The sequence below is a fragment of the Pseudomonas sp. Pseusp10 genome (assembly GCF_059492225.1).
The window spans coordinates 350,952-574,720 of record NZ_CP168528.1 but is presented as its reverse complement, the minus strand read 5'-3'; the positions used below and the strand labels follow the sequence as shown (position 1 = coordinate 574,720).

The window sequence follows — 223,769 nt, the reverse complement described above, 5'->3', positions numbered from 1 at the left end:
GTCGAACACGCGCCACCATTGACGGCTGTCCGGTTGCGCCCGTTTTTGCCCGGCGATTTCCAGGGTCGGGCTGTTCCAGTGTTCGACCCAGGGCTGGGCCGGTGACTGGAAATCCGGGCCCAGTTGCACGCAGCCACCCAGAACGACAGTGCCACAGAGCAGCAGCCGGCTGATGCGAGCAGGGCATGGCATCAAGCGCAAACTCCTCAGAGGGGACGCTGATCGTTCATTGCCTCGATTTTCGGAGTCTCGTTCACCGCGTCGATCTGGGGGGGCTCGTTCAGTACCTCGGCCGACGGTTGGTCCTGGACCCATTGCCAGAACAGTTGGTAACCCACCGCCAACGCTACCGGCCCGATGAACAAACCGATGAAGCCGCCGCTCACCATGCCGCCCAGGGCGCCAATCAGAATCACCGGCATCGGGACATCGACGCCACGACCCAGCATCAATGGCTTGAGGACGTTGTCGGCCATCCCGGCAATCAGACTGTAGATGCCAAACACGATGGTGCCCAAGGTGGTGCCATCGGTGGCGAAGACATAGGCGATTACCGGAAGGGTCACCAGCAGCACCGGTAATTGCATGATCCCCATCAACAGCGCAACCATCGCCAGCAGCCCGGCACCGGGAACGCCCATGAGTACGAAACCCACGCCGACCAGCAACATCTGAATGAACGCGATACCCACCACGCCCTGGGCGACTGCGCGGATGGTTGCCGTGCACAGCTCGGTAATGCGTGGGCCACGCTCTGGTCCGGAAAGGCGCGAGGTGATGGCCAGGGCGCTTCTTTCACCGTTTTCGCCATAGGCCATGAACACGCCGGCAATGATCAGGGCGCCGATGAATAACAGAAAACCCACACCAACGTCGGCCATTTTGCCCAACAAGGTCAGGCCGATGGACTTGATATAGGGCATCAGCTTCATGAACACGCTGCTCATGTTGGTGGCGGCCTGCATCCAGTAGTCGTAGAGCGGCTGGCCAATAAGCGGCAGGGACGCGATTTTTTCGCCGGGTAGCGGAATCTGCAGCGAATCGGACTTGAGGATAGCCAGGGTGCCCTGGATCGACTCACTGATCGAGGTGCCCAGCAGGTAGATCGGTACCATCAACAAAGCCAGGGCGACCACCACGATCAGGGTGGCGGCATGACCGTCCTTGTTGACCAGCTTGCGCTTGATGAGCGCATGCAGTGGATAAAGGGTAATGGCCAGAATCAATGCCCAGAGCATGAGGTTGAGGAAGGGGTGAAAGATCTGGAAGCAGAACAGTACCAGCACCGTAATGAGCCCGGCGCGAATCAGTACATCGAGCAAACCACCGGACAGTGCTCCAGCGGGAATGTTAGTGCGCAACATTTTCGAACTCCTTGCTGTGTCACACAGATTAGCCAGCCATATGAAGTTCAACTTTTCCCTACTAAGTGAACCCTTGAAGCAAGATCAACGGACAGCCGTCCAAGCGTTAACCACCCATAGTGCCTTACTTCTGGCAGGGAAAATTTCAACGAGGTGCCTACCTAAAACTCAGTCGGTGACAGGGTGGCTTGTAGTATAGGAGCAGTCGTGTATTCCGCCTGTTCAGGCAGACCGGAATCGCGCTGCAGTTGATGGCGCCCGCTGATGAGCCTTTACCTGGAGATTGGTTTGACGCAATGCCAATGGCTGGTTTTTCCTGTCAGGTATTAGCCGTTGCAGCAGGCGGGTCCGGATAATTGCGAACAGTTGCACTCGTCGCAAGATAATAATCCTCAATAATTATCAATAATCCGCGGTCCGTTTTTTGAGGTGTGTGACACGCCTGGTTTTTACTGCGCAGGCGCTAGAGTGCAGTAGCCCATTGATTTACTTGATGGTCGGACGCCCAACTATGTTGTTGAACTCTTGCGCTTAACATTCCGGCCTTCGGTTACGATTTATCTATCTGAAATGAGGACATGCCCATGGACCGCTTCCAGGAAATGCAGGTCTTCGCAGCCGTCGCCCAGGACCAGGGTTTTTCGGCGGCGGCGCGGCGTTTGGGCCTGTCGGCGGCCAGCGTCACCCGAGCGGTCGCAGCGCTGGAGAAGCGTATTGGCACGCAACTGCTCACACGTACAACGCGCAGTGTGCATTTGAGTGAGGCCGGTCAGCGATATCTGGAGGACTGTCGGAGAATTCTCGCCGAGGTGCAGGAAGCGGAGGACTCGGCAGCGGGTAGCCATATCCATCCCCGTGGGCAGCTGACCATCACCGCACCGGTTTTGTTTGGAGAGCTGTTTGTCACGCCGTTGATGGTGAGCTACCTGACGCAGTTCCCGGAGGTCTGCATCAACGCGATGCTGGTGGACCGGGTGGTGAGCGTGGTCGAGGAGGGCGTCGATGTGGCCATCCGCATCGGCGAACTCCCTGACAGCAATCAGCATGCGATCCGCGTGGGCGAGGTGCGGCGGGTGATCTGCGCATCGCCACAGTTTCTGGCCAGCCATGGCCGGCCCAGGCATCCACAGGAACTGGCCCAGGCGCCGATTATTGCGACATCGGCCATTGGCCAACTCAGGAGTTGGCCATTCATTGACGATGGCGAGACCTTGAGTGTGCGGGCTGAACCGCGGCTGGTGGTGACGGCAAATCAAGCGGCCATCACGGCAGCCTGTTTGGGGTTGGGATTCACGCGGGTGCTGTCTTATCAAGTGGCGAGCAAGGTGGCCGCCGGTGAGCTGGAAATCATTCTGGCCGACTTCGAACTGCCGCCATTGCCCATCCATGTGGTCTATCAGGGCGGACGTAAAGCGCCGGCCCGGGTGCGCAGTTTTGTTGATTTCGCGGTGAAGACGTTGCGCGAGCATCCAGCGCTCGAGCGTTGAGCTGTTTCACCCAGTGAAATAATGGATTGCGTTTGCTGGTGATTCTGTTGTTTTGGATGTGAGTGGAAGATACACCCCATCGGCGCTGCTCTCTCCTGAACAGCACCACTGACCCGAGGTGTCGACCATGCAAGCGATCAAACTCTACAACTTCCCGCGTTCCGGCCACGCTCATCGCGTGGAGTTGATGCTGTCCCTGCTGCAATTGCCGACCGAATTGATCTTCGTTGACCTCGCCAAGGGCGAACACAAGCAACCGGCGTTCCTTGCGCTCAATGCATTCGGTCAGGTGCCGGTGATTGATGACCAGGGCGTGGTGCTGTCCGATTCCAATGCGATTCTGGTTTATCTGGCGCAAAAGTACGGCAATGGTCGCTGGCTGCCGATTGATCCGGTGGGGGCCGCCAAGGTCCAGCGCTGGTTGTCGGTGGCTGCCGGTCCGATTGCCTTCGGCCCTGCCCGGGCTAGATTGATCACCGTGTTTGGCGCGCCTTACAACGCTGAAGAAGTGATTGCCTACGCCCACACCGTGCTTAAAGTGATAGATCACGAACTGGCCAATACGCCGTATCTGGCTGGCAGCGAGCCGACGGTGGCCGACGTCGCGGCCTACAGCTACATCGCCCATGCGCCCGAGGGCAATGTGTCGCTGGACGAGTACACCAATATTCGCGCCTGGCTGGCCCGCATCGAAGCCTTGCCGGGTTTTGTCGGCATGCCGCGCACCGTCGCCGGTCTGCAAAAAACTGCCTGATGCTGGCGGCCCGGAGTTACCGGGCCGCCCCGTTCTGCGCCACTGGCGCAGAGGAGAAGCCATATGGACCGTTCACCCTGGCATGCCGGCGAGAAACAATTGCAGGCGCATGTAGGCGTTGCCGAACGAATGGAAGTTTTCGGTCGTAAGGTGATTCGCAGCGAGATGCCGGACCAGCATCGCACCTTCTATCAGCAATTGCCGTTCATGCTGTACGGAGCGGTGGATGCCGACGGTCATCCCTGGGCCAGCATCCTTGAAGGTCAGCCCGGATTCGCACACTCGCCAGAACCTGGCCTGCTGCAATTTCGCAGCCTGCCGACCTTTGATGATCCCGCGCAGTTGAGCGACGGCTCTGCCATCGGCCTGTTGGGTATCGAGTTGCACACCCGCCGTCGCAACCGCATCAACGGGCATGTCCGCGCCATGACCACGGGCGGTTTTGCGGTGACGGTGGATCAGTCCTTCGGCAATTGCCCGCAGTACATTCAGTTGCGCCAGTTTCACTCGGTGCCGCTGGCCGACCCCTCGACGCGTGTCGCCCAGCATTTCAACGAACTGGATGATGCGGCCAAAGCCATGATTGCCGGGGCGGACACGTTTTTCGTTGCCAGTTATGTGGATGTCGATGGCGAGCGCTCGGTGGATGTATCACACCGTGGCGGTCAGAGCGGTTTCGTACAGGTGGAAGGCAATCGCCTGACCATTCCGGATTTCGCCGGCAACCTGCATTTCAACACCTTGGGAAACCTGCTGCTCAATCCCCGGGCCGGATTGTTGTTCATCGATTTCAATACCGGTGATGTGCTGCAGCTCAGCGGGCGCACCGAAATCATCCTCGAGGGCCCGCAGGTCGAGGCGTTCCAGGGGGCCGAGCGCCTGTGGACAATCGATGTCGAGCAAGTGGTTCGTCGCCCCGCCGCCCTGGCGTTGCGCTGGCGTTTCGACGGCGTATCACCCACCAGTTTGCTCACCGGCACCTGGGAGCAGGCCACGGCGCGTTTGCAGGCCAAAGCCCTGGGCGATCAATGGCGGCCGTTGCGGGTGACGCGGATTGAAGTGCAAAGCCACAGCATCCGCTCGATTTACCTGGAGCCCGCCGATGGGGCCGGCTTGCCACTGTTTCAGGCCGGGCAGCATTTGCCCCTGCGCTTCAACATTGACGGCGATGTACATATCCGCACGTACAGTTTATCGAGCGCTCCGTCCGATGATTTTTTCCGCATCAGCGTGAAGCGTGACGGGCGGGTTTCTACGCATTTGCATGAGCAGATTCGTGTCGGCGACCTGTTGGAGGCGCGGGCACCGCAAGGGCACTTCACCGTGGCGCCCCATGAGCGTCGGCCATTGGTGTTGCTGGCGGCCGGAGTAGGCATCACGCCGCTGTTGTCGATGCTGCGCGAGGTGGTTTACCAGGGATTGCGCACTCGCCGTATCCGCCCGACGTGGTTTATCCAGAGTTCGCGCACACTGGCCGACCAGCCGTTTCGCCGGGAACTGGATCGCTTGCTCGAAGACGCCGGTGACGCGGTGCGGGTGGTGCGTTTGCTCAGCCAACCGGAAGCCGAGGCGGTGCAAGGAGAGGACTTCGACCTCAGCGGACGGATCGACGTCGCGCTGCTCAAGGATCTGCTGACGGTCGAGGATTACGATCAGCTGGATTTTGTCGTCTGTGGCCCCGGAAGTTTTACCCAGGCGCTGTACGACGGCCTGCGCGAACTGGACATTCGCGATTCGCGGATTCATGCCGAAACCTTCGGCCCGTCGACCTTGCGCCGGCGTCCGGACCCCGATGCGGTGGTCATCGAGCAACCGCCAGCCGCCACCACGTCCGTGCCCGTGGTGTTCCAGCGCTCGGCCAAGGAGGCCCGCTGGCAGCCGGAAGGCGGCAGTTTGCTGGAGTTGGCGGAAAGCCGGGGCCTGCGTCCGGAGTTCAGTTGTCGGGGTGGCTCCTGCGGCACCTGCAAGACGCGGCTGGTTAGCGGTCAGGTGCATTACCCACTGCCGCCAGCCGAGGTGCCGGATGACGGACACGTACTGATTTGCTGTGCGATTCCGGCGCAGGGCGCGCAGCCGTTGGTGCTGGATATCTGAAGGAACATTGCCCGTCGGTCGATGGCTGAGTAGGGTAGGGGCAGAACGAAAAAAGGCCGCAGACGCTACGCCTTCCTTGTAGCAGCTGCCGAAGGCTGCGTCCGGCTGCGCAGCAGTCGTAAAATCAGAGTTCGCGGTACGTCAGAGAGATCGTGCAAGCCGGATTTACGACTGCTGTGCAGCCGGACGCAGGCTACGCCAGCTGCTACAGGATCGGCATTAGCCGCAGAGGCCCTTTCTGCACTTCAGGAACAGGCGTTTCAATGGTTTTTTTCACTCGCTCGATCGCCTTGCTGCTGGCGCTGGTGCTGACCGCCGGATGCGAAAGGCGCGACGCACCGCCGCTGGATCAGCAACTCTACGTCTGGCAGCGGCAGTGGACGCCAGCCCACGACGCCGCCCTCAGGGACAGCCGCGCCGATTTTTCGACGTTGCGGGTGCTGGCCTTGCAGGCCTTTCCCAATGCGGGCTGGAGTCGGGCCCGAATTGATCCGGTATTGCTCAGGCGCGATGGTCGGCCGGTAATTGCGGTGGTGCGCCTGGATGGGCAGCTCAATGCGCTCGATCAGGATGAGATCACAGCGCAGATCCGCCAGGTAATCAGCGATTGGCAGGGGCAAGGGTTGAACCTTGCTGGCATTGAAATCGACCACGACGCCGGTAACGCCCGGCTACCGGCGTACCGCGAATTTCTGGCGCATTTGCGTGAAGCGTTGCCGACTTCGCTGCCGCTGAGCATCACTGCGTTGCCGTCCTGGCTCGACAGTCGCGAACTGCCGGCGCTGTTATCCACAGTCGATAGCAGCGTGCTGCAGGTGCACGCGGTGAGCGATCCGCGTCGCGGTTTGTTTGATGCCGATCAGGCTTGGCAATGGGCGAAGGCCTGGAGCCGTATCACGACGAAACCGTTCTATCTGGCGCTACCGGCCTATGGCGTGGCACTGCTGCCGTCGGTGGACGGCGCACCGGTTGTGGAAAGCGAAGTGACGCTGGAGCGCGAAGGCCTGCGCCGGGAATTACTCGCCGATCCGCTGTCGTTGCGCACCCTCGGTAGCGAGTTACGTGCCGATCCACCCGAACATCTGGCGGGCCTGATCTGGTTTCGCCTGCCATTGGCAAACGACCGTCGGGCCTGGAGTTTGACCACCTTGCGCGCCGTGGCGCGTGCCGATGTCCTCGACAGTCAGTTGACGCTGCAACTCTCGGCCGACAATGGCCTCTATGACATCGGCCTCAGCAACCAGGGCAACCTCGACAGCGCCTGGCCCGAACGCCTGACACTCGCGGTCAGCGGCTGTGAAGGGGCCGATGCCTTGGCCGGTTACGCGTTGCAACAGCGTCCGGATCTGCTTACCTTCACCCGCCTGCGCGATGGCCGAATACCGGCCGGCGGACAGCGTGCCATTGGTTGGGCTCGCTGCGCACACATTGATCAAGGAGGTTCGAATGTTCACCCGTAACTGGCCGCGTCATTTGCTTTGCCTGAGCCTCAGCCTGCCGCTGGGCTCGGCGCTGGCCTGCGGCCCGGACTTCCCCATGCGCTTGCTGGACAACCGTGGCCAGTCGCTGGCGGAACTGCCCGAAGGCAACTTCAGCTTTGAAATCAGCCGTCTCGGCCACGCCATCCAGGGATTGAAAAACGTCACCGCTGGCGCCGACTATACGGATCAACCTGACCTTGTGGCGCAACGGGATCAGGCCGAGCAGGCCGGACTGTCCGCTGAGCAACAAGTGTTGGTGAAACACCTGCGCAGCCTGACCGATGCCCATCAGGTTGAAACCGAAGGAGCGCAACTGCCGCCGGAGCTCAGGTTGTACCTGGCGGGCGCCGTGGCATTTGGTACGGGTGATCCTGCCTTGGCCGCCGGGTATTTCAAGAAAGTGCTGGCCTTGCCCGCCGAGCAACGGGCCTCGCGCAGCACCTGGGCGGCTTACTCGCTGGGGCGCGCATTGTTCGCCATGAGCATCGAAGCCGATGCGGCTCCAGATCTGCTCAAACAATCCGCAAAGGCCTTTGAGCAAACCCGGCAACTGAGCATCGACGGCTTCAGCGATCCGCTGGAACTGGGTGTCGCCAGCCTCGGTGAGGAAGCCCGGGTGGCGCGTACCGCCGGCGACTGGAACCGCGCCATCGAATTGTACGCCACGCAAAATCTGCACGGTTCCGCAGTGGGCTACACCTCGCTGAAGCTGTTGATGGCGGACCTGATGACGCTGCCGGATGATCAAGTGGCCGAGTTGCTCAAGGGCCAACCTGTGCAGCAATTGGTGACTGCATCACTGATCAGCCGGTTGGGCTGGTCCTTCGGCGATCAACCACCCAACGAACAGAAAATGATCAAGCTGCTACAAAACAGCACCCGCGGCAGTCTTGATAACGCCGACCGTCTGGCGGCGATGAATTATCAACAGGGCGATTACGCCAGCGCCAAGGCTTTCCTCGAACATGCCGGCGATGGCGGGTTGGCCTGGTGGCTGCGGGCAAAACTGGCGGTGCGCGAGGGCGATAAAACCTCGGCCGCCGCAGCCTATGCCAAAGCGGCCCAGGCCTTCCCGCAGAATGAATCCTGGGGCGAGCGACGGACCCCGGACTTCGATTACGAAACACTTCAGCCCAAATGCCGGGTCGAGGGTGAAAGTGCGATCCTGGCCTTGCAACGCGGGGACTACCTGCAGGCCTTCGATCAGCTGTATCGCAGCAAAGGCATTTACTGGTTCGACGCCGCCACCGTCGCCGAGCGCGTGTTGACCCTCGAAGAACTCAAGCACTACGTCGACACGCAAGTGCCGGCACCGCCGCCGCTCAGCCAGCAGGACCGCGACAATTACGTGCCCTTGCCGGTGGCGGCGAGCCTGCGCAATCTGCTGGGGCGGCGTTTGTTGCGCGAGGGGCATTACGAGCAAGCGCTGGCGTACTTCGATAATGACGGCTTGCGGCACAAGGCCAGGCTGTATGGCGAGCAACGTCTGGCGGCTGATTCAGCCTGGTGGCCGACCCGTCGCGCCGCTGCGCTGTTCAATGCGGCCTGGACGGCACGCGAGTGGGGCATGGACATTCTGGGCTATGAAACGGCGCCGGATTACGCCACGTTCGGCGGTAACTTCGTTCTCGAAAACGCCGAACTCAAAGTCGGTCCATTGGTGGCCGAGGACGAAGTGAGGCGTCAGCAGGCCAGCGCTGCCCAGCCTGATCGGCGTTACCACTATCGCTTCGTGGCCACGGCGCTGGCGAGCAAGGCCGCGGATAACTTGCCTCACACCAGCCAGGCATTTGCAGCGGTGCTGTGCGAAGCGTCGGGGTGGAACAGCAGCCTTGAGGAGCAACGTGCGATTTATCAGCGTTATGTCAAAGAAGGGCCTTATGTGGAATGGGCCGCCGATTTCGGCCACCAATGCCCGTATCCCGACTTCGAGAACGCCGACAAACGCTATGTGACTCAAGTCACCGACGCTGCGCGTTCGGCCTTGCGGCCGTACAAGACACTGTTACAGGTTGGCGGCGTACTGGCGGTCGCGTCAGCCGCGCTGTTGTTGTTCAATCGCCGCCGCAAGGCGCAGTAAGGTTCAAGCCTGTTGCACAAAGGTCAGCCGCACGGCGAAACCGATCAACAGGCTACCGAACAACCATTGCTGCAAGCGCTGGGCGGAGGGGCTGCGTTGCAGCCAACGGCCGAGTGCCGCGCCGACCAGGGCGTAAGCGCTGTCGAACAGCAAACCGACGCCGACCAACACCACGCCCAAGGTCACAAATTGCCCGAGCACCGGCCCGGCCTGTGGATTGATGAATTGCGGTAGCAGCACCGAGCAGAACAACAGTGCCTTGGGGTTGAGCAGGTTGGTCAGCAGTCCGCGCCGGATGGCTGCGCCCCAGCGCGGTTTTTCGCCGGTTGTGTCGGCGCTTCCGAGGTTCGGCAGCATCGTCGTCCGCAGGCACTGAATGCCGATCCACAGCAGATACGCGGCGCCTGCCAGGCGCACCACGTCGAAGGTCCAGGGCGCAGCCTTGAACAGTGCCGCCAGGCCCAGCGCCGCCAATGCCACATGACAACCGCGGGCGATGCCCAGGCCCACTGCCGTGGCCAGCGCGGCGCCTTTGCCCTGGCGGGCACCGGTCTGCAACAGCAGGATCATGTCAGGCCCCGGCAAGAGATAGACCACTGCCAATGCCATGAAAAACAGCCAGAGCCCTTGCATGTTGCACCCCATTCGTTGTCGATTCGGTCGTGCCAGTCTAGGGCTGGAGGGCGGGGCAGGTGCTTGCGTTGTCAGCTTCTATCGGAGTGTGTATTGGCATAATCTGCCACTTTATTTCGCTTGAACCATCGGGATCTGCCAAACCATGAAACTTGACGCCTACGACCGCAAGATTCTCGCGGCACTGCAACGGGACGGTCGCCTGAGCAATGTGCAACTGGCAGACGAGATCGGCCTGTCGGCATCGCCTTGTTTGCGCCGGGTCCGGATGCTTGAAGAGGCGGGGGTTATTCGCGGCTACCAGGCCAATCTGGATCGCGACGAAGTGGGGTTGGGGCTGACGGTGTTTGTCGGGGTCAAGGTCGAGCGTCATAACGACGAACAAGCCGAAGCCTTTCGTCTGGCGGTGACGGCATTGCCCGAGGTGATTTCGGCGTTTCTGGTGTCAGGGGAGTCGGACTTTCTGCTGCAGGTGGTGGTGCCGGACCTGCGTGCTTATGACCGGTTTCTCACCGGGCGTTTGTTGAAGCTGCCGGGTGTGAGCGACATCCGCAGCAACTTTGCGATTCACACCGTGAAGGCACCGGGGGCGTTGCCGCTGGAGCATTTGCCGCTTTAGACCGAGTCGCATGATTCGCGAGCAAGCCCGCTCCCACAAGGATTGCGCTGTACCTGTGGGAGCGGGCTTGCTCGCGAAGGCGATAGAACAGTCACTGCAACTCTTCAAGCCTTACATCTGCGTCGCCATTCCCTCCACATTCATCGCCGCCTGGCGCAACGCTTCGGAGCGGGTCGGGTGTGGGTGGCAGGTCAGGGCGATGTCTTCGGCCGAGGCGCTGAACTCCATGGCCACGCAGTACTCGCCAATCATTTCACTGACGCTCGGGCCCACCAGATGCACGCCGAGGACTTCGTCCGTGCGCTCATCGGCCAGCACTTTGGCGAAGCCTTCGGTTTCGTGGTTGATCTTCGCCCGGCTGTTGGCGGTGAAGGGAAACTTGCCGACCTTGTACGCCCGGCCTTCAGCCTTGAGCTGTTCTTCGGTCTTGCCGACGCTGGCCAGTTCCGGTTTGGTGTAGACCACGCTGGGGATCAGGTCGTAGTTGACCTCGCCAGCCTTGCCGACGATCTGTTCGACGCAGGCCATGGCTTCGTCCTCGGCCTTGTGCGCGAGCATGGGACCCGAGGTCACGTCACCAATCACCCAGACCCCGGCGGCTTCGGTGCGATGCCCCTTGTTGGCGAGGATGCCGCGTTTGTCCGTGGTGAGGCCGACGTTTTCCAGGCCAAGGCCCTGTGTATAAGGTCGGCGTCCGATGGCCACCAGTACGTAATCGGCTTCCAGCAACTCGGCAGCACCGCCAGCGGCAGGCTCGATGCTGAGCTGAACGCCATTGGCGGAGCTGGTGGCGCTGGTCACTTTCGAACTCAACCTGAAACTCAAGCCTTGCTTGCTCAGGGAGCGTTGCAGGGTTTTGCCGGCTTCGATATCCACGCCGGGGCAGATCCGGTCAAGGAACTCGACCACGGTCACCTGTGCCCCCAAGCGCCGCCATACCGAACCCAGCTCCAGGCCAATCACGCCGGCGCCGATCACCACCAGATGCTTGGGCACCTCGGTCAGCGCCAGGGCACCGGTGGAGTCGAGGATGCGTTTGTTATCGATGTCCACGCCGGGCAGGGGCGTGGGTTCGGAGCCGGTGGCGATGATGATGTCCCGGGCACTCAGTTCGGTCTTGCCACCGGCGCTATCGGTCACCGTGACTTTGCCCGGTCCGTCGATGTGGCCCCAGCCTCTGATCCAGTCGACTTTGTTTTTGCGGAAAAGAAACTCGATACCCTTGGTCAGCCCGGTAACGCTTTCATCCTTTTGCTTCATCATCTGGGCGAGGTTGAGACTGGGTTTGACTTCGATCCCCAGGTTGGCGAATTCCGCGCCCATGGCTGCGTCGTAAAGTTCGGAGGCATGCAGCAACGCCTTGGATGGCATGCAGCCGACGTTCAGGCAGGTGCCGCCGAGTGTGGCGCGTCCTTCCACGCAGGCTGCTTTCAGACCCAGTTGTCCGGCGCGGATCGCCGCGTTGTAACCGCCGGGGCCACCGCCGAGTATCACAACGTCATAGGTGCTCATGGATGTACTCCTGGATCGAAAGGGGAAGGGATGGGTAAAAGTAGTTCCTGGATAAAATTACGAACGTAATATGTGCGTTCTGCCGCATTTAGGTCAAGGCTTCAGGTACGCGACAGGTTGGGCATCTTTAGATGGCGCGCTTGAATACGGAAATTTCACCATTTTCGTTATATCGTAACGAATTGCCATGTTCGCGAAGACACTCTGGGGTGGTATGCAAGTCGATCTCGATGTTGATGAAGCGCCGTTAGCCGGGTTGCCGCGCTTTCAGCAGGCGGCCATACAAGGGCGGCGGTTGCGCCAGTTCGCCATCGGTGCGGGCATACTCGCGACGGTAGGTGTGCTGCTGGCATCTTTTGCCTGGCTGTTTTCTTCGCAAACACTGTGGCCAGCGTTGCTGCTGAACCTGAGCGCGGCGTCTGCGGTGTTGATGGCGGGGGCGCAATCGGCCTGGTGGGTGGCCCAGTGGCGTGCTCGCGCAATGAATCCCGTGGTGCCGGAGGGCGTTGTCGACGAATCTGTCGCGCCTTCGGGGTGGTATGAACGCTTGCTGGACCGGATCAGCCGGCAATCGCAGCACCTGCTCAGGCAAATAGGCGCGCCGACGCTGTGGCTTGGCGGTTGGGCCGTGTTGGCGCTGGTGGGCGTCGAACAGGCCTGGAACCTCACGTTGCCTCCGGCTGCGTTGGGCCTGGCAGCCACTGTCGGGGCGGCGTGCTCCTTGCTGTTGGCGTTCGGCCTGTTGGTGATGGAGCGCCATCTGGCGCAGGAAAACCCCGCGCAATGGCCTGAAGCCGCCGCGTTGGCGCAATTGACGCGTGTGGCGATCATCAGCCTGGTGCTCGGTGCCTTTTGTCTGTTGTTTGCCGATGAAACGTCGATATGGCCCGTACGCCTGGCGGTGTTGATCGGACTGCTGCCGGGGTTGGTGGCAGCAGAACTGTTGCTGCGCGCGGTATTGTCATTGTTCAGCCCGCGCCGCGAACGCCTGGAGCCGGAGTTGCTGGCGCGCAGTTTTGTCGCCGACATGCTGCGCTGGCCACCACAGCCCTTGCTGGCGTTGCAGCACGAATTGCATAACCGCTTCGGCATCGATCTGCGGCAGATCTGGGCCTTCACTTACATGCGTCGGGCGTTCCTGCCGGTGTTGGCGGTGGTTTTGCTCGTTGGCTGGTCGTTGACTGGCATTCACGAAATTGCGCTGCAAGGGCGTGGCATCTACGAACGATTCGGCAAGCCGGTGGAGGTGTTTGGCCCAGGTTTGCATATGGGATTGCCGTGGCCATTGGGCCGTGTGTTGAGCGTCGAGAATGGCGTGGTTCACGAGTTGGCCACCAGTGTTGGCGAAACCTCGGCCCCCGCTCAGGCCGATCCCGCTGAAGGCCCGGCCCCGGCGATTGCCAATCGCTTGTGGGACGCCAGCCATGTGAACGACAAATCCCAGGTGATCGCCAGCAGTCGAGCCGACAAGCAGAGCTTTCAGATCGTCAACATGGACGTGCGCTTCGTCTATCGCATCGGTCTGAGCGATGAGGCGGCGTTGGCCGCGACCTATAACAGTGCCGATGTGCCGATGTTGATTCGCAGCACCGCCAGCCGAATTCTGGTTCACGACTTCGCCTCACGCACCCTCGACGGTTTGCTGGGAGAGGACAGGGTAGGGCTGGCGGAAGAAATCGGTCGCGCCGTCCAGGCTGACTTGCAAAAACTCGACAGCGGCGTGGAAATTCTCGCCACGGTGGTCGAGGCGATTCACCCTCCGGCCGGTGCTGCCAATGCCTATCACGGCGTGCAAGCGGCGCAGATTGCTGCGCAAGCCTTGATCGCCCGTGAACGCGGCGCCGCTGCCGAGGCCACCAACCAGGCGCAGTTGCAGGCCAGTATCGCCCGCGATCAAGCGACGGCCAGCGCGCGGGAGATTAATGCCGGCGCCCAGGCAGCGGACCTGAAATTCAATGCCGAGCGAAAAGCCTATGCCAGCGCTGGCCAGGCCTTTGTGCTGGAGCAGTATTTCAGTCAGTTGTCCCAGGGTTTGGTCAACGCCAAATTGCTGGTTCTCGATCATCGTCTGGGCGGCAGCAGCAATGCGCCGACCATCGACCTCCGTACTTTCACGCTGCCGGTTGACCCTGCGCCGTCGCGTAAAACCGCTCAGCCAGGAGCTGCCAATTGAGCCAGTCCCATACTCACGATCACGATGACCACAGCGGCCACGATCACGGCCATGGCGGGCATCATCACCACGGCCATCACCATCATCACCATCATGGCGATCCTCAGGAGGCCGGACCGTTTCCATGGCGCCGCATGGGTTGGGCTGCTTTGTTGGTGGCGTTTGCTGTCGCTGCCGCGAGCCTGGTGCAGGTGCGTTCGGGTGAGGCCACGGTGATCACCCGTTTCGGCAACCCTTCACGAGTCTTGCTGGAGCCGGGGCTGGGCTGGCGCTGGCCGGCGCCGTTCGAGGCGGCGATCCCGGTGGATCTGCGGCTGCGCACCACGTCCAGCGGTTTGCAGGATGTCGGCACCCGGGACGGTTTGCGCATCATCGTTCAGGCCTATGTGGCGTGGCAGGTACAGGGCGATCCGGACAATGTGCAACGTTTCATGCGTGCGGTACAGAACCAGCCCGATGAAGCTGCGCGGCAGATTCGCACCTTTGTCGGCTCCGCACTGGAGACCACCGCCAGCAGTTTTGATCTGGCGAACCTGGTCAATACCGATGCCAGCCAGGTACGCATCGCCGATTTCGAAGCCCAACTGCGCAAGCAAATCGATCAACAGCTACTCACCACTTATGGCGTGCGTGTGTTGCAGGTTGGTATCGAAAGGTTGACGTTGCCATCGGTGACGCTCACCGCGACTGTCGACCGGATGCGTGCCGAGCGTGAAACCATTGCCACTGAACGCACGGCCATCGGCAAGCGTGAAGCTGCACAAATTCGTTCCGCCGCCGAGCGTGATGCGCGAATTGTGCAGGCCGATGCCACAGTGAAGGCGGCGGATATCGAAGCGCAATCGCGCGTCGAAGCGGCGCAGATTTATGGTCGCGCCTACGCGGGATCGCCGCAGCTCTACAACCTGCTGCGCTCGCTCGACACCTTGGGCACGGTAGTGACGCCGGGGACCAAGCTGATTCTGCGCACCGATGCTGCACCGTTCCGGGTGTTGGTTGACGGTCCGCCGAGCCTCGACAACAAGTCCGGATCGCAGCCATGAGTTTGGTTCCACGTGGAACAAATGAGTTGAGCAGTCCCTGGATTCAGGCCGGGCGTTTGGCGTTTATTGCCCTCTACGCGGTGACGGTGTTGGCGGCGTTGGCGTGGGCGTTTTCCAATGTGCGGCAGATCGATCCGCAAAATCGTGCGGTGGTTTTGCATTTCGGCGCGTTGGATCGCATTCAGAATGCAGGGTTGTTACTGGCCTGGCCGCAACCGTTCGAGCAGGTGATTTTGTTGCCCGCGGCGGATAGGGTGATCGAGCGTCGAGTGGAAAACCTGTTGCGCAGTGGTGCCGCGATACAGGCGGATCGCGTGGCCAGTTTTGCCACACCGATCAGCGATGCCCTCGCAGGCTCCGGTTATCTGTTAACGGGGGATGCCGGGGTGGTGCAACTCGATGTGCGGGTTTTCTATAAAGTCACTGAGCCCTATGCGTTCGTGCTTCAGGGCGAACATGTGTTGCCGGCACTGGATCGGCTAGTGACCCGCAGTGCAGTGGCGCTCACGGCCGCACGGGATCTAGACACTATTCTGGTCGCTCGCCCGGAGTTGATTGGAGCCGATAGCCAGGCGGCGGAAAGACGCGAGCGCTTGCGGGGTGATCTGGTGCAGGGCATTAACCAGCGCTTGGCTGAGCTCACTGCGACAGGGCAGGGTTTGGGGATCGAAGTGGCGCGGGTCGATGTGCAATCGAGTCTGCCCAGTCCTGCGGTCAACGCCTTCAACGCGGTGCTGACGGCCAGCCAGCAAGCCGATAAAACCGTCGCCAATGCGCGCACCGAAGCCGAGAAGTTGACGCAGACCGCCAACGAGCAAGCCGACCGCACACTGCAGGTGGCCCATGCCCAGGCGAGTGAACGACTGGCCAAAGCGTCTGCTGATACGGCCACTGTGTTGAGTCTGGCCAAGGCTCAGCAGCAAGGTACCGACCCGCAAATGTTGCTGCGCATCTATCGCGAACGGATGCCGAAAATTCTCGGCCAGGCCGGATCGGTCACGACGGTCGATCCCAAAGACGATTCCCGCCTGATCATTCAGGGAGCTGCACAATGACCGCTCAAACCGCCGCCGCACCGAGCCTGTTGTCTTTGACCGAACAGCGCCGCGCCGCGCGCCAGTTGACCCTGGCCATGCTCGCATTGGGCCTTCTCGCGCTGGGTTTGATCTGGCGTTGGCTGGCGCCGCAGCAGAGTGGCGTCAGTCAACTGCTGCTTGGTTTTGCCTCGTTGCTGGTCGCCGTGCCGGTCATGCGCTCGGCTTGGTACAGCCTGCGTTATCCAAGCCTGCACGGCATCACCGATCAATTGATTGCCCTGGCCATGCTGGGGGCCTGGGCCACCGGGGATCTGCTGACGGCAGCCCTGTTGCCGATCATCATGATCTTCGGACACGTGCTGGAGGAGCGCAGCGTGATCGGTTCCCAGGAAGCGATTCACGCCCTCGGCAAACTGACCCGCAGCCACGCACGCAAGGTTCAGGCGGACGGCTCCATCATCGAAGTCGACAACGGCACGCTCAAGGCCGGCGATCTGGTCGAAGTGCGCGCCGGGGACCGGGTACCGGCGGATGGCCGGGTGTTAGCCGGCCAGGCCAGTCTGGACACCGCCTCCATTACCGGCGAATCGGTGCCGATGGAGGCGGGAGTCGGCATGTCGGTGTTCGGTGGCGCGATCAACCTCGACGGTCTGCTGCGAATCGAAGTGACGCGCACCGGCCATGAATCGACCCTGGGCAAAGTCATCGCCCTGATGCAAAACGCCGAGCGCTCGAAGCCGCCGATCACCCGTCTGCTGGAGCGTTACGCCGGTAGCTATATGGTGCTGGTGTTGCTGCTGGCCGCCGTGACCTGGTTCATCACCAACAACGCTCAAGCGATGCTCGCGGTGTTGGTGGCGGCCTGTCCTTGTGCGCTGGTGTTGTCGGCACCGGCCACGGCGATTGCCGGGGTGGCCGTGGCGGCGCGGCACGGGATTCTGATCCGCAGCTCTGCGTTCCTTGAGGAGTTGGCGGACCTGACTTCGCTGGTGGTCGACAAGACCGGGACGCTGACTTTCGGCACCTTGCGCCTGCAATCTATCGACAGTCCGCTGGAGGATCGCAGCCATGTCCTGAAACTCGCCGCCAGCCTCGGCTCGGCCAGCAGTCACCCGGTCAGCCGCGCGCTCGCGGGGTTGGTGACCCAGGAACATTTCCTGCTGCTTTCTGACATTCATGAACGCCAGGGCCTGGGCGTGGTGGCTATGACCGGGCAGGGCGAAGCGGCGCTCGGCCGGCCAGAGTTATTTGCGCAACTGGGCATCAGCACAACGGCGGTTCCCGATCACGACGGTCCGATTGCAGGACTGGCGCTCAACGGGGAGTTTCTTGCCTGGTTGTTGCTGGCCGACAGCGTCAAACCCGAGGCGCAGTTTGCCTTGGGTGAGTTGCGTGAACTGGGTCTGGGCCGCCAGTTGTTACTCACGGGGGACCGCCATAGCGTCGCGCAGACACTCGCCCGGGATGTCGGGATCAGTGACGTCGAAGCGCAAGCCCTGCCCGAAGACAAACTGAACCGCGTGCTCAAGGAAATCGACAGCGGCTTCCGGCCGATGGTGGTCGGCGATGGCATCAATGATTCCCTGGCCCTCAAGGCTGGCGTGGTGGGTGTCGCCATGGGTGCTGGCGGCGCAGACATCGCCCTGGCATCGGCTGACATCGTGTTGATCGGCAGTGACCTGCGCCGCCTCGGCACCTGTGTGCGCCTGAGTCGTCAGTGCCGCCAGACATTGCAGGTCAATGTGATTATCGGACTGGGCTGGACCCTGGCGATCGTGGCCTTCGCCGCGTTCGGCTGGCTCGGCGCTGCCGGGGCGATGATTGCGGCGTTGCTGCATAACCTCAGCACTTTGTTGGTGTTGGGTAATGCCGGTCGTTTGCTGCGGTTCCAGGAGCCGTTGCTCAAACTCAAGGATGAAGCCTGAAGGCGAATGCTCTAAACCGGGTAATCAGGGGGCTTTAACTTTTTAGAACTGTGCGCATACTTTGTAGTCATTGGAGATGAGGGCACATCATTTTGTGTGTTCGCGGCGGCAGGTTCAGGCGTCGCGAATCATTGAAAAAGGCTATTAATTCGATAGCCAGCTATTTTTCAAAGATGGTCTACCCTCTGTTCAGACGTCTGAAACAAGGGGAATTTCCATGCTCGCGCAACTTCCACCGGCCTTACAGAATCTGCAATTGCCGCTTCGCCTGAGACTCTGGGATGGCCACGAATTCAATCTGGGGCCAACGCCCAGCGTCACGATTGTGGTCAAGGACCCACAAATGGTCTCCCAGTTTACCCATCCAAGCCTGGATGCCCTCGGCGCTGCATTTGTCGAAGGCAAACTGGAACTCGAGGGCTCCATCGGCGATGTGATCCGCGTCTGCGATGAATGGAGCCAGGCGTTGCTGGATGAAGGCGAAGGCAATCAGCCGGTTCGTAGCGCCCACGACAAAGAGACGGACGCCAAGGCGATTTCCTACCACTACGACCTTTCCAACGCGTTCTATCAGTTGTGGCTCGACAGTGACATGGCGTATTCCTGCGCTTACTTCGAGACCGGCAGCGAAACCCTCGAACAAGCCCAGCAAGCCAAGTTCCGTCATCTGTGCCGCAAGCTGCGCCTGCAGCCCGGCGAATACCTGCTGGATGTGGGTTGCGGGTGGGGTGGATTGGCGCGTTTTGCGGCGAGGGAATTTGGCGCGAAAGTGTTCGGTATCACCCTCAGCAAGGAGCAATTGACCCTGGCCCGGGAACGTGTAAAGGCGGAGGGCCTGGACGACCTGGTCGAACTGCAGCTGCTCGACTATCGGGATCTGCCGCAGGATGGCCGTTTCGACAAAGTTGTCAGCGTCGGCATGTTCGAACACGTTGGCCACGCCAACCTGGCCGAGTACTGCAAGACCCTGTTCGACGCGGTGAAAGAGGGCGGCCTGGTGATGAACCACGGGATCACCGCCAAACACACTGACGGCCGTCCGGTGGGACGTGGCGCCGGAGAATTCATCGAGAAGTATGTGTTCCCCAACGGCGAGCTGCCGCACCTGTCGATGATCTCCGCCGAGATCAGTGAGGCCGGGCTGGAAATCGTCGATGTCGAAAGTTTGCGCCTGCACTATGCGCGCACCCTGGATCACTGGAGCGAACGCCTGGAGGATAACCTCGAAGCGGCGTCCAGACTGGTGCCTGAGCACGTGCTGCGGATCTGGCGGCTGTACCTGGCCGGTTGCGCTTATGCGTTCGCCCGGGGCTGGATCAACCTGCACCAGATTCTTGCGGTGAAGGCCCACGCCGATGGCAGTCATGAACTGCCATGGACCCGTGACGACATCTACCTCTAGAGAATCGGTGAAATCAGCCGGGCGACCCGCATGCCGACCTGCTGCAGGCGGTGGGTCTCCCGGCCTTCTTCTTTGGCGATTTCGTGGGCGTTGGCAAAGTCATCGTTGAGCATCTGTTCCACCTCGACGGCAAACGCGCGGTCGACGGTCAGCAACATCACTTCGAAATTCAGTCGGAACGAACGGTTGTCCATGTTGGCGCTGCCAATGGCGCTGATTTCGCTGTCGACCAACACCACTTTCTGATGCAGGAATCCGGGTTTGTATCGAAATACCCGCACTCCGGCGCGCACCGCTTCGAAGGCATAGAGGCTGGAGGCGGCGTAGACGATGCGGTGGTCAGGCCGTGACGGCAACAGCAGACGCACATCCACACCGCGCAGTACCGCCAGGCGCAAAGCCGCGGACACGGCTTCGTCGGGGATGAAATACGGGCTGGTAATCCATACCCGTTCCGTTGCCGCATGGATGGCTTCGACAAAGAACAGTGAACAGGTTTCGTAGGAATCTGCCGGACCGCTGGCGAGCAACTGGCACAGCACGCCGTCTTCCGGATAAACCTCGGGCAGGATCAGTGGCGGCAGTGCACGAGCCGCCCAGAACCAGTCTTCGGCGAAAGACTCCTGCATACACGCCACCACTGGCCCGCGCACTTGTACGTGGGTATCGCGCCATGGTGCCAGGGGCGGCTTCTCGCCCATGTATTCGTCACCGACGTTGTGGCCGCCGACGAAGCCCAGAATGCCGTCTACCACCACGATCTTGCGGTGGTTGCGGAAGTTCACCTGAAAGCGATTGAGCCAGCCACTGCGGGTGGCGAAGGCTTTGACCTCGACCCCGCCATCACGCAAGGCCTGCATATAGCCGTGGGGCAGGGAGTGGCTGCCGATTCGGTCATACAACAGGTAAATCGGTACGCCTTCGGCGGCCTTCTTTAACAACAGGGTTTGCAGGCGTTGGCCGAGGCGGTCGTCGTGAACGATGAAAAACTGGATCAGCACGGCTTTTTTCGCCTGGCTGATGGCATCGAAAATGGCGTCGAATGTCTGCTGGCCGTTGATCAACAGCCGCATCTCGTTATTGGCCAGGCACGGCATGTTTCCCAGTTTCGGCAGCGCTCTGAGTGAGGCATACGCCGAGGAAGCGCGAGCGGTGAGGGCTTCTTCCACCCAGGGTCGCCAGTTGAGTTCGGAGATGGCCTTGCGCATTTCCTCGTTGGCCTGCCGCCGGGCCTTGATGTAGCCATCGAACGTGCTGCGGCCGAACACCAGGTACGGGATCAGCGTGAAGTAGGGGATGAAAAACAACGACAGGGCCCAGGCAATCGCACCTTGGGCGGTACGAACGGTCAACACGGCATGTATGGCCGCGATCATGCCCAGCGAGTGCAGCAGGGCGATGGTATAACCGAAAATATGCGGTCCGAAATAATCCATGGGGGCTGCCTTGCTCCTGAAGATTCAGTGCTTAACAGATCATGTTCCGTGCAGAATGTCGCTAATTAATTGGCCCATGAACCGAAGCCTGCGGCGGACGTCTAACGGCCACAACTGATCAGGAGTTACTCGATGAACGTTCGTCTGCTGGGTTTGGCCATGGCACTGGGTTTGGCACTTCCTGTGGCGGCTCACGCGCAAATGCTGCAACCGGGATTGTGGGAGCTGACCACGAGCAACATGAAGGTCGATGAGCAGAATATGCCGGACCTGCAATTGATCCTCGGTCAGCTCCAGAGCCAGATGACCCCTGAGCAGCGTGCACAGCTGGAAAAACAGGGGATCACCATGGGGGGTAAAGGGATCCGGGCGTGCCTGACTCCGGAACAGGTCAAGACCGACAACATTCCACTGACCGATCCGCAGTCGGGCTGCAAGCAGGAAATCACCGACCGCTCCGGCAATCAGTGGAAATTCCGTTTCAGCTGCCCTAGAGCCCAGGGGGCGGGCGTGGCGACATTCCTTAGTGATCGCGAGTTCACCACCAAGGTCAACGGGACGTTCAACGCCACCGGGATTCAGCAGAAGGGCAGCCTTGAATCCCGTGCCGTCTGGCTGGGGCAGGATTGCGGTACTGTGAAGCCAAGAGCTTAAAAGCTTCGTCGGAACGCCGCCCGGAGCAAGCCCGCTCCCACATTGGATCTGTGGTGTTCACAAAGTCAACGTGGGAGCGGGCTTGCTCCGGGCGGCGTTCCGACGAAGGCGTCCACCCAGCGTCCCTAGATCCCCGGCCGACTCAACCACTCACACGCCACCTCGACAGCCATCCGGCCAAAATCCTCCCCGGTGCGACTGCGCAAACTGACAAATCCGCCTGCCTGTTCTTTTTCGCCAACCACTACCAGGTACGGCACGGTCCGGCTGTGCTGGCGAATCTTGTAGTGGACCTTCTCGCTTCGCAGGTCGGCCCTGGCGCGCACGCCCCTTTGGCGCAAGGACTCGGTCACCGCTTGTGCATAAGTCGCCTGGCGGTCATCCATGCTCACGACGACCACGTAGGGTGGAACGCGCCAGTGTTGCAGCTCCTGATGGCTCGACCAGCAGGTGCCGTAGATCCGTTGTTGCAACGTGCCGCTGATGTGATCCAGGGCAAACGCCTGCAAGACTTTGGTGGTGGGGACGTGCGGCCCATGGCTCGGGTACTCTGTGTCTCCCAGACGGTACAGCGACACCTCTTCGCGCGGTGGCTGACGACGGATCGAGTGATTGGTCGCTGCCAGTGACTGCATGCGCGCTTCGATGAGGGGCAGGTCTGCAGGGGTCAGCGGTCGCTCGACTGCAAACTCGTAAAAGAAGCCATCACCCAACTCCTTTCCCGCGTGCATTTGCGCATGTGGGTGAAGTTGCTTGATCGCCATGGCCAGCATCAATGCACAGGAGCGGCGCAGGATCTCCAGGCCGTCCGGCTCCCGGGGGGTGACAATGCTGACCCGGGCATCCGCCTCGATCATGTATTCGCAGTCCACCAGTACACCATTGACTCGACCCGCTACGGCCGCGCTGGCCAGTTCGGGGCTGATGCTGGCAGCTAACTCGTGCACGGAGAGCGGTTGGTCGTACTCACGCAATGAACCATCGGGCAGGGTGATCTGGATCATGGTCGGCGTACTCACGTGCTTCTTACGAGCGCTATTGCATAAACCGTAGGCGCAATCCCAGGCAGTTGTCACTACGACGTTTGTCGTGCCAGGAAAATTGCCCCGACACGATCACGGTGCTGATGCTGTGCCGAAAGCTTCGGCGGGCGAAGGGGGCCGCATTGTGAGCGGATTGGTTGTGTGGAAACGGCAACGCCACCGGGCTCGGGCTTGATCAGCGCCCGATCTGCCCAATAGCCTTCTCGAAAATGACCGCGATCGGGAATGGCGAACAGGTCGGTGTGGGGTTCTTGCGGATCATGGCGTGCTCAACGTGTTGTACAGGGTGTTGAGGTTGTACTCGAACAACCCGGTGAAGGTGCTGGCCGGACCGCTCGCCGCAAGGGCATCGGAATACAACGTGCCCCCGATCTGTGCGCCGCTTTCATCCGCGATCTGCTTGAGCAGGCGAGCGTCCTTGATGTTTTCCATGAACACGGCTTTGACTTTGGCCTGACGAATCTGGGTGATCAGTGCGGCCACCTCGGCGGCTGAAGGTTCGCGCTCGGTGGACAGGCCTTGAGGCGCCATGAATTCGATACCGTAGGCCTGGCCGAGATAACCGAAGGCGTCATGGGATGTCACGATCTTGCGGTTTCCCGGTGGCAGTGAGCCGAGTTTGGCCTTGGCTTCGGCGAGCAAGGCGTAGACCTGTTTCAGGTACACCTGGCTGTTGTGCTCATAGTCGGGTGTGTTCGCCGGATCAGCAGCGATCAGCGCCTTGGTGATGTTCGCGATGTACAGCTCGGCGTTCGCCGGGTTATGCCAGGCATGCGGGTCGGGAATGGTTTCGCCGTCTTCATCCAGGCTACGCGGTATGACTCCGTGGCTCGCGCTGATGACCGGCGCCTTGGTCTCGGTGCTGGTCACCAGGCGATCCAGCCAGGGTTCGAAACCCAAGCCATTCTTGATGATGAGTTTGGCTTTGAGCAGTGCTTTGGCGTCGTCCGGTGTCGGCTCGTACGTGTGTGCATCCGCGTCCGGGCCGACCATGTTGGTGATCTGGATATGATCCTTGCCGACCTGTCGGGTCATGTCGGCAAGGATGCTGAAGCTGGTGACGACCTGAAGCTTTTCGGCGGCAGACAGCGACATCGACACCATCAAGCTGAACAGCACGAGTAAAGCGCGCATCGGATAACACCTCATTGGGATGTGAGCAAAGGCGGGCGGCGCAGCAAGCCGTGCACCGGTCCGAACATTACGGACAACAGATACCAGCCGCCCGCTACCAGCACGATTGCCGGGCCACTGGGCAGTGAGTAATAGAAAGAGATCAACAAACCGAGCCACACCGAGAAGCTGCCGAGCAAGGCGGCAATGACGATCAGCACCGGCAAGCGGCGACTCCAGAAACGCGCCGCAGCGGCAGGCAACATCATCAAGCCGACCACCATCAACGCGCCGATCGCCTGGAAACCGATGACTAGATTCAACACCACCAGCGTCAGGAACACGCCGTGGGCCAGTGGGCCGAGTCGGCTGACGGTTTGCAGAAAAAGCGGGTCGAGGGTGTCGAGCAGCAGTGGTTTGTAGATCAGCGCCATGGCAATCAGGCTCAGGCCCGAAACCCAAAGCATGCCGGTCAAGGTGGGGCCGTCGACCGCCAGCGCCGAGCCAAACAGCAGGTGCAACAGGTCCAGGCGTTTGCCGGCGATGCCGAGAATCAGTACGCCACAGGCCAGGGAAATCGGGTAAATCGCCGCGAGGCTGGCGTCCTCTCGCAGGCCGGTGCGTCGCGTAATCCAGGCCGCGAGGCCTGCCATGCTCAGGCCGGCACCGAGGCCGCCGACGGTCAATGCCGGGAGACTTAACCCGGCAAACCAGAAGCCTAGAGCTGCACCGGGAAGGATGCCGTGGGCGACGGCATCGCCGATCAGGCTCATGCGCCTCAGGATCAGAAATACCCCCAGGGGCGCCGTGCTGCACGCCAGGACCAAACCACCGAGCAGCGCTCGGCGCATGAAGACGAACTCGTGGAACGGTTGCCAAAGTTGCGCAGCAGCGGTCATCAGGCCACCTGCGATTGAGGTTGTTGGCGGATCAGTTCAGCGCTCGGGCCGAGTACGCAACCGCTGCTTTTGATCAGCAGCGTTTGTGGGATGTGCTCGCGGACGGCGGCGAGGTCATGGCACACGACCATCAGCGTCCGGCCTTCGAGGTGCCAATCGTGCAGGTGCTTCCAGAGCAATGCCTGGCCAAGTTCATCGAGGGCCGCGTGGGGCTCATCGAGCAACAACAACGGGGCGTCGGTCAGGCTCAATCGGGCGAGCAGGGCGCGTTGCAATTCGCCGCCGGAGAGGGCCATCAAGGGTCGATCTTCCAGGCCGCTCAGGCACCAGTTTTCGAGGACGGTCTTCAGTCGTTGACTGCGGATCTGCGGTGATTGTTTATTGCCCCAGAATCCGGCGGCGACCAATGCCTGAAGGCTGATCGGAAATTGCCTATCGAGGTGTTGCTGTTGGGGCAGGAACGACACACTGCCCTTGAGTGGAACACTCAGTCGCACCTTTCCGGCCAACGGTTTTTGCAAACCGGCGATGACCTTCAACAGGCTGCTTTTACCGGAGCCGTTCGCACCGATGATGGCGGTCAGGCTGCCCTTTGGCAGTTCCAGGTTCAGCGCCGGCGTGAGTGGCTGACCCGGTGCGCCCCAGCGCAAGGCGTGGCAACCAATCATGCGACCTCCCAGTTGAAACGGCTTTCGGCCACTGCGTCATGGGCGTGCAGGCTTTCGGCGTGGATGACACGGATGTGGAAGGCGTTAATGCCCGTGGAGCGTTTCAGGGCCAGATTCAAACGGCGAGCGGCGTCTTCGCAGAACATCAGGTTCTGACCATTGGCCAGGGCGAAGGCTTGTTCGTCGGCGCGTTTTACCGCTGTTTGAACGGCTGTGCCGAGTGCGGCTTCGGCGTCGTTGATGACGGCGATCAGAGGCAACTCATCGACAAAATCAGCCAGCCGTACGCGCAACTTTGCGCTGCTGCGTTGGCTGTGAGGTGTGGCGACGATGCCGTTCGTGGAGCCGAGCCACGCTAAAACGTCGGCGTGTTGCAGTGGCTTTTTGGCGAAATCATCGACGAACTGCTGCTGAATCAACTGTCGAGACAGAGCCGCGGAACATGGGCAAGTTGAGGAATAAGGCACGTCGATTTTTAGTTCCACGTGGAACATCGCGTTATTCAAACGTGCTTCGATGCTCACCGGATAGTTTTTCCAGCCTGCCAAAGGACTGATCAACGCTGGCCTTTTCAGCATCAAATCGGCGTGAATGGTTAAGTGAGCTCTGCTGGATAGCCCTTCATGGCTCTCAAGAAAACGCTGCAAAACCCTGCGCAATAGAGCCGGTGAAAGGTTTTCATGCTCCAGTAATTCAAGCGCCAGATAGAGCCGTGACATGTGAATGCCGCGCGCGTTGCCATCGTTGAGACTCACGCCGGCATCGGCCTTTGCATTCAGTCGTTGGCCATCAAACAAAACGGGAAGAGCAATGCCGCACATGCCCACCCACTCCAGTGGCAGGGCTTGGCGTGAGGCCTGCGCGGCGATATCCGGCAGAGTCAGCGCATTCATGAGCAGGTCCATCGTGGGAGTTGATTTGTCATGTTATAGTATAACAATACAATCCACGATGCCTTTTTCATGAACAGGCTTTCATCATGCACGACGCCACTTGCTCAACCTGATTCTGGCCAGCGCGGCCATTGGCGCGTCGGCTACGCAAATTCGAAGAAAAACAGACAGGCCTAGCAGCCGGCGATTCGGCTGCAGGTGAACTTGGCGCTGCTGCCGCCGGAGCTGGAAAACCGGTTGATCGTGGTCCAGCCGACGCGCTGGTTGTAGCCAACCCAAGCCTCGCCATCGGACGCGATGCCGGTGAAAAACGTAAGTTGACCGTAGCGGCTGTTGGTCTGCACCCAATAGCGTTTTCCGGCCATTTCGAAACCCCGCAGATAGATTGTGCTGCCGGCGGTGTTGACGCTGTAGGCATTGCCATCGGCATCCACGCAGGCCAGCAGGTTGGCACTGCGGGTGCACCTGGCCAGGCTCGGGATCTGGGCCAGCGCGTCGGCAGCCACCAGCAGGGAAAGGATTATCAACGCAGGTTTCAGGGCGTTGCGCATGGGGATTCTCACGAAGGGAACACGTTTAGCATCCTGTCCTTTGCCCTGCTGAGCAAGAGGGGATGGCTTATTTGTATTGTTATATTATAACATCAAAATAAGCCCGACACCGCGACCGGGCATCCCTATGAGGAATATGTAGATGTCCAATCGACTCCCCGTGACCGTTCTCTCCGGCTTTCTTGGTGCCGGAAAAAGTACACTTCTTAATTACATACTACGTAATCGCGATGGCTTGCGGGTTGCAGTCATCGTCAACGATATGAGCGAAATCAACGTCGATGGCACCGAAGTCCAGCGCGATGTCAGCCTTAATCGGGCTGAAGAACGGTTGGTGGAAATGAGTAACGGGTGTATTTGCTGTACGTTACGTGAAGATCTGCTGGAGGAAGTAAGTCAACTCGCCAGGGACGGCCGCTTCGACTATCTGCTGATCGAATCCACCGGTATTTCCGAACCGCTGCCAGTGGCGGAAACCTTCACCTTCCGCGATGAAAACGGCCAGAGCCTCAGCGACATCGCACGTCTCGACACCATGGTCACGGTGGTCGATGGCATGAATTTCCTGCTCGATTACCAGGCGGCCGAAAGTCTGGCTTCCCGAGGAGAAACGCTTGGGGAAGAGGACGAGCGTTCGATTACCGATCTGCTGATTGAGCAGGTCGAGTTCGCCGATGTGATTTTGCTCAGCAAGATCGATTTGATCAGCAGCCACGAACGCGAGGAACTGATCGCCATACTTGAACGGCTTAACGCCCGGGCGGAAATCATTCCGATGGCGATGGGCGAAATCCCCTTGAACAAGATTCTCAACACCGGTCGTTTTGACTTCGAAAAGGCGGCCCAGGCACCGGGATGGCTGCAGGAACTGCGTGGCGAACACGTACCGGAAACCGAAGAGTACGGCATTGCTTCCAGCGCCTACCGGGCACGCCGACCGTTTCATCCGCAGCGCTTCTTCAACTTCATCGACGGTTCTTGGGACAACGGCAAACTGCTGCGCTCCAAGGGCTTTTTCTGGCTGGCGAGCAAGCACATGGACGCCGGCAGCTGGTCCCAGGCCGGAGGTATGATGCGCTATGGTTTTGCCGGGCGCTGGTGGCGTTTCGTACCGAAAGACCAATGGCCGCAGGATGCGGAAAGTACCGCCGGGATCATGAAAAACTGGACTGCCGACAGCGGGGACTGTCGCCAGGAACTGGTATTCATCGGCCAGAACATCGACTTCACGCAGCTAGCGACCGAGCTGGATGCCTGCCTGCTGACCGATGAGGAAATGACGCTCGGTGTAGAAGGCTGGCAATTGCTGCCTGATCCATTCGGCTCCTGGTACGAAGAGGCTGCCTGAGCCTTTACTGGCGCTTCAAGGCTTGAGCCAGGTGCCCTGGCTCTGGGCCTCGCAATACGGCTGCAAATACGCCGCGTCGGTGGCAACGCCGTAATAGTGAATATCTTGCCGGTAGGGCATATTGGCGACTTGGGCGTTGCTGCAGATACCAAATGCGCCGTCGGGGCATTGGTCGACATACTTCACTTCGACTTTTTGCCCCGGCAGGTTCGGTTGGCAGAAACCATCGGCGAAGAGCTTTGGCGGGATGTTGCGGTTCTGCTGGCAAACCTTGATGTCAAGCCGCTCGGCCTGGCTGTGAACCACACAGGCCTGGGCCAGCGCCTCGCCTGAAACGAGCGCCAGGAGCAACGACAAGCCGATCAACCGCATCCATCACCTCCTCAGAAATCATCGACCATGCTGCAGAATATCCCCACTCATGTCATTGCCGGCCCGTTGGGCGCCGGCAAGACCAGCCTGATCAAGCACCTGCTGGCCCAGCGCCCGGCCAGCGAGCGGTGGGCGGTGCTGATCAACGAGTTTGGCCAGATCGGTCTCGACGCTGCGCTACTGACCCGGGACGCCGATGGTATCGCACTGGGCGAAGTGGCCGGGGGCTGCTTGTGTTGCGTCAACGGCGCACCGTTTCAGATTGGTCTTGGGCGTTTGTTACGCAAGGCTCAACCGGATCGGCTGTTCATCGAACCCTCAGGGTTGGGGCATCCGGCGCAGTTGCTCAGGCAATTGAGCGAAGCGCCCTGGCAAGGCGTGTTGGCTGTTCAGCCTTGTGTGCTGGTGCTGGACGCCCAGTCGCTCGCCGCTGGCAATCCCTTGCCGGAAGCGCAACAGCAAGCGCTGAGCCATGCGGGATTATTACTTTTGAACAAGTCTGAAGGTCTCGAAGAAGAATGTCGCCAGCGAATCGCCGCGCAATTACCGCCAACCCCCCTGTGCTGGACGCAACAGGCGGTTTTACAGTTGGGCGAGTTGCCGGGGCTGAATGCCAAAGCGCTGGCAGGTGTGGATAACTTCGTCATGCCCAAGGGATTGGCGCAGCTGCCGGCCATCTGGAACGATCGCGCATTGCCCATTTGCTTGAGTCAGGAACAGGACGGTGGCTGGAGCATCGGTTGGCGTTGGCATCCGAGCCAGGTGTTTGATGCCGCTCTGGTTAACCGGTGGCTTGAAAGCCTCGACTGGAGGCGGGCGAAGTTGGTTATCCACAGTACCCAAGGGTGGAATTCGGCGAACGCGGTGGATAACTCGGTGCTGGACTGGCGGCCCAGTGAATGGCGGCAGGATTCGCGTATCGAGCTGATTTTCAGTGAGCTGCAGAATGCAGAAAGACTGCAGAGTGATCTGGCGGCGTGTCAATCCGGATCGGGTTAATGGCTCAAGGCCGCCACTTGGTATGTTCCTGACGCCACTGGCTCAGCTCGATCACTTCTGCGCGAGGCTTCACCACATCGACCACCGGTTCGGTTTCGTCGAATGGGACCGGGTAGGGCGCCAGCTCAATCTGTGCACTGTGAGCGCCGAACTGGGTGATGGTGCCGTTGTGGCGGGCTTCACCGGTCACGGTGAATTCGAAGTTATACACACGGGCCAGACGTCGCCGACCACTGGCGTCCCTGATGAACGCGATTTTTTTCAAGGCCACGTTGCCGTCCAGCAATTCGATCCCTAGCTTGCTGCAATGCTGTTTGACCCGCTCCAGCGCGCGCTCGCGCAAGCCGTGGTTGTGCCATAGCCATGCGCCTGCAGTGGCGAACAGCATCAGCACGAATATATTTCCAAGGGTCAGCATCAACAGGGTGCTCCAACAAGATAGTGTCAGCTTAACTGTGTCGCTGGTCTGTCGTACAGGCTGCGTTTAGTCGCATACTGCGCGGCTAGAATTTCAATCGTTTTACGGAAATCCACCGCATGAAACGTACTCCGCATTTGCTCGCTATCCAGTCCCACGTGGTATTCGGTCACGCCGGCAACAGTGCCGCGGTTTTCCCGATGCAACGGGTCGGGGTGAATGTCTGGCCGCTCAACACTGTGCAGTTCTCCAATCACACCCAGTACGGTCAGTGGGCCGGTGAAGTGCTGGCGCCGCACCAGATTCCTGACCTGGTCGAAGGCATCGCGGCGATTGGCGAGTTGGGCAACTGCGATGCGGTGCTCTCCGGTTACCTCGGCAGTGCGGCCCAGGGCCGGGCGATCCTGACGGGTGTGGCGCGGATCAAGTCGATGAATCCCAAGGCGCTGTACCTGTGTGACCCGGTCATGGGGCATCCAGAGAAGGGCTGCAGTGTTCCGGCGGAAGTCAGTGATTTTCTGCTGGAAGAGGCCGCCGCCGTGGCGGACTTCATGTGCCCGAACCAGCTGGAGTTGGACAGCTTCTCCGGACGCAAGCCGCAATCGCTGTTCGATTGCCTGGCAATGGCGCGTGCATTGCTGGTGCGCGGCCCGAAAGCGGTGCTGGTCAAGCATCTGGACTATCCCGGTAAACCGGCAGAGGCCTTCGAGATGCTGCTGGTGACGGCTGAAGGCAGTTGGCATTTGCAGCGCCCGTTACTGGCGTTTCCGCGTCAGCCGGTGGGCGTGGGCGATCTGACGTCCGGGCTGTTCCTGGCGCGCGTGCTGTTGGGCGACAGTCTGGTGGCCGCCTTCGAGTTCACGGCGTCGGCGGTGCATGAGGTGCTGCTGGAAACCCAGGCCTGTGCCAGCTACGAGTTGGAACTGGTTCGGGCTCAGGACCGGATTGCCCATCCGCGTGTGCGGTTCGAGGCGACCTCGATCAGTCTCTGATTCAGCGCTACCCCCATCGCGAGCAGGCTCGCTCCCACAGGTATGGCATTAACCCTGTGGGAGCGAGCCTGCTCGCGATAGCGGTCTGAAGATCGCCAAAGAACAACCCGCATCAGGCGTCGCCCTTGATGTCCTGATAACGCTTTTCCAGCTCCTGACGAATCTGCCGGCGCTGTTGGGCCTGCATGTAGCGGCGCTTGTCTTCACTGTTCTGCGGTTGCAGTGGTGGTACCGGTGCAGGTTTACGCTGGTCATCCACCGCGACCATGGTGAAGAAGCAACTGTTGGTGTGACGCACCGAGCGCTCGCGGATGTTCTCGGTCACCACTTTGATGCCCACCTCCATGGAGGTGTTGCCGGTGTAGTTGACCGAGGCGAGAAAGGTCACCAGTTCGCCGACATGGATCGGCTCACGGAAAATGACCTGATCAACCGACAGGGTCACCACATAGCGGCCGGCATAACGGCTGGCGCAGGCGTAGGCCACTTCGTCGAGGTATTTGAGCAGGGTGCCGCCGTGAACATTGCCAGAGAAGTTGGCCATGTCGGGGGTCATCAATACCGTCATCGACAGCTGGGCGTTTCCGGGTTCCATAGCATTCTCACGGGTCAAGGCCAGGTTTGAGGGATGCACCTCTGCGGGTGCCTCGGCGGTTTTTTCAAACCAACAGTTATCGGGACGCCGGGTGCGGAGTCGCCGTCACGCCGGATCGATCTGTTTCCATATATTGCACCGCCTTTCTGCCCGAAGTCGCGGTGTTACCCTGCAAAAAACCCTGCCTCAAAGGCAATTCCTACGCGCAATCCAGATTTTTGTTCTGCTCGATCAGGCTTTTCCTGCGTCCGGGGATCGAGCAATGCCATCCAGGGAGCCTCACGCCATGCATGCCATCAGTTTCATTCAGGATCTGGCAGTGATCATGTTGATCGCAGGTATGGTAACCGTGATTTTCCATCGTCTGAAACAACCGGTGGTGCTGGGATACATCGTCGCCGGTTTCATCATTGGCCCGCACACCCCGCCATTCGGCCTGATCCATGACGAAGAAACCATCAAGACCCTGGCCGAACTCGGTGTGATTTTCCTGATGTTCTGCCTGGGCCTGGAGTTCAGCCTGCGCAAGCTGTTCAAGGTCGGTGCCACGGCATTCATTGCAGCGTTCCTGGAAATCGTGCTGATGATCTGGATCGGCTACGAGATTGGTCGCTGGTTCGACTGGAACACCATGGATTCACTGTTCCTCGGCGCGATCCTGGCGATCTCCTCGACCACCATCATCGTCAAGGCGCTCAACGATCTGAAGCTGAAGAACGAGCGGTTTGCACAGCTGATATTCGGTGTGCTGATCGTCGAAGACATCCTGGGCATCGGCATCATCGCACTGCTGTCCAGCATCGCCGTCAGCGGTACGGTCAGTTCCGGTGAAGTGTTCTCCACAGTCGGCAAGTTATCGCTGTTCATGATCGTCGCATTGGTCATCGGTATTCTGATGGTGCCGCGGTTGCTGGCCTACGTGGCCAGATTCGACAGCAACGAAATGCTGCTGATTGCCGTGCTGGGCCTGTGTTTTGGCTTCTGCCTGCTGGTGGTCAAGCTTGAATACAGCATGGTCCTCGGGGCGTTCCTGATTGGCGCGATCATGGCTGAGTCCCGGCAACTGCTGAAAATTGAGCGCTTGATTGAGCCGGTTCGCGATCTTTTCAGTGCAATTTTCTTTGTGGCCATCGGGCTGATGCTCGATCCGGCGATCCTGCTTCAATACGCGTGGCCAATCGCCGTAATCACCGTAGCCGTGGTGCTTGGCAAGATGCTGTCCTGTGGCCTTGGTGCATTTATCGCCGGCAATGACGGACGCACCTCGCTGCGGGTCGGGATGGGTCTTTCACAGATTGGCGAATTCTCTTTCATCATCGCGGCACTGGGCATGACGTTGCAGGTCACCAGCAACTTTTTATACCCCGTGGCCGTGGCTGTTTCGGTGATCACGACCTTGCTGACGCCTTATTTGATCCGCGCGGCTGATCCATTGTCGATCAAGCTCGCCGGCGTCATGCCGGAGCGCCTGGGGCGGGTGCTGGGGATGTACGGCGAATGGCTGCGCAGCATCCAGCCCCAGGGTGAGGGGGCGTTGCTGGCGTCGATGATCAGAAGGATTTTGCTGCAGGTTGGGGTCAACCTGGCATTGGTGATCGCGATCTTCCTCTCGGGCGCGTTCTTCGCCGAGCGCATGTCGGCCTACGTGCAAGGCTGGATCAGCGACCCGAGTTGGCAGAAGGCATTGATCTGGGGTGGGGCGCTGTTGTTGTCGCTACCTTTTTTGATTGCGGCGTACCGCAAGCTAAAAGCATTGTCGATGCTGCTGGCGGAAATGGGCGTGAAGCCGGAAATGGCCGGGCGCCACACGCAACGAGTGCGCCGGGTGATCGCCGAAGTGATTCCGATCCTGTCGCTATTGGTGATCTTTTTGCTATTGGCAGCCTTGTCGGCCAGTATTCTGCCGACCAACAAGTTGCTGGTGCTGATCGCCGTGGTCGCGGCCGCCGTGGCGGCGCTGCTGTGGCGCTGGTTCATTCGTGTGCATACGCGGATGCAGGTGGCGTTGCTGGAAACTCTCGACAATCACAAAGAGTCGTCCGGGCATTGACCACCCAGCGGCGTTGGCTGGATCAACTTTCCAGCCAGACGTCCCGCGCCCAGTGCCACACCGATTCCCAGGATTCTTCGGTGATCAGCTCTTCTTCGCCGGACCACAACACCACGGTGCCGTCTTCTTCGACGCAGTAATAATTGTCGCCGTCCTGGCAGATCGGGATCAGGTCGCGTGGTACGCCAGCATCCCAGGCATTTGCGGCCACATCAGGCAGGTAGGTATGCGACTGCGGGTCGGTGACGGTCACCGGCTCCAAGCTGCCATAGACTACGTCGCTGACTGTCAGCAGAAACTCTTTGAAGACGAAAGGAATGTTGATGAATAACTCTTCTTCAACTTCCACCAATTGATCTTCGTCGGGCAACTCCAAGGGGACCGGTACCGGTTCGTTGGCTTCACGCAGTTGTTCGATGATTTCTTCCACGTCCGGGATCCTCTTGCTTGTATGGCGCGGTTTATATGGAGCGGTTTATACAGTAGCTCGCTATGGATGCAACCGCGAAATAGAAAACCCCGGCCGAGGCCGGGGTTTTTTTTACAGCAAGTAAAGCGCCGAGGAGGATCAGCCGTTCTGGCGGATACCGGCCACCAGCCAAGGCTGGTTTTCGCCCTGTGCACGTTCCATGTTCCAGCTTTCGCTGAAGACTTCACCCTGGTCGAAACGCGAGGTTTTCGACACGCCAGTGAAGGTCAGGGTGGCAATGGTCTTGTCGGCGCGATCGTCCACACCGTCCAGTTGCACATTGAGGTTATCAATGTAGGTGGACTGGAAACCGTCGCCCAGGTCAGCCCGCTCACGCTTGAGGAACTCCAGCATTTGCGGGGTGACGAACTCGGCGATCTTGTCCATTTCATTGGCGTCCCAGTGCTGCTGCAGGGACTGGAAATGATTGCGTGCCGCTTCGACGAAGTTGCTTTCGTTGAACCAGGCTGGAGCATTGATCACCGGACGAGCGGCAACAGGCGCTGCCGAACCACCGAAGATCGAACCGCCGGCCGGCTTCTGTTCGAACACTTCTCGTTGCATCGGCGCGTGGCCTGCCGGAGCGTAATGCTCCTGCTGCTTGCGCCGACGGGCGGCGATAAAGCGGAACACCAGGAACGCAATGACGGCCATGATCAGGATGTCGAAGATCTGCATGCCCTGGAAGCCGCCACCCATGAACATGGATGCCAGCAGGCCACCGGCCGCGATACCGGCCAGAGGGCCGAGCCAGCGCGAAGCGCCACCGGCCTTGGCAGCGGCGCCAGCAGCACCGGCAGCACCAGCGGTCGCCGCAGCGCCACCCATGCCTGGGGAAGAAGGAGCCATCTGGCTGGTCTGGTGCGTCGGCGCAGCGCCTGCGCTTTTGCCACCACCGAAGCGCTTGGCGGCATTGACGTCGAGACTCATCGTCAGGCCGATGCACAACGCCATGGCGATGCTAAGAAAACGTTTCATAAAGGGAATTCCCATTTGTGGAAGGCACGCGCGCCATGTTGCACAGCTGAAGTGTTACTGGCTAGCGGCAGAGTGTTTCGGGCTTTTGCCTGACAGGTTGTGTTCAGCTTCAGTCAGCGCAATAAGGCCTTTTGACTTTGATATGTCAGATGAGTGGAAAGGTTTTGTAGGACGTTCGCCTAGCGTCGCAGGGCCAGCATGACCACCCCGGCCGTGATCAGGCCGATTCCGCCCCATTGGCGCAGGTCGAGTTTTTCACCCAGCAGGACAACGCCAAGAATGGCCACCAGCACCACGCTGAGTTTGTCCACTGGGGCAACCAGTGACGCCGGGCCTACTTTGAGTGCACGGAAATAGCAGATCCACGATGCACCGGTGGCCAGGCCCGACAACAGCAGGAACAGGTAGCTCTTCGCAGAGATCGATCCCAAAGACTGATATTGGCCCGTGGCGTACAAAATCAAGGCCAGACTGACCAATACCACTATCGTGCGTAGCAGGGTGGCGAAGTCGGAGTTGACGTTTTCGATGCCAACTTTCGCGAAAATGGCGGTCATCGCCGCGAACGCCGCCGATAACAGGGCCCAGAATGTCCAAGAGGAAAAAAAGCCTGAGCCCATATTTGTTCCCTTTCATTCACATAGGCCAACGCCTAACCCTGTGGGAGCGGGCTTGCTCGCGAAGGCGGCACCGCGGTTCATCAGAAACACCGCGTGATCGTTTTTCGCGAGCAAGCCCGCTCCCACATTCGACCTCTGGCGGTCTTTTAGATTGCTTCCAGTTTCGCGTAGCCCAGCATCAGCCACTTGCTGCCTTCGCTGAAGTTCACCTGCACCCGGGCCTGAGCCCCGGCGCCTTCGAAGTTCAGGATCACGCCATCGCCAAACACTGAGTGGCGTACGGTCTGGCCCAGGCTGAAGCCTGTCTGCGGAATCTCGCTGCCGCTGAACAGGTTGCTGCCACTCATTGACTGGTTGCCACCAAAAGGACGGCTGACGCTGTTGGACAACCGAACCTCCTGAATCAGGCCTTTCGGTACCTCGCGTACGAAACGCGACACCTTGTTGTAGGTCTCGCTGCCATAAAGGCGGCGGGTTTCGGCAAAGGTCATCACCAGGTTCTGCATGGCCCGGGTGATGCCGACGTAGGCCAGACGACGCTCTTCCTCAAGGCGGCCGGGTTCTTCCAGGCTCATCTTGTGCGGGAACAGGCCTTCTTCCATGCCCACCAGGAACACATAAGGAAATTCCAGGCCTTTGGCGCTGTGCAGGGTCATCAGTTGAATGCTGTCTTCGTGCTCGTCGGCCTGGGTATCGCCGGCCTCCAGCGACGCGTGACCGAGGAACGCTGCCAATGGCGTCAGGTCTTCGTCTTCTTCGCTGTTTTCGAAGTTACGCGCGGCGCTGACCAGTTCCTCAAGGTTTTCTACCCGGGCCTGGCCTTTCTCGCCTTTTTCCGCTTCGTGATAGGCAATCAGCCCCGACTGCTCGATGACAGTCTGGGTCATCAGGTGCAGCGGCATTTCCATGCATTTGGCGGCGAGGTTCTCGATCAACTCGATAAACGCGCCAAGGGCACCGGCCGCACGACCGGTCAGGCCTTTGTTGGCCACCAGTTGGCGCATCGCTTCCCACATTGATACATCGCTGTGGCGCGCATGGTCGCGGATCGCTTCAACGGTTTTCTCGCCGATGCCACGAGCCGGCACGTTGATCACCCGTTCCAGCGCGGCATCGTTGCCCCGTCCTTCGAGCAACCGCAGGTAAGCCATGGCGTTCTTGATTTCCGCGCGTTCGAAGAAGCGCTGACCGCCATAGATACGGTAGGGAATGCGCTCGCGCAGCAAGGCTTCTTCCAGAACCCGCGATTGGGCGTTGGAGCGGTACAGAATCGCGATATCGCTTCGCGACAAGCCGGTTTTCAGCGCGCTTTCGATGGTTTCGACAACGTAGCGGGCTTCGTCGTGTTCGTTGAAGGCGGCGTACAGGTTGATGGCTTCGCCGTCGCCGCCGTCTGTCCACAGCTCTTTGCCCAGGCGCCCGGTGTTGTTGGCGATCAAGGCGTTGGCAGCCTTCAGGATGCCGGCGGTGGAGCGATAGTTTTGCTCCAGGCGAATGGTTTCGGCGTCCGGGAAGTCTTCGGAATACTGATAGATGTTCTCGATTTTCGCGCCGCGCCAGCCATAGATCGACTGGTCGTCGTCACCCACCACCATCAGGCTGTCGCCACCCTTGGCCAGCAGACGCAACCAGGCGTACTGCACGGCGTTGGTGTCCTGGAACTCGTCCACCAGAATGTGCCGGAAGCGCTTTTGATAGTGAGCGAGCAGGCCCGGGTGATCGCGCCACAGATCGAGGGCGCGCAGCAGCAATTCGGAGAAGTCGATGACGCCCGCACGCAGGCAGGCGGCTTCGTAGGCTTCATAGATGCCGCGCATGGTCGCCAGGAACAGGTCACCACTGGCTTGAATGTGTTGCGGACGCAGGCCTTCGTCTTTCTGCCCGTTGATGAACCATTGGGCCTGACGGGCCGGCCAACGCTGTTCGTCCAGGCCGAGCTCGCGGATCACCCGCTTGACCAGCCGTTGCTGGTCATCGCTGTCGAGGATCTGGAAGGTCTGGCTCAAGCCCGCTTCCTGCCAGTGTGCCCGCAACAAGCGGTGCGCCAGGCCGTGGAAGGTGCCAACCCACATGCCGGCCGGGTTGATGCCCATCAGTTGCTCGATGCGCTGGCGCATCTCGGCAGCAGCCTTGTTGGTGAAGGTCACCGACAGGATGGAGTGGGGCGAGGCGTTTTCGACCTGGATCAACCAGGCGATACGGTGCACCAGCACTCGGGTTTTACCGGAACCAGCACCGGCCAGGACCAACTGACGACCCACGGGGGCCGCTACGGCCTGGCGTTGGGCATCGTTGAGGGAGTTCAGCAGAAGGGAGAGATCATCGCGCATCAGGGCATTCTAGGGGGCCGCGACACACCGGGCAAACTCCGCTTCGTTTTAGCCGATGAAAGTTATGCAAAGGACGACCGGTCAGTCATCGGCTGCAGGCGCTGGCGGGGCATGCCTTCGGCGTTTTCAGGGGCGTCGGCGGCTGAAAAATTTGGCGATTTGTTGATCAGCAGCAGTTTGGTCCGGGCAATTGGTTGTGTATGCTCCGAGCAGTTTCGGGCCCATGCTCATCATTATAAGAACAAGAACATCGCCTATGACCCTCAGCTTCGACCTGTCGGGCCCCACTGTGGAGCCCCGGGTTATCCGAAAGCAATACGCCATGGAAATGGCGGTCGAACGCACGCGCCTGTTGTATCAGGGCTCGCTGCTGCCCACGTTGTTCATGCTGATCAATGGTCTGGTCTGTGCCGGTTTGCTCTGGAGCCCGCAGCGCTACTTCCTGGTCAGCGTGTGGCTGGTCTGGTTGCTGTCGCTGGTGGCATTGCGGGTCATCCAGGTCGCCGCCTTTGATTCGGCCATTCCCAATCGTCAGGCCCAGCCCATTTGGCGACGAATGTTTTTGTTGGGCTCCGGCCTCACTGGCCTGACCCTGGCCGGTGCCGGCATCGCCCTGGTTCCCGCCGATAACTTCATTCAGCAAGCCTGGGTCTTCGGCCTCATCGGTGCCGCAGCGCTTTCGGCCAGCGTGGCTTATGCGGTCAGTTTGCCGGCCTTTCTGTCATTCACCTTGCCCTGCCTGTTGCCGGCCATCGCCTATATGTTTTGGGGCGGCGACGGGCAGCAGCAAGGCTGGGGCTGGTTCGGGCTGATCCTGCTCGGTGCATTGAGCGTGGTTGCCTGGCAGGTCAATCGATTGATCGATCGGGGCTTGATGCGACGCTTTCAGAACCAGGCACTGATCGAGCATCTACAGCAGGCGCAAAGCTGCAGTGATCATCTCAATCAGAAGCTGGCCAAGGAGGTAGAGCAGCGCCGACGTGCCGAGGACGAGTTGCGAGAGATCCAGATCGACCTGGAAAACCGTGTCGCTCAGCGCAGCCTGGAGCTGGACGCCGCCAACCAGGCGCTGAGCAAGAGTGAGGCGCGTCTGGCGTTGGCATTGAAGGCCAGCGAGTTGGGGTTGTGGGACTGGAATCTGCAAACCGACGAAGTCCATCACACGCAGATTCAGGAATTGTTCGGCCTGGAGCCGGAACAGGTCACGGCAATACTGCGTCACCTCAAGCCGCGCCTTCACCCCGAGGATCTTCCGGCGCTGAAAAGGGCACTGGTCGAGCATTTGAAGGGCCGCACCGAGGACTATCAAATCGAGTATCGCGTGCGGCATGGCGACGGCCACTGGGTCTGGATCGAGGACCGCGGGCGGGCGGTCGAGCGTGCCGAAAACGGCCGGGTGATTCGCATGGTCGGTACTCGCCGCGACATCAGCGTCAGCAAAGGCCTGGAAGAGCAGCAGCAACTGGCGGCGACCGTGTTCGAGGCGGCCAGCGAAGGGATCGTGATTTTCGATCCGAACTATGCCCTGATCGCGATCAATCAAGCCTTCAGTCGGGTGACCGGCTATGACATTGAGGACATGATCGGGCGCAATGTCATTGAGTTGCCATGCAGTCGCGATGCGCGTCGGCATTACGCCGCAATACATCAGGCGCTGGAACAGCAAGGCAGTTGGCAAGGCGAATTGGTGGAAACGCGCAAGAGCGGCGAGATGTATCCGCAATGGCTGCAATTGAACGCCGTGCGCGATAGCCGGGGAAATGTCAGCCATATTGTGGGTTTCTTCGCTGATCTCTCGGCTCGCCGGGAATCCGAAGAGCGAATGCGCTATCTGACCCATTACGACGAACTTACCGGTCTGGCCAACCGCTCGATGTTCCGCGAACGACTCAACGAAGCTCATCAACGAGTGCGGCAGGGTGGCTATCGCAACCTGGCCTTGCTGCACATCAATCTTGATCGGTTCAAGCAACTCAACGATAGCCTGGGGCATGAAGTTGCCGACCAGTTGTTGCAGAAAATGGCCCGGCGACTGGTGAATGCATTGCCTGAAGCAGACACCATCGCACGCCTTTCTGGTGACGAGTTTGCCGTGCTGTTCAACTCCTACGGCAACCTTTCCAGCCTGGCCAGGGTGGCGACTCGTCTGGCTAACAAGTTGCGTTTGCCGGTGACCATTGAAGGGCATGAATTGGTGGTCAGCGTGTCGATGGGCATCAGCTTGTTGCCGGACAGCGCCCGGGAAATTTCCGCGTTGGTCAGTCAATCGAACATGGCCATGCAGCACGCAAAACATTTGGGCGGCAACAACTTCCAGTTCTACACCGACAGCCTGCAAGCCAGCACGCTGGAGCGCTTGCAGCTGGAAAACCAGTTGCGCAAAGCCATCGAAGAGAAGCAGTTGAAGGTGTTCTACCAACCCAAGCTGTGTCTCGCCACGGGTAGGCTGAATGCTGCCGAGGCGCTGGTGCGTTGGGATCACCCCACCATGGGCCGCGTGCCGCCGGGGGATTTCATCGGCCTGGCTGAAGAAACCGGATTGATCGGCCCGATCGGTGAGTTCGTGCTGCGTCAGGCCTGCTGGCAGGCCTGTGAGTGGCAGCGGCAGGGGCTCGAAGCGATTCGGGTGTCGGTCAATCTGTCGGTGCATCAGTTGCGCCAGGGCAAGTTGGTCAGCTTGGTGCGGCAGGTGCTGGAAGAGACAGGGCTGGCGCCGCAACTGCTGGAGCTGGAGCTCACCGAAAGCCAGTTGCTGGACAGCGTCGAGCACATCATCGCGACTTTCCAGCAGTTGCGTGATCTCGGGGTGAAACTGGCCATTGACGATTTTGGTACTGGTTACTCCTCCCTGAGCTACCTCAAGCGTATCCCGGTGGATTACGTGAAGATCGACCAGGCCTTTATCCGCGGGTTAGGAGAGGGCACCGAGGATGCGGCGATCACTCGGGCGATCATTGCCATGGCCCATGGTTTGTCGTTGAAAGTCGTCGCGGAAGGCGTGGAACACCAGGAGCAGCTTGAGTTTCTCAAGCGTGAGCGCTGCGATGAGGTGCAAGGCTATCTGATCAGTCGGCCGGTAGAGGCGCAAGACCTGGCGGGCCAGCTACGAGGGCAGGGCGCGGATTGACTGAGGTTGCTTCCCGTCAGGCCTTTTGGCGGTCTGACGGGAAGTTTGCAGCAGGTAATGCTTTAATCGGTGATCAGTACTTCATCAATGTGGTGCAGTAACTTTCCTTCGAAAAAAATACTGACGCCGGTAACATTTGATTTGCCGGCTACCCGGTATTCGACAAACCTGTCGGTTAATGCTGGAAGTGAAATTCCGCCGGTGTCTTCAATTTTCAGGTCTAGACGTAAATCATAAGATTTGTCCTGCACTTCGCTCAGCATCAGCTTGGCCGTAATGCCAGAGTTGGCAACGGTCACGGTACCGGAAGCACGAAAGAAAGCAGCGCCAGGCATGCGGTTAATTTGGGCGGCCCAGTCTTTGGTTGTAATGTTCATTGTATGTAACTCCTGTAATTAAGATAATTGCTCCTGCCTATTTAATATATCCATCTTTATTTAACTTGTGGGTGGCGATAGTTAACTTGTTTGTAAGTTGATGTGGGCTGTGTGTTATTGATGAGATAACTAATGTTGACATTTGTACGGGGAGGCTCATTTTTGTCGCAACGCCAAAAGGCGAGCGTTGGAGAGCAACTGGAACGCTGGCGATGAGCGCTACATGGAGCGCGCGTGCCTGAATGCCGAGGGATGTGGTTACGCATTGAGCAGGCAAAAAGCCGATTCATGTAGTATAACTACAAGCGTGCTACATCCCCGGCACCTGCCAATAACAAAGAGTCCAGCCCTTTGAATCTGCTGCAACACATCGCCCAGTCTCGCCACCTGTTACGCAAGTCGGAGCTCAAGGTCGCCGACCATGTGCTGCTTGATCCTGCGGCCGTGATGCACAGCTCCATGGCCGACCTGGCCCACAGCGTGGGCATCAGCGAGCCGACCATCGTGCGTTTTTGCCGTGCCATCGGTTGTTCCGGCTTTCAGGACCTGAAGCTGAAGCTGGCCCAGAGCCTGGCGGCCGGTGCGAGTTTTGGCCAGTTTGCGATCCACGAAGACGATTCGGTCGCTGACTACAGCCTGAAAATCTTCGACACCACCCTGCATACGCTGATGGAGGTTCGCGAGAAACTCGATCCGCTGGAGTTGCAGAGGGCGGTGACGCTGATGTCCCAGGCTCAGCGCGTCGAGTTCTATGGTTTTGGCGCCTCGGGGGCGGTCGCGGCGGATGCGCAGCACAAATTCTTCCGGTTGCTGCTCACCGCAGCGGCGTACTCCGACCCGCACATGCAGGCGATGTCGGCCGTGACATTGAAGCCGACTGACGTGGCGATCTGCATTTCCCAGTCCGGGCGCTCCAAGGACCTGTTGATCACCGCCAACCTGGTGCGCGAAAGCGGCGCTTCATTGATCACGTTGTGCCCAAGCCAGACGCCATTGGCCGAGCTGTCGACCGTCAACCTGGCGATCGATGTGCATGAGGACACCGAAATCTACACGCCCTTGACCTCGCGAATCGCCCACCTGGTCGTCATCGACGTATTGGCGATGGGTGTGGCCATGGCGCGCGGACCGAGCCTGGTCAACCACCTCAAGAGCGTCAAGCGCAGCCTGCGCAGCTTGCGGTTATCGCCCAAGTCGGTGAAAGCGCTGGACGATTGATTCTGATCTGAAATGGCTGAAGGTCGTTCCGACCTTATTCGCGAGCAAGCCCGCTCCCACATTCGGCCAGGTTCTGCCTGATGGATACGGTCAAATGTGGGAGCGAGCTTGCTCGCGATGGCGGCCTCGAATACACCGCAATTTTCATCAGTCTGTAACCCCCGAGCCGCCAAACCGTCATCCCTTGCGCCTATCTTGAAACTCCCGTACTTGCCTTGGGAGACTCGAAATGGCCATGCCCTACGAAGAACGCAACAGCGCTGTCAAAACCCGTCGTCAGCAAGAAGATCAGCGCCGCATGGAATTCCGTCGCGCCATTGAAGATCGCTGCGAACGCCGTCAGCTTCTGGCCGAAATTGGCGATTTTCCAGAGCTGGAGCTCAACTTCTGGCAGTCATCTCCCTCGACTTCCCGTCGAAACGCTCAACCAGCGCGCTGATCTGAATCCGTTCGCTACGAACAAAAGCCAGGAAGGCGTGAGCCACCGGTGACAGGCGTTTCGCCTTGGCCTGCACCAGGCACCAACTGCGAAACAGTGGCAGCTCTTCGACCGGTAGCTCGACCAGCCCACCAGTTGCCAGCTCAAGGTTCAGGGCGTGGCGCGTCAACAGCGCAACGCCCAGGCCTGCCAGTACACATTCACGTTGAGCTTCGGCAGACGAGACTTCCTGAGTCTGGTTGAAGTGCACGCGCTTCTCTTTGAAGTATTCTTCGCACGCAAGCCGCGTCCCGGAGCCTGGCTCGCGCAGCAGCAGTGTGTAGGGCTCGAGATCCTGCAAGCGTAGCGGCCCCATATGGCACAGCGGGTGATCCGGTGGCGCCACGGCGACGATCGGGTTGTTCAGGAACGGCAGGAATTCCAGGCCCATGTCCTGGGGCACCATGGACATGATCACCAGATCGTCGCGGTTGTCCGACAAACGCCGAATGACCTGGCCGCGATTGACCACCGTCAGTTGCAGGTTCACTTCCGGGTGCTGGCGTTTGAATGCGGCAAACAAGTGCGGCACGAAATACTTGGCGCTGGATTCCACCGCCAGTTTCAGTTGCCCCTGCAGCGAGCCCTGCATGTCCGACAGCTGCATGTCGAGGTTTTCCAGGCGTCCGAAAATATCCCGACTGGCCCGCTGTAACGCTTCAGCCGCTTCGGTCATGTAGAGTTTTTTGCCGACGTAATCGAACAAGGGCTGGCCAATCAGCTCTTCAAGTTGACGAATCTGTAGGCTGACGGCAGGTTGTGTGAGCGACATTTCCTCGGCCGCACGGCTGTAGGAACGCAAATCACAGACTTCATTGAAGATCTGCAATTGCCGCAAAGTCATACGCATCAATGACTTACGCATTATCTGGTCACTCTCGTCGCTGGCTGATGAATCAACTATAAGTCTTTACTTATGCACGACCCAATTTTTATTCATTTTTGTTAATCCCTTGTGGGCGCTAGTGTGGACCTGCGACCAAACTGAAACATTTGGTCACTCGTCGACCTGGGTCTAGCAGGTCGTGGGTACCACCGGCTCAAGGGAACCTCCAAGTGATAACAAAGATCCTGATCGCCAACCGTGGTGAGATTGCCGTACGAATCGTACGTGCCTGCGCCGAAATGGGCATTCGCTCGGTCGCGATCTACTCCGACGCCGACCGTCATGCTTTGCACGTAAAGCGTGCGGACGAGGCCCACAGCATTGGTGCCGAGCCGCTGGCCGGTTACCTGAACCCGCGCAAGCTGGTGAACCTGGCTGTGGAAACCGGCTGCGATGCACTGCACCCCGGTTACGGTTTCCTTTCGGAAAACGCCGAACTGGCAGAGATCTGCGCCGAGCGCGGGATCAAGTTCATCGGTCCATCGGCTGAAGTCATTCGCCGCATGGGCGACAAGACCGAAGCCCGCCGCAGCATGATCAAGGCCGGCGTCCCGGTGACCCCGGGCACCGAAGGCAACGTGTCGGGCATCGAAGAAGCCCTGACCGAAGGCGATCGCATCGGCTACCCGGTGATGCTCAAGGCCACGTCCGGTGGCGGCGGCCGCGGCATTCGTCGCTGCAACAGCCGCGAAGAACTCGAACAGGCCTTCCCACGCGTGATTTCCGAAGCCACCAAGGCTTTTGGTTCGGCGGAAGTGTTCCTGGAAAAATGTATCGTCAATCCGAAGCACATCGAAGCGCAGATTCTTGGCGACAGCTTCGGCAACGTGGTGCACCTGTTCGAGCGTGACTGCTCGATCCAGCGCCGCAACCAGAAGTTGATCGAGATCGCCCCGAGCCCGCAACTGACCCCGGAACAGCGCGCCTACATCGGCGACCTGTCGGTGCGTGCAGCCAAGGCCGTGGGTTACGAGAACGCCGGCACCGTGGAGTTCCTGCTCGCCGAGGGTGAGGTGTACTTCATGGAGATGAACACCCGGGTGCAGGTGGAACACACCATCACCGAAGAAATCACCGGCATCGACATTGTCCGCGAGCAGATTCGCATTGCGTCTGGCCTGCCGCTTTCGGTGAAACAGGAAGATATCCAGCACCGTGGTTTCGCCCTGCAATTCCGGATCAACGCCGAAGACCCGAAAAACAACTTCCTGCCGAGCTTCGGCAAGATCACCCGCTACTACGCTCCCGGTGGTCCCGGCGTGCGTACCGACACGGCGATCTATACCGGCTACACCATTCCACCGTTCTACGACTCCATGTGCCTGAAACTGGTGGTGTGGGCGCTGACCTGGGAAGAGGCGATGGACCGTGGCTTGCGCGCCCTGGACGACATGCGTCTGCAAGGGGTCAAGACTACCGCCGCGTATTACCAGGAAATCCTGCGCAACCCGGAATTCCGTAGCGGCCAGTTCAACACCAGCTTCGTTGAAAGCCACCCTGAACTGACCAACTACTCGATCAAGCGCAAACCCGAAGAGCTGGCCCTGGCCATCGCCGCCGCCATCGCCGCCCACGCAGGCCTGTGAGGAATAAAACAATGTCCAAGAAGATTCACGTAACCGACACCATCCTGCGCGACGCCCACCAATCGCTGCTCGCGACCCGCATGCGCACCGAAGACATGCTGCCGATTTGCGACAAGCTCGACAAAGTCGGCTACTGGTCGCTGGAATGCTGGGGCGGCGCGACATTCGACGCCTGCGTACGCTTCCTGAAAGAAGACCCGTGGGAGCGTCTGCGCCAACTGCGCGCCGCGCTGCCTAACACCCGCCTGCAAATGCTGTTGCGCGGCCAGAACCTGCTGGGCTACCGCCACTACAGCGACGACGTGGTCAAAGCTTTCGTCGCCAAGGCAGCGGTCAACGGCATCGACGTATTCCGCATCTTCGACGCCATGAACGACGTGCGTAACCTGCGCGTGGCCATCGAAGCGGTAAAAGCCGCCGGCAAACACGCCCAGGGCACCATCGCCTACACCACCAGCCCGGTGCACACCATCGAGGCCTTCGTGAACCAGGCCAAGCAAATGGAAGCCATGGGTTGCGACTCGGTGGCGATCAAGGACATGGCCGGTTTGCTGACCCCATACGCCACCGGCGAGCTGGTCAAGGCTCTGAAAGCCGAGCAATCGCTGCCAGTGTTCATTCACTCGCACGACACCGCTGGCCTGGCCGCGATGTGCCAAATGAAGGCTATCGAAAACGGCGCCGACCACATCGATACCGCAATCTCCAGCTTCGCTTGGGGCACCAGCCACCCGGGCACCGAGTCGATGGTCGCAGCGCTTAAAGGCAGCGAGTTCGACACCGGCCTGAACCTGGAACTGCTGCAAGAGATCGGTCTGTATTTCTACGCTGTACGCAAGAAGTACCACCAGTTCGAAAGCGAATTCACCGCCGTTGACACCCGCGTTCAAGTCAACCAGGTGCCGGGCGGGATGATTTCCAACCTGGCCAACCAGTTGAAAGAGCAGGGCGCACTCAACCGCATGAACGAAGTGCTGGCCGAAATCCCGCGGGTTCGCGAAGACCTCGGCTTCCCGCCGCTGGTGACCCCGACCTCGCAGATCGTCGGCACCCAGGCGTTCTTCAACGTGTTGGCCGGCGAGCGCTACAAGACCATCACCAACGAAGTGAAGCTGTACCTGCAGGGCGGCTACGGCAAGGCGCCGGGCACCGTGAACGAACAACTGCGTCGCCAGGCCATCGGCAGCGAAGAAGTGATCGACGTGCGTCCGGCCGACCTGCTCAAGCCGGAAATGACCAAGCTGCGCGCCGATATCGGTGCACTGGCCAAGTCTGAAGAAGACGTGCTGACCTTCGCCATGTTCCCGGACATCGGGCGCAAGTTCCTTGAAGAGCGGGCTGCGGGCACCCTGACGCCGGAAGTGCTGTTGCCGATTCCTGAAGCCGGCGGCGTTGCCTCGGCTGGTGGTGAGGGCGTACCGACGGAGTTCGTCATCGACGTGCACGGCGAAACCTACCGCGTCGACATCACCGGTGTTGGCGTCAAGGCCGAAGGCAAGCGTCACTTCTACCTGTCCATCGACGGCATGCCGGAAGAAGTGGTGTTCGAGCCGCTCAACGAATTCGTCGGCGGCGGCAGCAGCAAGCGCAAGCAAGCCACTGCACCGGGTCATGTCAGCACCACCATGCCGGGCAACATCGTCGACGTGCTGGTCAAGGAAGGCGACACCGTCAAGGCGGGCCAGGCCGTGTTGATCACCGAAGCGATGAAGATGGAAACCGAAGTCCAGGCGGCCATCGCCGGTAAAGTCACCGCCATTCACGTGGCCAAGGGCGACCGGGTCAACCCGGGCGAGATCCTGATCGAGATCGAAGGCTGAGTTAACAGCCTCGATACAACGCTTTAAACCTCGGGGGGGCATGTGCTCCCCTTTTTTTATCCATGGCAAAGCAAGAGCTTGTGGGAGTCAGCGCGCCTTGGATGCGTTGGGCTGGAGGCTTGATAAAGCGACGCGTTGAAGATCAAAGGATCGCAGCCTTCGGCAGCTCCTACAGGATATACACCGACCCTGTAGGAGCTGCCGAAGGCTGCGATCCTTTGCTTTTGATGCTTTTAGCCGCGGCACTCAACGAGGCTTTTCAACTGCCCCGACCCCGTCTGGTTATCATCACTCAACCACTTCTCAAACCCGGCCCCAATCGCCGGCCATTCCGAATCCAGAATCGAGTACCACGCCGTATCGCGATTCTGCCCCTTGACCACCATGTGCTGGCGAAACACACCCTCAAAACTGAAACCCAAACGCTCGGCCGCATATTTGGAGCGGGCGTTGGCGTTGTTGCATTTCCATTCCAGGCGACGGTAGCCGAGGGCGAAGGATTCCTTGGCCAGCAGGTAAACCGCCTCGGTGCTTTTCGGTGAGCGCTGCATTGGCGCACCGAAGGTGACGTGGCCGATTTCGATGCGGCCCTGGGCCGGGACGATGGACATCAGGCTGAGGATGCCCTGGACCTCTCCGCTGGCGCGATCGATCACGCTGAAGAAGTAGGGATCGCTATTGGCCAAGTGGTTGTTCAGCCAGTCGTTGAAGGCACTGCGCTCCGGGAAGGGGCCGTATGGCAGATAGTCCCAAAGTTTCGGGTCAGCGCCCGGGCCTTGCAGGGCTTTGAACAGGTCGTCGCCGTGGCGCGCCGGCTCGAGTTTTTCCAAGCGGATGAAGCGTCCTTCGATCAGTTGTGTCGTGGGGGCCGGGACGCCTTTCCAGTTGGCGAGTGAAGTCGACATGTTGTTCTCCTTGAACCTTAAATGGCTTTGCGAAACTGGATGAAACCGGGGCGTTCTGCAATGCGCTCGTAGAGCTGGATCGCGGTGGCGTTGGTTTCGTGGGTCAGCCAGTGGACCTTGTTGCAGCCGTCGGCCTTGGCCGTGGTGTAGACGAATTCGATCAACTGGCGGCCGACGCCGGTGCCACGGGTTTCCGGGACCACCAGCAAGTCTTGCAGGTAGCAGGAGTTTTCGATGGCCCAGTTCGAACGATGGTAGATGAAATGCACCATGCCCACCGCTTTGCCATCGGCCCAGGCGAGGGCGGCGTGGGTTGGTTCGTTCGGATCGAGCATGCGCTGCCAGGTGCTATGGGTGACGGCCTCCGGCAATTCGGTTTTATAGAAGCGCAGGTAGGCCTGCCACAGCGGTAACCAGGCCGCGTGATCACCGGCGGTGACTTGGCGAATGTCGATTTGACTCATGGTGACTTCCTTAGCGCATCAATTGGGCGAGGGTTTGGTCGTTGACGTCGGGGCTGGCGGCCAGGCCTTTGCGCACGCCGGCGATGTCGGCGGGGCTGCGGTTCTGGCTGAGCTTGCGCTTGCCTTCCAGACGGTCGATGGGAATGGCGAAACCGACAATGGCCTTGAGCATGCCGTCGATGTAATCGGCGGGGGCATCGGCCACTGACCACGGTTGGGCGCGGCCAGCTTCATGGCGATCGGTGAGGGTGCTGACGATGTCGAGCAGCCGCCCGCCATCGCTGAAGGTTTCAGCTCGGCCATAGGCGTGTACGGCGACGTAGTTCCAGGTTGGCACGACTTTGCCGTGTTCGGCCTTGCTCGGGTAGAAGCCGGGGCTGACGTAGGCGTCGGCACCGGCAAAAATCAGCAGAGCTTCGGCGCCGTCGCGCAGGTCTTTCCACTGTGGATTGGCTTTGGCCAGATGCCCGTACAACGTGCCGTTCGAACCTTGTTCGCAATGCAGCAGCACCGGCACATGACTGGCTTGCAGGCCGCTTTCGCCGTGGGTCACCAATATGGCGAGACGGGTGGCGAGGATCAGTTCATGCAGTTGGGACAACTCGTCGATGGCAAAAGCGCGTGGCGTGTACATGGAGAAATTTTCCTTGGCGAATGCCTGCATCCTAGGCAGGCTATTGGTCTGTTGTAAGAGCCATTAATGACCAATTTTATAGGTCCAATGCCATGTCGGATTCTCAGTCGCTGTCCTTGTCGTTCAATCCTGCGGGGATTGAACTTGATCGCCGTCAGGGGTTGAGCCGCCAGCTCTATCAGGCGCTGCGCATCCGTGTGCTCGACGGTCGGCTCGCCAGTGGCACGCGTCTGCCGGCCAGTCGTGACCTGGCGACGGCATTGGCGATTTCCCGCAACAGTGTGGTCCGTGCCTACGATCAGCTGTATGCGGAAGGCTTCATCGAGGGGCGGGTGGGCGACGGGACTTATGTCGCCCAATTGCCGCAAAGTGCATTACCGGCAGAAAAACTATCCACAAAAGTATCCACAGGGTTGTCAACAGGCTTACCCACAGCCTTATCCACAAATTGGCTGGATTTACCTGTTGATTCATCCAGCAAAGTTATCCACAGCGGCGCGTTGGGGCGGGTTGAAAAGAACCATTTGGCACTGCCGCCGAGTGGTCCGCCCCGCGCATTTCGGGTCGGTGTTCCGGCGTTCGATCTGTTTCCATTCGAGGTCTGGGCCAAGCTGAATGCGGCTTTCTGGCGCAAACCGGATTTGCAGCAGCTGTGTTACGGCGACCCGGCCGGCGATGCGCGCTTGCGTGGAATGATCGCCGCGTATTTGCGCAGTTCCCGTGGCATGCAGTGCACGGCTGAACAAATTGTGATCACCAGTGGCGCGCAGCAGGGGATCAGTCTTTGTGCACAGCTGCTGGTGGAGCCCGGTGACGGGGTGGCGATTGAAAATCCGGGGTATCGGGCGGCCGGTCATGCGTTCGCCGTGGCGGGTGCCCGGTTGCATGGAGTCGCGGTGGATAGCGAGGGTATCGACTGTGGCGCACTGGCACAGCTCGGCGATTGTCGTCTGACCTACGTCACACCGTCCCATCAGTACCCCACCGGGGTGGTGATGAGCCTGGCTCGCCGCCTGGAGTTGCTGGCCTGGGCCGAACGCACGCAGGGCTGGATCGTCGAGGATGACTATGATGGCGAGTACCGCTACAGCGGTGCGCCGCTGGCGCCTTTGGCGGCACTGGATCAGCAAGGCCGGGTGCTCTACGTCGGCACGTTCGGCAAAGTGGCGTTTCCGGCGTTACGCCTGGGTTACCTGGTATTGCCGGCAGGGCTGGTGCAGGCGTTTGCCCAACGCCGTGCCGTGGACGTACGCCATTCCGAGGTCAGTACCCAGGCGGTGATGGCCGAATTCATGGCGGCCGGGCACTTCCAGCGGCATATCCGCCGCATGCGGCGTGCGGCATTGAGTCGGCGCAATACTTTGCTCAGCGGTTGGCCGCGGGATATTCCCGGTGTCGGCCAGTTACCCACGATTGCCGCCGGACTGCACATGACCGTGCCTGTCGAGAGCGTGGCGCGCGAGCGTGAGCTGATCGAACTGGCGAACAGCGTCGATGTCGAGATCAACGGTTTGAGCAGTTATTGGCTGCCGCAATCCACCCCCCCGATGGATCAACGCGCCGGTCTGGTGTTGGGCTTTGCCGCGGTACCCGAAAAGGCAATCGAGGCGGCACTGCAACGGTTGCGGGCGGTGTGGCGTACCGGCTGAAGCGCGGGCAAAAAAAGACCTGCGTAAACGCAGGTCTAGATGATGACGGGAACGACGCGGTTATCAGGTCCCGGACTTGATCTTGGTCCAGGCCCGGGTCCGCGCACGTTCGGCATCGCGGGGCAATGGCTGCAGGGTGTAGAGCGTGCCCATCGCCGTGTCGGTCGGGTACAGGTTCGGGTTGTTGCGGATCGCCGGGTCGACCATTTCCGTGGCGTCCTTGTTCGGGTTCGGGTAGCCGACGAAGTCACTGACCGGCGCAATCACCTGGGGTTGCAGCAGGTAGTTGACGAAGGTGTAGGCGTCTTCCGGATTTTTCGCACCCTTGGGGATGGCGAGCATGTCGAACCAGATCGGCGCGCCTTCTTTCGGCAAACGCATGTCGACGACCACACCGTTCTTGGCTTCCTTGGCTCGGTTGGCAGCTTGCGAGAAGCTGCCGGAATAACCGACCGCGACGCAGATGTCACCGTTGGCAATGTCGGCCATGTACTTGGACGAGTGGAAGTAGGTGATGTACGGACGGATCTTCATCAGCAGCGCTTCAGCCTTGTCGTAGTCCGCAGGCTTTTTGCTGTTGGGGTCCAGGCCAAGGTGTTGCAGGGCCAGCGGCAGGATCTCCGACGGCGAGTCGAGAAGAGCGACGCCGCACTGCTTGAGCTTGCTGATGTTCTCTTCCTTGAAGATCAGGTCCCAGCTGTCCACTGGTGCGTTGTCGCCGAGCACGGCCTTGACCTTGTCCGGGTTGAAGCCGATCAGGATGGTTCCGTACATGTACGGCACGGCGAATTTGTTGCCCGGGTCGTTGGCCTCGATCAGCTTCATCAGCTTGGGGTCGAGGTGGTTCCAGTTCGGCAGTTTGCTGCGGTCCAGGGGCTGGAATACACCCGCTTCGATCTGCTTGGCGAGGAACACGTTGGACGGCACCACCACATCGTAGCCGGAGTTGCCGGTCAGCAGTTTGGCTTCCAGCGCTTCGTTGGTGTCGAAGATGTCGTAGACCAGTTTGGTCTGAGTGTTCTGCGCCTTGAAGTCTTCCAGGGCCTTGGGGGTGATGTAGTCGAACCAGTTGTAGACGCGCAACGTTCGTTCTTCCGCGTGCACGGCACCGCTGAGCACCATTGCACTCAGGGCAGGCACGATAAAACGCTTGAGCCTTTTCATTGTTCTAATTCCTCATCGAGCGCTTTCAAAACCTTCGAGAACGTTCACGGCGTTGATGCCGATTTCTTCGACCGCGTAACCGCCTTCCATCACGAAAAGCGTCGGCACGCCGAGCTTCGCGATGCGCTTGCCCATGGCCAGGTAGTCCGGGCTGTCGAGCTTGAATTGCGAGATCGGGTCGTCCTTGAAGGTATCGACGCCCAGGGACACGACGATGATGTCGGCACCGTAGTTTTCGATCTCTTTGCAGGCCTGTTCCAGTGCAGCACTCCAGGCGTCCCAGCCGCTGCCGGCGGGTAATGGGTAGTTGAAGTTGAAACCTTCACCGGCGCCTTCGCCCAGCTCATCTTCATAGCCGAGGAAGAACGGAAACTCGGCTTCCGGATGGCCGTGGATCGACGTGAACAGCACGTCGCTGCGTTCGTAGAAAATCGATTGGGTGCCGTTGCCGTGGTGGTAATCGACATCGAGGATCGCGACCTTTTTGTGGCCCTGATCGAGGAATGCCTGGGCGGCGATGGCGGCGTTGTTGAGGTAACAATAACCGCCCATCAAGTCGCCAGCGGCGTGGTGTCCCGGTGGACGGCAGAGGGCGAAGGCGCTGTGGGCGCCGCGTTGAATTTCTGCTTGGGCGGTCAATGCCACTTGCGCCGCGCTGTACGCCGCTTGCCAGGTGCCGGCGGTGATTGGCGCGCCGCCGTCGAAACTGTAATAGCCGAGTTGACCGTGCAGGCTAGTCGGTTTGATCTGGCGCAAGGTACGGGCGGGCCAGGTGTAGGGCAGCAAGTCACCGTCAGTGTTGAACTCGGTCCAGCGGGCCCAGGCGCCTTTGAAGAAGTCGAGGTAGTCGTGGCTGTGAATGCGCTCGATCGGCCCGAGGCCGAAATCCTTCGGCGCTTCGACCGGGCCCAGGTTTTGTTTCTGCACCCGTGCCAGCACATGATCGGCCCGGGATGGCATCTCGAAGCAGGGCTTGAGTTGTCCGTCGATAAGTTCGCAACGGCCGTGGTGCAGGTGGTGATCGTCCGAGTAGATCGTCAGCATTTTCTTGTTCTCCGCAGGCTGGTTCGGTTGCACACAGTCTTGCGGTGCAGACGGTTTAGGAGAACGGCAGGAAAGGCCAAAAGGGGATCGAAATGGCCAAAACATTTGACCGAAATTCGCCCCTTACTTGCACGGCTGAGTTCCAGGTGAGTACATGAAATGTTAAACCTGTGGGAGCGGGCTTGCCCGCGAAAGCGGTGTTCCAGCCAATGGAGATGTATCAGTTGTACTGGCCTCTTCGCGGGCAAGCCCGCTCCCACAGGGTTAGCCGTGTGGCCTGAACTGACTCGGCGCCACACCACTCCAGCGTACAAAGGCATGGCGAAAACTCGCGGTCTCGCTGAAGCCCAACGCTTCGGCAATCTGATAGATCGGCAATTGATCCTCGCAAAGCATTTGCTTGGCCTGCTCAAAGCGCAGTTCGTCGAGCAGCTCCTGATAGCTGCAACCCATGTCCTTGAGATGCCGGCGCAAGGTCCGCGCCGAACAGTTCATTTGCTCGGCCAGCCCCTCCAGCCCCGGTGCCGCATTCAATTGCGCGCTGAGCAATTGGCGGATCCGTCCCAGCCACGCCTGGCGCCCGGTGAACTCGATGTTCTGTTTGCGGCAGCGTTCGGCCATGGCTTGATGGGTGATGACATCGGCCAGCGGCAGTGGCTGGTCGAGCCAGCGCTTGTCGAAGGCGAAGGCATTGTTACGCGCGCCGAAGTGCAAAGGGCAGTTGAAGTGTTCGGCGTAGCTTGATTCGTAGTCGGGCGCGGCATGTTCGAAGCGTGCGCCGAGCAAGGGCAGGGGATGGCCGAGCAGGTCGTCGCAGGTGACCTTCAACGACACCAGGCAGAACTCGGCGTTGAATACTGCCATGGCCGGGCTCTCGCGGTAATCGGCGGCGGCGAACCAGATGCGCTCGCCATCGTCTTCCAGGCTCAACTCGAAAAGTGTTCCCAGCAGCGCCGGATAGCGCATCGCCAGACGCAAAGCGTCACCGAAGGTGGCACTGGTGAGCAGGGCGTAACCGAGCATGCCGTAGCAGGAAACGTGCATCCGCCGGCCCAGTTCCAGGCCGATGTCACGCTTGAGGGCAACGGCGTTGGCGCAGACCTGCATCTCCTGATTGGTGGTGATGCGCGTGTCGGCACGGTTCAGATCCGCCGCACTGATGCCGCTACCGGCCAGCAGCGCTTCGCTGGACAAGCCTTCGACCTTGAAGGCGTCGAGTACCAGGGAGACCGCGTTGAGCGTGGTGAGGTGGGAGTGGAGCATAAGGACTTCCAGCCTTGGGATAGCTGGAATGCGGAGCAAGTTGTATGCCGGACGAGCAAGACTGGTGATGTCCCAGTGGGAGCGAGCTTGCTCGCGATGGCGTCTGGTCAGTCCATACAAAGGATGAATGAACTACCGCTATCGCGAGCAAGCTCGCTCCCACAGGTTTTGTGTTTTGTCAGCTCAACTCGCCGCAAAGGTCGAGTTCAACGAGTTGACGGACTTCTTGCGGATCAAGCCCTGCACCCAGCAACCCATGCAACTTGCCAAACGCCGCCTCACGGGTCATGCCGCCACCGGACAACACCCCAACGCCACGCAAGCGACTGCCAGCCTCGTACACGTCCAGCTTGACGCCGCCTTCATGGCACTGCGTCACCGCGACCACCACCACGCCATTGTCGCGCGCACGGCCGAGGCTGGCGAGAAACCCGGGGTTGTCACTCGGCCCGGTGCCGCTGCCGTAACACTCCAGTACCAGGCCCTGAATGCCGCTGTCGAGCAAACCATCCAGCACCTCGGCGCTGATGCCGGGAAACAGCGGCAGCACCGCGACGTTGGCCAATTGCCTGGGCTGGTTGTAGTTCAGCTGCGACGCAACCGAAGTCGCCTTCACTCCGCCACCCTGACGCTCCAGGCGCTTGAACGGATGACGGCCAAAACTGCGTACCTTCGCGCAACGGGTCGGGTCCAGCAGTTCGCCGTGGAAGTACAGATGCACGCCCGGCGCCAGGCCTTGGCCCAAGGCGACCAGTGCGCCACTGAGGTTTTCCCAGGCATCGCTGTCGGTCACACCGGCCGGCAACATCGAGCCGGTGAAGCACACGCGGGCATGCAGGCCGAGCAACTGGAAGCTCATGGCGGCGGCGCTGTAGGCCAGAGTGTCGGTGCCATGCAGGATCAACACGCTGTCGCAGCCCTGCACATCCACAGCGTCGACTACCGCTTCACGCAGTTGCTGCCAATACGCAGGAGTCATGTTCGCGCTGTCGATCAGCGGTGACATCTCACGAAAGCGCCACTGCGGCACCACCAGCTCGGGTTGGCTGTGCAGGTAGTCACGCATCCGCGCTTCGAAACCGGACGCCGGGGCCAGGCCATGGGCGCTGGCCTGCATGCCGATGGTGCCGCCGGTGTAGAGCACCATGACGTGCTGGGCGGCAGGATAGGTCGACAAATTCATGAAGATTCTCCGAGAGGAAGAGTTCCTGTGGGAGCGAGCTTGCTCGCGATAGCGGTATGTCAGACATCGCTATGTTGACTGACAGTGCGCCATCGCGAGCAAGCTCGCTCCCACAGTTTTTCGAACTTTAACTGACGGGCGCGCGAGATGCGCCCGTCATTCACCTGTCAGCGTTGCGCTGCGGGTACACCTTGCGGCTCAACCTCAGTCTTGCCGGCAGCGGCAGGGGGATTGGCCGGCCAGGCCTGGCGATCCAGATCCAGATCCGGGAACCTGGCGGAGTCGAACACCGGGGTCTTGATCCCGGCGGCGCGCTGGTCATCGTAGTCACGCAGGATGCGCATACCGACCTTGAACAGCAGGAACAGCGCGATCAGGTTGACGAACGCGAGCATGGTCATGGTGATGTCGGCGAAGGCGAACACGGTGCCGAGGTTTTCGATGGCACCCCAGAAAATCAGCACCAGTACCAGCGCGCGATAGCCCATCAGTGCCTTGCGGTTTTCGCCGATCAAAAAGCGCAGGTTGCTCTCGCCCAGGTAGTAGTTGTAGAGGATCGAGGTGAACACGAACAACGCCAGTGCCACGGAGATGAACATCCGGCCCCAGTCACCGACCACGGCGGCCAGCGAGTTCTGGGTCAGGGCAATGCCGTCGCCCTCGAAGCCCGGGGTGTAAAAACCGGAGAGCAGGATCAGCAACGCGGTGCAGGTGCAGATCACGAAGGTATCGAGGAACACGCTGAACGCTTGAACCACGCCTTGCGCCACCGGGTGTTCGACCGCCGCCACCGCCGCCACGTTCGGCGCACTGCCCAGGCCCGCTTCGTTGGCGAACACGCCACGCTTCACACCCATGATGATGGCGCTGCCAATCAGGCCACCGAACGCTTGATCCAGGCCGAAGGCGCTTTTGACGATGGTCATCAGCATGCCCGGCACCTGATCAAACTGCAGCACGATCACGTAGATGGTCACGCCGATGTACACCAGGGTTTTCACCGGCACCAACAGGTCAGCGACCTTGGCGATGCGCTTGATCCCGCCAATGAACACCAGGCCCAACAACACGGCCAGGCCGATGCCGGTGTAGGTGGTGTCGAGGCCGAACGCGTTGTTCAGCGAGTGGGTCACAGCATGGGATTGCAGGCCGTTGAAGGCGAAGCCGAAAGTGATCAACAGCAGGAATGCCATGATCATTCCCAGCCAGCGTTTTTGCAGGCCGTACTGGATGTAATAGGACGGGCCGCCACGGAATTGGCCTTCGGAATCGCAGCGCTTGTAGAGCTGGCCGAGGGAGCATTCGAAGAAGCTGCTGGACATGCCGACCAGTGCGGTCACCCACATCCAGAACACGGCACCGGGGCCGCCGAGGGTCACGGCGATGCCGACACCGGCGATGTTGCCCGCACCGACACGGCCGGCGAGGCTGAGCATCAGGGCCTGAAACGAACTGAGTTGTCCGGCGCTGCTTTTGAGGCTGTCGCGGAACACCGCGAACATGTGGAAGAAGTGACGCAATTGAACGAAACGCGAGCGGATCGTGAAGTAGCTACCGAGCCCGACAATGAGCACGATCAGTACTTTCCCTGAGAGGAAGTCGTTAATGACTTCGAGCATGGATTATTCCTCGCTGTTTTTTGTGTAGGCAAATGTTGGCCGGACAGACACATCGAGTTACACCCCTTGGCGCACGGCACAACGGGCGGTACGAAGTTCGTCCCGGTTTCATATCGCGGGTTTGTTATTAGTTCGGGTTTCGCATGGGTTGTGGCCTCGCTACCGACGACCGCTCACGCGAAGAGGGGCGGCACTATACCGATGACAGTGCCGTCCGTCTGCACGGTTGTGGTGCAAGCGGTGAAACGAAGGCTTTGAAACACCTGACATTTTTGCTGTCAGGCTATGTGGGAGCTGCTCTTGGTGGGAGTGGGCTTGCTCGCGAAAGCGATCTATCAGACACATCATTGTTGAATGTGCCGCCGCCTTCGCGGGCAAGCCCGCTCCCACATTGGTCAGTCCCCAGACATACGGTTCTCAGGATCAAACAGTTAAAAAAAAGGGCCTGGAGAGTGATCTCCAAGCCCTCAAAAGGTGAGAGGTGTCTAGTCCCTCGACCTGGTGAGCGGTGCTACGGGTAACGCGTCGGGTTATGCCTTCAGAGGCACCAGACGCGGAGCAATCATGTTTTCCGGGCGCAGGATGTCGGCGAGCATGGCTTCGTCGAGCAGGCCTTCTTCGCGCACCAGTTCCAGCACGCCGCGGCCGCTTTCGAGGGCGATACGGGCGATGCGGGTGGCGTTTTTGTAGCCGATGTACGGGTTCAGTGCGGTAACCAGACCGATCGAGTGCTCGACCAGTTCACGGCAGCGGGCTTCGTTGGCGGTGATGCCGACGATGCAGTGCTCGCGCAGCATGTCCATGGCGCGTTGCAGCAGGCGGATCGAATCGAGGATCTTGAAAGCGATCAGCGGTTCCATCACGTTCAGTTGCAGCTGGCCGCCTTCGGCCGCCATGGTCAGCGCCAGATCGTTACCGATGACCTGGAAGGCCACCTGGTTAACGGCTTCCGGAATAACCGGGTTGACCTTGCCTGGCATGATCGAGCTGCCTGGCTGACGTGCCGGCAGGTTGATTTCGTTGATGCCGGTGCGTGGGCCGCTGGAGAGCAGGCGCAGGTCGTTGCAGATCTTCGACAGCTTGACCGCAGTGCGCTTGAGCATGCCGGAGAACAGCACGAAGGCGCCCATGTCGGAGGTAGCTTCGATCAGGTCGGCGGCCGGAACCAGCGGCTGACCGCTGATCAGGGCCAGGCGCTGTACAGCCAAGGCCTGATAGCGCGGGTCGGCGTTGATGCCGGTGCCGATCGCGGTGCCGCCCAGGTTCACTTCAGTCAGCAGTTCCGGGGCCAGCGTCTTCAGACGGGCCAGGTCTTCGCCCATGGTGGTGGCGAAAGCACGGAACTCTTGACCCAGGGTCATCGGCACGGCGTCTTGCAGCTGGGTACGACCCATCTTCAGGACGTGGTTGAATTCTTCACCCTTGGCCGCGAACGCCTGAATCAGGCTGTCGAGGCTGGCGAGCAGGGCATCGTGACCGAGCAACAGACCCAGACGGATCGCCGTCGGGTAGGCGTCGTTGGTCGACTGCGCCATGTTCACGTCGTCGTTCGGGTGCAGGTACTGGTATTCGCCTTTCTGGTGGCCCATGGCCTCCAGCGCGATGTTGGCGATCACTTCGTTGGCATTCATGTTGGTCGAAGTGCCAGCACCGCCTTGAATCATGTCCACCACGAACTCTTCGTGGAAGTCGCCGCGGATCAGACGTGCACAGGCTTCGCTGATGGCAGCGTGCTTGGCTTCGCTCAGGTGACCCAACTCACGGTTGGCGTCAGCAGCGGCCTGTTTGACCATGGCCAGACCGACAACCAGTTTCGGGTAGTGCGAAATCGGAACGCCCGAAAGGCGGAAATTATTCACCGCTCGCAGGGTCTGGATACCGTAATACGCTTGAGCCGGTACTTCGAGGGCGCCAAGCAGGTCATTTTCTGTGCGGAATGATGCAGCGGAGGACATGATAGAAATCATCTCAATATGGACCCGGTCTGTGCCGGAACGCTGTGAATGCTAGGCTTGTGCGAAATTTTGGGCCAATGCTGTTAAACACTAGCCTATGCACATTCGGCATAATGCCCGTGTGACGCCGCGTTGACGGCAAGCGTGCGACCTAAATTGGTGCGTGTCCGGGAGGACGTGATGAATCTGGAAAGTAAATGGCTTGAGGACTTCAGTGCCCTGGCCGCCACCCGCAGCTTCTCCCAGGCCGCGGAACGACGCTTCGTGACCCAACCGGCCTTCAGCCGACGGATCCGCAGCCTCGAAGCCGCGTTGGGACTGACTTTGGTCAACCGTTCACGCACGCCGGTCGAGCTGACGGCGGCAGGGCAATTGTTTCTGGTCACTGCGCGCACCGTGGTCGAACAGCTTGGCGAAGTGCTGCGCCATCTCCATCATCTGGAAGGCGGGCAGGGCGAGGTGATGCAGGTCGCCGCCGCTCACTCGTTGGCGCTGGGTTTTTTCCCGCGCTGGATCGCGCAATTGCGCAACGAAGGCTTGAACATCGCAACGCGACTGGTCGCGACCAACGTTGGTGACGCCGTGCATGCCTTGCGTGAAGGCGGCTGCGATCTGATGCTGGCGTTCTACGACCCGGACGCGGCGATGCAGATGGACCCGGAAATTTTCCCGTCGCTGCACCTTGGCCACACCGAAATGCTGCCGGTCTGCGCGGCGGACGCCGATGGCAAACCGCTGTTCGATCTGGAAGGCGAAGGCAGCGTACCGCTGCTGGCGTACAGCGCCGGTGCGTTTCTCGGGCGTTCGGTGAATGGTTTGTTGCGCCAGCGTCAACTGCGGTTTACCACGATCTACGAAACCGCCATGGCCGACAGCCTGAAAAGCATGGCCCTGGAAGGCCTGGGCATTGCCTGGGTACCCCAGCTCAGCGTGCGTGCCGAGCTGGCGCGCGGTGAACTGGTGGTATGCGGCGGCCCGCAATGGCATGTGCCGCTGGAGATCCGCTTGTATCGCTGCGCACTGGTACGCAAGGCCAACGTGCGGTTGTTGTGGCGCAAATTGGAGGGCGGGGCAGCGGGTTCTACCGCTTGACGGCCCGCGAAGAGCGAAATCCATGTTTTTTTCGCTCCTCGCTGCCGCATGATTCAACATGGTTCAAGCGTGTTCTTCGAGATACTTGCGGATGTTTTCCCTGTTTCTGTCGCTGAAACGCTTGGCATTTCCTCTGAGAGACGATTCAAGCGAACCAGATACCATGATGGTTTCGTCCCACCAGCCGTTGTAGTAAACCTCGAAGTCCTCATGTTCTGCCCCGAACATGTGACCCACTTCATGAGCTGGCGTCTGGTCGCCGTTAATCGATGCAATTGCACAGTTGCCGGTTTGAGCTGCAATCCCTGCAACGGTACTGCTGAGGTTGTCACGTGTGAGCAGAAGAAACTTTTGGGTGTAATGGTCGTAGTCGTCGTCGGGGTAGAAATTTAAATATTCGTCGACTTTTAGTTGCCAGGAATAGAGAGCGTGGTCAGGTGTGTCTACTTTATAACTGTGGTCTCCGAGGCGCCGTGAGTCCGCAGCTTGTACGAAAACCATCCCGAATGGTCTGCCGGAGAGCGTTTCGAATTCCGTTTTCAACCATTTGAAATGGTTTTCGTAAATATCGTCGAAATCATGATCTGATAAATCTTTATGAATAATAACAATCAGCACTAGTGGGCGTGGCATGGGAGACATTCCTATGGTTTTGAAAAGTGGCGTTGGGCGCCAATTAAATAGCTCGTTGCTGTAAGTAAATAAGAACGAGGTTCTGTGCAAATAAGTCTTCTAATGTCGCGCTATATATATCATCATCATTCAATAGCAACTTATGGAGTGTTTTATATTTTATTTCTGAAGTGAGAATTTATAAATTTACGGAAGTTGATCATTTAAAGTCCCTTAATGTTTTTGAGGAATTCTTGATTCTCAAGTCAATAAAGGTGCCGTTTAGTAGTAAACGACAGCTGGTCGCAAGGGGGCTGTTTATCTGCCGTATTGCGGTATACTGCGCGGCCTTCGGCCGGTTCGCCCCGGCCATAATTCGTACAATCAAGCCACGCATCCTGCGTGGCTTGTTGTTTTTTGATGCGCCTGCGGGCGCCCAGAGAGAAGAGGCACGACGATGAGTGCACTGGTTGGCGTGATCATGGGCTCCAAGTCCGATTGGTCCACCCTTAGCCACACCGCCGATATGCTGGAAAAGCTCGGCATCCCCTACGAGGTGAAAGTGGTTTCTGCCCACCGCACCCCGGACCTGCTGTTCCAGTACGCCGAAGAGGCCGAAGCACGAGGCATCGAGGTGATCATCGCCGGTGCTGGCGGCGCGGCCCACTTGCCAGGCATGTGTGCAGCCAAGACCCACTTGCCGGTGCTGGGCGTGCCGGTTCAGTCGGCCATGCTCTCGGGCGTTGATTCGCTGCTCTCCATTGTGCAGATGCCTGCGGGCATTCCTGTTGCCACCCTGGCCATCGGCAAGGCCGGTGCGATCAACGCCGCGCTGTTGTCGGCGAGTATCCTTGGCGCCAAGCACCCGCAGTTCCACGCGGTGCTGAAAACCTTCCGTGCTGAGCAGACAGACAGCGTCCTGGAAAATCCAGACCCACGCATCGCCTGAGGTTGTTGACGATGAAGATCGGTGTAATCGGTGGCGGCCAGTTGGGTCGCATGTTGGCGCTGGCGGGCACTCCGCTGGGCATGAACTTCGCTTTTCTGGACCCGGCTCCGGACGCTTGTGCTGCTGCATTGGGCGAACATCTGCGCGCCGATTACGGCGACCAGGATCACCTGCGTCAGCTGGCCGATGAAGTCGATCTGGTGACCTTCGAGTTTGAAAGCGTCCCGGCCGAGACTGTGGCCTTCCTGTCGCAATTCGTCCCGGTCTACCCGAGCGCCGAAGCCCTGCGCATCGCCCGCGATCGCTGGTTCGAGAAGAGCATGTTCAAGGACTTGGGGATTCCTACTCCGGCGTTCGCTGACATCCAGTCCCAGGCCGATCTGGACGCCGCCGTGGCTTCCATCGGTCTGCCGGCGGTGCTGAAGACCCGTACCCTGGGTTACGACGGCAAGGGTCAGAAAGTCCTGCGCACCCCTCAAGATGTGGTCGGCACCTTCGCCGAGCTGGGCAGCGTCGCCTGCCTGCTGGAAGGCTTCGTGCCGTTCACCGGTGAAGTCTCGCTGATTGCCGTGCGTGCCCGCGACGGTGAAACCCGCTTCTATCCGCTGGTGCACAACACCCACGACAGCGGCATCCTCAAGCTGTCCGTGGCCAGCACCGACCACCCGTTGCAAGCCCTGGCCGAAGATTACTCCAGCCGTGTGCTCAAGCAGCTGGATTACGTCGGCGTGATGGCGTTCGAATTCTTCGAAGTCGACGGTGGCCTCAAGGCTAACGAAATCGCCCCGCGCGTGCACAACTCCGGGCACTGGACCACCGAGGGCACCGAGTGCAGCCAATTCGAAAACCACCTGCGGGCCGTTGCCGGTTTGCCGCTGGGTTCGACCGCCAAGGTCGGCGAAAGCGCGATGCTCAACTTCATCGGTAAAGTGCCGGACGCCGAGAAAGTCCTGGCCATCGCCGATTGCCATCTGCATCACTACGGCAAGGCGTTCAAGGTCGGCCGCAAGGTCGGGCACGCCAACCTGCGTTGTGCGGACCGCGAGACGCTGGCTGCGCAGATCCTAAAGGTCGAAGCGCTCATCGCCGAATAGTTTCATGTGGCAGCGGCGGAACCATTCAGGGACCGCCGTTCTCTCATGGCAGGATGCCAAAGTCTGGCTAGGCTATAGCCAATCAATCAGAGGGAAATGCCATGGGAATTATCGGAACCATCTTTATCGGCTTGATCGTCGGCCTGCTGGCGCGGTTCCTGAAACCGGGCGATGACAGCATGGGCTGGATCATGACAATCCTGCTCGGTATCGGCGGTTCGCTGGCGGCCACTTACGGCGGTCAAGCCGTGGGTATCTATCAGGCCGGCCAGGGCGCAGGCTTCATCGGTGCGTTGGTGGGTGCCATTGTGTTGCTGGTGATCTACGGGCTGATCAAAAAGAACTGATCCAGGCGACAAAGCCCTCTCCGCCAAACCGGTCGGGAGGGCTAGAATGCTCGGCGTTTCCTGTTCTTCCCTTTACCGAGCACCTTCATGCGCCGTCTTTTGTTGACTCTTGTTTTATTGGGTTCGGGCCTTGCCCATGCCGGCGAACTGCCGGAAACCGACTGGCTCGAATTGATGCCCAAGTCGGACCAGAAAGCCCTCGAGGCCATGCCCGAAATCGACCACAACTCCCCCGAAGCCAATGGCACTTTCACCGACAAGGGTGGGATGAAGCAGGCCAAAGGCTTGCCGGCGGTGATGTACTCGACCAAGACCGTTGCGTCGATGAACGACAAGAACATCCGCATTGGCGGTTACCCAGTGCCGTTGGAGTCCGACGCCAAGGGTCGCAGTACGTTGTTCTTCCTGGTGCCGTACCCGGGCGCCTGCATTCACGTACCGCCGCCACCGCCCAATCAGCTGGTGCTGGTGCGCTATCCAAAGGGCCTGAAGCTGAACGACATCTACACACCGCTGTGGGTCACCGGCACGCTGAAAATCGAGAAGGTCAGCAATGACCTGGCTGATGCGGCATATGCGCTGGATGCGGAGAAAGTCAGAGTAGTAAAAGAATCAGACTTGTAGAGATTCAAATGTGGGAGCGGGCTTGCTCCGGGCGGCGTTCCGACGAAGGCGGTGTAACAGGCAACGATGATGTTGAATGTTATGGCCCCTTCGCGAGCAAGCCCGCTCCCACATTGTTTTCGTGGTGTTGTTTAGAGCGGTTTGCTGCCGATACTCACACCCAGGGTATGGCTCGCCCCTGGTTTCAGGTTCACCACATCGTCCATCACGTTCGCCGTCTCGATGCACAGCATGCGCTGCCAGCCGTCGTCGGCCATGTCGCTGAACGCGGCGGCGCGGTCGATCCACGGGTTCCAGATCACCGCCGTACGCGATCCGCTGCTGGTCAGTACGATGCGTCGCTCCCAGGCCGGATCGACGATGCTCAACTGCGGCGGGACGTCGAGGTAGATGCGATCGGTCTCGCCGGTAAAACGCAGATCACCGGTCTGGGTCACGGTTTTCCAGTTGTCCAGGGTTTCGATGTAGTTGAGGCCGTCCACACCTTCGACGTGCACGTCGCGCACATCGCTGACGGCAAAGTAGCTGTGCAGCGCCTGGCTGATGCTGACGGTTCCAGAACCCCGGTTGTGGCTGGTCAGATGGATGTGCAATTGCTCGTCGAGGCGGATGCTCAGCGTCAAATCCACCTGGTGCGGCCAGCCGGGAAAGCCACCTTCGGGGTAGGGCAGGAGGAATTCGACCTTCAGGCTTTCGCCTTCGGCTTCGATGCCGCCCAGTTCCCAATCCATCGCTCGCACGAAGCCGTGAGCCGACGGCGCTTCACCGCTGACACGCATCGCCTGCACGCTTTGCGGGTTGCGCGCAAAGTTGCCGAACCACGGCCAGCACACCGGCACGCCGGCACGGATGCTCTTGCCGGTCTTGAACACGGCCTCGTCGTTGAGCCAGATCAGCGGCGGTTGGCCGGTCAGTTGATAACTGAGGATGTGCGCACCTTGCTGGGCCACCAGTAATTCGGCCTGCCCGTGGCGGATACGCCAGCAGTTCAGTTCATCCAGTTTTACGGCTTCAACATTGGGCGTGCTCATGGGACAGCTCTCGATCAGTAACGTGGACGACTATCGACCGCAAAACGGCTACCAGGTTTAGAAGCTCTTTATCGAGCCCTGGGCGGAACCGAACGGGTGCGGCCGCTGCCGTCGATGGCAACGAACACAAACACCGCTTCGGTTACTTTACGCCACTCGCTGGACAACGGATCGTCGCTCCAGACCTCGACCATCATCTTGATCGAGCTGCGGCCGATTTCCAGGGCTTGGGTATAAAAGGAGAGCTGAGCGCCCACCGCCACCGGAACCAGAAAGGCCATGCGGTCGATCGCAACGGTGGCAACGCGTCCACCGGCGACCTTGCTGGCCATCGCGGTGCCTGCCAAATCCATCTGCGCCACCAGCCAGCCGCCGAAAATATCGCCAAAGCCGTTGGTTTCGCGAGGAAGTGCGGTGATTTGCAGGGCCAGGTCGCCTTGCGGGATCGGATCTTCTTGTTCGAGCTCTATCATGCCGGGGGGCCTCTGACCCGTGACTCTTCGTTGGTATTGCTGGTGGTAGCCGTCTTCGGGAAAAACGATTCAGCACCGAACATACTACGTTCGTCACGTTTTCCATAAGGCGCCTAAAGGGAAACTCTGCGAAATCGCCTATGAACCTGACAGGCGCTTTCGCACAGCAACCCCTCAAAAACCGGTGCAGGCTTTGAGTATATCGGTCAGTAGACTCCGCGACGACCGTCCGGTTCTCATTTTGACCGTCAAAAACGCACCTCTATGTGCTTTTTCGAACAATTTGCTATCGTGCCGGACCTGCCCAAACCTCAGCCAGCGTTGTTGAGGTTGCAGATCCGACTATAAGAGAAGCCCTTGCCATGACCACAGCGCCCTCGAGCATCGCGCAGCCAGACCAACCCGCACGTCCGCTGACCCGCAACGATTACAAGACTCTATCGCTGTCTGCCCTGGGCGGCGCGCTGGAGTTCTACGACTTCATCATTTTCGTGTTCTTCGCCACGGTGGTGGGCAAGCTGTTCTTCCCGGCGGACATGCCCGAGTGGCTACGCCTGATGCAGACCTTCGGCATCTTCGCCGCCGGCTACCTGGCACGGCCGCTGGGCGGCATCGTGATGGCGCACTTCGGCGACCTGCTGGGTCGCAAGAAAATGTTCACCCTGAGCATTTTCATGATGGCGGTGCCGACGCTGATCATGGGTTTGTTGCCGACCTATGCGCAGATTGGAATGTGGGCACCGATCCTGCTGCTGTTGATGCGGGTGATTCAGGGCGCGGCCATTGGCGGTGAAGTGCCGGGAGCGTGGGTCTTCGTTTCCGAACACGTTCCGCAACGTCATGTCGGTTATGCCTGTGGCACCCTGACCAGCGGCCTGACGGCGGGCATCCTTTTAGGCTCCCTGGTCGCCACGGCGATCAACAGCATTTATACCCCGGTGGAAGTGGCGGATTACGCCTGGCGTATCCCGTTCCTGCTGGGTGGCGTGTTCGGCCTGTTCGCGGTGTACCTGCGTCGCTGGCTGCACGAAACCCCGGTGTTCGCCGAACTGCAACTACGCAAAGCCCTGGCTGAAGAAGTGCCGTTGCGTGCGGTGCTGCGTGACCATCGTGGCGCCATCGCCATTTCGATGCTGCTGACCTGGTTGTTGTCCGCTGCCATCGTGGTGTTGATCCTGATGACGCCAACTGTGTTGCAGACGGTCTATCACTTCTCGCCAACAACGTCCCTGCAGGCGAACAGCGTGGCGATCGTGTTCCTGAGTTTTGGTTGCATCATCGCTGGCGCACTGGCGGATCGCTTCGGCGCGGGGCGAGTCTTCGTCCTTGGCTGCACGGCGTTGCTGGCCAGTTCCTGGACCTTCTATCACAGCCTGGCCGATCATCCCGACTGGCTGTTTCCGATGTACGCGGTGACCGGTCTGCTGGTCGGCACCATCGGCGCGGTGCCCTACGTGATGGTCAAGGCTTTCCCGCCAGTAGTGAGATTCAGTGGCTTGTCGTTCTCCTACAACGTGGCCTACGCCATTTTCGGCGGCCTGACACCCATGATCGTCAGCCTGTTGCTCAAGGAAAGCGCGATGGGGCCTGCCTATTATGTGGCGGTGCTCTGTGGTGTCGGGATTCTGGTGGGGGCTTATCTCTGGAAGAAGGGTCGTTGATCTCGACTTTTTTATCGTCTGTACCGGCCCAATCGCGAGCAGGCTCGCTCCCACATTTGGAATGCATTTCAACTGTAGGAGCGAGCCTGCTCACGATTGAGGGCGCCACGAATCATCCAGTAGAAACCCGAATACTGGCCATTCATCCAATTGTCATATTTCAGCCATAGAGTGTTCACACGGCCTGCTGATACTTGGCCCCGACTTAACACACCCTATCTGCTAGGAGTAAGGCATGAAACTGAAGCGTTTGATGGCGGCAATGACTTTTGTCGCTGCTGGCGTTGCGACTGCCAATGCGGTTGCCGCTGTTGACCCTGCTATCCCGAGCTACACCAAGACCACTGGTGTGTCGGGCAACCTGTCCAGCGTTGGTTCCGACACCCTGGCCAACCTCATGACCCTCTGGGCTGAGAACTACAAAAAAGAATACCCGAACGTAAACATCCAGATTCAGGCCGCTGGCTCCGCCACTGCGCCACCTGCGTTGACTGAAGGCACCTCCAACCTGGGCCCGATGAGCCGCAAGATGAAGGACACCGAACTGGCTGCCTTCGAGCAGAAGTACGGCTACAAGCCAACCGCTATCCCGGTTGCCGTGGACGCCCTGGCTGTATTCGTCCATAAGGACAACCCGATCCAGCACCTGACCATGGAACAGGTCGACGCGATCTTCTCGTCCACTCGTCTGTGCGGCGCTAAAACCGAAGTCAAAACCTGGGGTGACCTGGGCGTGACCGGCGACCTGGCCAACAAGCCGGTTCAACTGTTCGGTCGTAACTCGGTATCCGGCACCTACGGCTACTTCAAGGAAGAAGCCCTGTGCAAAGGCGACTACAAGCCTAACGTGAACGAACAACCAGGTTCGGCTTCGGTCGTTCAGTCGATCAGCTCCTCGCTGAACGGCATCGGTTACTCGGGTATCGGTTACAAAACCGCTAGCGTGAAAACCGTTGCTCTGTCGAAGAAAGGCAGCACCGAGTTCATCGAAGACACCGAAGAAAACGCCCTGAACGGCAAGTACCCACTGTCCCGCTTCCTGTACGTATACGTCAACAAAGCCCCGAACAAGCCTCTGGCCCCGCTGGAAGCCGAGTTCGTGAAACTGGTTCTGTCGAAACAGGGCCAGGAAGTTGTAGTGAAAGACGGTTACATCCCACTGCCGGCCAAAGTAGCTGCCAAAGCTCTGGCTGACCTGGGTCTGGCGGAAGGCGGCGCTGAAGTCGCAAAAAAGTAACAAATTGAGTCCGAGGTGAACCCCTCGGACTCACATGGGGGCGGCAGGAGCCGCCCCCATACACCTCAAATTCTCTATCCACTGCTGGTTACCGCTAGCGGCGGATTTGTTGCGTCACTGCATTGTCATCTTTCTGTCATACAGGATCGCTAGGGTGTGCGCATGAATGATCTGGCCAATTCCAACATGACTACTAATCCCCCCAAGCGAATTGACTTCAATACGCCTGAGCTACAACGCAAGCGCCGCATTCGCGCGCTCAAAGATCGCCTGACTCGCTGGTACGTCCTCGTTGGCGGCCTCGCTGTACTGGGCGCGATCACCTTGATTTTCTTCTTCCTTGCCTACGTCGTCGCGCCCCTGTTTCAGGGTGCGAGCCTGACCGCCAAGGACGCCATCACGCCAGCCTGGATGCAAGACGCCGGCAAGCCGCTGATGATCTCTCTGGAAGAACAAAACCAGGTTGCGATGCGGGTTTCCGACAAGGGCCAGGCATTGTTCTTCGACATCGACAGTGGCGCCGAACTCAAGCGCGTCGATTTGTCGATTCCGGCCGGCACCACCGTGACCTCCATCGGTGAAGACCAGCCAGGTCACCCGTTGGTGGTGGTGGGTCTGTCCAACGGCCAGGCCCTGGTGTTCCGTCACACCTATAAAGTCAGCTACCCGGATGGCAAGAAAACCATCACCCCGGCCGTCGAGTACCCGTACGGCGAAGCGCCAATCGCGGTGAACGAAGCCGGCGGTGCGCTGGAACACGTCAGCCTCAACGCCAACGACTCGACCCTGATGCTGGTTGGCGCCACCGGTTCGCAACTCAATGTTCTGTCGCTGACCAGCGAAGAGAACATGATGACCGGCGAAGTCACCAACGAGCAGAAGCGCATCGACCTGCCGCAGATGAACGAGCCGGTGAAGAACATCTTTGTCGACCCGCGTCAGCAGTGGTTGTACGTGATCAACGGGCGTGCCCAGGCCGACGTGTTCAGCCTGCGCGACAAGAGCCTCAACGGTCGCTACAAACTGCTTGAAGACGGTGAAGCGCAAGTCACCGCCAGCACCCAGCTGGTGGGCGGCATTTCGCTGATCATCGGTGACTCCAAAGGTGGCCTGGCCCAGTGGTTCATGGCTCGCGACCCCGATGGCGAACAACGCCTGAAGCAAATCCGCACCTTCCAGATGGGCACCACGCCTATCGTTGAAATCACCGCCGAAGAACGCCGCAAGGGTTTTGTTGCCCTCGACGCTTCCGGCAAGCTTGGCGTGTTCCACAGCACCGCCCACCGCACATTGCTGGTGGAGCCGGTTGCTGAAGGCCAAGGCATTTTCGGTCTGTCGCCTCGCGCCAACCGCGTGATCGTCGAAGCCGGCGGCAAGCTGCATCCGCTGCTGCTCGATAACCCGCACCCGGAAGTGTCGTGGAGTGCGCTGTGGAGCAAGGTCTGGTACGAGAACTACGACGAGCCTAAATACGTCTGGCAATCGACCGCCGCCAACACCGACTTCGAACCCAAGCTGAGCCTGTCGCCGCTGACCTTCGGTACCCTGAAAGCCGCGTTCTACGCCATGCTGCTGGCCGCTCCACTGGCCGTTGCCGCTGCGATCTACACCGCGTACTTCATGGCCCCGGGCATGCGCCGCAAGGTCAAACCGGTGATCGAGCTGATGGAAGCGATGCCGACGGTGATCCTCGGTTTCTTCGCCGGTCTGTTCCTCGCGCCGTATGTGGAAGGGCACTTGCCGGGCATCTTCAGCCTGCTGATGTTGCTGCCGATCGGCATCCTGGTCGCCGGTTTCACCTTCAGCCGCCTGCCTGAGTCGATCCGCCTGAAAGTCCCGGATGGCTGGGAAAGTGCGCTGCTGATTCCGGTGATCCTGTTCGTGGGCTGGCTGTCGCTGTACATGAGCCCGTTCATGGAGAACTGGTTCTTCGGCGGTGACATGCGCATGTGGATCTCCCACGACCTGGGCATCACCTACGACCAGCGCAACGCCCTGGTGGTTGGCCTGGCCATGGGCTTCGCGGTTATCCCGAACATCTATTCCATCGCCGAAGACGCCGTGTTCAGCGTGCCTCGCGGCCTGACCCTGGGCTCCCTGGCCCTGGGTGCCACGCCGTGGCAGACCATGACCCGCGTGGTAATCCTCACCGCGAGCCCGGGCATCTTCTCGGCGCTGATGATCGGCATGGGCCGTGCGGTCGGTGAAACCATGATCGTGTTGATGGCCACCGGTAACACCCCGGTCATGGAAATGAACCTGTTCGAAGGCCTGCGCACCCTGGCGGCCAACGTTGCAGTGGAAATGCCGGAGTCGGAAGTCGGCGGCAGCCACTACCGCGTGCTGTTCCTCTCGGCGCTGGTGCTGCTGTTGTTCACCTTCGTCATGAACACCCTCGCAGAACTGATTCGTCAGCGTCTGCGCAAGAAATACTCGTCGCTTTAAGAAAGGTAGAAGTCTGTGAAACAGAACTCCCTGAATGGATGGTTCAAGAGCGGCGCCCCCGGCGTCTGGATCAGCGGTGGCGCGGTGTCCATCGCGGTCATCATGACCATTGGCCTGCTGGCAGTGATTGCCGTGCGCGGCCTGGGTCACTTCTGGCCGGCGGATCTGATCCACGCCAGCTACGACGTACCGGGCCAGGGCCAGCACCTGGTCATCGGCGAAGTGGTACAGAAGGAAGAAGTGCCCCGTGCGCGCTTGAAGAGCGCCGGCTTGCCGGTGCCGGATCAAGGCCCGGAGTTCATGACCCGCGAGCTGATCAAGGTCGGCAACCGTGACCTGAACGGCAACGACTTCACCTGGATCGTCGGCGAGTGGCTGACCAACCAGACGACACCGCCGGAGCTGATGGCGATCGAGCGTCGCGAGTGGGGCAACTTCTACGGTTACCTGGTCAACGTCAAGCAGGATGGCAAGGTCATCGCTGAAGGCGAAGCCGCATGGCCTGAGTTGCAGGCCCGTGTCGACCGCGTCAACAAGCTGGCTGCGCAGCTCAAGAACCTGGAAAAAACCGACATCGGCGCGATCAACGCCGGTCTCGAGCGCATCCGCTTGCACGGTCGCAAGCTGGAGCTGGAAGGCAAACTCGACGCCACCGCACAAGCGGACATGGAATCGGAGCGTGCCGAGCTCAATGCTCGCTATCAGGATGTTGAAGCGCGCCTGAGCGACCTGCATGCGCAGTTCAACCGTGACAGCCTGACGGCTCGTGATGCGAACGGTAAGGAAATCGAAATCGGCATCGGCAAAGTGGTTCACGCCTACCAGCCGAACGCCATGAGTACGACCACCAAGATCGGTTTCTACTTCAGCAAGGTCTGGGAGTTCCTGAGCGACGACCCGCGTGAAGCGAACACCGAAGGCGGGATCTTCCCGGCCATCTTCGGCACCGTGATGATGACCCTGATCATGGCGATGATCGTGACCCCGTTCGGCGTGCTGGCGGCGGTGTACCTGCGTGAGTACGCCAAGCAGAATGCGCTGACCCGGGTGATCCGCATCGCGGTGAATAACCTGGCGGGCGTTCCGGCCATCGTTTACGGCGTGTTCGGTCTGGGCTTCTTCGTCTACGTGCTGGGTGGTTCGCTCGACCGTCTGTTCTTCCCCGAAGCCTTGCCGGCACCGACTTTCGGCACACCGGGCTTGCTCTGGGCTTCGTTGACCCTGGCGCTGCTGGCGGTGCCGGTGGTGATCGTAGCCACCGAAGAAGGCCTGGCGCGGATACCTCGCACCGTGCGCGAAGGCTCATTGGCCCTCGGCGCGACCAAGGCTGAAACCTTGTGGAAGATCGTGCTGCCGATGGCCAGCCCGGCGATGATGACCGGCATGATCCTCGCCGTCGCTCGCGCCGCGGGTGAAGTGGCGCCGCTGATGCTGGTGGGTGTGGTGAAACTGGCGCCGTCGCTGCCGGTGGACGGTAACTACCCGTACCTGCACCTGGACCAGAAGATCATGCACCTGGGCTTCCACATCTATGACGTCGGCTTCCAGAGCCCGAACGTCGAAGCCGCACGACCGCTGGTGTATGCCACGGCGCTGCTGCTGGTGCTGGTGATCGCGACCTTGAACCTGTCGGCGGTGTACATCCGTAACCACCTGCGCGAGAAGTACAAAGCGCTGGATAGCTGATTTGCAGCACTGATTTCTATGTGGGAGCGAGCTTGCTCGCGATGGCATCACCGCGGTTTCACAAATGCACCGCGTTGCCTGAATCGCCAGCAGGCTGGCTCCTACAAAAAACGAACCGAATTTGTTAGCACAGGGAGCCTCCCATGCAGCACGAAGCACATACCCACGGCATCAACATGTCGGCGCTGGGTCGCGACAAACAGAGCCTGAACCTCGAGCAGGAAACCGTGGCCATCGAAGTGCCGGGCCTGAGCCTGTTCTACGGCGAAAAACAAGCGCTGTACGACGTCAGCATGAACATCCCGAAACAGCGCGTGACCGCCTTCATCGGCCCGTCCGGCTGTGGCAAGTCGACGCTGCTGCGTACCTTCAACCGCATGAACGACCTGGTTGACGGCTGCCGCGTCGAAGGCGAGATCAACCTGTACGGCAGCAACATCTACCGCAAGGGCGAAGACGTAGCCGAGCTGCGTCGTCGCGTCGGCATGGTGTTCCAGAAGCCGAACCCGTTCCCGAAAACCATCTACGAAAACGTGGTTTACGGCCTGCGCATCCAGGGCATCAACAAGAAGCGCGTACTCGACGAAGCCGTCGAGTGGGCCTTGAAAGGCGCGGCATTGTGGGACGAGGTCAAGGACCGTCTGCACGAGTCGGCACTGGGCCTGTCCGGTGGTCAGCAGCAGCGTCTGGTGATTGCCCGCACCATCGCCGTTGAGCCGGAAGTGCTGTTGCTCGACGAACCGTGCTCGGCACTCGACCCGATCTCCACGCTGAAAGTCGAAGAGCTGATCTACGAACTGAAATCCAAGTTCACCATCGTGATCGTGACCCACAACATGCAGCAGGCCGCGCGGGTGTCCGACTACACGGCGTTCATGTACATGGGCAAGCTGGTCGAGTTTGGTGACACCGATACGCTGTTCACCAATCCGGCGAAGAAGCAGACCGAAGACTACATCACCGGTCGCTATGGCTAGTTGAGGCAGCTACAAGCCGCAAGCTTCAAGCGGCAAGTCAGAAGCTATGCGGTTTTGAGTTCACCACAACACAGCTTGCAGCTTGTAGCTTGCAGCTCTTGGTTAAACGCTTTTGCGGAGCGAACACAATGATTTCTAAGGAAGGCCTTACACACCACATCTCCCAGCAGTTCAACGCCGAACTGGAGGAAGTGCGCAGCCACCTCCTGGCCATGGGCGGGCTGGTCGAGAAGCAGGTCAACGACGCGGTCACCGCGCTGATCGAGGCCGACTCCGGCCTGGCCCAGCAGGTGCGCGAGATCGACGACCAGATCAACCAGATGGAACGCAACATCGACGAAGAATGCCTGCGCATTCTGGCCCGTCGTCAGCCGGCAGCGTCCGACCTGCGCCTGATCATCAGCATTTCCAAATCGGTGATCGACCTGGAGCGCATCGGTGACGAAGCGACCAAGATCGCCCGTCGTGCCATCCAGCTGTGCGAAGAAGGCGAAGCGCCACGCGGTTACGTCGAGGTTCGCCACATCGGCGACCAGGTGCGCAACATGGTCCGTGATGCACTGGACGCCTTTGCCCGTTTCGACGCCGAGCTGGCCTTGTCGGTGGCGCAGTACGACAAGATCATCGACCGCGAATACAAGACCGCCCTGCGTGAGCTGGCCACCTACATGATGGAAGACCCGCGTTCTATTTCGCGGGTTCTGAGCATTATTTGGGTACTGCGTTCGCTGGAGCGTATCGGCGACCACGCGCGCAACATCTCGGAGCTGGTGATTTACCTGGTGCGCGGCACAGACGTGCGGCACCTGGGCCTCAAGCGCATGAAGGAAGAAGTTGAAGGAACCAGTGGCGAAACCGCTAATGTTCCGGGCAAAACTGACGATAAGTAAGGTTGCCCAAGTAAAGCGCCCGGCCTATTGGCCGGGCGTTTTTGTTTGCGGCTGACGAATTCGAAAAGCAGCACCCGTGAACGAAAAGTCCGGCGTGACTGAAGGTTTTGGCAATGTGCCATCAGCAAAGCGGTATGCTGGCCGGGATTTTTTAAAGGGGTGGTGGATGAGTAAGGTCAGTGTGTTGGTCGTGGACGACGCGTCGTTCATTCGTGACCTGGTGAAGAAGTGTCTGCGCAATTATTTCCCGGGCATGCGGATCGAAGACGCGATCAACGGCAGAAAGGCCCAGGCCATGCTGGTAAAGGAAGCATTCGACCTGGTCCTGTGCGATTGGGAAATGCCGGAAATGTCCGGTCTGGAACTGCTGACCTGGTGTCGTGAGCAACACAACCTCAAGGCCATGCCCTTCGTGATGGTGACCAGTCGTGGCGACAAGGAGAACGTCGTCCAGGCGATCCAGGCCGGGGTATCCGGATACGTCAGCAAGCCGTTTACCAACGAGCAACTGATCACCAAGGTCAAGCAGGCGCTGCACAAGGTCGGCAAACTCGACGCCTTGATCAACGTAGCCGCGACCAAAACGAGTCCGGCATTCGGTAACGATTCCCTGAGCGCATTGACCGGCGGCAAGGCTCCTGTCGCCACGCCAACGGCCGCACCCGCACCGTCCAAAGGCTTACTCAACAACCCGCCGGTCAAGGCACCGGCGGCCTCTTCGGCAACCGCCAGTAGCCGTGGCCAGGGTCAACTGCGTTTGCCGAACGGCATCCAGCAATGCGTGATCAAGGCCTTGAGCCTCAAGGAAGCCCTGTTGGTGGTCAAACGCACCGAGACCTTGCCGCAGATCCTCGACAGCGCCGTGCTGGACCTGGAGCAGGGCGACAACGCCGAAGTCGCCCGCCTCAACGGCTACCTGCACGCCGTCGTGGCTCACGAACCGAAGCCCGACAGCGACTGGCTGCAACTGACCTTCCGCTTTGTCGACCAGGATGCGCAGAAGCTCGATTACATCTCGCGCCTGATTGCGCGTGGTACGGCGCAGAAGCATTTCATTCCTGGCGCTTAAGGCGCGTCGCCTGATAGTCCGCCATCGCGAGCAAGCTCGCTCCCACATTTGAAATGCATTCCAATGTGGGAGCGGCGGTGCGACGACTCGACTTGCTCGCGAAGGGGTCATCACGGTTACCGCACATCTGCTGAACACCCATTCTGAAACATCTGCCGACTACCCGGGTCCATTGCAGCTGCTAGGCTCAATCCCAGATCTCACTCGACAGAATCCTTGCTCATGTTCACGCGCCTGCTGTTTTTATGTGGCCTGTTCATGGTCGCCACCTCGGCCATGGCCATGACCATCTACAAGTCCAAAGACGCTTATGGCGTGGTTTCCTACAGCGACCGCCCAAGCAAAGGCGCCCATGTATTCGTTTTTCGCGATGGCATGGTCGAGCACCTTGAGCGTCAGGTGCGCCTCATCATCATGAAGAAGAACGGCGTGCACAGCGTGTACGTGCGCAATGACCTGTATGCACCGGTAGAGGTCGAATTGAGTTTCGCCGGGGTGAAGAACGCCAGCGGGGCGCCGGGGCAGGCGATTCGGCGCGTGATACCGCAACGCACCAGTGTTCGTCTGGCACAGCTCACGGCGACTAAAGCGGGACGGCCGCTCGCCTACGTTCCGAAGTTCAAGTACTCCCTGGGCGACCCTTCAGGGCCCACGGTGGGCTATCGGTACCCGTTGCCCTGGCGTGGTGGGCCGTTCCGGATCAGTCAGGGCGCCAATGGGCCCTACAGCCACTTTGGGCCCAAGAGTCGCTACGCCATCGACATTGCGATGCCTGAGGGCACGCCGATCATTGCAGCGCGGGGCGGGGTGGTGGTGAAAACCGAGAACCGACAGAGCGGGCGCGGTACCGATGCATCCGGCAATTTCGTGCGGGTGTTGCACGATGACGGGACCATGGGCGTTTACCTGCACTTGAAGAAAGGCTCGGTCTGCGTTCGGGAAGGTCAGCGGGTAAATGTGGGCAGCGCACTGGCGTTGTCCGGTAACACCGGCAACAGCACCGGGCCGCATTTGCACTTCGTGGTGCAGCGCAATACCGGGTTGGGGCTGGTGTCGATTCCATACCAGTTCAACCAGCCGGTCAGCGCGCTGCCCAACTTTGCGTTGGGCAAGCAGTGATGCGTTGTCTGGACCGACGCCATCGCGAGCAGGCTCGCTCCCACAGTTGAAATGCATTCCAGTGTGGGAGCGAGCTTGCTCGCGATGGTATCGACTCGAATCCGGATATCTCGATCAGTCCAGCATCAACACCTTGGCCAGAACAATCTTCGGCCCTTTCATCTTCTTGATGATGATCCGCAGGCCTTCGACTTCCAGCACTTCTTCCTCTTCGGGAACGCGCTTGAGGCTCTCGTAGACCAGCCCGGCAAGGGTTTCGGCTTCGACGTGGTCGAGGTCGATGCCCAGCAGTCGTTCAACCTTGAACAGCGGCGTATCACCCCGCACCAGCAGCTTGCCCGGCTGATACGCGAGGATCCCGCGTTCGGCCTTGCGGTGTTCGTCCTGGATGTCGCCTACCAGCACTTCCAGCACGTCTTCCATGGTCAGGTAGCCGATGATGTTGCCGTCGGCCTCTTCGACCACGGCGAAGTGCGAGCCGCCCTTGCGGAACTGTTCCAGCAACTGCGACAGCGGCATGTGCCGCGACACGCGTTCCAGCGGGCGGGTCAGTTCGGCGAGGTTGAACGACTCGGGAATGTGGTCGAGCGCCGCCAGTTCCAGCAGCAGATCCTTGATGTGCAGCAGGCCGACGAACTCCTGGCGTTCGCTGTCGTATACCGGATAGCGGCTGAACTTGTGGCGACGGAACATCGCCAGGATCTGCTTGAGTGGTGCGTTGAACTCCAGGGTCACCAGGTCTTCGCGGGAGTTGGCCCAGTCGACCACTTCCAGCTCACCCATTTCCACCGCCGAAGCCAATACGCGCATGCCTTGGTCGCTCGGGTCCTGGCCACGGCTGGAGTGCAGGATCAGTTTCAGTTCTTCGCGGCTGTAATGGTGCTCATGGTGCGGGCCGGGTTCACCCTGGCCGGCGATGCGCAGGATCTGGTTGGCGCTGGCGTTGAGCAGGTAGATGGCCGGGTACATGGCCCAGTAGAACAGGTACAGCGGCACGGCGGTCCACAGCGACAGCAATTCGGGTTTGCGGATCGCCCAGGATTTGGGGGCCAGTTCGCCGACCACGATGTGCAGGTACGAAATGATGAAGAAGGCGGTGAAGAACGAAATCGCCTTGACCACTTCGGCGGAATCGACGCCCACGGCACTCAGCACGGGTGCCAGGAGGTGCGCGAACGCAGGTTCACCGACCCAACCCAGGCCCAGGGAGGCGAGGGTGATACCCAATTGGCAGGCCGACAGGTAGGCATCGAGCTGACTGTGCACGGTGCGCAGGATGTGCCCGCGCCAGCCGTTTTTATCAGCGATGGCCTCGACCCGGGTCGAGCGCAGCTTGACCATGGCAAATTCCGCCGCAACGAAAAATCCGTTGAGCAAAACCAGGATCAGAGCAAAAAGAATCATGCCGAAGTCGGCGAAAATTGTAGCGAGGGTCAAGCCAGGGGAAGGGTCCATGATGGAGTTTTGCGGGTTCCGTGTATTCGAAAGGGAAGTAAAAGCCGCGCCTGAAAGGCAGGCGCAAGTCAGCCAATGTAGCGGCTGACATGGCGGTTGCCTAGTGGCATGTGCTGGCCGGTATCAGTCAGTGGTGCTGATAACCCGGGATTTGGTGACTTGAGCCGGCGCAAAGTGGCAAGTAAAGGTACTGCCGTGGCCCGGCACACTGCTGATTTCCATTCGTGCCCGATGTCGTAACAAAACGTGTTTGACGATCGCCAGCCCCAGACCGGTGCCACCGGTGTTGGAGTTGCGGCTGGAGTCGACGCGGTAGAAGCGTTCGGTCAGGCGCGGCAAGTGTTTGGCATCGATGCCGATCCCGGAATCCTGCACGCTCAGATGCGCCCCTTGGTCATCACCCCACCAGCGAATGCGGATATTGCCTTCGGCCGGGGTGTATTTCACCGCATTGAACACCAGGTTGGAAAACGCGCTGCGCAACTCCGCTTCGCTGCCCTTGAGCAGAATCGTCGGGTCGGCTTCCAGGGTAATGCGCTGGTTCTTCTGGCCGGACAGTTGCTGGGCATCGCTCTTGATCGATTGCAGCAAGCAATCGATCGGCACCGGCTGGTTGTCCGACGGATAATCGGTGGCTTCCAGCTTGGCCAGCAACAGCAGGTCGTTGAGCAGGGTCTGCATGCGTCCGCCTTGTTGCTGCATCTGCTGCAAGGCACGGCCCCAGCGCGGGTTCACCTCGTCGACGTTATCGAGCAGGGTTTCCAGGTAGCCGCAGATCACCGTCAACGGTGTACGCAATTCATGGGAAACGTTGGCGATGAAGTCTTTGCGCATCTGTTCCAGCTGATGGATGCGCGTCACATCGCGCACCAGCATCAAGTGTTCGTTGTTGCCGTAACGGGTGATGTACAACTGGATGCGTACACGGTCGTTGGTCGGCGAGGGGATTTCCAGCGGCTCGGCGTAACTGTCTTGCTCGAAGTATTCCTTGAAACGCGGATGGCGCACCAGGTTGGTCACCGGTTGGCCGCTGTCCTGTGGCGTCTTGAGGCCCAACAGGGTTTCGGCGGCGCGGTTCCACCATTCCAGGTTGCCGTCGGTGTCGAGCATGATCACCGCGTCTTTCAGCGCGGCGGTGGATTCCTGAACCCGGTCGATCACCGCTTGCAGGCGCCCGCGTACCCGCTGGTCGCGACGTTGCAAGTGGTAGATGCTGTCGAACACCTCGCCCCACAGGCCGTAGCCGTCGGGTGGTGCTTCATCGGGTTTGTGCAGGCGCAGCCACTCATGCAGACGCAGCAACTGCTTGAGGGTCCAGGCCAGATAAAGACCCAGGCCTGCGGCAAGGCTCCAGCCGTAATAGCCGGTAATCAGGCCGATCACCAGGCAGGTGGTGACCAGCAGCAGCATGTGGCGAATCAGGGTGCCATGCCAGTTTTGGTTCACTTGACGCGCGTCCTTGTCAGCTTGTCGGGCGGTAAAGGTCCGGGTCAGGCTTTGGTAGAAAAGCGGTACCCGGTGCCGCGCACGGTTTGTACCAGATTTTCGTAAGCATCGCCGAGGGCTTTGCGCAGGCGTCGAATGTGCACGTCGACGGTACGCTCTTCAACGTAGACGTTGCCGCCCCAGACCTGATCCAGCAACTGGCCACGCGTGTAGGCGCGCTCCTGGTGGGTCATGAAGAATTGCAGCAGGCGGTACTCGGTCGGGCCCATCTCGGCAGGACGGCCGTCGATGGTCACGCGGTGGCTGATCGGGTCCAGCAGGAGGCCGCCGACTTCGATCGGTGCTTCGCCATCGGTCGGGCCTGCACGACGCAGCACGGCCTTCAGGCGCGCCACCAGCTCACGCGGGGAAAACGGTTTGGTGATGTAGTCGTCTGCGCCGACTTCCAGGCCCTGGATCTTGTTGTCCTCTTCACCCTTGGCGGTGAGCATGATGATCGGGATGTCCCCGGTCAGTTCATCACGCTTGAGACGACGGGCCAACTCGATGCCGGACGTGCCGGGCAGCATCCAGTCGAGCAGGATCAGGTCCGGTTTGCGGTCGACGATAATGGCGTGGGCCTGCTGGGAGTTTTCAGCCTCCAGGCAGTCATAGCCGGCCATTTCCAACGCAACGGCGATCATTTCGCGAATAGGCGCTTCGTCGTCGACGATCAGAATGCTCCTGCCAACCATGCCCTTAATCCTCTTGTCATTTAACTGTCTTGCGCCGCATTAGATAACGGAATTATTGCAGTCGTGTGACAGTATTTTAGTTGACCGGCGATTGGCTGGATCCTGGGCTAAGCTCTAATTCCGAATCCTGACAACCACAAAAGGAAGGTTTCCATGAACTACATTGCTCAATCCTGGAAGGCTTTGCTGGTCACTGCTGCGTTAACGTTGCCGACACTGGCCTTTGCCGCCGAACCGGCGATGATGAAAAACGGCATGATGGTCGATGGCAAAGGCATGACGGTCTACACGTACGACAAGGACGCGGGCGGCAAGTCGATGTGCAACGGCGAGTGCGCCGAGTACTGGCCGCCAATGATGGCGCCAGCGGGTGCCAAGGCTGAAGGTAAATGGACAGTCGTCAAGCGTGACGATGGCATGATGCAATGGGCCTATGGCGGCAAGCCGCTGTATTACTACAAGGACGACAAGGCACCCGGAGAAATGAAGGGCGACAAGAAGAAAGACGTCTGGCACGTCGTTCACGAGCATATGTAACGGTTGTAGCCTGCCGCACTGGATCGCTGCCTTCGTTGCTCTGCAGGAGCTGCTGAAGGCGGCGATCTTTTTGATGCTTCAACGCAATGCGTAATCCAGCACAATCCCGACGAAAATCGCCAAGCCCGCCCAGTGATTGTGCAAAAACGCCTTGAAGCAGCGCATCCGGTCCTTGTCGCGGGTGTACCAGAACTCCCACGCAAAGCAGCCCGCTGCTACCAGCAATCCGAGGTGGAACCAGCCGCCGAGGTCAAACTTCGACCCCGCCAGCAGCAGGCAACCCAGCGCCAACCCTTGCAGGGTCAAGATGATCACCCGGTCCGCCTCGCCAAATAGAATCGCCGTGGACTTCACGCCGATCTTCAAGTCATCGTCGCGGTCGGTCATCGCGTAATAGGTGTCGTAGCCCACCGTCCACAACAGATTGGCGATGTACAGCAGCCACGCGGCTGCCGGCAGTTCACCGGTTTCAGCGGTGAACGCCATCGGCATGCCCCAGGAAAACGCCGCACCCAGCACCACTTGCGGGTAATAGGTGTAGCGCTTCATGAACGGATAGCTGAACGCCAGCGCCAGGCCGCCCAGCGACAGCCAAATGGTCGCAGCGTTGGTGCACAGCACCAGCAGGAAACTCACGCCCATCAGCAATGCAAAGAACACCAGCGCTTCTTTGGAGCTGATCTTGCCGCTCACCAGCGGCCGTTGTTCGGTACGCTTCACATGGCCATCAACCTTGCGGTCCGCCCAGTCATTGATCACGCAGCCACCGGCGCGGGTCAGCACCACGCCGAGGACGAAAATCACAATGTTGGCCAGGGACGGCGAACCCTTGCCGGCAATCCACAGTGCCCACAGCGTTGGCCAGAGCAGCAGGTAAATGCCGATCGGCTTGTCCATGCGGGTCAGTTGAATGAAATCCCACGCCCGAGGGTTCAAGCGGTTCAAGGACTTGAGCAGGCTTTGGTACATCAACGGTTCTCCGGTTGGGCGCGGGCGGCGTTCCACAGGGGCGGCAGGAAGATTTCAGCCACCAAAACGCTCAAGGCGCCGCGATCGAAACGAGAGCGGCGGCCCCACAGTTCAGGCGATTGCACCTCGGTGGGCAGCCATGCTTGCGGATAATGACAAACCTCGATGGCTCGGCGCTGGAAGGCCTGATCGCAAAACAGCAGTTCACCCAGCGAGCGGCTGCCCAGTTCGTCCATGTGTAAGCCGTCGCCTTGCAATGCACTGCGTGACGCCACGCTGCGCGCAAACACCCACGCCTGGCCATGACCGCGCAAATACACCTCGCGCACCCAGCCTTCACTGCCGTCGGCCAGGTCCAGCGCTGCACATTCGTCGGCGCGCAAGAGCTGCCAGCCTTCGAACATTGGCGAGACGCTGAAGGCATCATTCGACAGATGAATCAGACGTCTGGTCAGCGAGCCTTCGTCGAACAGCCAGTCGAGGGTAGAAGCATCAGGGAGGGGTGCCAGTTCGCTGCGCGAGAGCCAGAGAGGAGCTGGAGAGGGGGATTCTGTGTGATGCACAATGAGTCATTATTGGCAGCAAATGAGGCGGCGAGCTTAACATGTCAGCCGCCGATATCGATTGAAATGGCCTGCCGTTGCGCCGAACAGGCTTGCATCTGACGGCCCCGATCAGTACAAAACGCGCTGAGTTGGACGGCAGTGCTGCAACTATCGACCGTCCGGCCGGCAAAACGCCTGAATCCTGAGGAAGTACCTGATGAAAAAGTGGCAATGTATCGTCTGCGGCCTGATCTACAACGAAGCCGACGGTTGGCCGGATGACGGCATTGCGCCGGGCACCCGTTGGGAAGACGTCCCGGCAGACTGGCTGTGCCCGGACTGCGGTGTGGGCAAAATGGATTTTGAAATGATCGAAATCGCTGCCTGAATAATTGAGGAGTAAGGAATGAACGCACCTGTCGTAATCATTGGCACCGGCCTGGCTGGCTACAACGTGGCCCGCGAGTTTCGCAAACTCGATAGCGAAACCCCGCTGCTGCTGATTACTGCCGATGACGGGCGCTCCTACTCCAAGCCGATGCTCTCCACCGGCTTCGGCAAAAACAAGGATGCCGACGGCCTGAGCATGGCCGAACCCGGCGCCATGGCCGAACAGCTCAAGGCCGAAATACGCACCCACACGCGCATCAGCGGCATCGACCCGGGCCACAAGCGCCTGTGGATCGGTGAAGAAGCGGTGATCTATCGCGACCTGATCCTGGCGTGGGGCGCCGAAACCGTGCGCGTGCCCATTGAGGGCGACGCGGCGGACTGCGTATTCCCCATCAACGACCTGGAAGACTACGCACGCTTCCGTGCGGCGGCGGCCGGCAAGCGTCGCGTGCTGCTGCTCGGCGCCGGTCTGATCGGCTGCGAGTTCGCCAACGACCTGACCCTGGGCGGCTACGAAGTGCAATTGGTTGCTCCGTGCGAACAAGTCATGCCGACCCTGTTGCACCCGGCGGCCGCCGCTGCGGTGCAGGCTGGCCTCGAAAGCCTCGGCGCGCGCTTCCACCTCGGGCCGGTGCTCAACCGCCTGCAACGCGTGGCGGATGGCCTGGAAGCGCACCTGTCCGATGGCCAGGTGATCCCGTGCGACGTAGTGGTCTCGGCCATTGGCCTGCGCCCGCGCGTCGACCTCGCGGCAGCGGCCGGTCTGCAGGTCAACCGCGGCATCATGGTCGATCGGCACCTGAAAACTTCCCACGCCAACATCTACGCCCTGGGCGACTGTGCCGAGGTCGACGGGTTGAACCTGCTGTACGTCATGCCCCTGATGAGCTGTGCGCGAGCGTTGGCGCAAACCCTGGCCGGCAACCCGACCGCCGTCACCTATGGCCCGATGCCGATCACCGTCAAAACCCCGGTCTGCCCGTTGGTGGTGTCCCCGCCGCCACGGGGCGCAGAGGGCATTTGGACCGTCGAAGGGCAGGGCGCCGATATCAAGGTTTTATGCCGCGATGCCGCGGGCAGGCTGCTCGGTTATGCGCTTACCGGTGCCGCCGTGATGGAAAAACTGGCCCTGAACAAAGAGCTTCCGGCCCTGCTGGCATAAATAGCGGTCGTTCTGTCGGAATCACCCCCCTTTTGCCCTAACAAAGGCCGCGCCGATACTGGCGCGGGGCCTCACTGCGTGCCATCCTCACTCCCGTCTGCCGCAGAGTAGAGCACCTGCGGCGCTTTGGGCGCTGCTCCGCAGAGGGCAGCACGGACATAACAACAACAAACCGTCAAAGGGGCTTCACTCATATGCGTAAACCAGAACTCGCTGCAGCCATTGCTGAAAAAGCAGACCTCACCAAAGAACAAGCCAACCGCGTTCTCAACGCCGTTCTTGAAGAAATCACCGGTGCCCTGCACCGCAAAGACAGCGTGACGCTGGTGGGCTTCGGCACCTTCCTGCAACGCCATCGCGGTGCCCGCACCGGCAAAAACCCGCAAACCGGTGAGCCCGTCAAAATCAAGGCCAGCAACACCGTTGCGTTCAAGCCAGGCAAGTCGTTGAAAGACAGCGTTAATCCGTAAGCCGTTTTCACCTCTCGCGCAGCGGGGGAGTGGAATGAAGAATGGGCACGCCAACCAGGGTTGGGTGCCCATTTTTTGTGGGTGGCGAATCAGCCGAGCCCGCTTTGTTGCTTGGCGAGAATCGCCGCCATTTCCGGTTCATCCAGATGATCCAGAGCCCGCTCTACCAGCAAATGCGCCCCCTCAGCCACGCGACTGATCGCCAGGGCTACTGAGCGGCGCGAGCCGTCTACATCATCGGCCAGGTCAGCGGCGATGGCGCTGATGGACAGCAGATCTTCCGAGGCATTGGCCAGGAGTGTTTCGGTATTGATGTCCGGGCAGACACTGAAGAGTTGGCCGGTGCGTTTCGTTGGTGTTTGTTTTGGTAGGTCGAGATAGTGATCGAGGGCGCGTTCGGCGGCTTCGTGGAGTTTTTTGGAATCGAAAGATTCGTAGGGGGATGTGGCTTCGCTTTCGGATGCGTCGGGTATCGGAGTCATTGGTGTAAATCCTTGGTTAAGAAGTTTTGCTCCCGATTTCGGACTTGCACATCCGGTCGCCGTTTTTGGTGGTGACGATCAGAGGTTATCGATGAATCCAAAATTCGCCTAGTTCATGTATGGCGCAGCATTTTGAAGGACGCTTCCGATAGATTTGCAGGGTTGAAGATCAAAAGATCGCTGCCTCCGGCAGCTCCTACAGAATGTGTTTCGTTTGGTGTAGGAGTGGCGTGTGGAGTGGTCTGGAGGGCGGTTTGGATAATTGTGACTTGGTGGTCATCGTGAGGGTAATGGTTCTGATCTTCTTCTAACACAAGCATATACTGGTGTTATCGCCTGAAGCCGTTAAACTGCCCCAGCCGTTCATTTTTCTTTGAGGCTGTACGCATGAAATTTCGTTTTCTGCTGTGGATGCTGGGTTTGTTGATGGGTAAGGCCAGCCGGACCAACCCGGCGTTTCAGCAGCAGTTGGGTGACAAGGACCTGGTGTTTCAGTTGCAGACCCTGGACGGGAAAGTGGCGCGGCATTTCCGCGTGAAGGACCAGCGCATTACCAGCCAATCGGGTGTGCATGCCGAGCCTGCGTTTGCAATTGCCTTTAAAGACGCCGCGTACGGTTTTGCCACGATGCAGGCGAAGAACAAGCAACTGGCGTTCATGACGGGGATTCAGGACAAGTCGATTCAGATCAAGGGCAACCCGGCGCTGGTGATCTGGTTCCAGGGGCTGACCAAGTATTTGAAGCCGAAGAAGGCGTAGGAGCGAGCTTGCTCCGGGCGGCGTTCCGACGAGAAACTCAAGTACCCCCGGGTTTATCCAGGATGCGCGCGTCATCGTTGACGACTTTCGCGAGCAAGCTCGCTCCTACAGGGTTTTGGTGATCCCTGTGGGAGCGGGCTTGCCCGCGATGCTTTTCAGCCCTGGGTGAACTGCGAGGCGAGTTCGCGCAACAATACTTCAGCTTCAAGGACTTTGCTGACCACGTCGTTGGCTTTTTCGCGGCTCAGGCCAAGGCGTTCGAGCAGGGCGTCGGGGATGTCTTCGTCGGGGCCGGAGCCAATGCCACGGCTGCGCAGCAGGCGCACCGACAGGCAGACCAGGTTCGGGTATTCGGCGTAAGTGCCGTCGTAGGCCGGGTCGTGCTGGAAGCGCAGGGCGGTGGCCAGCTCTTCGGGCATGTCCCAGTAGCGCATCAGCCACGAGCCGATCTGTTCGCGGCTGATGCCCAGCAGGTGCTGTTCCACGAAGCTGTGGCACAGGTGCGGGTTGACCTCCAGGTGGCGGCAGATCAGCGAGAAGTGCGGCGGGAACACGTGGGCCAGCAGCAGGTAGCCGAAGTTGTGCAGCAGCCCGGCCAGGTAGGTCAGGCCGGCTTCCGGACGCTGGGCGCGTGGCATGGCGCGGGTCAGGCCTTCGATGACGGCGGCGGTGTAGATCGATTGCTGCCAGTACGGCGTGGAGTGTTGCGGGTGGTCCTTGGGCAGGCTCAGGGTTTTGCCCAGGGCCAGGCCCAGCGCCAGGTTGATCACCAGGTCGAAGCCCAGCACGCGCACGATGGCGTCTTCCACCGAGCGAATCTTGCCTGGCGAGGCGTAATACGGCGACGCCGCCCAGCTCACGACTTGTGCAGCCAGCGCCGGGTCGGTTTCGACCACGCCGGTGATGTCGTCGATGGTGGCGTTGGGGTCGACGCGCAGCTTGATGATTTTTTGCGCCGTTTCGGCCAGTGGCGGGATTTCGATGGTCGCTTCCAGACGCTGCTGGATGCGCCGTGCGGTGAACGCCTGGACGGCCTGGGTGATTTCCTCGCGGTCGTCATCGGGGCGGTCGAGATTCGGACGGATGCTGGTCAGGTTTTCGCCGAAGTTGGCGGCGCTGGCCTTGGTCAGCATGGTCTTGAAGTCTTCGCTGGAGACTTCCAGCAGCACGCCCGGCTCACCGGAGTTGATCAGCAACTTCGGCTCACGCAGCAGGCTTTCGTCGTACAGGCAGGGTGAACTGGTCAGCGCCGGCAAGCCCGGCAGCAAGCTGAGGTTGTGCTTGCCGAGCATTTTTGTCAGGCGTTCGATCGGTACGGCGGTGAGGCGGCGACCGGTGAGTTCAGTGAGGCGATTGAGGTCCAGCAATTGGCTCTGCGGGAACAGCACCATCAGCGTGCCAATGCTGTCATCCAGCAGAACGGCCTGGACCTTGCGCGCGGCATCCAGGCCGTGATGGTCCAGCACTTCTTCGTAGGCAATGCCCAACTTGCCCAGCATCAGCCGAATAACCGACGGAGCGTGCGGGGTGTCGGGTGCGAAGGCAACTTCGGTCATGGTTTGTATCCGTGCTAAAACAATTGCCGGAGTATAACCAGCTTGCTCGGGGCCACGCCTTAGAAACTGCGACGGTTGTCACACTTGGCCGTACTGTTGGCCATGACGCAGCCAGCGGTCGAGTAGCGGGCTGACGTGGGTCGGCCAGCGCTCGAGCAATGCCTGGGCGGCATCACGTACGGCGGGCAGCAAATCGGCATCGCGCATCAGGTCGGCGACCTTGAATTGAAGCAGGCCGGTTTGCCGGGTGCCGAGCATTTCGCCGGGGCCGCGCAATTCCAGATCCTTTTCGGCGATGACGAAACCGTCGTTGGTTTCGCGCATGATGCCCAGGCGCTGACGGCCGATCTGTGACAACGGCGGATGGTAGAGCAGCACGCAATGGCTGACGGCGCTGCCCCGGCCGACACGGCCGCGCAACTGGTGCAGTTGCGCCAGGCCCAGGCGCTCGGGGTTCTCGATGATCATCAGACTGGCGTTGGGCACGTCGACGCCCACTTCGATCACCGTGGTCGCGACCAGCAGTTGCAGGTTGCCGGCCTTGAACTCGGCCATCACCGCGGCTTTTTCCGCAGGCTTCATGCGGCCGTGGATCAGCCCGACTTTCAACTCGCCGAGGGCGGCAGTGAGGTCCTCAAAGGTGGTTTCGGCGGCCTGGCAGGTCAGCTCTTCCGACTCTTCGATCAGCGTGCACACCCAATAGGCCTGACGCCCTTCGGCGCAAGCGCTGCGCACCCGCTCGATGACTTCGACCCGCCGGGTGTCGGTGATCAGCACGGTGTTGACCGGGGTACGGCCGGGGGGCAGTTCGTCGAGGATCGAGGTGTCGAGGTCGGCGTATGCGCTCATGGCCAGCGTGCGCGGAATCGGCGTGGCGGTCATGATCAGCTGATGCGGACACATGCGCCCGCCGACGCCTTTCTGCCGCAAGGCCAGACGCTGCTGTACGCCGAAACGGTGCTGTTCGTCGATGATCACCAGCGCCAGGTTCTTGAATTGCACTTCGTCCTGGAACAACGCGTGGGTGCCGACCACCATCGGGATGCCGCTGGCGATTTGCTCCAGCGCGGCCACGCGGTTCTTGCCCTTGAGCTTGCCGGCGAGCCACGCGACTTCGATGCCCAGCGGTTCGAGCCAGCGCTTGAAGGTGATGAAGTGCTGCTCGGCGAGAATCTCGGTGGGCGCCATCAGGGCGACCTGATAACCGGCCTCCAATGCTTGCAGCGCGGCGAGGGCGGCGACCACGGTTTTGCCGGCGCCGACGTCACCCTGGATCAGCCGGAGCATCGGTTCGTGCTGGTTGAGGTCGTAAGCGATTTCGTTGCCGACCCGTTGCTGGGCGCCGGTCGGGTTGAAGCCGAGGTTGGCCAGGTACTTGGCCGGCAGCCTGGTGGCTTTTGGCATTGCCGGTGCGCGCAAGGCACGCATGCTTTCGCGCAGGCGCTGTTGCGACAGTTGATGGGTCAGCAGTTCTTCGAAGGCCAGACGGTGCTGCGCCCAGTGGTGACCGAGGGCCAGTTCATCGACGTCGGCATCGGCGGGCGGGTTGTGCAGGTAGCGGATCGCATCGGCCAGCGGCGCCAGTTGATAGTCCCGGGCCAGTTCGTTCGGCAGCCAGTCGGGCAGGCTGCTGGGGCCGAGCAGGGTGAGGGTCTGCATGCACAACTGGCGCAAGCGCTGTTGGGTCAGGCCTTCGGTCAGCGGGTAAACCGGGGTCAGGGTTTCATCCACCGGTGGTGGTTCGTCGCCGGTGATGGCGCGGTATTCCGGGTGGTAGATCTCCAGCCCCGAAGCACCGGGCCGCGCTTCGCCGTAGCAGCGAATCCGCGTGCCGCGCTTGAGGCCTTCCTTTTGCGCGTTGCTGAAATGGTAGAAACGCAGGCTGAGTCCACCGGTGCCATCCTGCAGGCGGACCACCAGGCTGCGCCGACGGCCCATGACCACATCGGCGCCGCTGACGGTACCCTCGATGACCGCGTCCTGTCCGGGGCGCAGTGCGCCAATCGGAACCACGCGAGTGCGGTCCTGATAGCGCAGGGGCAGGTGAAACAACACGTCCTGGAGGTTTTCCAGGCCGACCTTGGCCAGTTTCTCGGCCATGGCTTCACCGACACCCTTGAGTGCCGTCACCGACACTTGCGACAACTCGCTCATGACCGTTGCTTAGCCCGCAGCGACTTGCGTCGCTGGCTTGGCCACCGAGCACAGGCGAATGGAGTCAGCGAGGATTTCAATTGCCTTCGGACGCGGGAAGCTGGCGCGCCAGGCAATGGCCACCGTGCGGAACGGTACGGGTGCCGACAACGGACGCACCTCGATCACGCCGGGGGCGTAGTGATGGCTGTCGACTGCAGACAACGGCAGGATCGAAATCCCGAGGCCCGAGGCGACCATGTGGCGAATGGTTTCCAGGGAGCTGGATTCCACCGTGGTGTGCTTGGCGCCGTCGTTGCCTTTGGTCAGGGTCGGGCAGGCTTCCAGTACCTGATCGCGGAAGCAGTGACCTTCGCCGAGCAGCAGCAGGCTCTTGTCGTTGAGCATGTTGGCATCGATGGATTCTTTTTGCGTCCACGGGTGCTGCGCCGGCATCAGGACGTAGAACGGCTCGTCGTAGAGCTGCAGGGTCAGCACGTCGGCTTCGCTGAACGGCAGGGCGATGATGATCGCGTCGAGTTCGCCGTTGCGCAGTTTGTCGCGCAGCACGTGGGTGAAGTTTTCTTCGATGTACAACGGCATCTGCGGGGCGACCCGGTGCAGTTGCGGAATCAGGTGCGGGAACAGGTACGGCCCGACGGTGTAGATCGCGCCGACTTTGAGTGGGGCGGTCAGCTGGTTCTTGCCGGCCTGGGCCAGTTCGCGGATGCCCTGGGCCTGCTCCAGCACTTTTTGCGCCTGGGCCACGATGCCTTCGCCGACCGGCGTCAGGCGCACGGCGCTTTTGCTGCGCTCGAAAATCAGCACACCGAGTTCGTCTTCAAGCTTTTTCACGCCCACCGAAAGGGTCGGCTGGCTGACATGGCAACGCTCGGCCGCGTGGCCGAAGTGCTGCTCTTGGGCGAGGGTAACGATGTAGCGTAATTCTGTGAGGGTCATAGCAAGCGTCCATGTAGTTGCGGGCCAAGCATACCGGCTGCAATCGATAGACGCACGTTATCAGACTGAGCGTGTCGGGTGACACTGGGCAATGCCGGTTTGCCGCTGGCAGATAAGAGAAAGGCACCTTTCGGTGCCTTTTAGGGGTGAAGCATGACCTTGTAGGAGCGAGCCTGCTCGCGATGAGGGCATAACATTCGACATCTTCGTTGAATGCTAAACCGCTATCGCGAGCAGGCTCGCTCCCACATGGGATGGTAGTGCGTTTACCGACGGCGTTTTTCCAGCGAGTAAACAAAGGGTGCAACGATTTCGATGGAGCCATTGGTCAGCATGTCGGCCGGTGGCTTGGGCAGCGGTTGGGCGCGGCGGATCATTTCCAGGGTGGCCCGGTCCAGATCGGCCGTGCCGGAGGCGCCGACCAGCTCAAACGACAACACATTGCCTTCAGCATCCACGACGAAACGCAGACGGTTCATCCCTTCCTTGCCCCGCGCCTGTGCACTCGCAGGGTATTTTTTGTACTTCTGCAGATGCGCCAGCAGCGTGCCTTGCCAACTGGCCTTGGCCGCCTGTTGAGCCGGCGAAGGGCCGGGCGCAGGCTGGGCGGATTTCTCCGTCGGTGCCTGAGTCTGTTGCGTTTCGGCAGGCTTTTCTTCGGCCGGTTTTTCCTTCGGCGGTTCGGGTTTCTTCTCTACCGGCTTGGGCGGCTGCGGCTTCGGCTTGGGTTTGACCGGCTTGGGCACGGCAATTTCAGCTTTCGGCGCTTCAGCGAGCTTGGGTATCGGCAGTTCTTCAACCGGAGCTGGTGGCTGCGGTGGGGTGACGACCTTCGGCGGAGCAGGCGGTGGCGGGGCGGGAACCGGTGCCAGTTCGACCATCATTGCCTGAGGGGGCAATTCGATGGGCGGACGGGCGGACCAGTTCAGCGCCAGCGCGATGGCCAGCGCGTGAACACCCAGCACCACGGCCAGGCTACCGCTGTAACGCGTCAGCTTATGGCGCGTCGTGATCATTTCTTGGCTGCCGTCTCGAGTCCGACCAGACCTACCTTCAGGTAACCGGCAGAGCGCAGGTTGTCCATCACGCTCATCAGGTCGCCGTAATCCACGCCTTTGTCGGCCTGGAAGAAGATTGTCGTGTCTTTCTTGCCCTGGGTTTTGGCGTCGAGGGTGGCGCCGAGTGCTTCGGCCTTCACTTCGTCTTCACCGAGGAACAGGCGCTGGTCAGCCTTGACGCTGAGGAACACCGGTTTCTCTGGCCGCGGCGCCGGTTTGGCGGTCGAGGCGGGCAGGTCGACCTTGATGTCCACGGTGGCCAGTGGGGCCGCTACCATGAAGATGATCAACAGCACCAGCATCACGTCAATGAACGGCGTGACGTTGATTTCGTGGTTTTCGGACAGATCGTCGTCTGCCCCTTCTTTCAAATGCAGGCCCATGGCCGATTACCCCACTTTCACCATGTGCGGTTGCGAGCTGCGCTCAGGCTGGTGGTCGAGGTCGCGGCTGACCAGCAGCAGGACCTGTGCCGACGCGTCGGACACCTGAGCTTTGTAACCGGCGATGGAGCGGGCAAAGACGTTGTAGATCACGACTGCAGGGATCGCTGCAACCAGGCCCAGCGCGGTGGCCAGCAGGGCTTCGGCGATGCCGGGAGCGACGACGGCGAGGTTGGTGGTCTGGGTCTTGGCGATGCCGATGAAGCTGTTCATGATGCCCCACACAGTACCGAACAGGCCGACGAACGGCGCGGTGGAACCGATGGTCGCCAGCACGCCGGTGCCGCTGCTCATGTTGCGACCGCAGGCCGCCACCAGACGCTCAAGTCGGAAGCTGACGCGTTCCTTGATACCTTCTTTCTCGCGGCTGTTGACCGACAGGCGCATCTCTTCGAGGGCGTCGTGCACCAGCAGGTTGGCGAGGGTGCCTTTCTTCGCCGCCGTGGCGCTGGCTTCCTTGAGGGAGGCGGATTTTTTCAATTGGGCGATTTCACCGCGCAGACGACGCTTGGCGCCCATCAGCTCAAGACCCTTGGCGATCCAGATGGTCCAGGTGATGATCGAGGCGATGGCCAGGCCGATCATCACGATTTTCACGATGATGTCGGCGTTCTTGTACATGCCCCACGGCGACAGGTCATGGGCCATGCCCAAGGTATTGTCGGCTTCGAGGACTTCAGGAACGTCTTCACCCAGGTTTTCTGCCGGCGCTGCCTGGGCAGGATCGGTCGCGGCCGGAGCAACGGCCGGGGCGGCGTGATCAGCCGGTGCTGCTGCGGCTGGAGTAGCTGGCGGCTGGGCATCGGCAAAAGCGGCGACTGGCGCGAGCATCAGGCTGAGGAGCAGCGCAGCCACCGCGCTCCAGGCGCGAGGTCGTTTGGTTGGCGAAGCGGGGGATTGATTGCGTGTCATGCTGGCCGGACCTGAGAGAATAAACGGGTGATGTTCTTCCAGGCCTCGAAAGGCCGAGAACAAAGTGGGGCGCATTATTGCAAGTAATTCTTGTTAACAAAAGTAATAGCGTCTCTTTTTTTCCTGCATTGCTAGCCGCCTGTCTATTGCCGGCGCTAGTCTGTGGCTTTCCGATGGGAGTTTTCTGATGTCTGCGCCTACTGTTTTGATCGCCGGCTGCGGTGATGTCGGCAGCCGCCTGGCCACGCAATTGCTGGCGGCGGGGTGGGAGGTCCATGGCCTGCGACGCGACGTTTCACGCCTGCCCAAGGGCGTCATCGGCGTTGCCGGTGACTTGTTCGACAAAGACTGCCCGGCCACTTGGCCAATCGGTGCCGTGGATTACCTGGTGTATTGCGCGGCGGCCACCGATCACGATGAAGCCGGTTACCATGCTGCCTATGTCCAGGGCCTGGAGCATGTGCTGGAGTGGCTGAACGACTACGGGCAGATGCCCAATCGCCTGCTGTTCGTTTCCAGTAGCAGTGTCTACGGTCAGCAGGATGGCGAATGGGTCGACGAAACTTCACCGGCCGTGGCGGCGGGCTATTCCGGGCGTGTGATGCTCGAAGCCGAGCAACTTGCCCTCAAAAGCGGCATTCCAGCCAGTATCGTGCGCTTGACCGGCATTTACGGCCCCGGCCGCGAATGGCTGCTGACGCAGGTGCGCCGGGGTTATCGCGTGGCCGTCGAGCCACCGTTGTATGCCAACCGGATTCATGCGGACGATGCCGCAGGGTTGATGGCGTGCCTGCTTGAGGCGGATCGGCGTGGCGTGGCGCTGGATGATGTCTACATCGGTGTGGATGATGCGCCGGCAGCGCTGGCCGATGTGGTGGGCTGGTTGCGTGAGTATCTGGGCGTGACCGAATGGGCCGATGACGACAGCGTGCGTCGCACTGGCAGCAAGCGCTGCAGCAATGCCAGGGCAAAAGCGTTGGGCTGGACACCGAAGTACCCGAGTTTTCGTGAGGGGTATGCGGCGATCATTGAAGGGCGCTGCTGACTTTACCGATTGCCACAAACCAAGTGTGGGAGCGGGCTTGCTCGCGAATGGGGCATGACATTCAACATCTCTGTTGGCTGTTACACCGCTTTCGCGAGCAAGCCCGCTCCCACATGGGTTATGCGCAGGTTACTGCTTCTCGAGCAACCACTTGCGCTCGCCCGGAGTGAACGAAGGCATTTCGTCTGCCTGCGCCGTATTCACGGTCTGGAAAATCTCCAGCTCCTTGCCTTTACGCGCAAAGATCCAGGCGTTGCCTTGGCCATTGAGTTGCAGCCACATGTTGTCATTGCCGCCGCTCATGGATGCGCAATCGCCAGCCAGGCACAACGCATAGCGGTCGCTGCCGGGCAGGCCGGTCACCTGGCCGTCGGCCTGGAATTGAACCGTGTTGCCTTCGCCGGTACCGCTGACGATTGTCCAGCTGCCGCCCATGTAGGCTGAATACAGCGCACGTTCGAAGCTGGCGCCGATTGGAGCGCCGTCCGGCACCGGAATCAGGGCGCGGTCGAAAACCTGCTCGGGCTCGTTGTCGCTGGCGGACTGGCTGAGTTGCTTGCCGTCACGCTTCAGCTCGCTGGCCGAGCTGCCATAAAAGTCGATTTTCCAGGCGCCGGATTCTTCACCGAGCAGCTTGCCGTCGACATTTTCAAAACCATTGGTGTAGCGGGCCTGACCGGCCTTGGTGTTGATGTCCCATTCCAGGTTCGGGCCATAGGCCTGGAGTGCTTCACGCAGGGGGACGCCTTTGGCGGCAGCATCGATCGCCACCTGGTTGATCCAGGTGCCGCTGATATCTCGGTCGGCAGGGTTGCTGGCACATCCGCCCAGGAACAGGGCGAGCAGCGAGAGAGCAAGCGCGTTGCGCATGGTGGAATCCTTTCAAGCTTACTTTACAGCAGAGCAGTCGGCGCAGCCCGAGGCTGCGCCGCACGCATTACTCGATGACCAGGATGGCATCCATTTCAACCTGCGAACCCTTTGGCAGGGCCGCTACGCCGATGGCGGCGCGGGCAGGGTAAGGCTGGTCGAAGTACTTGCCCATGATCTCGTTGACCTTGGCGAAGTGGCTCAGGTCGGTGAGGAAGATGTTCAGCTTGACGATGTCCTTGAACGAACCGCCGGCCGCTTCTGCCACGGCTTTGAGGTTCTCGAACACCTGAATGGTCTGGGCTTCGAAGCCTTCGACCAGTTCCATGGTTTTTGGGTCCAGAGGAATCTGACCTGACATGTAAACGGTGTTGCCAGCCTTGATCGCCTGGGAGTAAGTACCGATGGCGGCCGGGGCCTTGTCGCTGGTGATAACAGTCTTGGTCATGTATGACTCCTTGTAATGAGGTGGCTACGTTTGCGAACTACGCACGCATGCGGGTGATGCGAATCACCCCGGTCAAGGCGCGCAGTTTCTTGATCACGCGGGCCAGGTGCACGCGGTCGTGCACGCTGACCACCAACTGGACCACGCTGATGCGACCATCGCGTTCGTCCATGCTGATTTTCTCGATATTGCCGTCGGCGGCGTTGACGCTGCTGGCCAGCAGGGCGATCAGGCCGCGCTGGTGCTCCAGCTCGACGCGCAGCTCGACGTTGAATTCGCCGGTGACATCCTTGGCCCACGAGAGCTGGATGCATTTTTCCGGGTTGTGGCGGATTTCGCTGATGTTGCGGCAGTTGTCCAGGTGCACGACCATGCCTTTGCCCGCGGACAGGTGGCCGACAATCGGGTCGCCCGGGATCGGCGTACAGCACTTGGCATAGCTGAGCACCAGGCCTTCGGTACCGCGAATCGCCAGCGGGCCTTCCGGGCTCGGCAACTGTTCGCCTTCACCCAGCAGTCGGCGAGCCACCACATAGGCCATGCGATTGCCCAGGCCGATGTCTTCGAGCAGATCTTCGACCAGTTCGAGGCGGTACTCGACGAGCATGGCCTTGACGCGCTCGGCCGGAATTTTTTCCAGTGAGCTGTCGAAGCCATTGAGGACCTTGTTCAGCAGGCGTTCGCCGAGGCTGATGGACTCGGAGCGGCGTTGCAGTTTCAGAGCGTGGCGGATGTGCGTGCGTGCCTTGCCGGTGACCACGAAGTTGAGCCACGCCGGGTTCGGCCGCGCGCCGGGCGCACTGACGATCTCGACCGTGGAGCCGCTTTGCAGCGGTTCGGACAGCGGTGCGAGACGGCGGTTGATCCGGCAGGCGATGCAGCTGTTGCCCACGTCGGTGTGCACCGCGTAGGCGAAGTCGACCGCCGTGGAGCCCTTGGGCAGCTCCATGATCCGGCCTTTGGGCGTGAACACGTAGACCTCGTCCGGGAACAGGTCGATCTTCACGCTTTCGATGAATTCCAGCGAGTTGCCGGCACGTTGCTGCATTTCCAGCACGCCTTTGACCCACTGGCGGGCGCGGGCGTGAGTGCCTTTTGGCTGCTCGTCGCCGCTGGATTTGTACAGCCAATGGGCGGCGATGCCATTGTTCGCCATCTCTTCCATTTCACGGGTGCGGATCTGGATCTCGATCGGAACACCGTGCATGCCGAACAGCGTGGTGTGCAGCGATTGATAGCCGTTGGCCTTGGGGATCGCGATGTAATCCTTGAAGCGTCCCGGTAACGGTTTGTACAAATTATGTACAGCACCCAGCACGCGGTAGCAGGTATCGACCTTGTCGACGATGATCCGGAACGCGTAGACGTCCATGATCTCGTTGAAGGCCCGACGCTTGCCGCGCATTTTCTTGTAGATGCCGTAGAGGTGTTTCTGGCGCCCGCTGACCTCGCCCTGGATGCCGTCGATGGCCAGGCAGTGGCTTAAGGATTCTTCGATCTTGTTGACGATTTCCTTGCGGTTGCCCCGGGCGCGTTTGACGGCCTGGTAGATCCGCGCGGAACGCATCGGGTGCATGGCCTTGAAGCCGAGGTCTTCGAATTCTATGCGGATGGCGTGCATGCCCAGCCGGTTGGCGATGGGCGCATAGATTTCCAGGGTTTCCTTGGCGATGCGCCGGCGTTTTTCGCCGGACAGCACTTCCAGGGTGCGCATGTTGTGCAGGCGGTCGGCCAGCTTGACCAGGATCACGCGAATGTCGCGGGCCATGGCCATGGCCATTTTCTGGAAGTTTTCGGCTTGGGCTTCGGCCTTGGTTTCGAAATTCATCTGGGTCAGTTTGCTGACCCCGTCAACCAGTTCGGCCACGGTTTCGCCGAACTGCGCTTGCAGCGCTTCCTTGGCAATACCGGTGTCTTCGATCACGTCATGCAGCATGGCGGCCATCAGGCTCTGATGGTCCATGTGCATGTCGGCAAGAATATTCGCCACGGCAAGAGGATGCGTGACATACGCCTCACCGCTACGGCGGCGTTGGCCGTCGTGGGCTTGTTCGGCGTAGAAATACGCTCGGCGGACCAGGTTGACCTGGTCTTTGCCGAGGTAGGTCGATAAGCGATCGGCGAGGGCGTCTATGCTCGGCATGATGTCTCCTGCCGTAAGCTGTGATCCCGCGCCGTGCTACGTCGACCAGGCATAGGCTTAGACGGCCTCGTTGGACTCGTCCTCGAATGCAGCAAAAAGCGGTTCATCTTCAACGATTTCGGCTTCAGCGATAGCTGCGTAGTCGATCAGGCCTTCAGCGATTTCGCGCAGGGCGACGACGGTAGGCTTGTCGTTTTCCCATGCTACTTTCGGCTCTTTGCCGCCGGTGGCCAGTTGACGGGCACGCTTGGTAGAGAGCATGACCAGCTCAAAGCGGTTATCCACGTGTTCTAGGCAGTCTTCAACGGTTACGCGGGCCATGGTCTTCCTCGTAGCAAATGCAATATGCGCGCTGCCCGGATGGGCGAGCGGACTCAACAGTTTAAAAAATCACCAGCGATTAGGGAAGCGCTGATTTTTTAACCAAGCCCTTCAACGCGCTGCAAGTACCAATGTAAAGCCCTTGCAGCGGTTTTGGGAAGAGCTGATTAACCGAGCAATTCAGCCAGCAATTTGCCGTGACGCTGCTGCTGACGCTTCTGAATCAGCTGATTGGCGCGGAAAATCGCCTTCAGGTCGTGCAGCGCGTGGGCGAAATCGTCGTTGATGATCAGGTAGTCGTAATCGACGTAGTGGCTCATTTCGCTGACGGCTTCGCGCATGCGGCCGTCAATGATCTCGTCACTGTCCTGGCCACGATTGGTCAGGCGCTGGTGCAGGGCCTGCAATGACGGCGGCAGAATGAAGACCGAGCGAGCCTGAGGCATCAGCTTGCGCACTTGCTCGGCACCTTGCCAGTCGATTTCCAGAATCAGGTCGTGGCCTTCGTCCAGGGTCTGCTGCAGGTGGCTTTGCGAGGTACCGTAGAGGTTGCCGAACACTTCGGCGCGCTCGAGGAAATCGCCGTGCTCGATCATCTTCACGAACTCGCTGCGGTCGACGAAGTGATAGTTCACGCCATTCACTTCACCGGGACGCATGGCGCGGGTGGTGTGGGAGACCGAAACGCGGATCTCCGGATCGGCGTCGGTCAGGGCCTTGACCAGGCTGCTCTTGCCCGCGCCCGAAGGGGCGGAAATGATGTACAGGGTGCCAGTGCTATGTGTCATGTCGGGGTAGCCTTACTCAATATTCTGCACTTGTTCGCGCATCTGCTCGATCAACACCTTGAGGTTGACCGCCGCCTGGGTGCTGCGCGGGTCGAAGGCTTTGGAGCCCAGTGTGTTGGCTTCGCGGTTGAGTTCCTGCATCAAAAAGTCCAGGCGCCGACCGGCAGCGCCGCCGGATTTGAGCACCCGGCGAACTTCGATGATGTGAGTGCTCAGGCGATCCAGTTCTTCGGCGACGTCGCTTTTTTGCGCGAGCATGACCATTTCCTGCTCCAGACGCTGCGGGTCCATCTCGGCCTTCATGTCGGCGAAGCGGTCGAGGACTTTCTGGCGCTGGGTGGCGAGCATTTGCGGAACCAGTTCGCGCAGGGTCACCACGTCTTCTTCGATGGAGGTCAGGCGCTCGTCAATCAGCCGCGCCAGCTCCGCGCCTTCGCGCTCGCGGCCGGCCTTCAGTTCCTTGAGGCCCTGATTGAACAGTGCCAGCGCTTCGGCGTTCAAGGCTTGCGGGTCGGTGGCGTCGCCTACCAGCACACCGGGCCAGGCCAGGACTTCCAGCGGGTTCAGCGCTGCCGGGTTCTTGATCAGGCTGGCGATGGTCTCGGCGGCAGCGACCAGTTGCGCGGCGCGCTCCTGATCGATTTGCAGCGCTTTGCCGGTGTTTTCTTCGGTGAAGCGCAAGGTGCATTCAAGCTTGCCCCGGGATACACCCTGGCGCAGGGCTTCGCGAACCGCGCCCTCAAGGTCGCGAAAGGACTCCGGCAGGCGTAGGTGGGGTTCCAGGTAGCGGCTGTTGACCGACCGCAGCTCCCAGCTCAGGGTGCCCTGGACGCCGGCTTTTTCGACGCGGGCGAAGGCGGTCATGCTGTGCACCATGGCGGTACCTCGCAATGCAGATCGGCACAGAACCGAGGTTCCGGGAATCCGATATCAATGAATTAAAGCCGACTGGCAGCAAAGGCGCAGGATTGTAGCGCAGTGGCACGGATGCGCCCAAACACACGGTGTGACAAAGAGCGGCAGGCCTTCGCCGACACGCAGTACAGAGCCCTCGGTCGTCGGCGGATTTTTTTAGATGTGCCCAGTGGCGGCCGGCGGCTCTATAATGCTCCGCAGTTTTCCGTCCCCAGTACAGGTACTCCCTATGATACGTCCAAGTGGTCGCGCTGCCGATCAGCTCCGCTCGATCCGCATCACCCGCAACTACACCAAACACGCCGAGGGTTCTGTGCTGGTCGAGTTCGGTGATACCAAGGTCATCTGCACCGTCAGCGTTGAACCGGGCGTACCGCGTTTCCTGAAAGGCCAGGGCCAGGGTTGGTTGACTGCCGAATACGGCATGCTGCCGCGTGCTACTGGCGAACGTAACCAGCGTGAAGCCAGCCGTGGCAAGCAAGGCGGCCGCACCCTGGAAATCCAGCGTCTGATCGGTCGTTCCCTGCGCGCTGCGCTGGACATGTCCAAGCTGGGCGACGTCACCCTGTACGTCGACTGCGACGTGATCCAGGCCGATGGCGGCACCCGCACTGCTTCGATCACCGGCTCCATGGTTGCGCTGATCGATGCCTTGAAAGTCATCAAGAAGCGTGGTGGCCTGAAGGGCGGCGACCCGGTCAAGCAGATGATCGCCGCTGTTTCCGTGGGCATGTACAAGGGTGAGCCTGTGCTCGACCTCGACTACCTGGAAGACTCGGCCGCCGAGACTGACCTGAACGTGGTGATGACCAGCACTGGCGGTTTCATCGAAGTCCAGGGCACTGCCGAAGGCGCGCCGTTCCAGCCTGAAGAGCTGAACGCCATGCTCGAACTGGCGAAGAAAGGCATGAACGAAATCTTCGAACTGCAAAAGGCCGCATTGGCCGACTGACCGGACTGCTCCAGACAAGGAGGACACCATGAGTGACGAACAACTGCCGCTGCCCAGGCCGAGCCAGGAGGTTCGTCAGTGGGCCATGTTTTGCCACTTGTCCGCCTTGCTGGGGATCTGGATTCCGTTCGGCACGATCATCGGGCCGCTGATTCTCTGGCAGATGAAGCGCGAGATGGACCCGTTCATTGATGCCCAGGGCAAGGAAGCGCTGAATTTTCAGATCAGCGTCGCCATTGCCTCGGCCATTTGCTTCCTGCTGATGGTGGTGATTATCGGGTTCTTCCTGTTTGGCCTGATCGCCATCGGTGCGCTGGTGTTGACGATCATTGCCGGGGTGAAGGCCAATGAAGGGCAGCCTTATCGGTATCCGTTCACTTGGCGGCTGATCAAATAACGATCAATGAAGATTCCCCTGTAGGAGCGAGCCTGCTCGCGATAGCGGTCTGACAGCCACCGCATCGGTAACTGATGTATCGTCATCGCGAGCAAGCTCGCTCCCACAGAAGAGCAAAAACAAGTACCCACAAAAAAGCCGACCCTGAAGTCGGCTTTTTTGTGTCTGCAAAACGACGCTTAGATGGTCAGCGTCCAGTCGTAGTCCACGATCAGCGGCGCGTGTTGCGAGAACCGCGGCTGGCGTGGCAGGCGTGCGCTACGTACGAAGCGGCGCAGGCCCGGGGTCAGCAGTTGATAGTCGAAGCGCCAACCGAGGTTGAGCATTTCCGCCTGTTCATTATCCGGCCACCAGCTGTACTGGTCGCCTTCACGGCTGACTTCACGCAGGGCGTCGACATAACCCATGTTGCCGACAATCTCGTCCATCCAGGCACGTTCAGGTGCCAGGAAGCCCGGAGATTGCTGGCTGTCGCGCCAGTTCTTGATATCCAGCTTCTGTTGCGCCACGTACAGCGAGCCACAATAAATGTACTCGCGACGTTTGCGCCGCTGTTTATCCAGATAACGGGCGAAGTCGTCCATTAGCTTGAACTTCTGGTTCAAGTCTTCATCGCCATTCTGCCCCGAAGGGAGCAGCAAGGTCGCGATGCTGACCTTGTCGAAATCGGCTTGCAGGTAGCGCCCGTAGCGGTCGGCCGTCTCGAAACCGAGACCGCTGATGACAGCCTTCGGTTGCAGCCGCGAATACAAAGCCACGCCACCTTGGGCGGGGACTTCGGCATCGCAGGCATAAAGGAAGTATCCATCCAGTTGGAAGGCTGGATCGTCCAGTTCAAAGGCGGAGGCGCGGGTGTCCTGCAGGCAGATGACGTCGGCATTCTGTGCTTGCAGCCAACTGAGCAAACCACGCTCGACTGCAGCCTGAATACCATTGACGTTCACACTGATGATCCGCATAAATGGCCCCAAAAATCGCGTGCGTGTATGATACACGGCGTCAAGCTAATTAGCTAAATCCGTGGTATTTGGGGTTTTTTTCATGCAAGCGTATCAGCGCGATTTCATTCGTTTTGCCATCGATCGCGGCGTTTTGCGCTTCGGTGAGTTCACCCTGAAGTCCGGGCGCACCAGTCCTTACTTCTTCAATGCTGGCCTGTTCAACTCAGGTTCGGCCCTGGCGCAGCTGGGTCGTTTCTACGCCGCCGCCATTGCCGAGAGTGGCATTCCCTTCGACGTGTTGTTTGGCCCGGCCTACAAAGGCATCCCGTTGGCGGCGACCACCGCCGTGGCGCTGGCTGAACATCACAACCGTGACCTGCCATGGTGCTTCAATCGCAAGGAAGCCAAGGCCCACGGCGAAGGCGGCAGCCTGGTTGGCGCGCCGCTGACCGGCGAAGTGCTGATCATCGACGACGTGATCACTGCCGGCACCGCCATTCGCGAAGTGATGCAGATCATCGCCTCCCAGGACGGCGCCAAAGCGGCCGGCGTGCTGATCGCGCTGAACCGTCAGGAACGCGGCAACGGTGAACTGTCGGCGATCCAGGAAGTGGAGCGTGACTTCGGCATTCCGGTGATCAGCATTGTTTCACTGAACCAGGTGCTGGAATTCCTGGCGGACGATCCTCAACTCAAGCAACACCTGCCTGCTGTCGAAGCGTACCGCGCCCAGTTCGGCGTTTAACCGCAATTCCCTTGTAGGAGCGAGCTTGCTCCGGGCGGCGTTCCGACGATGCACGTCAGAGCGCCGCTTTTCGCCGGGCACCCCCGCGTTATCGTTGACGTTTATCGCGAGCAAGCTCGCTCCTACAGGGATTGTGGAATAAAAAAGACCCCGCTCAGCCAGGCTGAGCGGGGTCTTTTGTTTTGCGCGATCGCTTAGTGACGCTTGCGATTGCTGATCAGGGTGCCCACGCCGGTATCGGTGAAGATTTCCAGCAGGATCGCGTTCGGCACGCGACCGTCGATGATCAGCGAGCTGCCCACACCGCCCTGGACCGCTTCCAGTGCGCAACGGATCTTCGGCAGCATGCCACCGTAGATGGTGCCGTCGGCGATCAGTTCGTCGACCTGTGCAGTGCTCAGGCCGGTCAGGACCTTGCCCGACTTGTCCATCAGGCCGGCGATGTTGGTCAGCAGCATCAGCTTCTCGGCTTTCAGCGCTTCGGCGACTTTACCGGCCACCAGGTCAGCGTTGATGTTGTACGACTCGCCGTTGGCGCCGACACCGATTGGTGCGATCACCGGAATGAAGTCGCCCTTGACCAGCAGGTTCAGCAAGTCGGTATTGATCCCGACCACTTCGCCCACATGGCCGATGTCGATGATTTCCGGGGTGGTCATTTCCGGGGTCTGGCGGGTGACGGTGAGCTTTTTCGCACGAATCAGCTCGGCGTCTTTGCCGGTCAGGCCGATGGCGCTGCCGCCATGACGGTTGATCAGGTTGACGATGTCCTTGTTGACCTGGCCGCCGAGGACCATTTCCACCACGTCCATGGTCGCAGCGTCGGTGACGCGCATGCCGTCGACAAAGTGACTCTCGATCGACAGGCGCTTGAGCAGGTCACCGATTTGCGGGCCGCCGCCGTGAACCACCACCGGGTTGATGCCCACGGCCTTCATCAGCACGATGTCGCGGGCGAAGCCGGTTTTCAGCTCCTCGCTTTCCATCGCGTTGCCGCCGTATTTGATCACCAGGGTCTTGCCGACGTATCGGCGGATATAAGGCAACGCTTCGGACAGGACCTTGGCGGTGTTGGCGGCGGCTTCGCGTTCGAGGGTCATTCAGGGCTCCGGGTGAATCAGAACGGTAGTTGGAGATCAGGTGCAACGCGCTTGAGCTGGATGCGGAACACATCCTTGATGCGTTGCAGTTCAGCCTCGTCATCGGCCTCGAAACGCAGCACCAGCACCGGTGTGGTGTTGGACGCACGTACCAGGCCCCAGCCTTTGGCATAGTCGACTCGCACGCCGTCAATGGTAGTCAGGTCGGCGCCTGCGCCCCACTGTGCGTCGTGCAGTGCATCAATGATGCTGAATTTGCTCTCTTCGGTCACATGTATATTGATTTCCGGCGTAGAAATATCGTTCGGGAAGGTCGCGAACAGCTCTTCGGCCGAGGATTTTTCCTTGCTGAGGATTTCCAGCAACCGCGCGGCGCTGTAGATGCCGTCGTCAAAACCGAACCAGCGCTCCTTGAAGAAGATATGCCCGCTCATTTCGCCGGCCAACAGGGCGCCGGATTGTTTCATTTTCTTTTTGATCAACGAGTGACCGGTCTTCCACATTAACGAGCGGCCGCCGTACTCCTTGATCAACGGGATCAGGCGGCGGGTGCATTTGACGTCGAAGATGATCTCGGCGCCCGGGTTGCGCGCTACGACGTCGCGGGCGAACAGCATCAGCAGGCGGTCCGGGTAAACGATGCTGCCAGTGTTGGTCACCACGCCGACGCGGTCGCCGTCGCCGTCGAAGGCCAGGCCGATGTCCGCCTTGGTTTCCTTGACCTTGTTGATCAGGTCCACAAGGTTTTCCGGCTTGCCCGGGTCCGGGTGGTGGTTCGGGAAGTTGCCGTCGACCTCACAGAACAGCGGGATGACTTCGCAGTTCAGCGCTTCGATCAGTTGCGGAGCAATCACGCCGGCCGCGCCGTTGCCGCAGTCGACGACCACTTTCAGGCGACGGGCCAGCTTGATGTCCTGGACGATTTCGGTGGTGTAGCGGTCGAGGATCTCGACCTGGGTGATGCTGCCCTGGCCGCTGCTCAGGTTGTTGGTCTTGAGGCGGTCGTGCAGGGCCTGGATCTGTTCGTTGGCCAGGGTGTCGCCGGCAATGACGATCTTGAAGCCGTTGTAGTTCGACGGGTTGTGGCTGCCGGTGAGCATCACGCCGGATTTGCCGGCGAGCACGTTGGCGGCGTAGTAGAGCGCCGGAGTCGGGACCAGGCCGACATCGCTGACGTGGCAGCCGCTGTCGGCGATGCCTTTGATCAGTTGCGCGACCAGTTCCGGGCCGGACAAGCGGCCATCGCGACCGACGGACACGTTTGGTTCGCCTTGGGCCAGGCTTTGGGAGCCGACGGCGCGGCCGATCCAGTAAGCGGTTTCAGCGTTCAGGAATTCCGGGACAGTGCCGCGAATGTCGTAGGCGCGGAAGATGCTGTCGGGGAACTTGGGTGCGATTTTGGCCGGGGTGCTCATCTGTGGAAATGCTCCATCTCGAAAGTGGCTGGACAGGCCGCCGAGTCATTCGGCGGCAGGCTCAAACTGAAGGGTATGACGGCGTTTTCCACAGAGAGTTCGTGGTGTGAAAGGGCCATGACACCCCCGACAGCAAGGGTTTGGCCGGGCAATGCCTTGATTTTCGGAGCTAAACCTTGCAGATGACAATTTGAATTTTGTGGCGAGCTCCCTCGCCACAATGGATCTCTATCGAATTAACGGGTGCCGGTATGGCCGAAACCGCCAGTGCCGCGCTCGGTTTCAACAAACTCTTCAACCATCTCGAAGTGAGCCTGTACCACCGGTACCAGCACCAGTTGCGCCAGACGCTCGCCGACCGGCATGGTGAATTCGGTCTGGCCCCGGTTCCAGCAGGAGACCATCAATGGGCCCTGGTAATCGGAGTCGATCAGCCCGACCAGATTGCCCAGCACGATGCCGTGCTTATGGCCCATCCCCGAGCGTGGCAGAATCAGCGCCGCCAGGTTCGGGTCGCCGATGTAGACCGACAGGCCGGTGGGGATCAGCACGGTTTCACCCGGCTTGATCACGGTGTCCTGTTCCAGCATGGCGCGCAGGTCGAGGCCGGCGGAGCCTGGTGTGGCGTATTGCGGCAGCGGGAATTCGGTACCGATGCGGGGGTCGAGGATCTTGGCTTGCAAAGCGTGCATGTAAATTAAACCTGGTTCAGACGTTCGGCGATAAAAGTGATCAGCTGGCGAGCAATCTTGCTCTTGCTGGTCTGGGCGAAAAGTGTGGCGTGAAGCTCACGGTCGATGACGCTGCAGGCGTTTTCTTCGCTGTTGAAGCCAATGCTCGGGTTGGCAACGTCGTTGGCGACGATCAAATCGAGGTTCTTGTCTTTCAGCTTGCGTGCAGCGTAATCGAGCAGGTGTTCGGTCTCGGCGGCGAAACCGACACTGAACGGACGGTCGGGGCGGGTGGCGATGGTGGCCAGGATGTCCGGGTTGCGTACCATCTGTAGCAACAAGCCGTCGCCGTTCGTAGGATCTTTCTTGAGTTTCTGTGGGGCGACGACTTCCGGGCGGTAGTCCGCGACTGCTGCCGAAGCGATGAACAGGTCGCAAGGAATCGCCGCTTCGCACGCGGCGAGCATGTCGCGGGCGCTGACCACATCGATGCGGGTGACGCGATCCGGCGTCGGCAAATGCACGGGGCCGGTGATCAGGGTCACGCGGGCACCGGCTTCCACGGCGGCTTCGGCCAGAGCAAAGCCCATTTTCCCGGAGCTGTGGTTGGTGATGTAGCGCACCGGGTCGATGTTTTCCTGGGTCGGGCCGGCGGTGATCAGCACGTGTTTGCCGGTCAGTGCCTGACGCTGGAAGCAGTCGGCGGCACATTGCGCCAGATCAAGGGCTTCGAGCATGCGCCCCAGGCCCACGTCGCCGCAGGCCTGGCTGCCGGACGCCGGGCCGAATACCTTGATGTCACGGCTTTCAAGGGTCTGCAGGTTGGCTTGCGTCGCCGGGTCGCGCCACATGGCCTGGTTCATGGCCGGGGCAACGGCGACTACGGCGTCGGTGGCCAGCACCAGCGTGGTCAGCAGATCATTGGCGATGCCTTGGGCCAGTCGGGCAATGAGGTCCGCCGTGCCGGGGGCGATCAGTACCAGATCGGCCCATTTGGCCAGCTCGATGTGGCCCATGGCTGCTTCGGCCGCCGGGTCCAGCAGATCCAGGTGAACCGGGTGACCGGACAGGGCCTGCATGGTCAGAGGGGTGATGAACTCTGCTCCGCCACGGGTCATGACCACGCGCACTTCGGCGCCCTGATCGATCAGGCGGCGAACCAGGTCGGCGCTCTTGTAGGCAGCGATACCGCCGCCGACGCCCAGAACAATGCGTTTCCGATACAGCCGCTGCATAGGCCTGCCTTTCAATTCGTTGGTGACATACGTGGCGAAACCCCCTCCCCAGGGTGAATTCGCCCGCAAAAAAGATGGGCTACGATATCACAGCGACCGCTACGGAACAGCGGTGCCCACAGACAGGGAGGTGCTATGAGTATTCGTGATTGGCCGGCGGCGGAACGGCCGCGGGAGAAGCTGCTGGAACAGGGATCGGCGAGTCTTTCCGATGCCGAGTTGCTGGCGATATTTTTACGAACCGGTGTGTCCGGCAAAAGCGCGGTAGATCTGGCGCGGCATCTGCTGAGCGAGTTTGGCAGCCTGCGCTCGCTGCTGGAGGCTGACCTTTCGACATTCAGCGAGCAACTGGGCCTGGGCCCGGCAAAATTCGCACAGTTACAAGCCGTACTGGAAATGGGCCGGCGGCATCTGGCCGAGCGATTGCGCCACAGATCGGTGCTGGAAAACCCGCAAGCGGTGCGCGAATACCTCAAGTCGATGCTGCGTCACGAACCCCATGAGGTTTTCGGCTGCCTGTTTCTCGACTCCAAACATCAGGTGCTGACGTTTGAGAAACTGTTCCGCGGCTCGATCGACAACACCAGTGTTCACCCGCGACAGGTCGTCAAACGGGCGCTGGCCAATAACGCTGCGGCATTGATCCTCTGCCATAACCATCCGTCAGGTAACTCCGACCCCAGCCAGGCCGACCGACAGCTAACCCAACGTCTGCAAAAGGCGTTGGAGTTGATCGATGTACGGGTACTCGACCATTTCATCATCGGTGATGGAAACCCGTTGTCGATGGCCGAGTATGGGTGGATGTAGTGCGCGGCCCCTGTAGGAGCGAGCTTGCTCGCGATAAACCCGAGAACGCTGCGGGGTGTCTGGCTTCCCGCGTTATCGTTCACGACCATCGCGAGCAAGCTCGCTCCTACAGGGTTTTGTGTATGGCGGGTTATTTGATATTGACCTTGGAATAATCCTGCCGGCCGAACGGGCTGACCGAGTACCCCTCGACATCCTTGCGCGTCAGCGCGAAGGCCGTCGGGTGGGCCAGGGGCAACCACAGCGCCTGTTGCTGGATCTGCGTCTGCGCCTGTTCGTAGAGCTTGCTGCGCACACCTTGTTCGCCGGTGGTCTTGCCCGCGCTGATCAGCTTGTCCAGGTCCTGATTGCAATAGCGGGCGAAGTTGGTGCCCGACTTGACCGCCGCGCAGGAAAACTGCGGCGTGAGGAAGTTGTCCGGGTCGCCGTTGTCACCGGCCCAGCCCATGAACAGCAAGTCGTGTTCACCGGCCTTGGCGCGGCGGATCAGCTCGCCCCATTCGATCACGCGGATTTCAGCCTGAATGCCGATTTCCGCGAGGTCGGACTGAAGCAGTTGAGCGCCGAGGCTTGGGTTGGGGTTAAGCAGGCTGCCGGAAGGGCGGGTCCAGATGGTGGTCTGGAAGCCTTCCTTGAGCCCGGCCTTGGCCATCAAGGCTTTGGCCTTCGCGATGTCGTGAGGGTAACCCGGCAGGTTTTTCGCGTAGCTCCAGGTATTGGGCGGATACGGACCATTGGCCGCCTCGGCGGTGTCTTCGAACACGGCTTTGACATAGTTGGCCTTGTCGAAGGCGAGGTTGATGGCCTGACGCACTTCTGGCTTGTCCAGCGGCGGATGCTGGCTGTTGATGCCAACGAATGCGGTCATGAACGCGTCAGTCTTTTCGACTTTCAGGGTCGGCTCTTTCAGCGCTTCCTGTACGTCCAGGGGCTTGGGCGACAGGGCAATCTGGCATTCATTGCGGCGCAACTTCTGCAAACGTACGTTGGCATCCGGCGTGATGGCGAAGATCAGCGGATCTATAGCGGGTTTGCCACGGAAGTATTCAGGGTTGGCTTTGTAGCGAATCGAGGCGTCCTTCTGGAAGCGGGTGAGCACGAACGGCCCCGTGCCGATTGGCTGGCTGTTGAGTTTCTCAGGTGTGCCGGCCTTCATCAGTTTGTCGGCGTATTCGGCCGAATAGATCGAGGCAAAGCCCATGCTCAGCGTCGCCAGGAAGGTCGAATCCGGGTGGTCGAGGGTGAAGCGCACGGTTTGCGGGTCCAGTGCATCGATCTTCTTGATCAGTGCAGGCAACTGCATCGATTGTGCATGGGGGAAGCCGCTCTGGGCGACTTTGTGCCACGGATTGGCCGGGTCGAGCATGCGGTCGAAGCTGAAAATCACGTCTTCGGCGTTCAGGTCGCGCGTTGGGGTGAAGTATTCGGTGCGATGGAATTTCACCTGCGGGTGCAGCTTGAAGATGTAGTTCAGGCCGTCGGGGCTGACTTCCCAGCTGTCAGCGAGGCTGGCGACCACTTTGCCACTGGCCGTGTCGAAGTCCACCAGGCGATTCATCAGCACATCGGCCGAGGCGTTGGTGGTGGTCAGCGAGTTGTACTGCACCACGTCGAACCCTTCAGGGCTGGCCTCGGTGCAGACGCTCAGGGCGGCGGCAAAGGCCTGTGGACTCAGCAGAAGCGGGGCGAGCAACAGCGGTAGGGCAGCAAGGCGCATGGTCGGCTTCCTTTACAGATCGAAGGCCCATCTGCAAGTGCAGTCTGGAAAAGGCTTACCCTAGTGGGCTCTTTTGTAAATGACTATCCCCTTTTTCATTTTGGGGGGACTATAGGCGCCAGATTTTGCTGTGCAGCGGTTGAGCAAAACCCCTGGTTGGCTCGATGAGCGATTCTCTGCGACGAGCGGTCGCCATTGACGATAGCCTTTGTCCAAGGCGCTCGGAGCCCGGAAAGCGGGGTTTTTGTGAATTCTACGCACACTGAATGTTGTTGCTCTCCAGTCTTTCTGGTATAAAGCAGCGCTCTTTTCTAGGGGCCCGGTTCCTTCACTGTAGGTGTAGCCGGTAAGACCTCTAAAGAAACGCGGCGCCTGGCGCCAAATGACTGAGAGATTAAGCGGCCAACCCATGCCGGGTTGGGCATGTGGTTTTAGAGGGCTGAGGCATGTCTAGAGTATGTCAAGTTACCGGTAAGGGTCCGGTAACCGGGAATAACATTTCCCACGCAAACAACAAAACCCGTCGTCGTTTCCTGCCGAACCTGCAGCATCACCGCTTCTGGGTTGAAGAAGAGAAACGTTTTGTGCGTCTGCGCGTATCTGCCAAAGGCATGCGTATCATCGACAAGCGTGGCATCACTGTCGTGCTGGCCGAACTTCGCCGCGATGGCAAGGTTTAAGGGAGCTAATCATGCGTGAATTGATTCGTTTGATTTCGAGCGCCGGTACTGGTCACTTCTACACTACCGACAAGAACAAGCGTACTACCCCGGACAAAATCGAGATCAAGAAATATGATCCGGTTGTTCGCAAGCACGTGATCTACAAAGAAGGCAAAATCAAGTAATTGATTTTTCCCTCTTACGAAAAAGGCCCGTATCGCGAGATACGGGCCTTTTTTGTTGCGCGGGAATCAGGTTGTTTCGTCAGCGCCGAACCTGGTCAGCCGCAGTTGATGCTGACGATGATTCTGTCGGCATTGGTATGCAGGTTGATGCGTTTCGGGCGCAGGTCGTGGCTCGAAGGGTACTTCGGTCCAGTGGCTCGCACTGGTGCGCCATTGGCCAGGGCGCGAACTTCTTCAAGCAGTTCCGGGGTACATTTCTGGCCGATGGTGTACTGGGCGATGGCAAGATCGCATTGATCGGGTAAGACTGGCATGTTGCCTCCTTGCATGACTGTTGGTTGGGGCGCCTGCGTCGCCGGGTGGCAGCACGTCCTGTGCGTTACCGTCCCGACGATGAAATGCGTGGCGCCTGTCAGCAAGTCTTACCCGGTGTCGCTGTCCCGGGCCAGCGGCAGAATGTCAGCGACTGTTTCGATGTGGGTTCAAGCCTTCTGTTCAAACGCCACGTAGATCTTGCGGCACGGCTCCAGCACTTCCCATGTTCCGCGAAAGCCGGCGGGGATCACGAAGCGATCGCCTACGCGTAGGGTCTTGGCATTGCCATCGAGGTCACGCAGTACGGAGACGCCCTGCACGATTTCGCAGTATTCGTGTTCGGTGAAGTGCACCGTCCACTGGCCGACAGCCCCTTCCCACACACCGGCGTTCAGCTGGCCGCAAGGGCTGTTGTAATGGTTGTATACCACTTGCTCGGGGTCGCCCTTGAGCACTTTGGTTGGGTCAGGGCGGTAGCGTTCAGGCTCGGTGGTGGCCTGGCTGAAGTCGACGATATTCTGGATGCTCATTGTTGTATTCCCCCGTCATTGCGGTGCGAGTGGTTGGTATCGCCAAAGTCTATGTTTATTAAAATGAACATCGCAAGGCCGTTTGCCGGCGTTATGTCAAATATATTGAAACTTCATGGGCGGCTGGTTTAGGGTGGCAGATGCCTTGGGCCGAAAAGCAGGCTGGCCGGGCAGAATTCCTGACAGCGCCCGCGAAGAACGCGGGTGTCGTATCAATAAGAGGAGGACACTCGCATGACCACCCTGACCCGTGCCGACTGGGAACAACGTGCCCGCGATCTGAAAATCGAAGGCCGCGCCTATATCAATGGCGAATACACCGACGCCGTTTCCGGCGAGACCTTCGAGTGCATCAGCCCTGTCGATGGCCGTCTGCTGGGCAAGATTGCCAGCTGTGACGCCGCCGATGCCCAGCGCGCTGTGGAAAACGCCCGCGCCACGTTCAATTCCGGTGTCTGGTCGCGCCTGGCGCCGACCAAGCGCAAATCCACGATGATCCGTTTCGCCGGCCTGCTGAAACAGCACGCCGAAGAGTTGGCCCTGCTTGAAACCCTGGACATGGGCAAGCCGATCAGCGATTCCCTGTACATCGACGTTCCCGGCGCGGCGCAAGCCCTGAGCTGGAGCGGCGAAGCCATCGACAAGATCTACGACGAAGTAGCCGCCACCCCGCACGATCAGCTGGGACTGGTGACCCGTGAGCCGGTGGGTGTTGTTGGCGCCATCGTGCCGTGGAACTTCCCGCTGATGATGGCGTGCTGGAAACTGGGCCCGGCGCTGTCCACCGGTAACTCGGTGATCCTCAAGCCGTCCGAAAAATCGCCGCTGACGGCGATTCGCATCGCTGAACTGGCTGTTGAAGCCGGCATCCCGAAAGGCGTGCTCAACGTGCTGCCAGGCTACGGTCACACCGTTGGCAAGGCCCTGGCCCTGCACAACGATGTCGATACGCTGGTGTTCACCGGTTCGACCAAGATCGCCAAGCAGCTGTTGATCTACTCCGGCGAGTCGAACATGAAGCGCGTCTGGCTTGAAGCTGGCGGCAAGAGCCCGAACATCGTGTTCGCCGATGCGCCAAACCTGCAAGACGCTGCCGAAGCGGCTGCCGGTGCCATCGCCTTCAACCAGGGCGAAGTCTGCACTGCCGGTTCGCGCCTGCTGGTGGAGCGTTCGATCAAGGACAAATTCCTGCCGCTGGTGATCGAGGCACTGAAAACCTGGAAGCCGGGCAATCCACTGGACCCGGCGACCAACGTTGGTGCGCTGGTCGATACCCAGCAGATGAACACCGTGCTGTCCTACATCGAGTCGGGTCATGCCGATGGCGCCAAGCTGGTGGCCGGTGGCAAGCGTACGCTCCAGGAAACGGGCGGCACTTACGTTGAGCCGACGATTTTCGACGGTGTGAGCAACGCGATGAAAATCGCCCAGGAAGAAATCTTCGGCCCGGTACTGTCGGTCATCGCATTCGACAGCGCCGAAGAAGCCATCGCGATCGCCAACGACACACCGTACGGCCTGGCCGCGGCGGTGTGGACTGCCGACATCTCCAAGGCTCACCTCACCGCCCGCGCACTGCGTGCCGGTAGCGTGTGGGTAAACCAGTACGATGGCGGCGACATGACCGCTCCGTTCGGTGGCTTCAAGCAGTCCGGCAACGGTCGCGACAAGTCGCTGCACGCGTTCGACAAATACACCGAGCTGAAGGCGACCTGGATCAAGTTGTAAGCTCGTGAGGGAGGCCTGCCGAGTAGCAGGCCTCCCGAACGACGCAGATCCCTTGTGGGAGCGGGCTTGCTCGCGAAGGCGGTGTATCAGCCAACATTGATGTTGGATGTGATGGCCTCTTCGCGAGCAAGCCCGCTCCCACATTTGTTTTGTGTGTCCTGAAGAAAAAATCAATCCACAGGAGCGTGGAACATGCGTTGGGCGACTTATTTCGCCGTTTTGGCATCTGTCTTGAGTGTCGGCCTGGCCCTGGGGGTCAGCATGCCGCTGGTGTCGTTCCGCCTGGAAAGCTGGGGTTACGGCTCGTTTGCCATTGGCGTGATGGCCGCAATGCCGGCCATCGGCGTCCTGCTCGGGGCGAAAATTTCCAGTCACCTGGCGGCGCGCTTCGGCACGGCCAATCTGATGCGTCTGTGCCTGTGGGCCGGGGCGGTTTCCATCGGTTTGCTGGCGCTGTTGCCGAGCTATCCGGTCTGGTTGGTGCTGCGGCTGATGATCGGGGTGATCCTGACCCTTGTATTCATCATCGGTGAAAGCTGGATCAATCAACTGGTGGTCGAGCAATGGCGCGGGCGGCTGGTGGCGCTGTATGGCAGCAGCTACGCACTGAGTCAGCTGGCAGGGCCGGTGTTGCTGGGCTTCCTTGGCACCGAGCACGATTATGGCTTTTGGGTCGGCGTCGGTTTGCTGATGGCTGCACCGTTTCTGTTGCTGGGTCGTAGTGGTGCGCCGAGCAGCGAGGCCAGCAGCGTGACCCTGCGTGATTTGCTTGAGTTCTGTCGTGGCCTGCCGGCGATTGCCTGGGCGGTGTCGCTGTTCGCCGCGTTCGAGGCGATGATTTTGACGCTGTTGCCGGTCTATTGCCTGCGCCAGGGCTTCACTACGGAGATCGCCTTGGCGATGGTCAGTACGGTGGTGGTCGGCGATGCGGTGCTGCAATTGCCGATTGGTGCATTGGCCGATCGCTTGTCGCGGCGCGCGTTATTCACCGGTTGTGCGGTGGTTCTGCTGATGTCGAGCCTGGCAATCCCGATGCTGATCGACACGTTGCTGATCTGGCCTTTGTGGGTGCTATTCGGCGCCAGTGCCGGCGGATTGTTCACCTTGTCACTGATCCTGATCGGCGAGCGTTATCGTGACGATGCGCTGGTGCGGGCCAACGCACACATCGCCCAGCTGTGGGGGATTGGTTGTCTGATCGGGCCGCTGCTGGCGGGTGCGGGCAGTCAGTGGATCAGCGGCCATGCATTGCCGTTGCTGATGGCGGTGGGGGCGTTGGGAGTGCTGATTGTGGTGTCGCGGCAAGGGGCGTTTGGCGCGGTTCAGCCAGCATAGCTTTTGTAGCAGCTGGCGAAGCCTGCTGCTACAACATCTTCTCCAGCCCAACCGTATTGCTCAGCCAGGCATTGAAGCGCCGCCACCAACTCCCTGGCTCCCTGGTCAGGGTGTGCATTTTTCCATCGTCTTCGGTGGTCCAGACGATCTGACCGTTCTCCAGCTCCACCTGATAACTCAGGGCCGGCGCCATACCCTGCAGCGCCAGTTCGCGAACCCGTGCGGCCAACTCTGGACTGTCCACCAGCACGCCGACTTCGGTATTCCACAGCACCGAGCGCGGATCGAAATTGAACGAGCCGATAAAGGATTTCTGCTGGTCGAAGATCATCGCCTTACTGTGCAGGCTGGAGTCGGAGCCGCGATAGGAACTGCCGGAAAACAAATGCGGCCCGCTACCGCTGTCGCCGTCTTCACCCGGCTGACGACGCAATTCGTAAAGCTTTACGCCATGTTCCAGCAACGCCCTGCGGTAGGGCGCATAGCCACCGTGCACCGCTGGCACGTCCGTGGCTTCCAGTGAGTTGGTCAGCAAACTCACGGAGACGCCGGCATCGGCGCGCCCGGTCAGGTACACCAGCCCCGGTTGGCCAGGCACGAAGTAAGCCGAAATCATGATCAGCTCTTTGCGGACACCGTCGAGTTCAGGCGCCAGTTGCGTGGTCAGCAACAACTGCGAATCGGGCTCACCCTTGGCCAGTACCTTGCTCGGCGCATCCCACAGTGCCTGGTTCCAGGCCCAGACCAGCTCGCGGCGCCAGATGTCCAGGCGTGGATGCGTGGTGAAGGTCATCAAGTGTTTGTAGAGCGCGTGATTCTGTTTGCGCGATTCCGCCAGAGACTCTTCCAGTCGGGTGCGGGTGTTTTCTAGGTCCCGGGCGGTGGGTTTGCTCGACAGGAATTCGTCGATCGGCTTGCTCAGGGCGCTGTTCCAGTACTGGTCGAAGCTGTGCCCGAGTTGCTCGGCGACCGGGCCGACACTGAGCATGTCGATGTCGGTGAAATTCATGTTGGGCTTGGCATCGAAATACTCGTCCCCCAGATTGCGCCCGCCGACGATAGCCATGCTGTTGTCCGCCAGCCACAACTTGTTGTGCATGCGTCGGTGTTGTTGCGACAGGTTGAACAGGCGGCCCACGGTGCGCGTCACGCCCGTACTGCGGCCCAGATTCAACGGGTTGAACACGCGGATCTGGATGTTCGGGTGCGCGGCGAGGGTCGCGATGACGCGGTCCAGGCCGTCGCTGGCGGTATCGTCGAGCAGTATCCGCACCCGAACGCCCCGGTCAGCGGCCTTGAGCAATTCCTCGATCAACAGGCGCGTACTGATGCCGTCATGCACGATGTAGTACTGCAAGTCGAGGCTGTTTTGGGCATTGCGGATCAGTTCGGCACGGGCGGTGAAGGCCTCGGTGCTGTCCGATAGCAGGCGAAAGCCCGATTGTCCCTTGTAAGGTGCGGCTTGCGCCTGGACCGAGCGACCGAAAGCGGAGTCTGAAGCCGGCAGCGCCTGGCTCGGTACACGCTGAACGTCGAAGCTGGAGCAACCGCCCAGGAACGAGGCAAGCAGCAGAAAAGCAAGCAGGGGCTGTCTGACTCTCACGTAGGATCGTTCCGTTTGGCGGCGCAGATAGGCATATGGACGCTGATTCCCGAATAAAAGTCAGTCGCTGAGCTGATCGGTTTCCGCCAGCAGTTTGATCGCTGTCGCGCCGACCTTGCGCACCGCTTCTTCGATGAGTGGTGTTGGTTTGGCAGCGTAGTTCATGCGCAGGCAATTGCGGTACTTGCCCGAGGCGGAAAAAATACTGCCCACGGCAATCTGTACGCCCTGGTCGTGCAAGGCGCGATTCAGTTTCAGGGTGTCGAAGCCTTCCGGCAGTTCGACCCACAGCATGAAGCTGCCTTGTGGGCGACTGGCGCGAGTGCCAGCAGGAAAATAGCGAGTCACCCAATCGATCATCACGTCGCGATTGCGCTGGTATTGCGTGCGCATCCGCCGCAAATGCGGTTCAAAGTGGCCACCTTTGAGAAACTCGGCGATGGCGATCTGCGGCTGAGGTGCGGTGGAGCCGGTGCTGATGTATTTCATGTGCAGCACCCGTTCCAGATACCGGCCCGGCGCGACCCAACCGATACGCAAGCCCGGGGCCAGGGTCTTGGAAAACGAACTGCACAACAGGACGCGACCGTCCTCGTCGAAGGATTTGATCGTGCGCGGACGCGGGTAGGTATAGGCCAGTTCGCCATACACATCGTCCTCGATGATCGCCACGTCAAAGCGCTGCGCAAGCGTCAACAACGCACGTTTGCGCGACTCCGGCATGATGTAGCCCAACGGGTTGTTGCAGTTGGGGGTCAACTGTATGACCTTGATCGGCCATTGCTCCAGGGCCAGTTCCAGCGCTTCGAGGCTGATCCCGGTCAGCGGGTCGGTAGGGATTTCCAGAGCCTTCATGCCCAGACCCTTGAGGGTCTGCATCGCACCGTGAAAGCTCGGCGAGTCCACCGCAACAATATCCCCCGGCTCGCAGATGGCGCGAATGCTGGTGGACAGCGCTTCGTGGCAACCCGTGGTGACCACCAGCTCACTGGCGCCCAACTGACAGCCGGAATCGAGCATCAGGCGAGCGATTTGTTCACGCAGTTCGAGGTTGCCGTGGATGTTGTCGTAATGCAGGCCGGGCATGTCCTGCCGCCGGCTGATTCGCGCCAGATCACGCAGCAGCGGTTTCATGGTCGGGCTGGTGATGTCCGGCATGCCGCGTCCGAGTTGCACCACATCTTTGCGCGGCACTGCGCGGATCAATTCCAGCACTTGATCCCATTGCGAAATGTCCACCGGACGCTGGGCCGGGCGGCCGACTGCCGGCAAATCCGGCAATTCGCGGCTGGCCGGAACGAAGTACCCGGATTTTGGCCTTGGCATGGCCAGCCCGCTGTCCTCCAGCACCCGATAGGCCTGCTGCACCGTGCTCAGGCTGACGCCGTGCTCGACGCTTAGCGCCCGTACCGAAGGCAGCCGGTCACCGGGGCGATAGAAGCCCTGTTCGATACGTGTGCCGAGCAACTCGGCGAGGTTGACGTAAAGGGTCATGGTGCAGCCTCGATAGGGGTGATTCGGTTAACCAGTACAGATCAGGCAAAAAATCAGGATTCAGTAGTGGAATCGGTAAAACTGTATTGAGTTAATACAGTTGTATTGAATCTGTATTGCTTTTACGCGCCCTCGCATCATGGAACCTCTGGCTACCCAAGTAAACAGGAGCATCCAAGATGAACGGTTTGAGCGATGTGCGGCTGACGTTACACAGTCAGGAACTGACGGCAGGGCAGAACAACGGCACGCGGGAGGCGGGCATGCACAGTGCGCCGTCCGGCCTGAGTCGCTGGGACCGGTTCTGGTGCCGGCTGCGCACGCGCAAGGTGTTGTTGACCCTGACACCCGACCAGCTCAAGGATATCGGACTGACGCGAGAGCAGGCGTTGGAGGAGGGGCTGAAGCCTTTCTGGCGGATCTGATTTTGGCGACGTTCTTTCGGGCCTCATCGCGAGCAAGCTCGCTCCCACAAGGACCGGTGGTGAACACAATTCTTGTGAACACCATCATTCCCTGTGGGAGCGAGCTTGCTCGCGATAACGTCGGCACAGACACCGCCAATCCTTCAGACCAACTCTTTAAGCCGATGCCACAACATCCCCAACGCCAGCAACGGCGAGCGCAAATGCTTGCCGCCGGGGAAGGTGATATGCGGCACCCTGGCAAACAGATCGAAGCCGCCGCTGTGCTGGCCGCTGATGGCTTCGGCCAGCAGCTTGCCGGCCAGGTGCGTGGCATTCACGCCATGACCGGAATAGGCCTGGGCGTAATACACATTCGGCTGGTCCTTGAGCCGGCCGATCTGCGGCAGGCGATTGGCGCCGATGCCGATCATGCCGCCCCATTGATAGTCGATCTTCACACCAGACAATTGTGGAAAGACTTCGAGCATTTTCGGACGCATGTACGCGGCGATGTCTTTCGGGTCGCGGCCCGAGTAATGGCAGGCGCCGCCGAACAGCAGGCGCCGGTCCGCCGAGAGCCGGTAATAGTCCAGCGCCACCCTTTGATCGCAGACCGCCATGTTCTGCGGCAGCAGGGCGTGGGCCAGTTCTTCGCTCAATGGTTCGGTGGCGATGATGTAGCTGCCGGCGGGCAGGACTTTGCCGCTGAGTTCCGGGTTGAGGTTATTGAGGTAGGCATTGCAACCCAGCACCAGGGTTCTGGCGCGTACCGAGCCCTCGGCGGTATGGACCTTGACCTCGGGGCCATAGTCGATGCGGGTCACGGCCGATTGCTCGAACAGCCGGACCCCCAATTGTTGTGCGGCTGCGGCTTCGCCCAAAGCCAGGTTCAGTGGATGCAGGTGCCCCGAACCCATGTCGATCAGGCCGCCGACGTAACGCGTAGAGCCGACCACCGTGTGCATCTCATTGGCCTGCAGCAAACGAGTCTCGTAGCGATAACCGAGGCTGTGCAGTTCTTCGGCATCCTCGGCGAAACCTTCAAGGTCACGGGGCTTGTTGGCGAGGTCGCAGTAACCCCAGGTCAGGTCGCAGGGGATCTGAAAACGCTCGATCCGTTGCCGGACGATTTCCACGGCTTCCAGGCCCATGAGTTTCATTTGCCGAACGCCTTCGACACCGATGACGTTGGTGAACTGATCGAGGCCGTGGCCAACGCCGCGAATCAGCTGCCCGCCGTTGCGTCCACTGGCGCCCCAACCGATTTTGTGGGCTTCAAGCAACACCACGCTGAGTCCGCGATCGGCCAGCTCAAGCGCCGTGTTCAACCCTGAAAACCCGCCGCCCACTACACAGACGTCGGCCAGCACTTCGCCTTTGAGCACCGGACGTTCGGGCTGCGGCAGGCTGCTGGCGGCGTAGTAGGAAGTGGTGTGGCTGACAGGCTGTTGAGCACGGACATTCATGTGCGTGTTCCTGATTCTTGCGTTTAGAAAACTTGACGGAGCATAAGCCGGACCTTCCCGGGCGGGCAACATTGGTCGGCTGGCGCTGTCTGGATCGGGGCTTTTGCGTCAGAATCGCGCTCTATTCCGCTTTGGGTCACCGCTGCAATGAGCTGCAACAGCCAGACAATTCGCACATTGCGACAACAGATTCCTTCGTTCGAGTGCGTTCCCGGCTGCCATGACTGCTGCGGGCCGGTGACCACCTCGCCGGAAGAAATGTCGCGCCTGCCGCGCAAGACTCGCGCCGAACAGGATGCCGCTATGGAAGAGCTCAACTGTGTGCATCTGGGGCCGAATGGTTGCACGGTGTATGACGAGCGGCCGCTGATCTGCCGGTTGTTCGGTACCACCAAGACCTTGCCGTGCCCCAATGGGCGGGGGCCGGTGGAGCTGATTCATCCGCGGGTGGAGAAGCAGGTGTTCGAGTACATGGCCAGTACACGGCAGGTGCTGGTTTAAAAGGAGCGGGTCTTCAGGTGGACCGAGTTGCCTCAATCGCGAGCAAGCTCGCTCCCACAGGTATTTGAGTCTGCATAAACTTTGTGTTCAAAACCGGTTCATTGTGGGAGCGAGCTTGCTCGCGATGAGGTCCTGAAAGGCACCGCCAATCTCAATCCGGAATCGGCAACGTCAGGCTCTCTTTCACCTCTTCCATCACGATGTAACTCTTGGACTCGCGCACGTGGGGCAGCTTGAGCAGGATGTCGCCCAGCAATTTGCGATACGAGGCCATCTCGGAAATTCGCGCCTTCACCAGGTAGTCGAAATCCCCTGACACCAGGTGACACTCCAGCACATGGGGCAATTTCAGCACTGCACGTCGGAACTCTTCGAATGTATCGCCGGATTTGTAGTCCAGGCTGATCTCGACGAACACCAGAAGGCTACCCTTCAGGTGCTGCGGATTGAGCCGGGCGTTGTAGCCCATGATGATCCCCTCGCGCTCCAGGCGCCGGACCCGCTCAGTGCAGGGCGTGGTCGAGAGCCCGACTTTTTCCCCAAGCTCCGTAAAGGAAATCCGCCCGTCCGCTTGCAGGATCCGTAGGATGTTGCGGTCGATCTTGTCCAGCTCACGTTTGGTCTGAGTGTTGGTACGCATAGGGGATGCGCCTCCGTGAAAAGGGTTTTTGCCGAGAATTGTCGCCAAATATAGGCGCTTATATAGTGAAAAGCACTGGCAAATCTTTTTTACACTGCGCGCATCTGAAGCTCTGAATAACAAACGTCAGCGGTTAGCCGCGATGAGGGATTTGAAAATGCGCGTCATGGTCTTGGGTAGCGGCGTCATCGGTACCACCAGTGCTTATTACTTGGCCCGCGCCGGGTTTGAAGTAGTGGTCGTCGACCGGCAGCCAGCTGCTGCCATGGAGACCAGTTTCGCCAACGCCGGGCAGGTGTCGCCGGGTTATGCCTCACCGTGGGCCGCGCCGGGTGTGCCGCTCAAGGCCATCAAGTGGCTGTTGCAGCGCCATGCACCCTTGGCGATCAAGGCCACTGCCGACATCGACCAGTACCTGTGGATGGCACAGATGCTGCGCAACTGCACAGCCAGCCGTTACGCGGTGAACAAGGAGCGCATGGTCCGTCTGTCCGAGTACAGCCGTGACTGCCTCGACGAACTGCGCCTGGAGACCGGCATCGCCTACGAAGGCCGCAGCCTCGGTACCACCCAACTGTTCCGCACCCAGGCTCAACTGGACGGCGCCGCGAAAGACATCGCCGTGCTGAAAGAATCCGGCGTGCCGTTCGAACTGCTCGACCGCGACGGCATTGCCCGCGTCGAGCCGGCACTGGCCAGCGTCACCGACATCCTCGCCGGTGCCCTGCGCCTGCCGAACGACCAGACTGGCGACTGCCAGATGTTCACCACCAAGCTCGCCGAGATGGCCGCGAAGCTCGGTGTGCAGTTCCGTTTCGGTCAGGATATTCAGCGCCTGGACTTCGCCGGTGACCGCATCAACGGCGTGTGGATCGATGGCAAGCTGGAAACCGCCGACCGCTACGTGCTGGCTCTGGGCAGCTACTCGCCGCAACTGCTCAAGCCGCTGGGGATCAAGGCACCGGTGTACCCGCTCAAGGGCTACTCCCTGACCGTCCCGATCACCAACCCGGCTATGGCGCCGACCTCGACCATTCTCGACGAGACCTACAAGGTCGCGATCACCCGTTTCGACAACCGCATCCGCGTTGGCGGCATGGCCGAGATTGCCGGTTTTGACCTGTCGCTGAACCCGCGTCGCCGCGAAACCCTGGAGATGATCGTCAACGATCTTTATCCTCAGGGTGGCGATCTGGCCCAGGCCGATTTCTGGACCGGCCTGCGTCCGACCACTCCGGACGGCACCCCGATTGTTGGCGCCACCCCGTTCAAGAACCTGTTCCTGAACACCGGTCACGGTACGCTCGGCTGGACCATGGCTTGTGGTTCGGGTCGCTTGCTGGCGGACCTGATGGCGAAGAAAAAGCCGCAGATCAGCGCCGAAGGCCTCGATATTTCCCGTTATGGCAACAAAACCCAGGAGCCTGCAAAGCATGTCAGTCCAGCGCCAGCTCACCAATGAGCGCATGAGTCAGATCGTCACCCATAACGGCACGGTTTACCTGGCCGGACAGGTCGGCGATGACATGAACGCCGGGATTGAACAGCAGACCCGTGAAGCCCTCGCCAATATCGAGCGGCTGCTCGATCTGGCCGGCACCGACAAGCACCATCTGCTGTCGGTGACGATTTACCTGAAAGACATCGACGCACATTTCGAAGGCATGAACGCGGTGTGGGACAAGTGGCTGCCAAAAGGCGTTGCCCCGGCCCGCGCCACCGTTGAATCGAAATTGTGCGAACCGGAAATCCTGGTCGAGCTGTCGGTTGTCGCCGCTCTGCCATAATCCTGTCAGAAAGATCCCTCTCCCGGTGCTGTTGGCGGTTCACGCCGTCAGCCAGCGCCGGTTTTTTTTCCCGATAATCCGACCAGAAGTGTGCCGCCATGCGTCCTGCCCGTGCCCTGATCGACCTTCAAGCCCTGCGTCACAACTACCGAATCGCCTGTGAACTCACGGGGGCCAAAGCCCTCGCGGTGATCAAGGCCGATGCCTATGGCCATGGCGCAGTGCGTTGCGCCCAGGCGCTGGAAGCCGAGGCAGACGGGTTTGCCGTGGCCTGCATCGAAGAGGCGTTGGAGCTGCGGGCAGCGGGCATTCGTGCGCCGGTGCTGTTGTTGGAAGGCTTTTTCGAAGCCGACGAGTTGTCACTGATCGTCGAGCATGATTTCTGGTGTGTTGTGCATTCGCTGTGGCAACTCGAAGCCATCGAGAAAGCCGCTTTGAGCAAGCCGATCACTGTCTGGCTGAAGCTTGATTCGGGTATGCACCGCGTTGGACTGCATCCAGCTGATTATCAGACGGCCTATCAACGGCTGTTGGCCAGCGGCAAGGTTGCGAAAGTGGTGCTGATGAGCCACTTTGCGCGTGCCGACGAACTGCACGAGCAGGCCAGCGCCGATCAGGTGGCGGTATTTGAAGCAGCGCGCAAGGGCTTGTCCGCCGAGATCAGCTTGCGCAACTCGCCGGCGGTGCTTGGCTGGCCGCAGATTCCGAGTGATTGGGTGCGTCCGGGCATCATGCTCTATGGCGCCACGCCCTTCGAAGAAGCCAATGAAGTGGCATCGCGTCTGCAACCGGTCATGACCCTGGAATCGAAAGTGATCAGTGTGCGCGAGTTGCCGGCTGGCGAACCCGTCGGTTACGGCGCCAGATTCATCATCCCTAAACCGATGCGCATTGGCGTCGTGGCCATGGGTTATGCCGACGGTTACCCGCGTTTGGCTCCGAACGGCACGCCAGTGCTGGTGGCCGGGCAGCGCAGCCAGTTGATCGGCCGGGTGTCGATGGACATGCTCTGTGTCGACCTGACCGATGTGCCGCAGGCCGGTCTCGGTTCGACCGTCGAGTTGTGGGGCAAAAACATCCTTGCCAGTGATGTGGCCATCGCCGCTGGCACGATTCCTTACCAGATTTTCTGCAACCTGCGCCGAGTGCCACTGCTCTATTCCGGGGCTTAGTGCGCAGGGCTCCAGACCGGAAGTCGCCTCGCTGAGCAGGATTCAGGTCAAGGTGTTGTAAATACTGAACGCTGTCGCCATGATAACGCTCACTGTTTCAACAATCCTGAATCCTGGAGGCGCAAGCTTTGGACGTCGGTGAACGACTGCAATCCATCCGTAGGCTCAAAGGCCTTTCCCAGCGTGAGCTCGCCAAACGGGCGGGGGTCACCAACAGCACGATTTCGATGATCGAGAAGAACAGCGTGAGCCCTTCGATCAGTTCGCTGCGCAAGGTGTTGGGCGGGATTCCCATGTCCATGGTCGAGTTCTTTTCCGAAGAAATCCTGCAGGAAAAACCGACTCAGATTGTCTACAAGGCCAACGAGCTGATCGATATTTCCGATGGCGCCGTGACCATGAAACTGGTCGGTCGGGCCCACCCGAGCCGGGCTATCGCATTCCTCAATGAAATCTATCCGCCAGGCGCCGACACCGGTGACGAGATGCTCACCCATGAAGGCGAGGAAACCGGCATCCTGGTCGAAGGAAAACTGGAACTGGTGGTCGGTCTCGAAACTTTTGTCCTCGAAGCCGGCGATAGCTACTACTTTGAAAGTACCAAGCCACATCGATTCCGGAATCCGTTCGATGCGCCTGCGCGACTAATCAGCGCAGCCACGCCGGCGAATTTCTAAGAAAAGAGGCGTCCTGCCAGCATCACAGAGGCGCCCGGGCCGTTTTTCCGCCGCAGCCTAAGACCCTTGCGACTTTGGGGTTGTTTCAGTGCGACGGGCTTACCGCTATACTTGCGCCCGCCTGCGAACCGTGGCCGTAGGCGTGACTAGCCACCATTGAGGGTGAACGCGTGAACCTAATTATGAAAATGCTGGCTGCACCAGCAACCGTATTGGCCCTATGGGCTGTCAGTGTCAGCGCTCAAGCTGCGACCAACGACGTTATCGCTAAACGCCTTGAGCCAGTCGGTCAGGTTTGTGTTCAGGGTAAAGAGTGCAAAGGGATGGAAGTGGCCACTGCCGCTGGCGGCGGTGGTGGTGCGAAAACTCCGGATGAAGTGATTGCAAAACATTGCAACGCTTGCCACGGCTCAGGCCTGTTGGGCGCACCGAAAATCGGTGATGCCGCCGCTTGGGGCGAGCGCGCCAAGAAAGAAGGTGGTGTTGACGGTTTGCTCGCCAAGGCTATCTCCGGCCTCAACTCGATGCCGCCAAAAGGCACCTGCGCCGATTGCTCCGATCCAGAGCTCAAAGGCGCCATCCAGAAGATGTCCGGCCTGAAATAAGCCTGAGTCTTCCTGCTGAAAAGCCGCTTTCGAGCGGCTTTTTTGTGCCCGCGATCTCGATATACACCGCTGATTACTTGTAGGAGCGAGCTCGCTCGCGAAGAATTTGAAGGCGCCGCGGGGTGTCAGGTTTCCAGCGTTATCGTTGACGACCATCGCGAGCGAGCTCGCTCCTACAGGGGGCCAGTGGCGGCCGATTGGCATTAACAGGCTGTTTTTTGCAGCCAAGACCCGGCAAGCTCGGTCCAACCCCAATTCATGGAACATGAGGGAGGATCCGATGGTGCAGCTGTGTTCTATCGAGCAGGCGGTCGATGACGTACTGGCGCGGTTGCCGGTCCACATTCACATGGGCCTGCCTCTGGGCCTGGGCAAACCCAACCACTTCGTCAACGCGTTGTATCGACGTCTCGCGCAACTGCCAGAGCGGCGGCTGACGATCTACACCGCGCTTTGCCTGGGCCGTCCGCCCTTGGGCGACGGTTTGCAAAAGCGTTTCCTCGAACCCTTTATCGAGCGGGTTTTCGGCGATTATCCCGAGCTGGATTTCTTCGCCGACCTGCGTCGCGACAAGCTACCGGGCAACATCCACATTCAGCAGTTCTTCATGCAGCCCGGCAGCCTGCTCAACAGTGCGACGGCGCAACAGGACTACGTCAGCAGCAATTACAGCCATGCGGCGCGGGACATCAATGCCGCCGGGTTGAATCTGGTCGCTCAGTTAGTCGCAAGTCATGCCGAGCAACCCGACCGCCTGAGCCTGAGCTGCAACCCGGACATCACCCTCGACCTGCTGCCGATGATTGCCAAGCGCCGTGCCGCCGGAGAAACCATCCTGATGGTCGGCCAGGTGCACGACGATCTGCCTTACATGCCCGGCGATGCGGAACTCGGCATCGACACTTTCGACCTGCTGATCGATGAGAAGGACAACACCACACTGTTTTCCACGCCGAACATGCCGGTGGGGTGTCAGGACCATTTCATCGGCCTGCACGCCAGCACCCTGGTGCGTGACGGCGGCACTTTGCAGATCGGCATCGGTTCCATGGGGGATGCGCTGACGGCGGCGCTGCTGGCGCGACAAGCCGACAGTGACGCTTACAAGACCTTGCTGGACGAAATGAACCTCAGCCAGTGGGCGCAGCTGATCGAGCGCGAAGGTGGCATCGAACCCTTCGCCAAAGGCCTGTATGGCTGCAGCGAAATGTTCGTCAACGGCTTATTGGTACTGGCGGATGCAGGGATCGTGCGGCGCAAGGTTTACCCGGACGTGGCGACCCAGCAGCAGGCGAATGCCGGTACCCTGGATGAGGCCGCGCAAACCGATGGCATTTCTGTGCATGGCGGCTTTTTCCTCGGCCCGCGTACCTTCTACGAACGCTTGCGCGAATTGCCGCAGAGCAAGCGGCTCGAATTCAACATGACTCGCATCAGCTACATCAACGAGCTCTATGGCCAGGAAGAACTCAAGCGTTTGCAGCGTCTTGATGCACGGTTCATCAACACCGCGTTCACCGTAACATTGCTGGGTGCCGCTGTGGCGGATCAGCTCGAAGATGGACGTGTGCTCAGCGGCGTAGGCGGGCAGTACAACTTTGTGGTTCAGGGGCATGCGCTGCAAGGCGCGCGCTCGGTGTTGCTGCTGCGCAGTTGGCGTGAGTCTGGCGGCGACGTCAATTCGAATATCGTCTGGGAGTATGGTCACTGCACGATTCCCCGGCATCTGCGCGACATCGTGGTCACCGAGTACGGCATCGCCGATCTTCGCGGCAAAACCGATGCGGCAGTGATTGAGGCTTTGCTCAACATCAGCGACTCGCGTTTTCAGCCGGGATTGATCGAGCGGGCGCAGAAAGTTGGCAAATTGCCCAAGGACTTCCGTCTCGATCCACGCTTTGCTGATAACACTCCGCAACGGTTGCAGGGCATTCAGGCACGACATCCGCAGCTGTTTCCAGAGTATCCGCTAGGGTGTGATTTCACCGAGGTCGAGCGAGATGTGTTGCGGGCGCTGAACTGGCTCAAGAGCAAGTTCAAGCTGAGCGAGGTGTTGGAATTGGGCAAGGCGGCCCTGGATGCGCCGGAGCCTGCGTCGTTCCCGGAGCATCTGGAACGTATGCAGCTGGCCAGTCCTGAAGGACTGAAGGAGGATTTGTATCAGCGGTTGCTGCTCACCGGCCTCAAGGCAACTGCGCAGTAACTGTCCCCCCAAAAACAACTGTGGGAGCGAGCTTGCTCGCGATTGCATAGTGTCAGTCAACGAAGATGTCGACTGACACTATGCAATCGCGAGCAAGCTCGCTCCCACAGGGTATTGCTGTATCCCGGCTTACTCGATGAAGGTCACAACGCCATCTTTCAACGACTTCACGCGAGCCAACGACTCCACGCGATAACCCTGCGAATCCAGTTCCGCACGGCCGCCCTGGAACGACTTCTCGATCACGATGCCCAGGCCCGCCACGGTCGCGCCGGCCTGTTTGATGATCGAGATCAGCGCCTGGGACGCCTTACCGTTGGCCAAAAAGTCATCGATGATCAGCACGCGGTCGCTGCTGGTCAGGTGGCGCGGGGAGATGGCCACGGTGCTTTCGGTCTGCTTGGTGAACGAGTACACGGTCGCCGACAGCAGGTTTTCGGTCAGGGTCAGGGACTGGTGCTTGCGAGCGAAAATCACCGGCACGCCGAGGTTCAGGCCGGTCATGATCGCCGGTGCGATGCCCGAAGCTTCGATGGTGACGATCTTGGTAATGCCCGAATCCTTGAACAGCGTGGCGAATTCGTCGCCGATCAGCTTCATCAGGGCCGGGTCGATCTGGTGGTTCAGAAAGGCGTCGACTTTCAGGACCTGGTCGGAAAGCACGATGCCTTCTTCGCGAATTTTCTGGTGCAGGGCTTCCATGAAGCTGTCCTCTTTTGGCGCCTGTGCGCCGAAGGTCATATAAAAGTGGTCAATTCTAGCGCTTTAACATCGCGCGTATATCCGCCAATGCGTTGTTGCCTCGCACGGCTTTGACTTCGGTCGGTGTGTCGTCGTTGCCTTCCCAGGCCAGATCGTCCGGCGGCAACTCATCGAGGAAGCGGCTCGGCGCGCAATCGATGATCTCGCCGTACTGCTTGCGCTTGGCGGCGAAGGTGAAGGCCAGGGTCTGGCGCGCACGGGTAATGCCCACGTAGGCCAGACGACGTTCTTCTTCGATGGTGTCGGCTTCGATGCTGGAACGGTGCGGGAGGATTTCCTCTTCCATGCCCATGATGAACACGTAGGGGAATTCCAGGCCCTTGGATGCATGCAAGGTCATCATCTGCACGCCCTCGGCCCCGTCTTCCTCTTCCTGCTGGCGCTCGAGCATGTCGCGCAGGACAAGTTTGCCGATGGCGTCCTCGACAGTCATTTCGCCGTCTTCGTCCTTTTCCAGGGTGTTTTTCAGGGCCTCGATCAGGAACCAGACGTTGCCCATGCGGTAGTCCGCGGCCTTGTCGCTGGAGCTGTTGGTGCGCAGCCAGTTCTCATAGTCGATGTCCATGACCATGCTGCGCAGGGCGGAGATCGGGTCTTCGCCGGCACACTGCTCGCGCACCCTGTCCATGAAGCGCTTGAAGCGCGACAGGCGATCGGTGAAGCGACTGTCCAGGTGTTCGCCCAAACCCATCTCATCAGTGGCGGCGTACATCGAGATCTTGCGTTCGGTGGCGTAGTTGCCCAGCTTCTCCAGCGTGGTCGAGCCGATCTCACGGCGCGGCACGTTGATCACTCGCAGGAAGGCGTTATCGTCGTCCGGGTTCACGATCAGGCGGAAGTAGGCCATCAGGTCCTTCACTTCCTGACGTCCGAAAAAGCTGTTGCCGCCGGACAGGCGATATGGCACCTGGTGATGCTGCAATTTCAGCTCGATCAGCTTGGCCTGGTAGTTGCCGCGATACAGGATCGCGAAATCGCTGTACGGGCGGTCAGTGCGCAGGTGCAGGCTGAGAATTTCCATGGCCACGCGCTCGGCCTCGGCGTCCTCGTTGCGGCAACGGATCACACGGATCTCGTCGCCATGGCCCATTTCACTCCACAGCTGCTTTTCGAACTCGTGGGGGTTGTTCGAGATCAGCACGTTGGCGCAGCGCAGGATGCGGCTGGTGGAGCGGTAGTTTTGCTCCAGCATCACCACTTTCAAGGACGGGTAGTCTTCCTTGAGCAGCATCAGGTTTTCCGGGCGAGCCCCGCGCCAGGCGTAGATCGACTGGTCGTCGTCGCCCACCACGGTGAACTGGTTGCGTTTGCCGATGAGCATTTTCACCAGCAGGTACTGGCTGGCGTTGGTGTCCTGGTATTCGTCGACCAGCAGGTAACGCACCTTGTTCTGCCACTTTTCCAGAATGTCGGCGTGCTCTTCGAACAGCTTCACCGGCAGCAGGATCAGGTCGTCGAAGTCCACCGCGTTGAACGCCTTGAGCGTGCGCTGATAGTGGGTGTAGACGATGGCGGCGGTCTGTTCCTTGGGGTTGCGCGCGTTTTCCAGGGCCTGGGCTGGCAGGATCAGGTCGTTTTTCCAGGCGCCGATCATGTTCTTGATCTCGTCGACGCCGTCGTCGCCCGAGTATTCCTTCTGCATGATGTCGGTCATCAGGGCCTTGACGTCGGTCTCGTCGAAGATCGAGAAGCCCGGCTTGTAGCCCAGCCGCACATGCTCCTTGCGGATGATGTTCAGTCCCAGGTTGTGGAACGTGCAGACCGTCAGCCCGCGACCTTCACCGGCACGCAACAGGGTGCCGACCCGTTCCTTCATCTCGCGGGCGGCCTTGTTGGTAAAGGTCATGGCGACGATGTACTGGGCGCGGATGCCGCAGTTCTGGATCAGATGCGCGATTTTGCGCGTGATCACGCTGGTCTTGCCGGAGCCTGCACCGGCGAGCACCAAAAGAGGGCCGCCGACGTAGCTCACGGCTTCTTGCTGCCGGGGATTGAGTCGGGACATAGGTAAATTCAGGAGTCAGTCACGAAATGGGCCGGCATTTTAACAGGCTCAGCGAATTGTGCTGCTCTGTCCGACTTGTGACGTACTGCGCTATCTGCAATTGCCGGTTTTGTTACTTTCACGCAGGATGCGCAACGAATTTGCGGCTAATGTTCGTAATTGCGGATACAAAGGGCTCGTTTTGCCAACTGATGTCATTGTCATTGACCATCGGAACGGCATAATGCCCGTCGCCTACATTTTTGCAGAGTCTAGGGAGCTAGCTTGTCTACGCCTGTCGAACCCTTGCGTTTGCTGCTACTGGCCGAAGAGCCAGCGTGGGCAGCGTTGTTGCGCGAGTGTCTGGCTCCTATGGGGAGCTCGGCCGTGCTCATCAGCGCGCCGAGTTGGGAGTCGGTCAGCAGCCTGTTCGATGACAACCGCAGCGCGGTGTTATTGACCATCCCGCAACTTCAACCGGCGCCGGGCCGTTGCAGCCTGCCGACGGTGTTGCTGCTCGACCATGAGCCGCTGACCCCGCCCGACGGTGTGAGTGACTGGCTGGTGCGCGACCTGCTCGACTCCGGTATGTTGCGCCGCTGCCTGCGCCATGTGCGCGAGCGTGGCGTCCTGGAAAACACGCTGCAACGCCTGGCCGAGCAAGATCCGCTCACCGGCATCGCCAACCGCCAGGGCTTCCAGACCCTGCTGACGGCGCGCCTGGCGGAAAACGACGGTCGCGGCCTGGCCCTCGGTCATCTCGACCTCGACAACTTTCGTTATGCCAACGACGCCCTCGGCCATCAGGCCGGTGACCGCCTGATCCTGCAAGTGGTGGCGCGGCTCAAGAGCCAGCTCGAGGCCGGCGATCAACTGGCACGCCTGGGCAGCGATGAATTCGCTCTGTTGATCGACACCCGTCGCGCTCCCCAGCGTGCCGAGTGGATGGCCGAACGCATCAGCGAAGCATTGGCCGAGCCTTATTGGGTCGATGGCGAAAGCCTGCTGATCGGTTCCAGCCTGGGCATCGCCTACGCCCGGGCCCAGACCGGTGCGGATCCGCTGATGTGGCATGCACATATCGCCATGCAGCAGGCCAAAAGCACCCAAGGCTGCACCTTTCACATTTTCAACGAGCGCATCAACCGCAATGCCCGCAGCATCGCCGACCTCGAAACCGAGCTGCGCCGGGCGCTGCGCCGCGATGAGCTGGAATTGCACTACCAGCCACGCCTGAACCTTGAAGACGGGCAGATCGTCGGCCTCGAAGCCTTGGTGCGCTGGCGGCATGCCGAGCGCGGCTTGCTGCCACCGAGCGAATTCGTGCCGCTGGCCGAGCAAAGCGGTCTGATTGTTCCGCTGGGCTACTGGGTGATTTCCCGGGCCTTGCGCGACATGCAGGCGCTGCGTGAGCTGGATTTGCCGCCGTTGCACATGGCAATCAACCTGTCGTTCCGGCAATTCCAGGACAGCCAGTTGCTCTCGACCCTGAGTCGTCTGATTGCCGAGCGCGGCGTCGAGGCGCAGTGGCTGGAGTTCGAGCTGACCGAAACCGCGGTCATGCGCCGCAGCGATCTGGTCAAGCAGACCATGGACGCCCTCGGGCGCCTCGGTGTGCGCTTCTCCCTCGACGACTTTGGCACCGGCTTCTCGTCGTTCGTGCACCTCAACAGCCTGCCGATCACCTTGTTGAAGATCGACAAGAGCTTTGTCGGCGGCATGGAACAGCGTGAGGAAAACCGCAAACTGGTCCACGCGATGATCAATCTGGCGCACAACCTCAACCTTGAGGTGGTCGCAGAAGGCGTGGAAACGCCGGAGCAACTGGATCTGCTGCGCGGGTTCGAGTGCGATCAGGTGCAGGGGTATTTGATCAGCAAGCCATTGCCGCTGGCCGAGCTGGTGGAGTATCTGACGATTGGCTCCAGCCAGCCGTCGATGCTGGAAATCGTAAGCTGAGGTTGCCACAGAGCCCTGTAGGAGCGAGCTTGCTCGCGATAAACCTGAGAACGCCGCGGGGCACCTGCCAACCAGCGTTATCGTTGACGACCATCGCGAGCGAGCTCGCTCCTACAGGGGCTCAGTCAGGCTGAGCGACCTCGAAGCGCTGCTCTGACGTCGTATCGCGCTTGATCATCCGCTTCATCTTCCACTCGAACCCCAGCGTCAGGCTCACCGCCGCACACGCCAGCCCCAGTGCCAGGCCCCACCACACGCCAGTTGGCCCCCAGTGCAAGTGGAACGCCATCCACCACGCTGCCGGAGCGCCGATCAGCCAATAGCAACCCAGGCCGACGAGGAAAGTGGTCTTGGCATCCTTGAGTCCGCGAATGCAGCCCATGGCGATGGTCTGCGTGCCGTCAAACAGCTCGAACCACGCTGCCACCGCCAGCAGGCTCACGGCCAAGTTGATGACATCGCGGAACGCCGGGTCGTTGTGGTCGAGGAACAGGCCGACCAACTGGTTTGGCAGCAGCCAGAAGACCATGGCGAAACACAGCATCGCCGCCGCCCCGAACGCAATGCCGACCCGCCCGGCCAGGCGCGCATCCAGCAGCTGCCCGGCGCCGTAATGCTGACCGATGCGCATGGTGATTGCGTAGGAAATACCCGCCGGGACCATGAACGCCACCGAGACGATTTGCAGGGCGATCTGGTGTGCGCCCAGTTGCGTGCTGCCCATGGTGCCCATGCACAGCGCGGCGAAGGCAAACAGCCCGACTTCCACCGCGTAGGTGCCGCCAATCGGCAGGCCCAGACGCCACAACTCCTTCAGGTACTGGCGGTTCAGCCGCGACAGGCCCTGACGCAGCGGATAGGCCTCATAAGCAGGATGCCGACGAATGTGCCACGCCAGCGCAAGTGCCATCAGGTTGGCGACAATCGCCGTGACCAGCCCGATGCCCACCAGCCCCAATTTTGGCAGGCCGAACATCCCGGTAATCAGCGCATAGTTGAGCAAGAAGTTGGCGACCGTACCGCCAAGGCTGATGACCATCACCGGCGTCGCACGGCCAATGGCGCTGGTGAACCCGCGCAGGGCCATGAAGCTCAGGTAACCGGGCAGGGCGAACGGCAGGAAGATCAAAAACTGCCCGGCTGCGTGGACGTTGCTTTCGGTCTGACCGAACAGCAGCAGCACCGGTTTGAGGTTCCACAACAGCAAACCGGCGACCAGCGCCATCAGCCATGCCAGCCACAACCCGGCCTGGGTCAGCCGGGTAGCCCCGACAATATCGCCGGCCCCCTGACGGATCGCCACCAGAGTACCGACGGCCGCAATCACGCCGATGCAGAAAATCGACACGAACGAATAGGTCGCCGCGCCGAGCCCGCCACCGGCCAGCGCCTCGGGACTCAGACGCGCCATCATCAGGGTGTCGGTGAGGACCATCAGCATGTGCGCCAACTGCGAGGCAATCAGCGGCCCCGCCAGCCGCAGGATGGCCCAGAGTTCAGTACGTGCTGGATGTTGCATGGTCATCACGCTCGATTATCAAAGGAAACAGGAAAGCGTCGATTCTCGGCGCTCTGGGGCGATTGCACAAAGGGATAAAAAGGATGGATGGCATGATTCAAACTCATGCTGGAGAGTTTCTGCTAGGGTGGCCAGAAACCTGTGTAGGAGCTTTCCCAATGTCACGTCGTCTTCCTCCCTTGTATGCCCTGCGCGCATTCGAAGCGGCGGCGCGACACAGCTCGTTTACCCGTGCGGCCGAAGAGCTGTCGATTACCCAAAGTGCGGTCAGCCGGCATATTCGTACGCTCGAAGAACATTTTGCCTGCCGCCTGTTTCATCGCAGCGGCCGCAACCTGCAACTGACCGAGTCGGCGCGGTTACTGTTGCCGGGCATTCGCGAAGGCTTCACCGCGCTAGAGCGCGCCTGCAATACCTTGCGCGCCGAAGACGACATCCTGCGCATGAAAGCCCCGTCGACTCTGACCATGCGCTGGTTGCTGGCGCGCCTCAGCCGCTTTCGCCACCTGCAACCAGGCAACGAGGTGCAACTGACCAGTGCGTGGATGGACGTCGATTCCGTGGATTTCAACGACGAGCCGTTCGACTGTGCGGTGCTGTTGAGTAACGGCCATTTCCCTCCGGACTGGGAGGCGAGTTACCTGTTCCCCGAGGAATTGATCCCGGTCGGTGCGCCCAACCTGCTTAACGACCAGCCCTGGGATGTCGAGCGCCTGACCAACACCGAGTTGCTGCACCCCACGCCTGACCGCCGCGACTGGCGCAACTGGCTGGAGCGCATGGGCCTGGCCGAACAGGTGTCGCTCAAGGGCGGGCAGGTGTTCGATACCCTGGAACTGGGCATGATCGCCGCCGCGCGAGGCTATGGTGTGTCCATGGGTGATCTGCTGATGGTCGCGGAGGACGTGGCTCAGGGACGCCTGAGTTTGCCGTGGCCGACCGCCGTCGCCAGCGGTGAGTGTTATTACCTGGTCTGGCCGAAAACCCGGCCCGGCGGAGAGCGCATGCGCCGGCTCAGCGACTTTCTGCAGAACGAAGTCCGTTCCATGGAATTACCAGAGGTCATGCACCTGAGTTGAAACGATGTCTCCGGTTTAAAACGTAAAGGATGTCTGCGGTTTCTACCCTTATCGCCGTCCCCTGTGGGAGCGAGCCTGCTCGCGATGGGGGCGACGCGGTGTCGGCACTCACTGCGTCGCCGGCCGATACTGCAACGCTTCCGCCAAATGCTCACGGTTGATCGCATCAACCTGTTCCAGATCCGCCAGCGTCCGCGCCACCTTGAGCAATCGATGTGCCGAGCGCAGTGACAGGGTCAGTCGTTCGCAGGCGGATTCGAGCCAGTGCTCATCGGCTGTGGATAACTTGCAGTGCCGACGCAGCCCCGGCAAATCCAGAAAGGCATTGGCACAACCCTGACGCTTCTGCTGGCGCTCACGCGCCTCGGCGACAAGCGCTGCAGCACGGGCGCTGTCCTCTCCCGGTTTCACCGTGGGGTTCAACGTCGTGGTTTCCCGGGCGACTGTCAGGTGCAGGTCGATGCGATCGAGCAGCGGCCCCGACAGTTTGTTGCGATAGCGCTGCACCATGTCCGGTGTGCAGGAGCAGCGCCCGCTCGGTTCGCCAAGATATCCACAGGGACATGGATTCATCGCCGCCACCAATTGAAAACGCGCCGGAAAGCGCACGCGATCTTTCGCCCGCGAGATTACGATATGCCCGGATTCCATCGGCTCCCTCAGGACTTCCAATACTCTGCGCTCAAACTCGGGAAGCTCATCAAGAAACAGGACGCCGTGGTGGGCGAGGGTAATTTCACCCGGCTGCGGTTTCGAGCCGCCACCCACTAAAGCGGGGCCAGAGGCGGAGTGATGGGGCTGGCGAAAGGGGCGTTGTGGCCAGTGACGCAAGGGCACACAACTGGTGACCGACTGAATCGCCGCCACTTCCAGCGCCTCGCTTTCGGTCAGCGGCGGCAGCAGCCCTGGCAAACGACTCGCCAGCAACGTTTTTCCGGTCCCCGGGGGGCCACTGAGTAGCAGGTTGTGAGCTCCAGCAGCCGCAATCAGCAGCGCACGCTTGGCCGCAAGCTGCCCTTGCACTTCATTCAGATCGGGATAAGGTTTGCTGGCGCAGAGCAGTCCATCGGAAGCATAAGGTTCGATCGGTGTATGCCCGTTGAAGTGCGCGACGGCCTCCAGCAAATGGTCAACAGCAATCACTTTCAGTCCCGACGCCAGGCACGCCTCCTCAGCGTTCGCCCGTGGCACCATCAGCCAGCGCCCGGCCTTGCGTGCCGCCAACGCCGCCGGCAACACCCCTCGAACTGCCCGTACCGCACCTGACAGGGCCAACTCCCCCAAACACTCCACGTCATCCAGTGTCAGCGTCGGCACCTGCACGCTGGCCGAGAGAATCCCCAGGGCAATCGCCAGATCGAAGCGCCCGCCATCCTTTGGCAAATCCGCCGGCGCCAGATTCAGCGTGATCCGTCGCGCCGGAAATTGCAGCCCGGAATTGATGATCGCACTGCGCACCCGATCCTTGCTTTCCTTCACCGCCGCCTCGGGCAGGCCGACCATGGTTAGTGACGGCAAACCATTGGCCAGATGGACTTCAACAGTAACGGCTGGCGCCTCCACGCCGACCTGGGCGCGGCTGTGGACGATGGAGAGGGACATGGTCGTTCCTTGAGCTAAACGGGGGGCCGCTTCCTGCGGGTTGTTGAAGGGTAGACGTGGAGTCTTGCCGGAGAGGAGGGGGAACTATCGCAGAATGTTGCTGAAGTCACGATCTGTAACAGCTGCCCAGTGCTGCGTTCGGCTGCGCAGCAGTCGTAAAGCCTGCTGGAAAGCCAGCCTGACACACCCCTGCGCATTTATTTTACATATAAAATCAAGCAACTTATGTTGAGGCTGCTTCTTCGGAAGAAGTTGTGTCGTCAAATAAACTACTGTCACCGTCCAGAATTCTGCTGGCGAAGCTCTCGGTATCCATCTTCTTTTTACCTTCAGCGATATTCGTAAAATAGTTGAAGTCTAGATCTATCCAATTCTTGAGTTTGGTTTCGTAGTCGTTTGGATACTGTGCTTGCTCCACTGGGGGCAGACCCTTGTAATGGTCAAGGACGCTTTGGAAGAATTTGGTGAGTTTTCCGGTGCTGTTATATTCATATTCTGCTTCGGCCACCACTTTCTGTCGCCATGCAAATTCTTGTTTGGCTGACTCTTGCAACGCTGCCCGTCGTTCATTGACGGTAAAGGTGCCGCTGTCATCGTAAGTAATTAAAGCAAGCTGATCCATGGGCATCCCCGAAAACGGGTTTTTTCCGAGCCCGTTTGTATACTTTGTCGCACTTTTGGCGCGCGCTAATAATTCGGCATTATCTGTGTCGGGAACTTCAGAGTCGTGTTTTGACTTGTTGGCAGTATAATGATCGCTGTCCAACTCGTTGAATGTGTTTTTAGCCATCCAACTCAGTTCCGTTCTAGTTAGGCGTGCATCCCGGGCCTGTGCACGTACTGAGGCTTCGCTCAATTGGCTAGCTAGCGTGGAAACGGTACTACTATCTCGTGCCTTGCCAATTGGGCCTTGGGGTGTGTTTTGGTTCACACCTTGGTTTTTGCTGGGAGTCTCTGTCAATTTTTTTGTTCCAGCGGGCGCTTGGCTGTTGCTAACTGCAAAATTGTTTAGTGAATTAACCATTTTTTGCCACTCCCTGTTCGATGACTAAAATATGATAGATTGCCTAATTGCTATTGATGCTTTAGCAAGATCTTACAAGCCACTTAAGGCCCGCTACATGCTTTACTTCATTGTGATTACTACCGACCAAGCATAGGTGGATGGATTTGTTTTAGTTACCTTTATGGTGCAGGTCGCCCCGCCACTAGGCGTGGTCGTATTATTCCATTTTGGAATTTTGCTTGCGCCAAAGCCAGGGGTGGTCACAAATGTCGCTAAATAAACACATTCCTTATTGCCGATTTGATATCGTAAATTAGCATGGTTGTAATCAGGTGATATCTGGCTTTGTATGTCGTACGTATCCGAGCTATTTGCAGTCACGGACGCTTGTGGAGTGGGTGATGCATTTGCTCTCGTTATAGCTTCGTTGTTCGTTATGGGGGTATACGTAGCAGTCCGTGTTCCAAGATTCTTGAATGTAACTGTCACAGGCGGCCCAGCTACAGCTGAACCGATGTGGAATGTAGTCATCGCGAAAGCCGCAATTAAAGGCTTGGATATTTTCATGGGTGTTGCTCCCTGTAGTGCTGGTGCAGTATTCCATTTAGAAAATTGTACTCATAACAATCTATTATCTAAGCCATGTAACATGGACTTAAACTTTTCGAGCGGGTTGGCGAGCCGGTGACTGCGGAAAAACCGACGGACCGGAAGGTCTTTCCATGCACGACCATAATTCGAGAAAGGAATAAATCACTGGTTCGAACGTGGTCACGGTGCGTCGGGTGCTGTTCGAGTACCCAAACCCGTTGCTGACTGATCAGCTGGGAGTGAGCTTAGGAACCGGAGCTTTGCTGCGCAATCGGACGGGGAATGAGATCTTCGTAGGAAGTTGCCGGGATTCTTGCGGGCTTGAATACTGCAGCCTGCGGCAATTCCTACAGGTCAATCTGAAGGTCGTTTCGACTTTATCGCGAGCAGTCTCGCCCCCACGTAGATCTTCGATCTCCACCGGGTAATCGCCTGGAAGCGTTGAATGTGTCGACACCTACGGTGAACGACATCGTGCTCCAGCATCGGGGTGTCACTGCTGATATGGCTCTAAGGTTATCAATCTGTCTGGACACTACCCCAGAATTCTGGCTGAACCCCCACGCCAAAGCGTGGGGTTTTTATTCAAAATGCGTGAAGCATCTTCGCGGCTCTTTTCCACCAAGGCGCACTGATAGCAGGCCTTGAAGTCTCCTGATCAGGCAGCATCTGCGGCACATCCTGCAGCCGAATCCACGGCTGGTTATTCCAGTGCAGCAGGCTCAACGACATTTCCGGCCAATTGAGCAGGCTCAGTTGTGGGCGTTCGGTTGTGGTGGGGTGTTGGGCGTCCCGCAGGGCGGGGACGACTTCGTGGGTGAGCCATTCACGCAATGCTCGGTATTCGGGGCAGTAGTGGTAGACGAGCATGGCGTAGACACCGGATTCGCTGATCAGCAGGGTGTTTTCGATGCGGCCGTAGGTGAGGGTTCTGGTGGTTTTGTATTGGTCAGGATCGAGTTTTCGGACTTGGCGGTCGTTGAGGTGGATGCGTAGTAATCGGCCCAGGTCGCGGGCACTGAACCAGGGTTGGTTTTGTATTAGGAGGGCGTGGAGGTGGAGTTTGTGGCGGGTGAAGATGTGGGGGACCAGGTAAGTGTCATCGCTATTCATTGATACAGCTCCTTTTGCTTAAGGGCTGCCAGTAATTGTCGCCAAACAATTGGGTGGCAGTTGTACGCGGGTTGGCGAACCGGAGCAAAAGGAACCCGGCAGACCCGAAGATCTCCCACGCACAACCGCCATGGAGGTGGCGGAGTTAAACCCCACCTTCCGATTGTCGTCGTGTCCCTTAAGCTTCCAGGTCGCCAAACCCAGAGCTGAAAAATTCAGCTGGGGGTGAGCTTAAGAACCGGAACATTGCGGCGCAATCGGACGGCGGTGGTTTTTTTGTAGGACGTTGCCGGGATTTTTGCGAGGTTTGAGATCAAAAGATCGCAGCCTGCGGCAGCTCCTACAGGGGTGGTCTGTCCAGTGTGGGATAACTGGTAGACCGAGACGACCCCATTCGCGGGCAAGCCCGCTCCCACAGGGATCGCGTATTACAGAGGGTTTGGTGTGTTATTCGGTAGGCGGATTCAGCTTCGCTTCCATCTCCGCCACCTTCGTTTCGAGAGCCTCCAGCCGCGCCCGAGTGCGCGCCAATACAACCATCTGGCTGTCGAACTCTTCCCGGCTCACCAGATCCAGTTTGCTGAAGCCGCTCTGCAGCAACATTTTGAACTGGCTTTCGATTTCAGCTTTCGGCAGGGGCGTGTCGCCGCTGAAGAGGCGGGAGGCGGTGCCGGTGAGGGCGTCGAGGAAATCTTTTGGCGCGAGCATGGGCAATGTCCTGGAAACAATGACGGGCAGTGTATCACGCAGTGTCTATAGTCATTTGCGCGGGCAAGGGGTGCACGCTTTTCGCGCATTGGGACGGACGGCGTTGCACCGTTGTTGTGCGTAACGTGCGGGGTCTTGTCGCGAAGTACCCACCATCCACCTGTAATGGCTTGAAAACAGTCAGTTTTGTGGAGATGGCAAGCTTTCTGCTTAGATGCTGGTGACCCATGCACTGATGCAGTCGCTGTGACGAATGCAGTGCGCCAAACGGAACGCGGGGGAGTGTTTCGTGAGGAGCGGTTAGCTGGCGTCGGACGGGCAGGTAAGGCCGACGATGCGTTACAAAGCCAGGCACTGCGCTTAGACTTGAGACGGGTTTGTTTTCCTGGGGCAAGTCCACCAATTCGGGAGAGAGTTTTCATGAAGCTAGTCACTGCCATCATCAAGCCGTTCAAGCTGGACGACGTACGCGAGTCGCTGTCCGAGATCGGCGTGCAGGGCATTACCGTCACTGAAGTCAAAGGCTTTGGTCGGCAGAAGGGTCACACCGAGCTGTATCGCGGCGCGGAATACGTGGTCGATTTCCTGCCCAAGGTGAAGATCGACGTCGCCATCGACGACAAGGATCTGGACCGGGTAATCGAGGCCATCACCAAGGCTGCCAACACCGGCAAGATCGGTGACGGCAAGATCTTCGTGGTCAATCTGGAACAGGCGATTCGCATCCGTACCGGCGAAACCGATACCGACGCGATCTAAGCCGCCACAAACCCAACGCCCCAGGAGAAAACAATATGACTCTGCGTAAATTCGCAGGGCTAGGAGCCCTGTTGTCCCTCGTAATGCCCGGCCTGGCCATGGCGGCAGACGAAGTGGCGGCCCCAGTCCTCAACTCCGGCGATACCGCCTGGATGATGACCTCGACAGCCTTGGTGCTGTTCATGACCATTCCCGGCCTCGCGCTGTTCTACGGCGGCATGGTTCGGTCGAAAAACATTCTTTCCGTGATGATGCAGTGCTTCGCCATTACCGGTCTGATCAGCGTCCTGTGGGTCATTTATGGCTACAGCATCGCGTTCGACACGACGGGCATGGAGCAGGGCGTCGTCAACTTCAACTCATTCGTCGGCGGCATGGGCAAGGCATTCCTCGCCGGCATCACGCCAGCCAGTCTGACCGGCCCTGCGGCACTGTTTCCCGAGGCGGTGTTCGTCACCTTCCAGATGACCTTCGCGATCATCACCCCGGCGTTGATCGTCGGTGCATTCGCCGAGCGGATGAAATTCTCCGCGATGCTGGTCTTCATGGGCATCTGGTTCACCCTGGTTTACGCGCCGATTGCGCATATGGTCTGGTCTGGTAACGGCGGCCTGTTGTGGGACTGGGGCGTTCTGGACTTCGCCGGCGGCACCGTGGTGCACATCAACGCCGGTGTGGCCGGTCTGGTTGCCTGCCTGGTGCTCGGCAAGCGTAAAGGCTTCCCGACCACGCCAATGGCGCCGCACAACCTCGGTTACACCCTGATGGGCGCGGCCATGCTGTGGGTCGGCTGGTTCGGTTTCAACGCCGGTTCCGCCGCTGCGGCCAACGGCACCGCGGGCATGGCGATGCTGGTGACGCAAATCGCTACCGCCGCTGCGGCGCTGGGCTGGATGTTTGCCGAGTGGGTTACCCACGGCAAACCTAGCGCACTGGGTATCGCTTCGGGCGTGGTTGCCGGCCTGGTGGCAATCACCCCGGCTGCCGGCACCGTTGGCCCGATGGGCGCGCTGGTAATCGGTCTGGCGGCTGGCGTGGTGTGCTTCTTCTGCGCGACCACCCTGAAGCGCAAGCTCGGCTATGACGATTCCCTGGATGCCTTCGGCGTGCACGGTATCGGCGGTATCCTCGGCGCAATCCTGACCGGTGTGTTCGCTGCCCCGTCTCTGGGGGGCTTCGGCACCGTGACCGACATCGCTGCGCAAGTGTGGATTCAGTGCAAGGGCGTGGGCTTCACGGTGATCTACACCGCGATCGCCACGTTCATCATCCTCAAGGTGCTGGATGCGGTGATGGGGCTGCGCATCAACGAAGAAGAAGAAGCGGTCGGCATCGATCTGGCGCTTCACAACGAACGCGGCTACAACTTGTAAGCACGCACATAAAAAACTTGCCCGGCTTGCCGGGCATTTTTTTGTCTGGAATTTGTCATTGGAGGGCGAGCCGAAAGGTTTTTTCCTACAGGTTTTGCGATGTTTGCTTCGGGTGATTTCGTGCGGTCGAAGGCTTACAGGATTGAAGGAATATTAGGGCCTTTGTTTTTTCCCAGAGCGCGCTAGAATGCGCCCCGAACGTGCGGAGAACTGTATGTGGCAACAGACTCTGATTACCTTGCGGGCGAGGCCCCGGGGCTTTCATCTGGTAACGGACGAGTTACTCGCCGGCCTGCCTGAACTCAAGGCGTGTCGGGTCGGTCTGTTGCATTTGTGGCTGCAGCATACCTCGGCGTCGTTGACCATCAACGAGAACGCCGATCCGGCGGTACGTCGCGACTTCGAACGATTTTTCAATCGTCTGATCCCACAAGGAACAGACGGCTATGAGCATAACGACGAAGGCCTGGACGACCTCCCGGCGCACTTCAAGGCCAGCGTGCTTGGCTGTCAGCTCAGTTTGCCGATTTCGGCAGGCCGGTTGGCGTTAGGGACCTGGCAAGGCGTTTACCTGGGCGAGCACCGTGATCATGGCGGTGCCCGTAAAGTCCTCGCCACCGTGCACGGTGAAGGGGCATAACCGCTGGTCAGCAGCGGCTGTTGATTTTTTTCCGGCAGCCTTCGACAGAGGGCAAAGCTGGGCTATAACTAATCTGCTTTTCGCAAGTCATGAGGTAGAACATGAGCGACGATGATCTGGAAAACGACGACCTCGAAGTAGGCGACGACGACGAAACCGAAGAAGGTCTGGAAGCAGCGGCGGAAGACGTCGCTGAAGACGACGGCGGTGATGCGCCGGTTCCGACCGCCAAAGGCAAGGCCAAGGCAGCGGTATCTGTCGATGAGCTGCCGAGTGTCGAAGCCAAGAACAAGGAGCGCGACGCCCTGGCCAAGGCCATGGAAGAGTTCCTGGCGCGTGGCGGCAAGGTGCAGGAAGTGGAGGCCAATGTGGTCGCCGATCCGCCCAAGAAGCCTGACAACAAGTACGGCAGCCGGCCTATCTGAGCCCGCTTCGCGCTTGCTGAAAAAGCCCGCCGTCGCTGCGGGCTTTTTCATGCCCGGAACAAAATTTTCGGGTTGAACACAACCTACTGTGGGAGCGGGCTTGCTCCGGGCGGCGATCCGACGAAGGCGTCGTGTCAGCCAACATCAATGTCGACTGGTACACCGCATTCGCGAGCAAGCTCGCTCCCACAGGTTTTGTGTCAGGCCGAAGCTTTGTTCCACCGCGCCAACAACGCTGGCAACTCGGTCAGACTGCCAATCTGCGCATCCGGCAGCCGGTCCGCTTCCCAGGCCTTGCCCGCCGGGTTGAACCAGATCGCCCGCAACCCGGCCTGCTGCGCCCCGGCAATGTCATCGCCCGGATGATCGCCAATATGCACCGCCGTTTCAGCGGTCGCGCCACCGCGCTGCAAGGCCTCCTGGAACAATCGTGCGTCGGGTTTGGCGATGCCGATGTCTTCGGCGCACAGCGCAAACTTGAAGTAATCCGCCAGGCCCAGTCGACGAACATCGGCGTTGCCGTTGGTGACCACGCCGAGGGTGTAATGGTTGGCCAATACTTCCAGGGTCGGTTGCACCTCCGGGAAGATTTCCAGCTGATGTCGGGCATGCAGAAACACTTCGAAACTCTGATCGGCCAGGTCCGACGCTTCAGCATGGGGATATCCGGCTTCTTCCAGGGCCTGGAACAACACGCGCCGGCGCAAGGCGCTGATGCGGTGCTTGAGGTTCGGCTCGATGCTCAGGATGCGTTCGCGTATGGCCCACAAATGCTCCACCGGCACTGCACCCAGGTTGGGTGCATGCTCGGTCAGCCATGCGCGCAAAACGGCTTCGGCGCTGACGATCACCGGGGCGGTGTCCCACAGGGTGTCGTCGAGGTCGAAGGTGATCAACTGAATACTCATGAATCGTCGCCTTTCATGCGTTTGGCCCGTGGGTGGGCACTGTCGTAGACCGCTGCCAGATGCTGGAAGTCCAGGTGGGTGTAGATCTGCGTGGTCTTGATGTCCGAGTGGCCGAGCAGTTCCTGCACCGCCCGCAGATCCTGGGAGGATTCCAGCAAATGGCTGGCGAAGGAGTGCCGCAGCATGTGCGGGTGCAGGTTCTGCCCCAGTTCGCGCTCGCCGGCAGCCTTGACCCGCACCTGGATCGCCCGGGGACCGAGACGTCGACCTTGCTGGCTGACAAACACCGCATCGTCCGCCGGGTTGGCCATGGCCCGCAGTGGCAGCCACTGTTCCAGCGCCTCGCGGGCCTTTTTGCCTACTGGCAGCAGGCGAGTCTTGCTGCCCTTGCCTAGCACCTGGACCATGCCGTCCGCGAGGTCCAGTTGATCAAGATTGAGGCAGGTCAGTTCCGACAGGCGCAGCCCGGAGGAGTAGAACAGTTCGAGAATCGCCTGATCCCTGAGCGCCAGAAAGTCATCCTCTACACCGCCTTCAAGCAGTTGCAACGCGCGGTCGGTGTCGAGGGTTTTCGGCAGGCGGCGCTCGCCTTTCGGCGGCGCGAGACCATTGGCCGGATCGTGGTCGCACAGGCCTTCGCGGTTCAGGTAGTGATAGAGCCCGCGAACGGCTGACAGCAATCGCGCCAGGCTGCGGGACGATTGCCCCTGGGCGTGCAGGCGGGCAATCAGGCTGCGCAGGCGCTGGATGTCCAGCGCCGCCCAACTGCCGATGTTCTGTTTGGCGCACCAGCCCAGCACTTTATCGAGGTCGCGGCGATAGGCCGACAGCGTGTGCGGCGACACCTGCCGCTCACTGCGCAGGTGTTCGCAGTAAGCGTCCAGTTGTCGTTCCATGTTCAGCGTACCGAGCGCAGGGAGTTGTTGACCCGTGGCAGCACGCGACCCATGACTTCAGCGATGTAGCTCAGGAACAAGGTGCCCACCGAGCTTTTGTAGTGCTGCGGATCGCGGCTGGCGATGGCCAGGATGCCGTGGATGCCCTGGTGGCTGATGGCAACCACCGCGGTGGAGCCGATCTGCTTGCGCTGTTCTTCGCCGAACAGGAAGTCCAGCTCATGTTCGCGCAGGCTGCCGCTGACGCTTTTTTCTTCCGAGAGCAAGCCGCCAATGGCCACTTGTGCTTCGGCGTGAGTGGCCCAGCGGCCGACCGGCATGGCGTTGTCACCGAGCAGAATGAGGCTGACGAAGGGCACCTGGAATTCCTGGCGCAGGCTGTCTTCGACGCACATCACCACGTCTTCCAGGCTGGCGGCATCCATCAGCGCCAGGATCAGGCGACGGGTCTTGTCGAAGAGACGATCGTTGTCGCGGGCTACGTCCATCAGGTGCGACAGGCGATGACGCAACTCGATGTTGCGGTCGCGCAGGATGGTCATCTGACGCTCCACCAGCGACACGGTATCGCCGCGCCGATGGGGAATACGCAGGGACGGAAGCAGTTCTTCGTGCTCGACGAAGAAGTCCGGATGAGCCTCCAGGTACGCGGCTACAGCCGCCGCCTCCAGGCTTTCGGACGGCGATTCGTCAGCTTGTCGTGCGGGTACCTGGGGCTTGTCGGTCATGGATTTCGCTCACTCAAAGACGCACTTGTCCTTCATATACGCGCACTGCCGGGCCGGTCATCATCACCGGTTGGCCAGGGCCTGCCCATTCGATGGACAGGCGCCCGCCAGGCAGGTCGATCAATAGCGGCGAATCCATCCACCCCTGGCTGATCGCGGCCACTGCGGCGGCACAGGCGCCGGTTCCGCAAGCCTGGGTTTCCCCGGTTCCGCGTTCCCAGACGCGCAACTGCGCGCGGCTCCGGTCGATGACCTGGAGAAAACCGACATTGACCCGTGCCGGGAAGCGCGGGTGATGTTCGATTTTCGGCCCCAGTTCATGCACCGGCGCATTGTTGATATCGCTGACCCGCACCACGGCATGGGGGTTGCCCATGGATACCGCAGCCAGTTCGACCGGGGTGCCGTCGACGTCGACCTGATAACTCTTGGCCTGCTCCGTTGCCTGGAACGGGATATCCGCCGGCACCAGGCGCGGCGCGCCCATGTTGACGCTGATCTGGCCATCGTTGCGGATGTCCAGTTCGATGATGCCGCTTTTGGTCTCGACCCGAATCTGCCGCTTGGCGGTCAAGCGCTTGTCGAGCACGAAGCGGGCGAAGCAGCGCGCACCGTTGCCGCACTGTTCCACTTCGGAGCCGTCAGCGTTGAAGATCCGGTAGCGGAAGTCCACGTCCGGATTGCTCGGTGCCTCGACGATCAGTAACTGGTCGAAACCGACGCCGGTGTGCCGGTCGCCCCATTGTTTGGCGTGCTTGGGCAGAATGTGCGCGTGCTGGCTGACCAGGTCGAGGACCATGAAGTCATTACCCAGGCCGTGCATTTTGGTAAAACGCAGCAGCATGGTTTTACTCCGGCAGCAGGCTTTCGCCAGCAAACAACTCGGCTACCGTCTCACGGCGACGCACTTCAAATGCCTGATCACCGTCCACCAACACTTCAGCGGTACGGCCGCGGGTGTTGTAGTTGGAACTCATGACAAACCCGTAGGCGCCGGCCGAATGCACGGCCAGCAAGTCGCCTTCTTCCAGGGCCAGCTGACGATCCTTGGCCAGGAAGTCGCCGGTCTCGCAGATCGGGCCGACGATGTCGTAGGCGCGGGCGGCGGATTGACGCGGGCGCACGGCAGTGACGTCCATCCAGGCCTGGTACAGCGCCGGGCGGATCAGATCGTTCATGGCGGCGTCGACGATGGCGAAGTCTTTGTGCTCAGTGTGCTTGAGGTATTCGACCTGGGTCAGCAATACACCGGCGTTGGCTACGATGAAGCGGCCCGGTTCGAACACCAGCGCCAGGTCACGACCGTCGAGGCGTTCGCGCACGGCCTTGATGTAGTCGCCAGCCAATGGCGGCTCTTCATCGCGATAACGCACTCCCAAGCCACCACCGAGATCGATGTGGCGCAGGTAAATACCGCAATCGCCGAGGCGGTCGACCAGGCCCAGCAGGCGGTCGAGGGCATCGATGAACGGTGGCAGGGTGGTCAGTTGCGAACCGATGTGGCAATCGACGCCGACCACTTCCAGGTTCGGCAATTGCGCGGCACGCACGTACACGTCTTCGGCGTCGGCAATAGCGATGCCGAACTTGTTCTCTTTGAGACCGGTGGAAATGTACGGGTGGGTACCGGCATCGACGTCCGGGTTCACGCGCAGCGAAATCGGCGCGCGAACGCCCAGTTCGGCGGCGACTACTTGCAGGCGTTCCAGCTCGTCGGTGGACTCGACGTTGAAGCAGTGCACGCCGACTTCCAGGGCGCGACGCATGTCGTCACGGGTCTTGCCGACGCCGGAGAACACGATCTTGTCGGCGCTGCCGCCAGCGGCCAGTACGCGTTCCAGTTCGCCACGGGAGACGATATCGAAACCGGCGCCCAGACGCGCCAGGACATTCAGTACGCCCAGGTTGGAGTTGGCCTTGACCGCGAAGCAGACCAGGTGCGGCATGCCGGCCAGCGCATCGGCGTAAGCCAGGTATTGGGCTTCGATGTGTGCACGGGAGTAAACGTAGGTCGGTGTACCAAAGCGCTCGGCGATGGCAGACAGGGCAACACCTTCCGCGAACAGTTCACCGTCACGGTAGTTAAAAGCGTCCATGAGGTTCCCTTATTGGTAGACGTCGTGCTTGTGTGCTTTCGAGGCAGGCTGCTGTTGCGACGACTTGGCCTGCTCGGCAGGGTCCTGGTCTTCATCAGGCAGGTAGAGCGGCCCTTTTTGACCGCAGGCCGACACAAGGCAGGCGACCGCGAGGAGCGCAGCAAGGGAAGAGATCAGGCGCTTCATGGCGAAATCCTTGAAAATGCATTAATTGCGCCGGAGTATACCGGCCACCCGGCAGCTTGCCTATGCAGCGGGGCTCCCGTCCGGCGGGGCTTGGCCGTAAGCACATAGAACCCTGTGGGAGCGGGCTTGCCCGCGATGAGGCCATACCAGGCGCATTAATGTTGAATGTGAGGCCGCATCGCGAGCAAGCTCGCTCCCACAGGTAGGGCAACGGGTCATTATCCTTTGCATTCGACGGGGCTCGGTCGTATCTTGCGGCGCTTGAGCCTGATCAGACACTTTTTGAGGTTGCCGTAATGAGTTTGTCCGAAGCGCGTTTCCACGACCTGGTCGATGCCACCCAGCAAACTCTGGAGGACATCTTTGACGACAGCGACCTGGACATCGACCTCGAAAGCTCGGCCGGTGTGCTGACCGTCAAATTCGAGAACGGCAGCCAGCTGATCTTCAGTCGCCAGGAGCCGCTGCGTCAGCTGTGGCTGGCCGCGGTGTCCGGGGGCTTCCACTTCGACTATGACGAAGAAAGCGAGCGCTGGATGTGTGACAAGAGCGAAGAGCAGTTGGGTGAAATGCTCGAGCGTATCGTCCAGCAACAGGCCGGCGTCGAACTCGATTTCGAAGGCCTGTGAGATCGTGACCCAGCCTGCGCCTGTCCGCCCGCCCAAGCCGCTCTACAGCAATGTCAGCCCGGCGGTGCCATCGCCGTGCAGCGGTGTGTGTCGGCTGGACGAGCAAAAAGTCTGCCTGGGCTGCTTGCGCCATGTCGAAGATATTCGTGAATGGCGCTCGGCGGACGATGATCGCCGCCGCGTCATCTGCGCCCAGGCAGCGCAACGCAAAGCCGCCATTTAACGCCGTAACGCGATCCGTAGCAGCTGGCGAAGCCTGCGTTCGGCTGCGCAGCAGTCGTGAGATCAGACAATAAGGTGTACCAGGAATACCGAGCATTCAGGTTCTACGACTGCTGCGCAGCCGAACGCAGGCTTCGCCAGCTGCTACAAGGTGCATGGTCGGACCTGACTTGTATATTTTTTGAGCTGTGATAGTGTCCAGATATGCCTCAACCCATCGAGGCTTGTGAAAACCCCGCCTTTTTCTGGCGGGGTTTTGCTTTTTTCGTGCAGAAGAAAGGAGTCTGCCCTGATCATGACCGCACCTTCTATCACCCTTACCCGTCTGGACGTCCAGCGTCTGGAGCGTCTGATCGACAGCCTGGACGACACGCTGCCGGGCGTTATCGCGTTGCAAACCGAACTGGATCGCGCCGATACCGTAGTCGGCCACGATGAAGTGCCCGCCGATGTCGTGACCATGAATTCCCGTGTGCATTGCCGCGAAGAAGGCAGTGGCAAGGACTACCACCTGACCCTGGTGTACCCCAAGGATGCGAATGCCGACGAAGGCAAGGTCTCGATCCTGGCGCCGGTGGGCAGTGCGCTGCTCGGCCTGAAGGTTGGCCAGCATATCGATTGGCCGGCTCCGGGCGGCAAGACACTGAAGCTGACGTTGCTGGAAGTCGAATCGCAGCCGGCCAATGGCGGTGACTTCCCGGAGTGACATCCCCTCAGACCTGATCGAGCGCCTCGTTCAATGCGTGCTCCAGGTCAGCTTTGTAGCGCAGGTACAGATGCGTGGAACTCTGTCCTTCTCCGAGCAGGCCTGACAGGTCGAGGTCGGTGATGTAGCAGCGGTAGCGTTCGGTTTCCCGGCGCTGCCCGACGATTTCCCGGGCGACCACACTGAACAGTTGGTCGCCATGCTCCAGCTCGGAAAACTCCCTTTGATTGCAATACAGCGAGACCTGCACCTGGCCCGGTGCGGCTTTGCCGACGATCGCCTGCACGTCGTAGAACGGTTTGTTCACCGGCGTCTGTGGTGCTGGTCGGGCTTCGATACGGCGCGCCCGGCCAGGGCCTGACGGCAGCAACTGGCAATACAGGGTGTCGAGGTTCGGCGGGTGGGCCGCGTCCATCGGCAACAAGGCATCGCGACGGTACTGGATCGATTGCAGGAAACGCTGCAGCGGCACCAGCAGGCTTTGCTCATCGTGCCAGGGCAGGCGTTGCTGCCACAGGGCATTGAACTCATCGAGCACGTACAGATCGGCCTGATCTTCGTTGACCCGGTAGAACACTTGAATGCAATCCGGCTGGCCCGTCGGCAGGAGCAGCGCAAGGTCGTGCTCTTCCAGTGCCTTCGGGTCCAGGTGAAGCGGGCTGTAGCTCGCCATCTCCTCGCCCAGGTAATCGATCAACGCCGGCAGAGTAGTCAGCGCGATGTGCTGAACCTGGCCCGGCACCAACTCCAGCACGTGGTAGTGCTGCTGGACCTGGATCAGGTAGCGATGATTGAGCTGGCTCAGCAGCAGGTTCTGCGCGGTATCGAGGATTTCCTCGACCCGTTGGGCAATGAACTGCGCACGGTTATGGCAGAAGCAACGCACCCTCAGCTTCGGCTGTTGTGGCCCGGCCGGCAGGTTGTTGAGGTAGTCGCGGATGCAGTCGAGCAGGGCATGGGGGCCGTCGTAGCGGCCGACCAGCACTTCGTTCCAGCTATTGAGCGTGACCTGGTCCAGGGTCAGCACCAGATTTTCCCGGACGCCGGCGTAGCTCAGGGAATCGGTGCGCTCGGTGGTCATCAGGATATTCAGGTCGCGATGATGCTTGAGCGGATCGATGCCGACATTCACCAGCATCAGCACTTCACTCGGTACGCTGGCGCGCAGCAGAGGTTCTTCGGCGACGGTGGGCAGGGGCAGGGCGATCGTCTGTTGCAGGCTGCCGAGCAGGTTGAACAGTTCGAATTCGCTCAAGTCGCTGCTGCCGGGGTGCAAGGCCAGGCGGGTACTGCTGTCGATCACGCCATTGCGGTGGCACCAGGTCAGCAGCTCGAGCAAGTGACGGCTGCGTTTGATCGGCGCGAAATGCTCCCACTCCAGCGCCGTCAGGCTGCCGTTGTACAAGCCCCACTGGCCTTGCCCCGGTTCTTTCTTGTTCGGCGCGTACACCAGCGTCAGGGTGTCTTCCGCCAAGTCCGGGGCGATACCGGGGTTGATGAACTCGACTTTGCCGGCCTTGCGCTCGAACGCGGCGTACAGTCGACGGCCCAAGACGCTCAGATCGCGCTTGTTGATGCGGCTGACCGTTTGTTCGTGGCGGGCAAACTGGGTGAGGAAGCGGTAGCTGTAGTTCAGCTCGTTGACCAGGGCCCGCCGCTCGGAGCTGACCTGGCGGACTTTCCACTGGCTGCGGCTGTCGAGCAGGGCCAGTTGGCGCTGGTTCCAGTGCCATTCATGGGTCAGGCGCTCAAGCAAAGAGCGCTGCCAGCTTTGGGTGCGGCTGTTGCCGGTGAGTTTGCGATTGACCTTCAGGTACAGCGCGCGACGCACCAGTTCCAGCCGTTCCGGTTCGTTGCGGGCGATCAGGTACTCCTCGATGCGCCGGTACACCACGACGTACGGATCCAGCTCGTCGAGGTCGAGGCGGTTGGCGAACACCGCTTGCTTGAAGCGCAGGCTCAGGCAATGGACCCTGGGGTGTTCACTGGCGTAAACCTCAGTCAGCAACAGCTTGAGTACCGACTTGTAGGGCGACTCGAGGCCCTTGAACAGCTGCCAGAGCCCGGCGCCGATAAATTCGCCGGGCGGGATGTAGGCCAGGTTACCGAGGTCGAGGGTTTCATCGGCACGGATGAAGCGTTTGGAGATCAAGGTATGGGTGTAGCGGTCGTAGCTCGATTCTTCGTAGACCGGCACCAGCCACCAGATCGGTGTCCGCCCGGCGAGCCATATCGCGGTGCGGTAAAACTCGTCCAGCAACAGGTAGTGCTGGGTGGTGCCGCAATCTTCCGAGCTCAGCTGGGTATCGCGCTCGCCACGGACGAAACGGGTCGGGTCGATCAGGAAAAAATGCGCCTCGGCGCCCTGGCTGGCGGCCCAGGTTTCCAGCAACTGGCATTTTTTGCGCAGCTCGGCGAGTTCGTTCTCGGTCAGGTCGGGTCCATGGCAAACCCACACATCCATATCGCTCTGGTCAGCCTGCGCCAGGGTGCCGAGGCTGCCCATCAGGAACAGTCCGTGAATTGGCCGGGGCGGGTTGCTGCCGTGGCGCGGTTTGTAGGAAAACGAGCGAGTCAGGCGCTGGGCTTCAGCGAGGACATTGGCATCCGGCTCGAAATTCGACAGCCCGGCTGGCGTGCTGCTGGAAACGTAGCCGGGCAACAGCGGATGATTAACGTGGAAAAACAGCGGCAGCAAGGTCAGGACCCCTTGCTGGCGGGTCGACAACCCTTCCATGGCGCGAGCCATGCGTCCTTCGTTGAGCTTCAGAAAGCGTGCGCGCAGCTGGCTGAGAACCTTGCGGTCGATTCCCTCGTCCAGATCAGGGCGGATTTCATGGGTGCGGGTCATGTCAGCTCAAACCGGCTCGCAGGGCTCGGATGTGGGGCTCTTCGGATGACGGGCAGTTTAGCGCCTTGAGGCGAGGACTTTTAAGCGGATTTGTTTTTCTGGCGTCAGATTTCTATCGGTGGAGATAGAAGTCAGGGGGGATGTGCCCGCGGAAATCCCTGGATCGGGGTCTCCGTGGGCGATGCGGCAGAATTCAGGCTGTTACTTCGGCGTTAAGAATAGTCAGCACGCTTTGCACATTTTGCGCGGCATCACGACCCAGGCTGGTCAGGTAACCGCCATCAGGCTGGTCGGTCAGTTCTTTTTCAAAGAGGCGTTTGGCGGCGGCAATGTGTTTCGGGGCAGCGGTCTGATGAATTTTCAGACCTTCCTGGGAACTGTCCAGGTTGAAGAGTGCGAGGACTTCCAGTTCGGCAACCAGCTCAGGGGTAAGCGACATAAGGACTCCAGACTTTCTAGGAATTGGACGACAGCGCCCCTAAGGTGAACCCGCTTGTCCGGCATGTCCAGTGCTGGCGACAGGGTTTTTTCCTCTGTAGGAGCAGCCGGTCGACGCTCGATTGCTCGCGAAGGTCTTCAACGATGACGCTGGAAACCTGACGCCCCGCGGCGCTCTCGGGTTTTTCGCGAGCCAGCTCGCTCCTACAGGGGGGGCGTAGGCCTACTGCTTTTCCGGTGGCAACTCGGGCAATGCGCGTAGCGCAGCTTCGTACCATTCGGTGTTGAACGCGCGGTCTTCTTCGAGGATTGCGTCGATTTCTACCGCCAAAACGTGAGCCATCAGGTTGAGGATTTCTTCCCGCTCGTAACCCACCAGCGTCAGTTTGTTGAACGTCGCCTTGGCCGCTGGCGGGTTGTCGCTTTCGATCTGGTTTTCGATGGCCTGGATCAGGGTACTCTCGGCGAACTCTTCTTCGTCGTTGTCGATATCGTTCAGCTCGCTCATGGCAGGCTCCTCAGGGAAAGGAGGCCAGTTTAACCGCATTCAACCGCGTGATGCTGCTGGCAAGAATCCCCGGAGCGTTCTATAAACAGGCACTGCCCACCCCGCACGGCCTGGAGGCTATGTGATGTTTAAACTTTATGGATTTTGTGTCAGCAACTACTACAACATGGTCAAGCTGGCGTTGCTGGAAAAAGGCCTGCCGTTCGAGGAGGTCATGTTCGTCCCGACCCAGACCCCGGAGTCATTGGCGATCAGCCCGCGGGGCAAGGTCCCGGTGCTGGGCGTCGAGCAGGGCTACATCAACGAAACCAGTGTGATTCTCGAGTACATCGAACAAGCCCAAAGGGGCAAGCCGCTGCTGCCGAATGAGCCGTTCGAGCGCGCGCAGGTGCTGGCGTTGGCCAAGGAAATCGAGCTGTACATCGAACTGCCGGCGCGTGCCTGCTTCCCGGAGGCATTTTTTGGCATGACGGTGCCGGAGGCGATCAAGGAAAAGAGCAAGGCTGAGTTGCTACTGGGGTTTGCCTCCCTGGCCAGGCACGGCAAATTCGCCCCTTATGTGGCTGGAGAAAGCTTGAGCATTGCCGATCTGTACTTCCAGTACAGCGTGCCGCTGGCGTGTGGTGTGGCGCAGAAGTTGTTCGGCATTGACTTGTTGGCTGAAATGCCGAAGGCCAAGGCGTTGCTGGAGCGGTTTGGGGAAAACCCGAATGTGCAGCGCGTGGCGGCGGATCGGGAAGCGGCGATGCCGGCGTTCATGGCGATGATTGCGGCCAAGAAGTAGTTCTGTGGTGTTCTGAAGTCAGTCATCGCGGGCAAGCCCGCTCCCACAAGATTTGTGTCGTGCCGCAGACTCGCGAACGACACACAACCCTGTGGGAGCGGGCTTGCTCCGGGCGGCGATCCGACGAAGCTTTTAGCGGCTGGCCAGAAGTGCCTGACCGCGCGCTACAGCAGCCTTCACCTGCGCCGGCGCGGTGCCGCCGATGTGGTTGCGGGCATTGACCGAGCCTTCCAGGGTCAGTACGGCGAACACGTCCTGATCGATCTGGTCGCTGAACTTGCGCAGTTCTTCCAGGCTCATTTCCGCCAGGTCCTTGCCGCTGTCCACGCCGTATTTCACGGCATGACCAACGATTTCGTGGCAATCACGAAATGGCAGGCCGCGACGCACCAGGTAGTCGGCCAGGTCGGTGGCGGTGGAGAAGCCGCGCAGTGCCGCTTCGCGCATCATCGCGTGCTTTGGCTTGATCGCCGGAACCATGTCGGCAAAGGCCCGTAGCGAGTCGCGCAAGGTGTCGGCGGCGTCAAACAGGGGTTCCTTGTCTTCCTGGTTGTCCTTGTTGTAGGCCAGTGGCTGGCCTTTCATCAGGGTCAACAGGCCCATCAGCGCGCCGAATACGCGACCGGTCTTGCCGCGTACGAGCTCCGGCACGTCCGGGTTTTTCTTTTGCGGCATGATCGAGCTGCCGGTGCAGAAACGGTCGGGCAGATCGATGAACTGGAACTGCGCGCTGGTCCACAGCACCAGCTCTTCGGAGAAACGCGACAGGTGCATCATCGCGATACTGGCGGCTGAGCAGAATTCGATGGCGAAATCGCGATCGGAGACGTTATCCAGCGAATTGCCGCCAACCGCGTCGAAACCCAGCAATTGGGCGGTGTACTCACGATCGATCGGGTAAGTGGTGCCGGCCAGCGCTGCGCTGCCCAGTGGCATGCGATTGGTGCGCTTGCGGCAGTCGACCAGGCGTTCGTAGTCGCGGCTGAGCATTTCGAACCAGGCCAGCATGTGGTGCCCGAACGTCACCGGCTGTGCAGTCTGCAGGTGGGTGAAACCCGGCATGATGCTGGCGGCTTCGCGCTCGGCCTGCTCCAGCAGGCCTTTTTGCAGGCGGGTGATTTCGGCCAGGATCAGGTCGATCTCGTCACGCAGCCACAGACGGATGTCGGTGGCGACCTGGTCGTTACGGCTGCGGCCGGTGTGCAGTTTTTTACCGGTCACGCCGATGCGGTCGGTCAGCCGTGCCTCGATGTTCATGTGGACGTCTTCGAGGTCGATGCGCCAGTCGAACTGGCCGGCCTCGATTTCACCCTGGATGGTCTTCAGGCCATCGATGATGCTGTCGCGCTCGGCATCGGTCAGCACGCCGACCTTGGCCAGCATGGTGGCGTGGGCGATCGAGCCCATGATGTCGTGGCGATACAGGCGCTGGTCGAAGGTGACGGAGGCGGTGAAGCGGGCGACGAAGGCGTCGACGGGTTCACTGAAGCGGCCGCCCCAGGACTGATTGGTCTTGTCAGTGCTCATGAATTCGCTCGTATCGGCTTGAAGTAAGAAGGCGTGGAACGCTGGCGCGGATAATAACAGGGTTGCCAATCCTGTCGCTGACACTGGTCGACACGTTTTTTTGTGTAGGAGCGAGCTTGCTCGCGATGGGCGTTAACGATAACGCGTGCTTTCTGGATAAACGCGTCGACGCCAGGTTCATCGCGAGCAAGCTCGCTCCTGCATTAGCGCAACGATATTTTTCAATTGAGCAATAACGTCCCGGCAACCGTCTACAGTTGGACAATAGGATCAGCGCATTTCTCGGTGTAGCCGCTGACCATAAAAAGAGTGGGGTGTTCATATTGCGTATCAGCAAACCCTGTGGCGATGTGTCGCCAATGCGGGCCTGGGCCGCCAATCGCCCGGCAGATGAAAATTTAGCCGCCGGACCAACGGCACTTTTTGACGCTCGGGCTAGTCTTAGCGTGGATCGCGGTGACGGACGTCACTTCACCTGTCTACGCTATCCTTGTGCGAGACTCACGCAGGAATCCAGCGCAATATGAATGTCCTGATCGTTGATGACGAACCCTTGACCCGCGAGCGCCTGAGCCGAATGGTTGGCGAACTCGAGGGATACAGTGTCCTGGAGCCTAGTGCCACGAATGGCGAAGAGGCGTTGGCACTGATCGACAGTCACAAGCCGGATATCGTGCTGCTTGATATCCGCATGCCCGGCCTCGATGGCCTGCAAGTGGCTGCGCGGTTGTGCGAACGCGAAACTCCGCCCGCCGTGGTGTTCTGCGCCGGGCCCGATGAATTTGCCGTGGAAGCCTTACAGGCCAGCGCCGTAGGCTATCTGGTGAAACCTGTGAGAACTGAACAATTACATGATGCATTAAAGAGAGCCGAGCGCCCCAATCGTGCCCAGCTCGCCGCCCTGACCCGCCCTGCTGCCGAAAGCGGCAGCGGCCCGCGCAGCCATATCAGCGCCCGAACCCGTAAAGGGATCGAGCTGATTCCTCTGGATCAGGTGGTGTACTTCATTGCCGACCACAAATACGTGACCTTGCGCCACGAAAGCGGCGAAGTGCTGCTCGATGAGCCGCTCAAGGCCCTCGAAGATGAATTCGGTGACCGTTTCGTGCGTATCCATCGCAATGCACTGGTCGCCCGCGAACGTATCGAGCGACTGCAGCGCACACCCCTGGGGCATTTTCAGCTGTTTCTCAAAGGTCTCAACGGTGATGCGCTGATCGTCAGCCGACGTCATGTGGCAGGGGTACGCAAAATGATGCAACAGCTTTAAACAGCTGTTTGCAAACTCATTTCACACCCGATTGCCGGACATCCGGGGCCAGGGAGGCCGAGTAGTATCTGATACAAGTCAAAGTGGATTTGGCTGAGCTGTTATTATCCGTCATATCTATTCAGTACGGATTGATCCATGTCCTCTCGCCAGATCCGCATCGCCACCCGCAAAAGCGCTCTCGCCCTGTGGCAGGCCGAATACGTCAAAGCCCGCCTTGAAGCGGCTCATCCAGGCCTGCTGGTGAGCCTCGTTCCCATGGTCAGCCGTGGTGACAAGCTGCTTGACTCACCACTGTCGAAAATCGGCGGCAAGGGCCTGTTCGTCAAGGAGCTCGAAACCGCGCTGCTGGAAAATGAAGCCGACATCGCCGTGCACTCCATGAAGGACGTGCCGATGGACTTCCCCGAAGGCCTCGGTCTGTTCTGCATTTGCGAGCGGGAAGACCCGCGCGATGCCTTCGTTTCCAATACCTACGCTAGCCTGGATGAGCTGCCCCAAGGCAGTATCGTCGGCACTTCCAGCCTGCGTCGCCAGGCTCAATTGCTGACCCGTCGTCCGGACCTGGAAATCCGTTTTCTGCGCGGCAACGTCAACACCCGCCTGGCCAAGCTCGATGCCGGTGAATACGACGCCATCATCCTCGCCGCGGCCGGCCTGATTCGCCTGGGCTTTGAAGATCGCATCACTTCGGCCATCAGTGTCGACGACAGCCTTCCGGCCGGTGGTCAGGGCGCGGTAGGTATCGAATGCCGCAGCGCCGACATTGAAATCCATGCGCTGCTGGCTCCCCTGCATCACCCGGACACCGCCACCCGCGTGACCGCCGAACGAGCCCTCAACAAGCACCTCAATGGCGGCTGCCAGGTGCCGATTGCCTGCTACGCCGTGCTGGAAGGTGAGCAGGTCTGGTTGCGCGGGCTGGTGGGCGATCCAGGCGGTGGCCGGCTGCTCAGCGCACAAGCCCGCGCACCTCGTGCCGATGCCGAGGCGCTGGGTGTGCGAGTGGCCGAAGATCTTCTCAGCCAGGGTGCCGATGACATTCTCAAGGCGGTCTATGGCGAGGCTGGTCACGAGTGACTGGCTGGCGCTTGCTGCTGACGCGTCCCGCCGAAGAGTCGGCGGCGCTGAGCAGTTTTTTGGCCGAGCAGGGGATATTCAGTAACAGTCTGCCGCTTTTGGACATCGAGCCCATAGCGGCCACTGACACAATGCGCCAGGTGATTCAGGCGCTGGATCAGTTCTGCGCCGTCATTGTGGTCAGCAAACCGGCCGCCCGGATCGGCGTCGAGCTGCTCGCCCGGTATTGGCCAACGCTGCCCGCTGTGAAGTGGTTCAGCGTCGGCGCGGCGACTGCACAGGTCCTCGGGGATCACGGGTTGGACGTGAGCTTCCCGGCAGAAGGCGATGACAGTGAAGCCTTGCTCGAACTTTCCCGACTGCGCGAGGCTATCGCACAACCCGATCCGCGAGTGCTGATCCTGCGCGGGGAGGGCGGGCGCGAGTTGCTGGCGGAGCGTTTGCGTGAGCTTGGTGCTAGTGTCGAGTACCTGGAGCTGTACCGCCGGGCAATGCCGGTTTACCCGCCGACAGTGCTGCCGGAACGGATACAGGCGGAACGCCTGAACGGGCTGGTGGTCAGCAGTGGACAAGGTTTTGAGCACCTGCATCAATTGGCCGGCGACGCCTGGCCGCAGTTGGCGCGGTTGCCGTTGTTTGTACCAAGCCCCAGGGTTGCCGAGATGGCGCGTGCCGCCGGGGCCAGAACAGTTGTGGATTGTCGCGGTGCCAGTGCCGCGGCTTTGCTTGCGGCGTTACGGGAGTATCCCGTACCCGTTTTCTAATGCAAAGGATGGATACGTGAGCGAAACAGCCTTGCCTAAAGATGACTCGCGACCGGTGCTTGATGCACCTGTTGATGCACCTGTTGATGAAATGCCGCCGCCGCCAGCTGCTGCCGAGCGGCGTCGAGGCAATGGTCTGGCAATTTTCGCGCTGCTGCTGGGTGCGGCCGGCGTTGCGGTGGGCGGTTGGGGTGTCTGGCAGGTGCGTCACCTGCAAGCCAATAGTCAGCAGCAACTGAGCCAGGTACAGGCGTTGAATGACCAGGCGCAAAACCTCAAGCTCAATGAGGAGCGCCTGAGCGCACGCCTGGCGCAATTGCCCCCCGCCGATGAACTGGAAGCACGCAGCCGTCTGGTGATTCAGCTGCAAGGAGATCAGCAGAGGCTGAACCAGCGGCTGGAAACCGTACTCGGCGCCAGTCGCAAGGACTGGCGTCTGGCCGAGGCCGAGCACCTGCTGCGTCTGGCCAGCCTGCGACTGTCCGCCTTGCAGGACATCAGCAGCGCCCAGGCACTGGTACAGGGCGCCGACGAGATACTGCGCGAGCAGAACGACCCGGGCTCCTTTGCCGCTCGCGAGCAGGTAGCCAAGACACTGATCGCCTTGCGCAGCACCGAACAGCCCGATCGCACCGGGCTGTTTCTGCGTCTGGGCGCGTTGCGCGAGCAGGTGGCCAGCCTCACCGAGCTGGCCCCTGAGTACAAGGACCGTGGCGATTCGTTGCTGGGCCTGACTGCCGATGGCGACGGTGCCAGTCGCTGGGCGCAATGGTGGGATCAGATTTCGCGCTACATCCGTATCGATTTCAATGCCGACAAAAACGTTCGCCCATTGCTGGCCGGCCAGAGCCTGAGCCAGGTACGCCTGGCCCTGAGCCTGGCACTGGAGCAAGCACAGTGGGCCGCACTCAATGGCCAGGCTGCGGTTTACTCCCAAGTGCTGGATGAAGCGCGGGACATCCTCAAGGGCAATTTCAATCCGGACAACGCACAAAGCAAAATCATGCTTGAACAGGTGGCCGAGCTGAGCAAGCAACCCGTCACCGTAGTCACGCCGGATATGACCGGCACCCTGAGCGCGGTGCAGGGGTATCTGGAGCGGCGCAACGTCAACGCCGAGGATTCGGTCAAGCCACTGGCCAGGCCTGCCGCGAACACCGCGCCGGAGGGCACGCCATGAAACGCCTCTATGTGATCGTGTTCCTCGTGATCGCCGCGGCTGCTGCGTTGGGACTGGCGATTGCCGAACATTCCGGTTACGTGCTGATTGCCTACAAGACCTTCCGCTATGAGTCGAGCCTGTGGGCGACCCTGGCTTTGGTGGCTGTGCTCTGGCTGGTGATCTGGGGCATCAAGTCGCTGGTCGAACTGGTGATGGCTTCCAGTGGCGTGGTCAATCCGTGGTCGCGGCGTAACCGCAGCCGTCGGGTGCAGGTGGCGATCGAGCACGGTCAACTGGACCTCGCCGAGGGTCGCTGGGCCAGTGCGCAACGTCACTTGCATCGGGCTGCCGAAGCCGAGCGCCAACCGCTGCTTTACTACCTCGGTGCGGCCCGTGCGGCGAACGAACAAGGCAAGTACGAAGAAAGCGACAACTTGTTGGAGCGCGCCCTGGAACGTCAGCCCCAGGCCGAGTTGGCGATCGCCTTGAGCCACGCCCAGTTGCAGACCGACCGCGGTGATACCGAAGGCGCCCTCGCCACCCTGCAAGCCATGCATGAACGCCATCCTCATAACGCACAGACCTTGCGTCAGTTGCAGCGCCTGCTTCAGCAGCGTGGTGACTGGTCGGCAGTGATTCGCCTGCTGCCGGAGTTGCGCAAGGACAAAATCCTGCCAGCGGCCGAGCTCTCCGAGCTGGAGCGTCGGGCCTGGGGGGCGAACCTGTCTCTGGCGGCGCAACGGGAGGAAGACGGAACGGTGGGGCAGCAATCGCTTGAACGTGCGTGGCAGCAACTGACCTCGGCACAGCGTCAGGAGCCGCAACTGGTGCTCGCATATGCCGAACAATTGCGGCAATTGGGGGCTCAGGTCGAGGCCGAAGAAGTGCTGCGCACCGCTCTCAAGCGCAGCTACGACAGTCATCTGGCACGTCTCTACGGACTGGTTCGCGGCAAGGATCCGGCCCGCCAGTTACAGGCCGCCGAAGGCTGGCTCAGGGACCATCCGGCCGATCCGGGTCTGCTGCTGACACTGGGTCGTCTTTGCCTGCAAAACAGTTTGTGGGGCAAGGCCCGGGACTATCTGGAAAGCAGCCTGCGCGTGCAACGCAATCCGGAAGCCTGTGCGGAGCTGGCACGCTTGCTGGCGCAAATGGGCGATACCGAGCGCAGCAACCAGCTGTTTCAGGAAGGCCTGGGGTTGTTGGATAAACGCTTGCTCGCGGCCCCTCTGCCAGTGCCAGTCCGCGCTTGACCCATTCGCTGGCGCCAGGCTCCGGCGTCTGAGCGATGACCTGCTGCGAGGGAGCAATCGCCCTCGCCGCAGTGCGATGATAAGTTGAAGTTCAGTCGCAAAATTTCGTCGCAGGCAAAGTCCTACAGAGGACTACATTTTATCCTCTCGCCTGCGTCGGGATTTCCCTACACCTGTGCTGAAGTCTCTGTGGGCAGTTGCCTTGAAAGGCTGTCGCGCTTTCCTCTACCGTAACGGTCTGTCACTACTTTTACGGAAAAGCCATGTCTTTGGCCTGTTCACGCTCCTTGTTTTTCATGGCTTTCGTTGCGGGTGCCCTGGCGATGGGCGTTTCCTACTACCTGGAATATGCAGTCGGCCTGCGGCCTTGCGGTTTGTGTCTTGTGCAGCGATTTTGCCTGGCGCTCCTTACCGGTGTCTGCCTGATGGCTTCAGTCCATGGCCCCGGTCGCATCGGAAACGTTCTGTATTGGCTGCTCAGTCTTTGTTGCAGCCTGGCCGGTACTGTCTCGGCGTGGCGACAGGTCCTGCTGCAAAGCCTTCCGGCGGAACAGGCAGCGGCGTGCTCGACCCATCTGGCGGAACTGTTGGCCAGTTCTCCGTGGCTATCCGTCGTACAGCAAATGTTCAAGGGAGCTGCCGGTTGTGTGGAAATTTCCTGGACGCTGTTCGATCTGAGTCTCACCGAGTGGAGCCTGCTGTTCTTCGTCGCGATGATGATTCTGGCCGTTTATCAGTCGTTGCGACTGGTCTGGACCAGCTATCAGCGACCACTCAGCGGCGAGTCGTCGCACCGGGCCTTTGCGGGCGATTAAACACTTGTATGAACTTTATCGCCTGCGTACCTTGAAGCCAGTGTCGTGCGGGCATAATCTGGCCCGCACGTGTCATTGGAATTATGTTGCTCGATGACGCTCTGCCTGACCGCCCACCGACGTTACAAGAGGCGAGCGGGCATAGAGCAGCTGACCCACAAGGGAAGAGAGATCACCATGCTCGAAAGTTGTCAGAATGCTCAGGAACGCTGGGGTGGAGTGCACCTGCTGATCGATCGCTGGTTGCAGGAGCGCAAAGAGCTGATCGATGCATACGACAAGCTCGGTGCCGATCCAGAGACACTGTCCACGAATCGCAAGCCTTTGCAGGAGTTCTGCGGCGTGCTGGTCGATTATGTATCGGCCGGGCATTTCGAGATCTACGAGCAACTGACGGGGGAGGCCAAGGCCTTCAACGACAAGCGTGGTCTTGAGCTCGCCGAGACTATCTACCCGCGCATCGATGTCATCACTGAAAAGCTGCTTGCGTTCAATGACCTTTGCGACGAAGGCAAATGCGTTGCAGAGAAGTTCAAGGAACTGGGTGGCCTGTTGCACGAGCGCTTCGAGCTGGAAGATTGCCTGATCGAAGTGCTGCACACCGCTCACAAGGAAGCCGATCCGGTTCAGGCATGATTCGCTTCCCGCAAGCCCCTGAAACGGCGTGCCAAGGCACGCCGTTTTTCGTTTCCGTCGTCAGCTGGTTGCACCACGCAATTCAACTTCAAACACCAGTGGAGTGAACGGTGCGATCACGTCACCGGCACCATCGGCGCCATAGGCCTGGGCCGATGGAATCACCAGTCGCCATTTCGCCCCTACCGGCATGTTTTGCAATGCACTGCGCCATCCGGCGATCACGCTGTCGAGGCTGAACCATTGTGGCTGGCTGTTCTGATCGAACACCGTACCGTCGGGCAAGCGACCGATGTACAGCACCTGCACCTTGCCGTTCGGTCCGGCCTTGGCACCATTGCCCGAAATCAATTCGGTGAGCAGCACGCCATCTGCCAATTCACGCACGCCGGGTTTGGCTTTTTCTTCGGCAAGAAAACGCTGTTCTTTTTCCAGTGCCGCTTCGCTATGAGGTTGAGCCGATTGCACGGCAACCCGGGCTTCGTGCTCGGTCAGGATCTGTTCGATCTGCTCGTCCTTCAGCGCCAGAGGTTTGCCTTGGTAAGCCTGCTGCAAGCCTTCGACCAGCGCTTGAAGTTGCAGATCGGGAACCTCCTGGCGCAAGCGTTCGCCAAGACTTGCACCCAGACTGTAAGCCAGATCGTGGGCTTCATTTTCCTGTGTTTTTTCGGCGGCCTGGGCCACCGAAAAAAACACGCACAGCGATAAAAAAAGGTAGCGCGACATGGTCACTCTCCGGCCTGAATTGCGGGCGATTATGCCAGTGAGAATGCGCACAACGGTGAACTGCTTTTGCGCCGATGCAGAAGTTTTTCAATCCTTTGCAACGCGGCGCTTTCGATAGTGTCAACATGCCCTAGCGGCGGTTGCAGCAGAGGTCTAGTATGAGCCGCACTCACTTCAGCCAGGAGGTAAACCATGTCGGCCACCAAGAAGCCAGTAAACACTCCATTGCATCTGCTCCAACAACTCTCGGGCAGCCTGCTCGAGCATCTGGAAACCGCTTGTTCCGAAGCCTTGGCTGATGCTGAAAAACTGCTCGCCAAGCTGGAAAAGCAGCGCGGAAAAGCGCAAGAAAAACTGCACAAGTCCCGCACCAAATTGCAGGACGCTGCGGCGGCCGGAAAAGCCAAGGCGCAAGCCAAGGCCAAGGACGTAGTGGCCGATCTTGAGGAGCTGCTCGATGCCCTCAAGGATCGTCAATCGGAAACCCGTGGCTACATTCTGCAACTCAAGCGCGATGCTCAGGAAAGCCTGAAACTGGCCCAGGGCGTCGGTCGTGTACAAGAGGCTGTCGGCAAGGTGTTGTCCCTGCGTGCGGCCAAACCTGCTGCGGCACCTGCGAAGAAAGCCGCTGCCAAACCGGCTGCTGCAAAAGCACCGGCCAAGCCTGCCGCCAAACCGGTTGCCAAAGCACCGGTGAAAGCCGCAGCCAAGCCTGCCGCTAAACCGGCAGCGAAAAAACCTGTTGCAGCCAGCGCTGCAAAACCTGCTGCTAAAACTGCCGCAGCCAAACCTGCTGCAAGAACAGCGGCCGCCAAACCTGCCGCAGCGCGAACCGCTGCTGCCAAGCCTGCCGCTAAACCAGCCGCTAAACCAGCCGCTAGACCTGCTGCCAAACCAGCAGCCAAAACCGCAGCGGCGAAACCCGCTGCCAAACCGGCGGCGAAACCTGCCGCGGCGCGAACCGCCGCTGCCAAGCCTGCCGCTAGACCTGCTGCCAAACCAGCAGCCAAAACTGCAGCGGCGAAACCTGCTGCCAAGCCGGCGGCCAAACCTGTCGCGGCGAAACCAGCTGCCAAGCCAGCGGCAAAACCAGCTGCGAAAGCGCCAGCAAAACCAGCCGCCAAACCGGCCACTGCCAGTGCAGCCAAACCAGCCGCAGTCAAACCCGCTGCAAAACCAGCGGCCAAACCTGCAGTGAAAAAACCGGTTGCCGCCAAGCCAGCGACCGCGCCTGTTGCCAAGCCAGCCTCCCCGGCTCCAGCCGCAACATCCACTCCGGCAGCTACCACCTCGACAGCTACGCCAGCACCAACGCCGGCCGCCGTTCCGAGCGCAGCAATCTCCACCCCGACCAGCGCTTCCTAAGTGCCGGTTACCGCGACGCGCAGCTGATGCAGCGCGTCGCGGTGCAGGTGGGCGGCACCCGCCGTCGCACCTTCCAGCCAGGCCGCCAGATCGGTCTCGGCACCTTGCGGCCAACTCTGCGCCGCGCTCTCCAGCCGCAACAACAGATGCCTTTCGGCTTCCAGCTCCAGTGCCTTCACTTGTTCGCGCAGGGTATGCAACCCGGCGTCTTGCGTGGCCGCGGCTTTCCATTGCGTGCGCAAGGCGCGCAACGGCTGCACGACATCGGTGTCCCACGAGACGGCCACACTACGAAGCTGCTGCAAGCGTTGCTCATCGCAGGCCACACCTCGTTGTCCCAACCACGCACCACACAGCAGCAGACACACATTGACTCCCGCCGACTGCAATTGCAGGCATGCCTGCTCAACACCCGGACGGGCGTAAGTGGTCAGGGAAAAGCTCCACAGGTCAGAGGACATAGTGCTACTCGCGCCAGTTGCGAGCGAAGCTGGTAGACTCCGCCGCCATTATGATTCGACTTCAGAACCTGACTTTACAGCGTGGCCCGCAACGTCTGCTAGAAGACGCCGAGCTGACCCTGCACGCCGGCCAGAAAGCCGGCCTCATCGGTGCCAACGGCGCCGGCAAATCGAGCCTGTTCGCCTTGCTTCGGGGCGAGCTGCACCCGGACTCGGGTGATTGCTTCCTGCCGGCCGACTGGCGTATCGCCCACATGCGCCAGGAGGTCGATACCCTCGAACGCCTGGCGGTCGACTACGTGCTCGATGGCGACCTGCGCCTGCGCCAGGTGCAACGCGACCTGGCGACAGCCGAAGCGGCCCATGACGGTGCCGCACAGGCCCGCCTGCACTCGGAACTCGACAGTGCCGACGGTTACACCGCCGACGCCCGCGCCCGCAAGTTGTTGGCAGGCCTTGGCTTCACCAACGAGCAGATGGATCGCCCGGTAGGGGATTTCTCTGGTGGCTGGCGGATGCGTCTGAACCTGGCGCAGGCACTGATGTGCCCTTCGGACCTGTTGCTGCTCGACGAACCGACCAACCACCTGGACCTCGACGCCATCATCTGGCTCGAAGAGTGGCTCAAGAGCTATCCGGGCACCTTGATGCTGATCTCCCACGACCGGGACTTCCTCGATGCCGTGGTCGACCACGTGGCCCATGTCGATCAGCGCAAGATCACCCTGTACCGCGGTGGCTACAGCGCCTTCGAGCGCGCCCGTGCCGAACGTCTGGCCCAGCAACAGCAGGCGTACGAGAAGCAGCAGGTGCAACGTGCGCACATGGAAAGCTACATCGCCCGCTTCAAGGCCCAAGCCACCAAGGCCCGTCAGGCCCAGAGCCGGATCAAGGCACTGGAGCGGATGGAAGAGTTGACCGCTGCCCACGTTGATTCGCCGTTCGACTTTGTCTTCCGTGAATCGCAGAAAATTTCCAGCCCGCTGATCGACCTGTCCGATGCCCGTCTGGGTTACGGCGACAAAGCCGTGCTGGAGAAGGTCAAGCTGCAACTGACTCCGGGAGCGCGAATCGGTCTGCTCGGCCCTAACGGCGCCGGTAAATCGACCCTGATCAAGAACCTTGCCGGTGAGCTCTCGCCATTGGCCGGCCGCTTGACCCGTGGCGAGAACACCGTGGTCGGTTACTTCGCCCAGCATCAGCTCGACTCTCTGGATTCCAAGGCCAGCCCGTTGCTGCACTTGCAGCGCCTGGCGCCGACCGAGCGCGAGCAGACCCTGCGCGACTTCCTTGGCGGTTTCGACTTCCGTGGTGCGCGAATCGACGAGCCGGTACTGAATTTCTCCGGTGGCGAAAAAGCGCGCCTGGCGTTGGCGTTGATCGCCTGGGATCGACCGAACCTGTTGCTGCTCGACGAACCGACCAACCACCTGGACCTGGAAATGCGCCTGGCGCTGACCATGGCCCTGCAGGAATTCAGTGGCGCGGTACTGGTGGTCTCCCACGACCGGCATTTGCTCAAAAGCACCACCGACAATTTCTATCTGGTGGCGGACGGCAAGGTCGAGGAGTTCGACGGCGACCTGGAGGACTACACCCGCTGGCTGGTGGAGTATCGCCAGCGTAACGCCCCAGTCAGCAACACGCCGGTCAACCCGGACAAGACCGACAAGAAAGCCCAGCGTCAGGCCGCTGCTGCGTTGCGCCAGCAATTGGCACCGCACAAGCGCGAAGCTGACAAGCTTGAAACCGAGCTGGGCAAGATGCACGAAAAGCTGGCGAAAATCGATGCCAGCCTTGGCGACAGCGATATCTACGAGCCGGCGCGCAAGAACGAATTGCGCGATCTGCTGGCCGAACAGGCCAGGCTGAAGGTGCGTGAGGCGGAGCTGGAAGACGCGTGGATGGAGGCTCTGGAATTGCTGGAAAGCATGCAGGCGGAGCTGGAGGCGCTGTCCTGATGGACGCCTTCAAACTGCCGTTGCCGGCGGTGTGGGTCGAGCCGATCTGGCTCGGCGTGCAAATCCTGCTGATCCTGCTGGCCGGGTACTTCGCCCAGCGCTTCGTCGCGAAATGTCTGACCCGTCTCGGTGAGCGTTACCCGTTCCCGCCGCAGTTGTTGATGCCGCTGCGGGGCGGTTTGCGCTGGTTGATCATGGGCAGTGCGTTGATTTTCGTCCTGGAGCGACTTGGTGTATCGGCCACGGTGCTCTGGACCGCGTTGTCCGGTTTCGTCGCGGTGGCGGCGGTGGCGTTTTTCGCCATGTGGAGCGTGCTGTCGAACCTGCTGTGCGCGATCCTGATCTTTACCGTCGGCCCGTTTCGCATAGGTGACGTGGTCGAGTTGGTGGACACCACCGACAAACCCGGCGTCAAAGGCCGGGTGGTGGCGATCAATCTTCTTTACACCACGTTGGTCGAGGCCGAAGAACTTGGCACTGGCAGCGCCATGGTGCAAGTGCCCAACAGTTTGTTCTTCCAGCGTTCGGTGCGACGCTGGCGCGGGACGGATGTGTTTCCTTCCAGCGGGTTTGAAAAGTAAACCTTCTGCTGCCTGATACACCGCCATCGTCGGATCGCCGCCCGGAGCAAGCCCGCTCCCACAGGTGATCGCGTTCTTGTTAGCGACATCGGTTTGATGTGGGAGCGGGCTTGCTCGCGAAGGGGCCCTCAAGCCCTGAACGCTGGTCGGCCGTCGCCATGTCCTGCAAAAAATCGATAGTCATCCACCCAAAGCCGCATTAGCTTAGACGTCTGTCACGAGTCTGAGTCGAGGTGTGCAATGGAGCTTCAAACATGGCTGGCGTTTTTTGCCGCCTGCTGGGTAATCAGCCTGTCCCCCGGTGCCGGCGCCATTGCGTCGATGTCCAGCGGCCTGCAATACGGCTTCTGGCGCGGCTACTGGAATGCCCTGGGCCTGCAATTGGGCCTGGCTTTGCAGATCGCCATCGTCGGTGCCGGTGTCGGCGCCATTCTCACGGCTTCGGCCACGGCCTTCTACGCAATCAAATGGTTTGGCGTGGCGTATCTGGTCTACCTCGCGATCAAGCAATGGCGGGCGCTGCCCAGCGATATGAGCGATGACGCGGCAGTGCGCCAGATCGGCAAGCCGATGGCCCTGGTGTTCCGTGGTTTCCTGGTGAACATCAGCAACCCCAAGGCGCTGGTGTTCATGCTGGCGGTGTTGCCGCAGTTCATCGACCCCCATGCTCCGCTGCTGATTCAGTATCTGGTGATCGGCGTGACCATGGTCTGCGTCGACCTGATCGTCATGGCCGGCTACACCGGTTTGGCGTCCAAAGTGCTGCGTCTGCTGCGCACACCGAAACAGCAAAAACGCATGAACCGGACCTTTGCCGGGCTGTTCATCGGGGCGGCAGCGTTCATGGCGACGCTGCGCAGAGCCGCGGTCTAAACCGACAGAAACCCCAAAAGGCGACCCATGTGGTCGCCTTTTTCATTGACGAATCAGTACCTTGGAGAGCCCGCGATTTCGCAGGGAGGCCCAACAAAGCTTGAGCGAAATCCGTTGGGCGTTAACAATATGTAACTTCGTTTTTAAAATTGAGATTCATTCATGATTGCCCCCACCCGTTTCCTGGCCTGGCTGTTGCTGCCGCTATTGGCTGCGTGCAGCTTTCAGCTGTTGGCCGCCTCCGCAGAAGGTGCGCCGCAAGCGCTGCACTTGCTCGATTACATCGGCGCGGATTACCCGGACACGGTGCAGGCGGGCAGCATCACGGATCAGGCCGGATTTCGCGCGCAGCAAGAGTCGGTCAAGACGCTGGGAAGTCTGATTGCAGTCATGCCGGCCAAACCGGAAAAAGCTGCACTGGAGCAAAGCCTGACCTCGCTGGGAAACTCCATCGGCGCCCGTCAGGACGGTGCCGAGGTCACTCGCCAGACCCGGCAACTGGGTGCGAAGCTGGCCGTGGCATATGAAGTCAGCCAGGCCCCGGTCATTACGCCGGACCCGTCGCGTGGGGCGCCGCTGTACGCTCAACATTGCTCGGTTTGCCATGGCGACACGGGGGCTGGCGACGGCCCGGCAGGTGTCGGCATGACGCCACCGCCGTCCAACCTGCGCGATACCACTCGGCTGGATCGCCTGAGCCTCTACGCGATCTACAGCACCTTGGGCCTGGGTGTCGAAGGGACGGATATGCCAGCCTTTGCCGATCAACTGGATGATCGTCAGCGTTGGGACCTGGCCACCTATATCGCCAGCTTCAGTGTCGACCTGGCGACAGCCAATGCTGGCAAAACCTACAACATCGCCGACCTGGCCCGTCAAACTCCGGCCGAAGTACAGTCCGCTGAAGGCTCGCAAGCCGCTGCGACGTTCCGTGCCCAACGGGCGCAACCGCCGCAGGTCAAGCGTGGCCCGGCACAATTGCTCGACTACACCGCGGCCACTCTGGACAAGAGCATCGCGGCGTATCGTGCCGGTGAGCATGATCAGGCTTATGACTTATCGGTAGCGGCGTATCTGGAAGGCTTCGAGCTGGTTGAAAGCTCGCTGGATAACATTGACGCCAATGTGCGTAAAGACACTGAAAAATCCCTGATGGCCTACCGTCAGTCGTTGCAGGACGGCCTGCCGGTGGACGACGTCGAACAGCGCCTGGACGCGGCCAAGGCCAGGTTGAAGGCGTCGGCCGGTCTGCTGGGCAACGACGGTTTGAGTTGGTCGTTGAGTTACATTTCCGGCTTGCTGATTCTGCTGCGCGAAGGTCTTGAAGCGATTCTGGTGCTGGCGGCGATCCTGGCTTTCCTGCGTAACACGGGTCAACAAGCGGCGGTGCGCAGCGTTAACGTCGGCTGGGGCCTGGCGTTTGTGGCGGGGCTGGGCACCTGGGCGCTGGCAGCCTATGTGATCGATGTCAGCGGTTCGCAGCGCGAATTGCTGGAAGGCGCGACGGCGTTGTTTGCCAGCGTCATGGTGCTGTGGCTGGGCGTGTGGATGCATGACCGTCGTCACGCGGCGGCCTGGCAGGATTACATCAAGACCAGCCTGGTGGGCGGCGGCGGGCGTTTGGGCTTCGCGACCCTGGCGTTTTTCTCGGTGTATCGCGAATTGTTCGAAGTGATTCTGTTCTACGAAACCCTGTGGCTGCAGGCCGGTCCCGCGGGGCACAACGCGGTGCTGGCCGGTGGTGCGACCGCTGTGGTGATGCTGATTGGTCTGGCCTGGGTGATTTTGCGCGGTTCGGCGAAGTTGCCGCTGGCGCTGTTCTTCAGCATCAACGCCGGTCTTTTGTGCGCCTTGTCGGTGGTGTTTGCCGGGCATGGCGTGAAAGCGCTGCAGGAAGCCGGGATCTTCGGTACGCGACCGGTGCCGTTCTTTGACTTTGAATGGTTGGGAATCCATGCCGATGCGTATTCGCTGAGTGCTCAGGCCGTGGCGATTGCAGCGATTATCGTGTTGTATGGCCGCAGCCGGGTGGCCGAGAAGCAGCGCGTGCAGGTTTCTTAAACGACATTCGCTTCGCTCACTTTCGCGGGCAAGCCACGCTCCCACAGGTTTAGCGTTAACCTGTGGGAGCGTGGTTTGCCCGTGATGCTTTTCAACAGAGGAAAAACCAATGCGTGTGTGGATCGACGCCGACGCCTGTCCGCGGGCAGCCAAGGACCTGGTGGTGAAGTTTGCCCTCAAGCGCCAGTTCGAAGTGGTGCTGGTGGCCGGGCAGCCGCAGATCAAACCGGGGTTGACGTTGGTCAAACTGATCGTGGTGCCGAGCGGCCCAGATGCAGCGGACGATTACCTGGTGGAACACGCGGTCCCCGGTGAGCTGGTGATCTGCAGCGATGTGCCATTGGCCGACCGTCTGGTGAAGAAGGGCGTGGCAGCGCTCGATCCACGAGGCAAGGAGTTTGATGCGCAGAACATGGGGGAGCGACTGGCCGTGCGCAACCTGTTCACCGATTTGCGCGAACAGGGGCAAGCGAGCGGGGGGCCAGCGCCGTTCGGCGACCGTGAAAAGCAGGCGTTTGCCAATGCGCTGGACCGGATTTTGACTCGGCTTTCGCGCAAGTCTTAAGTCTTGCGATGAACCCTGTGGGAGCGAGCTTGCTCGCGATGTGGTCAGCAACTTCAACATTGATGTCGCTTGCTGGACCGCTATCGCGAGCAAGCTCGCTCCCACATGTTTGAACAGTGTCAGGCATCGCTTTCGTGGGTCAGCTCCAGTACCCGGTCTACCAGCTTGTTGATCCCCGACGCCGCTTCGCTGATCGATTGCGCCAGCATGTAAGCCGGGGTGCTCACCAGTTTGCGTGCCTTGTCTTCGACGATGTCGCCGACGGCGCAATCGGTATGAGTGGCACCCATCTTGTTCATCGCGGCAGCGGTGTCGGTGTCGTTGCCAATGGTGCAGGTCACACCCGGGCCGTAGATTTTTGCCGCCAGGGCAGGGGAAATGCACATCAATCCCACCGGTTTGCCGGCCTCGGCAAAGGCTTCGGTCAGTGCCAGGACATCCGGTTGAACGGTGCAGCCGGCGCCTTCGATGGCGAAGCTGGACAGGTTCTTGGCCGAGCCGAAGCCGCCGGGCACGATCAGCGCATCGAACTCATCGACGTTCGCGTCACGGATATCCTTGATGTTGCCCCGGGCAATCCGCGCCGATTCCACCAGCACGTTGCGCGACTCGGGCATTTCTTCGCCGGTCAGGTGGTTGATCACATGCAACTGCGCGATGTTCGGTGCGAAACACTGTACCTGGGCTCCGCGCTGGTCCAGGCGCAGCAGGGTGATAACACTCTCGTGGAGCTCGGCGCCGTCGTATACGCCACAACCGGAAAGGATCACTGCAACTTTTTTGCTCATGGGCTTTTCTCCAGATTCATGGCGTTAAATGTCCACTAATTTGTCACTCGTTGCCATAGGGTTAATTCACGGTTACACATAGCATCTGTCCTCAAGATTCCGTTCAGGGCGCGTCATGGACTTCATTCTGTATGCGGTGCCGTTTTTCTTTGTGCTGATCGCTGTCGAGTTGCTGGCCGACCGTTGGCGCGGGGTGAGCAATTATAGGGTGGCGGACGCGATCAACAGCATCAGCACCGGCGTGCTGTCGACCACCACGGGTCTGTTGACCAAGGGTGTGGGTCTGGTGACCTATGCGTTTGCCCTCAAGCATCTGGCACTGTTCGAACTGTCGGCCGACAGCGTCTGGACCTGGGTGTTTGCCTTTGTCTTCTACGACTTCTGCTACTACTGGCTGCACCGCTTGGGCCATGAACGCAACATTCTCTGGGCCGCCCATTCGGTGCATCACCAGAGCGAGGACTACAACCTGTCCACGGCGTTGCGCCAGACCAGTACCGGATTCCTGTTGAGCTGGATCTTCTATCTGCCGATGGCAGTGTTCGGCGTGCCGCTGCTGGTGTTCGTCAGCGTTGCGGCGCTGAACCTGCTGTACCAGTTCTGGGTGCACACGCGGCATATTCCCAAGCTTGGCTGGTTCGAATGGTTCTTTGTCACGCCGTCCAATCATCGGGCTCACCATGCACAGAACGCTCTCTACATGGATCGCAACTACGGCGGCGTGTTCATTATTTGGGATCGTCTGTTTGGCTCGTTCCAGGAAGAAGACGACAACGAACCAGTGATCTTTGGCGTGACCACGCCGCTGGCGAGCTGGAATCCCGTGTGGGCGAACGTGCAGTTCTACGCGCAGTTGTGGACAGATGCCCGGCGTGCCGAAAGCACTTGGGACAAGCTGCGGATCTGGTTCATGCGCACCGGTTGGCGTCCAGCGGACGTGGCGGCCAAATACCCGATGAGTAAGCCGGACCTGAGCCAGTTCCGTAAATTCGAAGTAGCACTGGACGGGCGTCAGCAGCTCTACGTCCTTTTGCAGTTCTGCGTCTATATCGCGCTGGGCAGTTACTTGATGAATCTTGAACCGATGCTGCCAGTCGCTGCCCTGGTGTTGGGCTGGGGAGCGGTGGCGTTCGGTCTGTTTGTGCTGGGCGTGGCCCTGGAGAATCGCCCGTGGACGTTGAAGCTGGAACTGGCGCGGCTGGCGTTGAATCTGCCATTGGTATGGCTGGCCCCGGTGGTGGGGCTGTGGCCGGCCAGCGCCGTGGGCTGGGTCGGCCTGCTCAGTTACAGCCTGTTGAGCGGCATCGGTCTCTACTGCTGCAGAAACCGCATCACTCGGTTGGTGTCGTAGGGCCTTCGGTATTGGTCCGCACAGCTTTCAGGGCTTGTTCGTCGGCGTAGACCTGCTTGGCCAGGCGGGCATTCTTGAAGCGCCGGCGCAGCCACAGTACGAAGCCCAGGACCAGCAGCGCACCGAGCACCCATAGTTCGTACTTCTTCACACTACCGAGCATGCCTTCGAGCACTGCGCCGAAATGGTACGCGGCCGCTGCCAGTGCGGCAGCCCAGATCGCCGCGCCAATGCCGTTGAGCAGCAGGTAACGACCCGGCGGATAGCCCGACAGCCCGATGGCTACCGGCATGACCGTACGCAAACCGTAGACGAAGCGGAAGCTCAGTACCCAGATGTCCGGGTGCTTGCGAATGTGTTCCAGCGCGCGATCACCCATCATTTGCCAGCGCGGCTTGCGCGCCAGCAACTTGCGGCCGTGTTTGCGCCCCAGGAAATACCACAGCTGGTCGCCGGCATAGCTGCCGAAGAAGGCCACGACCACCACCAGGTTGATGTCCATGTATCCACGGAACGCGAGGAAGCCCGCGAGTACCAGAATGGTTTCGCCTTCGAAGAACGTGCCTAGAAAAAGGGCAAAGTAGCCGAAGTCATGCAGAAATTGTTGGAGCATTGTCTGGGTGCTGGCGAAATGAACGCGCAGCCTAACCCTTCGGACACATTCAGGAAAGTGTCCAAATGTGTCTCGACGTGAACATTTCCTACAACGACAATGGAATGCGGCTACCTGTCACAGGGGTGCACACAACTGTCACACGTTCGTCATAATGGCCGCTTATAACTGTCACGCTCGCCCGTAAGCGCGGGCTCAGGAGTCTGCCGTGAGCTTTACCCCCGCCAACCGTTTGTTCCCCGCAACCCGCCTGCGCCGTAACCGTCGTGACGACTTCTCGCGCCGTCTGGTCCGTGAAAACGTCCTGACCGTCGATGACCTGATCCTGCCGGTGTTCGTGCTGGACGGTGAAAACCGTCGCGAAGCGGTGGCTTCGATGCCGGGCGTCGAACGCCTGACCATCGACTTGTTGCTGGAAGAGGCGGCCAAATGGGTCGAGCTGGGGATTCCGGCGCTGGCGCTGTTCCCGGTGACGCCAGCGGAGCTCAAGTCGCTGGATGCCGCCGAAGCGTGGAACCCGGAAGGCATCGCCCAGCGCGCGACCCGCGCATTGCGTGCGCAATTCCCTGAGCTGGGCGTGATCACCGACGTCGCCCTGGACCCGTTCACCACCCACGGCCAGGACGGCATTCTGGATGAAGAAGGCTACGTGCAGAACGACATCACTGTCGATGCACTGGTCAGGCAAGCCCTGTCCCACGCCGAAGCCGGTGCTCAGGTCGTGGCGCCATCGGACATGATGGACGGTCGCATCCAGGCGATCCGCGAAGCCCTCGAAGTGGCCGGTCACGTCAACGTGCGGATCATGGCCTACTCGGCGAAATACGCCAGCGCCTATTACGGCCCGTTCCGCGATGCGGTCGGTTCGGCGCTGAACCTGGGCAAGGCCAACAAGGCCTCCTATCAGATGGACCCGGCCAACAGCAATGAAGCCCTGCACGAAGTGGCGGCAGACTTGTCAGAAGGTGCAGACATGGTCATGGTCAAGCCAGGCATGCCGTACCTGGACATCCTGTGCCGGGTAAAAGAAGAATTCAAAGTGCCGACGTTTGTTTATCAAGTCAGCGGCGAATACGCCATGCACATGGCGGCGATCCAGAATGGCTGGTTGAGCGAAGGGGTTATCCTCGAGTCGCTGACCGCTTTCAAACGTGCAGGGGCAGATGGCATCCTGACGTACTTTGCCGTTCGTGCCGCTCAATTGTTACGAGAGCAAAAATAGCCCTCCCAGGAACATTCGATGAATACCGAAGTACTCACTGAAGTTGCCGTAAAAGACGCTCAACCTGTTGTGGAGCAAGTCGACGAGACCCCGCCGGAGCTGGAGCCAGCTCCGCCCGCGGCGGTCGTCGAAACAACTGCGACAGTGCCGGCGGTGGCCATTCCCGGCCTGGATGACAGCAGCCTGTACATCCACCGCGAGCTCTCGCAACTGCAGTTCAACATCCGCGTGCTGGAGCAGGCGCTGGACGAGTCCTATCCGTTGCTGGAGCGGCTGAAGTTTCTGCTGATCTTCTCCAGCAACCTGGACGAGTTCTTCGAGATTCGTGTTGCCGGCCTCAAGAAGCAGATCACCTTCGCCCGTGAACAGGCCGGCGCCGATGGTCTGCAACCGCATCAGGCACTGGCCCGCATCAGCGAACTGGTCCACGGTCACGTCGATCGCCAGTACGCGATCCTCAACGACATTCTGTTGCCGGAGCTGGAAAAACATCAGGTCCGCTTCATCCGTCGCCGTTACTGGACGACCAAGCTCAAAACCTGGGTGCGTCGTTATTTCCGCGACGAGATCGCGCCGATCATCACCCCGATCGGCCTCGACCCGACGCACCCGTTCCCGTTGCTGGTGAACAAGAGCCTGAACTTCATCGTCGAGCTCGAAGGCATCGATGCCTTCGGTCGCGACTCCGGTCTGGCGATCATCCCGGCGCCACGCCTGTTACCGCGCATCATCAAGGTGCCGGAAGAAGTCGGTGGCGCTGGCGACAACTATGTATTCCTGTCGTCGATGATCCACGCCCACGCCGATGACCTGTTCCAGGGGATGAAGGTCAAGGGTTGCTATCAGTTCCGCCTGACCCGTAACGCCGACCTGGCGCTGGACTCCGAAGATGTAGAGGACCTGGCCCGCGCCTTGCGCGGCGAGCTGTTCTCCCGTCGTTACGGTGACGCAGTACGTCTGGAAGTGGCCGACACCTGCCCGAAACACCTGTCCGACTACCTGCTCAAGCAGTTCAACCTGAGCGAGAGCGAGTTGTATCAGGTCAACGGTCCGGTGAACCTGACGCGGCTGTTCAGCATCACCGGCCTGGACAGCCAGCGCGAGCTGCAATACCTGCCGTTCACCCCGCAGATCCCGAAACTGCTGCAGAACAGCGAGAACATCTTCAGCGTGATCAGCAAGCAGGACATCCTGCTGCTGCACCCGTTCGAGTCGTTCACCCCGGTGGTCGACCTGCTGCGCCAGGCCGCCAAGGACCCACACGTGCTGGCGGTGCGCCAGACCCTGTACCGTTCCGGCGCCAACTCGGAAATCGTCGATGCGCTGGTGGATGCCGCGCGTAACGGCAAGGAAGTCACGGCGGTGATCGAACTGCGTGCACGGTTCGACGAAGAATCCAACCTGCAACTGGCCAGCCGGCTGCAAGCGGCCGGTGCGGTGGTGATCTACGGTGTGGTCGGCTTCAAGACCCACGCCAAGATGATGCTGATCCTGCGCCGCGAGGCCGGCGAGATCGTGCGTTACGCGCACTTGGGCACCGGTAACTACCACGCCGGCAACGCCCGCCTGTACACCGACTACAGCCTGCTGACCTCCGACGACGCCCTGTGCGAAGACGTCGGCAAACTGTTCAGCCAGTTGATCGGCATGGGTAAGACGTTGCGCATGAAGAAATTGCTGCACGCGCCGTTCACCCTGAAAAAGGGCATGCTCGACATGATTGCCCGCGAAACACAGTTCGCCCTCGACGGCAAACCGGCGCACATCATCGCCAAGTTCAACTCGCTGACCGATCCGAAGATCATCCGCGCGCTGTACAAGGCCAGCCAGTCGGGTGTGCGCATCGATCTGGTGGTGCGTGGCATGTGCTGCCTGCGGCCTGGCATTGCCGGAGTCTCGCATAACATCCACGTGCGTTCGATCATCGGCCGCTTCCTGGAGCACACCCGGGTGTTCTACTTCCTCAACGGTGGCGATGAGCAGATGTTCCTCTCCAGTGCCGACTGGATGGAGCGCAACCTCGACAAGCGCGTCGAGACCTGCTTCCCGGTGGAAGGCAAGAAGCTGATCATGCGGGTCAAGAAAGAGCTGGAGCTGTATCTGACCGATAACACCCACAGCTGGAGCCTGCAGTCGGACGGCCGTTACATCCGTAACACGCCGACCGGCAACCAGAACCCGCGTAGCGCCCAGGCGACATTGCTGGAACGTTTGGGCAGCCCGATCCTGGCGGTTCGTTAACGCCAGCAACCTGTGGGAGCGAGCTTGCTCGCGATAGCGGACCGTCAATCGACACTTTGTTGCCTGACACGCCGTCATCGCGAGCAAGCTCGCTCCCACAGGGGTGTAACATCGACTGCTGTATCGCAGATAAAAAAAGGCCTTCCGAAGAAGGCCTTTTTCAATTTCAGCGCACGGTCAACACGATGTCGACCCGGGTCAGCCATTGCGCTTCAATTTCAAAGTCGGCCTGGGTCAGCTGGTTTTCGTCCAGCCAGTTTTCCGGGAACACCACTTCCAGGCTATTGCCATAGGCGTTCAGTTCCACCTGTGGCATTTGCTGGGTACCGCGGATGTGGTGGAACAGAATCGCGAAGCGCAGCAACACGCACAGGCGAATCAGCTTGGTGCCGTCCTCGCCAAACTCGGCGAACTTGTCCTTGGGAATGTTGCGTCGGTGGCCGCGTACCAGAAGCGCGAGCATCAACTGGTCTTCGCGGGAGAACCCGGCGAGGTCCGAGTGCTCGATCAGGTAGGCACCGTGCTTGTGGTACTGGTAGTGAGCGATATCCAGGCCCACTTCATGGACCTTGGCCGCCCAGCCGAGCAGTTCGCGCCAGACGCCGTCTTCCAGATCCCAGTCCTCGGCCACCTGATCGAACGCATGCAGCGCCTTGCGCTCGACCCGTGCCGCCTGTTCCTGATCGACGTGGTAGCGCCCCATCAGCGAAGTGAGGGTGCGTTCACGCACGTCTTCGTGATGATGGCGACCCAGCAAGTCATAGAGCACGCCTTCGCGCAGGGCGCCTTCGCAGTGATCCATGCGTTGCAGTTCGAGGGAGTCGAAGATCGCTTCGAGAATCGCCAGGCCGGCCGGGAAAATCGCCCGGCGATCCGGCTTGATGCCTTCGAAATCGATTTTCTCGACGTCGCCCATCTTGATCAGTTTGCGCTTGAGCCAGGCCAGGCCCTCGGCATTGACCTCGCCCGAGCCTTGACCGCCGGCCTTCAGCGCCAGGCCGATGGCACGGATGGTGCCCGAGGAGCCGATGGCTTCATCCCAGGTCAGGCGGTGCAGGGCGTGCTCGATGCTCATGATCTCCAGCCGCGCCGCGGTGTACGCCTGGGCGTAACGGGCCGGGGTGATCTTGCCGTCCTTGAAATAACGCTGGGTGTAGCTGACGCAGCCCATTTGCAGGCTTTCGCGCAGCAACGGTTCGAAGCGCTGGCCGATGATAAATTCGGTACTGCCACCGCCAATGTCGGCCACCAGGCGTTTGCCCGGGGTGTCGGCGAGGGTGTGGGACACGCCGAGGTAGATCAGACGTGCTTCTTCACGACCGGAGATGACTTCAACCGGATGGCCGAGGATTTCTTCGGCGCGGATAATAAATTCGGCACGGTTGCGGGCTTCGCGCAGGGCGTTGGTGCCGACGATGCGCACGGCGCCGGTGGGCATACCGCTGATCAGCTGGGCGAAGCGCTTGAGACAATCGAGCCCGCGCTGCATGGATTCTTCGCTGAGGTGGCGCTCTTCGTCGATGCCCGCGGCCAGCTGAACCTTCTCCCCGAGACGCTCGAGAATACGGATCTCGCCGTTCTGGGCCTTGGCCACGACCATGTGAAAGCTGTTGGAGCCCAGGTCGATTGCGGCGATCAGGGACAGATTCTTGGCTTGGGATTGCGGCATGGTCAGGGGATCTCGGTCGATAACCTCGACATCGTGCCACGATCAAAGGCTGCCGCCAACGCGTAGGAGCAGCCGAAGGCTGCGATCTTTCACCATGGGGCACTAGTGGGTGCGGCCACTGGCCTCTTCGCGGGCAAGCCCGCTCCCACAGGTTTTTGCAGCGAATACGCAATCGTATTCCAGCAGAGGACCCTGTGGGAGCGGGCTTGCCCGCGAAGACGGCGTCAATAGCACCGCAGATCTTCAGACCGCCGCTTCGACCGTGCCGATGAAATTCGCCAGCTCCGCCGTCTGCGGATTGGCGAACAACACCTTCGGATCGCCTGTTTCATGCACCTTGCCCTGGTGCATGAACACCAGTTTGTCCCCAACCTCCCGGGCGAAGCGCATTTCGTGGGTGACCATGATCAGCGTCATGCCTTCCCTGGCCAGTTGCCGGACCACATTCAGCACTTCGTTGACCAGTTCCGGGTCCAGCGCCGAGGTGATTTCGTCACATAGCAAAACCTTTGGCGACATCGCCAGTGCCCGGGCAATCGCTACCCGCTGTTGCTGCCCGCCGGACAGCCGATCAGGGAAGGCATCGAACTTCTCCCCCAGTCCGACCCTTTCCAGCATCTGCCGCGCCAGTTCGGTGGCCTTGGCTTTCGGTACTTTCTGCACCACTTGCGGCGCGAGCATGACGTTCTCGCCGACGGTCAGGTGCGGGAACAGATTGAACTGCTGGAACACCATCCCGACTTTCTGCCGCAGGCTGCGCAGATCGGCGCGGGCGGCGTCGAGGTACTCGCCGTCGACTTCGATCACGCCGTCGTTGATCGACTCCAGGCCGTTGAGGGTGCGCAGCAGGGTGGACTTGCCCGAGCCGCTGCGACCGATGATCGCCACCACCTGGCCTTCCTCGATGCTCAGATCGATGCCTTTGAGCACATGGTGATCGCCGTAGTATTTATGCAGGGCGGAAATTCTAAGCAGAGGCATGCAGTCTCCTTTCCAGGTATCGCGCACTGAGCGACAAGGGGTAGCAGAGCAGGAAGTAGCCGAGGGCGACGAGGCCGTAGACCATGAAAGGTTCGAAGGTGGCGTTGGCGAGCATGCCGCCGGTCTTGGTCAGCTCGGTGAAGCCGATGATCGAGGTGACGGCGGTGCCTTTGACCACTTGCACCGAGAAGCCCACAGTCGGCGCCACGGCGATGCGCAATGCCTGTGGCAGGATCACATGGCGCAACTGTTCCAGCGGGCTCAACGCCAGGCTCGATGAGGCCTCCCACTGGCCGTTGGGAATCGAATCGACGCAACCGCGCCAGATCTCCGCCAGATAGGCACTGGTGAACAACGTCAGTGCAATCGCCGCCGCCATCCACGGTGAAATCTCTATCCCGGCCAATGCCACGCCGAAAAACACCAGGAACAGCTGCATCAATAGCGGAGTGCCCTGAAACAGTTCGATGTAGATGCGGGCGAAACTGCGCGGCAGGGATTTATCCGAGATGCGCATGACCATGATCAGCAAGCCAATCAGTCCGCCGCCAACGAACGCCACCAGCGACAGCGCCAGCGTCCATTGCAGGCCCGTGAGCAGGTTGCGCACGATGTCCCAGAAGGTGAAGTCGCTCATCGGCTGCTCCTTGCAATGAAGCGGTGGCCGATCCAGTTCAGAAACTGACGGATCAGCAGTGCCATGCACAGGTACAGCAGCGTGGTCAGGGCGTAGGTTTCAAAGGCGCGGAAGTTACGCGATTGAATGAAATTGGCGGCGAAGCTCAGCTCCTCGGTGGCGATCTGCGAGCAGACTGCCGAACCGAGCATGACGATGATGATCTGGCTGCTAAGGGCCGGCCAGACTTTGCCCAGTGCCGGCAGCAGCACGACATGGCGGAATGCTTCGAGGCGCGTCATCGCCAGTGCCGCCGAGGCTTCCAGCTGACCACGGGGGATCGCCTGGATGCCGGCGCGGATGATTTCGGTGGAATAGGCGCCGAGGTTGATGACCATCGCCAGCACCGCCGCCTGCCATTCGGAAATCTGCACGCCCAGAGACGGCAAACCGAAGAAGATGAAAAACAACTGCACCAGAAATGGCGTGTTGCGGATCAACTCGACGTAGACCGCGAAGATCCCCGCGAAAGGCCGGATGTTCCACGCCCGCACCAGCGCCCCGACGATGCCCAGCCCCACGCCGAGCACAGCGCCGATGGCTGTCAACTCAAGGGTGAACAGCGCACCGCGTAGCAACAGATCGGTGTTGTTCACCACTGGCAGGAAATCGAATTGATAAGCCATAAAACGTCTCCAGCGCGCCGAATCAGAGATCGGCCGGCAACGGTTCTTTCAGCCAGGTCAGGGAGTTCTTTTCCAGCGCACCGTCGCTCTTGGCGGTCACGAGGATCTGGTTGACCTTGTCCAGCAGCGCCGGCTCGTTCTTGTTAACGCCGACGTAGACCGGCGAATCCTTGAGCTTCACTTTCAGCGCCGGCACGCGTTTCGGGTTCTTTTCGCTGATGGCGACCATCACCACGTTGCCGCTCGCGATCAGGTCGACTTGCCCGGCCAGGTACGCGGCGATGGTCGAGTTGTTGTCTTCGAAACGCTTGATGGTCACGCCTTCGGGGGCGACCTTGGTCAGCTCGATGTCTTCGATGGCGCCGCGGGTGACGCTGATGGTTTTGCCCTTGAGATCGTCCAGACCTTTGATGTCGGCGTCTGGCGGACCGAACACGGCGAGGTAGAACGGCGCGTAGGCGCGGGAGAAGTCGATGACTTTTTCGCGCTCCGGGTTCTTGCCGAGGCTGGAGATCACCAGGTCGACCTTGCCGGTGGTGAGGAACGGGATGCGGTTGGTGCTGTTGACCGGCGTCAGTTCGAGTTTGACCTTGAGCTGGTCAGCCAGCAGTTTCGCGGTGTCGATATCGAGGCCGCGGGGTTTCATGTCCGGTCCGACCGAGCCGAAGGGCGGGAAGTCCTGGGGCACGGCAACCTTGAGGACGCCGCGCTTGACCACATCCTCCAGGCCGTCAGCGTAGGCGGGTGCCTGGCTCAGCATCAGGCTGGCAAACAGTGCAGCGAGGAGGGCGCGGTAACGCTGGGTCATGGCAAATCTCCGAATCGGCAAGAAGTGATTTCTGCGGATCGACTGAGCATGGGCCATGCCAACTTAGGGTTTTGGGGGCGCCAGAGCGCGGTTTTTCTGGTGTCGAACGGTCTTACTGGTCTGAACAGTCAGGTTGCATTTCGCACCCCGATAGCGCAGCCAGATAAATCACCGAACCCCCATGGGGCACGACTTGCCGGGCGTCGCGAATAGCTTTACAACTGAGCGCACATTGGCCTGGTTCGTCTGGAAAACCATGAACTCGATCTCCCGCGCGGTACCTGAAGTGGCGCTGCAAGCCATCCGCAAACTGATTACCGAACAGGGCTTCGGGCCGGGGGATGCCTTGCCCTCGCAACGGGACCTGGCAGTGCAATTGGGGGTCAGTCGGGCTTCCTTGCGCGAGGCGTTGTCGTCCCTGAGTGCGTTGGGCGTCATCAGCATCCAGCCGGGCAAAGGGGTGTTCGTGCAGGCGCCGGTGGAACTGCCGCGAGGCGATGCGCCGCTGAACTGGCCGTTCGCGGCGCAGGCTTCGCCGCTGGACATCTTCCAGTTGCGCTATGCGCTGGAAGGTTTTGCGGCGGGGGCGGCGGCGGTGAATCTGGGCAGCGCCGACCTCGATGCACTGGAGGAAAACGTCGCCGCCATGCGCGAGCACTTGCGTGCCGGCGATTTCGACGCAGCGTCGCGGCTGGATTTCGAGTTTCATCGGCGCATCCTGCTCGCCAGTGGCAATCAGGCGATGTTGAGCATCCTCACCGCCAGCGCCGATATCTTTCTTGAGAGCCAGAAGTTACCGTTCATCCGGGCCGAACGGGCCATGGAAACCTGGCAGGAACACCGCAAAATCCTCCGGGCGCTGGCGCGAGGGGCAGCTGGCGCCGCGCAAAAGGCCATGCAAGAGCACGTACGCAATGCGGCGTTGCGCACCGGAATCGCGTTCGTGGTTCCCGTCACTTCATGACGTGAGCTATACCCAAACTCATGAATCACCATAGCGAGACTCAATCATCTGCACCTTCCTGAACGAGGGAAGGGCAGCTATGATGGGCCACGTTTTTTTGCTTACAACCTGGAGAATTCCATGAGCAGCGATCTTATCAAACACGTTAGCGACGCTAGCTTCGAGGCCGACGTACTCAAGGCCGAAGGCGCTGTACTGGTCGACTACTGGGCTGAATGGTGCGGCCCTTGCAAAATGATCGCTCCGGTTCTGGACGAAATTGCCGAGACTTACAAAGGCAAGCTGACCGTTGCCAAGCTGAACATCGACGAAAACCAGGAAACCCCGGCCAAGCACGGCGTGCGCGGTATCCCGACTTTGATGCTGTTCAAGAACGGCAACGTTGAAGCGACCAAGGTCGGCGCGCTGTCGAAGTCGCAACTGGCTGCTTTCCTCGACGCCAACATCTAAGCGTCGCTGCAAAGTGTCTTGAAAAAGCCCCGCAAATAGCGGGGCTTTTTGCGTATTCAGGGCTAGACGCTCCTGATACTCAGGTGGTACATTCGGCCCCGCACTGGTTTCTCCATTGCCCCCTGCTAGCCGTCGCCGACGCACTCCTTTTCGAATAAGTACGCGATCCTGTCGCCTTCTCAGCGGCGCGGCCTCATTAAGCCAAAAGCTTAATTTCCCCCCTCCATAAATGATTACGTCATTCCTATATGAATCTGACTGAACTCAAGCAAAAGCCGATTACCGAACTGCTCGAATTGGCCGAACAGATGGGCATAGAAAATATGGCCCGTTCGCGCAAGCAGGACGTGATTTTCTCCCTGCTCAAGAAGCACGCGAAAAGCGGTGAGGAAATCTCCGGTGATGGCGTGCTGGAGATTCTCCAGGACGGCTTCGGCTTCCTGCGCTCCGCTGACGCTTCCTATCTCGCCGGCCCGGACGATATCTACGTCTCGCCGAGCCAGATCCGTCGTTTCAACTTGCGCACCGGTGACACCATCGTTGGCAAGATCCGCCCTCCAAAGGAAGGCGAGCGATATTTCGCACTGCTCAAGGTCGACACGATCAACTTCGACCGTCCGGAAAACGCGAAAAACAAGATTCTCTTCGAGAACCTGACCCCGCTATTCCCGACCGTGCGCATGAAGATGGAAGCCGGCAACGGTTCCACCGAAGACCTGACTGGTCGCGTCATCGACCTGTGCGCCCCGATCGGCAAAGGCCAGCGCGGTCTGATCGTTGCACCGCCGAAAGCGGGCAAGACGATCATGCTGCAGAACATTGCCGCGAACATCGCGCGTAACAACCCTGAAGTTCATCTGATCGTGCTGCTGATCGACGAACGTCCGGAAGAAGTAACCGAAATGCAGCGCACCGTGCGCGGCGAAGTGGTTGCCTCGACGTTCGACGAACCGCCAACCCGCCACGTGCAGGTTGCCGAAATGGTGATCGAGAAGGCCAAGCGCCTGGTCGAACACAAGAAGGACGTGGTGATCCTGCTCGACTCCATCACCCGTCTGGCCCGAGCCTACAACACCGTGATCCCGAGCTCCGGCAAGGTATTGACCGGTGGTGTCGATGCCCACGCCCTGGAGAAACCGAAGCGTTTCTTCGGCGCCGCGCGGAACATCGAAGAAGGCGGCTCGCTGACCATCATCGCCACCGCGCTGGTTGAAACCGGCTCGAAGATGGACGAAGTGATCTACGAGGAATTCAAAGGCACCGGCAACATGGAACTGCCGCTGGATCGCCGTATTGCTGAAAAGCGCGTCTTCCCGGCCATCAACATCAACCGTTCCGGCACCCGCCGCGAAGAGTTGCTGACCGCCGACGACGAGCTGCAGCGCATGTGGATTCTGCGCAAGCTGCTGCACCCGATGGACGAAGTGGCTGCCATCGAGTTCCTGGTCGATAAGCTGAAAACGACCAAGACCAACGATGAGTTCTTCCTGTCGATGAAGCGCAAGTAAGTCGAGCAGGCACAAAAAGCCGGGGAAACCCGGCTTTTTGCTATTCGATTTTTGATCAGGTGGCAGTTCGTGGTTCTGAACCGAAGGGTTCGGCGCTAAACTGCCTGCCCCGAACGCCACGGCCAAAACGAGGCTCACGCATGCAGTATCGCGACTTGCGCGACTTTATCAGCGGCCTGGAACAGCGCGGTGAACTCAAGCGCATCCAGGTTCCGGTGTCCCCAGTGCTGGAAATGACCGAGGTTTGCGATCGCACCTTGCGCGCCAAAGGCCCGGCCCTGCTTTTCGAAAAGCCCACCGGTTTTGACATCCCTGTGCTCGGCAACCTGTTCGGCACCCCCGAGCGCGTGGCGTTGGGCATGGGCGCGGAAGCGGTCAGCGAGCTGCGTGAAATCGGCAAGTTGCTGGCGTTCCTCAAGGAACCCGAGCCGCCAAAGGGGCTGAAAGACGCCTGGTCCAAGCTGCCGATCTTCCGCAAGATCATCTCGATGGCTCCCAAGGTCGTCAAAGACGCGATCTGCCAGGAAGTGGTCATCGAAGGCGACGACGTCGACCTGGCCATGCTGCCGGTGCAGACCTGCTGGCCTGGCGACGTCGGTCCGCTGATCACCTGGGGCCTGACCGTCACCAAAGGCCCGAACAAGGATCGCCAGAACCTCGGCATCTATCGTCAGCAAGTGATCGGCCGCAACAAGGTCATCATGCGCTGGCTGAGCCACCGTGGCGGTGCGCTGGATTTTCGCGAGTGGTGCGAAAAACATCCCGGCCAACCGTTCCCGGTATCGGTCGCGTTGGGCGCCGACCCGGCGACCATCCTCGGCGCCGTGACCCCGGTGCCCGACAGCCTTTCCGAATACGCCTTCGCCGGCCTGTTGCGCGGTAACCGCACTGAGCTGGTGAAGTGCCGCGGCAACGACCTGCAAGTGCCGGCCACCGCCGAAATCATCCTCGAAGGCGTGATTCATCCGGGCGAGATGGCCGATGAAGGCCCGTACGGCGACCACACCGGTTACTACAACGAAGTCGACAGCTTCCCGGTATTTACCGTCGAGCGCATAACCCATCGGATCAAACCGATCTACCACAGCACCTACACCGGCCGTCCGCCAGATGAGCCGGCGATCCTCGGCGTGGCGTTGAACGAAGTGTTCGTGCCGATCCTGCAGAAGCAGTTCCCGGAGATCACCGATTTCTACCTGCCGCCCGAAGGTTGCTCGTATCGCATGGCCATCGTGACCATGAAGAAGTCGTATCCGGGCCACGCCAAGCGGGTAATGCTGGGTGTCTGGTCGTTTTTGCGACAGTTCATGTACACCAAGTTCGTTATCGTCACCGACGACGATATCAACGCCCGGGACTGGAACGACGTGATCTGGGCCATCACCACGCGCATGGACCCCAAGCGCGACACGGTGATGATCGACAACACGCCGATCGATTACCTGGACTTCGCCTCGCCGGTGTCCGGCCTGGGGTCGAAAATGGGCCTCGATGCCACGCATAAATGGCCGGGCGAAACCACCCGCGAGTGGGGCCGGGTCATCGTCAAGGACGATGCCGTGACCCAGCGGATCGATGCCATCTGGAATCAATTAGGAATAGATTGATGCGTGTAACCTTGCAGCCCTCCGGAGCAGTGCTTGAGATATTGCCCGGCGAGCGGATTCTCGATGGCGCGCGACGACTGGGCTACGAATGCCCGCAAAGTTGCCGCAACGGCAATTGCCACGTGTGCGCGGCGCTGCTGGTGGAAGGGCGGGTCGAGCAGGCCGGCAATGTGCGTGATCATGGCGAGTTCTACACTTGCATAGCGGAGCCGCTGGAAGACTGCATCGTGCTGTGGGATGGCGTGCTCGCCTTGGGAGAACTGCCGGTGCGCAGCGTGTCGTGTCAGGTCATTGAGTGCAAGGACGTGGGCGGCGACACCTGGCGCGTGCGTCTGCGGGCTCCGGCCGGCAAGCCGCCGCGCTACCACGCCGGTCAGTACCTGATGATCGAGCGGGAGAATGGAGAAAAGTCCGCCTTCTCCCTGGCCTCGGCGCCGCATGCGGGGCGCGACCTGGAAATCCACGTACTGGCGCGCGAATCCAGTGCGCTGAGCCTGATCGAACAGCTCCAGCGCAACAGCATGGTGCGGGTCGAGTTACCATTTGGCGATACCCACCTGGAGGAGTTGCCGGACGGTCCTCTCGTGCTGATCGCCGCCGGCACCGGCATGGGCCAGATCCACGGCCTGATCGAACATTGCCGGGCCTCGGGTTTCAAGCATCCGGTGCATTTGTATTGGGGCGTGCGTCGTCCTGAAGATTTTTACCAGGTCGAGCATTGGGACGAATGGCTGAAATTGCCCAACCTGTTCCTGCACAAGGTCGTCAGCGATCAATGTGGCTGGAAGGGGCGTTGCGGCATGTTGCATGAAGCGGTCTGTGAAGACTTCCCTGATCTCAAGCCGCTGCACGTGTACGCCAGTGGCTCTCCGGCCATGGTCTACGGCACGCTGGATGCGCTGGTGGAAGCGGGGATGGACGCGCACCAGATGCGCGCCGATGTGTTTGCCTACGCACCTAGACCCTGATGCTGCCCCCCTGTAGGAGCGAGCTTGCTCGCGATGGAGGTCAACGATTACGCGGGAAGACAGGCTGCCCGCAGCGTTCTTGAGTCCATCGCGAGCAAGCTCGCTCCTACAGGGTTATAGGTTTATAAACTGCTATATAGCCCATCGGTATTTATAAAAATGTATAAATGTCGGTAGGTTATATCTCGTTCAAGTGATTAATTAAGAACTGCGCCAAGGCACTTAAATTACTTGAAAACATATGTGCCTTATTGTTTTGGCGGTGCGTTCTATTTAGTAACTGTTTACTCGCGGGGAGCTGAACGCTATTCGCCATGAGCGCCATCGAATCTGCTTTTTTGAACCTGGCTTACCCTCCGCGGCTCGATCTGGGGCCGCAGCTCACCCACGAACAATTGCTCTGCTCGATGCAGTCGACCATGGCACGCCACAAGGGCGGGCCGGTGTGGTTGTTTGCCTATGGGTCGCTGATCTGGCGGCCTGAATGCACGGCGGTTGAACGGGTTCGGGGCCGGGTGCATGGCTACCATCGCGGGTTGTACCTGTGGTCCCACGAACATCGCGGCACCCCGGAAATGCCCGGCCTGGTGTTTGGCCTGGATCGCGGTGGCTCTTGCAGCGGTTTCGCCTATCGCTTGCCCGAAGAGCAACTCGAAGCCTCGCTGTACGCACTTTGGCAGCGCGAGATGCCATTCCCTTCCTACCGCCCGCACTGGCTCAACTGCCGTCTCGAAGATGGCAGCCAGGTTCAGGCCTTGGGCTTTGTGCTGGAGCGACATCTGCCCAGCTATGCCGGTAACTTGCCGGACCATGTGCTGAGTCACGTGTTCGAAAACGCCTGCGGGCGCTACGGCACCACCCGCGATTATGTCGAGCAGACCGCGCATGCCCTGCGCAGCCACGCCATGCCAGACCGCAATCTGGAGGCGTGGCTCAAGCGCTGTAAATCAAAGTCTGCCCAGGCGAATGCCGCGCCCTGACGGTGTGGCCTGCTCCTATTGTTCGCCCACGCTGAAATGTCTGTCAGTTTGAATTCAGGTGGGCTGTAGGACGCGTTACCCATTTCTGATTTGAAGTGCTTGCACTGCCGGAAATAGCGCGGGGCTTTGGGAAATGTCCTTCGGCTAAACCGGAAGTCATGACGTTCTGTCGGAAGTCCCCCGGGCCTTAACCTTTGTGCTGTTGCCAGGTCTGGCGTTGCGGTCGTAAAGGGAGAGAGGAATGCGCTGGTTAGTGGGTTGGCTTTTGCTGGTGCTGTCGTTGGATATCAGGGCTGGGGAGTTTTTTCTGATACCGGAGTACAACCCCAAGCCGATATACCCTATTGGGCTTCAGCGTGCCGGAATTTTCGGTGATGTGCGGGTCAAGTTCACGGTTCGCGCAGACGGTTCGGTTGGCCATGTGAATATTCTTGCAAGCGATCACCCGGATTTGTCGCAGGCAACCAGAATTGCCATAGAGCAATGGCGATTCAAGCCATGGAAAGTCGAGAAGGGGAAGCCGGCTGAACAGGATGTTGTTGCGCCGATGTTTTTTCGGTTTGATGCCCCGGTTGATGTAAATCTGTGGCTGAAAGAGCTGGAATGTCGCGTGGTCAATGAGGCGCTCGTCCTTACACCGGAGTCCAGTTGGATCGACTCCGCAGTGTTTCTTTACACCCGGGCTTACCTGTCGGGTGCATTCTTCCAGCGTCAAATGTCGACGGAAAAGCGCCTGGCGTTGATCGCCAAACTCAATCACCTGGTTCCAAGCATTGCGCGGCAATGCCTGGATAACCCGGCTGGTAAATATGTGAGCTATTTGCCGGAAGATCTCCGCCAGTTGCTTTAATCGGTGTGCCAATGAAAAGCGATCCGAACGACTTTTTCGACGTTCAGATCGCTGCCTCGGCTCAGCGAACCTGCACAACAACCTTCCCGACGGCCTTGCGCTGACCAAGATCATTGATTGCTTGCGCTGCATTGCTCAATGGATACACCTGCGACACCAGCGGCTTCAGCTTGCCTTCAGCGAACCAGCCAAACAATTGCTGGAAGTTCGCGGCGTTGTCCTGGGGCTGGCGTTGGGCAAATGAGCCCCAGAACACGCCGAGTACTGCGGCGCCCTTAAGCAGTGCGAGGTTCACCGGCAGTTCGGGAATGCGACCGCTGGCAAAGCCGACTACTAGCAGGCGGCCATTCCAGGCAATGGCGCGGATGGCCTGGTCGAACAGGTCGCCGCCCACCGGGTCGTAGATCACGTCGGCGCCCTGGCCGTCGGTCAGGCGTTTGATTTCGTCCTTGAGGCTGGTTTCGCTGTAGTTGATCAGTTCATCGGCGCCGGCGGCCTTGGCCACGGCGAGTTTTTCCGCGCTGCTGGCCGCGGCGATGACCCGGGCGCCCATGGCCTTGCCGATTTCCACCGCGGCCAGGCCGACGCCTCCAGAGGCACCGAGGACCAGCAGGGTTTCACCTGGTTGCAGGTTGCCGCGCTGCTTGAGGGCGTGCATCGAGGTGCCGTAGGTCATGCTGAAGGCAGCGGCGGTGTTGAAGTCCATGGACGGCGGGATCGGCAACACGTTGTAGCCCGGCACGGCGACCTGCTCGGCAAAGCTGCCCCAACCGGTCAGGGCCATGACCCGGTCACCGACTTTCAAGTGGCTGACTTTTTCACCCACTGCGCTGACCACGCCGGCCGCTTCGCCACCCGGAGAAAACGGGAAGGGCGGCTTGAATTGGTATTTGCCCTCGATGATCAGCGTGTCGGGGAAGTTGACCCCGGCGGCGTACACCTCCAGCAGGATTTCATTCTTCTTCGCGACAGGACTGGCGACGTCTTCCAGCACCAGCGATTCGGCAGGGCCGAAGGCTTTGCACAGCACGGCTTTCATCAGGACTATTCCTTTGGGAGTGATGGCCGATAAGTGTAGGTGTATGGGTCGATGGGTCAACGAGCATGCCCGGCCCTGATAGTCAGCCATAAGCTTGTGCTTGTGTGGCGGGTCGTTATGCTAGGCCGCAAACCGGATAAGGAGCGAATTGTGAAAGCGTGGATCATGTTGTTGCTGGCCCTGTCTCTGCCTGTGGCAGCGGTGGCCGAAGAAGCCAAAGAAAATGCAGCTCCGAAGATCAGCTACATCACCCTGAGCCCGCCGTTCGTGGGTAACTACGGGCTGGACGGCACGCCGAAACTCAAAGTCTACAAGGCCGATGTGGCGTTGCGGGTGACCGGTGACGAGGCTGCCAAGGCGGTGAAAGCCAATGAGCCGTTGATTCGCAATCAACTGGTCGCGCTGTTCGCCCAGCAGACTACCGAGACGATGAACAACGTCGAGGCCAAGGAAAAGCTGCGTCAGGAAGCGTTGAAGCAGACCCAGCAGGTGATGAACGATGAAACCGGCAAGCCGGTGGTTGAGGATTTGTTGTTCAACAATTTGATCATTCAGTAAGGTTTTCGCTGCTCTTGCCGGCCTCATCGCGAGCAGGCTCGCTCCTACAGGGGGTCTTCAGTGTATGCAGATCCACTGTAGGAGCGAGCCTGCTCGCGATGCGTTTTGGTTGACGTCGAAAATCTTAGGACTTGAGTGCAATCACCGCCGCCCACTGCTCCGGCGTCACCGGCATCACTGAAAGCCGCGAGCCTTTCTGCACCAGTGGCATCTCGGCCAGTGCAGTCTGCTGTTTCAGGTAATCCAGCTTCAGCACCCGGGCAAACGTCTCGACATGCGCGACATCGATCGCACTCCAGGCGTTTTTGTCCGGGGTGGCCTTTGGGTCGAAATAATGGCTTTTCGGCTCCAGTGCCGTCGGGTCCGGATACGCGGCTTCGATAATCTTGCCGATTCCGGCGATGCCTGGCTCAGGGCAGCTGGAATGATAGAAAAAGAACTCATCCCCCACTGCCATGGCCCGCAGGAAATTGCGTGCCTGATAGTTGCGAACCCCGTCCCAGCGCGCTTTGCCGAGCTTCTCCAGCCCCTTGATCGAGAGCTCGTCGGGCTCGGATTTCATCAGCCAATAGGCCATGTCTTTTGCTCCTTGCGTGGTGATTGAGCAGCTTGTCGGCGATTTTATGACAAACCGACAGTCGGTTGACGTCAGCATTTGCGCAGCGGTTCACGTTGTCGCAAAATGCCGGCCTTTAAAGCTTGACGCTGCTGCACGGCCTACAAACGGAAACCGCTGCTGTCATCGTGTTGATGTGCCTTTGGGGGGCAATCGATGAAACGCAAACCGGATTTACTATGGATTCTGGTCATTTTGTTTGGCCTTGGCGTCGTGACCACTGGCTATGCCCAAAGCCTGTGGGCCAACAAGACCGATGCGCCGGTCGAACTCGCTCAATTGCAGCAACAGTCGACCGCCTTCAAGCGCTGATCCTGTTGTCTCGGCGCTGCTGATCGAAGTGGCGCCTAGCCTGCGTAATACCAGGCCTTGTCCGTCACAGTTCCTTGCAGCGGCACATCCCAGCTCGCCTGAGCCAATCGCTCCACTTTCTGACATTCATGGGCCAGCCCCAACAGCGTCGGCTTGCGCCAGTCGTTTCGTCGCGCCAGGTAGGCCAGGCTCCGATCGTAGAAGCCACCGCCCATCCCCAGGCGTCCGCCGACATCGTCAAAACCCACCAAGGGCAATAACACCAGGTCCAGCGCCCAGATCTTGCGTTGCCGGGCGAGGTTGGCCCGTGGTTCGAGAATGCGGAAGCGGTTGGGTTTGAGTTTTTCCCCGGGGCGGATGCGCTGGAACACCATTTTGGTTCGCGGCCAGGCACTCAGCACCGGTAGATAGGTGGCCTTGCCCCGGCGTTGCGCGGCACGCAACAACAGGCGCGGATCGATTTCACCGTCGGTCGGCAAGTAGAGCGAGATGTGTCTGGCGCGGCGGAACAGCGGTTGCTGGGCCAATTGCCTGTACAGCCCGCGAGCGGCCTGGCGCTGCTGACTGGGTGTCAGTGCGCGGCGGGCCTTGCGCAGCATGCGTCGAAGTTGCGGGCGGGGGAGCAGCGCAGGTTCGGTCATGTATTCGGGCTTCAGCAATGCGGATACGTGAAGCGTACCCGTAAAAACGCCAATGCCGGTATCAAAACCGGCATTGGACTGGAATCAGGCTCCCCGAATGTGCCGCTGTCGACTTAGCCCTTGAACCCGAAAGTTCAAGGTGGAAGATGCAGTAGGCTTTAAGGCTTTCCGTCTAGCGGACATGCACACCAGCCCAACGTGCAACCTCCAGGGTATAGCAAATCGGCTCAGGGACATCGCCAACTGGCAAGCACCCCAGGGAGTGAGGGGATTATACCGCAAGCGGCGGCGCGAATCAGCCTTTGGTGACGTCCGGATCGGTGGCGAGCGCCAGATCGACGCGATCGAGCAGGTCACGCACTTGTTCGCGGGTCGATCCGCTGGCCTGGATATCCGGGCGTTCTTCCTTGTGCAGCAGGTCGTGAGTGATGTTCAGCGCGGCCATCACGGCGATACGGTCGGCGCCGATGACTTTGCCGCTGCTGCGGATCTCGCGCATCTTGCCGTCCAGATAACGGGCGGCGCTGACCAGGTTGCTGCGCTCTTCCTGAGGGCAGATGATCGAATACTCTTTGTCGAGGATCTGCACGGTGACGCTATTGCTTGAACTCATGAGTCTTGCTCCAGGGCCTTGAGGCGCGAAATCATCGATTCGACCTTACGTCGGGCGATTTCGTTTTTTTCAATGAGGTGCGCGCGTTCCTCGCGCCAGGTCTTTTCCTGAGCTAGTAAGAGTCCGTTTTGACTCTTAAGTTGCTCGACTCGGGTAATCAGCAGTTCGAGTCTGGCCATCAGCGCTTGCAGATCGGTGTCTTCCATTGTGTTCACTGTCTGATGGGGGCGGACTGTAGGAGCGAGCTTGCTCGCGAGGAACCTGAGAACGCCGCGGGTTGTCAGGTTCCCAGCGTGATCGTTGGCGACCATCGCGAGCAAGCTCGCTCCTACAGGGGTAGTCGATGTAGGATACAAGGCCTTCATTCTAGACATAGCGCCGTCTGGCGCCTAGCTGCCCATGACCATTCAGAATTCCCCGTACCAAGCCTTCGCCACCCTGCTGACTTCCAGCGGCTACAACGTCTCGCCTGCCGAGCTGCACGGCCTGCTGCTCGGCCGCAGCTGCGCCGGCGCCGGCTTCGATGCCGAAGGCTGGCTGGTCGACGCCGCCGAACTGCTCGAAAGCGAGCCACAGGACAATGTTCGCAGCGCCCTGATCGGCCTGCAAGAGATGGTCAAGGGCGAGCTCACCGGCGATGACGTGACTGTCGTTCTGCTGCTGCCGACCGACGATGCTCCGCTCACCGAGCGTGCGGTTGCGCTGGGCCAGTGGTGCCAGGGCTTCCTTAGCGGTTTCGGCCTGAATTGCCGCGATAGCAGTACCCTGAGCACCGAGGCCACCGAAGTGCTGCAGGACCTGGCGGCCATTTCCCAGGTGCAAGACGCGCTGGAAGAGTCCGAAGACGGCGAAACCGACTATATGGAAGTCATGGAGTACCTGCGCGTCGCACCGCTGCTGCTGTTCTCCGAGACCAAAAAAGACGTACCGGCCGCCGCCAAACCGTCGCTGCACTAAATCGTTTGCCAGGGAACGCCATCTGCCCATGATCCACATCCCGAAATCGGAATACAGCCGTCGCCGCAAGGCCCTGATGGCGCAGATGGAACCCAACAGCATCGCCATCCTGCCCGCCGCCGCGGTGGCCATCCGCAACCGCGACGTCGAGCACGTTTACCGTCAGGACAGCGACTTCCAGTACCTCAGCGGTTTTCCCGAGCCCCAGGCCGTACTGGTGTTGATGCCGGGCCGCGTGCACGGTGAATACATTCTGTTCTGCCGCGAGCGCAACGCCGAGCGCGAGCTGTGGGATGGCCTGCGTGCTGGGCAGGAAGGCGCGATCCGCGACTTCGGTGCCGACGATGCCTTTCCGATCACCGATATCGACGACATCCTGCCGGGCCTGATCGAAGGCCGTGACCGGGTGTATTCGGCCATGGGCAGCAACCCCGAATTTGACCGCCACCTGATGGAATGGATCAACATGATCCGCTCCAAGGCCAACCTGGGTGCCCAGCCGCCGAACGAATTCGTTGCCCTGGATCATCTGCTGCACGACATGCGCCTGTATAAATCGGCGGCAGAAGTGAAAGTGATGCGCGAGGCGGCGCGGATTTCCGCCCAGGCGCACGTGCGGGCGATGCAGGCCTGTCGCGCCGGGTTGCATGAATTCAGCCTGGAAGCCGAGCTCGATTACGAATTTCGCAAGGGCGGGGCGAAAATGCCGGCCTACGGGTCGATCGTCGCGGCGGGGCGCAACAGCTGCATCCTGCACTACCAGCAGAATGATGCGGTGCTCAAGGACGGTGATCTGGTGCTGATCGACGCCGGTTGCGAGATCGACTGCTACGCCAGCGACATCACCCGGACCTTTCCGGTCAGCGGCAAGTATTCCGCCGAACAGAAAGCGATTTACGAATTGGTGCTGGCTTCCCAGGAAGCGGCGTTCGCCGAGATCGGGCCGAACAAACACTGGAATCAGGCGCACGAGGCGACGGTCAGGGTCATTACCGCCGGGCTGGTCAAGCTGGGGCTGCTCCAGGGTGACGTAGACGAACTGATCGCCAGTGAAGCCTACAAGGCGTTTTACATGCACCGTGCCGGTCACTGGCTGGGCATGGATGTGCATGACGTCGGCGAATACAAGGTCGGCGGCGAGTGGCGCGTGCTGGAGGTCGGCATGGCGCTGACCGTGGAGCCGGGGATCTATATCGCCCCGGACAACCTCAACGTGGCGAAGAAATGGCGCGGCATTGGCGTGCGCATCGAGGACGATGTTGTGGTTACCAAAACCGGCTGTGAAATATTGACGGGCGGCGTGCCGAAAACCGTCGCCGAGATCGAGGCCTTGATGGCGCAAGCACGGACACAAGCGGCATGACTCGAGTCAATCTGGCAATCATCGGGGGCGGGCTGGTCGGTGCGAGCCTGGCGCTGGCCTTGCAGGCCGGGGCCAAGGCAAGAGGCTGGAAGATCGTGTTGATCGAGCCGTTCGCCCCTGGCGACACCTGGCAACCGAGTTACGATGCCCGTTCTTCGGCGTTGTCCTTTGGCTCGCGGCAGATTTATCAACGGTTGGGCATCTGGCAGGAAGTCTCCCGCCGCGCCGAGCCGATCAAGCAGATTCATGTTTCCGACCGTGGGCGCTTCTCCACCGCCCGATTGTCGGCGATGGAAGAGGGTGTTCCAGCGCTGGGTTATGTCGTTGAAAACGCCTGGCTCGGCCAATGCCTGTGGCAAGGCCTGGACAAGGATGTGATCAGTTGGCGCTGCCCGGCGGAAGTCACCCGCATGGAGCCGCTGACCGACGGCTATCGCCTGACCCTCAATGACGAAACCACTCTGGAATGCGACCTCGCGGTACTCGCCGATGGCGGTCGTTCCGGCCTGCGCGAGCAACTGGGGATCGGCATCCGCAAGCGTCCGTACAACCAGAGCGCGCTGATCGCCAACATCACCCCAAGTGAATCTCACAACGGCATGGCCTTCGAACGTTTCACCGACGAAGGCCCGATGGCGTTGCTGCCGCTGCCGGAGAACCGTTGCGCACTGGTCTGGACCCGCCAGGGCATGGACGCGCAACGCCTGGCGGCCCTCGATGAGCGCAGCTTCCTCAGCGAGTTGCAGGGTGTGTTCGGTTATCGCCTTGGCTCATTGAAACAGGTGGGTGCGCGGCATCTGTATCCGCTGACGCTGGTCGAGGCCGAAGAACAGGTACGTCCGCATCTGGCGGTCCTCGGCAACGCTGCACACAGCCTGCATCCAATTGCGGGCCAGGGGTTCAACCTGTCTCTGCGCGATGCCCAGGCCCTGGCCGATGCCTTGCTCGCCAGCGAAAAGCCCTTGGGCGACTTCGCCACGTTGCAAGCCTATCGCGAACACCAGCGTCTCGATCAGAACCTCACTGTGGGCTTCTCCGATCAGGTCACGCGCCTGTTCGGCAGTACCCAACCGCTGGTGTCCCTGGGGCGCAACATCGGCTTGCTTGGCCTCGATCTGTTGCCACCGGCCAAACGCTGGTTTGCCCGGCAGGCGATGGGGCTGGGTACCCGTCCAGATGTGTAACTGGTTGATCTGCCGGTTCGGCAAGGCGCGATTGATAAAAATACCTGCCGTAATTGCAGGTCGACATTCATGACGGCGCCGGCCACCTTGGCGCGGGTCGGGAAAACCCTTTACGTGCGGCTCAGGCCGCAAGAGAGACAGGCTTAAAGCATGGAAATGCGTGCAGATCTGCTGATTGTCGGGGCCGGAATGGTCGGCAGCGCCCTGGCGCTGGCGTTGCAGAACAGCGGACTGGAAGTCCTGCTGCTGGACGGCAGCCCCATGAGCGTCAAACCCTTCAACGCTCAGGCCGCGTTTGAACCGCGGGTGAGTGCCTTGTCGGCCGCCAGCCAGCGGATTCTCGAACGCCTTGGCGTCTGGGACGGCATCGCCGGGCGGCGCAGCAGCCCCTACACCGACATGCAGGTCTGGGATGGCAGCGGCACCGGGCAAATCCACTTCTCGGCGACCAGCGTGCATGCCGAGGTGCTGGGGCATATCGTCGAAAACCGTGTGGTCCAGGATGCCTTGCTTGACCGCCTGCACGACTGCGACCTGGGAATGCTGGCCAATGCGCGGCTTGAACAGATGCGCCACTCCGGCGATGACTGGCTGCTGACCCTGGCCGATGGCCGAACCTTGCGTGCACCGCTGGTGATCGCAGCGGATGGCGCCAACTCGGCCGTGCGGCGCCTGGCCGGGGTCGCGACCCGCGAATGGGATTATCTGCACCATGCCATCGTCACCAGCGTGCGTTGCGCCAAGCCGCATCAAATGACGGCCTGGCAGCGCTTCACCGACAACGGTCCGTTGGCGTTTCTGCCGCTGGAGCGCGACGGCCAACAGGATTGGTGTTCGATCGTCTGGTCGACCACGCCCGGCGAAGCCGAACGACTGATGGCGATGGATGACCAGGGTTTCTGCAAGGAACTGGAGCGCGCCTTCGAGGGGCGACTCGGTGAAGTGCTCAGCTGCGACCCGCGCCTGTGTGTGCCCCTGCGCCAGCGGCATGCCAAGCGTTATGTGGCTGAAGGCCTGGCATTGATCGGCGACGCCGCCCACACCATTCACCCGTTGGCCGGGCAGGGGGTGAATCTCGGATTCCTCGATGCCGCCGTGCTGGCCGAAGTATTGCTGCAAGCGGCAACCCGTGGCGAACGCCTGGCGGATGTGAAAGTCCTCAGCCGTTACGAGCGTCGGCGCATGCCTCACAACCTGGCGCTGATGGCGGCGATGGAAGGCTTTGAGCGGTTGTTCCAGGCGGACCCGTTGCCGGTGCGCTGGTTGCGTAATACCGGGTTGAAAATGGTTGAGAAGATGCCGGAAGCCAAGGCCTTGTTCGTGCGTGAAGCGCTGGGGCTGACAGGGGATTTGCCGGCACTCGCCAAGCCTTGAGATTTTCGTTGAGGCTGCCGGCCTCATCGCGAGCAGGCTCGCTCCCACAGGGGATCTCCAGAGTTCAGGAGTTTTGTGTTCACCACAAATCCTTGTGGGAGCGAGCCTGCTCGCGATGGCGGCGGTACATTCACCCCAATTTCTGCTTGTGCAACATCCGGTAACTCCTCCACAGCCAGCTTCGATTGAGATGCCAAATGTGAGTCCTTATCATTTGCCCTCATTTTTCAATCGAGAGACCGCTCCCATGTTGGCACCGAAGCGTCTACTGACTGCACTGGCCTTGACCCTGATCGGCAGCACCGCCGCCCAGGCCGCTGACGAGGTGGTGGTCTACTCCTCGCGTATCGACGAGCTGATCAAGCCAGTATTCGATGCCTACACCGCCAAGACCGGCGTGAAGGTGAAGTTCATTACCGACAAGGAAGCGCCACTGATGCAGCGGCTCAAGGCCGAGGGCGCGAATACGCCGGCCGACCTGCTGCTCACCGTCGATGCCGGCAACCTCTGGCAAGCCGAGCAGATGGGCATCCTCCAGCCGTTCACCTCGAAAGCCATCGACGCCAACATCCCGCTGCAATACCGGGCAGCCTCTCATGCCTGGACCGGCCTGAGCCTGCGGGCGCGGACCATCGCCTACTCCACTGATCGGGTGAAGCCGGGTGAACTGACCACCTACGAAGCGCTGGCCGACAAGCAATGGGAAGGCCGCCTGTGCCTGCGCACGGCGAAGAAGGTCTATAACCAGTCCCTGACCGCGACCATGATCGAAGTGCACGGCGCCGAGAAGACCGAGGAAATCCTCAAGGGCTGGGTCAAGAACCTGTCCACGGACGTGTTCTCCGATGACACCGCCGTGCTGGAAGCGATCAATGCCGGCCAGTGCGACGTCGGTATCGTCAACACCTACTACTACGGCCGCCTGCACAAGCAGAAGCCAGACCTGCCGGTGAAGCTGTTCTGGCCGAACCAGGCTGACCGTGGTGTACACGTCAACCTGTCGGGTATCGGCCTGACCCAACACGCGCCGCACCCGGAAGCGGCCAAGGCCCTGGTCGAGTGGATGACCACGCCTGAAGCGCAGAAAATCTTTGCCGACGTGAACCAGGAGTTCCCGGCCAACCCGGCGGTGGCACCTTCTGAGGAAGTGGCGGCCTGGGGCAAGTTCATTGCCGATACCCTGCCAGTGGAAATTGCCGGCAAGCGCCAGGCTGAAGCAATCCGCATGATGGATCGGGCGGGCTGGAACTGAGTCGACCGTTATACTGCGCCCCGCCTATGCGGGGCGTTTTGTTTGAGTGCCCCGTGCTTTTGACTCTGTAGGAGCGAGCTTGCTCGCGATGAACGTCAGGGCACCGCGGACCGTCAGGCTCCCCGCGTTATCGTTGACGTTTTTCGCGAGCAAGCTCGCTCCTGCAGTGTCGATCTCACCCATTAATAGTAGAGAACCAAGCCTGTGGCCCACCCCGCCCAACGCCGCTGGTATCCAGTCGTCTTCGCCATCGCTGCGCTGGTCCTGTTGCCCCTGAGCGTCCTGCTGCTTTCCTGGCAAACCATCGACGCTCAGATCTGGTCCCACCTGTGGGACACGCAGATGCCGCGCCTGCTGGGCAACACGCTGACGCTGGTATTCGGTGTCGGTGCGGGTGTCACCCTGCTGGGTGTCAGCCTCGCCTGGCTGACCAGTCTCTGTGAATTCCCCGGCAGGCGCTGGCTGGACTGGGCATTGATGCTGCCCTTCGCGATTCCAGCCTATGTGCTGGCGTTCGTGTTTGTCGGCCTGCTGGATTTCGCCGGGCCTGTGCAAACCCTGCTGCGCGAGTGGTTCGGTAGTGGTCTGCGGTTACCGCGCGTGCGCTCCACGGGCGGGGTGATTGTGGTGCTGGTGCTGGTTTTCTATCCCTATGTGTACCTGTTGGCCCGCACTGCATTCCTGGCTCAGGGCAAAGGCCTGATGGAAGCGGCGCGGGTCCTTGGCCAATCGCCCTGGCAAGCATTCTGGCGGGTGGCTCTGCCGATGGCGCGGCCAGCCATTGGTGCGGGCGTGGCATTGGCGCTGATGGAAACCCTGGCGGATTTCGGCGCGGTGTCGGTGTTCAACTTCGATACCTTCACCACGGCCATCTACAAGACCTGGTACGGTTTTTTCAGCCTGTCCTCCGCTGCGCAACTGGCCAGCCTGTTGCTGCTGGTGGTGATGCTCGTGTTGTACGGCGAACGGCGTGCTCGCGGGGCCAACCGGGCGAGTAACGAGCGACCACGGGTCAAGGCGCTGTATCACCTGCGAGGCGTCAAGGCGCTGGCAGCCATGACATGGTGCGGACTGGTATTTGCCTGCGCCTTTGTCATTCCAATGCTGCAACTGATGGTGTGGTTCTGGCAGCGTGGGCGTTTCGATCTTGATGAGCGTTACGCCGGGCTGATCGCCCATACCTTGTACCTGGGGGCGATGGCGGCGTTGATCACCGTCAGCGTCGCCTTGTTACTGGCGTTTGCCCGACGACTGGCGCCAACCCGCGTCATTCGCTCCGGGGTCAGTCTGGCCAACCTGGGTTACGCCTTGCCGGGCTCGGTGCTGGCGGTGTCGATCATGCTGGCGTTCAGTTACCTGGATCGTGAACTGGTCATCCCGCTCTCGAGCTGGCTCGCAGGCGCGGGCAAACCGCTGCTGCTCGGTAGTCTGGCGGCGTTGCTGCTGGCGTATCTGGTGCGCTTTATCGCCGTGGCCTACGGGCCACTGGAAAACAGCCTGGCGCGTATACGGCCATCTTTGCCCGAAGCGGCACGTAGCCTGGGCGTCAGTGGGCCACGACTGTTTTTCAAAGTGTATCTACCATTGTTGTTGCCCGGCACGTTGAGCGCTGCGCTGCTGGTGTTCGTCGACGTGCTCAAGGAAATGCCCGCGACCCTGCTGATGCGCCCGTTTGGCTGGGACACACTGGCGGTGCGTATCTTTGAAATGACCAGCGAAGGCGAATGGGCGAGGGCGTCTTTGCCGGCATTGACCCTGGTGCTGGTCGGGCTGTTGCCGGTCATCGGATTGATCCGGCGCTCGGCACATCGAAACAGCTAGGTGTCAGTCCTACACCTTGCGGCTACAATGCGCGGCATTCGGTGCGGCCCGTCTGACAGACCAAGTGGCTGAAATCGGCTAAAGACCCTTTGTTTCAAGGCCTTCAGTCCGTACAGCGCTTGTCCGCACCTTCGCCACGCCCGGAAGGAGAAACCCATGGGACAGCGTACGCCTCTGTATGACCTTCATCTCGCACTCGGCGCGAAGATGGTCGATTTTGGCGGTTGGGACATGCCTCTGCATTATGGATCGCAGGTCGAGGAACACCACCAGGTGCGCCGCGATTGCGGTGTCTTTGATGTGTCCCACATGACCGTAATCGACGTCTGTGGCTCCCAGGCCAAAGCCTGGCTTCAGCATTTGCTGGCCAATGACGTCGAACGCCTGCACAGCCCTGGCCGTGCGCTGTACAGCGCCATGCTCAACGAGCAGGGTGGGATCGTCGACGATATGATCGTCTACCGTCTCGATGAGGGCTATCGCCTGGTGGTCAATGCCTCCACCCGCGATCAGGACTTGGCCTGGATGCAAGCCCGTCTCGACGGTTTCGACGTGCAACTTCGCGAACGTTCCGAGTTGGCGATGCTGGCCATCCAGGGCCCTCACGCCCGGCAAAAAATTGCCGAACTGGTCACCCAGTCCCGCGGCAACCTGATTCAGCTTCTCAAGCCTTTCGAAGGCCTGTCCGACGGTGACTGGTTCATCGCGCGCACCGGTTATACCGGCGAAGACGGCCTGGAAATCATTCTGCCGGCCGATCAGGCGCCAGGCTTTTTCAACGATCTGGTCGGTGCCGGGATTTCTCCCATCGGCCTTGGCGCGCGGGATACCTTGCGAGTCGAAGCCGGCATGAACCTTTACGGCCAGGACATCCAGCAGGATGTTTCACCGCTGGCCTCCAATATGGCCTGGAGCATTGCCTGGGAACCGGCCACTCGGCAGTTCATCGGGCGCAAGGCGCTGGAAACCGAGCAGGCTGCCGGCGTACAGCACAAACTGGTCGGTCTGGTCCTTGAGGAACGCGGGGTTTTGCGCGCTCATCAGGTGGTCCGCATCGCCAATGTTGGCGAAGGGGAGATCACCAGTGGTAGTTTCTCTCCTACGCTAAGCAAGTCGATTGCACTGGCGCGCGTGCCGATGGCAACTGCCGACCGTGCTGAAGTGGAAATCCGTGGCAAGTGGTACCCGGTTCGGGTGGTCAAACCGACCTTCGTACGCCACGGCAAAACCTTGATCTAACCTTTTCTGGCGGGCATGCCCGCCGACCATATTCCTGAGGACACAGAACATGAGCGATATCCCTGCCGACCTGCGTTTTGCCGAAAGTCACGAATGGGCACGTCTGGAAGCCGATGGCACCGTCACCGTTGGCATCAGCGATCACGCGCAGGAAGCGCTGGGTGATGTGGTGTTCGTCGAGCTGACTGAAGTCGGCAACGTGTTTGCCGCTGAAGATCAGGCTGGTGTCGTTGAATCGGTCAAGGCCGCTTCTGATATCTACTCCCCGATTGCCGGTGAGGTGATTGCGGTCAACGAAGACCTGAGCGCTTCGCCGGAACTGCTCAACAGCGACCCGTACGGCGCGTGGATCTTCAAGCTCAAGCCAAGCAACACCGCCGATCTGGAAAAACTGCTGGATGCCGCCGGCTACAAGGCTGCCATCGGCGAGTAATGCTCGCCCCTGTAGGAGCCAGCTTGCTGGCGATGGCGTCCTCGAAATCGCCATCGCCGGCAAGCCAGCTCAAGGGTTGTTCAAGGTTTCAGAACGGCCTTCACGGCAGCCACCGAACGCTCGACATCCGCTTTGCTCATCGCCGTGAACATCGGCAGCGAGACAATCAGCCGGCCGATCCGCTCAGCGACCGGGAACATGCCCTCCTTGAAACCGCGCTCGCGGTAAAGGCTCAACAGGTGAATCGGCGGGTAGTGATAGCCGATCCCGACACCCAGTGCCTGCATCTGCTCCATGAAAGTCGCCCGTGCCGGTTTGCCATCCGTGCGTTCCGGTAATACCAGCTGGAACAAATGCCAGTTGCTTTGGGTGAAATCCGCCGGAGGCAATTGCGCCCCGTACTGCGCTTCGAAATCCTCGCCAAAGCAGGCGAAATAGTGTCGGGCCAGGTCACGGCGATGAGCGGTAATGGCTTCGATATGAGCAAATTGCCCAAGGCCAATGGCCGCCGCGACGTCGGTCATGTTGAATTTGCCACCCAGCACGTCGACGTCCAGGCCATCGAAGCCGTTGCGGGTAACGCCCTGCAGCCGGTATTTCTCCGCCAGTCGTACTTCTTCGGCCGTGTTCAGCACCAGGCAACCGCCCTCGGATGAGGTGACGTTTTTGTTCGCCTGGAAACTGAAGGACACGAAATCACCGGTCGAGCCAATGCGCTGGCCATTCCAGCTGGAGCCCAATGCCTGGGCCGCATCTTCGACAATCCGCAGGCCGTGCTTTTGCGCCAGGGCGTACAAACGCGTCATGTCCACGGGCAACCCGGCGAGGTACACCGGGATAATGGCTTTGGTGCGGGGGGTAATCGCCGCTTCCAGTTGATCGAGATCGATATTGCGGGTCACCGGGTCGATGTCGGCAAACACCGGGGTGGCGCCGACTTCCAGGATGACGTTGGCGGTGGCCACCCAGGAAATCGGCGTGGTGATCACTTCATCGCCCGGCCCGATCCCGGCAATACGCAAGGCGATTTCCATGGTGCAGGTGCCGGAATTGAAGGTGCGCACCGGGCGCCCGCCAAAATACTCGGAGAGTTGCGCTTCGAAGGTCTGGACCTTTGGGCCGCTGGTAATCCAGCCGGAGCGCAATACGTCACCGACGCTGGCAATCGTGGCTTCATCGATAGTGGGTTTGGAAAACGGCAGGAAAGGCAGTTGGCTCATGGATACAGTCACCGATCAGCGGACATTAGGTAGGCGCCGAACATGATGATCGGGATTGGTCGAAGGCGCCACATCATCCATGCGGATATCGACTGCTATGCTGGTTTGACCGTGTTGCATCGACGCTGAGCGCCAGTCAAGAGAGAGCCCGTCATGTCCCAGTTGCCGTCCCTGAGCCAATTACGCGACCCCAATGCCTTTCTTCGCCGCCACCTCGGACCCGATACCGCCGAGCAACAGGCGATGCTCGACAGCCTCGGTCTTGGCAGCCGGGTCGAATTGATCGAGCAAACCGTGCCCCCGGGCATTCGCCTCAACCGGGCGCTGGACCTGCCCCCGGCCCTCGATGAAGAGGCCGCGCTGGCCAAGCTGCGCGGTTATGCCGAGCAGAATCAGGTCTGGACCAGCCTGATCGGCATGGGCTACCACGGCACCCTCACACCGGCGGTCATTCTGCGTAATGTGCTGGAAAATCCCGGCTGGTACACTGCTTACACACCTTATCAGCCAGAGATCGCCCAAGGACGGCTCGAGGCGCTGCTGAACTTCCAGCAACTGACCATCGACCTGACCGGCCTGGAACTGGCCAATGCCTCGCTGCTCGATGAAGCCACCGCTGCGGCGGAAGCCATGGCCCTGGCCAAGCGGGTCGCCAAGTCCAAAAGCAACCTGTTCTTTGTCGACGAAAACTGCCATCCGCAAACCATTTCCGTGGTGCAGACCCGTGCTGAAGGTTTCGGCTTCGAGCTGATCGTCGATGCTGTGGATAACCTGAAGCAGCACCAGGTGTTCGGCGCGCTGCTGCAGTACCCTGACACCCACGGTGAAATCCATGACCTGCGGCCGCTGATTGATCACCTGCACGCGCAACAGGCCCTGGCCTGTGTCGCCACGGATTTGCTGAGCCTGCTGTTGCTGACCCCGCCGGGTGAACTGGGCGCCGATGTGGTGTTCGGCTCGTCCCAGCGATTTGGCGTGCCCATGGGCTACGGCGGGCCTCACGCGGCATTTTTTGCCAGTCGCGATGAATACAAGCGAGCGATTCCCGGGCGGATCATCGGGGTTTCGAAAGATGCACGGGGCAACATCGCCCTGCGCATGGCCCTGCAAACCCGCGAGCAACACATCCGCCGGGAGAAGGCCAACTCCAATATCTGCACGGCCCAGGTGCTGCTGGCCAATATCGCCAGTTTCTATGCGGTCTACCACGGCCCGGAAGGACTCAAGCGGATCGCCCAGCGGGTTCATCGGCTGACCTGCATCCTCGCCGCCGGGCTCGAGCGAAACGGTATCACCCGGGTCAACCGGCACTTCTTCGACACCCTGACGCTGGAAGTCGGCGGAACCCAGACCGCCATCATCGAAAGTGCCCGGGCCGCGCAGATCAACCTGCGGATTCTCGGGCGCGGCCAACTGGGCTTGAGCCTCGACGAGGCCTGCGACGAAGCTACCGTGGCGAAGTTGTTCGACGTGTTTCTGGGGGCCGATCACGGGCTCAGTATCGAGGACCTGGATGCCGAAGTCTTGCCTGGTGGAATTCCCGAAGGGCTGGCGCGAACTTCGCCTTATCTACGCCATCCCGTGTTCAGCGCCCATCACAGCGAAACCGAGATGCTGCGCTACCTCAAGCAACTGGAAAACAAGGACCTGGCGCTCAATCAATCGATGATCCCGCTGGGCTCCTGCACCATGAAGCTCAACGCCACCAGCGAGATGATCCCGATTACCTGGCCCCAGTTCGCCAATCTGCATCCGTTCGTGCCCAAAGAGCAGGCCGCCGGTTATGGGCTGATGATCGAAGAACTGGAGCGCTGGTTGTGCGCGATCACCGGTTTCGACGCGATCTGCATGCAACCCAACTCCGGTGCCCAGGGCGAATACGCCGGGTTGCTGGCGATCCGCAAATACCATGAGAGCCGGCAACAGGGCGGCCGCGATATTTGCCTGATTCCTTCGTCGGCTCATGGCACCAATCCCGCATCGGCGCAGATGGCCGGGATGCGTGTGGTGATCGTCGAGTGTGACGAGGCGGGCAACGTCGACCTGGACGACCTCAAGGAAAAAGCCGCGCAGGCCGCAGACAAGCTCGCCTGCCTGATGGCGACCTATCCTTCGACCCATGGGGTGTATGAGGAAGGCATCAGCGAAATCTGTGAAGTGATCCACCAGCACGGCGGTCAGGTGTACATGGATGGCGCCAACCTCAACGCTCAGGTCGGGCTGGCGCGGCCGGCCGATATTGGCGCCGATGTCTCGCACATGAACCTGCACAAGACCTTCTGCATTCCCCATGGTGGAGGTGGGCCGGGCATGGGGCCGATTGGTGTTCGGGCGCATCTGGCGCCGTTCGTGGCCAACCATCCGGTGGTGCCGATCGACGGGCCGCATCCGCAAAATGGCGCCGTCAGCGCAGCGCCTTGGGGCAGCGCAAGCATTCTGCCGATCAGCTGGATGTACATCGCGATGATGGGGCCGCAACTGGCGGACGCCAGCGAAGTGGCGATCCTTGCCGCGAATTACCTGGCGCGGCATTTATCCGGTGCTTTCCCGGTTCTTTATACCGGGCGCAACGAGCGGGTGGCCCACGAATGCATCCTCGACCTGCGACCGCTCAAGGCGTTGACCGGCATTACCGAAGAGGACGTGGCCAAGCGCCTGATGGATTACGGCTTCCATGCCCCGACCATGTCGTTTCCCGTGCCGGGGACGCTGATGGTCGAACCGACCGAAAGTGAATCGAAGGCGGAACTGGACCGGTTCATTGGGGCGATGCTGAGCATCCGCGCGGAAATCAACGAGGTGCAAAACGGTAACTGGCCGGCTGAAGAAAACCCGCTGAAAGGTGCGCCGCATACGTTGGCCGATATCACCGGCATGTGGGAGCGGCCGTACAGCATCGAGCAAGCGGTCACACCGGACGCACACACCAAGGCTCACAAATACTGGCCGGTGGTGAACCGGGTGGACAATGTGTATGGAGACCGGAACCTGTTTTGTGCGTGTGTGCCGGTGGATGATTACCGCTGATCTCCCAGGCAACGCATAACCAACTGTGGGAGCGGGCTTGCTCGCGATTACGGTGTGACAGTTAATGAAGTTTTTACTGATCCACTGCTATCGCGAGCAAGCTCGCTCCTACAGGGGGCTCGGCGAACAGGGGTATTTTTATTTGCAAGGCAAAAAAATGCCGCTCATGTGAGCGGCATTTTTCATTCGCAACGCTTATTCCGAAGCCACGGCATTCTTCGCCAGGATCGCGTTCGCCAGTTCCATGTCCGTGGCTTGCAGGCCAGGGTTGCTGGCGCGGACTTTCTGCATGGCCGCTTCCAGGTACGGACCGCGGATGCCGCCGTCACTGGCGACGAAGCTGCTGGCGTCGTCCTGGGCCGCGACGATCAGCTTGTGATCCTTGGAAGTCAGATAGCTCGAACCGGTGGTGGCGCCGGATGTAAGAATGTTACGCCAAAAAGTATCGGCCATCGCCGAGCCGACAGGCAGGGACAACAGAGCGATGGTAGCGACAGCAAGCTTGAAACGCATGAAAGGGTGACTCCACTGGGTTAACTACGCCCTTGGATTGCCAACCCCCAATCGAGTTCCATGGCTGCCTATTCCGCCGCTTCGACCAGCAGGATCGCGCCTTGCTGGCCGACCACCCGCACGCGGCTGCCAATGGCGGTGTCCGGCCCGCGGGCCATCCACACGCCGTCGGCCACCTTGATTTTGCCGCGACCGTCGACAATCGCTTCATACACCACGAAGGTTTTGCCGATCAGTTCCTGGCCACGCAGATTCAGGTGTGGCTGATCGCTCGGGCGCGTCGCCGTACGCTGACGCCACCACCAGTACAACGCGGTGGCGATCGACAGCAGGCCGAACAACAGAAACTGCCACTCCCAGGACAGGTCCGGCAAGAGGAAGGTCAGGACGCCCACGGCTGCTGCCGCCATGCCGATCCACAACAGGTAGCCGCCGGCGCCGAACACTTCAAGAATCAACAGCACCGTGCCCAGTGCTAACCAGTCCCAGAACGAAAGATGCTGCAAAAATGCCCACATGGCGCGCCTCAGGCTTTCTTGTTATCGAAAGTGGCCTTGATGATTTCGCCAATGCCACCCACCGAGCCGATCATTGAACTGGCCTCCAGCGGCATCAGGATCACTTTGCTGTTGTTGGCCGAAGACAACTTGCCCAGCGCATCAATGTACTTCTGCGCCACGAAGTAGTTGACCGCTTGCACGTTGCCACTGGCGATGGCTTCGGACACCACTTTGGTGGCCTGGGCTTCTGCCGCGGCTTGCCGCTCGCGGGCTTCGGCTTCCAGGAATGCGGCCTGACGACTGCCTTCGGCTTCGAGGATCTGCGCCTGCTTCTTGCCTTCGGCGGTCAGGATCGCTGCGGCGCGCAGGCCTTCGGCTTCGAGGATCTGTGCGCGCTTGATCCGTTCGGCTTTCATCTGCCCCGACATCGCCGCCATCAGGTCGGCGGGTGGGCTGATGTCCTTGATCTCGATCCGGGTGATCTTGATGCCCCACGGCGCGGTCGCTTCATCGACGGTGCGCAGCAGTTTTTCGTTGATCCCGTCACGCTGGCTGAGCATGGCGTCGAGCTCCATCGAGCCGAGCACCGTACGGATGTTGGTTTGCAGCAGGTTGCGGATGGCGTGTTCGAGGTTGTTGACCTCGTAGGCGGCCTGGGCCGTGTTGACCACCTGGAAGAAACACACGGCGTCGATTTGCACCGTGGCGTTGTCGGCGGTGATGACTTCCTGCGGCGGAATATCCAGCACGCTTTCCATCACATTCATCTTGCGGCCGATGCGGTCCATGACCGGAACGATGACGTTCAGCCCCGGCTTGAGCGTGTTGGTGTAGCGCCCGAAACGCTCGACGGTCCATTCAAAGCCCTGGGGCACGACCTTGAAACCCATGAACAGAATGGCGGCCACCAGGCCGATAAAAAGCAAAAGCACGCTACCGATCTGCATAACGATTCCTTGTTGATGTGTGGAGTTGCATTCGCTGGAGTGTAGCGGTCCCGGATAGAACAGCGGGGGTTCAGTTCTGCTCGCTCTGGGGTGTCACTCGCAGAACCTCCTCGATGGTCGTCAGCCCGGCGGCGACCTTTTGCGCTCCTGACAGCCGCAGGCTGCGCATGCCTTCCTTGAATGCCTGCCGCCGCACGGCCAGCAGATCGGTGTCGGGACTGATCAGTGCTTTGATGCTGTCGCTGAGCTGCATGATTTCGTAGACCCCGGCACGACCGTGATAACCGGTGTCGCGGCATTCCACGCAACCGGTGGCACGCTGGGCATTGGCCGGCAACGGTGCTTGCCAGGGACGGGTCAGGGTTTGCCAGTCGTCTTCGCCCAGCGTCAGCGGTGCCTTGCAGTGCGGGCACAGGGTTCGCACCAGTCGCTGGGCCATGACGCCTAGCACCGTGGCCTTGATCAGGTAGTGCGGCACGCCGAGCTCCAACAGGCGGCTGATGGCACTGGGTGCATCGTTGGTGTGCAGAGTCGACAGCACCAGGTGTCCGGTGAGCGCAGCCTGGATCGCCATCTCCGCGGTTTCGAGGTCGCGGATCTCGCCGATCATGATGATGTCCGGGTCTTGCCGCATCAGCGCGCGCACACCGGCGGCGAAGGTCAGGTCGATGTTGTGCTGGACCTGCATCTGGTTGAACGCCGGCTCGATCATTTCAATCGGGTCTTCAATGGTGCAGAGGTTGACCTCCGGCGTCGCCAGTTTTTTCAGGGTGGTGTAGAGGGTAGTGGTCTTGCCCGAACCCGTCGGCCCGGTGACGAGAATGATGCCGTGGGGCTGGCGGGTCATGTCCTGCCAGCGGCGCAGGTCGTCGGCGGAGAAACCAAGCTGGTCGAAGTCCTTGAGCAATACTTCCGGGTCGAAGATCCGCATGACCATTTTTTCGCCGAAGGCTGTGGGCAATGTCGACAAGCGCAGTTCGACTTCGCCGCCGTCCGGGGTCTTGGTTTTCACCCGGCCGTCCTGGGGTTTGCGTTTCTCCGCGACGTTCATGCGCCCCAGGGTTTTCAGGCGACTGACGATGGCCATGGTGACCTGGGGCGGGAATTGATAAACGTTGTGCAGCACTCCGTCGATGCGAAAGCGCACCGTGCCTTGCTCGCGCCGGGGTTCGATGTGGATGTCGCTGGCGCGTTGCTGGAACGCGTACTGGAACAGCCAGTCGACGATGTTGACGATGTGTGCGTCGTTGGCGTCCGGCTCCTGATCGCTGGCGCCGAGGTTGAGCAGCTGTTCGAAATTGCCGAGGGTACTGACCTGCGAGTCGGCGTTGTTCGCCCCGGTGACCGACTTGGCCAGGCGGAAGAATTCGACGCTGAAGCGCTGGATGTCCGCCGGGTTGGCCACCACGCGCTTGACCGGCAATTTGAGCACGTGGGTCAGGTCGGCCTCCCAGCCGCTGACATAGGGCTGGGCGCTGGCCACGGTCACCGCCTCACGGTCGATCGATACCGCGAGGATTTTGTGGCGCTGGGCGAAGGCATAGGACATCAGCGGTGTCACGGCCGCGACGTTGATTTTCAACGGATCGATGCGCAGGTAAGGCTGGCCGGCCTGCCGGGATAGCCACAGGGTCAGGCTTTCGAGGTCCAGCGGTTTGCCGGGACGGCTGAGGTCGTCCAGCTGTTGGCTGGCGATGAACTCCAGTGGATGCATCTGGCCATGGGCGGCGTTGCGGCGCCGGGCATTGAGCGCGTGTTCGGCCGAATCCTGGCTGATAAAGCCCTGGGCGACCAGTTCGCGCAGCACATCATTGAGATCCAGCCAGCGGTCCTGAAGGGCGAGTTGTACGGACATGCGGGCTCCTTTTGAACGACAGTCCGCAAAGGATAGCCGTGGCCCGGCTGACCGTTGGGCCACTACCCGACAAAGCCGTTTCGGGGTTTTTCAGCCCACTGCTTGAGCTGCTTCGGCCCATGCAGAATCAGCTTCTTGCAGCTCCACCGAGCAAACGCTGATCAGGTTACGAAGTTTTTCCGCAATCACTTGCGCGCGGTGCCAGCTCAAACCGTCGATGACGATCGCAATGTCCAGCCAGTCATTCTGGCGCTGCACGTTGACCTGTTCCGGCGTGAGCAATTGCAAGGCGAACAGGTTGAGGGCGCGGCACAGCAGGTCAGGTTCTGCCTCGGCCAGCATTTGATAGCGAACCCGGCAGTGGGTGTTGCTGATGTTCCAGACATCGGCGCGGGTGGACGGGGTGTTCACGGCTTCGAGATACGGCATGGTCGGGCTCCAAAATCACTGGAGAAATTTTTACATCCAGTGCCGGGTATTTCTTCTCTATGATTGGCTAAATGATAAAAAAGTAGAATCAATTAATTCGTGTGTTGATCAATAAAAGGTTTTTTTATGCAAAGCGAGCTGGACAGTTACGACCGCAAGATTCTCGCCTTGCTGCAAGAGGACGCTTCGCTCTCCAGCGCGCAGATCGCCGAGCAGGTGGGTCTCTCGCAATCGCCGTGCTGGCGGCGGATTCAGCGGATGAAAGAGGAAGGCATCATTCGCGGCCAGGTAACTTTGCTCGACCGCAAAAAAATCGGTCTGAATACGCAGATCTTCGCGGAGGTGAAACTCAATGCCCACGGGCGTTCGAACTTTACCGAATTCACCGAGGCGATTCGCGGCTTTCCGGAGGTGCTGGAGTGTTACGTGCTGATGGGGGCGGTGGATTTCTTGCTGCGGATTGTCACGGCGGACATCGAGGCCTACGAGCGCTTCTTCTTCGAGAAGCTGTCGATGGTGCCGGGGATTCAGGAGGTCAATTCGATTGTGGCGTTGTCGGAGATCAAGTCGACTACCAGTTTGCCGGTGGTGCGCTGATGAAGTTTGAGGGACCTTGTGGCGAGGGGGCTTGCCCCCGTTGGAGTCCGAAGGACTCCTGAAACCAGCCGGTCTGGTACATCAGGCATACCGAGTCGGTTGGTTTCACGGCCGCTTCGCAGCCGAACGGGGGCGAGCCCCCTCGCCACAGGTACTGGCTGTTACAGGCGCAGCAGCATTTTCCAGGCACGGTTCTGATACACCGCAATCGCCTGCTGCTTGCGCGCATCCAGGACTTCGTCGGTGATCGATTCGTTGGCCAGTTGGGCCAGTTTGTTCAGCTCGCCGTACAGGCGATCCATTTCCGGAATCTCCAGCACGTTACGCGCATGGTGCAGCCAGACCTGGATGCGTTCGATGCGTGGCAGCTGCTCGGCCAGGTCTTCCGGCTGTTGCTGATAACGCTGCAATTGCAGCGAAGTGGCTTCCTCGCCCAGCAGGCGTGGCAACCAGCTGCCCAGTTGCGCAGCGCCCTGGCGATTGCCACGGGTGTTGCGGTCGGCGGCCCAGGTGCGGGCCAGCAGCCAGCGTGAGGTGGTCAGGGAGAACAGGCCCCAGCGCGGGTCTTCGAGTTCTTCGAGGAACTGCTCCGGCGCGGCTTTGCGCACGTCTTCATCTTCCAGACCGGCCTGGACCAGCGGGCGCCAGTCTTCCAGCAAGGCATCGAGGGCGACACGCAGATCGTGGGTCGACTGACGCGGTGCGGCCTGGCCGAGGCTGCTGATCAGGGCGCGCATTTCCGCGAGGTTTTCGACCCAGTCCTGCAACAGGCGCCAGTGACCGTTGAAGCGATACTGTTCGGCCAGACGCTGGCTGCTGCCCAGCAAATGCCAGCTCAGTGCAGCGAATGCGTCGTCCAGCGGTGTTTCGGCAGTGATCTGCGGCGCCGGCAAGCTCAACGAATAGCTGTGGGCGTCGTACAGGCGATAACCACGCTCGGCCTTGCTGATGTCACATGGCATCAGGGCCAGTTTCTCGGCCAGCTCGGCGGCCAGTTCCAGCAACGCGGCCGGCTCGCCTTCGCGCAGTTCCAGTTCCAGCTCACAGATTTCTTCTTTCTGCTTGCCGACCACGACGTGACCCAGGTCCAGCGCGGCTTCGATGACTACTTTGGTCTTGCCGCGACCCCAGGCGATTTCCGCACGTTCGCGGACGAAGTCGGTGGTGAAGATCGGCTTCAGGGTTTTCTTGTCAAGTTCGGCCAGTTCCTCGGGCCAGCACTCGCCGTCGAGTTTCTTCAGGTCGAGCTTGGCTTTGGGTAGTTTCCAGTCGTACTCGTTACGCACCGACAAACCGGCGACGCTCTGGCCACGGGTCTTGAGGGTCTGAATCACTTCGTCGCCATCCTTGCGCAGGCGCAGGGCGACTTTGGCCTGGGCCAGATCGCGCTCGGGCGTGTCGAAGTACTGGTTCATCAACTCACGGCGTTCCCAGCCACTTTTGTTGCGTTTTTTCAGTAACGGGTGCTCGCGCAGGGCGGCGAGGGTTTCGCGGCTGACGCGGAGTTTGATTTCGGTTTCTTTCTGCATGGCCGGAAAATCCAGGATCGGGAGCGCAGCCGGGGGAATGTGTGGCTGCCAAGGTCGTGCAGTGTACAGGACTCAAGGTCCGTCCGCGCCGCGACGGTTTATTCCTGTCACCGGTTGGTTCTATGATGGACTTCAATTCGGGAGCCGGGAGTCAGCGATGCCATTGCCATCGATGAAAGAACAATTCGCTGCGCTGATCGCCGCACCGTCCGTCAGTTGTACCCAGCCCAGTCTCGATCAAACCAACGGCCCGGTGATCGACCTGCTGGCGACGTGGCTCGGTGAGCTGGGTTTTACCTGCGAGATCCAGCAAGTCAGCCCCGGCAAGTTCAACCTGCTGGCCAGTTTCGGTTCCGGCCCCGGTGGCCTGGTGCTCGCCGGGCACAGCGACACCGTGCCGTTCGACGCTGCGTTGTGGCAGACCGATCCGCTGAAACTGACCGAAGTCGATGGTCGTTGGGTCGGTCTGGGCAGTTGCGACATGAAGGGCTTTTTCGCCCTGGCCATCGAAGCGGTCAAACCGCTGCTCGATCAACCGTTCAAGCAGCCATTGCTGATTCTCGCCACGTGTGACGAAGAAAGCTCGATGTCCGGCGCCCGCGCGCTGGCCGAAGCGGGACGGCCGTTGGGACGCGCGGCGGTGATCGGCGAGCCGACCGGGCTCAAGCCGATCCGCATGCACAAAGGCATCATGATGGAGCGCATCGACATCCTCGGTCAGAGCGGTCATTCCTCCGACCCGCGCCTGGGCCACAGCGCCCTGGAAGCGATGCACGATGCCATCGGTGAACTGCGCGGCCTGCGCTTGTTGTGGCAGCGCGAATTCCGCAATCCACAGTTTGGCGTGCCGACCCCGACGATGAATTTCGGCTGCATTCATGGCGGCGACAACCCTAACCGTATCTGCGGCCAGTGCTCGCTGGAATTCGATTTGCGGCCGTTGCCCGGCATGGACCCCAAGGTCTTGCGTGCCGAGATCCTGCAGAAGCTCAACCCGATCGCCGAGCGGCATCAGGTCAGGATCGACTACGCGCCACTGTTCCCGGAAGTGCCGCCCTTCGAGCAGGCCGCGGATGCGGAACTGGTGCGGCTCGCCGAAAAGCTCACCGGCCATAGCGCCGAAGCAGTGGCGTTCGGCACCGAAGCACCTTATCTTCAGCGCCTCGGCTGTGAAACGCTGGTACTTGGCCCGGGTGATATCGCCTGCGCCCACCAGCCGGGGGAATACCTCGAAATGTCACGTTTGCAGCCTACGGTGCATCTATTAAGGCAACTGATCGAACACTATTGCCTGACACCGACCCAAACCGCGGCCCTGTAGGAGCGAGCTTGCTCGCGATGAACGCAAGGGCCACGCGTCCATTCAGAAAGGTCGCGTAATCGTTGAAGTCCATCGCGAGCAAGCTCGCTCCTACAGGGGCTGTGATTTGCCTGACAAGCCGTATAAATTGCCGGTATTCAAACCCGTATTCATGAGGAGAGCGCGCGTGTCGCCAAGCCTGTTCCGACGATAACCATCAGCCCGCTGTGCGTTTTCAGTTTCGCCCTTTTTTCGGCTGCTATTTATTACAGGCCCAGGTTCATGCCCGAATACGTCAATTGGCTTCGTCACGCTTCGCCTTACATCAACGCCCACCGCGATTGCACCTTTGTCGTCATGCTGCCCGGCGACGGCGTTGAACACCCAAACTTCGGCAATATCGTCCACGACCTGGTGCTGTTGCACAGCCTGGGCGTGCGTCTGGTGCTGGTTCACGGTTCCCGGCCGCAAATCGAAGCGCGCCTCGCGGCCCGTGGCCTGACCCCGCATTACCACCACGGCATGCGCATCACCGATGCCGCGACCCTGGAGTGCGTGATCGACGCGGTCGGCCAGTTGCGCATTGCCATCGAGGCTCGCCTGTCGATGGACATGGCCTCGTCGCCGATGCAGGGTTCACGCCTGCGGGTGGCCAGCGGCAACCTGGTGACGGCACGGCCGATCGGCGTGCTTGAAGGCGTCGACTATCACCACACCGGCGAAGTGCGCCGGGTCGACCGCAAGGGCATCAACCGTCTGCTGGACGAGCGCTCCATCGTGCTGCTGTCGCCGCTGGGCTACTCGCCGACCGGGGAGATTTTCAACCTTGCCTGCGAAGACGTCGCCACTCGTGCGGCCATCGACCTGGGTGCGGACAAGCTGCTGCTGTTCGGTGCCGACCTGGGCCTGATCGATGAACACGGGCGCCTGGTGCGCGAACTGCGTCCGCAGCAAGTGCCGGCGCATCTGCAACGCTTGGGCAGCAACTATCAGGCAGAATTGCTGGATGCCGCGGCCGAAGCTTGCCGTGGCGGCGTAGCCCGCAGCCATATCGTCAGCTACGCCGAAGACGGTGCACTGTTGACCGAACTGTTCACTCGCGACGGTGGCGGTACGCTGGTGGCCCAGGAGCAGTTCGAAGTGGTGCGCGAAGCGGCCATTGAAGACGTCGGCGGTTTGCTGGACCTGATCAGTCCGCTGGAAGAGCAGGGCATCCTGGTGCGCCGTTCCCGCGAGGTGCTGGAACGCGAAATCGAGCAGTTCAGCGTGGTTGAGCGCGAAGGCATGATCATCGCCTGTGCGGCGCTGTATCAGATCGCCGATTCGGACGCGGGTGAGCTGGCGTGTCTGGCGGTGAATCCGGAGTACCGCCATGGCGGTCGCGGCGATGAGCTGCTGGAACGCATTGAAGATCGCGCACGGGCTCAGGGGTTGAAAACCTTGTTCGTCCTCACCACCCGCACCGCGCACTGGTTCCGCGAACGCGGTTTCGAACCCAGCAGCGTCGACCGACTGCCGTCGGCGCGGGCGTCGCTGTACAACTATCAGCGTAATTCGAAGATCTTCGAAAAAGCCCTGTAATCGCGGCGCTCCCATCGTGAGCAAGCTCGCTCCCACAGGTCTGCGGACATCAGAGAACCCTGTGGGAGCGAGCTTGCCTCGCGATTGGCTGCATAGCAGCCTTCAGCTGTTATTCAGTGACAAACTTCGCGCTGACATACGGCGAGTAATCCGGCAGCACCGTCTCGACCTTCCCTTGTTCCTTCAAGAATTTCGCCGTCTCGCCAATGGCCTTGGCAGTGCCGCCGTCCAGCAACGCGGTGCTCTGTTGCGCCCGGGCATCCGGGAATGCGGAACCGGCCAATAGCTCCGGTACATCAGCGGCATTGGCACCGGTCAATTTGGCGATTTTCCGGACAGGCAGTGAATCAGCGGTCCATTGGTCTTTATGAGCGGCATAGTCGGCGAATGAATCCAGGGTGACCCTGGCGAACTTTGCCACGACCTCCGGGTGTTTTTCGGCGTAATCCTTGCGCGCCACCCAGACCTCAAAGGTCGGCGCCCCCCATTGGCCCACCTGTGCGGCATCGGTCAAGGTCTTGCCGTTCTTGCGGATTTCCCCCAGGGCAGGCGACCAGACAAACGCGCCATCAATATCACCACGTTTCCAGGCTGCCGCGATTTCCGCTGGCTGCAGGTTCACCACTTTGACTTTCGAGCTGTCCAGGCCCCAGTGCTTCAACGCGCCAAGCAGGCTGTAGTGGGAGGTTGAAACGAATGGTGTGGCGATGGTCTTTCCGATCAGATCTTGCGGTTTTTCGATGCCGCTGCCGTTGCGCACCACCAGCGCTTCGGCGGCATTGATCTGGGCCGAAACGATGAACGCGACAATTGGCAGGTTGCGCGAGGCGGCAGCGGCCAACGGACTGGAGCCGAGATTGCCGATTTGCACATCGCCGGAGGCAATCGCCGTGACCACTTCCGGGCCGCTGTTGAAGCGTCGCCAGTCGATGGGCTGGCCGATGGTTTTTTCATAAAGGCCATCGGCCTGAGGGACTTTGCTGGGGTCGATGCCGGTTTGATAGCCGACGGTGAGGTTCGCCGCATGAGCGGTGAAAGAAAATGCGAACGATACACAAACTGTAACAATTGGTCCGGATAGTGCGCGTTTAGTCGTCATGGGGCTGCCTTTCGGTAAAGGATTTGTTTCCGAATTGCGTCAGAAACTAATCGATCTAAAAAATCAAAAACAAATACCGATTAGGAATTAGCTTGTAAGAAAAACCCTCTATTCTGGGGTAGTTAGAGAGTTGGGAGCTAAATTCCTAAACGGTATTAGAAAAGAATCGGGTAATTCTTTTCAGGTTCATGACGAATTCATGACCCTGCAGGGACCAAAAAACCGGGGATTAGACTATGGTCGTAGACACATATGGTTACGATTGACTTATGGGTCACGCTCTGGCGCTAATCGCGCATCTTAGGATTTCGGGCGTCGACTCGAGACCAGGAACACAAGAATTAGAATCGAGAGGAGCTTCACAATGAACAAGTCCACCTTGGCTTTGGCCGTGACCGTTGGGGTTTTGGCGCAGCAGGCAGGCGCCGCAGGTTTCCTGGAAGACAGCAAGGCGTCCATCAGCTCTCGCACCATGTATTACGACGCCGATATGCGTGAAGGGGCGAGTACTCCAGCCAACCGTCAGCGCGAAACCGCTGAGGGTCTGAAGTTCGACTACCTGTCCGGTTTTACCCAAGGTACTGTCGGCTTCGGTATCGATGCTCAGGCACTCGTCGGTATCCACCTGGATGGCGGCAAGGGGCATCACCCTACCGGTAACAGCAACTCATTCTTCCCTAGCGATGGCAATGAGGCGGCCGACGAGTGGAGCCGTCTGGATGGCAACGTCAAGGCGCGCTTCTCGAAGACCGAAGCCCACCTGGGTGGCGCTCTGGCACCGAACCTGCCGATCCTGATCGCGAACGACAGCCGTCTGCTGCCGCAGACCTTTGAAGGTGGCACCATCACCTCCAAAGAAATCGACAATGTGACCTTCAACTTGGGTCAACTGGAGCACGCGTCGGGTCGCGCCTCCTCGAACTCCACTGGCCTGTCTGTGGCTGGCGCTACTGAGGACAGTAATAAATTCCAATACGCCGGTGCTGACTGGAAGGTCACCAAAGACCTCTTGCTGCAGTACTACTATGCGAACCTGGAAGATTTCTACAAGCAGAACTTCCTCGGCCTGGTGCACGTCTACCCGATCGCGGCCAATCAGTCGTTCAAGACCGATATCCGTTATTTTGACAGCAGCTCCGACGGCAAGAACGGCGATCCGGGTTTCCGTTTCAACAACAACAACGGTTTCGCCAAGAACCCGGGTGAGGTCGATAACAAGACCTGGAGCGCCACGTTCACCTATACCCTGGGTGGCAACGCGTTCCTGCTCGGACATCAGCGTGTCAACGATGACGGCGGCTTCGTTTTCCTGAACCAAGGCAACCTTGTCGATAGCAACGGTAATCCTGAAGGTGCCGGCGGCGCGAGCTTCTACTCCTTTACCGACGCCACAGTTGGCAGCTTTATCCGTGCCGGTGAAAACACCACGTACGGTCAGTACTCCTATGACTTCGCCTCCCTGGGCGTGCCAGGCTTGAAGGCTTCGATTGCTTACTTGAATGGCCAGGACATCAAGGCTACCAATGGTGTTGGTAAAGACCTGAGTGAGCACGAGACCGACGCGCGTATTGATTACGTGATTCAAACGGGCGCACTGAAAGGGTTTGGCACGACGCTGCGTCACGGTACCTACCGTGGCAACACCAGCACCCTTGACCAGGACCAGACCCGTCTGATCTTCAACTACACCTACAGCTTCATGTAAAAACCGCAAGAAAAAGCCCCGTCGGTTGGCGGGGCTTTTTTTTGTGTCGAACTTCATATTCCATAAACAAAGATGCTATTTCTTTTTTATTCTTTTTGGTTTTTAACCATCCCGCTTAAAGTGCGCCTGTCCGACACTCATCCCTGAGCTCGGATTCGGCAATTTCGTCCCTCGACAATTGATCAGGTTCAGGAATTGGCCTTGCCGCCGATACCTCGGATCTGTCGTGGGAAGCAATATTCCAATACGGCATTAAAAAACATTAATAAATTCTTTTTGGCTTTAAGGCCATGTATCCTGCGGCCCGCCAAACGACCGGCCTAGACGGTTTACCGCGAGTTTATGCATTCAGGATCCCGGGCATTCGATTCGGGACCAGAAACATCAGAATTAGAAACGAGAGGAGCGAAACATGAACAAGTCCACCTTGGCCATGGCTGTGGCCGTCGGGGTATTGGCCCAGCAGGCTAGCGCCGCGGGTTTCATCGAAGACAGCAAGGCAACATTGGGGCTGCGCAACTTCTACATCAATACCGACAACCGTGACGGTGCCGGTGCCAACAAAAACGAAGAATGGGGCCAGGGCTTCGATCTGCGTTTCATCTCCGGTTACACCCAAGGCACCGTCGGCTTCGGTATCGATGCAATCGGTTTGCTGGGCGTCAAGCTGGATTCGGGTGGCGGCACCAACGGCGCCACGGCGACCTCTTACGGCGGCACGGTTTTCCCGAGCAAATCCAACGGCGAGGCGGTTGATAATTTCTCCAGCCTGGGCCTGACTGCCAAGGCCAAGGTTTCCCAGACCGAACTGAAGCTGGGTACCCTGCAGCCGAAAAACCCGGTGATCGTGACCAACGATGGTCGTTTGCTGCCGCAAACCTGGCAGGGTGGCCAGATCACTTCCGCCGAGATCAAGGACCTGTCGCTGGTCGGTGGTCAGATCGAAGCCGTTAAAGGCCGTAACTCCAGCAACAACGAGCAGATGTCGATTTCCGGTGCGAACACTCGCGGCACCAAATTCCGCGACAGCAACAAGTTCATCTACGCCGGTGGTGACTACAAAATCACCAAGGACCTGACGGCCCAGTACTACTACGGCAAGCTGGAAGAGTTCTACAAGCAACACTTCCTGGGTCTGGTTCACAACTGGGCAATCGGCCCGGGTGTGTTGAAGTCGGATTTCCGTTATTTCAACAGCTCTGATGATGGTGCCAACGGTCACGACCCTCTGTTCTTCACCACCGGCAACTACAACGCGCCAAACGGTAAAGGCAAGGTCGACAACAACCTGTACAGCGGCCTGTTCCTGTATTCGGTTGCCGGTCATACCTTCGGTGGCGGTTACCAGGTCAGCAACGGCAGCAGCGACTTCCCTTGGCTGAACCAGGGTGACGGTTCGTCGAACTACACCATCACCGATTCGCAAATCCAGAAGTTCGGCCGTGCCGGCGAGAAAACCTGGCAAGCACGCTACTCGTTCGACTTCGCCAAAGTCGGCGTACCTGGCCTGACCGCGGGTCTGGTGTACCTGCACGGCGACAATATCGATACCGTTAACGCCAAGGGTGGGGAGGCGGCCAACGGTGCTTCCGAGTGGGAGCGCGATCTGAGCGTGGCTTACGTGGTTCAGGAAGGTCCGCTGAAAAACCTGGGTCTGACGTGGAAAAACGCTACCTGGCGCACCGACCTGCCGAACACGCGTTCGCAGGACGAAAACCGCCTGATCCTCAGCTACTCGATCCCGCTGTTGTAATAGCGCCCGCGTAACCGAGACAAAAAAAGCCCCGCCCGGTATTGCACCGGGCGGGGCTTTTGCATTTCCAAGACGGGTTCACCCCCGTAATCCCGCCTTGAATTTCCCTCTTTGCAGCAACTCAAGGCCTTCTCGAACCTTGGGGACGATGTTCGGCGGGTTGTGCGTGCACGTCCAGTGAACAGATCTTTAATATTTCTTTATGATCTAAATAAATTGATATTTATTCTTTTTAATAGATAAAAAACACAGGCACAGTTGAACCCATCAAGCACTCACAAGGAGCAGCACCATGGGTCTCAGACTTGGCGATATCGCCCCCGATTTCGAGCAGAATTCCAGCGCCGGCATCATCCGTTTCCATCAGTGGCTGGGCGATAGCTGGGGCGTGCTGTTTTCCCATCCGGCGGATTTCACACCGGTGTGCACCACTGAATTGGGCTTCACCGCCAGGCTCAAGGATGAGTTCGCCCAGCGTGGAGTCAAGGCCATCGCGTTGTCGGTGGACCCGGTGGAGTCGCACCACAAGTGGATCGAGGACATCAACGAAACCCAGGACACCGTGGTCAACTTTCCGATCCTGGATGACGCCGACCGCAAGGTCTCGGACCTCTACGACCTGATCCATCCCAACGCCAACGATACCCTGACCGTACGCTCGCTGTTCGTGATCGACCCGAACAAAAAGGTTCGGCTGACGATTACCTACCCGGCGAGCACCGGCCGCAACTTCAATGAAATCCTGCGAGTGATCGACTCGCTGCAACTCACCGACAACTACAAGGTGGCCACACCGGCCAATTGGCAGGACGGTGATGAGGTGGTGATCGTGCCGTCGCTCAAGGATGAGGATGAAATCAAACAGCGCTTTCCCAAGGGCTATCGGGCGGTTAAGCCGTATTTGCGACTGACGCCGCAGCCGAACAGGTAAGTCTTTGGCATTCGCGGTGTGGCTGATACCGCCATCGCGAGCAAGCTCGCTCCCACAGTTGACCACGTGCCCCCTGTGGGAGCGAGCTTGCTCGCGATAGCGGCCGATCAGACGCAGCAGGATTCAAAGTTTGCATCCACAAAGCAGGGGATTTCAGGCCGTTTCGACGGCCTGTTTTTTTGTCTGGAAGAAGTGAGCTTTAATATCTCTTAAACGAATAACCAAATGAATAAATATGATTTATAGATATATGAATCAGCTGTTAAGGTCACTACATCGAAGCGAGATCGCAAGCCGCGAATCGCCAACACCGTGCAAGGAATCGTCTGAATGTTGGTTGTCTCACTCGGTGGCAGTCCCAGTCAGCGCTCTCGTTCCGGGGTGCTGCTGGATCGCTCCCAACGTTGGTTGCAAGGGCAGGGCGTGGAAGTGGTGAGTTATCAGGTACGGGACTTCCCGGCCGAGGACTTGCTGCACGCACGCTTCGACAGCCCCAAGGTGATCGACCTGCTGCAACAGATTGAAAACGCCGATGGCCTGCTGATCGCCACACCGGTTTACAAGGCATCGTTTTCCGGAGCGCTGAAAGTCGTTCTGGATCTGCTGCCCGAACGCGCCTTGAGCCACAAAGTGGTTCTGCCGATGGCCACTGGCGGCAGCATCGCCCACATGCTGGCGGTGGATTACGCGCTCAAGCCGGTACTGTCGGCATTGAAAGCCCAGGAAATGCTGCAAGGGATTTTCGCCGTCGACAGTCAGATCGCTTACGGCGAAGGCAGCGCCCTGGCGCAGTTGGCGCCGGAGCTGGAGCAACGGCTGAATGAATCGCTGGAGCTGTTTTTCAGCGCCATGGCACGACGGCCCAAGCCGCTCGATCCGAACCTGTTGAATGATCGTTTGCTGAGTGCTCGCTGGAGCATTTAAGCCTCACCGAAAATTGAAGTACTGGCCTTACTCGCCCGCCAACGGGCAAGCAGGTGCAGCCAAAACCCAACTGCAAAAAGGAGAGCGCCATGCGCCCTGTCATTTTGCGTCGTGGTCTGGTCGCTCTGTTTGCTGCGGCTGTCACCTTCGGCGCCATTACTCAAGCTCAGGCCGAGACATTACGCATCGGCTATCAAAAGTACGGCACTCTGGTGCTGCTCAAAGCCAAAGGCACCCTGGAAAAACGTCTCGCCGCCCAAGGCGTGGACGTGCAATGGACTGAATTCCCCGGTGGCCCGCAACTGCTTGAAGGCCTGAACGTCGGCTCCATCGACTTCGGCGTTACCGGCGAAACACCGCCAGTGTTCGCTCAAGCGGCTGGCGCAGATCTGCTCTACGTCGCCTATGAACCGCCAGCGCCCCACAGCGAAGCGATCCTGGTGCCGAAGGACTCGCCGATCAAATCGGTAGCCGAGCTCAAGGACAAGAAAGTCGTGCTCAACAAAGGCTCCAACGTGCACTACCTGCTGGTGCGTGCGCTGGAAGATGCCGGCCTCAAGTACACCGACATCCAGACCGTCTTCCTGCCGCCGGCCGATGCCCGCGCCGCGTTCGAGCGTGGCAGCGTCGATGCCTGGGTGATCTGGGACCCGTACCAGGCCGCCGCCGAACAGCAACTGCAAGCGCGCACCCTGCGCGATGGCCAGGGCATCGTCGACAACCACCAGTTCTACCTGGCGACCAAGCCTTACGCACAAAAGAATCCTGAGGTGATCAAGACCCTGGTGGAAGAAGTGCGCGCGGTCGGCGAGTGGTCCAGGGCCAATCCCCAGGACGTGACTGAACAGGTGTCGCCACTGCTCGGCCTGCCGGCGGACATCACCCTGACCTCGGTGAAACGCCAGGGCTACGGTGCGCTGTTCCTCACCCCGGAAGTGGTTGCGGCGCAGCAGAAAATCGCCGACAGCTTCTACCAGCTCAAGTTGATTCCCAAACCGTTGAGCATCAAAGACGTGATCTGGACGCCGCCGGCCGCCGTTGCGAAAGCTCAGTAACCAGAGCTCAGAAACATAAGCCCAGTAAACCGATTCCCCAAGGAGACCACTCCATATGAGCCTCAATATCTTCTGGTTCCTGCCTACCCACGGCGACGGCCATTACCTTGGCACCGCCGAAGGCGCACGCGCCGTCGATCACGGTTACCTGCAACAAGTCGCGCAAGCCGCTGACCGCCTGGGTTTTGGCGGGGTGCTGATTCCGACCGGGCGTTCCTGCGAAGACTCGTGGCTGGTGGCGGCGTCGCTGATCCCGGTGACCCAGCGCTTGAAATTCCTTGTCGCCCTGCGCCCCGGGATCATTTCCCCGACGGTGGCGGCGCGGCAGGCCGCGACCCTGGATCGACTGTCCGGCGGACGGGCGTTGTTCAATCTGGTGACGGGCGGTGATCCGGAAGAGTTGGCCGGTGATGGCCTGTTCCTCAGCCACGAAGAGCGTTATCAGGCCTCGGTGGAATTCACCCGTATCTGGCGCCGCGTGCTGGAAGGTGAAACCGTCGATTACGACGGCCAGCACATCAGCGTGAAGGGCGCGAAACTGCTCTATCCGCCAATCCAGCAACCGCGTCCGCCGCTGTACTTTGGCGGTTCCTCGGAAGCCGCACAGGATCTGGCCGCCGAACAGGTGGAAATGGTCCTGACCTGGGGCGAACCACCGGCCGCCGTCGCGGAAAAAATCGAACAGGTCCGTGTCAAGGCCGCCAAGCTTGGCCGCACCGTGCGCTTCGGCATCCGCCTGCATGTGATCGTGCGCGAAACCAACGATGAGGCGTGGAAAGCCGCGGATCGGCTGATCTCCCATCTCGACGACGACACCATCGCTCGTGCCCAGGCTTCGCTGGCGCGTTTCGATTCGGTCGGTCAGCAACGCATGGCCGCATTGCATGGGGGCAACCGCAACAACCTGGAAGTCAGTCCGAACCTGTGGGCCGGAGTCGGTCTGGTGCGCGGCGGTGCCGGTACGGCGCTGGTGGGCGATGG

Annotated in this window: 211 protein-coding genes, 1 other RNA gene and 3 pseudogenes (2 of these 215 cut by a window edge); 111 read left to right on the top strand and 104 right to left on the bottom strand. The window is 60.1% G+C overall.

Going from position 1 to position 223,769, the window contains the following annotated elements; genetic code table 11:
- On the bottom strand, positions 1-192 hold the start of the coding sequence (locus ACEN8Z_RS02635) for an efflux transporter outer membrane subunit (protein ID WP_495596692.1). The gene continues 1,320 nt to the left of window position 1, outside the view; the window shows 192 of its 1,512 coding nt (coding positions 1-192); it begins with the start codon at positions 190-192; its stop codon lies beyond the left edge, outside the window.
- Between the two features lie 14 nt (positions 193-206).
- Positions 207-1,364, bottom strand: coding sequence for an AI-2E family transporter (locus ACEN8Z_RS02630; protein WP_495596691.1), 1,158 nt, complete (start codon positions 1,362-1,364; stop codon positions 207-209).
- Positions 1,365-1,948: 584 nt separating this feature from the next.
- Here ACEN8Z_RS02630 and ACEN8Z_RS02625 point away from each other — a divergent pair.
- The 5 genes from ACEN8Z_RS02625 to ACEN8Z_RS02605 all read left to right on the top strand — a co-directional run bounded on the left by ACEN8Z_RS02625 (position 1,949) and on the right by ACEN8Z_RS02605 (position 9,260).
- The gene (locus ACEN8Z_RS02625) at positions 1,949-2,851 is read left to right on the top strand and encodes a LysR family transcriptional regulator (protein ID WP_495596690.1); all 903 of its coding nucleotides are present in this window, start codon (positions 1,949-1,951) and stop codon (positions 2,849-2,851) included.
- A 127-nt stretch (positions 2,852-2,978) separates the two neighbouring features.
- Positions 2,979-3,605: a glutathione S-transferase family protein gene (locus ACEN8Z_RS02620; protein WP_495596689.1), complete on the top strand. Its 627-nt coding sequence runs from the start codon at positions 2,979-2,981 to the stop codon at positions 3,603-3,605.
- Between the two features lie 63 nt (positions 3,606-3,668).
- The gene (locus ACEN8Z_RS02615; protein ID WP_495596688.1) at positions 3,669-5,699 is read left to right on the top strand and encodes a 2Fe-2S iron-sulfur cluster-binding protein; all 2,031 of its coding nucleotides are present in this window, start codon (positions 3,669-3,671) and stop codon (positions 5,697-5,699) included.
- Positions 5,700-5,962: 263 nt separating this feature from the next.
- The gene (locus ACEN8Z_RS02610) at positions 5,963-7,159 is read left to right on the top strand and encodes a DUF3142 domain-containing protein (protein WP_495596687.1); all 1,197 of its coding nucleotides are present in this window, start codon (positions 5,963-5,965) and stop codon (positions 7,157-7,159) included.
- On the top strand, positions 7,146-9,260 hold the full coding sequence (locus ACEN8Z_RS02605) for a hypothetical protein (RefSeq protein ID WP_495596686.1): 2,115 nt from the start codon (positions 7,146-7,148) through the stop codon (positions 9,258-9,260). Before ACEN8Z_RS02610 ends, ACEN8Z_RS02605 begins: the two co-directional genes overlap by 14 nt.
- Positions 9,261-9,263: 3 nt before the next feature.
- Here the strand turns inward: ACEN8Z_RS02605 and ACEN8Z_RS02600 are convergent, their stop codons facing one another.
- Positions 9,264-9,893 carry a LysE family translocator gene (locus ACEN8Z_RS02600; RefSeq protein ID WP_495596685.1) on the bottom strand — a complete coding sequence of 210 codons (630 nt, stop codon included), beginning with the start codon at positions 9,891-9,893 and terminating at the stop codon, positions 9,264-9,266.
- Between the two features lie 145 nt (positions 9,894-10,038).
- Between ACEN8Z_RS02600 and ACEN8Z_RS02595 the strand changes: the two genes are divergently transcribed.
- The gene (locus ACEN8Z_RS02595; protein ID WP_007969928.1) at positions 10,039-10,512 is read left to right on the top strand and encodes an Lrp/AsnC family transcriptional regulator; all 474 of its coding nucleotides are present in this window, start codon (positions 10,039-10,041) and stop codon (positions 10,510-10,512) included.
- Positions 10,513-10,623: 111 nt separating this feature from the next.
- Here ACEN8Z_RS02595 and lpdA read toward each other — a convergent pair whose 3' ends face one another.
- Positions 10,624-12,024 (bottom strand): dihydrolipoyl dehydrogenase, encoded by a 1,401-nt coding sequence (lpdA, locus tag ACEN8Z_RS02590; RefSeq protein ID WP_495596684.1) that lies wholly within the window; start codon positions 12,022-12,024, stop codon positions 10,624-10,626.
- Between the two features lie 214 nt (positions 12,025-12,238).
- On the opposite strand from lpdA, the gene ACEN8Z_RS02585 reads away from it, so the two are divergent.
- The 5 genes from ACEN8Z_RS02585 (at position 12,239) to cfaB (ending at position 19,604) form a co-directional block, all read left to right on the top strand.
- A complete protein-coding gene (locus tag ACEN8Z_RS02585; RefSeq protein WP_495598077.1) occupies positions 12,239-14,197 on the top strand; it encodes an SPFH domain-containing protein in 1,959 nt (652 codons plus the stop codon).
- On the top strand, positions 14,194-15,240 hold the full coding sequence (gene hflC, locus ACEN8Z_RS02580; protein ID WP_442096424.1) for a protease modulator HflC: 1,047 nt from the start codon (positions 14,194-14,196) through the stop codon (positions 15,238-15,240). The genes ACEN8Z_RS02585 and hflC overlap by 4 nt, the downstream gene beginning before the upstream one ends.
- Positions 15,237-16,295 (top strand): protease modulator HflK, encoded by a 1,059-nt coding sequence (gene hflK, locus ACEN8Z_RS02575; protein ID WP_495596683.1) that lies wholly within the window; start codon positions 15,237-15,239, stop codon positions 16,293-16,295. Before hflC ends, hflK begins: the two co-directional genes overlap by 4 nt.
- Positions 16,292-18,202 carry a cation-translocating P-type ATPase gene (locus ACEN8Z_RS02570; protein ID WP_495596682.1) on the top strand — a complete coding sequence of 637 codons (1,911 nt, stop codon included), beginning with the start codon at positions 16,292-16,294 and terminating at the stop codon, positions 18,200-18,202. The genes hflK and ACEN8Z_RS02570 overlap by 4 nt, the downstream gene beginning before the upstream one ends.
- A gap of 217 nt (positions 18,203-18,419) precedes the next feature.
- Entirely contained in the window at positions 18,420-19,604 is a 1,185-nt protein-coding gene (gene cfaB / locus ACEN8Z_RS02565) for a C17 cyclopropane fatty acid synthase CfaB (protein ID WP_495596681.1), read from the top strand.
- Here cfaB and cls read toward each other — a convergent pair.
- Positions 19,601-21,040 (bottom strand): cardiolipin synthase, encoded by a 1,440-nt coding sequence (gene cls / locus ACEN8Z_RS02560; RefSeq protein ID WP_495596680.1) that lies wholly within the window; start codon positions 21,038-21,040, stop codon positions 19,601-19,603. The genes cfaB and cls overlap by 4 nt on opposite strands.
- A gap of 132 nt (positions 21,041-21,172) precedes the next feature.
- Here cls and ACEN8Z_RS02555 point away from each other — a divergent pair, with 132 nt between their 5' ends.
- Complete coding sequence (locus ACEN8Z_RS02555) at positions 21,173-21,694, top strand: DUF3617 domain-containing protein (protein WP_007971671.1); 522 nt, start codon at positions 21,173-21,175, stop codon at positions 21,692-21,694.
- Between the two features lie 125 nt (positions 21,695-21,819).
- On the opposite strand, the gene ACEN8Z_RS02550 is transcribed toward ACEN8Z_RS02555, so the two are convergent.
- From ACEN8Z_RS02550 to ACEN8Z_RS02520, 7 genes and pseudogenes are all read right to left on the bottom strand, one after another.
- Positions 21,820-22,698 carry a His/Gly/Thr/Pro-type tRNA ligase C-terminal domain-containing protein gene (locus ACEN8Z_RS02550; protein ID WP_495596679.1) on the bottom strand — a complete coding sequence of 293 codons (879 nt, stop codon included), beginning with the start codon at positions 22,696-22,698 and terminating at the stop codon, positions 21,820-21,822.
- A 31-nt stretch (positions 22,699-22,729) separates the two neighbouring features.
- Positions 22,730-22,976: pseudogene (locus ACEN8Z_RS02545) on the bottom strand (dihydroorotase); the annotation flags it as partial.
- A 19-nt stretch (positions 22,977-22,995) separates the two neighbouring features.
- Positions 22,996-23,871, bottom strand: a complete 876-nt coding sequence (locus ACEN8Z_RS02540) for a metal ABC transporter substrate-binding protein (protein WP_495596678.1) — start codon at positions 23,869-23,871, stop codon at positions 22,996-22,998.
- 11 nt (positions 23,872-23,882) lie between these two features.
- Entirely contained in the window at positions 23,883-24,749 is an 867-nt protein-coding gene (locus ACEN8Z_RS02535) for a metal ABC transporter permease (RefSeq protein WP_495596677.1), read from the bottom strand.
- Positions 24,749-25,417, bottom strand: coding sequence for a metal ABC transporter ATP-binding protein (locus ACEN8Z_RS02530; protein ID WP_495596676.1), 669 nt, complete (start codon positions 25,415-25,417; stop codon positions 24,749-24,751). Before ACEN8Z_RS02530 ends, ACEN8Z_RS02535 begins: the two co-directional genes overlap by 1 nt.
- Positions 25,414-26,310, bottom strand: coding sequence for a GTP cyclohydrolase FolE2 (gene folE2 / locus ACEN8Z_RS02525; RefSeq protein WP_495596675.1), 897 nt, complete (start codon positions 26,308-26,310; stop codon positions 25,414-25,416). The genes ACEN8Z_RS02530 and folE2 overlap by 4 nt, the downstream gene beginning before the upstream one ends.
- 173 nt (positions 26,311-26,483) lie before the next feature.
- Positions 26,484-26,861, bottom strand: coding sequence for a hypothetical protein (locus ACEN8Z_RS02520; RefSeq protein ID WP_007998388.1), 378 nt, complete (start codon positions 26,859-26,861; stop codon positions 26,484-26,486).
- A gap of 142 nt (positions 26,862-27,003) precedes the next feature.
- Between ACEN8Z_RS02520 and zigA the strand changes: the two genes are divergently transcribed.
- Positions 27,004-28,209, top strand: coding sequence for a zinc metallochaperone GTPase ZigA (zigA, locus tag ACEN8Z_RS02515; RefSeq protein WP_495596674.1), 1,206 nt, complete (start codon positions 27,004-27,006; stop codon positions 28,207-28,209).
- A 15-nt stretch (positions 28,210-28,224) separates the two neighbouring features.
- Here zigA and ACEN8Z_RS02510 read toward each other — a convergent pair whose 3' ends face one another.
- Complete coding sequence (locus ACEN8Z_RS02510) at positions 28,225-28,581, bottom strand: NADH:ubiquinone oxidoreductase (RefSeq protein ID WP_495596673.1); 357 nt, start codon at positions 28,579-28,581, stop codon at positions 28,225-28,227.
- A gap of 27 nt (positions 28,582-28,608) precedes the next feature.
- On the opposite strand from ACEN8Z_RS02510, the gene ACEN8Z_RS02505 reads away from it, so the two are divergent.
- A complete protein-coding gene (locus tag ACEN8Z_RS02505; protein ID WP_495596672.1) occupies positions 28,609-29,580 on the top strand; it encodes a CobW family GTP-binding protein in 972 nt (323 codons plus the stop codon).
- Between the two features lie 4 nt (positions 29,581-29,584).
- Here ACEN8Z_RS02505 and ACEN8Z_RS02500 read toward each other — a convergent pair whose 3' ends face one another.
- On the bottom strand, positions 29,585-29,998 hold the full coding sequence (locus ACEN8Z_RS02500) for a DUF3301 domain-containing protein (protein WP_116262390.1): 414 nt from the start codon (positions 29,996-29,998) through the stop codon (positions 29,585-29,587).
- Positions 29,999-30,117: 119 nt separating this feature from the next.
- Here ACEN8Z_RS02500 and pdxY point away from each other — a divergent pair, with 119 nt between their 5' ends.
- A complete protein-coding gene (pdxY, locus tag ACEN8Z_RS02495) occupies positions 30,118-30,990 on the top strand; it encodes a pyridoxal kinase PdxY (protein ID WP_495596671.1) in 873 nt (290 codons plus the stop codon).
- 112 nt (positions 30,991-31,102) lie between these two features.
- Here the strand turns inward: pdxY and ACEN8Z_RS02490 are convergent, their stop codons facing one another.
- Positions 31,103-31,585 carry an acyl-CoA thioesterase gene (locus ACEN8Z_RS02490; RefSeq protein WP_007989648.1) on the bottom strand — a complete coding sequence of 161 codons (483 nt, stop codon included), beginning with the start codon at positions 31,583-31,585 and terminating at the stop codon, positions 31,103-31,105.
- Positions 31,586-31,871: 286 nt separating this feature from the next.
- Here ACEN8Z_RS02490 and ACEN8Z_RS02485 point away from each other — a divergent pair, with 286 nt between their 5' ends.
- Positions 31,872-33,635 (top strand): cation:proton antiporter, encoded by a 1,764-nt coding sequence (locus ACEN8Z_RS02485; RefSeq protein WP_495596670.1) that lies wholly within the window; start codon positions 31,872-31,874, stop codon positions 33,633-33,635.
- A 22-nt stretch (positions 33,636-33,657) separates the two neighbouring features.
- Here the strand turns inward: ACEN8Z_RS02485 and ACEN8Z_RS02480 are convergent, their stop codons facing one another.
- From ACEN8Z_RS02480 to uvrD, 4 genes are all read right to left on the bottom strand, one after another.
- On the bottom strand, positions 33,658-34,065 hold the full coding sequence (locus ACEN8Z_RS02480; RefSeq protein ID WP_007995855.1) for an SMI1/KNR4 family protein: 408 nt from the start codon (positions 34,063-34,065) through the stop codon (positions 33,658-33,660).
- A 138-nt stretch (positions 34,066-34,203) separates the two neighbouring features.
- The gene (locus tag ACEN8Z_RS02475; protein ID WP_204932548.1) at positions 34,204-35,082 is read right to left on the bottom strand and encodes a Tim44 domain-containing protein; all 879 of its coding nucleotides are present in this window, start codon (positions 35,080-35,082) and stop codon (positions 34,204-34,206) included.
- Positions 35,083-35,261: 179 nt separating this feature from the next.
- On the bottom strand, positions 35,262-35,702 hold the full coding sequence (locus tag ACEN8Z_RS02470) for an EamA family transporter (protein WP_007989639.1): 441 nt from the start codon (positions 35,700-35,702) through the stop codon (positions 35,262-35,264).
- A 146-nt stretch (positions 35,703-35,848) separates the two neighbouring features.
- A complete protein-coding gene (gene uvrD / locus ACEN8Z_RS02465) occupies positions 35,849-38,032 on the bottom strand; it encodes a DNA helicase II (protein WP_007995851.1) in 2,184 nt (727 codons plus the stop codon).
- Between the two features lie 256 nt (positions 38,033-38,288).
- Between uvrD and ACEN8Z_RS02460 the strand changes: the two genes are divergently transcribed.
- On the top strand, positions 38,289-41,159 hold the full coding sequence (locus ACEN8Z_RS02460) for a putative bifunctional diguanylate cyclase/phosphodiesterase (RefSeq protein WP_495596669.1): 2,871 nt from the start codon (positions 38,289-38,291) through the stop codon (positions 41,157-41,159).
- A 62-nt stretch (positions 41,160-41,221) separates the two neighbouring features.
- Here ACEN8Z_RS02460 and ACEN8Z_RS02455 read toward each other — a convergent pair whose 3' ends face one another.
- A complete protein-coding gene (locus ACEN8Z_RS02455; protein WP_495596668.1) occupies positions 41,222-41,536 on the bottom strand; it encodes a hypothetical protein in 315 nt (104 codons plus the stop codon).
- Between the two features lie 351 nt (positions 41,537-41,887).
- Between ACEN8Z_RS02455 and hexR the strand changes: the two genes are divergently transcribed.
- Together hexR and ACEN8Z_RS02445 are read left to right on the top strand one after the other, a co-directional pair.
- Positions 41,888-42,754, top strand: a complete 867-nt coding sequence (gene hexR, locus ACEN8Z_RS02450; protein ID WP_007954250.1) for a transcriptional regulator HexR — start codon at positions 41,888-41,890, stop codon at positions 42,752-42,754.
- Positions 42,755-42,983: 229 nt separating this feature from the next.
- Entirely contained in the window at positions 42,984-43,193 is a 210-nt protein-coding gene (locus ACEN8Z_RS02445) for a PA3496 family putative envelope integrity protein (RefSeq protein ID WP_007989628.1), read from the top strand.
- Here ACEN8Z_RS02445 and ACEN8Z_RS02440 read toward each other — a convergent pair.
- Positions 43,135-44,097: a LysR family transcriptional regulator gene (locus tag ACEN8Z_RS02440; protein WP_310055537.1), complete on the bottom strand. Its 963-nt coding sequence runs from the start codon at positions 44,095-44,097 to the stop codon at positions 43,135-43,137. The two genes, ACEN8Z_RS02445 and ACEN8Z_RS02440, sit on opposite strands and share 59 nt — an antisense overlap.
- Positions 44,098-44,288: 191 nt before the next feature.
- Here ACEN8Z_RS02440 and ACEN8Z_RS02435 point away from each other — a divergent pair, with 191 nt between their 5' ends.
- Both ACEN8Z_RS02435 and oadA read left to right on the top strand, forming a co-directional pair.
- Positions 44,289-45,704 (top strand): acetyl-CoA carboxylase biotin carboxylase subunit, encoded by a 1,416-nt coding sequence (locus ACEN8Z_RS02435; RefSeq protein ID WP_007971702.1) that lies wholly within the window; start codon positions 44,289-44,291, stop codon positions 45,702-45,704.
- A gap of 11 nt (positions 45,705-45,715) precedes the next feature.
- Entirely contained in the window at positions 45,716-47,524 is a 1,809-nt protein-coding gene (oadA, locus tag ACEN8Z_RS02430; RefSeq protein ID WP_495596667.1) for a sodium-extruding oxaloacetate decarboxylase subunit alpha, read from the top strand.
- A gap of 233 nt (positions 47,525-47,757) precedes the next feature.
- On the opposite strand, the gene ACEN8Z_RS02425 is transcribed toward oadA, so the two are convergent.
- Genes ACEN8Z_RS02425 through ACEN8Z_RS02415 form a run of 3 tightly spaced genes read right to left on the bottom strand, consistent with a single transcriptional unit; the run spans position 47,758 to position 49,527 of the window.
- Positions 47,758-48,429 (bottom strand): GNAT family N-acetyltransferase, encoded by a 672-nt coding sequence (locus ACEN8Z_RS02425; protein WP_495596666.1) that lies wholly within the window; start codon positions 48,427-48,429, stop codon positions 47,758-47,760.
- A 17-nt stretch (positions 48,430-48,446) separates the two neighbouring features.
- Positions 48,447-48,893 carry a GNAT family N-acetyltransferase gene (locus tag ACEN8Z_RS02420; protein WP_495596665.1) on the bottom strand — a complete coding sequence of 149 codons (447 nt, stop codon included), beginning with the start codon at positions 48,891-48,893 and terminating at the stop codon, positions 48,447-48,449.
- A gap of 10 nt (positions 48,894-48,903) precedes the next feature.
- On the bottom strand, positions 48,904-49,527 hold the full coding sequence (locus tag ACEN8Z_RS02415) for an FMN-binding negative transcriptional regulator (RefSeq protein WP_057712705.1): 624 nt from the start codon (positions 49,525-49,527) through the stop codon (positions 48,904-48,906).
- A gap of 92 nt (positions 49,528-49,619) precedes the next feature.
- On the opposite strand from ACEN8Z_RS02415, the gene pdxR reads away from it, so the two are divergent.
- Positions 49,620-51,176, top strand: a complete 1,557-nt coding sequence (gene pdxR, locus ACEN8Z_RS02410; RefSeq protein ID WP_495596664.1) for a MocR-like pyridoxine biosynthesis transcription factor PdxR — start codon at positions 49,620-49,622, stop codon at positions 51,174-51,176.
- 63 nt (positions 51,177-51,239) lie between these two features.
- Here pdxR and ACEN8Z_RS02405 read toward each other — a convergent pair whose 3' ends face one another.
- From ACEN8Z_RS02405 to aspA, 6 genes are all read right to left on the bottom strand, one after another.
- On the bottom strand, positions 51,240-52,340 hold the full coding sequence (locus tag ACEN8Z_RS02405; protein WP_495596663.1) for a polyamine ABC transporter substrate-binding protein: 1,101 nt from the start codon (positions 52,338-52,340) through the stop codon (positions 51,240-51,242).
- A 12-nt stretch (positions 52,341-52,352) separates the two neighbouring features.
- The gene (locus ACEN8Z_RS02400; RefSeq protein WP_495596662.1) at positions 52,353-53,384 is read right to left on the bottom strand and encodes a histone deacetylase family protein; all 1,032 of its coding nucleotides are present in this window, start codon (positions 53,382-53,384) and stop codon (positions 52,353-52,355) included.
- Positions 53,385-53,648: 264 nt separating this feature from the next.
- Complete coding sequence (locus ACEN8Z_RS02395) at positions 53,649-54,647, bottom strand: AraC family transcriptional regulator (RefSeq protein ID WP_007995831.1); 999 nt, start codon at positions 54,645-54,647, stop codon at positions 53,649-53,651.
- A 178-nt stretch (positions 54,648-54,825) separates the two neighbouring features.
- The gene (locus ACEN8Z_RS02390) at positions 54,826-55,830 is read right to left on the bottom strand and encodes an asparaginase (RefSeq protein ID WP_495596661.1); all 1,005 of its coding nucleotides are present in this window, start codon (positions 55,828-55,830) and stop codon (positions 54,826-54,828) included.
- 167 nt (positions 55,831-55,997) lie between these two features.
- A complete protein-coding gene (locus tag ACEN8Z_RS02385; RefSeq protein ID WP_007995829.1) occupies positions 55,998-57,449 on the bottom strand; it encodes an alanine/glycine:cation symporter family protein in 1,452 nt (483 codons plus the stop codon).
- A 530-nt stretch (positions 57,450-57,979) separates the two neighbouring features.
- Positions 57,980-59,404 (bottom strand): aspartate ammonia-lyase, encoded by a 1,425-nt coding sequence (aspA, locus tag ACEN8Z_RS02380; RefSeq protein WP_003229645.1) that lies wholly within the window; start codon positions 59,402-59,404, stop codon positions 57,980-57,982.
- Positions 59,405-59,584: 180 nt separating this feature from the next.
- Here aspA and ACEN8Z_RS02375 point away from each other — a divergent pair, with 180 nt between their 5' ends.
- Positions 59,585-60,496, top strand: a complete 912-nt coding sequence (locus ACEN8Z_RS02375) for a LysR substrate-binding domain-containing protein (protein ID WP_495596660.1) — start codon at positions 59,585-59,587, stop codon at positions 60,494-60,496.
- A gap of 63 nt (positions 60,497-60,559) precedes the next feature.
- On the opposite strand, the gene ACEN8Z_RS02370 is transcribed toward ACEN8Z_RS02375, so the two are convergent.
- Positions 60,560-61,129, bottom strand: a complete 570-nt coding sequence (locus ACEN8Z_RS02370; protein ID WP_495596659.1) for a hypothetical protein — start codon at positions 61,127-61,129, stop codon at positions 60,560-60,562.
- Positions 61,130-61,565: 436 nt separating this feature from the next.
- Here ACEN8Z_RS02370 and purE point away from each other — a divergent pair, with 436 nt between their 5' ends.
- From purE to ACEN8Z_RS02350, 4 genes are all read left to right on the top strand, one after another.
- On the top strand, positions 61,566-62,057 hold the full coding sequence (purE, locus tag ACEN8Z_RS02365) for a 5-(carboxyamino)imidazole ribonucleotide mutase (RefSeq protein WP_007971731.1): 492 nt from the start codon (positions 61,566-61,568) through the stop codon (positions 62,055-62,057).
- Between the two features lie 11 nt (positions 62,058-62,068).
- The gene (locus ACEN8Z_RS02360; RefSeq protein ID WP_007995828.1) at positions 62,069-63,151 is read left to right on the top strand and encodes a 5-(carboxyamino)imidazole ribonucleotide synthase; all 1,083 of its coding nucleotides are present in this window, start codon (positions 62,069-62,071) and stop codon (positions 63,149-63,151) included.
- A 101-nt stretch (positions 63,152-63,252) separates the two neighbouring features.
- A complete protein-coding gene (locus ACEN8Z_RS02355) occupies positions 63,253-63,498 on the top strand; it encodes a GlsB/YeaQ/YmgE family stress response membrane protein (RefSeq protein ID WP_057398954.1) in 246 nt (81 codons plus the stop codon).
- 87 nt (positions 63,499-63,585) lie between these two features.
- Positions 63,586-64,122: a DUF3299 domain-containing protein gene (locus tag ACEN8Z_RS02350; RefSeq protein WP_085716179.1), complete on the top strand. Its 537-nt coding sequence runs from the start codon at positions 63,586-63,588 to the stop codon at positions 64,120-64,122.
- 131 nt (positions 64,123-64,253) lie between these two features.
- Here the strand turns inward: ACEN8Z_RS02350 and ACEN8Z_RS02345 are convergent, their stop codons facing one another.
- Positions 64,254-65,153, bottom strand: a complete 900-nt coding sequence (locus ACEN8Z_RS02345) for a D-hexose-6-phosphate mutarotase (protein WP_495596658.1) — start codon at positions 65,151-65,153, stop codon at positions 64,254-64,256.
- Between the two features lie 68 nt (positions 65,154-65,221).
- The gene (locus tag ACEN8Z_RS02340; RefSeq protein ID WP_007942704.1) at positions 65,222-65,626 is read right to left on the bottom strand and encodes an acyl-CoA thioesterase; all 405 of its coding nucleotides are present in this window, start codon (positions 65,624-65,626) and stop codon (positions 65,222-65,224) included.
- Positions 65,627-65,988: 362 nt separating this feature from the next.
- Here ACEN8Z_RS02340 and ACEN8Z_RS02335 point away from each other — a divergent pair, with 362 nt between their 5' ends.
- The 8 genes from ACEN8Z_RS02335 to ACEN8Z_RS02300 all read left to right on the top strand — a co-directional run bounded on the left by ACEN8Z_RS02335 (position 65,989) and on the right by ACEN8Z_RS02300 (position 76,710).
- Positions 65,989-67,287, top strand: a complete 1,299-nt coding sequence (locus ACEN8Z_RS02335; RefSeq protein WP_495596657.1) for an MFS transporter — start codon at positions 65,989-65,991, stop codon at positions 67,285-67,287.
- A 235-nt stretch (positions 67,288-67,522) separates the two neighbouring features.
- On the top strand, positions 67,523-68,524 hold the full coding sequence (locus ACEN8Z_RS02330) for a phosphate ABC transporter substrate-binding protein PstS (protein ID WP_007992839.1): 1,002 nt from the start codon (positions 67,523-67,525) through the stop codon (positions 68,522-68,524).
- A gap of 162 nt (positions 68,525-68,686) precedes the next feature.
- Positions 68,687-70,969 carry an ABC transporter permease subunit gene (locus tag ACEN8Z_RS02325; RefSeq protein ID WP_007992840.1) on the top strand — a complete coding sequence of 761 codons (2,283 nt, stop codon included), beginning with the start codon at positions 68,687-68,689 and terminating at the stop codon, positions 70,967-70,969.
- Between the two features lie 15 nt (positions 70,970-70,984).
- Positions 70,985-72,655: a phosphate ABC transporter permease PstA gene (gene pstA / locus ACEN8Z_RS02320; protein WP_442096398.1), complete on the top strand. Its 1,671-nt coding sequence runs from the start codon at positions 70,985-70,987 to the stop codon at positions 72,653-72,655.
- A gap of 143 nt (positions 72,656-72,798) precedes the next feature.
- A complete protein-coding gene (gene pstB, locus ACEN8Z_RS02315) occupies positions 72,799-73,632 on the top strand; it encodes a phosphate ABC transporter ATP-binding protein PstB (protein ID WP_007995399.1) in 834 nt (277 codons plus the stop codon).
- A gap of 128 nt (positions 73,633-73,760) precedes the next feature.
- Positions 73,761-74,522, top strand: coding sequence for a phosphate signaling complex protein PhoU (phoU, locus tag ACEN8Z_RS02310; RefSeq protein ID WP_007992846.1), 762 nt, complete (start codon positions 73,761-73,763; stop codon positions 74,520-74,522).
- 166 nt (positions 74,523-74,688) lie between these two features.
- Positions 74,689-75,591: a response regulator gene (locus ACEN8Z_RS02305; RefSeq protein WP_007995398.1), complete on the top strand. Its 903-nt coding sequence runs from the start codon at positions 74,689-74,691 to the stop codon at positions 75,589-75,591.
- A gap of 222 nt (positions 75,592-75,813) precedes the next feature.
- The gene (locus ACEN8Z_RS02300; protein WP_495596656.1) at positions 75,814-76,710 is read left to right on the top strand and encodes a peptidoglycan DD-metalloendopeptidase family protein; all 897 of its coding nucleotides are present in this window, start codon (positions 75,814-75,816) and stop codon (positions 76,708-76,710) included.
- 114 nt (positions 76,711-76,824) lie between these two features.
- On the opposite strand, the gene ACEN8Z_RS02295 is transcribed toward ACEN8Z_RS02300, so the two are convergent.
- From ACEN8Z_RS02295 to phoB, 3 genes are all read right to left on the bottom strand, one after another.
- On the bottom strand, positions 76,825-78,165 hold the full coding sequence (locus tag ACEN8Z_RS02295) for a hemolysin family protein (protein ID WP_007992853.1): 1,341 nt from the start codon (positions 78,163-78,165) through the stop codon (positions 76,825-76,827).
- A 123-nt stretch (positions 78,166-78,288) separates the two neighbouring features.
- Entirely contained in the window at positions 78,289-79,575 is a 1,287-nt protein-coding gene (phoR, locus tag ACEN8Z_RS02290) for a phosphate regulon sensor histidine kinase PhoR (RefSeq protein WP_238541637.1), read from the bottom strand.
- 80 nt (positions 79,576-79,655) lie between these two features.
- On the bottom strand, positions 79,656-80,345 hold the full coding sequence (gene phoB / locus ACEN8Z_RS02285) for a phosphate regulon transcriptional regulator PhoB (protein ID WP_003229608.1): 690 nt from the start codon (positions 80,343-80,345) through the stop codon (positions 79,656-79,658).
- Between the two features lie 153 nt (positions 80,346-80,498).
- On the opposite strand from phoB, the gene ACEN8Z_RS02280 reads away from it, so the two are divergent.
- Positions 80,499-80,882 carry a COG4315 family predicted lipoprotein gene (locus ACEN8Z_RS02280; RefSeq protein ID WP_495596655.1) on the top strand — a complete coding sequence of 128 codons (384 nt, stop codon included), beginning with the start codon at positions 80,499-80,501 and terminating at the stop codon, positions 80,880-80,882.
- A 78-nt stretch (positions 80,883-80,960) separates the two neighbouring features.
- Here the strand turns inward: ACEN8Z_RS02280 and ubiA are convergent, their stop codons facing one another.
- Together ubiA and ACEN8Z_RS02270 are read right to left on the bottom strand one after the other, a co-directional pair.
- A complete protein-coding gene (gene ubiA, locus ACEN8Z_RS02275) occupies positions 80,961-81,851 on the bottom strand; it encodes a 4-hydroxybenzoate octaprenyltransferase (protein ID WP_442096394.1) in 891 nt (296 codons plus the stop codon).
- Complete coding sequence (locus ACEN8Z_RS02270; RefSeq protein WP_495596654.1) at positions 81,851-82,414, bottom strand: chorismate--pyruvate lyase family protein; 564 nt, start codon at positions 82,412-82,414, stop codon at positions 81,851-81,853. The genes ubiA and ACEN8Z_RS02270 overlap by 1 nt, the downstream gene beginning before the upstream one ends.
- Before the next feature lie 199 nt (positions 82,415-82,613).
- On the opposite strand from ACEN8Z_RS02270, the gene ACEN8Z_RS02265 reads away from it, so the two are divergent.
- The 3 genes from ACEN8Z_RS02265 (at position 82,614) to ACEN8Z_RS02255 (ending at position 84,421) form a co-directional block, all read left to right on the top strand.
- Entirely contained in the window at positions 82,614-82,784 is a 171-nt protein-coding gene (locus ACEN8Z_RS02265) for a rubredoxin (protein ID WP_007995385.1), read from the top strand.
- Positions 82,785-82,802: 18 nt separating this feature from the next.
- Entirely contained in the window at positions 82,803-83,951 is a 1,149-nt protein-coding gene (locus ACEN8Z_RS02260; RefSeq protein WP_495596653.1) for an NAD(P)/FAD-dependent oxidoreductase, read from the top strand.
- A 194-nt stretch (positions 83,952-84,145) separates the two neighbouring features.
- Positions 84,146-84,421 carry an HU family DNA-binding protein gene (locus ACEN8Z_RS02255; RefSeq protein ID WP_003213368.1) on the top strand — a complete coding sequence of 92 codons (276 nt, stop codon included), beginning with the start codon at positions 84,146-84,148 and terminating at the stop codon, positions 84,419-84,421.
- An 89-nt stretch (positions 84,422-84,510) separates the two neighbouring features.
- On the opposite strand, the gene ACEN8Z_RS02250 is transcribed toward ACEN8Z_RS02255, so the two are convergent.
- The gene (locus ACEN8Z_RS02250) at positions 84,511-84,903 is read right to left on the bottom strand and encodes a DUF6124 family protein (RefSeq protein WP_495596652.1); all 393 of its coding nucleotides are present in this window, start codon (positions 84,901-84,903) and stop codon (positions 84,511-84,513) included.
- A 387-nt stretch (positions 84,904-85,290) separates the two neighbouring features.
- Here ACEN8Z_RS02250 and ACEN8Z_RS02245 point away from each other — a divergent pair, with 387 nt between their 5' ends.
- Positions 85,291-85,662, top strand: coding sequence for a hypothetical protein (locus tag ACEN8Z_RS02245; protein ID WP_008000275.1), 372 nt, complete (start codon positions 85,291-85,293; stop codon positions 85,660-85,662).
- Positions 85,663-85,817: 155 nt separating this feature from the next.
- Here ACEN8Z_RS02245 and ACEN8Z_RS02240 read toward each other — a convergent pair whose 3' ends face one another.
- The 6 genes from ACEN8Z_RS02240 to exbB all read right to left on the bottom strand — a co-directional run bounded on the left by ACEN8Z_RS02240 (position 85,818) and on the right by exbB (position 92,724).
- Positions 85,818-87,218, bottom strand: coding sequence for an aminoacyl-tRNA deacylase and HDOD domain-containing protein (locus ACEN8Z_RS02240; protein ID WP_495596651.1), 1,401 nt, complete (start codon positions 87,216-87,218; stop codon positions 85,818-85,820).
- 78 nt (positions 87,219-87,296) lie between these two features.
- Positions 87,297-89,372 carry an ATP-dependent DNA helicase RecG gene (gene recG / locus ACEN8Z_RS02235; protein ID WP_495596650.1) on the bottom strand — a complete coding sequence of 692 codons (2,076 nt, stop codon included), beginning with the start codon at positions 89,370-89,372 and terminating at the stop codon, positions 87,297-87,299.
- A 9-nt stretch (positions 89,373-89,381) separates the two neighbouring features.
- Positions 89,382-90,311: a hydrogen peroxide-inducible genes activator gene (locus ACEN8Z_RS02230; RefSeq protein WP_108230904.1), complete on the bottom strand. Its 930-nt coding sequence runs from the start codon at positions 90,309-90,311 to the stop codon at positions 89,382-89,384.
- A 266-nt stretch (positions 90,312-90,577) separates the two neighbouring features.
- On the bottom strand, positions 90,578-91,327 hold the full coding sequence (locus ACEN8Z_RS02225) for an energy transducer TonB family protein (protein WP_495596649.1): 750 nt from the start codon (positions 91,325-91,327) through the stop codon (positions 90,578-90,580).
- Positions 91,324-91,752, bottom strand: coding sequence for a TonB system transport protein ExbD (exbD, locus tag ACEN8Z_RS02220; protein WP_007989589.1), 429 nt, complete (start codon positions 91,750-91,752; stop codon positions 91,324-91,326). The genes ACEN8Z_RS02225 and exbD overlap by 4 nt, the downstream gene beginning before the upstream one ends.
- Positions 91,753-91,758: 6 nt before the next feature.
- Positions 91,759-92,724 (bottom strand): tonB-system energizer ExbB, encoded by a 966-nt coding sequence (exbB, locus tag ACEN8Z_RS02215; RefSeq protein ID WP_495596648.1) that lies wholly within the window; start codon positions 92,722-92,724, stop codon positions 91,759-91,761.
- 187 nt (positions 92,725-92,911) lie between these two features.
- Between exbB and ACEN8Z_RS02210 the strand changes: the two genes are divergently transcribed.
- Positions 92,912-93,769: an SDR family oxidoreductase gene (locus tag ACEN8Z_RS02210; protein WP_495596647.1), complete on the top strand. Its 858-nt coding sequence runs from the start codon at positions 92,912-92,914 to the stop codon at positions 93,767-93,769.
- 129 nt (positions 93,770-93,898) lie between these two features.
- Here the strand turns inward: ACEN8Z_RS02210 and ACEN8Z_RS02205 are convergent, their stop codons facing one another.
- The 6 genes from ACEN8Z_RS02205 to ACEN8Z_RS02180 all read right to left on the bottom strand — a co-directional run bounded on the left by ACEN8Z_RS02205 (position 93,899) and on the right by ACEN8Z_RS02180 (position 99,215).
- Entirely contained in the window at positions 93,899-94,639 is a 741-nt protein-coding gene (locus tag ACEN8Z_RS02205; protein ID WP_442096384.1) for a hypothetical protein, read from the bottom strand.
- A gap of 67 nt (positions 94,640-94,706) precedes the next feature.
- Positions 94,707-95,087 (bottom strand): RidA family protein, encoded by a 381-nt coding sequence (locus tag ACEN8Z_RS02200; RefSeq protein ID WP_015097371.1) that lies wholly within the window; start codon positions 95,085-95,087, stop codon positions 94,707-94,709.
- A 37-nt stretch (positions 95,088-95,124) separates the two neighbouring features.
- A complete protein-coding gene (spoT, locus tag ACEN8Z_RS02195; RefSeq protein ID WP_007989580.1) occupies positions 95,125-97,230 on the bottom strand; it encodes a bifunctional GTP diphosphokinase/guanosine-3',5'-bis pyrophosphate 3'-pyrophosphohydrolase in 2,106 nt (701 codons plus the stop codon).
- Positions 97,231-97,287: 57 nt separating this feature from the next.
- Positions 97,288-97,551: a DNA-directed RNA polymerase subunit omega gene (gene rpoZ, locus ACEN8Z_RS02190; protein ID WP_007921129.1), complete on the bottom strand. Its 264-nt coding sequence runs from the start codon at positions 97,549-97,551 to the stop codon at positions 97,288-97,290.
- Between the two features lie 167 nt (positions 97,552-97,718).
- A complete protein-coding gene (gmk, locus tag ACEN8Z_RS02185) occupies positions 97,719-98,339 on the bottom strand; it encodes a guanylate kinase (RefSeq protein ID WP_007996527.1) in 621 nt (206 codons plus the stop codon).
- A gap of 12 nt (positions 98,340-98,351) precedes the next feature.
- Positions 98,352-99,215, bottom strand: coding sequence for a YicC/YloC family endoribonuclease (locus ACEN8Z_RS02180; RefSeq protein WP_007996525.1), 864 nt, complete (start codon positions 99,213-99,215; stop codon positions 98,352-98,354).
- A 268-nt stretch (positions 99,216-99,483) separates the two neighbouring features.
- On the opposite strand from ACEN8Z_RS02180, the gene rph reads away from it, so the two are divergent.
- On the top strand, positions 99,484-100,206 hold the full coding sequence (gene rph / locus ACEN8Z_RS02175; protein WP_414875636.1) for a ribonuclease PH: 723 nt from the start codon (positions 99,484-99,486) through the stop codon (positions 100,204-100,206).
- Between the two features lie 28 nt (positions 100,207-100,234).
- Positions 100,235-100,603, top strand: a complete 369-nt coding sequence (locus ACEN8Z_RS02170; protein ID WP_495596646.1) for a DUF4870 domain-containing protein — start codon at positions 100,235-100,237, stop codon at positions 100,601-100,603.
- A gap of 179 nt (positions 100,604-100,782) precedes the next feature.
- Here the strand turns inward: ACEN8Z_RS02170 and crc are convergent, their stop codons facing one another.
- Positions 100,783-101,562 (bottom strand): catabolite repression control protein Crc, encoded by a 780-nt coding sequence (gene crc, locus ACEN8Z_RS02165; RefSeq protein ID WP_003176915.1) that lies wholly within the window; start codon positions 101,560-101,562, stop codon positions 100,783-100,785.
- Between the two features lie 82 nt (positions 101,563-101,644).
- Here crc and pyrE point away from each other — a divergent pair, with 82 nt between their 5' ends.
- Positions 101,645-102,289: an orotate phosphoribosyltransferase gene (gene pyrE / locus ACEN8Z_RS02160; RefSeq protein ID WP_007954442.1), complete on the top strand. Its 645-nt coding sequence runs from the start codon at positions 101,645-101,647 to the stop codon at positions 102,287-102,289.
- Between the two features lie 194 nt (positions 102,290-102,483).
- On the opposite strand, the gene argB is transcribed toward pyrE, so the two are convergent.
- The 4 genes and pseudogenes from argB to coaBC all read right to left on the bottom strand — a co-directional run bounded on the left by argB (position 102,484) and on the right by coaBC (position 106,710).
- Complete coding sequence (gene argB / locus ACEN8Z_RS02155) at positions 102,484-103,389, bottom strand: acetylglutamate kinase (RefSeq protein WP_007996521.1); 906 nt, start codon at positions 103,387-103,389, stop codon at positions 102,484-102,486.
- A gap of 17 nt (positions 103,390-103,406) precedes the next feature.
- Positions 103,407-104,810 (bottom strand): annotated as a pseudogene (locus tag ACEN8Z_RS02150) (phosphomannomutase/phosphoglucomutase); the annotation flags it as partial.
- Between the two features lie 230 nt (positions 104,811-105,040).
- Positions 105,041-105,496, bottom strand: coding sequence for a dUTP diphosphatase (gene dut / locus ACEN8Z_RS02145; protein WP_007975171.1), 456 nt, complete (start codon positions 105,494-105,496; stop codon positions 105,041-105,043).
- A gap of 5 nt (positions 105,497-105,501) precedes the next feature.
- Positions 105,502-106,710, bottom strand: a complete 1,209-nt coding sequence (gene coaBC, locus ACEN8Z_RS02140; protein WP_007996515.1) for a bifunctional phosphopantothenoylcysteine decarboxylase/phosphopantothenate--cysteine ligase CoaBC — start codon at positions 106,708-106,710, stop codon at positions 105,502-105,504.
- Between the two features lie 135 nt (positions 106,711-106,845).
- Here coaBC and radC point away from each other — a divergent pair, with 135 nt between their 5' ends.
- Complete coding sequence (gene radC, locus ACEN8Z_RS02135; protein ID WP_495596645.1) at positions 106,846-107,520, top strand: RadC family protein; 675 nt, start codon at positions 106,846-106,848, stop codon at positions 107,518-107,520.
- A gap of 130 nt (positions 107,521-107,650) precedes the next feature.
- On the opposite strand, the gene ACEN8Z_RS02130 is transcribed toward radC, so the two are convergent.
- Positions 107,651-109,237, bottom strand: a complete 1,587-nt coding sequence (locus tag ACEN8Z_RS02130) for an ABC transporter substrate-binding protein (protein WP_495596644.1) — start codon at positions 109,235-109,237, stop codon at positions 107,651-107,653.
- Positions 109,238-109,683: 446 nt separating this feature from the next.
- Between ACEN8Z_RS02130 and rpmB the strand changes: the two genes are divergently transcribed.
- Together rpmB and rpmG are read left to right on the top strand one after the other, a co-directional pair.
- Complete coding sequence (rpmB, locus tag ACEN8Z_RS02125) at positions 109,684-109,917, top strand: 50S ribosomal protein L28 (RefSeq protein WP_007975166.1); 234 nt, start codon at positions 109,684-109,686, stop codon at positions 109,915-109,917.
- 11 nt (positions 109,918-109,928) lie between these two features.
- Entirely contained in the window at positions 109,929-110,084 is a 156-nt protein-coding gene (rpmG, locus tag ACEN8Z_RS02120; protein WP_003177274.1) for a 50S ribosomal protein L33, read from the top strand.
- 95 nt (positions 110,085-110,179) lie between these two features.
- Here the strand turns inward: rpmG and ACEN8Z_RS02115 are convergent, their stop codons facing one another.
- Positions 110,180-110,398 carry a hypothetical protein gene (locus tag ACEN8Z_RS02115; RefSeq protein WP_007996509.1) on the bottom strand — a complete coding sequence of 73 codons (219 nt, stop codon included), beginning with the start codon at positions 110,396-110,398 and terminating at the stop codon, positions 110,180-110,182.
- A 168-nt stretch (positions 110,399-110,566) separates the two neighbouring features.
- A complete protein-coding gene (locus ACEN8Z_RS02110; protein WP_495596643.1) occupies positions 110,567-110,929 on the bottom strand; it encodes a cupin domain-containing protein in 363 nt (120 codons plus the stop codon).
- A 234-nt stretch (positions 110,930-111,163) separates the two neighbouring features.
- Here ACEN8Z_RS02110 and ACEN8Z_RS02105 point away from each other — a divergent pair, with 234 nt between their 5' ends.
- A complete protein-coding gene (locus tag ACEN8Z_RS02105) occupies positions 111,164-112,657 on the top strand; it encodes an aldehyde dehydrogenase (protein WP_007996504.1) in 1,494 nt (497 codons plus the stop codon).
- A 192-nt stretch (positions 112,658-112,849) separates the two neighbouring features.
- Positions 112,850-113,992, top strand: coding sequence for an MFS transporter (locus ACEN8Z_RS02100; RefSeq protein ID WP_442096379.1), 1,143 nt, complete (start codon positions 112,850-112,852; stop codon positions 113,990-113,992).
- Positions 113,993-114,020: 28 nt separating this feature from the next.
- Here ACEN8Z_RS02100 and ACEN8Z_RS02095 read toward each other — a convergent pair whose 3' ends face one another.
- On the bottom strand, positions 114,021-115,595 hold the full coding sequence (locus tag ACEN8Z_RS02095) for a phospholipase D family protein (protein WP_495596642.1): 1,575 nt from the start codon (positions 115,593-115,595) through the stop codon (positions 114,021-114,023).
- A 60-nt stretch (positions 115,596-115,655) separates the two neighbouring features.
- Positions 115,656-117,089 carry an aminotransferase-like domain-containing protein gene (locus tag ACEN8Z_RS02090; RefSeq protein ID WP_495596641.1) on the bottom strand — a complete coding sequence of 478 codons (1,434 nt, stop codon included), beginning with the start codon at positions 117,087-117,089 and terminating at the stop codon, positions 115,656-115,658.
- Between the two features lie 179 nt (positions 117,090-117,268).
- Between ACEN8Z_RS02090 and ACEN8Z_RS02085 the strand changes: the two genes are divergently transcribed.
- Positions 117,269-117,514: a DUF1127 domain-containing protein gene (locus ACEN8Z_RS02085; RefSeq protein ID WP_495596640.1), complete on the top strand. Its 246-nt coding sequence runs from the start codon at positions 117,269-117,271 to the stop codon at positions 117,512-117,514.
- Between the two features lie 143 nt (positions 117,515-117,657).
- On the opposite strand, the gene ACEN8Z_RS02080 is transcribed toward ACEN8Z_RS02085, so the two are convergent.
- A complete protein-coding gene (locus tag ACEN8Z_RS02080) occupies positions 117,658-118,962 on the bottom strand; it encodes an NAD(P)/FAD-dependent oxidoreductase (RefSeq protein ID WP_495596639.1) in 1,305 nt (434 codons plus the stop codon).
- Positions 118,963-119,109: 147 nt separating this feature from the next.
- On the opposite strand from ACEN8Z_RS02080, the gene ACEN8Z_RS02075 reads away from it, so the two are divergent.
- Positions 119,110-119,463 carry a YkgJ family cysteine cluster protein gene (locus tag ACEN8Z_RS02075; RefSeq protein WP_007975156.1) on the top strand — a complete coding sequence of 118 codons (354 nt, stop codon included), beginning with the start codon at positions 119,110-119,112 and terminating at the stop codon, positions 119,461-119,463.
- 151 nt (positions 119,464-119,614) lie between these two features.
- Here ACEN8Z_RS02075 and ACEN8Z_RS02070 read toward each other — a convergent pair whose 3' ends face one another.
- Positions 119,615-120,103, bottom strand: coding sequence for an Lrp/AsnC ligand binding domain-containing protein (locus ACEN8Z_RS02070; protein ID WP_007975155.1), 489 nt, complete (start codon positions 120,101-120,103; stop codon positions 119,615-119,617).
- A gap of 157 nt (positions 120,104-120,260) precedes the next feature.
- On the opposite strand from ACEN8Z_RS02070, the gene dadA reads away from it, so the two are divergent.
- The 6 genes from dadA to ACEN8Z_RS02040 all read left to right on the top strand — a co-directional run bounded on the left by dadA (position 120,261) and on the right by ACEN8Z_RS02040 (position 126,547).
- The gene (dadA, locus tag ACEN8Z_RS02065) at positions 120,261-121,565 is read left to right on the top strand and encodes a D-amino acid dehydrogenase (protein WP_495596638.1); all 1,305 of its coding nucleotides are present in this window, start codon (positions 120,261-120,263) and stop codon (positions 121,563-121,565) included.
- Positions 121,537-121,890: a RidA family protein gene (locus ACEN8Z_RS02060; RefSeq protein WP_495596637.1), complete on the top strand. Its 354-nt coding sequence runs from the start codon at positions 121,537-121,539 to the stop codon at positions 121,888-121,890. The genes dadA and ACEN8Z_RS02060 overlap by 29 nt, the downstream gene beginning before the upstream one ends.
- Before the next feature lie 98 nt (positions 121,891-121,988).
- On the top strand, positions 121,989-123,062 hold the full coding sequence (alr, locus tag ACEN8Z_RS02055) for an alanine racemase (protein WP_495596636.1): 1,074 nt from the start codon (positions 121,989-121,991) through the stop codon (positions 123,060-123,062).
- A 128-nt stretch (positions 123,063-123,190) separates the two neighbouring features.
- The gene (locus ACEN8Z_RS02050; RefSeq protein WP_007975150.1) at positions 123,191-123,739 is read left to right on the top strand and encodes a cupin domain-containing protein; all 549 of its coding nucleotides are present in this window, start codon (positions 123,191-123,193) and stop codon (positions 123,737-123,739) included.
- 182 nt (positions 123,740-123,921) lie between these two features.
- A complete protein-coding gene (locus tag ACEN8Z_RS02045; protein WP_033063507.1) occupies positions 123,922-124,344 on the top strand; it encodes a c-type cytochrome in 423 nt (140 codons plus the stop codon).
- 280 nt (positions 124,345-124,624) lie between these two features.
- The gene (locus ACEN8Z_RS02040) at positions 124,625-126,547 is read left to right on the top strand and encodes an acetyl-CoA hydrolase/transferase C-terminal domain-containing protein (RefSeq protein ID WP_495596635.1); all 1,923 of its coding nucleotides are present in this window, start codon (positions 124,625-124,627) and stop codon (positions 126,545-126,547) included.
- Between the two features lie 129 nt (positions 126,548-126,676).
- On the opposite strand, the gene ACEN8Z_RS02035 is transcribed toward ACEN8Z_RS02040, so the two are convergent.
- Both ACEN8Z_RS02035 and rep read right to left on the bottom strand, forming a co-directional pair.
- A complete protein-coding gene (locus ACEN8Z_RS02035) occupies positions 126,677-127,249 on the bottom strand; it encodes a xanthine phosphoribosyltransferase (protein ID WP_008001071.1) in 573 nt (190 codons plus the stop codon).
- Positions 127,250-127,304: 55 nt separating this feature from the next.
- Positions 127,305-129,314 (bottom strand): DNA helicase Rep, encoded by a 2,010-nt coding sequence (gene rep / locus ACEN8Z_RS02030; protein ID WP_033052577.1) that lies wholly within the window; start codon positions 129,312-129,314, stop codon positions 127,305-127,307.
- 264 nt (positions 129,315-129,578) lie between these two features.
- On the opposite strand from rep, the gene ACEN8Z_RS02025 reads away from it, so the two are divergent.
- Positions 129,579-131,252 (top strand): putative bifunctional diguanylate cyclase/phosphodiesterase, encoded by a 1,674-nt coding sequence (locus tag ACEN8Z_RS02025; protein WP_495596634.1) that lies wholly within the window; start codon positions 129,579-129,581, stop codon positions 131,250-131,252.
- A gap of 121 nt (positions 131,253-131,373) precedes the next feature.
- Here ACEN8Z_RS02025 and ACEN8Z_RS02020 read toward each other — a convergent pair whose 3' ends face one another.
- A complete protein-coding gene (locus ACEN8Z_RS02020; RefSeq protein WP_495596633.1) occupies positions 131,374-132,771 on the bottom strand; it encodes a NorM family multidrug efflux MATE transporter in 1,398 nt (465 codons plus the stop codon).
- Positions 132,772-132,929: 158 nt separating this feature from the next.
- Between ACEN8Z_RS02020 and ACEN8Z_RS02015 the strand changes: the two genes are divergently transcribed.
- A complete protein-coding gene (locus ACEN8Z_RS02015) occupies positions 132,930-133,850 on the top strand; it encodes a LysR substrate-binding domain-containing protein (protein ID WP_495596632.1) in 921 nt (306 codons plus the stop codon).
- 108 nt (positions 133,851-133,958) lie between these two features.
- Here ACEN8Z_RS02015 and ACEN8Z_RS02010 read toward each other — a convergent pair whose 3' ends face one another.
- From ACEN8Z_RS02010 to ACEN8Z_RS02000, 3 genes are all read right to left on the bottom strand, one after another.
- Positions 133,959-135,452 (bottom strand): YifB family Mg chelatase-like AAA ATPase, encoded by a 1,494-nt coding sequence (locus ACEN8Z_RS02010; protein WP_495596631.1) that lies wholly within the window; start codon positions 135,450-135,452, stop codon positions 133,959-133,961.
- Between the two features lie 223 nt (positions 135,453-135,675).
- Positions 135,676-136,476 carry a hypothetical protein gene (locus tag ACEN8Z_RS02005; protein WP_495596630.1) on the bottom strand — a complete coding sequence of 267 codons (801 nt, stop codon included), beginning with the start codon at positions 136,474-136,476 and terminating at the stop codon, positions 135,676-135,678.
- 102 nt (positions 136,477-136,578) lie between these two features.
- Positions 136,579-137,025, bottom strand: a complete 447-nt coding sequence (locus ACEN8Z_RS02000) for a hypothetical protein (RefSeq protein ID WP_495596629.1) — start codon at positions 137,023-137,025, stop codon at positions 136,579-136,581.
- Between the two features lie 462 nt (positions 137,026-137,487).
- Between ACEN8Z_RS02000 and ACEN8Z_RS01995 the strand changes: the two are divergent.
- Positions 137,488-137,607, top strand: a pseudogene (locus ACEN8Z_RS01995) (HigA family addiction module antitoxin); the annotation flags it as partial.
- A 27-nt stretch (positions 137,608-137,634) separates the two neighbouring features.
- On the opposite strand, the gene ACEN8Z_RS01990 reads toward ACEN8Z_RS01995, so the two are convergent.
- Both ACEN8Z_RS01990 and ACEN8Z_RS01985 read right to left on the bottom strand, forming a co-directional pair.
- Entirely contained in the window at positions 137,635-138,162 is a 528-nt protein-coding gene (locus tag ACEN8Z_RS01990; RefSeq protein WP_495596628.1) for a BRO-N domain-containing protein, read from the bottom strand.
- 447 nt (positions 138,163-138,609) lie between these two features.
- Positions 138,610-138,870: an accessory factor UbiK family protein gene (locus ACEN8Z_RS01985; RefSeq protein ID WP_007980822.1), complete on the bottom strand. Its 261-nt coding sequence runs from the start codon at positions 138,868-138,870 to the stop codon at positions 138,610-138,612.
- A gap of 420 nt (positions 138,871-139,290) precedes the next feature.
- Between ACEN8Z_RS01985 and glnK the strand changes: the two genes are divergently transcribed.
- The 4 genes from glnK to sutA all read left to right on the top strand — a co-directional run bounded on the left by glnK (position 139,291) and on the right by sutA (position 142,067).
- Entirely contained in the window at positions 139,291-139,629 is a 339-nt protein-coding gene (glnK, locus tag ACEN8Z_RS01980) for a P-II family nitrogen regulator (protein WP_002555808.1), read from the top strand.
- A gap of 35 nt (positions 139,630-139,664) precedes the next feature.
- Positions 139,665-141,002 (top strand): ammonium transporter, encoded by a 1,338-nt coding sequence (locus tag ACEN8Z_RS01975; protein WP_007996254.1) that lies wholly within the window; start codon positions 139,665-139,667, stop codon positions 141,000-141,002.
- Between the two features lie 214 nt (positions 141,003-141,216).
- Positions 141,217-141,642: a secondary thiamine-phosphate synthase enzyme YjbQ gene (locus ACEN8Z_RS01970; protein WP_007989493.1), complete on the top strand. Its 426-nt coding sequence runs from the start codon at positions 141,217-141,219 to the stop codon at positions 141,640-141,642.
- A 101-nt stretch (positions 141,643-141,743) separates the two neighbouring features.
- Complete coding sequence (gene sutA / locus ACEN8Z_RS01965) at positions 141,744-142,067, top strand: dormancy-specific transcriptional regulator SutA (protein ID WP_007980816.1); 324 nt, start codon at positions 141,744-141,746, stop codon at positions 142,065-142,067.
- Between the two features lie 200 nt (positions 142,068-142,267).
- Here sutA and ACEN8Z_RS01960 read toward each other — a convergent pair whose 3' ends face one another.
- From ACEN8Z_RS01960 to lptM, 6 genes are read right to left on the bottom strand one after another with little or no spacing between them, the layout of a single operon-like run.
- Positions 142,268-142,975, bottom strand: a complete 708-nt coding sequence (locus tag ACEN8Z_RS01960) for an HAD family hydrolase (RefSeq protein WP_495596627.1) — start codon at positions 142,973-142,975, stop codon at positions 142,268-142,270.
- Positions 142,972-143,871, bottom strand: coding sequence for a tyrosine recombinase XerC (gene xerC, locus ACEN8Z_RS01955; RefSeq protein WP_495596626.1), 900 nt, complete (start codon positions 143,869-143,871; stop codon positions 142,972-142,974). Before xerC ends, ACEN8Z_RS01960 begins: the two co-directional genes overlap by 4 nt.
- Positions 143,872-143,873: 2 nt before the next feature.
- On the bottom strand, positions 143,874-144,599 hold the full coding sequence (locus ACEN8Z_RS01950; protein WP_085716236.1) for a DUF484 family protein: 726 nt from the start codon (positions 144,597-144,599) through the stop codon (positions 143,874-143,876).
- Between the two features lie 13 nt (positions 144,600-144,612).
- Positions 144,613-145,443 carry a diaminopimelate epimerase gene (gene dapF, locus ACEN8Z_RS01945; protein ID WP_007989473.1) on the bottom strand — a complete coding sequence of 277 codons (831 nt, stop codon included), beginning with the start codon at positions 145,441-145,443 and terminating at the stop codon, positions 144,613-144,615.
- Positions 145,444-145,447: 4 nt separating this feature from the next.
- Positions 145,448-146,695, bottom strand: a complete 1,248-nt coding sequence (lysA, locus tag ACEN8Z_RS01940; RefSeq protein ID WP_116262304.1) for a diaminopimelate decarboxylase — start codon at positions 146,693-146,695, stop codon at positions 145,448-145,450.
- Between the two features lie 9 nt (positions 146,696-146,704).
- Positions 146,705-146,881 (bottom strand): LPS translocon maturation chaperone LptM, encoded by a 177-nt coding sequence (lptM, locus tag ACEN8Z_RS01935; RefSeq protein WP_007992225.1) that lies wholly within the window; start codon positions 146,879-146,881, stop codon positions 146,705-146,707.
- Between the two features lie 296 nt (positions 146,882-147,177).
- On the opposite strand from lptM, the gene cyaY reads away from it, so the two are divergent.
- The 3 genes from cyaY (at position 147,178) to rnk (ending at position 148,438) form a co-directional block, all read left to right on the top strand.
- Positions 147,178-147,510, top strand: coding sequence for an iron donor protein CyaY (gene cyaY / locus ACEN8Z_RS01930; protein ID WP_007980802.1), 333 nt, complete (start codon positions 147,178-147,180; stop codon positions 147,508-147,510).
- A 4-nt stretch (positions 147,511-147,514) separates the two neighbouring features.
- Positions 147,515-147,733, top strand: a complete 219-nt coding sequence (locus ACEN8Z_RS01925) for a DUF1289 domain-containing protein (protein ID WP_310055720.1) — start codon at positions 147,515-147,517, stop codon at positions 147,731-147,733.
- 294 nt (positions 147,734-148,027) lie between these two features.
- Positions 148,028-148,438, top strand: a complete 411-nt coding sequence (gene rnk, locus ACEN8Z_RS01920; RefSeq protein ID WP_008001484.1) for a nucleoside diphosphate kinase regulator — start codon at positions 148,028-148,030, stop codon at positions 148,436-148,438.
- Between the two features lie 7 nt (positions 148,439-148,445).
- Here the strand turns inward: rnk and ACEN8Z_RS01915 are convergent, their stop codons facing one another.
- The 3 genes from ACEN8Z_RS01915 to ACEN8Z_RS01905 all read right to left on the bottom strand — a co-directional run bounded on the left by ACEN8Z_RS01915 (position 148,446) and on the right by ACEN8Z_RS01905 (position 152,235).
- The gene (locus ACEN8Z_RS01915; RefSeq protein WP_495596625.1) at positions 148,446-151,289 is read right to left on the bottom strand and encodes a class I adenylate cyclase; all 2,844 of its coding nucleotides are present in this window, start codon (positions 151,287-151,289) and stop codon (positions 148,446-148,448) included.
- A gap of 193 nt (positions 151,290-151,482) precedes the next feature.
- Positions 151,483-151,728, bottom strand: a complete 246-nt coding sequence (locus tag ACEN8Z_RS01910) for a TIGR02647 family protein (protein ID WP_007980796.1) — start codon at positions 151,726-151,728, stop codon at positions 151,483-151,485.
- A gap of 222 nt (positions 151,729-151,950) precedes the next feature.
- Entirely contained in the window at positions 151,951-152,235 is a 285-nt protein-coding gene (locus ACEN8Z_RS01905; RefSeq protein ID WP_007992234.1) for a hypothetical protein, read from the bottom strand.
- A gap of 124 nt (positions 152,236-152,359) precedes the next feature.
- Here ACEN8Z_RS01905 and ACEN8Z_RS01900 point away from each other — a divergent pair, with 124 nt between their 5' ends.
- On the top strand, positions 152,360-153,019 hold the full coding sequence (locus tag ACEN8Z_RS01900; protein WP_495596624.1) for a glutathione S-transferase family protein: 660 nt from the start codon (positions 152,360-152,362) through the stop codon (positions 153,017-153,019).
- Positions 153,020-153,151: 132 nt separating this feature from the next.
- Here the strand turns inward: ACEN8Z_RS01900 and argH are convergent, their stop codons facing one another.
- Positions 153,152-154,546 (bottom strand): argininosuccinate lyase, encoded by a 1,395-nt coding sequence (argH, locus tag ACEN8Z_RS01895; protein ID WP_007978825.1) that lies wholly within the window; start codon positions 154,544-154,546, stop codon positions 153,152-153,154.
- 523 nt (positions 154,547-155,069) lie between these two features.
- Here argH and ACEN8Z_RS01890 point away from each other — a divergent pair.
- The 7 genes from ACEN8Z_RS01890 to ACEN8Z_RS01860 all read left to right on the top strand — a co-directional run bounded on the left by ACEN8Z_RS01890 (position 155,070) and on the right by ACEN8Z_RS01860 (position 161,526).
- Positions 155,070-155,816 (top strand): LytR/AlgR family response regulator transcription factor, encoded by a 747-nt coding sequence (locus ACEN8Z_RS01890; protein WP_108230864.1) that lies wholly within the window; start codon positions 155,070-155,072, stop codon positions 155,814-155,816.
- Between the two features lie 138 nt (positions 155,817-155,954).
- Positions 155,955-156,896, top strand: a complete 942-nt coding sequence (gene hemC / locus ACEN8Z_RS01885) for a hydroxymethylbilane synthase (RefSeq protein WP_495596623.1) — start codon at positions 155,955-155,957, stop codon at positions 156,894-156,896.
- Complete coding sequence (locus ACEN8Z_RS01880; RefSeq protein ID WP_495596622.1) at positions 156,893-157,660, top strand: uroporphyrinogen-III synthase; 768 nt, start codon at positions 156,893-156,895, stop codon at positions 157,658-157,660. The genes hemC and ACEN8Z_RS01880 overlap by 4 nt, the downstream gene beginning before the upstream one ends.
- A gap of 16 nt (positions 157,661-157,676) precedes the next feature.
- Positions 157,677-158,840 carry a uroporphyrinogen-III C-methyltransferase gene (locus ACEN8Z_RS01875; protein WP_495596621.1) on the top strand — a complete coding sequence of 388 codons (1,164 nt, stop codon included), beginning with the start codon at positions 157,677-157,679 and terminating at the stop codon, positions 158,838-158,840.
- Positions 158,837-160,075, top strand: coding sequence for a heme biosynthesis protein HemY (locus tag ACEN8Z_RS01870; protein WP_495596620.1), 1,239 nt, complete (start codon positions 158,837-158,839; stop codon positions 160,073-160,075). The genes ACEN8Z_RS01875 and ACEN8Z_RS01870 overlap by 4 nt, the downstream gene beginning before the upstream one ends.
- Before the next feature lie 263 nt (positions 160,076-160,338).
- Positions 160,339-160,890: a disulfide bond formation protein B gene (locus ACEN8Z_RS01865; protein ID WP_495596619.1), complete on the top strand. Its 552-nt coding sequence runs from the start codon at positions 160,339-160,341 to the stop codon at positions 160,888-160,890.
- Positions 160,891-161,067: 177 nt separating this feature from the next.
- The gene (locus ACEN8Z_RS01860; RefSeq protein WP_033052184.1) at positions 161,068-161,526 is read left to right on the top strand and encodes an Rsd/AlgQ family anti-sigma factor; all 459 of its coding nucleotides are present in this window, start codon (positions 161,068-161,070) and stop codon (positions 161,524-161,526) included.
- Positions 161,527-161,586: 60 nt separating this feature from the next.
- On the opposite strand, the gene ACEN8Z_RS01855 is transcribed toward ACEN8Z_RS01860, so the two are convergent.
- Positions 161,587-162,252, bottom strand: coding sequence for an FKBP-type peptidyl-prolyl cis-trans isomerase (locus ACEN8Z_RS01855; RefSeq protein WP_495596618.1), 666 nt, complete (start codon positions 162,250-162,252; stop codon positions 161,587-161,589).
- A gap of 192 nt (positions 162,253-162,444) precedes the next feature.
- Between ACEN8Z_RS01855 and ACEN8Z_RS01850 the strand changes: the two genes are divergently transcribed.
- On the top strand, positions 162,445-163,617 hold the full coding sequence (locus tag ACEN8Z_RS01850) for an AlgP family protein (RefSeq protein ID WP_495596617.1): 1,173 nt from the start codon (positions 162,445-162,447) through the stop codon (positions 163,615-163,617).
- Here ACEN8Z_RS01850 and ACEN8Z_RS01845 read toward each other — a convergent pair.
- Entirely contained in the window at positions 163,614-164,078 is a 465-nt protein-coding gene (locus ACEN8Z_RS01845) for a TIGR02444 family protein (protein WP_495596616.1), read from the bottom strand. The two genes, ACEN8Z_RS01850 and ACEN8Z_RS01845, sit on opposite strands and share 4 nt — an antisense overlap.
- 50 nt (positions 164,079-164,128) lie before the next feature.
- On the opposite strand from ACEN8Z_RS01845, the gene ACEN8Z_RS01840 reads away from it, so the two are divergent.
- The 5 genes from ACEN8Z_RS01840 (at position 164,129) to ACEN8Z_RS01820 (ending at position 170,119) form a co-directional block, all read left to right on the top strand.
- Positions 164,129-166,039 (top strand): ATP-binding cassette domain-containing protein, encoded by a 1,911-nt coding sequence (locus ACEN8Z_RS01840; protein ID WP_495596615.1) that lies wholly within the window; start codon positions 164,129-164,131, stop codon positions 166,037-166,039.
- Positions 166,039-166,620 carry a mechanosensitive ion channel family protein gene (locus ACEN8Z_RS01835; protein WP_277532933.1) on the top strand — a complete coding sequence of 194 codons (582 nt, stop codon included), beginning with the start codon at positions 166,039-166,041 and terminating at the stop codon, positions 166,618-166,620. The genes ACEN8Z_RS01840 and ACEN8Z_RS01835 overlap by 1 nt, the downstream gene beginning before the upstream one ends.
- 240 nt (positions 166,621-166,860) lie before the next feature.
- Positions 166,861-167,493 carry a homoserine/homoserine lactone efflux protein gene (gene rhtB, locus ACEN8Z_RS01830; protein WP_007998964.1) on the top strand — a complete coding sequence of 211 codons (633 nt, stop codon included), beginning with the start codon at positions 166,861-166,863 and terminating at the stop codon, positions 167,491-167,493.
- Between the two features lie 162 nt (positions 167,494-167,655).
- Positions 167,656-169,554, top strand: a complete 1,899-nt coding sequence (locus tag ACEN8Z_RS01825; RefSeq protein WP_495596614.1) for an FTR1 family protein — start codon at positions 167,656-167,658, stop codon at positions 169,552-169,554.
- A gap of 109 nt (positions 169,555-169,663) precedes the next feature.
- Entirely contained in the window at positions 169,664-170,119 is a 456-nt protein-coding gene (locus ACEN8Z_RS01820; protein WP_495596613.1) for a YaiI/YqxD family protein, read from the top strand.
- Between the two features lie 119 nt (positions 170,120-170,238).
- Here the strand turns inward: ACEN8Z_RS01820 and elbB are convergent, their stop codons facing one another.
- Positions 170,239-170,907, bottom strand: a complete 669-nt coding sequence (elbB, locus tag ACEN8Z_RS01815; RefSeq protein WP_495596612.1) for an isoprenoid biosynthesis glyoxalase ElbB — start codon at positions 170,905-170,907, stop codon at positions 170,239-170,241.
- A gap of 115 nt (positions 170,908-171,022) precedes the next feature.
- On the opposite strand from elbB, the gene ACEN8Z_RS01810 reads away from it, so the two are divergent.
- On the top strand, positions 171,023-172,258 hold the full coding sequence (locus ACEN8Z_RS01810) for a sterol desaturase family protein (protein ID WP_495596611.1): 1,236 nt from the start codon (positions 171,023-171,025) through the stop codon (positions 172,256-172,258).
- On the opposite strand, the gene ACEN8Z_RS01805 is transcribed toward ACEN8Z_RS01810, so the two are convergent.
- A complete protein-coding gene (locus ACEN8Z_RS01805; RefSeq protein ID WP_007998955.1) occupies positions 172,239-172,871 on the bottom strand; it encodes a DedA family protein in 633 nt (210 codons plus the stop codon). The two genes, ACEN8Z_RS01810 and ACEN8Z_RS01805, sit on opposite strands and share 20 nt — an antisense overlap.
- A 208-nt stretch (positions 172,872-173,079) precedes the next feature.
- Here ACEN8Z_RS01805 and hemB point away from each other — a divergent pair, with 208 nt between their 5' ends.
- Positions 173,080-174,093 carry a porphobilinogen synthase gene (hemB, locus tag ACEN8Z_RS01800; protein WP_008015467.1) on the top strand — a complete coding sequence of 338 codons (1,014 nt, stop codon included), beginning with the start codon at positions 173,080-173,082 and terminating at the stop codon, positions 174,091-174,093.
- An 18-nt stretch (positions 174,094-174,111) separates the two neighbouring features.
- Positions 174,112-176,334 carry a polyphosphate kinase 1 gene (gene ppk1, locus ACEN8Z_RS01795; protein ID WP_007998951.1) on the top strand — a complete coding sequence of 741 codons (2,223 nt, stop codon included), beginning with the start codon at positions 174,112-174,114 and terminating at the stop codon, positions 176,332-176,334.
- Between the two features lie 166 nt (positions 176,335-176,500).
- Here the strand turns inward: ppk1 and ppx are convergent, their stop codons facing one another.
- The 5 genes from ppx to ACEN8Z_RS01770 form a co-directional block, all read right to left on the bottom strand.
- On the bottom strand, positions 176,501-178,003 hold the full coding sequence (gene ppx / locus ACEN8Z_RS01790; protein WP_495596610.1) for an exopolyphosphatase: 1,503 nt from the start codon (positions 178,001-178,003) through the stop codon (positions 176,501-176,503).
- Positions 178,004-178,246: 243 nt separating this feature from the next.
- Entirely contained in the window at positions 178,247-178,984 is a 738-nt protein-coding gene (locus ACEN8Z_RS01785; RefSeq protein WP_495596609.1) for an amino acid ABC transporter ATP-binding protein, read from the bottom strand.
- The gene (locus tag ACEN8Z_RS01780; RefSeq protein ID WP_495596608.1) at positions 178,971-179,621 is read right to left on the bottom strand and encodes an amino acid ABC transporter permease; all 651 of its coding nucleotides are present in this window, start codon (positions 179,619-179,621) and stop codon (positions 178,971-178,973) included. Before ACEN8Z_RS01780 ends, ACEN8Z_RS01785 begins: the two co-directional genes overlap by 14 nt.
- A complete protein-coding gene (locus ACEN8Z_RS01775; RefSeq protein WP_495596607.1) occupies positions 179,618-180,286 on the bottom strand; it encodes an amino acid ABC transporter permease in 669 nt (222 codons plus the stop codon). Before ACEN8Z_RS01775 ends, ACEN8Z_RS01780 begins: the two co-directional genes overlap by 4 nt.
- 22 nt (positions 180,287-180,308) lie before the next feature.
- A complete protein-coding gene (locus tag ACEN8Z_RS01770) occupies positions 180,309-181,094 on the bottom strand; it encodes a transporter substrate-binding domain-containing protein (RefSeq protein WP_495596606.1) in 786 nt (261 codons plus the stop codon).
- A gap of 256 nt (positions 181,095-181,350) precedes the next feature.
- Here ACEN8Z_RS01770 and ACEN8Z_RS01765 point away from each other — a divergent pair, with 256 nt between their 5' ends.
- The 7 genes from ACEN8Z_RS01765 to ACEN8Z_RS01735 all read left to right on the top strand — a co-directional run bounded on the left by ACEN8Z_RS01765 (position 181,351) and on the right by ACEN8Z_RS01735 (position 188,421).
- Positions 181,351-182,058 (top strand): FadR/GntR family transcriptional regulator, encoded by a 708-nt coding sequence (locus tag ACEN8Z_RS01765; protein ID WP_033052444.1) that lies wholly within the window; start codon positions 181,351-181,353, stop codon positions 182,056-182,058.
- A 120-nt stretch (positions 182,059-182,178) separates the two neighbouring features.
- Positions 182,179-182,508, top strand: a complete 330-nt coding sequence (trxA, locus tag ACEN8Z_RS01760) for a thioredoxin TrxA (RefSeq protein WP_003206727.1) — start codon at positions 182,179-182,181, stop codon at positions 182,506-182,508.
- Positions 182,509-182,756: 248 nt separating this feature from the next.
- On the top strand, positions 182,757-184,016 hold the full coding sequence (gene rho, locus ACEN8Z_RS01755; RefSeq protein WP_003206716.1) for a transcription termination factor Rho: 1,260 nt from the start codon (positions 182,757-182,759) through the stop codon (positions 184,014-184,016).
- A 140-nt stretch (positions 184,017-184,156) separates the two neighbouring features.
- Complete coding sequence (gene ubiD / locus ACEN8Z_RS01750; protein WP_310055840.1) at positions 184,157-185,623, top strand: 4-hydroxy-3-polyprenylbenzoate decarboxylase; 1,467 nt, start codon at positions 184,157-184,159, stop codon at positions 185,621-185,623.
- Entirely contained in the window at positions 185,623-186,591 is a 969-nt protein-coding gene (locus tag ACEN8Z_RS01745; protein WP_495596605.1) for a CDP-6-deoxy-delta-3,4-glucoseen reductase, read from the top strand. Before ubiD ends, ACEN8Z_RS01745 begins: the two co-directional genes overlap by 1 nt.
- 314 nt (positions 186,592-186,905) lie before the next feature.
- Positions 186,906-187,571 (top strand): gamma-glutamylcyclotransferase, encoded by a 666-nt coding sequence (locus tag ACEN8Z_RS01740; RefSeq protein WP_495596604.1) that lies wholly within the window; start codon positions 186,906-186,908, stop codon positions 187,569-187,571.
- 241 nt (positions 187,572-187,812) lie between these two features.
- On the top strand, positions 187,813-188,421 hold the full coding sequence (locus ACEN8Z_RS01735) for an energy transducer TonB (RefSeq protein ID WP_495596603.1): 609 nt from the start codon (positions 187,813-187,815) through the stop codon (positions 188,419-188,421).
- A 61-nt stretch (positions 188,422-188,482) separates the two neighbouring features.
- Here ACEN8Z_RS01735 and ACEN8Z_RS01730 read toward each other — a convergent pair whose 3' ends face one another.
- A complete protein-coding gene (locus tag ACEN8Z_RS01730) occupies positions 188,483-189,460 on the bottom strand; it encodes an NADPH:quinone oxidoreductase family protein (protein WP_008004719.1) in 978 nt (325 codons plus the stop codon).
- 150 nt (positions 189,461-189,610) lie between these two features.
- Between ACEN8Z_RS01730 and ACEN8Z_RS01725 the strand changes: the two genes are divergently transcribed.
- Positions 189,611-190,018: a flagellar basal body-associated protein FliL gene (locus tag ACEN8Z_RS01725; protein WP_108229723.1), complete on the top strand. Its 408-nt coding sequence runs from the start codon at positions 189,611-189,613 to the stop codon at positions 190,016-190,018.
- Between the two features lie 124 nt (positions 190,019-190,142).
- Here ACEN8Z_RS01725 and ACEN8Z_RS01720 read toward each other — a convergent pair whose 3' ends face one another.
- Positions 190,143-190,595: an EVE domain-containing protein gene (locus ACEN8Z_RS01720; protein WP_495596602.1), complete on the bottom strand. Its 453-nt coding sequence runs from the start codon at positions 190,593-190,595 to the stop codon at positions 190,143-190,145.
- A gap of 195 nt (positions 190,596-190,790) precedes the next feature.
- Between ACEN8Z_RS01720 and ACEN8Z_RS01715 the strand changes: the two genes are divergently transcribed.
- Positions 190,791-190,946 (top strand): hypothetical protein, encoded by a 156-nt coding sequence (locus tag ACEN8Z_RS01715; RefSeq protein ID WP_007982896.1) that lies wholly within the window; start codon positions 190,791-190,793, stop codon positions 190,944-190,946.
- A gap of 35 nt (positions 190,947-190,981) precedes the next feature.
- Here the strand turns inward: ACEN8Z_RS01715 and ACEN8Z_RS01710 are convergent, their stop codons facing one another.
- The 4 genes from ACEN8Z_RS01710 to ACEN8Z_RS01695 all read right to left on the bottom strand — a co-directional run bounded on the left by ACEN8Z_RS01710 (position 190,982) and on the right by ACEN8Z_RS01695 (position 192,406).
- Complete coding sequence (locus ACEN8Z_RS01710) at positions 190,982-191,587, bottom strand: 5-formyltetrahydrofolate cyclo-ligase (protein ID WP_008004722.1); 606 nt, start codon at positions 191,585-191,587, stop codon at positions 190,982-190,984.
- An 86-nt stretch (positions 191,588-191,673) separates the two neighbouring features.
- A non-coding RNA gene (gene ssrS, locus ACEN8Z_RS01705) (6S RNA) lies at positions 191,674-191,852 on the bottom strand.
- 30 nt (positions 191,853-191,882) lie between these two features.
- Entirely contained in the window at positions 191,883-192,200 is a 318-nt protein-coding gene (locus tag ACEN8Z_RS01700) for a cell division protein ZapA (protein ID WP_007982900.1), read from the bottom strand.
- Positions 192,197-192,406, bottom strand: a complete 210-nt coding sequence (locus tag ACEN8Z_RS01695) for a TIGR02449 family protein (protein ID WP_007982902.1) — start codon at positions 192,404-192,406, stop codon at positions 192,197-192,199. The genes ACEN8Z_RS01700 and ACEN8Z_RS01695 overlap by 4 nt, the downstream gene beginning before the upstream one ends.
- A 193-nt stretch (positions 192,407-192,599) precedes the next feature.
- Between ACEN8Z_RS01695 and ACEN8Z_RS01690 the strand changes: the two genes are divergently transcribed.
- The 8 genes from ACEN8Z_RS01690 (at position 192,600) to gcvH (ending at position 201,823) form a co-directional block, all read left to right on the top strand.
- Entirely contained in the window at positions 192,600-193,157 is a 558-nt protein-coding gene (locus ACEN8Z_RS01690) for a YecA/YgfB family protein (protein ID WP_495596601.1), read from the top strand.
- 28 nt (positions 193,158-193,185) lie between these two features.
- The gene (pepP, locus tag ACEN8Z_RS01685) at positions 193,186-194,520 is read left to right on the top strand and encodes a Xaa-Pro aminopeptidase (protein ID WP_008004724.1); all 1,335 of its coding nucleotides are present in this window, start codon (positions 193,186-193,188) and stop codon (positions 194,518-194,520) included.
- The gene (gene ubiH, locus ACEN8Z_RS01680) at positions 194,517-195,704 is read left to right on the top strand and encodes a 2-octaprenyl-6-methoxyphenyl hydroxylase (protein WP_495596600.1); all 1,188 of its coding nucleotides are present in this window, start codon (positions 194,517-194,519) and stop codon (positions 195,702-195,704) included. The genes pepP and ubiH overlap by 4 nt, the downstream gene beginning before the upstream one ends.
- Before the next feature lie 156 nt (positions 195,705-195,860).
- Positions 195,861-197,078: a 2-octaprenyl-3-methyl-6-methoxy-1,4-benzoquinol hydroxylase gene (locus tag ACEN8Z_RS01675; RefSeq protein ID WP_495598076.1), complete on the top strand. Its 1,218-nt coding sequence runs from the start codon at positions 195,861-195,863 to the stop codon at positions 197,076-197,078.
- Between the two features lie 247 nt (positions 197,079-197,325).
- Entirely contained in the window at positions 197,326-198,330 is a 1,005-nt protein-coding gene (locus tag ACEN8Z_RS01670) for an extracellular solute-binding protein (protein WP_495596599.1), read from the top strand.
- Positions 198,331-198,534: 204 nt separating this feature from the next.
- Positions 198,535-200,151 (top strand): ABC transporter permease, encoded by a 1,617-nt coding sequence (locus tag ACEN8Z_RS01665; protein WP_495596598.1) that lies wholly within the window; start codon positions 198,535-198,537, stop codon positions 200,149-200,151.
- Positions 200,152-200,307: 156 nt separating this feature from the next.
- The gene (gcvT, locus tag ACEN8Z_RS01660) at positions 200,308-201,390 is read left to right on the top strand and encodes a glycine cleavage system aminomethyltransferase GcvT (protein ID WP_495596597.1); all 1,083 of its coding nucleotides are present in this window, start codon (positions 200,308-200,310) and stop codon (positions 201,388-201,390) included.
- Positions 201,391-201,439: 49 nt separating this feature from the next.
- Positions 201,440-201,823: a glycine cleavage system protein GcvH gene (gcvH, locus tag ACEN8Z_RS01655; RefSeq protein ID WP_007982924.1), complete on the top strand. Its 384-nt coding sequence runs from the start codon at positions 201,440-201,442 to the stop codon at positions 201,821-201,823.
- 80 nt (positions 201,824-201,903) lie between these two features.
- On the opposite strand, the gene ACEN8Z_RS01650 is transcribed toward gcvH, so the two are convergent.
- Positions 201,904-203,043, bottom strand: coding sequence for a DegT/DnrJ/EryC1/StrS family aminotransferase (locus ACEN8Z_RS01650; protein ID WP_495596596.1), 1,140 nt, complete (start codon positions 203,041-203,043; stop codon positions 201,904-201,906).
- Positions 203,044-203,196: 153 nt separating this feature from the next.
- Here ACEN8Z_RS01650 and gcvP point away from each other — a divergent pair, with 153 nt between their 5' ends.
- Entirely contained in the window at positions 203,197-206,070 is a 2,874-nt protein-coding gene (gcvP, locus tag ACEN8Z_RS01645) for an aminomethyl-transferring glycine dehydrogenase (RefSeq protein WP_495596595.1), read from the top strand.
- A 195-nt stretch (positions 206,071-206,265) separates the two neighbouring features.
- Here gcvP and ACEN8Z_RS01640 read toward each other — a convergent pair whose 3' ends face one another.
- From ACEN8Z_RS01640 to ACEN8Z_RS01620, 5 genes are all read right to left on the bottom strand, one after another.
- Positions 206,266-206,583, bottom strand: a complete 318-nt coding sequence (locus ACEN8Z_RS01640; RefSeq protein WP_495596594.1) for a DUF2388 domain-containing protein — start codon at positions 206,581-206,583, stop codon at positions 206,266-206,268.
- Positions 206,584-206,651: 68 nt separating this feature from the next.
- A complete protein-coding gene (locus tag ACEN8Z_RS01635; RefSeq protein WP_495596593.1) occupies positions 206,652-207,101 on the bottom strand; it encodes an NfeD family protein in 450 nt (149 codons plus the stop codon).
- Between the two features lie 8 nt (positions 207,102-207,109).
- Positions 207,110-208,030 (bottom strand): SPFH domain-containing protein, encoded by a 921-nt coding sequence (locus ACEN8Z_RS01630; protein ID WP_495596592.1) that lies wholly within the window; start codon positions 208,028-208,030, stop codon positions 207,110-207,112.
- Between the two features lie 70 nt (positions 208,031-208,100).
- Complete coding sequence (tfpB, locus tag ACEN8Z_RS01625; RefSeq protein ID WP_495596591.1) at positions 208,101-209,885, bottom strand: type IV pilus assembly ATPase TfpB; 1,785 nt, start codon at positions 209,883-209,885, stop codon at positions 208,101-208,103.
- A gap of 90 nt (positions 209,886-209,975) precedes the next feature.
- Complete coding sequence (locus ACEN8Z_RS01620; protein ID WP_495596590.1) at positions 209,976-210,314, bottom strand: ACT-like domain-containing protein; 339 nt, start codon at positions 210,312-210,314, stop codon at positions 209,976-209,978.
- 126 nt (positions 210,315-210,440) lie between these two features.
- Here ACEN8Z_RS01620 and ACEN8Z_RS01615 point away from each other — a divergent pair, with 126 nt between their 5' ends.
- The gene (locus ACEN8Z_RS01615; protein ID WP_007993158.1) at positions 210,441-210,911 is read left to right on the top strand and encodes an Lrp/AsnC family transcriptional regulator; all 471 of its coding nucleotides are present in this window, start codon (positions 210,441-210,443) and stop codon (positions 210,909-210,911) included.
- A gap of 161 nt (positions 210,912-211,072) precedes the next feature.
- Here the strand turns inward: ACEN8Z_RS01615 and ACEN8Z_RS01610 are convergent, their stop codons facing one another.
- The gene (locus tag ACEN8Z_RS01610; RefSeq protein WP_495596589.1) at positions 211,073-212,440 is read right to left on the bottom strand and encodes a CYTH domain-containing protein; all 1,368 of its coding nucleotides are present in this window, start codon (positions 212,438-212,440) and stop codon (positions 211,073-211,075) included.
- A 157-nt stretch (positions 212,441-212,597) separates the two neighbouring features.
- Between ACEN8Z_RS01610 and argE the strand changes: the two genes are divergently transcribed.
- Both argE and argA read left to right on the top strand, forming a co-directional pair.
- Positions 212,598-213,761, top strand: coding sequence for an acetylornithine deacetylase (gene argE, locus ACEN8Z_RS01605; RefSeq protein WP_495596588.1), 1,164 nt, complete (start codon positions 212,598-212,600; stop codon positions 213,759-213,761).
- 261 nt (positions 213,762-214,022) lie between these two features.
- Positions 214,023-215,321, top strand: coding sequence for an amino-acid N-acetyltransferase (argA, locus tag ACEN8Z_RS01600; protein WP_442096329.1), 1,299 nt, complete (start codon positions 214,023-214,025; stop codon positions 215,319-215,321).
- A 109-nt stretch (positions 215,322-215,430) separates the two neighbouring features.
- Here the strand turns inward: argA and tauA are convergent, their stop codons facing one another.
- Positions 215,431-216,420 carry a taurine ABC transporter substrate-binding protein gene (tauA, locus tag ACEN8Z_RS01595; RefSeq protein ID WP_495596587.1) on the bottom strand — a complete coding sequence of 330 codons (990 nt, stop codon included), beginning with the start codon at positions 216,418-216,420 and terminating at the stop codon, positions 215,431-215,433.
- Between the two features lie 364 nt (positions 216,421-216,784).
- Between tauA and ACEN8Z_RS01590 the strand changes: the two genes are divergently transcribed.
- The 6 genes from ACEN8Z_RS01590 to ssuD all read left to right on the top strand — a co-directional run.
- Positions 216,785-218,125 carry an OprD family outer membrane porin gene (locus tag ACEN8Z_RS01590; RefSeq protein ID WP_495596586.1) on the top strand — a complete coding sequence of 447 codons (1,341 nt, stop codon included), beginning with the start codon at positions 216,785-216,787 and terminating at the stop codon, positions 218,123-218,125.
- 412 nt (positions 218,126-218,537) lie between these two features.
- Positions 218,538-219,878: an OprD family porin gene (locus ACEN8Z_RS01585; RefSeq protein WP_495596585.1), complete on the top strand. Its 1,341-nt coding sequence runs from the start codon at positions 218,538-218,540 to the stop codon at positions 219,876-219,878.
- Between the two features lie 292 nt (positions 219,879-220,170).
- The gene (locus ACEN8Z_RS01580) at positions 220,171-220,809 is read left to right on the top strand and encodes a peroxiredoxin (RefSeq protein WP_477797416.1); all 639 of its coding nucleotides are present in this window, start codon (positions 220,171-220,173) and stop codon (positions 220,807-220,809) included.
- A 330-nt stretch (positions 220,810-221,139) separates the two neighbouring features.
- Positions 221,140-221,733: an NADPH-dependent FMN reductase gene (ssuE, locus tag ACEN8Z_RS01575; RefSeq protein ID WP_007993145.1), complete on the top strand. Its 594-nt coding sequence runs from the start codon at positions 221,140-221,142 to the stop codon at positions 221,731-221,733.
- Between the two features lie 89 nt (positions 221,734-221,822).
- Positions 221,823-222,788 carry a sulfonate ABC transporter substrate-binding protein gene (locus ACEN8Z_RS01570; RefSeq protein ID WP_495596584.1) on the top strand — a complete coding sequence of 322 codons (966 nt, stop codon included), beginning with the start codon at positions 221,823-221,825 and terminating at the stop codon, positions 222,786-222,788.
- Positions 222,789-222,843: 55 nt separating this feature from the next.
- On the top strand, positions 222,844-223,769 hold the 5' portion of the coding sequence (ssuD, locus tag ACEN8Z_RS01565) for an FMNH2-dependent alkanesulfonate monooxygenase (protein WP_495596583.1). 223 nt of this gene lie beyond the right edge of the window; only the first 926 of its 1,149 coding nucleotides appear in the window; its start codon is at positions 222,844-222,846; the stop codon falls past the right edge of the window.

What these genes read in the sequence shown, in the direction of transcription:
- ACEN8Z_RS02630 (WP_495596691.1), bottom strand. Translation starts at nt 1,364, where the DNA reads ATGTTGCGCACTAACATTCCCGCTGGAGCACTGTCCGGTGGTTTGCTC.
- ACEN8Z_RS02625 (WP_495596690.1), top strand. Translation starts at nt 1,949, where the DNA reads ATGGACCGCTTCCAGGAAATGCAGGTCTTCGCAGCCGTCGCCCAGGAC.
- ACEN8Z_RS02620 (WP_495596689.1), top strand. Translation starts at nt 2,979, where the DNA reads ATGCAAGCGATCAAACTCTACAACTTCCCGCGTTCCGGCCACGCTCAT.
- ACEN8Z_RS02615 (WP_495596688.1), top strand. Translation starts at nt 3,669, where the DNA reads ATGGACCGTTCACCCTGGCATGCCGGCGAGAAACAATTGCAGGCGCAT.
- ACEN8Z_RS02610 (WP_495596687.1), top strand. Translation starts at nt 5,963, where the DNA reads ATGGTTTTTTTCACTCGCTCGATCGCCTTGCTGCTGGCGCTGGTGCTG.
- ACEN8Z_RS02605 (WP_495596686.1), top strand. Translation starts at nt 7,146, where the DNA reads ATGTTCACCCGTAACTGGCCGCGTCATTTGCTTTGCCTGAGCCTCAGC.
- ACEN8Z_RS02600 (WP_495596685.1), bottom strand. Translation starts at nt 9,893, where the DNA reads ATGCAAGGGCTCTGGCTGTTTTTCATGGCATTGGCAGTGGTCTATCTC.
- ACEN8Z_RS02595 (WP_007969928.1), top strand. Translation starts at nt 10,039, where the DNA reads ATGAAACTTGACGCCTACGACCGCAAGATTCTCGCGGCACTGCAACGG.
- lpdA (WP_495596684.1), bottom strand. Translation starts at nt 12,024, where the DNA reads ATGAGCACCTATGACGTTGTGATACTCGGCGGTGGCCCCGGCGGTTAC.
- ACEN8Z_RS02585 (WP_495598077.1), top strand. Translation starts at nt 12,239, where the DNA reads ATGCAAGTCGATCTCGATGTTGATGAAGCGCCGTTAGCCGGGTTGCCG.
- hflK (WP_495596683.1), top strand. Translation starts at nt 15,237, where the DNA reads ATGAGTTTGGTTCCACGTGGAACAAATGAGTTGAGCAGTCCCTGGATT.
- ACEN8Z_RS02570 (WP_495596682.1), top strand. Translation starts at nt 16,292, where the DNA reads ATGACCGCTCAAACCGCCGCCGCACCGAGCCTGTTGTCTTTGACCGAA.
- cfaB (WP_495596681.1), top strand. Translation starts at nt 18,420, where the DNA reads ATGCTCGCGCAACTTCCACCGGCCTTACAGAATCTGCAATTGCCGCTT.
- cls (WP_495596680.1), bottom strand. Translation starts at nt 21,040, where the DNA reads ATGGATTATTTCGGACCGCATATTTTCGGTTATACCATCGCCCTGCTG.
- ACEN8Z_RS02555 (WP_007971671.1), top strand. Translation starts at nt 21,173, where the DNA reads ATGAACGTTCGTCTGCTGGGTTTGGCCATGGCACTGGGTTTGGCACTT.
- ACEN8Z_RS02550 (WP_495596679.1), bottom strand. Translation starts at nt 22,698, where the DNA reads ATGATCCAGATCACCCTGCCCGATGGTTCATTGCGTGAGTACGACCAA.
- ACEN8Z_RS02540 (WP_495596678.1), bottom strand. Translation starts at nt 23,871, where the DNA reads ATGCGCGCTTTACTCGTGCTGTTCAGCTTGATGGTGTCGATGTCGCTG.
- ACEN8Z_RS02535 (WP_495596677.1), bottom strand. Translation starts at nt 24,749, where the DNA reads ATGACCGCTGCTGCGCAACTTTGGCAACCGTTCCACGAGTTCGTCTTC.
- ACEN8Z_RS02530 (WP_495596676.1), bottom strand. Translation starts at nt 25,417, where the DNA reads ATGATTGGTTGCCACGCCTTGCGCTGGGGCGCACCGGGTCAGCCACTC.
- folE2 (WP_495596675.1), bottom strand. Translation starts at nt 26,310, where the DNA reads ATGAATGCGCTGACTCTGCCGGATATCGCCGCGCAGGCCTCACGCCAA.
- ACEN8Z_RS02520 (WP_007998388.1), bottom strand. Translation starts at nt 26,861, where the DNA reads ATGCGCAACGCCCTGAAACCTGCGTTGATAATCCTTTCCCTGCTGGTG.
- zigA (WP_495596674.1), top strand. Translation starts at nt 27,004, where the DNA reads ATGTCCAATCGACTCCCCGTGACCGTTCTCTCCGGCTTTCTTGGTGCC.
- ACEN8Z_RS02510 (WP_495596673.1), bottom strand. Translation starts at nt 28,581, where the DNA reads ATGCGGTTGATCGGCTTGTCGTTGCTCCTGGCGCTCGTTTCAGGCGAG.
- ACEN8Z_RS02505 (WP_495596672.1), top strand. Translation starts at nt 28,609, where the DNA reads ATGCTGCAGAATATCCCCACTCATGTCATTGCCGGCCCGTTGGGCGCC.
- ACEN8Z_RS02500 (WP_116262390.1), bottom strand. Translation starts at nt 29,998, where the DNA reads ATGCTGACCCTTGGAAATATATTCGTGCTGATGCTGTTCGCCACTGCA.
- pdxY (WP_495596671.1), top strand. Translation starts at nt 30,118, where the DNA reads ATGAAACGTACTCCGCATTTGCTCGCTATCCAGTCCCACGTGGTATTC.
- ACEN8Z_RS02490 (WP_007989648.1), bottom strand. Translation starts at nt 31,585, where the DNA reads ATGGAACCCGGAAACGCCCAGCTGTCGATGACGGTATTGATGACCCCC.
- ACEN8Z_RS02485 (WP_495596670.1), top strand. Translation starts at nt 31,872, where the DNA reads ATGCATGCCATCAGTTTCATTCAGGATCTGGCAGTGATCATGTTGATC.
- ACEN8Z_RS02475 (WP_204932548.1), bottom strand. Translation starts at nt 35,082, where the DNA reads ATGAAACGTTTTCTTAGCATCGCCATGGCGTTGTGCATCGGCCTGACG.
- ACEN8Z_RS02470 (WP_007989639.1), bottom strand. Translation starts at nt 35,702, where the DNA reads ATGGGCTCAGGCTTTTTTTCCTCTTGGACATTCTGGGCCCTGTTATCG.
- uvrD (WP_007995851.1), bottom strand. Translation starts at nt 38,032, where the DNA reads ATGCGCGATGATCTCTCCCTTCTGCTGAACTCCCTCAACGATGCCCAA.
- ACEN8Z_RS02460 (WP_495596669.1), top strand. Translation starts at nt 38,289, where the DNA reads ATGACCCTCAGCTTCGACCTGTCGGGCCCCACTGTGGAGCCCCGGGTT.
- ACEN8Z_RS02455 (WP_495596668.1), bottom strand. Translation starts at nt 41,536, where the DNA reads ATGAACATTACAACCAAAGACTGGGCCGCCCAAATTAACCGCATGCCT.
- ACEN8Z_RS02445 (WP_007989628.1), top strand. Translation starts at nt 42,984, where the DNA reads ATGGCCATGCCCTACGAAGAACGCAACAGCGCTGTCAAAACCCGTCGT.
- ACEN8Z_RS02440 (WP_310055537.1), bottom strand. Translation starts at nt 44,097, where the DNA reads ATGCGTAAGTCATTGATGCGTATGACTTTGCGGCAATTGCAGATCTTC.
- oadA (WP_495596667.1), top strand. Translation starts at nt 45,716, where the DNA reads ATGTCCAAGAAGATTCACGTAACCGACACCATCCTGCGCGACGCCCAC.
- ACEN8Z_RS02425 (WP_495596666.1), bottom strand. Translation starts at nt 48,429, where the DNA reads ATGTCGACTTCACTCGCCAACTGGAAAGGCGTCCCGGCCCCCACGACA.
- ACEN8Z_RS02420 (WP_495596665.1), bottom strand. Translation starts at nt 48,893, where the DNA reads ATGAGTCAAATCGACATTCGCCAAGTCACCGCCGGTGATCACGCGGCC.
- ACEN8Z_RS02415 (WP_057712705.1), bottom strand. Translation starts at nt 49,527, where the DNA reads ATGTACACGCCACGCGCTTTTGCCATCGACGAGTTGTCCCAACTGCAT.
- pdxR (WP_495596664.1), top strand. Translation starts at nt 49,620, where the DNA reads ATGTCGGATTCTCAGTCGCTGTCCTTGTCGTTCAATCCTGCGGGGATT.
- ACEN8Z_RS02405 (WP_495596663.1), bottom strand. Translation starts at nt 52,340, where the DNA reads ATGAAAAGGCTCAAGCGTTTTATCGTGCCTGCCCTGAGTGCAATGGTG.
- ACEN8Z_RS02400 (WP_495596662.1), bottom strand. Translation starts at nt 53,384, where the DNA reads ATGCTGACGATCTACTCGGACGATCACCACCTGCACCACGGCCGTTGC.
- ACEN8Z_RS02395 (WP_007995831.1), bottom strand. Translation starts at nt 54,647, where the DNA reads ATGCTCCACTCCCACCTCACCACGCTCAACGCGGTCTCCCTGGTACTC.
- ACEN8Z_RS02390 (WP_495596661.1), bottom strand. Translation starts at nt 55,830, where the DNA reads ATGAATTTGTCGACCTATCCTGCCGCCCAGCACGTCATGGTGCTCTAC.
- ACEN8Z_RS02385 (WP_007995829.1), bottom strand. Translation starts at nt 57,449, where the DNA reads ATGCTCGAAGTCATTAACGACTTCCTCTCAGGGAAAGTACTGATCGTG.
- aspA (WP_003229645.1), bottom strand. Translation starts at nt 59,404, where the DNA reads ATGTCCTCCGCTGCATCATTCCGCACAGAAAATGACCTGCTTGGCGCC.
- ACEN8Z_RS02375 (WP_495596660.1), top strand. Translation starts at nt 59,585, where the DNA reads ATGAATCTGGAAAGTAAATGGCTTGAGGACTTCAGTGCCCTGGCCGCC.
- ACEN8Z_RS02370 (WP_495596659.1), bottom strand. Translation starts at nt 61,129, where the DNA reads ATGCCACGCCCACTAGTGCTGATTGTTATTATTCATAAAGATTTATCA.
- purE (WP_007971731.1), top strand. Translation starts at nt 61,566, where the DNA reads ATGAGTGCACTGGTTGGCGTGATCATGGGCTCCAAGTCCGATTGGTCC.
- ACEN8Z_RS02360 (WP_007995828.1), top strand. Translation starts at nt 62,069, where the DNA reads ATGAAGATCGGTGTAATCGGTGGCGGCCAGTTGGGTCGCATGTTGGCG.
- ACEN8Z_RS02355 (WP_057398954.1), top strand. Translation starts at nt 63,253, where the DNA reads ATGGGAATTATCGGAACCATCTTTATCGGCTTGATCGTCGGCCTGCTG.
- ACEN8Z_RS02350 (WP_085716179.1), top strand. Translation starts at nt 63,586, where the DNA reads ATGCGCCGTCTTTTGTTGACTCTTGTTTTATTGGGTTCGGGCCTTGCC.
- ACEN8Z_RS02345 (WP_495596658.1), bottom strand. Translation starts at nt 65,153, where the DNA reads ATGAGCACGCCCAATGTTGAAGCCGTAAAACTGGATGAACTGAACTGC.
- ACEN8Z_RS02340 (WP_007942704.1), bottom strand. Translation starts at nt 65,626, where the DNA reads ATGATAGAGCTCGAACAAGAAGATCCGATCCCGCAAGGCGACCTGGCC.
- ACEN8Z_RS02335 (WP_495596657.1), top strand. Translation starts at nt 65,989, where the DNA reads ATGACCACAGCGCCCTCGAGCATCGCGCAGCCAGACCAACCCGCACGT.
- ACEN8Z_RS02330 (WP_007992839.1), top strand. Translation starts at nt 67,523, where the DNA reads ATGAAACTGAAGCGTTTGATGGCGGCAATGACTTTTGTCGCTGCTGGC.
- ACEN8Z_RS02325 (WP_007992840.1), top strand. Translation starts at nt 68,687, where the DNA reads ATGAATGATCTGGCCAATTCCAACATGACTACTAATCCCCCCAAGCGA.
- pstB (WP_007995399.1), top strand. Translation starts at nt 72,799, where the DNA reads ATGCAGCACGAAGCACATACCCACGGCATCAACATGTCGGCGCTGGGT.
- phoU (WP_007992846.1), top strand. Translation starts at nt 73,761, where the DNA reads ATGATTTCTAAGGAAGGCCTTACACACCACATCTCCCAGCAGTTCAAC.
- ACEN8Z_RS02305 (WP_007995398.1), top strand. Translation starts at nt 74,689, where the DNA reads ATGAGTAAGGTCAGTGTGTTGGTCGTGGACGACGCGTCGTTCATTCGT.
- ACEN8Z_RS02300 (WP_495596656.1), top strand. Translation starts at nt 75,814, where the DNA reads ATGTTCACGCGCCTGCTGTTTTTATGTGGCCTGTTCATGGTCGCCACC.
- ACEN8Z_RS02295 (WP_007992853.1), bottom strand. Translation starts at nt 78,165, where the DNA reads ATGGACCCTTCCCCTGGCTTGACCCTCGCTACAATTTTCGCCGACTTC.
- phoR (WP_238541637.1), bottom strand. Translation starts at nt 79,575, where the DNA reads ATGCTGCTGCTGGTCACCACCTGCCTGGTGATCGGCCTGATTACCGGC.
- phoB (WP_003229608.1), bottom strand. Translation starts at nt 80,345, where the DNA reads ATGGTTGGCAGGAGCATTCTGATCGTCGACGACGAAGCGCCTATTCGC.
- ACEN8Z_RS02280 (WP_495596655.1), top strand. Translation starts at nt 80,499, where the DNA reads ATGAACTACATTGCTCAATCCTGGAAGGCTTTGCTGGTCACTGCTGCG.
- ubiA (WP_442096394.1), bottom strand. Translation starts at nt 81,851, where the DNA reads ATGTACCAAAGCCTGCTCAAGTCCTTGAACCGCTTGAACCCTCGGGCG.
- ACEN8Z_RS02265 (WP_007995385.1), top strand. Translation starts at nt 82,614, where the DNA reads ATGAAAAAGTGGCAATGTATCGTCTGCGGCCTGATCTACAACGAAGCC.
- ACEN8Z_RS02260 (WP_495596653.1), top strand. Translation starts at nt 82,803, where the DNA reads ATGAACGCACCTGTCGTAATCATTGGCACCGGCCTGGCTGGCTACAAC.
- ACEN8Z_RS02255 (WP_003213368.1), top strand. Translation starts at nt 84,146, where the DNA reads ATGCGTAAACCAGAACTCGCTGCAGCCATTGCTGAAAAAGCAGACCTC.
- ACEN8Z_RS02250 (WP_495596652.1), bottom strand. Translation starts at nt 84,903, where the DNA reads ATGACTCCGATACCCGACGCATCCGAAAGCGAAGCCACATCCCCCTAC.
- ACEN8Z_RS02245 (WP_008000275.1), top strand. Translation starts at nt 85,291, where the DNA reads ATGAAATTTCGTTTTCTGCTGTGGATGCTGGGTTTGTTGATGGGTAAG.
- ACEN8Z_RS02240 (WP_495596651.1), bottom strand. Translation starts at nt 87,218, where the DNA reads ATGACCGAAGTTGCCTTCGCACCCGACACCCCGCACGCTCCGTCGGTT.
- recG (WP_495596650.1), bottom strand. Translation starts at nt 89,372, where the DNA reads ATGAGCGAGTTGTCGCAAGTGTCGGTGACGGCACTCAAGGGTGTCGGT.
- ACEN8Z_RS02230 (WP_108230904.1), bottom strand. Translation starts at nt 90,311, where the DNA reads ATGACCCTCACAGAATTACGCTACATCGTTACCCTCGCCCAAGAGCAG.
- ACEN8Z_RS02225 (WP_495596649.1), bottom strand. Translation starts at nt 91,327, where the DNA reads ATGATCACGACGCGCCATAAGCTGACGCGTTACAGCGGTAGCCTGGCC.
- exbD (WP_007989589.1), bottom strand. Translation starts at nt 91,752, where the DNA reads ATGGGCCTGCATTTGAAAGAAGGGGCAGACGACGATCTGTCCGAAAAC.
- exbB (WP_495596648.1), bottom strand. Translation starts at nt 92,724, where the DNA reads ATGACACGCAATCAATCCCCCGCTTCGCCAACCAAACGACCTCGCGCC.
- ACEN8Z_RS02210 (WP_495596647.1), top strand. Translation starts at nt 92,912, where the DNA reads ATGTCTGCGCCTACTGTTTTGATCGCCGGCTGCGGTGATGTCGGCAGC.
- ACEN8Z_RS02205 (WP_442096384.1), bottom strand. Translation starts at nt 94,639, where the DNA reads ATGCGCAACGCGCTTGCTCTCTCGCTGCTCGCCCTGTTCCTGGGCGGA.
- ACEN8Z_RS02200 (WP_015097371.1), bottom strand. Translation starts at nt 95,087, where the DNA reads ATGACCAAGACTGTTATCACCAGCGACAAGGCCCCGGCCGCCATCGGT.
- spoT (WP_007989580.1), bottom strand. Translation starts at nt 97,230, where the DNA reads ATGCCGAGCATAGACGCCCTCGCCGATCGCTTATCGACCTACCTCGGC.
- rpoZ (WP_007921129.1), bottom strand. Translation starts at nt 97,551, where the DNA reads ATGGCCCGCGTAACCGTTGAAGACTGCCTAGAACACGTGGATAACCGC.
- gmk (WP_007996527.1), bottom strand. Translation starts at nt 98,339, where the DNA reads ATGACACATAGCACTGGCACCCTGTACATCATTTCCGCCCCTTCGGGC.
- ACEN8Z_RS02180 (WP_007996525.1), bottom strand. Translation starts at nt 99,215, where the DNA reads ATGGTGCACAGCATGACCGCCTTCGCCCGCGTCGAAAAAGCCGGCGTC.
- rph (WP_414875636.1), top strand. Translation starts at nt 99,484, where the DNA reads ATGATACGTCCAAGTGGTCGCGCTGCCGATCAGCTCCGCTCGATCCGC.
- ACEN8Z_RS02170 (WP_495596646.1), top strand. Translation starts at nt 100,235, where the DNA reads ATGAGTGACGAACAACTGCCGCTGCCCAGGCCGAGCCAGGAGGTTCGT.
- crc (WP_003176915.1), bottom strand. Translation starts at nt 101,562, where the DNA reads ATGCGGATCATCAGTGTGAACGTCAATGGTATTCAGGCTGCAGTCGAG.
- pyrE (WP_007954442.1), top strand. Translation starts at nt 101,645, where the DNA reads ATGCAAGCGTATCAGCGCGATTTCATTCGTTTTGCCATCGATCGCGGC.
- argB (WP_007996521.1), bottom strand. Translation starts at nt 103,389, where the DNA reads ATGACCCTCGAACGCGAAGCCGCCGCCAACACCGCCAAGGTCCTGTCC.
- dut (WP_007975171.1), bottom strand. Translation starts at nt 105,496, where the DNA reads ATGCACGCTTTGCAAGCCAAGATCCTCGACCCCCGCATCGGTACCGAA.
- coaBC (WP_007996515.1), bottom strand. Translation starts at nt 106,710, where the DNA reads ATGCAGCGGCTGTATCGGAAACGCATTGTTCTGGGCGTCGGCGGCGGT.
- radC (WP_495596645.1), top strand. Translation starts at nt 106,846, where the DNA reads ATGAGTATTCGTGATTGGCCGGCGGCGGAACGGCCGCGGGAGAAGCTG.
- ACEN8Z_RS02130 (WP_495596644.1), bottom strand. Translation starts at nt 109,237, where the DNA reads ATGCGCCTTGCTGCCCTACCGCTGTTGCTCGCCCCGCTTCTGCTGAGT.
- rpmB (WP_007975166.1), top strand. Translation starts at nt 109,684, where the DNA reads ATGTCTAGAGTATGTCAAGTTACCGGTAAGGGTCCGGTAACCGGGAAT.
- rpmG (WP_003177274.1), top strand. Translation starts at nt 109,929, where the DNA reads ATGCGTGAATTGATTCGTTTGATTTCGAGCGCCGGTACTGGTCACTTC.
- ACEN8Z_RS02115 (WP_007996509.1), bottom strand. Translation starts at nt 110,398, where the DNA reads ATGCCAGTCTTACCCGATCAATGCGATCTTGCCATCGCCCAGTACACC.
- ACEN8Z_RS02110 (WP_495596643.1), bottom strand. Translation starts at nt 110,929, where the DNA reads ATGAGCATCCAGAATATCGTCGACTTCAGCCAGGCCACCACCGAGCCT.
- ACEN8Z_RS02105 (WP_007996504.1), top strand. Translation starts at nt 111,164, where the DNA reads ATGACCACCCTGACCCGTGCCGACTGGGAACAACGTGCCCGCGATCTG.
- ACEN8Z_RS02100 (WP_442096379.1), top strand. Translation starts at nt 112,850, where the DNA reads ATGCGTTGGGCGACTTATTTCGCCGTTTTGGCATCTGTCTTGAGTGTC.
- ACEN8Z_RS02090 (WP_495596641.1), bottom strand. Translation starts at nt 117,089, where the DNA reads ATGACCCTTTACGTCAACCTCGCCGAGTTGCTCGGCACACGTATCGAA.
- ACEN8Z_RS02085 (WP_495596640.1), top strand. Translation starts at nt 117,269, where the DNA reads ATGAACGGTTTGAGCGATGTGCGGCTGACGTTACACAGTCAGGAACTG.
- ACEN8Z_RS02080 (WP_495596639.1), bottom strand. Translation starts at nt 118,962, where the DNA reads ATGAATGTCCGTGCTCAACAGCCTGTCAGCCACACCACTTCCTACTAC.
- ACEN8Z_RS02075 (WP_007975156.1), top strand. Translation starts at nt 119,110, where the DNA reads ATGAGCTGCAACAGCCAGACAATTCGCACATTGCGACAACAGATTCCT.
- ACEN8Z_RS02070 (WP_007975155.1), bottom strand. Translation starts at nt 120,103, where the DNA reads ATGCGTACCAACACTCAGACCAAACGTGAGCTGGACAAGATCGACCGC.
- dadA (WP_495596638.1), top strand. Translation starts at nt 120,261, where the DNA reads ATGCGCGTCATGGTCTTGGGTAGCGGCGTCATCGGTACCACCAGTGCT.
- ACEN8Z_RS02060 (WP_495596637.1), top strand. Translation starts at nt 121,537, where the DNA reads ATGTCAGTCCAGCGCCAGCTCACCAATGAGCGCATGAGTCAGATCGTC.
- alr (WP_495596636.1), top strand. Translation starts at nt 121,989, where the DNA reads ATGCGTCCTGCCCGTGCCCTGATCGACCTTCAAGCCCTGCGTCACAAC.
- ACEN8Z_RS02045 (WP_033063507.1), top strand. Translation starts at nt 123,922, where the DNA reads ATGAAAATGCTGGCTGCACCAGCAACCGTATTGGCCCTATGGGCTGTC.
- ACEN8Z_RS02040 (WP_495596635.1), top strand. Translation starts at nt 124,625, where the DNA reads ATGGTGCAGCTGTGTTCTATCGAGCAGGCGGTCGATGACGTACTGGCG.
- ACEN8Z_RS02035 (WP_008001071.1), bottom strand. Translation starts at nt 127,249, where the DNA reads ATGGAAGCCCTGCACCAGAAAATTCGCGAAGAAGGCATCGTGCTTTCC.
- rep (WP_033052577.1), bottom strand. Translation starts at nt 129,314, where the DNA reads ATGTCCCGACTCAATCCCCGGCAGCAAGAAGCCGTGAGCTACGTCGGC.
- ACEN8Z_RS02020 (WP_495596633.1), bottom strand. Translation starts at nt 132,771, where the DNA reads ATGCAACATCCAGCACGTACTGAACTCTGGGCCATCCTGCGGCTGGCG.
- ACEN8Z_RS02015 (WP_495596632.1), top strand. Translation starts at nt 132,930, where the DNA reads ATGTCACGTCGTCTTCCTCCCTTGTATGCCCTGCGCGCATTCGAAGCG.
- ACEN8Z_RS02010 (WP_495596631.1), bottom strand. Translation starts at nt 135,452, where the DNA reads ATGTCCCTCTCCATCGTCCACAGCCGCGCCCAGGTCGGCGTGGAGGCG.
- ACEN8Z_RS02005 (WP_495596630.1), bottom strand. Translation starts at nt 136,476, where the DNA reads ATGGTTAATTCACTAAACAATTTTGCAGTTAGCAACAGCCAAGCGCCC.
- ACEN8Z_RS02000 (WP_495596629.1), bottom strand. Translation starts at nt 137,025, where the DNA reads ATGAAAATATCCAAGCCTTTAATTGCGGCTTTCGCGATGACTACATTC.
- ACEN8Z_RS01990 (WP_495596628.1), bottom strand. Translation starts at nt 138,162, where the DNA reads ATGAATAGCGATGACACTTACCTGGTCCCCCACATCTTCACCCGCCAC.
- ACEN8Z_RS01985 (WP_007980822.1), bottom strand. Translation starts at nt 138,870, where the DNA reads ATGCTCGCGCCAAAAGATTTCCTCGACGCCCTCACCGGCACCGCCTCC.
- glnK (WP_002555808.1), top strand. Translation starts at nt 139,291, where the DNA reads ATGAAGCTAGTCACTGCCATCATCAAGCCGTTCAAGCTGGACGACGTA.
- ACEN8Z_RS01975 (WP_007996254.1), top strand. Translation starts at nt 139,665, where the DNA reads ATGACTCTGCGTAAATTCGCAGGGCTAGGAGCCCTGTTGTCCCTCGTA.
- ACEN8Z_RS01970 (WP_007989493.1), top strand. Translation starts at nt 141,217, where the DNA reads ATGTGGCAACAGACTCTGATTACCTTGCGGGCGAGGCCCCGGGGCTTT.
- sutA (WP_007980816.1), top strand. Translation starts at nt 141,744, where the DNA reads ATGAGCGACGATGATCTGGAAAACGACGACCTCGAAGTAGGCGACGAC.
- ACEN8Z_RS01960 (WP_495596627.1), bottom strand. Translation starts at nt 142,975, where the DNA reads ATGAGTATTCAGTTGATCACCTTCGACCTCGACGACACCCTGTGGGAC.
- xerC (WP_495596626.1), bottom strand. Translation starts at nt 143,871, where the DNA reads ATGGAACGACAACTGGACGCTTACTGCGAACACCTGCGCAGTGAGCGG.
- ACEN8Z_RS01950 (WP_085716236.1), bottom strand. Translation starts at nt 144,599, where the DNA reads ATGACCGACAAGCCCCAGGTACCCGCACGACAAGCTGACGAATCGCCG.
- dapF (WP_007989473.1), bottom strand. Translation starts at nt 145,443, where the DNA reads ATGCTGCTGCGTTTTACCAAAATGCACGGCCTGGGTAATGACTTCATG.
- lysA (WP_116262304.1), bottom strand. Translation starts at nt 146,695, where the DNA reads ATGGACGCTTTTAACTACCGTGACGGTGAACTGTTCGCGGAAGGTGTT.
- lptM (WP_007992225.1), bottom strand. Translation starts at nt 146,881, where the DNA reads ATGAAGCGCCTGATCTCTTCCCTTGCTGCGCTCCTCGCGGTCGCCTGC.
- cyaY (WP_007980802.1), top strand. Translation starts at nt 147,178, where the DNA reads ATGAGTTTGTCCGAAGCGCGTTTCCACGACCTGGTCGATGCCACCCAG.
- rnk (WP_008001484.1), top strand. Translation starts at nt 148,028, where the DNA reads ATGACCGCACCTTCTATCACCCTTACCCGTCTGGACGTCCAGCGTCTG.
- ACEN8Z_RS01915 (WP_495596625.1), bottom strand. Translation starts at nt 151,289, where the DNA reads ATGACCCGCACCCATGAAATCCGCCCTGATCTGGACGAGGGAATCGAC.
- ACEN8Z_RS01910 (WP_007980796.1), bottom strand. Translation starts at nt 151,728, where the DNA reads ATGTCGCTTACCCCTGAGCTGGTTGCCGAACTGGAAGTCCTCGCACTC.
- ACEN8Z_RS01905 (WP_007992234.1), bottom strand. Translation starts at nt 152,235, where the DNA reads ATGAGCGAGCTGAACGATATCGACAACGACGAAGAAGAGTTCGCCGAG.
- ACEN8Z_RS01900 (WP_495596624.1), top strand. Translation starts at nt 152,360, where the DNA reads ATGTTTAAACTTTATGGATTTTGTGTCAGCAACTACTACAACATGGTC.
- argH (WP_007978825.1), bottom strand. Translation starts at nt 154,546, where the DNA reads ATGAGCACTGACAAGACCAATCAGTCCTGGGGCGGCCGCTTCAGTGAA.
- ACEN8Z_RS01890 (WP_108230864.1), top strand. Translation starts at nt 155,070, where the DNA reads ATGAATGTCCTGATCGTTGATGACGAACCCTTGACCCGCGAGCGCCTG.
- hemC (WP_495596623.1), top strand. Translation starts at nt 155,955, where the DNA reads ATGTCCTCTCGCCAGATCCGCATCGCCACCCGCAAAAGCGCTCTCGCC.
- ACEN8Z_RS01870 (WP_495596620.1), top strand. Translation starts at nt 158,837, where the DNA reads ATGAAACGCCTCTATGTGATCGTGTTCCTCGTGATCGCCGCGGCTGCT.
- ACEN8Z_RS01865 (WP_495596619.1), top strand. Translation starts at nt 160,339, where the DNA reads ATGTCTTTGGCCTGTTCACGCTCCTTGTTTTTCATGGCTTTCGTTGCG.
- ACEN8Z_RS01860 (WP_033052184.1), top strand. Translation starts at nt 161,068, where the DNA reads ATGCTCGAAAGTTGTCAGAATGCTCAGGAACGCTGGGGTGGAGTGCAC.
- ACEN8Z_RS01855 (WP_495596618.1), bottom strand. Translation starts at nt 162,252, where the DNA reads ATGTCGCGCTACCTTTTTTTATCGCTGTGCGTGTTTTTTTCGGTGGCC.
- ACEN8Z_RS01850 (WP_495596617.1), top strand. Translation starts at nt 162,445, where the DNA reads ATGTCGGCCACCAAGAAGCCAGTAAACACTCCATTGCATCTGCTCCAA.
- ACEN8Z_RS01845 (WP_495596616.1), bottom strand. Translation starts at nt 164,078, where the DNA reads ATGTCCTCTGACCTGTGGAGCTTTTCCCTGACCACTTACGCCCGTCCG.
- ACEN8Z_RS01840 (WP_495596615.1), top strand. Translation starts at nt 164,129, where the DNA reads ATGATTCGACTTCAGAACCTGACTTTACAGCGTGGCCCGCAACGTCTG.
- ACEN8Z_RS01835 (WP_277532933.1), top strand. Translation starts at nt 166,039, where the DNA reads ATGGACGCCTTCAAACTGCCGTTGCCGGCGGTGTGGGTCGAGCCGATC.
- rhtB (WP_007998964.1), top strand. Translation starts at nt 166,861, where the DNA reads ATGGAGCTTCAAACATGGCTGGCGTTTTTTGCCGCCTGCTGGGTAATC.
- ACEN8Z_RS01825 (WP_495596614.1), top strand. Translation starts at nt 167,656, where the DNA reads ATGATTGCCCCCACCCGTTTCCTGGCCTGGCTGTTGCTGCCGCTATTG.
- ACEN8Z_RS01820 (WP_495596613.1), top strand. Translation starts at nt 169,664, where the DNA reads ATGCGTGTGTGGATCGACGCCGACGCCTGTCCGCGGGCAGCCAAGGAC.
- elbB (WP_495596612.1), bottom strand. Translation starts at nt 170,907, where the DNA reads ATGAGCAAAAAAGTTGCAGTGATCCTTTCCGGTTGTGGCGTATACGAC.
- ACEN8Z_RS01810 (WP_495596611.1), top strand. Translation starts at nt 171,023, where the DNA reads ATGGACTTCATTCTGTATGCGGTGCCGTTTTTCTTTGTGCTGATCGCT.
- ACEN8Z_RS01805 (WP_007998955.1), bottom strand. Translation starts at nt 172,871, where the DNA reads ATGCTCCAACAATTTCTGCATGACTTCGGCTACTTTGCCCTTTTTCTA.
- ppk1 (WP_007998951.1), top strand. Translation starts at nt 174,112, where the DNA reads ATGAATACCGAAGTACTCACTGAAGTTGCCGTAAAAGACGCTCAACCT.
- ppx (WP_495596610.1), bottom strand. Translation starts at nt 178,003, where the DNA reads ATGCCGCAATCCCAAGCCAAGAATCTGTCCCTGATCGCCGCAATCGAC.
- ACEN8Z_RS01785 (WP_495596609.1), bottom strand. Translation starts at nt 178,984, where the DNA reads ATGCCTCTGCTTAGAATTTCCGCCCTGCATAAATACTACGGCGATCAC.
- ACEN8Z_RS01780 (WP_495596608.1), bottom strand. Translation starts at nt 179,621, where the DNA reads ATGAGCGACTTCACCTTCTGGGACATCGTGCGCAACCTGCTCACGGGC.
- ACEN8Z_RS01775 (WP_495596607.1), bottom strand. Translation starts at nt 180,286, where the DNA reads ATGGCTTATCAATTCGATTTCCTGCCAGTGGTGAACAACACCGATCTG.
- ACEN8Z_RS01770 (WP_495596606.1), bottom strand. Translation starts at nt 181,094, where the DNA reads ATGACCCAGCGTTACCGCGCCCTCCTCGCTGCACTGTTTGCCAGCCTG.
- ACEN8Z_RS01765 (WP_033052444.1), top strand. Translation starts at nt 181,351, where the DNA reads ATGAACTCGATCTCCCGCGCGGTACCTGAAGTGGCGCTGCAAGCCATC.
- trxA (WP_003206727.1), top strand. Translation starts at nt 182,179, where the DNA reads ATGAGCAGCGATCTTATCAAACACGTTAGCGACGCTAGCTTCGAGGCC.
- rho (WP_003206716.1), top strand. Translation starts at nt 182,757, where the DNA reads ATGAATCTGACTGAACTCAAGCAAAAGCCGATTACCGAACTGCTCGAA.
- ubiD (WP_310055840.1), top strand. Translation starts at nt 184,157, where the DNA reads ATGCAGTATCGCGACTTGCGCGACTTTATCAGCGGCCTGGAACAGCGC.
- ACEN8Z_RS01745 (WP_495596605.1), top strand. Translation starts at nt 185,623, where the DNA reads ATGCGTGTAACCTTGCAGCCCTCCGGAGCAGTGCTTGAGATATTGCCC.
- ACEN8Z_RS01740 (WP_495596604.1), top strand. Translation starts at nt 186,906, where the DNA reads ATGAGCGCCATCGAATCTGCTTTTTTGAACCTGGCTTACCCTCCGCGG.
- ACEN8Z_RS01735 (WP_495596603.1), top strand. Translation starts at nt 187,813, where the DNA reads ATGCGCTGGTTAGTGGGTTGGCTTTTGCTGGTGCTGTCGTTGGATATC.
- ACEN8Z_RS01730 (WP_008004719.1), bottom strand. Translation starts at nt 189,460, where the DNA reads ATGAAAGCCGTGCTGTGCAAAGCCTTCGGCCCTGCCGAATCGCTGGTG.
- ACEN8Z_RS01720 (WP_495596602.1), bottom strand. Translation starts at nt 190,595, where the DNA reads ATGGCCTATTGGCTGATGAAATCCGAGCCCGACGAGCTCTCGATCAAG.
- ACEN8Z_RS01715 (WP_007982896.1), top strand. Translation starts at nt 190,791, where the DNA reads ATGAAACGCAAACCGGATTTACTATGGATTCTGGTCATTTTGTTTGGC.
- ACEN8Z_RS01710 (WP_008004722.1), bottom strand. Translation starts at nt 191,587, where the DNA reads ATGACCGAACCTGCGCTGCTCCCCCGCCCGCAACTTCGACGCATGCTG.
- ACEN8Z_RS01700 (WP_007982900.1), bottom strand. Translation starts at nt 192,200, where the DNA reads ATGAGTTCAAGCAATAGCGTCACCGTGCAGATCCTCGACAAAGAGTAT.
- ACEN8Z_RS01695 (WP_007982902.1), bottom strand. Translation starts at nt 192,406, where the DNA reads ATGGAAGACACCGATCTGCAAGCGCTGATGGCCAGACTCGAACTGCTG.
- ACEN8Z_RS01690 (WP_495596601.1), top strand. Translation starts at nt 192,600, where the DNA reads ATGACCATTCAGAATTCCCCGTACCAAGCCTTCGCCACCCTGCTGACT.
- pepP (WP_008004724.1), top strand. Translation starts at nt 193,186, where the DNA reads ATGATCCACATCCCGAAATCGGAATACAGCCGTCGCCGCAAGGCCCTG.
- ubiH (WP_495596600.1), top strand. Translation starts at nt 194,517, where the DNA reads ATGACTCGAGTCAATCTGGCAATCATCGGGGGCGGGCTGGTCGGTGCG.
- ACEN8Z_RS01675 (WP_495598076.1), top strand. Translation starts at nt 195,861, where the DNA reads ATGCGTGCAGATCTGCTGATTGTCGGGGCCGGAATGGTCGGCAGCGCC.
- ACEN8Z_RS01670 (WP_495596599.1), top strand. Translation starts at nt 197,326, where the DNA reads ATGTTGGCACCGAAGCGTCTACTGACTGCACTGGCCTTGACCCTGATC.
- gcvT (WP_495596597.1), top strand. Translation starts at nt 200,308, where the DNA reads ATGGGACAGCGTACGCCTCTGTATGACCTTCATCTCGCACTCGGCGCG.
- gcvH (WP_007982924.1), top strand. Translation starts at nt 201,440, where the DNA reads ATGAGCGATATCCCTGCCGACCTGCGTTTTGCCGAAAGTCACGAATGG.
- ACEN8Z_RS01650 (WP_495596596.1), bottom strand. Translation starts at nt 203,043, where the DNA reads ATGAGCCAACTGCCTTTCCTGCCGTTTTCCAAACCCACTATCGATGAA.
- gcvP (WP_495596595.1), top strand. Translation starts at nt 203,197, where the DNA reads ATGTCCCAGTTGCCGTCCCTGAGCCAATTACGCGACCCCAATGCCTTT.
- ACEN8Z_RS01640 (WP_495596594.1), bottom strand. Translation starts at nt 206,583, where the DNA reads ATGCGTTTCAAGCTTGCTGTCGCTACCATCGCTCTGTTGTCCCTGCCT.
- ACEN8Z_RS01635 (WP_495596593.1), bottom strand. Translation starts at nt 207,101, where the DNA reads ATGTGGGCATTTTTGCAGCATCTTTCGTTCTGGGACTGGTTAGCACTG.
- ACEN8Z_RS01630 (WP_495596592.1), bottom strand. Translation starts at nt 208,030, where the DNA reads ATGCAGATCGGTAGCGTGCTTTTGCTTTTTATCGGCCTGGTGGCCGCC.
- tfpB (WP_495596591.1), bottom strand. Translation starts at nt 209,885, where the DNA reads ATGTCCGTACAACTCGCCCTTCAGGACCGCTGGCTGGATCTCAATGAT.
- ACEN8Z_RS01620 (WP_495596590.1), bottom strand. Translation starts at nt 210,314, where the DNA reads ATGCCGTATCTCGAAGCCGTGAACACCCCGTCCACCCGCGCCGATGTC.
- ACEN8Z_RS01615 (WP_007993158.1), top strand. Translation starts at nt 210,441, where the DNA reads ATGCAAAGCGAGCTGGACAGTTACGACCGCAAGATTCTCGCCTTGCTG.
- ACEN8Z_RS01610 (WP_495596589.1), bottom strand. Translation starts at nt 212,440, where the DNA reads ATGCAGAAAGAAACCGAAATCAAACTCCGCGTCAGCCGCGAAACCCTC.
- argE (WP_495596588.1), top strand. Translation starts at nt 212,598, where the DNA reads ATGCCATTGCCATCGATGAAAGAACAATTCGCTGCGCTGATCGCCGCA.
- argA (WP_442096329.1), top strand. Translation starts at nt 214,023, where the DNA reads ATGCCCGAATACGTCAATTGGCTTCGTCACGCTTCGCCTTACATCAAC.
- tauA (WP_495596587.1), bottom strand. Translation starts at nt 216,420, where the DNA reads ATGACGACTAAACGCGCACTATCCGGACCAATTGTTACAGTTTGTGTA.
- ACEN8Z_RS01590 (WP_495596586.1), top strand. Translation starts at nt 216,785, where the DNA reads ATGAACAAGTCCACCTTGGCTTTGGCCGTGACCGTTGGGGTTTTGGCG.
- ACEN8Z_RS01585 (WP_495596585.1), top strand. Translation starts at nt 218,538, where the DNA reads ATGAACAAGTCCACCTTGGCCATGGCTGTGGCCGTCGGGGTATTGGCC.
- ACEN8Z_RS01580 (WP_477797416.1), top strand. Translation starts at nt 220,171, where the DNA reads ATGGGTCTCAGACTTGGCGATATCGCCCCCGATTTCGAGCAGAATTCC.
- ssuE (WP_007993145.1), top strand. Translation starts at nt 221,140, where the DNA reads ATGTTGGTTGTCTCACTCGGTGGCAGTCCCAGTCAGCGCTCTCGTTCC.
- ACEN8Z_RS01570 (WP_495596584.1), top strand. Translation starts at nt 221,823, where the DNA reads ATGCGCCCTGTCATTTTGCGTCGTGGTCTGGTCGCTCTGTTTGCTGCG.